Source organism: uncultured Bacteroides sp. (genome assembly GCF_910586915.1).
Taxonomy (GTDB): Bacteria; Bacteroidota; Bacteroidia; order Bacteroidales; family Bacteroidaceae; genus Bacteroides.
Genome location: NZ_CAJULN010000001.1, coordinates 57,672 through 288,357, shown reverse-complemented (window position 1 = coordinate 288,357; position 230,686 = coordinate 57,672). Strand labels below are relative to the sequence as shown.

Below are 230,686 nucleotides of genomic sequence, written 5' to 3'. Positions count from 1 at the left end.
ACAAAGGAATCCTGCGTAAAATCGTAGAGAGTATCCTTTGCTTCCGCATTGTAGAAGGATACCTTCGTTGTTTTCACGCCTCCCTTTTCCCAAGTGAGCCTGGAGGCAACCAATGTACTATCCAGCAACATGGAATAGCTGATAACCAGATTGCCGTCGACCATCTTCTTGGAGACAATGGAACGGTTCAGCAAGTAATTCTGATACTGCGCCCCGTAGATGGTTCCCGTGAAGTCGGTCGGCAAGGACTTATTCGACTCGTCATCTTCCAGCCAGGCGGAAAAGATGACGGAGCCTTCACGCATATCTTCCAAGAGGATGTCTGTGCGCTGGTTCTTTGCCAGCTCATACCTGACCGTATCGGTCTGGTTCATGGCAAGCGCAATCTGCGTGGAGCGGCCGTCTGTGACCACGGGAAAGGAAATCGAGATTCTCTCCCAGCCGTTGCGTACTATCAACGAGTCTTTCGACAGGCGCGTCAGATACATGATGGGGCCGTCCTTAACAAAATCCTTATAAGTGGCATCCATCGGCTCGCAGGATATCATGGAGCACAACAGCAGGATGCTGAGTGATATAGATAGAAGTTTCTTCATAATAAGTGTCTTTTTATATAGCGGTTTACTGTGTTATTTTATCCTCCGGTGTGCCAAAGAAAGTAAGTTCGGCGACATTGATGCGGGATGTGCCCACGTTGTAATTCTTAATACAAACGAACGTCACATAGCGGTAAGCATCGAGGTCGGCAGAGAATTCGAGTTCGTTTCCGTCTCTTGCCAGCTCCTTGTCGGCATCGGTCAGCGGGACTACGGCTGCCGGAATCACCGAACCATCGGCACGGGGCAACACGCCCTGATACAGACGCACCCATCCTTCATCGTTCTCAGGGTCGAACTTGGTTACGTTGTTGTCGTTGCGCCCCCAAATTTCGATTTCTTTCGGATACAAGCCGTCGAATATGGAAGAATAGTCGGTGCCCGTCCGCCTGCCATAGACAATCATACGGCTCAGCTTGAACTTCTTTCCCAAGTCGAGGGTCACCGAACTGGGCTTGGTGAAATCGTATCCTGCCGTCGAGAGGGTCATAAACGTATTGTTGTTGCCTATAATCCCGTCATACAGGTTCTTCGGGGTATTGGCGTTGGGCGCCAGGTAGCCTTTGTATTCGCCAATGGCAAGGTAGCCCATCTTCTTCTTGTCCACTTCCTCTTCGTAGTAGGGGGTGAGCGATATCTCCTTGCTTTCGGAAAGGTGTCCCCACCGGTCCTTCACGACCACGCTGAATTCGGACGGAACGGCTTCCATACCGCGTATGGGTTCGTTAATCTCTTGCTTCTTGGTGTATAAGGCTCCGGCTTCCGTCCATTTGCCTGCGGCGTCTTTCCGGTACACATAGAAAGTGAGCAGTTCGTTGCTGGTATTGGATGTCTTGATACGGATACCGGCAAAGTCGGGTTTTATCTCCATCTCCTTATAAGCGGTGATATAAGGCGGCTCTTCCGGATTGATTTTTACTTCCAATGGTTCGGAGTATGCTTCGCCGGGGCTGACCGAGTATAGCTTCACCTCATATTCGCCGGCTTTGTCGAAGCCTTCCACCACTACGGAATCGGCAAAATAGGAGGCGCAGGTGGAGCGTTCGCCCATGTCTGTCGCATACACGGCTTTCATATAAAGGAAATTCTTGTCGCTTGGCTGTGTGAAATAGATGACCGACTTTCCCGGCAGGTTTTTCACGCCATTCAGCACCACTTGTTCGGGCGGAGTCGTACTGCCGTGAGGAGCATTCATATCACTATCGTTATCGCAAGCACTGAACAGCGATGTAACGGCCATCATCAAAAGGCCACTGTATATTATCTTTTTCATAAAATAGAACGTCTCTTTTAATTAGTTACCAACCATAATTCTGAACCAGATTAGGGTCTTTTCTCAACTCATTGATATCAATCGGCCAAAAATACATTTTGGGAGTAAAATCGCGAATCTGCACCAGGTTCTCGCTATAATAGTCTACGTCTGTTTCGCCATAACGTACTTTCCAACCGGTCAGCGGCTCGGTCAGTTCGGTGGTCGCCGTCTTCCACCGGCGTACATCCCAGAAATAATGTCCCTCGAACGCCAACTCGATACGGCGTTCCTGCATGATGATTTGCCGCAGTCCCGTCTGGGTGGCATATTTGCTGTTTCCTACATATTGGTCCCAGCTCTCTTTCACGCCCTTCAGCCCCGAACGTTCTCTCACCCTGTCAATCCACGGCAATACGTTGGCGTAATCTTCTCCCTTTTCGTTCAAGGCTTCGGCATACATCAAATACAGGTCGGCCATGCGGATGACGGGAAACGGATAGGTGACCGAGGTGTATCCGGTGGAGGCGTCAGACATTACCGTCTTGTAGTTCACCACCTTTTTCGGCCAGATACCGGTGAGATTCTGAGAGTGGTCGGCCGGTATCGGCGACACATTTCCTCCCTTACGCGCGTTGACCGAATACAGGCCCGAAAGTCCCGTCTTTCCCTGCCCGAACCAGATACCGCCATCAAATCCTAAACTGGCGTAATACCTGTGTTCGCGTTCGAGGTTCAATTTAACGGTTCCCGTTTTATAATTCAGCATCACCGTGTTCTCGTATCCGGGTTCACTTGCCGAAGGCGTAGGGGCCAGCACCTCGAACCGATTGGCATAATCCCACGTCTTGTCTTCTTCGATAGGCACGCCGTTTTTAGTATAGAACGAGTTGGTCAACCCGAGAGAAACGGCAAGATTGGTTCTGTTCTGAGCGTTCTTGGCACTCAGGCTGGGATTCAAATCGCGAGGCATGGCCTGTATCTGATAGTTGTCGTAAGAGCCCGAGCCTACCCACGACTGCGAATTGGCCCATACCACCTCTTTGTTCCACTTTTCGGTAACGGCGCCTCTCAAATTCATCATTATCTTATCCGAGGCTGTGATATTCAGCGTAGGGTCGTCAAAATAATACAGGCCGAATCCCAATCCTTCGAGATAGTCGATGGCCTCCTTGCACGCTTCGGCGGCTTGTGCCCATCGCCGGCGTTTCTCTTCAACCGTCTTTACGGGGTTGAATATCTTCACTCCTCTGTTATCTGCAATTCCTTCGTAGTCCGTATTGCCATTGAACAGGGGGCTTGCAGCCGTCACCAGCACTTTCGCCTTCAAGGCCTTAGCCATCCCGATGGTCACCCGGCCCAGCTCTTCCGCCTCATTCTCAATTTTCTCGGGGATGTCGGGATTGGCAATCACCTTGTCCAATGTCTCGGTCACATAATTGAAGCAACTGTCCAGCGTCTCCCGGTAAGGATGCATTTCTTCCGTGTCGCTGTTCACCGGAACATACCGGTCCATCACAGGAATCGGCCCATACATCCTAATCAGATAGAAATGATAGTAAGCCTTCAGAAACTCCACTTCACCAATCCAACGGTTTTTCTCGCTATCTTCCATGTCGGGAGTAGTATGTATATTCTCAATCAGAATATTGCAATAAGCGATTCCCTTATATAAATTGTTCCACTGGGCGCAATAGGGCGACTCGGCCTTTTGCAAGCCTTGAGCTATATACCAGGAATTGTTACCCAAATAGCTTCGGAATACATTGGAAATACAAAGTTCGCCGGCACCCAGCAACGCCACATTTCCATTCAGGCTTCCATCTTTGGGCATATATCTGTAGCAGGTAAACAATACCTTTTCCGCTTCTTTTCTCAGGGAGAAGGCGTGATCTTCGATGGTCGGTATGTTATCCGGCACGATGTTCAGTTCACATGAGGCCGATAGCAACACCGACAAGCACGACAATATGTATATCTTAATTTTATTCATAACCATTCTTTTTTTAAAAACCTACACTTACTCCGATATTGAATACACGCTGCAACGGATAGTTGAGACCGTTGCCCGCCAATTCCACATCCCACTCCTTAAACTTGCTCAATACAAAGAGATTGGTGGAAGACATATAGAATCTTAAATTGGACATCCCCCATTTACGAACCAATTTCTGAGGTACGGTATAGCCCATCTCCACCAACTTAAGCCGCAAGAACGAACCGTCTCTCATGAACCAGGTGCTTCTGGACTTGTTGTTGGCAATGGAGGTGGTCGACAGTCTTGGCCATGTGGCATAACGGTCGCGGTTGCTCTCCGACCAATAACTGTCGGCTATGAACTTCGCCAACTGATTGTTGCCCTTCTGTCCGGATACTGTCGACTGGAAAAACGGAGACATCTTCTCATAGTCAATCCAAAATGAGGAATGTGCCGAACCGTGAAACTGGAAGTTTACATCGAATCCTTTATATCCGAAAGTAGCCCCGAAACCGTAGTTAATCTCAGGAGTGGTAGGATAGCCTATCGGCACTTCATCCAGCGAATTGATTACTCCATCGCCGTTCATATCGCGGAATTTGATATCTCCCGCCTGGTAATTGCCTGTCTGTACGGGCGAGTTGGCCACTTCGGCATCATCTATGAACAGCCCTTCGGCAATGTATCCCCATTGCTGTCGGGGAGAATAGCCGATTTTGTATTTCCACCACTCCTTGTCGTAAGTGTTGTCTTCGTATTTCAAATATTCGCTGTGAGCATACGTAAAGTTACCGCGCGCTATCACATAGCAATCCTTGCTGATATTCTTGTTATACTTTAAGTCGAGGTCTACCCCATGTCCTTTTGTTTCGCCGATATTGGCGTATGAGTTTACTTCGTATCCCATGACGCCTGGAATGCTTTCCCGCTTCTGCAATATGCTGGTGCGGCGTTCGGTAAAATATTCTGCTATCAGGTCAAAACCGTAGAAGGATGCTTCGAGTGCATAATTCGCCTTGTAGGCTTTTTCCCAGCCAATGGCAGGGTTGGCATAACGCGACACGCTTACGCCCGGCCTGCTGTATCCGTTCTCGTATCCGAAAGAGGCTCCCGTAGAATTCATATTGACATTGGACAGATATAAGAAACGCTGCGACGTATCGCCAATCTTATCATTACCCACCAAACCGTAGGAAGCTCTTATCTTCAATTTGTCAATCTTATGACTCAGGCTTTCAAAGAAAGGCTCGTTCGAAATCATCCATCCGCCGCCAACGGAGGGGAAAAAGCCCCATCTGTGCTCCTTGTCGAAACGTTCGGAACCATTTAACCCGAAGTTGAATTCAGAGAAATAACGATCGGCATAAGCATATGTGAAACGTCCCGACACACCAAAGTTCCTGGAGGGCAAACTCTCTTGCAGTGTAGTATAATTGGGGTTCTTGCTGTCGATATATTGAGTGACGATAAGCCCGCCAACCCGATGGTTTCCAAAATCGCGGTTGTAATTGGTCCTTGTTTCTATTGTCATCACATTGTTGACCGTCTTATCCCCATTGCCAAAATCAAGGTATTCAGTTCCCGAATCGGGGTTAATATTCTCAATGGAGTAGTTGCCCGTCATGAAATCATAAGAACTCAACGCATAATAATAAGGTTTGTACTGCCTGGTCTGGCTGTAGTATGATTTGCGTGAGATATTGAAGAAACCTTCAAATTTCAGGCCTTTGGTCAGAAAATCCAAATCTTGCGTAATTCCCAGTGTGGCAAGCATCGTAGTATTCTCATAGTCCTTATATCCCTTCACCATCTCGGCATACGGGTTGATGTAACTTCCGTCATCACTGTTTCCAAAAAGAATATGCTTGATGTACTGATGTTCCTTGTCTGTGGGATATACCGCAGGGAAAAGAACAGGATTTGCCTTCATCACCATTGAGTAAATGTCCGAACCCGAATAAATAGGCCCCTCATAGTCATCAAATATTCCGCTCAGATTGACTCTTACCTGGGTGGTTTTTGTCACATTGATATTGACATTGGCCCTCATCTGGTAAGTTTGAAGATTGATGTTATTGTTGAAGTTGTTTTTGCCGTCTACATTCAACAAACCCTGGTCTTTGGTATATCGGAGCGATACGTAATATGTAGCCGCATTTCCGCCGCCGCTAATGCTCATGTTGGCCCGCCCGTTCCAGGCAGAATTCTTCATCAACTGCTTCTTCCAATCGGTATAAGGATAAATCACAGAACCCAAACCGGGCACTGTTCTGTCTATTTTATCATCGCTATACATGACAGGCGAAAGGGGATCGCGCGTTAAAATTGCCTCGTTATGCAATTTCATGTAAGAGATGGGATCTGCCAGTTCGATATTGCTTGTCGGACGCGAATTGCTTCCCTCTACTCTTACATCGAATTTCGTCTTTCCTCTTTCTCCCTCTTTTGTCTTTACCAGTACAACCCCGTTGGCTCCTCTCGAACCGTACAGAGCTGTTGCCATAGCGTCTTTCATAATCGAAAAACTTTCAATATCATCAGGATTCAAACGGCCTAAGTCCGTACTGGTCGATTCGATATTGTCAATCAGTATCAAAGGACTGGTGTTAAATCCGAAAGATGCGATACCGCGCACAAAAAAGGTTGCATCATCCGCACCCGGCTCTCCAGATGTCTGATAGGAAATAAGCCCGGCCACCTGACCTGCCAGCGCAGTAGTCATATTACTGCTCGGCACTCTCAGGCTCTTAGGAGAAAGCGTGGTGATGGAACCAATCACACTTTCCTTCTTCTGTGTACCGAACGCTACGACTTCCACCCCTTCCAGTTCATTTACATTCTGCGAAAGACTGACGGTAATATTTGTCTTTCCATTGAGAGGAAACTCCTGCGTGTTATATCCCACAAAACTGATTATCAATACATCCTTAGCAGAAGCATTCAGTATGAACCTACCGTCCATATCAGTGATGGTTCCCACAGAGGGATTACTTTTAATACTGACATTCGCGCCGGGGATTCCTTCACCGCTCTCATCAAAAACCTGTCCGGAGATTTTAACTTTCGCATGACCTGATTGCTGGCTCTTTCCGCTATCAGTCATTTTCTGTTGCTCGCTCTGCGAATATGCTCCCATCGAAATGAAGCAAGCCAACAGCAACAAATAAAGCTTTTCAAATTTCATAAGTTATTAGATTAGTTAATATAAGAATTAAAACCAATCCAAAACTAAAAATAAGAAACCGTATCTGTAAACCCTAATTTTAAGAAAAGAACATTTTTAAATCCGTATGGAAGATTTGAACACTCATCATGGAAGATTTGGACACATTTTCTTTCCTTACCCACACGTTTCCAAATATCTTCGGGCGGAATAACGACGAACTATTCTTTCCTATTCCGTACCACCTGCGGAGCCACTCCGAAAAAGGCTTTGAAGGATTTGCTGAAATAACGGGGCGAAGAGAAGCCCAACCGGAAGGAAATCTCCGAAATATTCAGTTCGGGAGCTTTCTTTAACAACACCATTGCTTCGTCCAGTTTTACTTTCAGAATAAATTCGTTCGGAGTCAATCCGGTCACCTGTTTGAATTGCGCATACAATTTGCTACGTCCCATACAGAGTTCGGAAGCAAGGGCGGTCACATCAAAATCCTGATTCTCAAAGTTGTTTTTAATAATACCTACGCATCTTTCCAATAGTTCCTTGTCTTTCTCGTTGATAGCTTGCGGCACCGGAGATTCCGCAACAGGCTTGCCTGCATAATGGGCTATCAAACGCTTTCTGTTTTTAATCAGGTTGTTACAACGCGTCACTAATATCCTGACATTGAACGGCTTTGTCACATAGTCGTCTGCGCCAAACATCAATCCCTCTATCATATATTCGATGGAGGTTTGGGCTGTGAGCAATACAACCGAAATATGAGAAAGTTCTACATTCGTCTTTATTTTATAGCATAATTCCTTGCCCGACATTCCAGGCATCATCACATCACTGATAATCAAGTCAGGCTGTATCTGGCGTGCCATTTCCAACCCTTCACGTCCATTGTGCGCCATATATACCTTATATGTAGGCAGAAACAGCTCTTCCAACATGAACAACAGTTCTTCATTGTCGTCTACCAGCAAGATAGTGGATTTCTCTTCCCCATTGGCAGAGGTTTCTGCAACCGCCGGACTCTCTTCCTGCACCTTCTTATCCTCTTCTACTCTTTGCTCAAACGAAAAAGCGGGTAACGAATCCTGAATAACCATCACTTCCTTGCCCTCCGTCGTCGCCATCTCTTCATCGCTGAAATGACGGTTACCCAAAGGAAGATACAGAGTGAATGTGGTTCCCTTACCGACAGTGCTCTCTACCTCAATCTTTCCATGATGCATATTCATTATTCCCTTAGCCAACGCCAGCCCTATGCCTGTGCCCATAGTGAAAGAAGAGGTAAGGTTGTCCGTCTGATAGAATCTTTCGAAAATCTTCGAGATATGTTCTTCGGGAATGCCGACTCCCGTATCGCGTACCGATACCATAGCCTGAGACGCCGTTTTTCTTATTTCCACCGTTATGTTACCTTTGTCGGAGGTGTATTTGAAAGCATTCGACAACAAATTGAAAATAACTTTCTGCAACTGCTTCGAATCAAACCACACGGAGACAGTTTCTTCCACATGGTCAAAGCGGTAAGTAATTTCTTTCTTCTGTGCATATTCGTAAAAGCACATATAAATCTGCCGGGTAAAAGCAATCAAATCTTGCTCTTCCACTTTCAACTTCAGGTAACCCTGCTCCTGCTTGCGGAAATCGAGCAATTCAGATATGAGATTGCGCATATGCCATGCGTTCTTGTAAATGCGAAGGATACGATTATAAATAGTCGTGCTCAAATCCATCTGCATCAGCACCTCAATCTGACCGAGAATAAGTGTCAACGGCGTACGGAACTCATGGGATATATTCGTAAAGAAGCGCAATTTTATCTGATTCATCTCTTCTATCCGCTCTTTTTCTTTCCTTTCAAACTCCAAAGAAGACTTCAACGCTGCCTGGCGGGTTTTGAAACGAATGAATGCAATCATCAGCCCAAGTAAGCAAAGGAAATAGAAAAGATATGCCCAAACGGTAGCGTAGAACGGAGCAGACACGTGTATATTGACGCTGATTTCCTGCCTCGCCTTTTCTTTGGAATCCAACGGACGGACTCTCAACGTATAATTGCCTGGCGAAAGATTTGTATAAGTGATGGTGGTATTGGCGGTTTGCGTCCATACCTTATCAAAACCGTCCAGCTGATATTCGAACAGACGGCTGCGGTCGTTATCATAATTGAAGGTGGCAAGTTCGATGGCTATGTTGTTCTGCTTGTAACTCAAATAGACATCCGATGTCTTTGCTAAAATATCGGTCAGGATATCGGAACCGTCGTTAGGACCGATTTCCTCATTAAAAATAAACAGTTTGTCAAAGTTTAAAAGGTTTTTGGAAGGGAATGAATGCAAGGCTTGCTTACGAAACAAAGCCAGCCCGTTTGTGCCACCAATGAAAAGTGTCCCTTTCTTATCCATATATAACGCAGACCCCTGACTATAGGTTTGATTGAATAAATGATAAGTATTCGTTACCCTGCCCTCTTCGGGATTGAAAACGGAAAGCCCCTTTCCATGAAGCATGAACAGACAACGGTCTTCGACAGACTCGCTGATATAATAGCAATAATCACTCGGAAGGCTCTGATTCGAAGTACTGTAGGACTTGAACCGTTGTTCATCTTCCAAATATTCAAAGACACCCGAACCTATTGTTCCGAAGAAAATCCGTCCTTTACTATCCTCGAAAATATGGACAACCTTAAAACGCTCTATGGCGGAGGGATTATTGACGTCCGTCACATATTGGGTGATTTGAGAGGAAGTCAAATCTATACAAATGACTCCTCCCTCGGCAAGTCCCAGCCATACGCGCTGCCTGCTGTCAATAAGGAATGTCTCATATGCATATCTTTTGCTCAACAGCCGTCTGACATCCGGATTGTCCGAAAGAGGTGAAAACTTCTCGGTAGCCGGGTCCATAAACATAGCCCCACCCTGCGTCAATACGGCAAGCCCGTTTTTATATCGCTGTATGTCATTCACAATTTCGTGCGGCAACGAGGCCGAATCTCCCGCCACATGATGAAGCGTATGTCCTCTGTCCGATTTCAAGTCCAAAACAAACAATCCGCCCAAGTGAGTGCCGACATACAGACGCTCATTTTCCTTGTTATAGAATATCGACTTCAGATTATCACTGCCGACACTCTCCTTATCGCCTTGCATATGCTGATAGTGAGCAAAAGTGCCCGTACTTTCGTCGTAACGGTTCAGTCCTCCTCCTTCCGTACAAATCCATAAGTTTCCTTTATCGTCTTCCGTCATCTTTCCCACCACAGGAAAACTCAGACAGTCTTTCTGTAAAGGCTCGGCATAATAAAAATGATTGCCGTTCTTACTTGGATTAAAGACATTTACTCCCCCATAGTAAGTACCTACCCACATATTTCCCTGCATATCTTTATGAAGAGACAAAACCGAATGATGGCTCAGTGTATTGGGAGAATCGCCATAGCGTATATAGTGTTCCCACTTGCCCGCAGCAGGGTCATAGCAATCAAGCCCTCGAAACGTACCTATCCAAATACGTTTGAAATCATCTTCCTGCACACATCTGATTTGATTGTCGGACACCCCGTCCCCGACGGCAACACTTGCGTAATGAGCCACTTCTCTGTCGGCGGAGATTTTATACAGACCGTTCCAGGTGCCCACCCAGATATTACCGTTGCTGTCTCCCGAAATGCACTGGCATCCTCTACCAAATGAAGCCAATATCTTTTGCTCCTCCGGATTCTTGCGTGAGACGGCTACCACATAATTAGTGCCAAGCCATATCCGGTCATCATCTACATACAACATTCCGCCGGAACCGACTCCTTTCTGTAACTGTACGGCAAGAGTCAACTCCGAACTTTCTGCCGTACAATAATAAATACCTGATTTGCAACTCACCCACAATGTGTCTCCCTTACAGAAAATATCCCGCACATCATTACGGCGCAAACAGGTAAACCGTTCCTTATAAAGTTCGCATTTTATCAAATCATTCCCCGAACGGATATACATCCGCCCCTTCCCGTCCCCACACAATTTATTGATTTCATTGTTTGTCAGTCCTTCCCCATCCTGCGAAGGACGGAATATCCTCACATCCTTTCCATTATATCTGTTCAATCCTTCCGAAGTGCCCAACCATACAGCACCCAGTTCATCCTGATAGATAGAAAATATGCAAACTTGGGACAGACCGTCGGAAACTCCCAGATGTTTAAAGTAATGGTTTTTAGCATTCACCAGTATAATACCTAAAATACCCAAGAGGAAGATAACAGTTCTTTTCATGTATTATATAATTGATTAGCGGCTACAAAAATACAAATAATACTTAATTAATATTTCAATGCATAGTCTTTTTCACAAACTAAAATCAAGAAAAGAAAGCATTCAGACGCCCAACAATTGTTTCAGCTCCGCCACACCCTCGGAAGCTCCCTTCCGAATCACGTGTATCGGACGTGAAGTATGTATATCTACCGGTTTCGGATCAATCAGATATACCTCTGCTCCTCTTGGTACATAATGAAGCAACCCCGCAGCAGGATACACATTGAGCGAAGTGCCGATAATTACGAAAATATCCGCTTTCTCCACGTATCGTACAGCAGTCTCTATTTCGGGAACCGCCTCACCGAACCATACGATAAAAGGACGTAATTGTGTCCCGTCTCCTGCCTTGTCGCCAAGTTTCACTTCGTATTCCTCCGGTTCGAGTTCCTTTATGTAACGGGGATTATAAGGGTCGCGACTGGAACAGACTTTTGTCAATTCTCCATGCAGGTGGATTATATGGCTGCTCCCGGCTCTTTCGTGCAGATTGTCAACATTCTGTGTCACCACTGTTACGTTAAAGTCCTTTTCCAGTTGCGCCAACAACTCGTGCCCTCGGTTCGGAACAACATCCAATAGTTGCTTCCGGCGTTCGTTATAAAAGCTTATCACCACAGCCGGGTCACGCTGATACCCCTCCGGAGTGGCAACCTGCTCCACCGGATAACGGTCCCACAAACCACCCGCATCCCTAAATGTACTGATTCCACTCTCGGCACTCATGCCTGCACCCGTCAAAATTACCAGATTCTTCATATCCGTTTCTCCTTCTGTTTGCTTTTAAGATGCACAAATGTAATCAGAATCACCGGAACAAAAGAATAAAATCTTCAAAGAAAAGCGGCTAACTTTCACGGATATAAGAATTTTTAAATACCAAATGCTAAATCATTCAAATAAAACACGTACTTTTGCGACTCGTAAATTTGCAATGGATTGAAAGCTAAAACTATGGAGGTGACGCGTTTCAATCGTCAACAAGAAACATTATATGGATAAATTCAGTTACTCTATTGGCCTGGGAATCGGTCAAAACTTATTAAGCATGGGGATTAAGAATCTCTCAGTAGAAGACTTCACACAGGCTATCAAGGATGTATTGGAAGGCAACCAGACGGCTATCAGCCATCAGGAAGCCCGTGAAATAGTAAACAAATATTTCGAAGAATTGGAAGCAAAGATGAGCGCTGCCGCCATCGAACAAGGAAAGGCTTTCCTCGAAGAAAACAAGAAAAAAGCAGGTATCGTAACTCTGCCCAGCGGATTGCAATACGAAGTCATCAACGAAGGTACAGGCAAAAAGCCGCAAGCTACGGACCAGGTGAGATGTCACTACGAGGGCACGCTGATTGACGGAACGCTGTTCGACAGCTCCATCCAACGTGGCGAACCTGCCGTATTTGGTGTCAACCAGGTAATTCCGGGATGGGTGGAAGCACTGCAACTGATGTCTGAAGGTGCTAAATGGAAACTGTACATTCCGTCGGAACTTGGTTATGGCGCAAGAGGTGCCGGAGAAATGATACCTCCTCACAGCACACTTGTATTTGAAGTAGAATTACTCGAAGTATTATAAATAAAAAAATTCAAAGCAAAATGAAAAAAGTTAGTGTTTTTATGACAATCGCTGCTGCTGCAAGCCTTGCTTCTTGTACAGCCCAATCTCCTAAAGCAAATATGAAAACAGACATCGACTCACTGTCTTATTCTTTCGGTTTGGCTCAGACTCAAGGCCTGAAAGGCTATCTGACAGGCCGTATGGATGTCGATACTGCATATCTGGCAGATTTCATCAAAGGTTTGAACGAAGGTGCCACCAAGAACGGCAAGAAAGACATCGCCTACAGAGCAGGTCTGCAAATCGGCCAGCAAATCACTCAAATGGTGGAAGGCTTCAATCACGAATTGTTTGGAGACGACTCTACCAAGACTGTCAACAAAGAGAACATCTTGGCAGGATTCATTGCAGGTACTTTGGAAAAAGGCGGTCTGATGACTATGGATGAAGCCCAGACTTATACACGCACTACCATTGAAACTATCAAAGCAAAAACTTTAGCAGAAAAATATGCCGACTACAAGGCTGAAAACGAAAAGTTCCTTGCCGAAAACAAAACAAAAGAAGGTGTAAAAACCACTCCGAGCGGTCTGCAATACAAAGTAATCACTGAAGGTAAGGGTGAAATTCCGGCCGATACCTGCAAAGTGAAAGTAAACTACAAAGGTACTTTGATTGACGGAACTGAGTTCGACAGTTCTTACAAGCGCAACGAACCGGCTACTTTCCGTGCCAACCAAGTAATCAAAGGTTGGACAGAAGCCCTGACAATGATGCCTGTAGGTTCAAAATGGGAACTTTACATCCCTCAGGAACTTGCTTATGGCTCAAGGGAATCAGGCGGTCAAATCAAACCGTTCTCTACTTTGATTTTCGAAGTTGAATTGATAAGCATCGAAAAAGACAAGAAATAAGAATAATTCTCCCTGAACAGAAGAAAGAGGTGCAAAGCATTTGTGCCTCTTTTTTTTGCTTTTGCTTCTTTTCTTTCTCGAAAAAGAAGAATAATTAAAATAAATACATATATTTGCTTACTATTTGATAACAACTGGAAATTATAATTTTTAATTATGGAAAAAATAGACAACCTCGACAGACAGATCTTGGAGATTATCTCTCAGAATGCCCGCATTCCTTTCAAGGACGTAGCTGCCGAATGCGGAGTATCACGCGCAGCCATTCACCAGCGTGTGCAAAGACTGATTGACTTAGGTGTCATTGTAGGCTCAGGTTACCATGTAAATCCTAAATCTTTGGGCTACAGAACTTGTACATACGTCGGTATCAAACTGGAGAAAGGCTCTATGTACAAATCTGTTGTAGCCGAACTTCAAAAGATTCCCGAAATCGTAGAATGCCACTTCACTACAGGCCCGTACACCATGCTGACCAAATTGTATGCGTGCGACAACGAGCATCTGATGGATTTATTGAACAACAAAATGCAAGAGATACCGGGTGTAGTAGCCACCGAAACATTGATTTCCCTGGAACAGAGCATCAAGAAAGAGATTCCCATCCGTGTAGAAAAATAAAATACAATGGAATTTTTAAATGAGTACCACCTTGCAGGGTTATTCATCGGAATTTGCACCTTTCTGATTATCGGCCTTTTTCACCCTGTCGTGGTAAAGGCCGAATATTATTGGGGCACCAAATGCTGGTGGATATTCTTAGTGCTTGGCGTCGTCGGGGTGATTGCCTCGTTAAGTATAGACAATGTGATACTTTCCTCTCTGTTGGGTGTCTTTGCTTTCTCTTCCTTTTGGACAATCAAGGAGGTGTTCGAACAGGAAGAGCGCGTAAAAAAAGGTTGGTTTCCCAAGAATCCGAAACGAAAGTATCGATTTTAATACGAAGGATTGCAGTTTTTTAAGGAAGAATTTGCATAATTCGACAGAAAGCACTACTTTTGTCACCGCATTCAGCAATGGATACATCGGGCTTTTAGCTCAGTTGGTTAGAGCAACAGACTCATAATCTGGAGGTCCTTGGTTCAAGCCCAAGATGGCCCACTTGAAAAAAGGTTGTAGCACAAGCGGCTGCAACCTTTTTTCAGTTTCTATCATTCCCGTTTATCCCCCCTATTTTACGGCTCTATATGACCGATTCGCAGCGCATATAGCTCCTGCTTTTACGGCATATATATCCTACTTCCAGCATCTATATGTCCTGCACGCAGGAGATATATGCGCTGCAACAAGCTGAATATGAGTGTATGTAGCCTGCATTTGAGAGGTGAAAGAAGATAACGGATAATCATTAATGCCAATACACGAAGAAACGTTTGTACTTCAATACCTATGAACTATTTTAATCATTTTATCTTTCCGACGGGACGAACTTCGTTCCCCTTCCTATGCATATTGCTATCTCCACATTGCTTACGCATCGCTTCAAGGGCTTGTTTCAACCGCTCCACGTCTTTGGGATAAAGACTTTTAACATCGTATCGTTCTCCCGGGTCACGCCGCAAATCATAAAGCGCCCAGTCTGTATAAGCTTTCGTTCGCGGTCCGGGTGTACCGTCGTCGTGAGGCAACGTACCGTCATAAGTAATATAAAGATGAGGCTCGACCAGTTTGAACCGTTCGTCGCGTACAGCGTCCAACTGATTCTTCTGATCGTAATAATAAAAATAGTCACGAGGCTTAAAACTTTTATCCCCCTGCATTAACGGCAGGATATTGACACCATCAATCTTACGTTCAGGCAGTTGCCCGTCAACAATCGCAGTTATCGTAGGTAAAATATCAATACCGCTCGCCAACTGGTTGCAAATCCATCCGGCAGGAATCTGCGCCGGCCATTTCATGATACAGGGCACGCGTTGCCCCCCTTCGTACGTAACGTGTTTTGCATCCCTGAGCCCACCTGTAGAACCTGCTCTCATTCCAAAATTGATCCAAGCTCCATTATCAGACGTAAATATGACCAATGTATTTTCTTCCAAACCCGCTTCACGAACAGCTTTGAGCACTTCCCCTACACTCCAGTCTACTTCCATCATTGCGTCACCAAAAAGCCCTTGCTCGCTTTTACCCCGGAATTTATCCGAAACAGGCAGCGGAACGTGTACCATTGTATGAGCAAAGTAAAGGAAAAAAGGATTTTTCCGTTGCCGATGAATAAAATCAACTGCATATTCCGTATAAAGTTCTGTCAATGAGTTCTGGTCATCCATCGTTCTGATGTACTTTTCGATTTCATTGCCATTATAAAGAGGCAACTCCGGACGTTTCATCACCCGCTCGGTGGGCACTTCCCCGGGACGCACCAAATAGCCATAAGGCCACATATCATTCGAATAGGGCAATCCGAAGTACTCATCGAATCCTCGTTGCAAAGGCAAATATTCAAACTCACTACCTAAATGCCATTTTCCCACCACTGCTGTTGTATAGCCCACTTCCTTGACAATCTGTGATATAAACGTCTCATCAGGATGTACGCCGATACCGGTTTCCGGTTTAATAGCTCCATAAATACCAATCCGATTCGGATAACATCCGGTCATTAATCCGGCTCGTGAAGCAGAACTGACCGAAGAAGGACTGTAAAATTGAGTAAAACGGACACCCTCAAAAGAAAGACGGTCGATATTGGGAGTACTATACCCTTGAGCGCCTGTAACAGTCAAATCACCATATCCCATATCATCCATATTAATCAGAATGATATTGGGACGTTTTGCAGAAGGTTTATGCGCCTTCGCTCCTCCCATCGCGACAAGCGGTGAGAGAGCCATCGAAATAAGCAGTTTATACATATCACATTTCTTTTTACTATTCGGCACAAAAATAGACGGTTTTCTTATAAAGAAAACGGCAAATATTAAGCTGTTTACATAAATACAAAACTTGCAAAGTTCTTTTATAAACCTATTTATCAGACAGATAAATATTCAAGCAAGACACACATCTATATAACAGTAAACAAAACTGCGATGAATCGTCCCGAAAAACTGCTTGCACGCCGGCTTCAAAAAAGGGGGAAGTGCAGTTTTCGTCCCTTCTGCCATAAAGGAAGCCACTTTGAATAATTCTGCGCAGTGATAAATGAAATTAATAAAAGCATTTCGTAACTTTGCCGTAGAAACGAAAATTAGGAAGCATATACAATTATGAAACATCCTCTTCACCAATTCCAATATTGTCCCGAATGCGGTTGCCCGCACTTTGAAGTCAACGACGAAAAATCCAAGAAGTGCAGCGGCTGCGGTTTTGTCTATTATTTCAACCCGTCCGCCGCTACCGTGGCACTGATTCTGAATGAAAAGAAGGAGTTGCTTGTCTGCCGCCGCGCCAAAGAGCCCGCCAAAGGGACGCTCGACCTTCCTGGCGGCTTTATCGACATGGGTGAGACAGGAGAAGAAGGCGTAGCCCGTGAAGTATTGGAAGAGACCGGATTGAAAGTGAAGCAAGCCGTCTACCAATTCTCGCTTCCCAATATTTACATCTATTCCGGTTTTCCCGTCCATACGCTTGATATGTTCTTCCTTTGTACCGTAGAAGACATAAGCCATTTCTCGGCTATGGATGATGTGGCGGATTCCTTCTTCCTGCCTTTATCGGAGATACGTCCGGAAGATTTCGGGTTGGACTCCATCCGGCAGGGACTTATACGGTTTCTGAACCGGCACAACTAACTAAGATACGCACTAAACTTTCGGTATGCAAATTGCGTTCTAAGCAGAAAAAGGTGTATCTTTGTAGCATTAGAATTCTAAATCCATCCTGGTCATGAGTAAGATTTACCCCATCGGAATACAGAACTTTGAGAAGATTCGCAGAGACGGATATTTCTATATCGATAAAACTGCCTTAGTCTATCAAATGGTAAAGTCGGGCAGCTACTTCTTTCTGAGCCGCCCGCGCCGCTTTGGGAAAAGTTTGTTAGTCTCCACGCTCGAAGCCTACTTTGAAGGCAAACGAGAACTCTTTGAAGGACTTGCGATAGAGAAACTGGAAAAAGACTGGACAAAGCATCCGATTTTGCACATAGACCTCAATACCGAAAAGTATGAAAGTCTGGAAAGCCTGGAAAATATCCTGAACGATACTCTGTACAAATGGGAAAAGGTGTATGGCACTGAGCCTTCCGAAACCTCGTTGCCTCTCCGCTTCAAGGGTATCATCCGCCGTGCTTATGAGCAGACCGGGAATCGTGTTGCCATTTTCGTAGACGAATATGATAAACCCATGCTGCAAGCCATCGGCAATGAAGAACTACAAAAAGCTTTCCGCAACACTTTGCAGGCCTTTTACGGAGCCATCAAAACAATGGACGGCTACATAAAGTTCGCCTTTCTGACGGGCGTCACCAAGTTCGGCAAAATAAGTGTATTCAGTGCATTGAACAATCTGATAGACTTGTCTATGGATGAGCGTTATGCGGCAATATGCGGTATGACGGAAAAGGAAATCCATGACAATCTGGAAGAAGACCTGCTCGAACTCGCCGGCAAACAGAAGATGAGTTATGAAGAAGTATGCCGTGAACTGAAAACGTGTTATGACGGGTATCATTTCGTAGAAAACTCTGTGGGAATATACAATCCGTTTAGCGTACTCAATACATTCTTTAAAATGAAGTTCGGCAGTTATTGGTTTGAAACCGGAACTCCTACTTATCTGGTGGAATTATTAAAAGCCCACCACTATGACCTGCACTGCATGACGCATATAGAAACCGATGCGGACATACTCAACAGTGTCGATTCGGCTTCGACCAATCCCATTCCTGTCATTTATCAAAGCGGATATCTTACGATAAAGAACTATGATCAGGAATTCGCTACTTATCAATTAGGCTTTCCCAATCGCGAAGTTGAAGAAGGATTTATGAAATTTTTGTTGCCTTTCTACGCGAATACAGATAAAGTTGAATCACCTTTTCAAATTCAGAAATTCGTTCGGGAAGTACGCAGTGGCGATTATGAATCTTTCTTCCACCGCCTGCAAAGTTTCTTTGCCGATACACCCTATGAGTTAATACGCGACCAGGAGTTGCATTATCAAAATGTACTGTTCATCGTTTTCAAACTTATCGGTTTCTATGTAAAGGCAGAATACCACACATCGCAAGGTCGTATCGACCTCGTGCTGCAAACCGATGCGTTTATATATATCATGGAATTTAAGTTGGAAGGCAGTGCCGAAGAAGCCCTCAGCCAAATAAACGAAAAGAATTACGCACAGCCTTTTGCTGCCGACCCCCGCAAATTATTTAAGATAGGGATTAACTTCAGCAGCCTGACGCGGAACATCGAGAAGTGGATTGTAGAAGAATAAATTAAATGATTATAAAATAACTTTCAAAGGACTGTCATTGACAGATATATAGTACTTTTGCATAAACACCCGATTATGAAAAAAGAAATTACCAAACTCATTTGTGCGGCCATCTGCTGCGCACCAATTATAGGATTTGCCCAGACCGGTGACAAGTACACCGCGGCTGACAACCTCTATAAAGAAGGGAAAGAACTTTTTCAGGCAAAGAATTATGCGGCTGCTCGGCCGGCACTGAAAGCATTTGCCAAGCAAAAGCCTACAGGCAACCTACTTCAGGATACGGAATATATGCTGGTCTGCTCGGCCTATGAGTTGAATGACAAGAACCGCATCGAATTGCTTCGCAACTATCTCGACCGTTATCCCGACACTCCCTCTGCCAACCGTATTTATTCATTGTTGGCTTCCTGCTATTTCTACGAAGAAAAGTATGATGAAGCGATTGCGCTTTTTAACTCTACCGACCTCAATCGGCTCGGCGATGAAGAGCGTGACGACCGTACTTATCAATTGGCTACCTGTCATCTGAAAACCGACAATCTGAAAGAAGCAGCCACTTGTTTTGAAACCCTGCGCGCCGACAGCCCCAAATATGCGAAAGACTGCGATTATTACCTCTCTTATATCCGTTATACCCAAAAACGCTATGACGAAGCATTGAAAGGTTTTCTTCCATTGCAGGACCATCCGAAATACAAGGCGCTCGTACCTTATTACATTGCCGAAATTTATGCACAGCTTCAAAACCATGACAAGGCACAGATTGTAGCACAGAATTATCTGTCAGCTTATCCGGACAACGAGCACGCCGCAGAGATGTACCGCATCCTCGGAGATGCTTATTACCACTTCGGGCAATACCACCAAGCCGTAGAGTCATTCAACGAATACTTGGATAAAGACCATTCGGCTCCCCGCCGGGATGCTCTTTATATGTTGGGGCTGTCTTACTATCAGACGAAAGTCTATTCAAAAGCAGCCGAAACACTCGGTAAGGTGACCACCGCCAACGACCCTCTTACACAGAATGCCTATCTGCACATGGGACTTTCTTACCTGCAACTGGCAGAGAAAAATAAAGCCCGCATGGCTTTTGAGCAGGCAGCAGCCTCCGATGCCAATAGGCAAATCAAAGAACAGGCGGCCTACAATTATGCACTTTGCCTGCATGAGACTTCTTTTTCCGCCTTCGGCGAATCCGTCACTGCCTTTGAAAAGTTCCTCAACGAATTTCCTACTTCCCCATATGCCGAGAAAGTGAGCAGTTATCTGGTGGAAGTCTACATGAATACACGCAGCTATGATGCGGCTTTGAAATCAATCGACCGAATCAGCAAGCCGAGTGCACAAATACTGGAAGCCAAGCAGAAGATTCTGTTCCAGTTGGGTGCGCAGTCTTTCGCTAACGCCGACTTTGAACAAGCACTGAATTATCTGAACCAATCCATCGCCCTCGGACAATACAACCGTCAGACCAAAGCAGATGCATACTATTGGTGTGGAGAATCTTATTACCGTCTCGGCCGGATGGCAGAAGCCGCACGCGACTTCAATGCTTATCTGCAACTGACCGCCCAACCCGATAACGAGATGTATGCACTTGCCAATTATAACTTAGGATACATCGCTTTCCACCGGAAAGACTATACACAGGCAAGCAACTACTTCCGAAAATACATCCAACTGGAAAAAGGTGAAAACACAACGGCTTTAGCCGATGCATACAACCGCGTCGGTGACTGTCACCTGTATGTGCGCAATTTCGAAGAAGCCAAACATTACTACTCGCAAGCCGAACAGATGAACACTCCTTCCGGCGATTATTCTTTCTATCAGTTGGCTCTTGTGTCCGGTCTGCAGAAAGACTATACCGGCAAGATTACCTTGCTCAACCGCCTGGTAGGAAAATATCCCGCTTCTCCTTATGCCGTAAATGCGATTTACGAAAAAGGACGGTCTTATGTCTTGATGGACAACAACAGTCAGGCAATCACCTCCTTCAAGGAGCTGCTGAACAAATATCCCGAAAGTCCGGTCAGCCGCAAAGCTGCGACGGAAATCGGTCTGCTGTACTATCAGAAAGAGAATTACAATCAGGCAATCGAAGCCTACAAACAAGTCATCGAAAAATATCCGGGCAGCGAAGAAGCCCGCCTGGCAATGCGTGACTTGAAGTCGATTTACGTAGACCTGAACCGCATAGACGAGTTTGCAGCTTTGGCGAATGCCATGCCGGGACATATACGCTTCGACGCCAACGAGCAGGATTCGCTGACTTATGTTGCCGCAGAAAAGATTTATATGCGCGGACGCATGGAAGAAGCCAAGACAAGTTTCAACAAGTATTTGCAGACTTTCTCGGAAGGGGCTTTCAGTCTGAATGCACATTATTATCTCTGCCTGATTGGCAATGAGCAGAAGAACTATGACATGATTCTTCTCCACTCCGGCAAGTTGCTCGAATATCCGAATAACCCATTTGCAGAGGAGGCGCTCATCTTACGTGCCGAAGTACAGTTCAACCAACAGCAGACAACAGAAGCGTTGGCAAGCTACAAGATGCTGAAAGAAAAAGCAACCGGTGCAGAACACCGCCAGCTTGCCGAGACGGGAATACTCCGTTGTGCCTTCCTGCTGAGAGATGATATTGAAACCATCCATGCCGCTACCGACTTGCTGGCAGAAGCCAAACTCAGTCCCGAACTGAAAAATGAAGCCCTTTATTATCGCGCAAAGGCTTACGCCAAACAAAAAGCGGACAAAAAAGCGATGGATGACTTCCGCGAACTGGCAAAAGACACTCGTAATCCATACGGAGCCGAAGCCAAATACCAGGTTGCACAAGCATTGTACGATGCCAAAGAATATGCCGCCGCCGAAAAGGAACTGCTCAACTACATCGAACAGAGTACACCGCACGCTTATTGGCTGGCACGCGGTTTCGTCCTTCTGTCCGACGTATATGCCGCCACAGGCAAAGACCTTGATGCACGCCAATATCTGCTGAGCCTGCAACAGAACTACCAGGGCAATGACGATATAGAAAATATGATTGAAAGCAGACTTGCCAAGTTGAAAGTTGAGAATTAAAATATAGAAAAGTATGAAACGAACTCGTTATATAATAGGAGGGCTTGCATTGGCAATGTCAATGCCGTCCTGTCTTCAAGCCCAAACTACCCAGCCCAAAGATACGACCATGAATCGTACCGTTGTTGTGGAACAAGAATATAATCCGGATATTATGGACGCCTCAAAAATAAACGTCCTACCCAAAGTAGAAGAACCGACAGTGAGCAAGAAAGAAGTGGAATACGCCACGACTTTCTTTCCGGCAACTTCCATCCCGGCAGGCTTGATGAATCCCTATACCGGAAAAGAAATCCAACCCGGAATCGCTCCCGGCTATATTCGTGCCGGATACGGTAATGCGGGCAACTTGGATGTCCTTGCCAATTACCTGCTCCATCTGTCGGATAAAGACAGACTGAATGCACGTTTCCAAATGGACGGAATGAACGGAAAGCTGGCTCTTCCCTTCATAAACGACGAAAAATGGAAAGCATTCCATTATCGTACGCGTGCCAATGTAGATTATACGCACCAATTTGATAAATTGGATTTGAATATCGCCGGAAACTTCGCTCTGAGCAACTTCAACCTCAAGCCGGAAAGTGTGAACAGCAAACAGAAATTCACTTCGGGCGACTTTCATGCAGGCATTCATTTCATCAACGAAACCGCCCCATTACGTTTCAACGCCGAAACGAATCTGCTGATGTACGCCCGTCAGCACAATATCATCAACGAAGAGGCAACGGGTGTCGGACTTAAGGAAACAATCATACGTACCAAAGGCGATGTCACCGGAGCCATCAATGACCAACAATCGGTGACCATCGCTTTGGAAATGAATAATCTTCTCTACAACGGACATCCCCAAAACGCCGCTACTGGAGACGAATACTTCAAGAACTATACAACGCTTCTTCTGAATCCCTATTATGAGTTGGACAACGACGACTGGAAACTGCACGTCGGTGCCAACGTAGACCTGTCTTTCGGGTTCGACAAATCTTTCCGTGTCTCGCCGGATATTACTGCACAATATATCTTTTCCGACAGCTATGTGGTTTACGCAAAAGCCACGGGCGGCAAGCAACTGAATGATTTCCGCCGGTTGGAGCAACTATGCCTTTATGGAGACTACTATATCCCGACAACAGCCGGAGAAACTGCTACACTCCGTCCGTTCGACACTTATGAGCAGCTCAATACTGCTATTGGATTAAAGGCAAGCCCCTATACCGGTATCTGGTTTCACCTGTTCGGAGGATATCAGAATTTGAAAAATGACCTGATGTATGGTAACCTGGTTTTAATCAGTTCCAACACCGGTCCCATAGGTAATACGCTTGCTTTTTCCCAAGAGAACACAAACAATGTATACGTAGGTAGCGAATTTACCTACGACTACAAAGATATTCTCTCCTTTGCACTCCGTTACACCTACCGCAACTGGCACAGCAATCAAAACGAATACCTGCTTAGTATAAAACCTGAGAATGAAGTAAGTGTATCACTCTTTCTCCACCCCATCTCCGCCCTCCGGGTGAATATCGGATACGATTACATCGGGCGCAAACAAGAAGCAGTATCCCCACTCATGTCTGATGTGAACGATTTGCATCTCGGAGCCAGCTACAATGTATTCAAAGGAGTATCGGTCTATGCACAGGTACACAATCTGCTGAACAAGAAATACCAGTACTACATAGGTTATCCTGCCCAGGGATTCAATTTCTTGGGAGGATTGAGCTTCCGGTTCTAAACTACCGGAGCATCTCTGTCGGATAAAAGATTTTACAATAACAATTCCTTTTTCTCTTCCCATAGCAAGAGCACCCACATCATCGGGTGCTCTTTTTTTATGTGCATACATAAATTCGTCAAATGGCTATCCACACCACTATAGCGCGTTTTTAGTTATTTGTGCACCTTATTTGGTGAATATTGCACGTCCGTTTTTACCCCCTCCTCTAACTTTGCGGTATTGTTTCGAAGACAACAAAAACATTCGTTGGCCTCACCTCAAAATTAACATATTTATTAACCTATTAAATTAAACAGTATGAGAAACACGCTTAATTCAAGACTCTGTTTTCTTATTACGTTTCTTTTATTCATACCACTGGTGTATGCCCTTCCCCCGGAAGGTATCACCATCAAAGGTAGGATAACGGACGAAACTCTTAAGGAGGGTGTTCCCGGTGCCAATGTGACCGTGAAAGGTACTACCCTCGGGACTATCACAGACTTCGACGGTAATTACACCATCGTTGTTCCAAGTAAAAAATCCGTGTTGAACATCTCTTTCATCGGCTATGTCACCCAAGAGATTGTAGTCGGCGACCAGACCGTCATCAATGTCACGCTCAAGGAAGATGCTCAGAATCTTGGCGAAGTGGAAATTGTAGCTATCGCCTACGGTAATCAGGACAAGCGTATGATGACAAGTGCCGTCTCCTCTATCGACAACAAAGAGCTGATTAAATCGCCGGCAACAAGCATCACCAACGTACTTGCGGGAGCCTTGCCGGGCGTATCTTCCGTACAAACCACCGGACAACCCGGTAAAGATGCTGCCGCTATCTATGTGCGCGGTGCAGGTACATTGAACGATTCACAGTCCAAACCGTTGGTCCTGGTAGACGGGATAGAACGTGAGTTCTCGCAAATCGACCCGAACGAAATCGAAAGCATTTCCGTATTAAAAGACGCCTCTTCTACCGCAGTATTCGGAGTAAGAGGCGCCAATGGCGTTATATTGATTACCACCCGAAGAGGTAAGGCTGGTAAAACACAAATCTCCGCCAGTACCAAATTAGGGTTACAGCAACCCATTTCGCTGGTAGAGCAGACCGGAAGTTACGAATTCGCACGTTTCTGGAATATAAAGCAGGAAATGGACCACGTGACCAACCCGAAACTATACTTCACTCCAGAACAGATAGAAGCCTACCGTACCGGTTCGGACCCTATCATGTATCCCAGTATGGACTGGAAGAAGTATATCTTCAATAATGTCTACCTTCAAAGTCAGAACAACCTCAACATTTCCGGCGGTAGTGAAAATGTGAGATACTTCATCTCAGTCGGTTATACTTATCAGAACGGACTTCTGAAAGAACTTCCCGGACAGTCGTACGATAACAACTATCGTTACAACCGCTATAACTACCGTGCCAATATCGACGCCAACCTGACCAAGACCACTACCATGAAATTGGGCGTAGGCGGTGTATTAGGAAAGATACAGGAGCCGCGCAGTGTTGTTTCGGGAACAGGGCAAGACCAAAATCCCTGGGTCATCGCACAGATATGGTCACATCCGTTTGCCGGACCGGGATTTATCAATGGCGTACGGACATTAGTCCCCAAAGATATGCTTCCGTTGGGCGAAGTAATGCGCGACGGTATGTTCGTCTTTTACGGACAGGGTTACAACCAGACCTATAACACTACATTAAACCTGGATTTGGACATTACGCAGAAGCTCGATTTTATCACTCCGGGATTAAGTGCGTCGGTAAAAGGAGCCTACGACAATCAGTTCAAACTGGAAAAAATACGTACCGGAGGTGCCATAGAAGCACAGACTGTGTACTATAAGTCTTACTTTGACACCAATGGCACGATGTTGCAGACCGACCCCGATTACGATAAGTCACTTATCTATGTGCCTACCGGCAGCGATACTCCGCTCTCTTACTCAGAAAGCAACGGACGCGGACAGAACTGGTATCTGGAAGGACGAATCAATTACGACCGTACTTTCGGCGACCACAGGATATCAGGCTTGCTTCTTTACAACCAGTCACGCAACTACTATCCGAATAGTTACACCTACCTGCCACGTAACTATGTAGGCTTGGTGGGACGTGCCACCTATGCTTACCAAAGCAAATATCTGTTAGATGTAAACGTAGGCTACAACGGTTCGGAAAACTTTGCTCCGGGCAGTACACGTTTCGGTGTATTCCCTTCCTTCTCTGCCGGCTGGATTGCCACTGCCGAGGAGTTCATGCAAAACCAGAAAATCGTTGACTACTTGAAACTCAGAGTTTCTTGGGGACGCGTAGGTAATGACAAAGGGGTAGACTCACGTTTTATGTATATGCCGGCCGTATGGGGCTCATCGGGCAGTTACAGCTTTGGCGTAGACAATCCGATTTCCCAATCGGCAGCCGCTATCTCACGCATGGGTAACCCGAAAGTGACTTGGGAAACAGCCGACAAACAGAACTATGGTATCGATGCTAAATTCTTCAACAGCCGCTTGTCTGCCACTTTCGATTACTTTATCGAACACCGCACGGGTATCCTGCTCTCTCCGAAATCAACTCCAAGCATCATCGCCACCGGCCTGCCGAACCTGAATATCGGAAAGGTAGACAACCACGGTTACGAGCTCTCTCTTGGCTGGCACGATAAAGCAGGCAAAGACTTCAACTATTATGTAGATGCGAACGTCTCCTTTGCACGTAATAAAATACTTTACATGGATGAAGTGCCCAAGCAATTCGACTATATGAACGAGACGGGAGGTTCTACCGGACGCCAAACGGGACTGTACAACTATATCCGTCTCTATCAATACAGCGACTTCATCACCGGAGAAAACGGCGAACTGATTTTAAAACCGGAACTGCCGCAACCTTATCAAAAGGTATATCCGGGAGATGCCATGTATGCCGACCTCAACGGCGACCACATCGTCGACGGTAATGATAAAAGTGTGGCAGGTTTTGCCACCCGTCCGGAATACATCTTCGGTATGAACATGGGCTTCGACTGGAAAGGATTCAATTTCTCCATGCAATGGGTCGGCTCAAAGAATGTGAACAGAATGTACGACATCGAATACCGTATCCCCTATACCAACGCAGGAAAACGCGGTTTGCTCAGCTACTTCTACGATGGTTGCTGGACACCGGAAAATCAATCAGGAGCCGTTTATCCGCGTCCGTCGGAAGAGTCGGAGGCCTGGAACTCCGAAGATTCCACTTTATGGTTGGTAGATGCTTCCTATCTCCGTCTGAAAAGCCTGAACTTCGGTTATACACTCACCGGAAAGAAATTCCTGAAAAAGTTGGGACTCAGCTCGCTCGGATTTACTTTCAGTGGCTACAACCTGCTGACATTCTCGCCGCTTAAGTATCTTGACCCGGAAAGCGACCCTAACCGATTCGGAGATTATCCGCTAATCAAGGTATACAGTTTCGGTTTAAATCTTAACTTCTAAAAAACGACTTTATGAATAGTATAATAAAAGGGCTCAGCCTTGTATTGAGTTGCATACTGGCAGCCTCCTGTTCTGAAATCAGCTTTGGAGACAAATTCCTGGGCAACCAGCCCGAAAGTTCCGGAGCGACTACCGAAGAGATGTTTTCTTCGAAAATAAACGCCGAAAAGGTGCTGACAAAAGCCTATACCGGATTGCCTTACGGGCTGCCTACGAGTGCCGACTTCAAATTGGGAGAAAACATACTCGAATCACTCACGGACTTATGCTATAGTTTCCGTGACAACATCAGTGACGGTCCGGTCAAACTCTATTATAACGGATCGCTCAGCGCCAACAACGTTCCCAGAAACTCAGCCTACCGCTACGGAAACAAATCCGACTGGACTGCCATCCGTTATGCCTGGCTGTATATCGAGAACGTAGAGAAAGTGCCCGATATGTCGGCAAACGAGAAAAGCGAACGCATTGCAGAAGCCAAAGTAGTAATCGCTCTCTGTTATTTCGAAATGTTGAGATACGTCGGCGGCGTGACATGGTTAGACCACTATATAGACGTGAACGAGCCCATGAATTTCCCACGCCTGACTTTTGCAGAAACCGTAAGTAAGATAGTAGGGCTGCTCGACGAAGCTATCGGAGCCAACTTGGCCTGGAAAGCAAGCAGCGCAGACGACGGCCGTATGACCAAAGCGGGAGCGATGGCCTTGAAATTCAAAGTGCTACAATGGGCAGCCAGTCCGACGTTCAACTCCGATACCAAATGGCATCCTGAAGCCGACGAATATACCTGCTATGGCAACTACAGCGCACAACGCTGGGCAGACGCCGCAGAAGCAGGTGCCGCCTTCTTTGCCGAAGTCGACAGACAAAAAGAATACCAACTGATTCAACCTACCGAGGAGACACACCGGGCAAGACGCCTGGCCTACCGTCAGGCCTATTACAACCGTGGAGGAACAGAAATTCTGATTTCCACCCGCCAGGGATATAGTTCCGACATTCACGGCAGTTTTATCAGCCAACGTTACTACAGCGGACCCACGCTGAACTACGTCGATATGTTCCCGTGGGAAGACGGAAGCGACTTCCCTGCCAACTTTGACTGGAAATCGCCTTCCAAGCAACCCTTCTTTACGAAAGGCGAAATGGTGCCCACCCGCGACCCTCGTCTCTATGAAAACGTAGCGTGTCCGGGAGATACCTATTGCAACGGAACCACCGCCCCTGTTTACCTCAATCATGCCGATTATAAAAACGGTAGCGGCTTCCTGATAATGAAACACATCTTGCAGGAGGACAACGACCGGAGCGCACCCGTGCAATGGTCGCACACCCGACTGGCGGAAATCATGTTAGGATATGCGGAAGTGCTCAACGAAGTCAACGGCCGCCCTACCGACGAAGCCTACCGGATGGTCAACGAGGTACGGCAAAGGGTAGGTTTGTCCGAACTTTCCACGAAGATGAGCCATGACCAGTTCCTCGAAGCCGTGTTGAGAGAAAGAGCATTGGAGTTGGGATTTGAAGAAGTGCGCTGGTTCGACCTTGTGCGCCGCAACCGACAGAATGACTTCAAGAAAAAGCTCTACGGGCTCAGAAGCAGAGGCAACGACCTGAATCATCCGACCGAGTTCACCTTCGAGAAAGTCGAATTGGAAGAGCACTATTGGGCTACAAACTGGGATACCAAATGGTATTTGGCTCCGATTCCGCAGGATGAAATCAACAAGAATTATGGAATGACCCAAAATCCGGGCTGGTAAATGACACGTTAACTAATATTGTTTGAACAATGAATAAAATAAATTATATATTAATCGCTCTGCTCCTGGGAGGTTCGGTATCCCTGTATGCACAGACATCGAAAGCCGTTTCGGAGACGAAACTGGCAGATACACTGAGCATAGGCTACCAGATGAACGTATCTTCCCAGACCAGCAGTTATTCTATCAACGGAGTCAATGCTTCCGCATTCGAAAAATCTCCGCACATAGACATCAGCAAGGCCTTGTATGGCAAAGTGGCAGGTCTGAACGTATATCAGGGCACAGGCTCATCTGCCGACAACGTATCCAACCTTTCTATACACGGTAATGCGCCGTTGGTGCTGATTGACGGATTCCCGCGTGATATCAACGACATCACTTCAATGGAAATCGAATCGTGCTACGTACTGAAAGATGCGGCGGCGGCAGCTCTCTACGGTATACGGGGTGCAAACGGAGTGATATTAATCACCACCAAGCGCGGAATAAGCAAAGGGCTGAAAGTAAACGTTGATTATCATTTCGGTGTCAACACACAATTCCGCTCTCCCGAATTTGCCGACGCCTACACATATGCCAATTCGCTCAATGCCGCACTGAGCGGAGACGGCCTGGCAGCACGCTACAACGCAGAGGAGTTAGAGGCTTTCCGGACGGGAACCTATCCGTATGACTATCCGAACGTAGACTGGTGGAACGAGACATTGAACAACACCGGATTTACAAACAACCTGAAGATGTCTTTTAGCGGAGGCAGTGACAAGTTCCGTTTCTACACCGTAGTAGACTACTATCGCGACCGCTCCATGTTGAAGAAAAACACGGAAGATACACGCTTTGACACTACCCCGACAGACACCCGATTGACCGTAAGAACCAACCTCGATGTAGAGGTGACGGAAAGCACGCTGCTGAAAGCCGGCATCGTTGGCAAGTTGCAAGAACTCAGAGGCAGCCGCTACGGACGCAACGCCATCTTCAACAAAATCTACGGCACTCCGGCAGCCGCCTTCCCCATCCGTTATGAAAACGGTATTTATGGCGGTAGTTCCGTCTACGGAACCGGCAACCCCGTTGCCCTGTTGAAAGACTACGGACATATCCGCAACGTCTACGGAACATTGCTTGCCGACCTGAGTCTGCGTCAGGACTTGAGCATGGTAACCAAAGGACTGGCGGCCGAAGCATCCATCTCTTTCGACAATATCGGAGGAATGAACGAAACCACCAGCAAAGAGTACCGCTACATGAACAGCAATGCCAGCATCACCGACGACGGCACATTGGTGACAACCCCTGTCATCTATGGAACCGATTCCGAAACGCTGGGGCACAACCAACCGTTTGAAAGACTGATGCTTCGCAGCGATTTCCAGGCAAAAGTGGACTATAACCGTACGTTCGGCCTGCATCAAGTGGGAGGAGCATTGATTTACGATATGCAATCCGTCTCCCAAAACGGCAGAAACAACTCCCGTAAAAACCAGTCCGTATTGGTAAACGCCACATATACTTATGACAACCGTTATAGCCTCAACGCGGTATTCAACCGCTCAGGCTCGGCTTACTTGCCCGACGGAGACAAATATTCCAACTATCCTGCCGTTTCGGCCGCATGGATTGTTTCCAACGAAGCATTTATGGAAAAAGTTACGCCTGTCAACCTTTTTAAAATCCGTGCCTCTTACGGTTTGTCCGGATGGGACGGCAGCCTGTCGCACGACTTATGGCGCCAATCCTACGGCAGTGGTTCAAGCTATAACTTCGGTATCAACGCAGGAGAACAGAGCGGCAGCAGCGAAGGCAACTTGCCGGTCATCGGGCTGGTAGCGGAGAAATCGCAGAAAGCCACATTCGGGTTCGACCTTGCCGCTTTTGACAACCGCTTGAACGCCACGGTAGAAGGTTTCTACGAAAAACGTTCGGATGTCCTTGTGTCCGGTGTCAATTCCACTTCCGGCATTATCGGCATTACCGTAGGCCAGGTGAACGAAGGTGTCTATAAATACAGAGGACTGGACGTTTCTTTAAGCTGGAACGACCAAATAGGTGATTTCCGGTATGGTCTTGGCGCAAATATGTCTTACCTCAACTCTGAGATAGTCAATGAAAATCAGGCCTATCAGGAATACGATTATTTGTACACCAAAGGCAACCGCGTCGGTCAGAAGTACGGCTTAGAGGCTATCGGTTTCTTCAACAGCCAGCAAGAAATCAACAACAGCCCGCAACAGACCTTCTCGACCGTGGCTCCCGGCGATGTGAAATACAAAGACCAGAACGGCGATAACCGCATTGACGAAAAAGACGTCGTGCGTATGTTCGGCTCGTCTCTTCCACGCTTCTATTTCGGTTTCAACCTGAACTTTGCCTACAAACGGTTCGAGCTTTCCGCCGATTTCCAGGGAATGACAGGTGTCACCGTTTCATTGCTCAACAGTCCGCTTTATAAACCGCTTGTCAACAATGGAAATATCTCGCATACATTCCTCAACAAAGAAACAAGCTGGACACCGGAAAACAGAGCCAACGCCACCATGCCCCGTTTGACGACGCAGGAAAATCTGAACAACTATCGCGCCAGCTCGCTGTGGTACCGCGACGGTTCGTTCCTGAAACTGCGCAACCTGTCGGTAGCTTATACTTTCCCGAAATCGCAAACACGCTTTGCCGACCTGAAAGTATTCGTACAAGGAACCAATCTGTTCTCATCAGACAATATCCATTTTGCCGACCCCGAGCAACTTGGTCTCGCTTACCCGTCGACAAGAAGCTATTGGGCAGGTATCAAACTTAATTTTTAATGCAAAGTAACAATGAACATTATGAGAACCAAATACATACTCTTAAGTATTTTTTCTTCGCTGGTCTTTGCCTCATGCAACTATCTCGACTTTGACGAGACAAACAACCTGAAGACGAAAGAAGACATATATAAGTATTTCAACACCAGCAAATCAATGCTTACAAACGTGTACTCATATATGCCGCAGAATGTTTCGTTCGGAATCAACAACCCCGCAGGCAACCAACTTGCCATGCGCGATTGTGCAAGCGACGACGGCGAATTCGGGGCGGTAGCAGCCGATATCCAATATACCAACAACGGCAACTGGTCGGCCATCAAAACCTACGACGACTCCTGGAATCTTTATCAAGGTGTACGCGCCGCCAACAGTTTCATCGCAGAAATTGCACAGACAGACTTCACTCGTTACGAGCACGACGGGCAATACAAGAACTGGATGAAACAGCTTGCGTATTTTCCCTACGAAGCCAGAGTGCTGCGGGCGCACTACTTCTTCGAACTGGCCCGCCGTTACGGCGACATCGCCATGCCTTTACAGGTTTTGACCGAAGAGGAGGCCAACACAATCGGCAAGACGCCGTTCGGCGAAGTAATCGACTTCATCGTGAAAGAGTGCGACGAGGCTGCTGCCGACAATCACCTGCCCGAAAGTTATGCCACCGAACCGTATGCCGAAATCGGCAGGGTGACGAAAGGCTTTGCCCTGGCAGTAAAGTCAAAAGCACTTTTGTATGCCGCCAGCAAACTGCACAATCCTTCTATGGACACCGAGTTGTGGAAAAAGTCGGCCAAAGCAGCATTGGACATCATCCAAACAGGGCTTTACTCTCTCGACCCCCAAGAGAGTGCCAACAACCTCGAATCCAAAGAAGTTGTACTGATGAGAATCAACAGTGAAAACCTGAACTTCGAGTTGGCAAACTTCCCGCTTCGTTTCACCGAAGGAGTGCGGAGTTCCAGCCTCATCTCTTACGGCAATTTCCCCTCACAAAACCTTGTGGACGCATTCGAAACAGTCAACGGTTATAAAGTAACCTTAGAGAACACAGGATGGGTTTGCGAAGACCCGGCTTTCAATCCGCAAGCTCCTTACGAGAACCGCGACAAACGGTTCTATCGCACCATTCTCGCCAATGGAATGGAGTTTAAGGAAAACACCATCGAAACCTTCAAAGGGGGTGCCGACGATGGAATCGTGTCGCAAGGCGGTTCGCCTACGGGTTATTTCCTGCGCAGATACATTCAGGAAGCCACCAACTTCGAACCGGGCAAAGAATCGAAAAGCAAGCACCATTGGATTATTTACCGCTATGCGGAAACCCTGCTCACGTATGCAGAGTCTATGGTCAACGCCTTCAACGATGTCAATTACACGGACGAAACATATCCGTACTCTGCTCTGTGGGCTATCAACGAAGTAAGAAAGAACGCCGAGATGCCGTTGCTCCCTTCGATGGGGAAAGAGGAGTTCATGGAACACCTCTACAACGAATGGCGCGTGGAATTTGCTTTCGAGGACCATCGCTTTTGGGATGTGCGGAGATGGAAGATTGCCGATACGACCCAGCGTGAACTATACGGAATAAAGATAGAGAGACAATCGGACGGCACCCTTAATTTCTACAGGAATCTGTATGAGACCCGTGCGTGGAAAGACTGTATGTATCTCTACCCTATTCCGCAAAGCGAACTATACAAGAATACAAACTTAAATCCTCAAAATGCAGGATGGTAATTAATTGTCTAATCCAATATTTAAAAGATATATGAAAAAGTTATATAACAACACATTCATGCAACTGATTCTTGCATTGTGCACATTCAGTTTCGTATCATGCCAGGAGTTCGATATCGACTCGCAACCGGAAGCTCCTCTCAATATCCAGACAGATGCGCTGGAGTCTTACACCGCTTTGGCTACTTCGCCAAGCAATGTCGTGTTCAACATCAGTTCCAACACTCCCTGGACCATCGAAAGCGACCAGCAATGGTGCAAGCCGACTCCTTCGATGAGTGCAGCCAGTTCGTTGGTTTCGGAGATTGTGGTAACGATGGAGAACAATGAAGGAAAGAAAACGCGTACAGCCAAACTGACCATCAAAGCGGAAGGAATCGAAGAAAGCAAGGTGGTGACTATCGAGCAGGCTTCGAAAGAGGATTTGGTGGTGATTCCTTACGACGAACTGGTTCCGACAGAAGGCGGCAGCATCACCTTTACCATTTCCTCCAACAAGGCCTGGGAAATTATTCCTTCCACCGCTTTCTTGTCCAATATCGACAAGACATCGGGTACAGGCAACGAAGAGGCCATAGCAGAAACCGTAACTGTGACATTACCCGCCAATGCAGGTGCCAAGAGAGCAGGTACGCTGACTGTAAAAACCCAGTTTGAAGAATACACCTTTACCGTTACTCAGAATGGAGTAATCATTGAACTGGAAGAAGATCCCGAAAGTACAACGATCAGTATGCCCGGCACAGGCAATAATATGGAAAAGACGGTGCTGATTCGTGCAAACAAAGAATGGAAAGTTGAAGTTCCTAAGGAATATCAAAGTTGGCTGAGAGCTGAGGCACTGAGTGAAACAGAATTGAAAATAACGACAACAACGACTAATAACCTGATGGTAAACCGCGTGGGTCACATCATTATGAAAACCAAAGAAGTTATTGACGGCTTTGACGGTATTACGTTCGATGTAAACCAGGGTACTGCTTTCTGGAAAGAAGGAGGAGCGGACAACTATGCTGTGGATGAGGAAACCGGCTACATGACTTTATATGGCAGTGGAATCGTTACCAACTATTTATTTAAAAAAGGACGTCTCACATTCGATTTCGAATCAATCAATTTAACCGGAGAAGATTGGATTGAGTTTAATATGTGGCCCAACTCAGGAAATACAAACCTCCATTTACATTTCTATGCAAATAAAGAAAGTAACTTTACTTGTGGAGGTTCAGGCTTAAACTGGACTCAGAAAACATTTACCTGGACATCGGAACAGACGAATGTAGTGAAGAAAATCGAATTCCTTGTTGTCAACAAAGAAGAAGGTTCGAACGCATTAGTTCTTAAACTGATTATTGATGGTGTTGAGGTTGCCATACTGGACAACAACATAACCGACCCTTATGCAACCGAACCGGGAGCACCTGTATACTTCAGGATGCATACTACAAATAAAGCTTCCAATTTCACTGTAAAATCCATCACATGGGAGCCTGTCGAATAATATCCGAACCCTAAAAACTTAAAAGTATGAGATTAAATATCAGAAAATCAATAATTACAGGCCTTTCTCTTGCTACATTGCTGCCCGTATTCTCTTTCTTGCAGGGCTGCGATAATAATGAAGCGGAGAAATGGGTAGACCTGCGCTACAGAGTAGAAGATTCCTACCTGGTTCAAGCGAAGAATCCGGAACCGTTCTCCTTCCAAGTCAAGTCGACTGACCCATGGGAAGTATTCGGCCAATATGATTGGTACACCGTCTCACCCAGTACGGGTGAGGCAGGTGAAACCTACACCGTAACTGTCACCTGCAAAGAAAACACCGAATTGGACGACCGTATAGACACGCTCAACATAAAAAGTGACTATTGGACAGGAAAAAGATTCGTCCTTACTCAGAAAGGTACTGCTTACCTGGATGTGGAAGGCGTAGATATGATTGACCAGGAAGGAAACAGCGAAACATTCAGCGTGCTCAGCAACCAGAAATGGACTGCTAAAGTAACAGACGGCGATGTCTGGCTCTCCCTCCAATCCGGAGCATCGGGCGAAATGAACGGAGAAATCACCGTCACTGCTTCGCCCAACACAGGCGAACAGCGTACCGGTATCGTAACCATCTACGACCGGCACGGAAAAATAGCCAAAGAAGTAGAATGCACACAAAACGGTGTATTGCTGACACCGGATACACCGGAAAACGGCAAGTGGTTTGCTATGTACGAACAAGCTCAGCAACTCACCATCCATGTAGAATCGAATGCAGAATGGGAAGTATCCAAAGAAAACGAAGCAGACGACAACTGGTATCACTTCGAAGAGACTTCATTCAACGGTTCTGCCGACGTCGTAATTAATGTAGACGAACACGAAGGCTCTTCTGTCCGCACCGGAATCATCGTACTGAGCACCAAAGCTGCCGAAGGAGCTACTCCATTAGTGAAGACAATCAAAATAAAACAAGCGAATCCGCAAAGACCTGTGGTTACCGAAGTAAACAGAGCCATCAGCGGTACTTACTACGGACCGGATAATTTGATGCCGGGCCATTACAGCTTCTACTGGGAACCGCTTGGCGATGCAAATCTGAACACCTTCTTCTCTTGGAGCGGAAAAGCATTTGACGGAGGAAACGTAGAACTTCGCTTCCATATTTTGGGCAAACGGACTCAATTAAGTACAAGACCGTGGAACGGTGACGTATACAATGAGAATAGCGGCCGTGATGTAGATACCAGCAAGCCAAACGTAATCTCATTCGAGATACGCGAAGCAATCGATGCCACCGATCCGACCCAGTCATGGATTTATTCGGAATGGATTCTCAACGGCACAGTCATAGGAAAAGCAACCAGCGACGGTGTGACAGACGCCAACGGCACAAGTGATACTTATAAAGTACCGTTTGCAGACACCAAAGATGGCGGTAATTTCTCAATGAGCATTTCCGGTGGCAGTGCCACACTGACTAAATGGGAATACATCGCTCCATTAGTATGGGGAGACTGATTCTCTAAGGATAGTGATTGCCCGAACTCTCCTAACCGGGCAATCGCTTCTAACAAACTCAAAAATCAATAAAAAGAAAAGAGTATGATGAAAAGAAAAATATTACTTATACTGAACATGGTAATCATTGGATTTTCCACAGCTACCTGTTCGGACGATGAGACTAATTACATCACTTCGGATAAGAAACATCCACTCACAGCCTTTGCCGTAGCAGTAAACAATGTGTCGGCAAATACGACCTCCTATTATCATGGAAAGATAGACCAGACAACCCGCAGAGTGGAAATCGGTGCGATTGAAGACGCCAATGCCATCACAGGCGTAACCTATACGCTGATGACCGAAGGCGCCACCATTTCGCCCGACCCGGCCGAATTTATCGGCAACTGGAAACAGGAGCAGACGGTAACCGTCACCACCGAAGACAGTCAGACAACGACCTACACGATTGTGCTGACCAAGTTTGAAGACCCCATGAAGGACGTACTTTTCATGGACGATTTTGACGTAGACGGCCATCCCGACCCGACCAAATGGGTACTCTGCCGAAAAGCCGGCTCCGACTGGAACGATGAAATGTCCGAAAGCTACGACCAGGCCTACGTGGAAGATGGCAAACTGATACTGAAAGCTGAAAAAGTGGGCAATGAATACAAAGCTGGCGGTATCGAAACGCAAGGCAAATTCGACTTTACCTTCGGACGCGTAGAAGTGAGAGCCAAAATCACCAGTTCGCCGAACGGTGCATTCCCCGCCATCTGGATGATGCCGAAGAAATACATCTACGACGGCTGGCCGAATTGCGGCGAAATCGACATCATGGAACACGTGAAACAGGAGTCGGTGATTCATCACACGATACATACGCACTACACGTATGATTTGAACATCAAAAACCCCTCCAATACCGCACAAATCACCTGCAATTACCAGGACTGGAATGTCTACGCCGTGGAATGGAGTGAAGACAAGCTGACCTTCTTCGTCAACGGACAGGAGACTTTCTCTTATTCGAACCTGAAACTGGAGAATGAAGCAGAAATGAAACAATGGCCGTTTACCAAAGACTCGTCCTTCTATCTCATTCTCAACATGGGACTGGGAGGAGACAGACCAGGCTCGTGGGCAGGCCCTATCGACGATGCCAACCTGCCTGCCATCATGGAAATCGACTGGGTGAAAATAACCCGATTAGATAAATAGGTTTTAAGGTAAGAACCAAGTTTTTAGGAACTTCCAAAAGAGGAGGGATGGGAGCGTAGAAGTACCTTCTATGACTTTCATTCCTCTTTTTGTTTCGAGTCGGCCTCACTTCCTGTCAAAGTTTATCCGTTACCCAATCAGAATCCCTTTTCCTTCCATTGTTTTTTCGTTCCACTATAGTGGAACGAACGGAACACTACAGTTTCCCTTGCGGACCACTATAGTGTTCCGCAAAGACAACTATAGTGGGACGCAATAAACATACCCAACCGATGATGTCCCGACAGGCAACCGGCGGAAAAGAAAATGCATCCGTGCAATTTACTTATCCTGCTTTCGGTAAGCGGAAGGAATCTCCCCCTTGATAGACTTGAACACCTTACTGAAATAACGCAAAGAGGAGAAGCCGACCATCTCGGAGATTTCGGTAATGCTCATGGTGGTAGTGGTAAGCAATACAATCGACCGCTCGATGCGCTGTTTGTTCACATAGTCTACAATCCCCATACCCGTAATGGCCTTCACCTTATTGAACAGCAAGGAACGGCTGATGCACATATTGGTAGCCATAAAGGCCACATCCAACTCCGGATTGCTCATGTTATCCGCAATCAGCGCATTCAGTCTCAGCAGGAAGGTCTCATCGGCATTGCTGAAACTCATCTCTTTCTGCATCAGCAACTTGTCGTCCTTATACCTTGCCCGTATCTGTTCGCGCTGCCTCAACTGATTGTGAACCAGTGCCAGCAGACCGTCTACTTCGAACGGTTTCGGCAGGAAGGCGTCGGCTCCGGTCTTATAGCCGGTGCACATATTCTGCGAATTATGATAGGCGGTCAGCAAGATAAAAGGAATATGGCTGATTTCCAGATTAGTCTTCACTTCCCGGCAAAGTTCGAAACCATTCATCCGGGGCATCATCACATCACTGATAATGATATCGGGCAACCGGTCTTTAATCTGCTCCAACCCCTCTTTGCCGTCTTTGGCAACATACACACGGGTGAAATAATTGCTCAGCGTCTCTTTCAGATAGCTACGCAGCTCGGGAGTGTCCTCCACCACCATCACCGAATAGGTTTTGAGGAAGTCGTAATCAATTTTATCCGGCTCATTCACTTCCACGCCGCCTGTGGCGGTTTCCGCCGGAACCGCTTCCGGCTGTCCGGACGTGCCCGCAGACAACGGCAGCTCAAAATAAAACACCGCCCCTTTTCCCGTCGCATTCGAAGCCCCCACCTTACCTCTGTGGTGTGTGATGAGGCTCTTTGCGTAGGATAGCCCGATGCCGCTTCCGCCTTTCTCGTGCGCTCCCTGGTAGAAACTGGAGAAAAGAGAATCTGTATCTACCATGTTCAGCCCCATCCCTTCATCCCTGACGGAAATCCGCACCCGGTCTTTCTCTTCCGACAACGTGGTAATCAGCGTAGTAGTGGTGCCCGGCTCGCTGAACTTCAACGCATTCATCAGGAAATTGGAAAGAACAAACTCACACTTGTTCTCATCGAAAGGAACCTGCCCTATGCGCTCATCCAGTTCATATTCCAGCCGGATATCCTTCACGCGATATTCATCGGCAAATTTATCGCCGACACACCGTACCCACTCATTCAAACGGTGCGGCAGAATATGAAGCATATCTTTTCCCTCTTCCAACTTCCTTACGTCGAGCACCATGTCAATGATACTCTTCATCTGATACGCCTGCTTATAAATGGGGACCAGCAGTTTTTCCACCTCCTGCCTGTCCGTCTCCCGGTTGATAATACGTTTCAACGGTGCGCAAATCAGCGTAAGGGGAGTACGAAGCTCATGGCTGATGTTTGTCAGGAAATTAATCTTCTCTTCGTACATCCTGCTTTTCAGACGCATAATCTCCCGCTCCTGCTTGGCTTTCTTCTTGCGGTAGAAGTAATAGGCAATGCTGTAGGCGGCAACTCCCGACAAGATATACAATCCGATGTAAAACCAACCGGTTCTCCACCACGGCGGAGTGACCACGATGTGCAGAACGGGACGTTTCGCACTCCATCCCCCGTCGCGGGTATAATAGGAAGCGGTTATCGTATGTTCTCCTATCGGGAGGTTGTTGATAACCAATGAGTTCGAATTGGAACTTGCCAATTCCTGGTCGAGCCCTTCTATCTTGAAGCGGAAGAAGTTTTTGCGGAATACATCGCCTTTGTTCAACAAGACTTTCAGTTGCAGGGAAGAGAAGTTCCAGGGAATCCGAATGGTCTCGGCCGTTTCGTGCCGCTCTTCGGACAACGGGACGGGCAGGCCGTTTAATAACACATCCAACAACTCGACCTTATAATCCGCCTCGGTATCAAAATGGACGGCAGCATTTACCACCGTCATGCCCGTGGTGCCGCCGATAAAGACATCGCCGTTTCGGGCAAGGAGGGTAGCGTGAAAGATGTATTCGTTGGGCAATACCCCGTCTACCTCCTCTAAGGTCGTAAAATTGCAGGTACGGGAGGAGTACACAAACAAATGGCGTCTCGTCCCTATCCAGATGCGGTACTGGTTGTCGGCAACAACGGAAGACGCGTCGCGAAACAGGCTTGTATTTATCAGTTCGCTCTTCCCCGTCTGTGGGTCGTAACGCACCAGGCCTTCCGTAGAAGCCAGCCAGAAAACACCGTCCTGGTCCATCGAAACATCATTGATGGTATAGGGTCCCCGGTAAATCGTACGGAAAGTACCTTCCGAAGCATCATACTCACAGATGCTCTTCAAATCGGAAAGATATGTCTTCGCACCTTTCGTAGCTATAATCAGTGGAGAATGACGTTCGTACTCCTTTCCCATAGTGGCAACTATGTCGAATCGGCGGCTGGCAATATCATAGATGAAAATATGCTGGGCGCTGAAAAGAATTTTATTCTCCGTTATCCGTTGGATATTGACAGAGAATCCGTTGACACAGGTCTGTTCATTCATTTTCTTGTCAACCAGCACAAAGGGACGTACCTGCCCCGTCTGCTTGTGGAAGATGAAAAGCCCCTTGTTGAAGGAAAAAAACAGCAGCTCGTCGGGAGAATATTCTACCATAGATACAACTTTCTCATATCTTGTGGCAGGATAATGCCTGAAAGTCCCCGAAGCCGGGTCAAACCGGTTGATACCTCCGCCGTCGGTTCCCACCCATACAATTCCGTCACTGTCCTGAAAGAAACTGTTGATAGTCTGGTTGCTCAGCCCGTACAGATTGCCGAAAGGAACATTCTGATAGGAACACGCATACACATTCTTTATGCCAATCAACCCTCTCCGGATGCTGCCTGCCCACATATTATTGGCCGAGTCCAGATAAAGGCGGTAGATGGTGTTGGCAGGAAAGGAGTGAACATCGTCCTGCTTCTGCTGAATACTGGCAAATGAGAAATCGTCTAACGAAATGATATTGATTCCGCCTCCGTCGGTAGCCACCCAAAGCTGATTGTCTTTCTCCGTAATGTCGTGGATGACATCGTATGTCAAAGGAGAATTGGATGCCGTAAAGTGTTTTATCAGCCGGCCTTCCTGATAGCAATACAGCCCGTTGCCATAGACACTTACCCACAGACGCCTGTGAGAGTCCAGGTAGATACAAGTATAGTTCTTTCCGGCAGACGATTCTATCTTTTTCATTTCACGGCTCTTTATATGGAAGGAATATATGCCGTGCCAACGCGAATTGAGCAAAATATTCTCTTCGTCATAGCGTATCATCTGCCAAAAGGGATTGTAGCAAGCGGGGTCTTTGGTATAGTACAAAGGTTCCAGTTTGCCAGTGCCATACACATATTTATAAATCGCACCCGAACCTCCGAACAAGATTCCTCCTTCCACCAGCAAATGGGAAGCCACATAAATCGGTTTGCCATTGTCCGACAAGGTTCTGAAACTATCACTTCCCCTGTCATAGAGGCAAATGCCGGTCATCGTTGCTACCCAAAGATTGCATAAGGAATCTTCGGCAATAAAAGTGATGTTGTTGGAAGGCAGCGTGCTTTCGTCGCCAGGCCGGTGCAAATACTGTTTCAGATAATCCCGGTCGTAGCAATTCAACCCCGATTCCGTACCAATCCAGAGATAACCCCTGTGGTCATTTAAAACACATTGTACCTTCGATTGTGAAAGCCCTTCTTTAATACCGAGCTGTTTGTAGTAATAATAAGGAGACTGGCCCTGGACAGGCGTTGTGACTCCTATAAAGACGAACAATAGATATATTTCGAATAGGATTTTTCTCATAAGTAGCCGCATAATACCATACGGGGGCGTAAATATAGGAAATTCTCTTTAAATAAAACTGTTTTATATTAAATTCACCCCGGCAGCAGGAGATTTCTCTCCTAATTCGTTGCACATACAAACGAAATGCAGAGTGCTCAAAACCTGTTTTTTCCAAAAAAACATTAGAATCTCCTTATAATATAAGGTAAGGAAAATCTTTTTTTCTACTTTTGTCGCCGAATATTGTGGTACAAGCCATTATAAAAGAAAGTATTATGCAGAAAAACCTTGTCATTGTCGAGTCTCCGGCAAAAGCAAAAACGATTGAAAAGTTTCTTGGGAAAGATTTCAAAGTCCTTTCAAGTTACGGACATATACGCGATCTGAAAAAGAGAGATTTCAGCATCGACATAGAGAAGAATTTCAAACCCAACTACGAAATTCCGGCAGACAAAAAGGCTTTGGTCAGTACCCTGAAAGCAGAAGCGAAAGAGGCAGAAACCGTATGGCTCGCATCCGATGAAGACCGCGAGGGAGAAGCTATCGCCTGGCATCTGTATGAGGTCTTAAAACTGAAACCGGAAAACACAAAACGAATCGTATTCCATGAAATTACGAAGAGCGCAATCTTGAAAGCCATCGAACGGCCACGTGATATTGACATCAACCTCGTGAACGCGCAACAGGCACGGCGCATCCTCGACCGCATCGTGGGCTTCGAACTGTCGCCCGTGCTGTGGAGAAAGGTGAAACCGGCACTCTCGGCAGGACGCGTACAGTCGGTTGCCGTCCGCCTGATTGTAGAGCGCGAGCGCGAAATCCACGCTTTCAAATCGGAAGCAGCCTATCGGGTGGTCGCCGTTTTCCTGGTGCCCGACACCGACGGAAAGCCGGTGGAAATGAAAGCCGAACTGGTGCGCCGTATCAAAACCAAAAAAGAGGCAAAGGCTTTCCTCGAAACTTGCCAGGGAGCCGACTTTGCCATCGAAGATATTACCACCCGGCCGATAAAGAAAACGCCGCCCGCACCGTTCACCACTTCTACGTTGCAACAGGAAGCCGCCCGCAAATTGGGATATACCGTGGCACAGACCATGATGCTTGCACAACGTCTGTACGAATCGGGATTTATCACTTATATGCGTACGGACTCCGTCAACCTGTCGGAATATGCAACAACGGGCAGCAAAGACGCCATCGTCAAAATGATGGGCGACCGCTATGTGCATCCGCGCCACTTTGAGACAAAGACCAAAGGCGCACAGGAAGCGCACGAGGCCATCCGTCCGACGTATATGGAAAACCAGACCATAGAAGGCTCGCCGCAGGAAAAGAAACTGTACGACCTGATTTGGAAACGTACCATCGCTTCGCAAATGTCAGATGCAGAACTGGAAAAGACCACCGCTACCATCGCTATCAGCGGCAGCAAAGAAGTGTTTACTGCTGTCGGCGAAGTAATCAAGTTCGACGGCTTCTTACGCGTCTACCGCGAATCATACGACGATGACGGCGAACAGGAAGACGAAAGCCGCCTGTTGCCACCTTTGAAGAAAGGCCAGCCGTTGAAACATGGCCCTATCATTGCCACCGAACGTTTCACCCAGCGTCCGCCACGCTATACGGAAGCCAGCCTGGTACGCAAGTTGGAGGAGTTAGGCATCGGACGTCCGTCTACGTATGCACCTACCATTTCGACCATCCAACAGCGCGAATATGTAGAAAAGGGAAATAAAGACGGAGAAGAACGTACCTTTAATGTGATGACCCTGAAAGACAATCAGATTAAGGACGAAAACAATTCCGAAATCACCGGTGCCGAAAAGTCCAAGCTGTTCCCTACGGATACGGGTATAGTGGTAAACGACTTCCTGACCGAATACTTCCCGGACATTTTGGACTACAACTTTACGGCAAGTGTGGAAAAAGATTTCGACGAGATTGCGGAAGGCGAAGTGCAATGGACTTCCATCATGAAAACATTCTACGACAAGTTCCATCCGTCGGTAGAAAACACATTGGCTATCAAAACAGAGCATAAGGTAGGCGAACGCATCTTGGGAGAAGACCCGGAAAGCGGTAAACCTGTTTCGGTGAAAATCGGCCGCTTCGGCCCGATGGCGCAAATCGGTACGGTAGACGATGAGGAAAAACCGCGATTTGCCCAACTGAAGAAAGGACAGTCTATAGAGACCATCACCTTAGAAGAAGTACTGGAACTGTTCAAGCTCCCCCGCACATTGGGCGAGTATGAAGGCAAGACAGTCAGTGTAGGCGTCGGCCGTTTCGGTCCTTATGTTCTCCACAACAAGGTGTATGTATCGCTGCCAAAGACAATGGACCCGATGACAATCACGCTGGAAGAGGCTGAACAGTTGATATTGGAGAAACGTGCCAAAGAAGCCGAACGCCACATCAAGCAGTTCGAGGAAGAACCGGAATTGGAGATTCTGAACGGTCGCTACGGACCGTACATTGCTTACAAAGGTAACAACTACAAAATTCCGAAGGACATCATTCCGCAGGACTTGAGTTTAACCAATTGTTTGGAGTTGGTCAGAATACAGGACGAAAAAGGAGAAACATCTTCTGCCAAACGAGGAAAACGGACGGCGAAGAAGAAATAAAAAAATCAGGGTGTCGGTCAATATGAGACCGACACCCTGATTTTTTTTTCAGATAAATATCCGATTGTTCTTACATTCGTGAAGGAACTTCGATGCCCAACAGACCCATACCCAAACGAACTACTTTGGCTACATTTGCCGACAGAGCGACACGGAACACTTTCACCGCTTCGTTCTCTTCGCGCAAAATACTGAAGTCGTGGTAGAACTGATTGTATTCTTTCACCAGGTCATAGGTGTAATTGGCGATGATGGACGGGCTATAATCCTCTCCTGCCTGCTTGACAATAGCGGCAAAGTCGGCAATCATCTGAATCAACCCTTCTTCTTTTTCACTCAATTCGATACCGGCAGGAATCTGTTCGGGTATCACAATTCCCGATTCGGCAGCCTTGCGGAGTACGGACTGGATACGGGCGTAGGTATATTGGATGAACGGTCCTGTGTTTCCGTTGAAGTCGATGGACTCTTTCGGGTTGAACGTCATGTTCTTACGGGCGTCCACTTTGAGGATGAAATATTTCAAAGCTCCCAAGCCTACGATGCGTGCAATGTCGTCCGCCTCTTCCTGTGTGAGTCCGTCTAATTTGCCAAGCTCGTGCGAAGTTTCTTTGGCAGTGGCAATCATTTCTTCCATCAGGTCGTCGGCATCTACCACCGTGCCTTCGCGCGACTTCATCTTGCCTTCCGGCAGTTCCACCATTCCGTACGAGAAGTGAACCAGGCTCTTGCCCCACTCGAAACCGAGTTTGTCGAGCAGGATGGAAAGTACCTGAAAGTGATAGTTCTGCTCATTGCCTACTACATAAATCATCTTGTCGATGGGGTAATCGGCAAAGCGGAGTTTTGCCGTACCGATGTCCTGCGTCATGTAGACCGATGTACCGTCGCCACGAAGAAGCAGTTTATGGTCCAAGCCTTCGGCCCTGAGGTCTGCCCAAACGGAACCGTCTTCCTTTTTGAAAAAGAATCCTTTTTCGAGCCCTTCCATCACCTTTTCTTTTCCTTCGAGGTAGGTGTTGGACTCATAATATATCTTGTCGAAGCCGACACCCATTTTCTGATAGGTTTCGTCGAAACCGGCATATACCCAGTTGTTCATCATTTCCCACAAGCCGCGCACTTCCGCGTCACCGGCTTCCCACTTCACGAGCATCTCACGGGCTTCCTGCATCAACGGTGAGTCGGCTTCCGCTTTCGCCTTCGCCTCTTCTTCGTTCATTCCCTGTGCCGTATATTTCGCCGTCAGTTCCTTCACTTCCGCTTTATAATGCTTGTCGAAAGATACGTAATAGTCACCTACCAGATGATCGCCTTTCTTGCCTGACGACTCGGGAGTTTCGCCGTTGCCGTATTTCTTCCAGGCTAACATGGATTTGCAGATATGGATACCACGGTCGTTGACGATGTTTGTCTTTACTACCTTGTTTCCGTTTGCTGCCACGATGTTGGCCAATGCATTACCCAAAAGATTGTTGCGCACGTGTCCCAAGTGAAGCGGTTTGTTCGTATTCGGAGAAGAATATTCAATCATTACCAACGGCGAAGTTTCGGTAGCCTGTACCAGCCCGTATTGTTCGTCAGCCTGTATCTCATTCAGCAGTTGAATCCAGGTGGCCGGTGCGATAGTCAGGTTCAGAAACCCTTTTATCACGTTAAAGGCGGCCACTGACGGTTCGTTGGCCTTCAGATATTCGCCGATTTCCTGCGCTGTCTGCTCCGGTCCTTTTTTCGACATTTTCAAAAAAGGGAACACGACCAGCGTCAGATGTCCTTCAAATTCTTTTTTGGTTTTTTGAATCTGCACCATCTTTTCAGGGACTTCCTGACCGTAGAGTGCCTTTAGTCCGCCAATGACGGACGCTACAAGTTTATCTTCTATCTTCATAATCAAGTTGTTTCTTGCGCGCAAAGATACAAAAAAAGGAGACGTGTCGCGTCTCCTTCTTCCAAATTCTTTCAACGATGTATCTTATTCAACAGCCGCCGACAATTCTGTACCGACTTTAAACTTGACTACCTTCTTCGCAGGGATAGTGATAGAGGTCTTTGTAGCAGGGTTAATGCCAATTCTTTCTGCTCTTTCATGTACAAAAAAAGTACCAAAACCAACGAGGGATATTTTTTCACCGGCCTTCATAGCATTAGTAACTGAAGAGATAAAAGCCTCAAGTGCTTTTTTTGCATCGGCTTTGCTCATTTGAGATTCGGCAGCCATTGCACTGATAAGTTCAGACTTATTCATAATACGTAAATGATTAATTAATATATATGTTAAACAAAAGATTATCCTTCAGGGGATTGATTTCACAAATATAGCCGAACAAAACCACATACCAAATAAAAACATGAAAAAAACGCAGCAAATTATTGAAAAAGAGCTAATAGGAAATCATTTTCATGCTTTAAAACAGAATTTATTCGTACTTTTGCAACTATTATCTAAAATATTGAAAACTAAAAATGATGCCAACTGTAACTAAAAACTTGATAATTATCAATGTACTGATGTTTTTCGGTACATTCGTCGCCCAACGATACGGTATAGACTTAACGAATTATTTAGGATTGCATTTTTTCCTTGCAAGCGATTTCAATCCGGCGCAGCTTATCACCTATATGTTCATGCACGGCGGATTCTCCCACATTTTCTTTAATATGTTTGCCGTTTTCATGTTCGGAACAATTCTCGAACAAACCTGGGGCCCCAGGCGTTTCCTGTTTTACTATATCCTTTGCGGTATCGGTGCGGGAATCATACAGGAAGGTGTACAGTACGTATGGTACGTCACCGAACTCAGCCATTACACGCAGGTGAATATAGGTACCGGCATCATCCCTATGGAAGAATACCTGAATCTGATGACAACGATGGGAGCTTCGGGAGCCGTTTACGCCATTTTGCTGGCTTTCGGTATGCTGTTTCCCGACCATCGGATGTTTGTCTTTCCACTCCCCTTCCCCATCAAGGCGAAATTCTTTGTGGTCGGATATGCTGCAATCGAACTGTGGTCGGGAATAGCCAATAACCCCGGCGATAATGTCGCTCACTTCGCCCACTTAGGAGGAATGCTGTTCGGGCTGATTCTGATTTTATCTTGGAGAAAAAAAAGCAATGACAATGAAACATATTATAACTGATTTAAAAGAGACATTCAGAAGAGGAACTATTTTTATCCAACTGATTTACATCAACGTCGGTATTTTTGTTATCGGTATGTTGATTCACGTTTTCCTGCAACTGTTTGCACTCGGCGCACCGGACGTATTCAGCATATTTGCCCTGCCGGCCTCTTTCATGGCTTTCATCCGCCAGCCCTGGTCACTGCTCACCTATATGTTTATGCACGCCGGCACCCTGCATATCCTGTTCAATATGCTTTGGCTCTACTGGTTTGGAAGCCTGTTTCTCTATTTCTTCTCGGCAAAGCATCTGAGAGGGCTGTATGTGTTGGGCGGTATCTGCGGCGGATTATTATATATGGTAGCCTACAATGTATTTCCCCTGTTTACTCCGCAGGTGGCAGGCTCTACATTGGTGGGAGCATCGGCCTCGGTGCTGGCTATTGTAGCGGCCACGGCCTATCGTGAACCCAACTATCGGGTGCAACTCTTTCTTTTCGGTGCCGTACGTCTTAAATATTTGGCATTAATCGTTGTCGGTATGGATGTAATATCCATTACTTCAAGCAACGGAGGAGGACATATCGCCCATTTAGGCGGTGCCCTTGCCGGACTTTGGTTTGCCGCCAATTTAAACAAAGGTGTTGACCTGACGTCTTGGATTAACCGGATGCTGGATGGGGTAGCGTCACTGTTTCAAAAGAATGCATGGAAACGCAAACCCAAAATGAAAGTGCACTACAGCAACAACACCGACCGCGAAAAGGATTACGACTACAATGCCCGCAAAAAAGCACAGTCGGACGAAGTAGACCGCATCTTGGACAAACTGAAAAAATCCGGTTATAACAGTCTGACCACAGAAGAAAAGAAAAGCTTGTTTGATGCAAGCAAAAGATGAGAGAATGAAACATATTGGCAAAATTGTCGCTTTTCTGATATTGGCTATCAACGCTTTCTTTGTGGGTACGTTGATATTATGCGCATATAGCCCCCATCTCAGCCCCAAAGTAAGCCCGTTTGCTTCCTGTCTCGGGCTTGCATTTCCGATATTTCTGACAATCAATCTCCTGTTTCTGATTTTTTGGATAATTGTCAATTACCGCTATGCGCTATTGTCCCTTATCGGTTTCCTGATTTGTATTCCGCAAATACGGACGTATATCCCTTTCAATTCCACCACAAAGGACATTCCTGAAGAAAGCATCAAACTGCTGTCGTACAACGTAATGAGCTTTAACAACTTGGAAAAGAAAGACGGAAAGAATCCCATTCTTTCGTATCTGGCAAACAGCAAAGCCGATATCATCTGCCTGCAAGAATATAATACGGCCGCCAACAAGAAATTTCTGACGGAGCAGGATGTGAAAAAAGCACTGAAAGCCTATCCTTATCACTCTGTCCGCCAGCAAGGAAAAGGAGACGTACAACTTGCCTGTTTCTCCAAATTCCCCATACTTTCGGCACGTCCCATCAAGTATGAAAGCAATAATAACGGTTCTATGAGCTATGTACTGAAGGTGCACAACGACACGATTGCATTAATCAACAACCATCTGGAGTCCAACAAGCTCACCAAAGAAGACAGAGGAATCTACGAAGACATGATAAAAGACCCGAATGCGAAGAAAGTAAAAACCGGACTTCGGCAACTGGTCAGAAAACTGGCGGAAGCATCGGTCATACGCGCATCGCAGACTGATTCTGTAGCCCGATACATCGCGGAAAGTAAATATCCGACCATCATTGCGTGTGGTGACTTCAACGACGGTTCCATCTCTTATACGCATCGTATCCTTACCCAAAAATTAGACGATGCATTTACTCAGTCGGGCAAAGGACTGGGAATTTCCTACAACCGGAACAAGTTTTATTTCCGAATCGACAATATTCTGATAAGCCCGAATCTGAAAGCTTATAATTGTACCGTAGACCAATCTATCAAGGCTTCCGACCATTATCCCATCTGGTGCTATATCAGCAAACGATAAGCTCAGTAAATCCTAATATAAAAACACTTATGATGATTAAAAGAACACTAACCATTTTAGCAGTAAGTTGCATGATGTACTCCTGTACTACGAAAACAGAAAACAACCCTTTCTTTACAGAATTTGAAACCGAGTATGGTGTCCCGCCTTTCGACAAGATTAAGTTGGAACACTACGAACCTGCCTTCCTGAAAGGTATCGAACAACAGAACCAGAACATAGAAGCCATCATCGAAAATCAGGAAATCCCGACTTTCGAGAATACGATTGTTGCTCTGGACAACAGTGCGCCTATCCTCGACCGCGTAAGTGCCGTTTTCTTCAATATGACAGATGCCGAAACAACCGATGCCCTTACCGAACTTTCCATAAAGATGGCTCCGCTTCTTTCGGAACACGATGATAATATCTCTCTGAATGAGAGACTTTTCAAGCGTGTAAACGATGTGTATTTGCAGAAGGACTCACTGAACCTGACAACGGAACAGAAACGGCTGTTAGACAAAACCTATAAGAGCTTTGTACGCTCGGGAGCCAATCTCAGCGCAGAGAAGCAAGCCCGTCTCCGTGAAATCAACAAGAAACTTTCCACCCTCGGCCTCACTTTCAGCAACAATGTGCTGAACGAGAATAACGCTTTCCAACTTTTCGTCGATAACGAGGAAGAGTTGGCCGGACTGCCCGAATGGTTCCGCCAAAGCGCCGCCGAAGAAGCAAAAGCAGCCGGACAACCGGGCAAATGGCTGTTTACCCTACACAACGCCAGCCGTCTGCCGCTCCTGCAATATTCGGAAAACCGTCCGCTCCGCGAGCAGATATACAAAGCCTACATCAACCGGGGTAACAACAACAATGAAAACGACAACAAAGAGAATATCCGCAAAATCGTTTCTCTCCGTTTGGAAAAGGCGAATTTATTAGGTTTCGACTGCTATGCCAACTTCGTCCTTGACGAAACAATGGCAAAGAACGCCACCAACGTAATGGAGCTTCTGAACAACCTCTGGAGCTATGCACTGCCGAAAGCGAAAGCGGAAGCGGCGGAACTTCAAAAACTGATGGATAAAGAAGGCAAAGGAGAAAAGCTGGAAGCATGGGACTGGTGGTATTACACCGAGAAACTGCGGAAAGAGAAATACAATCTCTCCGAAGAAGATACAAAGCCCTACTTCAAATTAGAGAACGTGCGCGAAGGCGCATTTGCCGTAGCCAACAAACTGTATGGCATTACCCTGACCAAACTCGAAGGTATCCCGACCTATCATCCTGATGTAGAAGTCTTTGAAGTAAAAGACACTGACGGCTCACAACTCGGAATCTTCTATGTAGACTACTTCCCGCGTGCCGGCAAAAGCGGCGGCGCATGGATGAGCAACTACCGCGAACAACAGGGTACTGTCCGCCCGCTGGTATGCAACGTTTGCAGCTTTACCAAACCGATAGGCGACACTCCTTCCTTGCTGACAATGGATGAAGTAGAGACATTGTTTCACGAATTCGGTCATGGCCTGCATGGGCTGCTGACAAAATGCGAATATAAAGGAACATCCGGTACGAACGTAGTGCGCGACTTTGTAGAACTTCCTTCCCAAATCAACGAGCATTGGGCTACCGAACCAGAAGTACTGAAAATGTATGCCAAACATTACCGCACAAGCGAAACCATCCCCGATGAAATCATTGAAAAGATACTGAAACAAAAGACTTTCAACCAGGGTTTCATAACTACCGAACTGTTGGCTGCCGCCATTCTCGACATGAACCTGCACGTGGTAACAGATGCAAAGAACATAGATATGCTTTCTTTCGAGAAGGAAGCTATGGACAAACTTGGCCTTATCCCCGAAATTGCTCCCCGTTACCGTGTCACTTATTTTAACCATATCATCGGCGGATATGCTGCCGGATACTACAGCTACCTGTGGGCAAATGTGCTGGACAACGATGCCTTTGAAGCCTTTAAGGAACACGGAATATTTGATAAAAATACCGCCGACCTGTTCCGCTACAACGTATTGGAAAAGGGAGACAGCGAAGCCCCGATGGTGCTCTACAAAAATTTCCGTGGAGCAGAGCCAAGTCTGGAAGCGCTGCTGAAAAACAGAGGAATGAAATAATTCGGCAAAAAAGCCCTTAAACATCAAATATTTGAGGGCTTCTTACATAGAAATGTGAAAAAAAAACTATATTTGCAGCCTTGTATGCGGCAAAAAAGAGTTGTGTACGACAGAATTTAACTGAAAATTAAATTAAAAAAGTAATCATCATAAATTAAAAGTAAAATGCAAAACAAAGGATTTGTAAAGGTTTTTGCGGTATTACTCACGCTGGTATGCGTGTTCTACCTCTCCTTCTCCTTCGTAACACGCCACTATACAAACAAGGCGAAAGAAATTGCGAACGGCGACACGAAAGTAGAACAGGACTACCTCGACTCTCTCTCTAACGAGAAAGTATGGCTGGGTAACTGGACGCTGAAAGATTGTCGTGAAATGGAGATTAGTTTAGGTTTGGACCTGAAAGGTGGTATGAACGTCATCCTTGAAGTTTCCGTACCCGATGTCATCAAGGCATTGGCTGACAACAAACCGGACGAAGCTTTCAACAACGCATTGGCAACAGCCGCCAAACAAGCCATCAACAGTCAGGATGATGTCATCACCCTGTTTGTCAGAGAATATCACAAAGTTGCTCCGGACGCAAAACTTTCCGAACTCTTCGCAACACAACAGTTGAAAGACAAAGTTAATCAGAAATCATCGGATGCAGAAGTTGAAAAAGTATTGAGAGCAGAAGTGAAGGCTGCTGTTGAAAACTCATTCAACGTACTTCGTACCCGTATCGACCGTTTTGGTGTCGTTCAACCGAACATCCAAAGCCTGGAAGACAAAATGGGACGTATCATGGTGGAACTTCCGGGTATCAAAGAACCCGAACGTGTGAGAAAACTGCTCCAGGGTTCTGCCAACCTCGAATTCTGGGAAACTTACACTGCAAGAGAAGTGCTTCCCGCCATGCAGTCGGCAGACGCTAAACTGCGCACGATATTGGCTGAGGAAACAACTGCCGACGGAGATACCATCGAAGCTGCACTCCTCACCGAAGCTACTCCGGTTGAAAAAACCGTAAGTGCTGCCGACAGCCTTGCCGCCGCACTGAAAGGTGACGCCACAGCCGAAGACAAGTCTGCCGTGAATATGGAAGAAATCAAAAAGCAATATCCTTTGCTGTCTGTCCTTCAGTTGAACTCTACCGGTCAAGGTCCTATTATCGGCTATGCCAACTACAAAGACACTGCCGACATCAACAAGTACTTGGCTATGCCCGAAATCAAGGCAGAACTTCCGAAAGACCTTCGTCTGAAATGGGGCGTTTCTCCTTCCGAGTTCGACAAGAAAGGCCAGACTTTCGAATTGTACGCCATCAAATCTACCGAACGTAACGGCAAAGCTCCGTTGGAAGGCGACGTAGTGACAGATGCTAAAGACGAATTCGACCAATACAGCAAACCGGCCGTAAGCATGGCAATGAACTCCGACGGTGCACGTCGCTGGGCTCAGTTGACCAAACAGAACATCGGTCGTTCCATTGCTATCGTTCTTGATAACTATGTATATTCCGCACCGAACGTAAACTCTGAAATCACAGGCGGACGTTCGCAGATTACAGGCCACTTTACGCCGGAACAGGCAAAGGACTTGGCTAACGTATTGAAATCGGGTAAGATGCCGGCTCCGGCTCACATCGTACAGGAAGATATTGTTGGTCCGTCATTGGGTCAGGAATCAATCAACGCGGGTATCTTCTCGTTCGTTGTGGCTTTGATTCTGCTGATGATTTATATGTGCTCCATGTACGGTTTCATCCCGGGTATGGTTGCCAACAGCGCATTGATTCTCAACTTCTTCTTCACGTTGGGTATCCTTTCATCCTTCCAGGCTGCACTGACTATGTCCGGTATTGCCGGTATGGTATTGTCATTAGGTATGGCAGTGGATGCGAATGTACTTATCTATGAACGTACGAAAGAAGAGCTTCGTGCAGGCAAGGGAGTGAAGAAAGCACTTGCCGACGGTTATTCCAATGCATTCTCGGCTATCTTCGACTCTAACTTGACGTCTATCATCACAGGTATCATCCTGTTCAACTTCGGTACAGGCCCGATTCGCGGTTTTGCTACGACATTGATTATCGGTATCCTCGTATCCTTCTTTACTGCCGTATTCATGACTCGTTTGGTTTACGAACACTTCATGAACAAAGACAAGTGGCTGAACCTGACATTTACAACCAATCTTTCAAAGAACCTGATGGCCAATACGCATTTTGACTTCATGGGAACCAATAAGAAATCCATGATTATCGTCAGTGCCATTATTGTGATTTGTATCGGTTCGTTTGCCATCCGTGGTTTGAGCCAGAGCATCGACTTCACTGGCGGACGCAACTTCAAGGTACAGTTTGAAAACCCGGTTGAACCGGAACAGGTACGCGGACTCATTGCCAGCAAGTTCGGTGACGCCAACGTAAGCGTTATCGCTATCGGTACTGACAAGAAAACCGTACGTATCAGTACGAATTACCGTATCGAAGATGCAGGTAACAATGTAGACTCCGAAATCGAAGCATATCTGTACGAAACACTGAAACCGGTACTGACTCAGAACATCACACTGGAAACTTTCATCGACCGCGACAATCACACAGGCGGTAGTATCGTAAGTTCGCAGAAAGTAGGTCCGAGTATCGCAGACGATATCAAGACAGGTGCTATCTACTCCGTAGTATTGGCCTTGATTGCAATCGGCTTATACATCTTAATCCGTTTCCGCAACATCGCTTACAGTGTAGGTTCTATCGTAGCTCTGACAAGCGACACTGTTATGATTATCGGTGCTTACTCACTGTTCTGGGGTATCCTGCCGTTCTCTTTGGAAATCGACCAGACATTCATCGGTGCCATCCTGACGGCTATCGGTTACTCTATCAATGACAAGGTGGTAATCTTCGACCGTGTACGTGAGTTCTTCGGTCTGTATCCGAAACGTGACAAGCGCGTGTTGTTCAACGACTCTCTGAACACGACACTGGCTCGTACCATCAATACATCGCTGAGTACATTAATCGTATTGCTGTGTATCTTCATCCTCGGTGGTGATTCAATCCGCAGCTTTGCATTCGCCATGATTCTCGGTGTGGTTATCGGTACATTGTCTTCACTGTTCATCGCATCTCCGATTGCATACAACATGATGAAGAACAAAAAAGCCGCAGGCACGGCTACGGAAGAGTAATAAACTCCCCCAATAGAAAAGCCTCTTCCGGATATTCGGAAGAGGCTTTTCTATTGATTATTAAACCAAATAGAAGCTATAAGACGTTAATCTTGAAAGAAGCCGATGTAAAACTTTAAACTTGATACATAGTATGAAAGCCTACAACACAACTTCCCATAGATTCTTCTTGATAGTAGCCTCGAGGGGAATCGAACCCCTATCTAAAGTTTAGGAAACTTCTATTCTATCCGTTGAACTACAAGGCCGTCTTAAATTTGCTTGCAAAGATAACGGTTTCTGTCGATTTAACAAGAATAAAATACAGGTTCCTTCCCTACATCTCAAATATTAAGCATCGGTAGAACGATAAATATCGTTTCATTTTGATAATTCAATTGACTTTTCGACCTTTGCGTTCGCAAATTGAAAGTAAAACAGTTTTTTAAAAATTAAACATAGTAATTAAAATTATGGCAGACGAAATGATGGTTAAAGAATTGGAGGAAGTCGTAGTACGTTTCTCCGGCGACTCCGGCGACGGTATGCAGTTGGCCGGCAACATCTTCTCGAACGTGTCGGCTACGGTAGGAAATGACATCTGTACATTCCCCGACTATCCGGCAGATATCCGCGCCCCGCAAGGCTCGCTGACCGGTGTTTCCGGTTTTCAGGTACACATCGGCGCCGGACAGGTTTACACCCCCGGAGACCGTTGCCACGTATTGGTAGCGATGAATCCTTCCGCACTGAAAACACAAATCAAATTCTGCAAGCCGCAGGGACTTATCATCACCGACTCCGACTCATTCCAAGCCAAAGATTTGGAAAAAGCACAATTCAAGACTGACAACCCTTTCGAAGAATTAGGCGTGAAGCAGGAGGTGCTCGAAGTGCCTATCTCCTCCATGTGCAAGGAGAGCCTGAAGGATTCGGGACTGGACAACAAATCCATTCTCCGTTGCAAGAATATGTTTGCACTCGGACTGGTTTGCTGGTTGTTCAACCGTAACCTGGCAGCCGCAGAAAAGATGCTGCGCGATAAATTTGCCAAGAAGCCCGAAATAGCCGAAGCGAATATCAAGGTGTTGAACGACGGTTTCAACTACGGCGCCAACACACACGCTTCCGTCTCTACTTACAAGATTGAAAGCAAAGCTCCGAAATCAAAAGGGCTTTACACAGACATCAACGGCAACAAGGCAACTGCCTACGGATTGATTGCTGCCGCCGAAAAGGCCGGCCTGGAACTTTACTTGGGTTCTTATCCCATCACTCCGGCTACTGACATTCTGCACGAATTGGCGAAACATAAATCATTAGGCGTGAAAACCGTGCAATGCGAGGACGAAATCGCAGGTTGCGCTTCTGCTGTCGGTGCTGCCTTTGCCGGTGCTCTGGCGGTGACAACAACTTCCGGTCCCGGCGTTTGCCTGAAGAGTGAGGCGATGAACCTTGCCGTTATCGGCGAGCTTCCATTGGTGATTGTCAATGTACAGCGCGGCGGCCCGTCTACCGGTCTGCCTACCAAATCGGAACAGACCGACTTGTTGCAGGCCCTCTACGGACGCAACGGCGAAAGCCCGATGCCTGTCGTAGCCGCAACGTCGCCAACCAACTGTTTCGACGCTGCCTACATGGCGTGCAAGATTGCGCTGGAACACATGACCCCGGTTGTATTGCTGACCGATGCCTTCGTAGCCAACGGTTCTGCCGCATGGAGACTTCCCGACCTGAACGAATACCCAGCCATCAATCCTCCGTATGTGACTCCGGATATGGCAGAGAACTGGACTCCCTACCAGCGTAATGAGGAGACAGGCGTACGTTATTGGGCAACTCCGGGAACAGAGGGCTTCATGCACCGCATCGGCGGTCTTGAAAAGAGCAACGAAACCGGCGCCATCTCTACCGAACCCGAAAACCACGACAAGATGGTTCGCCTCCGTCAAGCCAAAGTAGACAAGATTGCAGACTATATCCCCGAACTCGAAGTGTTGGGCGATGCAGACGCCGACCTGTTGATTGTAGGCTGGGGCGGTACGTACGGACATCTCCGTCTGGCAATGGACTATATGCGCGAACATGGAAAGAAAGTGGCTTTCGCTCACTTCCAGTACATCAACCCGCTGCCGAAGAACACTGTCGACGTGCTGCGCAAATATAAGAAAATCGTGGTTGCCGAACAGAACTTGGGACAATTTGCCGGTTACTTGCGCATGAAAGTGCCCGGATTGAACATCAGCCAGTTCAACCAGGTGAAAGGGCAACCCTTCGTTACGAGAGAATTGATAGATGCATTCACTAAATTATTGGAGGAATAAGAGATGAGCGATAAAGTATATACCGTACAAGATTATAAAGCAGGACAACCGCGCTGGTGTCCGGGATGCGGTGACCACGCTTTCCTGAATTCACTGCACAAAGCTATGGCCGAACTGGGAACGGCTCCGCACGACATTGCCGTAATTTCGGGCATCGGCTGCTCTTCCCGTCTGCCTTACTATGTCAATACGTATGGCTTCCATACCATCCACGGACGCGCTGCCGCCATTGCAACAGGCGCCAAAGTAGCTAACCCTAATTTGACTATCTGGCAGATTTCCGGCGACGGCGACGGGCTGGCAATCGGCGGTAACCATTTCATTCACGCATTGCGCCGCAATATCGACCTGAATATGATTCTGCTGAACAACCGTATCTACGGTCTGACAAAAGGACAATACTCACCGACTTCGGCACGCGGACTGGTCACCAAGTCTTCTCCTTACGGCACTGTGGAAGACCCCTTCCGCCCAGCCGAACTGGCTTTCGGCGCACGCGGACGTTTCTTCGCACGCTGTATTGCCGTAGACGGTGCGGCTTCGGTAGAGGTATTGAAAGCAGCCGCCAACCATAAGGGTGCTTCCGTGGTAGAAGTGCTCCAGAACTGTGTCATCTTCAACGACGGAACGCACGCCAGCGTTGCCACCAAAGAAGGACGTGCCAAGAACGCCATCTACCTGGAGCATGGCAAACCGATGCTGTTTGGTGAAAACAAAGAGTTCGGACTGATGCAGGAAGGTTTCGGGCTGAAGGTGGTGAAACTCGGCGAGAACGGTATCACCGAAAAAGATATCCTCATCCACGACGCCCACTGCCAGGACAACACGCTCCAACTGAAACTGGCCTTGATGGAAGGTCCCGACTTCCCGATTGCATTAGGTGTCATACGCGATGTGGATGCTCCGACTTACAACGAGGCTGTTGCCGAACAAATCGAAGAGGTCAAAGGCAAGAAGAAATATCATAATTTCCAAGAGTTGCTGATGACCAACGAAACCTGGGAGGTGAAGTAATTCACAGCCTGCAATAAAAAAAGAAGAGGGGTCGCTTCACGGTGCTGAAGCGGCCCCTCTTTCTTTTCCTACCTGCCAATACGAAGCATTTTCAGCTTCATATTCAGCGTGTTACAGCGCATATAGATGGTGTGTGCAGGAGATATAGATGGTAGACATTGGACATATAGATGCTGGAGGCAAGATATATGGATGCTGGAAACAGGGCATATAGGCCGTGCAAATCGGTCCTATTTCTTACTCTTCCTCCGCCTTCGCCTCCTCCACAATCTCATCGGGAACTTTGTCGCAACGCACATACTTGTTCACGTCGGCTTCGTCCTCTGTGGCAGTCCACACCATCGAACCGCTTTCCAACAGGTCGGTGACGATGTATTCGCTGTTCCAGTCGCCGTTTCCGTAGTCGTAGACGCCGGAGATGACCGCACCCAGGTACGGGTCTTTGCGGATGCTGAAACTGCCGGTGATGTAGCGGGCATACATACTGTCGAACTTCTGATACATTTCGAATGTCTGATCCTTGCGGTTGAACTTTATATAGCAATAGGTGTCTTCGGCCAAAGGAGCGCCGTTCCATTCGGCAAGTTGCCACACTCCGTTCAGGTTGGCGGTAGTGACTTCCAGGCAGGCTGCAGCCGATGAATCGTCGTCGTTGCAGGACGAGCCGCAGAGCAGGAGAGCCAATAAAGCCATGAGTTTGAAAATATTCTTCATGTCGGATTTCTTTTTTTTATGGATTGATACGTTTAACTTTTATATTCAATGTACGGTCTGACGGGCGAGCGCTGATACCTTCGATGATAATGGGGAAGGTAAATTCCGCCTTCGCTCCGGCAGGAATCAGTGAAGCGTCTATGGTGACCACGATATCGGCTTCCCCGCCCGGCGGAATCACTGCCGGTTCGGTACGGAAGGAGGCGTAGGCGGGAAGTATCGGTGCGGTGAGCCGCATGGGTTTGCTGCTGCTGTTGCCGCAGAGGATGCGTTCCGTAAACCGGCCGCCGGCTTTCACCTCGCCGAAGGCCATTGCGTTCTGTTTCAGACGCAGCCTGCCCATTGCATGGGGATAGCGTGCCCATTCGTCCTTGCCCGGAAGTACGTTTCCCGTCAGTGTGAGCCGTGCCACGGGCGTCTTGTCCGAAGAGGAGAGGTAGACAAACACCTGGGTGTCTATCGTGCCGGGATGGTTCTTCGGATGGAACGTCAGTGTGACCGGCTGCTGCTTGCCTGGCAGCAACTCGCCGCCGGGCATCTCTACGGTGACGCAACTGCACGTCGGCGTGGCGCGCTTCAGTAGAAGAGGGCGGTTGCTCACGTTGGTGCAGACAAACCGGCGGGTTGCCGGAGCGTCGTCCTCGGTCAGCGTGCCCACGTCCTGCACGGTCTTGTCAAACCGCAGCAGCCGTTCCGCCTGTTTCAGCAGTGCGGGGTTCAGCAGCGAGTCTCTCCGCGCTTGCAGGGAAGCGGGGCTGTTCTGTGCGTGTGCCACTCCGAACAACCCTGCTCCGGCAAGGAGTGCTACTATTATTAATAGGTGTAAGCGCTTCATTGTTTCACCGAGTTGAGTTACATCCAACCGTTGTCATTGGCTGTCTTGCGGACAGTGACGGTGATGGTCTGTTGCGCGCCGTTGCTTGCTTTCACGGTGATGCGTGCCGTGCCGGTGGTTACTCCGGTCACTTTCATCAGCGTGTTGTTCTCTACCGCTACGGCGACGATGCCGCTATCGGACGAGGTGCAAGTATAGGTGAGCTTTTCACCGTCGACGAAGTAATACGCCAAGTTGACCGTTGATGTCGCTTTTTCCGCTACATAGACGTTGGGCACTTTCATCTCCGTGCCGCTGCCTTCGATGTTGTTGAGCAACAGGGCTGCGTTGGCTACGCCAGTTCCCATCTTGCCGATGTACTTCGACAGTTCGAGTTGCGCAGGCGAAGCTCCCGGCGATGTATGATTGCGGTAGTAAGTCTTCTTTCTGCCGCCGCCATACCAGGTATCTACCGGCTTGACAGACTCTTTCAGCAGCCCGATGAATTCAGACGCTTTGAAGTGGCGGCGCAGTTTCACTGCATACGACAAGCCTAAGGCGGCTACTCCCGACACGTGCGGGCAAGCCATCGAGGTACCGTCCATGTAGCCATAAGCGGGTGTGCCGTTTTTCATCATTGTGGAGAGGATGGAGCCGGCGTAGGGCGCTCCCTCTTCCCAGAATTCGGGCGAATCCTTGCCAATGGCAGCATAATATTCCGTGTCGCCGCCGGGGGCGCAGATGTCTACCTCCGTACCGTAGTTGGTATAAGACGCCGGAGTGAAGTCGGCAGCCGTGGAACTGACGGTGACACATTTAGAGTATGCGCCCGGATAAGCGGGAATGCCTGCATACTCGTTGCCTGCCGCAAAGATGGCGAGTCCACCTTCGATGACTCCGTTGGGCGAGCCGGCGTTGTGGATGAAGTAGTCCAAAGCCTCCTTCTCAAGCGGATAGGTTGTTTCCCACTCCTTCTGTGTGGCGGGGCCGGGGCTGAATCCTTCAGCGATGTTGGCGTCGGCCGAGTTGTATCCCCAACTACATTGCAGGATGACAGCGCCGTTGTCTGCCGCATATTTGATGGCTTTGGCTTCGGCGGTAAGCGTAACGCCCGCGTCGCCTGCAAATACCTGGCACGTCATGATTTTCACGCCCGAATTGGGAGTGCCGTTACCGCCTGCGATGCCGCATACACCTATTCCGTTGCCATTCATAGCGGCAATGGTTCCTGCCACGTGCGTGCCGTGTCCGGTGTCGTGCTCCGACGACCAGGTGATGACTGCGGTGTTCTCTACGAAGTTGTATCCGTGCTTGTCGTCAACATATCCGTTGTTGTCGGCGTCCTGCCCAGCGTTAATCTCTTCGCCTTCGTTCACCCAGATGTTGTCTTTCAGGTCGGGGTGAGTGAGCATCACTCCTTCGTCCAGTACGGCAACGACGATGGAGGGGTCGCCCATACATTTCCGCCATGCTTCGTAGCAGCCTACGTCGCAACCCTCTTCGGCTCCGTTGTTCATCGGATTCTGGTTTTCAAAGGCGTATGTTCCCGTGTTGTTGTAGTGCCACTGGTAGGCGAGTCCGGGATCGGCAAAGGTGGCTGACGCTCTTCCGGCGCGGGTGGCAGCATTGCGTTGCAACACCGATTCGCTGACATATACGCGGCGGTCATCGCTCTTGTAGGCACGTTTGATGCGACTGTTACCTTGCACTTTGGAGATTTCCCCTAACTGGGAGATGCGCTTTGCCGCTTCTTTCAAGTCGGTGTCCTTGTCGAACTTCACCAGATACCACAGGTGTAATCCTGCGGCGCGGGTGCGCGCTTCGTTCTTGGCATCGGTCGGGAAGATACGCTCGAAGTGGTATCCGCCCAAGATATCGAGAATCTCGTCCGTCGAAGGAATTCCCGAACGGGTAGCGACACCTCCGTTGCGCGCGGAACGGGTGAATGCGCGGTCAAGGATTTCCGTCATTTCGGGCTTGAATTTGATGATTAGTTCGCCTGCTGTCACGTCGGCGGGGAACCGGATTTCGGTCTCCCCTGCCGAAACCGACGGCTGCTCTGCCTGCTCATGTTCCGAGCAGGCAGCCAGCGCCAATCCCAACAGAAGTGTATATAAGAATCTATTTCTCATGTTTACTTGTTAGCTAATTGTTCTTGTTAATGATTACTTATTCTGCGTCTTCCGTCGCGGAGTTGGCCACAAAACGACGGTAGTAGAGCGGATAGGCAACTCCCGGTACGGCTATGTTGCTGCCGGGGTCTTCGGCTCCGTAATAATAAGTAAAGTCGAAGTTGTCCGCGTCTATGTTGCCGAATCCTACCGATTTTCCGGCAGAGTCCTTGCCTCTCTCCTGTTGGATGAAGAATCCGATTTCCGGATACCATGCTGCAAAGTAAGGATGGAAGAGCACCCAGTTGGGCAGTTTTCCGGTGAGGAAGTTTAGGTTGATGGAGAGGTAGCGGGTCTTGGGCAATACACGCGGAATTTCCTGACCTGTCACGGTCTCCGTCGTCTCATCGGTAGCGGTGAATGTTACCGGATTGTCATCCGTGAGCAACCATCGGCACGTGTCTCCTACCAATTTGTCGAGGTAGTCTGCCTTTTCGGTCGAGAAGTCGTCAGACGTGTAGTGTGTCGGTCTGCCCGCTCTCTCGAGTGCCGTTTCCATCTCTTCGTCTGTCGGCAGTTCACCTTCGATGAAGTTGTAGGCAAGCGTCAGCGATTGCAGATTTTCCCACAGAAGCAGGCTAAGAAGAGCGTCTCTTTCGCTTCCTCTCGAAACATTGACAAACAGTCCGATGGGGCGTCCGTTGTACTTACCGCCTTGTACCAGTGTCAGGTCGGAGAGTGAGTCAGTGCGGCGCGAACCATTCAGTGCGAGCGAAGTCAGGTACGGGAAGTTCTCTTTGTTGACCACTTTCGTAATAGTCGACAGAGTAGCAAAGTTGGTTGCCGACAGACTCAGTGCTTTCAGTCCTGCATAGCCTTCGTTCGTGGCGCCTCCCAATTTGGCGAAGTTTGCCGGCAGAGAGGTGATACCGTACGAATAGAGAACCAACTCTTTCAGATGCTTCAACTCGCAGATTTCCTCGCCCAAGTGGATGTCGCGGATTTGTGAGTTGGCGTTGCTGCGGATGGAGAACGACTCCAGATATTTCAGGTAACGCACTTCCTTCGGCAAGGATTCGCCCTCTTTCATGTCAATCATGACAAAGTTTACCGAACGTATGCGTCCCACCGCTTCTTCGCACGGCAAGTCCTTGTCGGTAGCTTCCCACAGCGTCACGTTTTCCCAGTTCTGCATATTTTCGCTGGTTTCAAATTTAATCATGCTCTGCACCTTCTCATTGATGGTGATGACTGCCAGTGAGTCGCCCGCACGGTTGTCTTCAATCTTGAGGGCAGGTTTTTGTTTGACGGTGAGCACGACATCCTCTATCGGGTTGCCGTTGTCGTCTACCAACTGGTCGTTTGCCGGGTCTATCGGCACGAGGTGAATCTTCGCCACGCGGACGAAGGGAGCTGTGTTCATTTCCCAACGGAAGTTGGCTTTCACCGTACGCGGACGGGCTTTTCTGTCTAAGTCCACCGCCAAGTCATCCTGCCGGGGTTGGGTGAGCCATCCGGTGCGTTCGGATTCGTATTCGGCTTTCTCCTCATCCGACTGTATGCCGTCGAAAGCATATTCGACGCTTCCGATTTTGAAATTAATATTGGTAGATACCACCATCTCGAACGTACGCTTCTCATAACGCGCCGAGTTCTCGATTTCCACATCCGTTTCGTTCAGCAAAATCTGTTTGCCGAAGCCGAATTGTGTGACAGTGATAAGTTTCTGTCCTGCCTGCTCGGAGGAGAAACGGATTTGCGCCATGCGCGCCGTGTTCTCTAACGTGGAGTCGATGGCGAGCTGACATTCGGCCGCTCCCAATCCGTTTGCCGGAGAGACGGCAATCCAGGGTTTGGATGCGCCTGCCACCCAGCTTATGTCTGACAACACGGTAATCTTCTCCAGTCCACCTTCCGGACCGATTGCAATTTCTTCTTTGTCCGTCAGAAATCCGCCGGGAAGTTCCGTCTTGTTGTCGTCCTTGCATGAGGTGATGCACCCTGTGCAAAGTACCAGTCCTGCTATGACTTTATGTAAATATTTCATTTTCTGTCAGTTTATTGTTTAAGAGTGTCGCAACCTCGGATATCCTGGGTTTTGTCGTAAATCAGCATATACATACCTGCCTTGATGTAAGGGCAAAGGTGTGTCACGTCAAGCGAGATGTTGGGGTTGTCCTTAATCTCCAGTATCCATAGTCGCGGGTTGATGGTTTCGTTCACCTTGCGGATGTCGTTGGCTCCGATTTGCAGTTGAAGCAGGCTCGGGCAAGTACTGATGCCTTCGGGCCATTCACGCAGGATGCGGTTACCGTCGGCGTCGCGCTGGTGGCGGATACCGAAGGCTTTCAACTGGCTGCTGTTCAACGGTTCGGTGGGGAACTTGGAGAAGCAGTTGTAGCTGACATCCATGTTGGTGAGGTAAGGCAAGGTCGTTGCGCGGAAGTCGTCCGACAGGGATTTCAGTTTGTTGAAACGCAGATCTATCGAAGTCAGCAGATACGTATTCTTGTAGTTACCGTTTTTGCCTTTGAGCGAGTATTCCGGAATTTCCGTCATTTCGTTGTTGCTCAGATTGATGGTCGAAATCGGCGAACCGGTTCTGAACAGGTCTGTCGGGAACTTCGAGATGCGGTTGTAGGCCAATGAGATGGTAGAAGCGTTGATGCCCTTGAATGTTTCCGGGTTTTCGACGTTCTTGCCGCCTACGGAGCCAATCTGATTGTAAGAGAGGTCGACCGAACCCATGACATGAACGGAAGATGCATCGAAGATGTTAGGGATGTACTTCAGTTCGTTGTGCGAGAAGTCCAGCGTCTCCACATCGTTGGTGAATCCGCAGAACTCTTCCGGTATCTCCTGTATTTTGTTGTAGGCGAGGGTGAGCGTAGCGAGCTTCACATCTTTGCCAAAGGGAGCCAGTGTTTCAATCTCGTTGTCATAACAGTCGAGCATTCCCATTTTCTTCATGTTGCGAAGAGAACCGTCTGTAGGGAATGATTTGAGGTTGTTGTAGCTCAGATAGAGAATCTGCAACTTCTTACCTACGGGCGACAGGGCAAGTTTCGACCAGTCGTTTTTCAGCCGTTCGCTGCTGATGCCTGCGTTGGCTGCTACGTTCAGCAGTTGCATTTCGGGCAGGTTGTATATGAAGTCGGGGAATCTGTCCAACTGTGCACAGTTGTAAATCTCGATGTCCGTCAGTTCGGTCATGCTTTTCCAGTCCAGGTTCTCCGCTTCGTATGCTTTGGCGTATTCCGAATCGGGGTTTTCCCACTCCGTACAGATATCTTCCGCTTTGATGGGAGCGTTGCCGATGTAGAACAACTGCAACCGCTTCAGGCGCATGATGGCTTTTGAGACGAATGTAATCCCGTTGGTGTATTTGCCGATTTGCGCGTCTTTCAGCGAAATGCGGCTGCTCTTGCGGATGGGTTGCTGTGCAGCGTCGTCGTTGATGCTTTTCTGTATCATTTCGGACAGGTCTTGGCGCACGTCGTAATTGAGGAACGTATTCCGGTAGTGCATACGCAGGTTTTTCAGTTGTGCGGCGCTCATGTCGGCATTCCAGTTTGTCTGGTCGAACATATTTCTGCCGAGCCTTTCGCTGTGCGAGCCTAAGGCGAGCAGTTTCAGTTCGGTCAACTGTCCGATGGCGTCGGGCACTCTTCCTTTAGCACCGAATCCCTCGAGCGTCAGACCTACCACGCGTCCGTTGCTGTTGAGCGTCACACCCGGCTGGTCGCCCCACATATCCATTTCCTTGTTAAAGTTCCAGTTGGCTCCCGGTACTTCGCCCGCTCCGTAGTAGCCCCATTCCGTTCCGTTCAGTGCTTCCCATATTTCCTTTAGTGCGATGTAGTCTTTGATGTACTCTTTCGTTTCGGAGAGCAGGATGGGCACATTGGCGTGTTTGGTCAGGCGATTGTCTTCGATGGCAAACGGTTCGCCTGCCACTTCCTGGGTTTCAAGAGCGGTTTCCACTGCGCCGCTTTTCCGGTAGGTGGTGTAAGCCGTCACACGGTAATTGCCGGTGGGCAGCCATACGGCCGAGTCGCTGGTGGCAACGCCTACGTCCATGTACTTGTCGTTCGGGTCGTCGGGGTTCTCGTGCTCTTTGTACTCTTCCTTGTAGGCTACTTTCAGTTTCCTGAATGTAGTCGATTCGCGGGTGAAGGTATTGGTCACGGTGATGTCAATCAGCTTGATGTCTTTGAAAAGATACAAAGCGTCGCCGACTGCGCGTGTTTCGGGAAGTCCGGTCTTTGCAAGTTTGAACGTTACCGTTCCACGGCTTTGCACGTCTACGGTGAGGTCTTTCACCGTCAGTCCGCGCGAAAGGACTGTGAATGTTTCGTCCGAAGAGGCAGAGATGCTCGTTATCACTTCGTCGAGCTTGTCGAGCAGCTTGTAACCTACTACTTTATAGTCGCCTACCAGCAGTTGCAGCTTGTCGCTACGCATACCGTACTCCGCATTGGATTCGTTGTAAGCGTTCAGAATCAATGTCTGCGTGATGCTTGCACCGTTGTACAGCATTTCTATTTCTACTTTCTGTGCTTCGCCCAACTTGTTCAGGTTGTCGCCGGCACGTGTCTCCCCGCCTTTTGCATAGGATGCCGATTTGTAGAGTTTGAACTGCACGTAGCCGTACTGGCTGCCTTGCAGTTCCTCTTTGTCATCGGAACATCCGCCCGCCACCATACCGAACAGTATGGTGAAAAGGGGGATAAGAAACAGTTTCCAATATATTGTTCTTTTTGAGTTCATTTATTTCTGTATTTTGTATTACAGTGATAGTTTATTTTTAATGATTATCCGCTATTTCCCCTCTCTATATGAGGTAGTTACAGCGCATATATATCCTGCGTCCACCGCATATATGTCCTGCGTCCAGCACATATATATCCTACGCCTACCATCTATATGTCCTACAGCCAGCATATATATATGCTGTAACAAACTGATTATAAGACTAAAGCTACTCTATTGGGCAGATAGGGGAAGATAGCGGATAATCGTAATTTTTTTAATTAATAAAATTGGAAATAACATTCTGCAGGGAATACTCCTGAAGACGGGTCTCCAATAATGACAGAGCATGGTTCGCTTGGTATTGCAATATTATCTTTCAGTGCTGTCAAAATTACATAGCGTTTGCCATTGATTGTCTCTTCGTGACATTGAACGGTGTCTTCTCCCCACGGATTGAATGACATTCCCATCAGATGTTCCGGAAGCACATTATCTACTCGAATGCAGAAACTGCTACCTTTCAAGAAGTTAGGAACTGAAAGCAACCAGGCTTGTTCTCCCATTACGTCTATTCCCGCACCTTGTAACATTTCTTTTACCTCTTCGCCTGCCTGCAAAGAACCTTCAATCATCTCTATGGGTGTTAAATCATCTTCTGTCACATGGCTCCAGTCGTTGATGTCTTGTGCATAGAAAGCAGTAAGGACAATCTGACTTCCGGCCTGTTTTTCCGGTTCTTGAATCAAAGTTGCCATTATACCTTTAGAATAGGTATCTTTAATGGCGTGGTAGGAGTATTCTCCCCATCCTTCGACATCGATAAGGCTTTCATTGAGGTTTCCTTCTTTTTCTAATTTTTCCCATTCAGTTTTGGGAAGTACCAACACAATCGCTCCACGTTGCGCTGTTGCATCATCAAGAGATTTAGCCGTTACTGTTACATGGGTTCCCTCTTTTTCTACATTTACCCAATCAGGGGTTTCTGTAAAGTCATAGTTGAAAACAGTAGCTCCGAGTGCGTCTTTCTTGATTGCCGAACCTACAAGAATATGGAAATTGTCGTCACGGACTGTAATGGTTGAAACTAACTTTTCTTCGTAAGTCTTGAGCGTAGGCGAACCGGTTTCCATACCGCTTGGTATTTCTGTGAATGTTTGTCCGTCGGTGCTTACTGTCAGGTTTGAGTAACCGGGGTCTACCAATATGACACCCTCTTTCAGTCCTTCATATTCTACCGGAATGGCAACTTCGCTGATGATAGTTTCGTCGGAGGTCATTACAGAGAAGGTGATATTTCCGGCTTTGTCCTTACCGATTGAGTTTTTAAATTCGAGTCCTTCGCTGTTGTTTCTGTTGAAAGAAAGTTTGAAGCCGTTGTCTGTACTTTCTACTTTTACCCAGTCGGGGTTGTCGCCATCTTTGATTCCGACTTTCAGACTGGCATCTTCAAGGCTTGCGCTTACCAACAAATAACCGTCTCTGTCTGCATCAATATCGCATCCTTTGACAACAATCGGGTTTTCTGCGCTATATTCTACCTCTTCCTCGCCTTCGGCTTCGGGAACAGATTTGATAGTCAGTCCGCTAAAGGCTTTCTTCGAACGGGTAATCTTGTAAATCACTTGTTCTTTGTCGCCCATCTTCAATGTGATTTCCGTTGTATTGTCGTTGATGTAATCTTGTCCGTCTCCCAAAATCTTGGCTGTTACCGTCTGGTTGCCGGCTTTTCCGCTTGTAGTGGCGTCTTCAAAATCGCCGTTTACAAACTTGCACCATGCTGCCTTGCTGGTCAACTGCCAGTCTACCGGTGCATTGAAAGAGATTTCTATCTCGTCGCCCACTACGTGAGTCTCCTCCTTCAGTTCAGGAAATGTGATATTCACACCTTCTTTTTCGTCGTCCGAACAACCGGCAAATGCAACCATGCACATCATTGCCGATATAATCAAGCTCCAGCTTATGTTTTTCAAATTAAATGCTTTCATAACTGTATTGTTTTAATGTTTTAATAACCTTGTTCTTTAAGTTTTTCCGCTTCCGCCTCACTAATCCATTCAATGAGGTTGATGTAAGTGCCTACTACGCCATATTCGGAGCCGTCTTTATTGTCTACGCTCAGCGTGACGTACTGGAAAATGAAGTCCTGGCAACTGCTGTAGTAGGATGTATAGTTTGCCGACTGGCTCAACCGCAGGTTTCCGTCTCCGTGGATGGTTCCGAACGGCTCGCTGGTAAGTCCGCATACGTGCTTGTCCATCTCTATCAACGGACGGAGGATATCTTTGCGGTCGAACTTGATTTTGGTATCGTAGCCGTCAAAGTAGAGTCCGTGCAGCACGATTGTGTTTTCTTCTCCTTCCACTACATCGGAAGTAATCAGACGGATGCCTACATTTTGCATATAGTCCGAAGAAAGGAAGGAGGAAGTGACGCGGCAATAGCCCGTGAAGTTGTGAATGTCAAACGGACATGACTTCTGCATCACGACCTTTGCCTTTGTGGTGTAAAGGTTCCACTGCTCCGATTCGGGTACAATCAGGCGCAAGGCAAACCCCAGCGAGTCGGTGACTTCGATATTGTCATACACCCCTTGCACTTCGATGTTGGCAACCCGTTCGCCCGCCTTGATGGTGACGGTGTTTGAAAGCAGCCGATAGTGTTTGCCTTCTACCGCATTGCTTTCCTTATCAATGATTTCCACAGCAAGGTTGCGGTCATAGCCAACCGCCGTAGTAGCCGCAATGGGAACGTTGAATATCTCGTTGGTTTCTTGTACGGCATACTGATAGAGTGTGTCGGAAAACATCAGATAATTCGGACCTTTATAGACCATATTGTCCTGCTCACATCCGACAAAACTGATGATGGCAGCAATCCCCGCCATGCATCCAATGATTAGTTTTTTCATTATCGTATGTTTTTAATCTTATTTGTTACTTTCATTAGGTTCCACTATCGAGCCGGGAGCATCCAACTCATGCTGCGGAATAGGCCATACGAACATTACATCGTCTTTTTCCACTTTCAGGCTGCTGCCGTTTTCCAACGACTGTGCCTGCGGCTTGCGTTCGAACCCTTTGTGCCAGCGTTTCAGGTCGTGCAAGCGGAAACCTTCCATGTAGAGTTCTTTCACACGTTCCTGTTCGATGATGTCCATCGCATTGTCCTTGTTCATGGGAGTGGTGCCGCTTCCGTAGGTTGAATAGCGTGCCAGGCGGAGTGTGGAAATGTCCGTTCCTGCTTTGCCATATTCGGGCTGCTCTTTCTGCACATAGGCTTCTGCGCGAATCAGGTATTGTTCCGACAGGCGGAATACTTTGGGCATACATACGTGCAAGATGCGGTTTTCTACAAAACTTTCGTTACCGAAATATTTAATCAGCAAAGGCCAGGTAAGGCCGTAGCTTGTAGTCTGGTTCTGGAAGAAGGTAGTCACGCGCAGGTCGTTGTTGTCATACAGGTTGATAACCCACTCTGCCGGTACGTAGTCCGGGCGAAGGCTCACATAGTCGAAGTTGGCAAAGATACGTCCCAATGCGCCGCCATAGGAGGTAACGGTGAAACCTACTTTCCAGATGGTCTCTGTCGAGATGTCGTTGGTCCACATATATTTGTAGTAGCTCACGCCGCTTGCTATTTCGTTGGTGCAGCTCGACAGGCGGTATTTGCCGCTTTCGATTACTTTGGTCGAATACTTGATGGCGTCGTCCCAGTTCTTCATATATAATGATACGCGCGCGCGAAGGGCGTGGATGGTATACTCGTTGAAATAGGGAGAGTCAAACAGGCTTTCGGTAAAGTCCTCTTCAAGTTTCAGCAACTCTTCGGCACGGTCGAGGTCTTCGAGGATGAAGGCATACGAGTCTTTCAATGAAGCACGCTTCATCTCTTCGTCGCCACCATAATGACGGGTCAGGATAACACCCAACTGCTGGGCGGCATCTTCTTCGCTCTCGTAGGCTTTGCAGAAGAGTTTCACTAACTCGGAGTAGGCTAATGCACGGGCAAAGTAGGTTTCGCCGCAACATTGGTCGAGTTTGTCCAGTTGCTCGTCGTCGGTAACATTCTTTCTCACGTTGTCCACTCTGTCGAGCAGGAAGTTGCAACGGTTGATAACCATGTAGAGCGAACCGTAGACAGCTTCGATGTCGGTATTGGTGGCGAGGATGTTCTTCCAGCGCCAGATGTCTCCGTACACGTTCGTGTTTCCGTTTACTCCATACACGAAGTCGGTCTGCAAATCGGGCAGCAGGGTAAGGTTGCCCGAATAGAGGGCACTGCTCTTAAATGCGTCGTAGATACCGATTACTGCGAGGTCTACGTCTTTCACTGTCCGGATTGCCTTGTCGAAGGGTATCGCATCTTCGGGGAGCTTGTCCAGACAAGATACACAGCAGAGTGCCAACGCAACCGACGTGATATATAATTTGAATTTACTAATCATTTTTGTTACTATCATTTTTAGAATGAAACTTCAACACCTAACGTAAACTGACGCGAAGCCGGGTATTGTGCTCTGTAAATATTGCTTGCCACTTCGGGGTCGAGCCCTTTGAATCCGGTAAAGGTCAGCAGGTTTTGTCCTTGCAGGTAGACACGTGCCGAAGAGAAGAAGTTGCTTTTCTTGAAACAACTCTGCGGCAAGACGTAAGCCAGTGTCAGGTTTTTCAGGCGGAGGAACGATGCGTTTTCGAGGAAACGGTCGTCAAGCTGTGCCACTACGCCATAACGTGGAATGTCTGTGACGTCTCCCGGTTTCTTCCATCTGTCATAGAGGAGGCGTTTGGACTGGTTGTAGGAGCTGTACAAGCCGTTGCTCTCTTCGAAGAAACGGTCGTTATTCATCACCCAACGGTTTGCCATCCAACTGAACTGTGCCGACAATGAAAGTCCTTTCCATGCAAGGCTTGTTCCGAAACCGCCTGCCCAGGGAGAGTCGAAGGTTTTGCCTGTCATTACTTTGTCCTCTTCGCGAAATTCGGTGGTCAGTTCGCCGTCTTTTGTGTACCACAGAGCGTCGCCGTTGGCAGGGTTCACTCCGGCATAGCGGTTGAGGAAGAACTCGTGTACGGGATGTCCTACAACGAACTTAAGTCCGGTGGTAGATTGCACATACTCCGTCACACCGTTGTAGAGTTCCACCAATTTGTTCTTGTTGTAAGAGACATTGGCGCTCACATTCCAGGTAAAGTCTCTGGTACGGATAACATCTGCATTTGCCGAGACTTCCACACCCCGGTTCACCATTGCTCCGATGTTTTCCCAGTGGTTCTTCTCGCCGGTCAGGGCGTACGATTGCGGAACGAGCATCAATATGTTGGTTGTCTTCTTGTGGTAGAAGTCAACGTCCAGCCCGATGCGGTGGTCGATGAAACTCAGACGCAGACCGATGTTATTGGTCCATGTCTGTTCCCATCCTAAGGTTTCGTTGCCGCTTTGAGAGGGATAGATACCAGCCTGTCCGAGATAGTTGGGACCTCCCGATACAAGCGCAAGATGGTCGTAGTTAGGGATTTCCGAGTTACCCGACGTACCTGTGCTCATGGCTATCTGTGCGCCCGAAAGCCATGTCATATCTTTCAGAAACGCTTCGTTCTTGATGTTCCACATAAAACCGAGCGACCAGAAAGCACCCCAACGGTGTTGCTTACCGAAACGTGAGGAAGCATCCGTACGTACTGCGGCTTCGGCATAATACAAATCTTTGAAGTTATATTCGCCACGGAAAAAGAAAGACAGATAATAATAAGAACTATTGTTGTCTACCCAACTGGTGGCACGTGTACCGGAGCTCAGGCTGGTGAGCATATCGTGTGCCTGTCCCACTGCGACTGCCTGGAAGCCGGTAGACTGGTAATTTACCGCTTCCTGTCCCAGCATGAAGTTGAACGAATGGTCGTCGTCCAGCGCCCAACGGTAGTTTGCAGTAGTAGTTTCGCTCAGGCTAAGGATGTCCGACGAACTGCGACCGGCAGAACCCGATTCGTTGTTAATGATATAACTGGGGAAAGACTGCATGAAGGCCGTCGAATGTGTATAGTCTGCACCAAACTGAGTACGGATGGTCAGGTTTTTAACCGGTGTAATGTCAGCAAATACGGTAGACAATAATTTATACTTCTTATATTGTACCGGATTGTTTGCCATCCATTCAATCGGGTTCTGTCCCGTTCCCGTCCATGTTCCGTTGTTCTCGGAAGCCAGCGAGCCGTCTTCATTGTAGGGATTCCAGTAAGGGAGCATGAAACGTGAACCGGCAATCGGTGTATAAAGTGCCATGGCACCTTCTTCCGCCTGCTGCACCTCTTCGTAAGTAGCCATCGTGCTGGTACCTACTTTGAGCCAATTGCTTGCTTTCACTTCCGCATTGGTACGCATATTGAAGCGGCGGAAATGAGAACTCTGCGCAATACCTTCCTGGTCGAAGTATCCGCCCGAGACGTAATAGTTCAAGCGGTCGGTAGCACGGTTGACAGAGAGTTCGTAGCTCTGCAACGGTGCGCTGTTGTTGAATACTTCGTTCAGCCAGTTGACATTGGTACGCGAAAGCAGTTCGTAGTCTTTTCCTTTGTCTATCCCGATTTCCTGTTCAAAGCGGATACGTTCGGGAGTGTCCATCAGCATCCATTTGTCGTCGGATGCGAGCTGCGAAATACCGTACTGCGCACGCAGGGTTACTTTCGCCTTGTCGATGGAGAGTCCTCGTTTGGTTGTAATCACTACCACGCCGTTGGCGGCACGCGCTCCGTAGATGGAGGTAGACGATGCGTCTTTCAGTACGGAGATAGATTCGATGTCTCCCGGGCTGATGGCGTTGAAGTCTGAACTGGAGATAGGCACTCCGTCGAGGATGAATAGCGGAGACGTTCCCGAATTGATAGAGTTCGTACCGCGAATCTGGAAAACTGCCGCCTTGCTGGGTTCTCCGGAGTTGGAGATGACCTGTAGTCCGGGCGTCTGTCCTTGCAACGACTGGTCGAAACCTGCTGCCGGAACATTTTCCATCTTTTCTGCTTTCACGGTAGCTACGGAACCGGCGATGGTTCCTTTCTTACGAGTACCGTAGGCTACTACCACTACTTCGTCTATCAGTTCTGCATCCGATTCGAGCACAACGTTGAGCGTGCCTGTCTTGGCGCTAACCTCATGCTTTTGCGACTGCATACCGATATAAGAAAAAACTAATGTGGCTTTTGCCGTACCTTTAATTTCAAGATTGTAGTCACCGTCAATGTTTGTGACTACACCATTTGTACTTCCTTCTTGCAATACCGACACGCCAATCAGCGGCTCGTTACCCTCTCGGGCAACAACTTTTCCTTTGACAAAGAATCCCTGTGCAAAGGCTGTCTGGACGGTCAATAATGAAAGAAAGACAAACCAAAGAATAGATTTTCTCATTCTTGTCTTAATTATATTATTGGTTAAAAAATAGAATAAATATCTTGTATATTGAAAAACATTAGATTTTGAAATCGGCTATTACATTGAGAATGGGGGGGGGATTTCATGATGTCTCTTTTCTGTTTCTCCAAACAAAAGGATATACTTGGTTGTTATTATGCATTATTTTACTCGATTTAGGTGTACTTATTTATATAATATTACGCAAAAGTAATTAATATTGATGTAAATAAGGCAATGGTTGGGTATTAATATGACAATTGTGTGCCTCATTCCGAATAATGTTTGGAATAAGGCATTTCATATATCTATTTTATATGGGCTTTATGAGATAAATGTAAGAAGAAAGGCGGTACAAACCGTTAATATTATGTCTGTATGGTATTAATATGCTTAAATAGTTAAAAGTGTGTAAAATGCATTGTCTTGTATTATATGTTTACATGGTTGAGGAGTAAACCAGTATTGCCGTATAAGCCACGTAGCAAAGTACCATAACACTGCCCTCTATCCGCGTAATTGTCCGTTTAGCAAAAAAGAGTCCGAAAAGCCAAAGCAGGATGCACGAACCTGCCAATGCAAATAAATCGAAGTTGGTGATTCCGTTGAGATGGAGCGGTGTAATGCCGGCACTGCATCCCAATACAAAAAAGATATTGAAAAGATTGCTGCCGATGACATTTCCGATGGCGATTTCGGGATTCTTTTTCAGTGCGGCTACGATGGAAGTGGCAAGTTCCGGCAGGGAAGTTCCGGCGGCTACCAAAGTGAGACCGATGATAGATTCGCTGGCACCCAAGTTACGGGCGATGCCCGTAGCTCCATTGACAAATAATTGTCCGCCATAAATAAGTGCGGCAAGCCCGCCGAGAATATAAAGAACAGATTTCCACCACGGAAGCATTTTGATTTCGTCCGCTTCAGCAGGAGCGGCAGCTTGTCGGGCGTCGTTTGCCTCCGGTTCGGACGGAGTGCGGGCTATTGCAAAAGTGTATCCCATGAAAATGGCGAAAAAACAGAGTAACAGTAAGCCGTCTGTTCTGTCCAGTATATTTTCTGAGGCTTTATTGAGAAAGACATCATTAGCGCACACCAATAGCACGATAGAAGCAAGGATACAAAGCGGTATCTCTCTTCGGAGTGTGTTTCGGGTGATGACAATCGGGGCAAACAGAGCGGTACAGCCTACAATCATCAGTGTATTGAAAATGCTGCTTCCCACTACGTTTCCTATTGCTATGTCGGCACTGCCTTTGAGAGCGGAAGCGACACTAACTGTCAGTTCCGGGGCGGAAGTGCCGAATGCGACGATGGTAAGTCCAATGACGATGGGCGAGATGCGTAAGCGCCGGGCTACTGAAGCCGAACCGTCCGTCAATCCGTTGGCGCCTAAAAGTATGAGGACAAGTCCTCCTGTGAGAAGCAATATATTCATAATTTTTTCGTTTGCCAGCAAAGATAATCATTTAGAAAGTTGATATGTCAAAAAACAATCCGTATGTTTGCTCTGTTTTTGAAATAAAAAGGATTAACCTAAATTCACTGTCAGCGAATAGTTAGGATATGGAAGCAAACAGAATCAAAAGAATAGTGCTGGCGTTGCTGATGTCCGTAGGGGCGATGGGGGCACAAGCGCAGTTGGAGCAGGCTGTAAAGAAGATATTTGCCGGAGATACCATTGTCGCCCGACAGGCTGTTGTAAAGCAGGATTCGGACTCGGCTTATGTAGCGAATCTGCAAAAGACCTTGGAAGAAGCCCGGCTCGACGAAGCGAATATGCGTATGGAAATGGAGCAGATAAAACTCCGGATGGCTGCTGCCGATTCTGTGAAATACGCCCGACTGGGCGATGCCTACTTTCCATATCGTCCGCTTCCTGCTCTATGCGTTTATGATTGCGATGATATATCCTTATCTGCCGGGTTCCGATTCGGGGGTATTCCAGGGGATTTCGGTATTTGTCGGATTGATTGTCTCGTTGGGTTCGAGTACGGTCATCGGCAATATCATCGCCGGACTGGTAATCACCTATATGCGCCCGTTCAAGATAGGTGACCGGATTAAGTTAAACGATACCACCGGAGACATCATTGAGAAAACGCCGCTTGTCACCCGAATCCGCACGCCGAAAAATGAGGTAGTCACTGTTCCCAACTCGTTTATCATGTCCTCGCATACTGTAAACTACAGTACTTCGGCGCGCGAGTATGGACTGATTATCCACTCGGAAGTCTCCATCGGCTATGATATTCCCTGGCGACAGGTTCATCAGATATTGATTGATGCGGCGCTGAACACGCCCGGCGTAGTGGACGACCCGCGTCCGTTTGTACTCGAAACGTCGTTGAGCGACTGGTATCCAGTCTATCAGATTAACGCTTACGTCAAGGATGCGGCAAAAATGGCGCAAATCTATTCGGACTTGCAGTCGAATATTCAAGATAAATTCAATGAAGCAGGCATTGAAATCATGTCGCCGCATTATATGGCGATGAGAGACGGTAGTGAAACCACAATTCCTAAAGACGACTGGAAAAACGGTGCTCCGGCGGGCAAATAGGCACGGGGAGTATCCATATCCACCACAGATGGCGCATCGCCCTCAACCTCAAGCCTTCTCGCAACGAATCAGCACTTTCTGCCCGTCGTTTAGTGTGCTGGCAAAAAGATAGGTATCGCCTCCTTCGGTCAGGTTGACTCGTTTGCGAAGTTCGGCTACCGTAGAGGGGAAGTTGCGCACGGTGATATTGGCTTTTTTAAGTCCTGCCAGGCTCTCTTTTATCTCCTTCTTGTTGAAACTGCACCGGCTGACGATGCGGAACACTCTTCCGGGGAAACCTGCAATCAGCGTATCGGAAGTATAAAGGTGGCTGTTGGGATGCAGTTTCTTTACCGGAAAGGTTGCGGCGATGCTGCGGAAAGCTCCGGCTTTCAGGAGCGACGTATTCGGTTCGTACAGGTAACTGCCCAATGTGTCTGTGTACATACATTCGTTGCGTTGCTCCTGCTCGCGGGTGAAAACGAAGTGCTGCGCTGTCTGTGTCCCTTTGGTGAAGAGGTTTACGCAGTGGATGGCGACCTCTTTCGGCGGATTTTGTGCTGCCGGCAGTTCTTGCCCGAGCAATAACAGCAGTTCCTTACACTCGTTGTTGACCGACAGGATATGTACCTCCTCCGTATGCGGCAACTCTTTCAAAGCCAACGAAAGGTCGAGCATGGGAGAGAGCTTGACCATTATCCGGCGGGCTTTGCTCAACAAAAGCTCCTCCAGCCGGGCCACGTCGGGTTCGCAATCGGAGATGGCTACGGTTTTTCCGCCGTGCTCGTTGCGGCGGGCAGGGTCAAGGAAGATGCAGTCGACGGGAGACATCGCTTGCAGATAGGCTACGCCGTCTTCATTCCTGACGGTGATGTGGTTGAGACGGAGGATAGGAAAGTTGTGTGCCGCTATTTCGCAAAGTTCTTCCTGACGCTCTACGTAAGTGACCGACCTGAACCGGGCGGCAAGAAAAGAGCAGTCTATCCCGAAGCCTGCGGTAAGGTCGGCCAAAGATTCGCCTTGCAGAAGCCCCGCCTTGTAGCGGGCGGTGATTTCCGAAGAGCATTGCTCCAACGACAGGTGCTTCGGATACCATATGTCCTCCATCTCCTTCCACGAAGGGATTTTCTCGGTGGCAACCTGCCTGCCAGCTATCTGGGTGATGGCAACCGGTATATCCACATTCGAATACTTTTTAGCTTGCAGGGCTAAGGCCCGTATATCGTCCGACTGATGTTCGCGGATGAAACGTCGGGTTTCGGAAGAGATTTGCATAAGGATGTCAGTGCGTTATAATAATTAGGGTATTACCTTGTATTTCTGTTTCGCCACCTCCCGGCTGCAAAAGTTGAAGTGCCACCATTCGCTGGGCAATGCACGGAATCCGGCTTCTTTCATCACCTTTCGCAGCAACAGGCGGTTTTGCCGTTCCGTTTCGCTGATTTTGCCGTTGCGCACCAGTTCGCTCTCGCGGGTGATATGCGCTTCTATGCCCAAATGGTCTACTTTGGTCCCCATCGGCAACGGCTTTCCCAAAGAATCCCGGATGCTGACGTCTACCGCCAGCCCGTAGTTGTGAAGTCCGCCGCCACGGCTCGGGTTAGAGACGTATTTGTATCGGGATGTCCCTTTCACTACGTTCCACATCTTCTTTTGTACCGACATCGGACGTGCGGCGTCGTAAATGAGAAGGCTGTAGGACGGGTGCAGCTCTTTCAATCTCCGTTGCGCTTTCACAAGGGCGTAGGCTGCGTCGGGATGCAGATAGGCTTCGGACATATTGTCGTAAAGAACCTCTCCGGTGAAATTGTCGGCGCGTGTGTACATCAGCTCCACGGCGAGGCTGCTGTCCAGTTCGGCCACGTTCACCAGTCCTAAAGAATCCATATAGAGAGCCATCGCGCTTTTTGCCGGTTGCGGGGCGGGAGTTCCATTTTCCCTGCGTCCGGCTACGGAAGTGCCTACTGCCAGTAACAGCAGGCAGACGATAATCAACTTATATTTCAGAAATCTCATTCGGGCTTTTCCATTTAGTACGCCAAAGATACTTCTTTTTACACTGGTTACGCCTTTTGCCGGTTGTTTTTATAACTTTTGAATGGGATTTTTATCCGTAAAGCGCCCGGATACCACCCGAAAACTATCTAAAATGACCCAAAAACTATCCGTTGACAGATTTCCCCCCAAACAATGTTTGTTCTTGTCCTGCCACTTGTGCCGAATTGCCGTAAACTTGCAGCATCAAAATTATAACGACGAGTATTTACAATTAAAACGTAACGCATATGAACAGTTTAAGCTTCGCAAAAGACCTGGTAGGAGTACAGGACGAATTACTCCGCTTCGCATACAAACTGACGACCGATCGTGAAGAAGCGAACGATTTGTTGCAAGAAACTTCATTGAAGGCATTGGACAACCAAGATAAATATACCCCCGACACCAATTTCAAAGGCTGGATGTACACCATCATGCGGAATATCTTTATTAATAACTACCGGAAGGTTGTACGCGACCAGACGTTTGTCGACCGCACGGACAATCTCTATCACCTCAATCTGCCGCAGGACTCCGCCTACGAAAGCACCGAACGGGCGTACGACCTGAAAGAGATGCGCCGTGTAGTCAACGCTTTGCCCAAAGAATACAGAGTGCCGTTTGCCATGCACGTCTCCGGGTTCAAATATCGTGAGATTGCCGAGAAACTGGAGCTTCCGTTGGGCACGGTAAAGAGCCGCATTTTCTTTACCCGCCAGAAATTGCAGGAGGAATTGAAAGACTTTCGCTAAACTTTAACTATCTATTTTTCAGCTGACATCAAACAGGTATTAGGATAAAAAGGATTGGGATAACAGGAACAGGATTGTGTGATAGGAAAGCCTCTGTAAGTATCGGACTTGCAGAGGCTTTTTCCTAAAGTGCCGTGCAGTTTACAGGAGTGCGCCGTGCAGCCTCATAATCAGCTTGTTACAGCGCATATATATCCTGCGTGCAGGACATATATCTCCTACGTCCAGCATCTATATCTCCTGCACGCAGGATATATATGCGCTGAAAACAGGAGATATATGCGCTAAAAACCGGTCATATGGAGAGGTAAAGACAGCGGATAATGATTTAATGGCAAGAATCACAATTTCGATAAGCTATTTGCCTGTTCATAAGCCTTTTTACCTTCCGTATCTTTGTTACTGACATATCCGGGGCCACCGCCTGCAACATATCCGTTGCTTTCACCATTGGTAGTCGGACTTACCCAAAAGGCATACAAGTCGCCAGTCTTAAGTTTGAACCTGAATCTGACCTCCTTGCCGATTAAAGAAGACAAATCATTTACCCCAGTCCATTCTACTTGTTGGATAGTGGAGTCTACGGCAATGCTTTTACATTCATCTGCCGAGAAACCTTCTATCACCTGATTCTCTTTGTTCAAGATTTCAACTTTCAACTCACCTGCCGGACAGTTGACGTTGACGAACAGATATTTGCCGGTGAATTTGACAGGGCGGGTTGTCAGGCTACCTTCTCCGGTTGTGGACATGGAAGCAAATCCGTCTCTGCGAAGTATTGCCATACCGGTAGCACCGTTCGAATGCATATAGCTTGAGGAATCTCCCCCCTTGAATCCGATGTAGTAGAATCTCAGTTGGTCGCCTACAACCGTACAGATTCCACCAACGGATTGCACATAACCGCGGTCCCAACTGCCGGCTGTGCGGGTAGCCGGGATAAACGCCTCTCTGTAAGGCCTGTCCCAATGGAAACCGTCACGGCTGAAAGAGACTTTCAACTCTGTGATTTTGGGTCTGTTGGCAGCTTTGGCAATTTCATTCTCGTCCAATAGAATCTGATGCAATCCCAACATGATACTTTCATAGCCGACGGCGTTCAGATTATAAAGTTCCGGCGGCAGGTTGAATTCCGGGTCTGGAGTGTCTCTGTTATCCGCATTGCACCAAAACGCGACATCGGCTTTTGTCCAGACGGCACCGGTCAGGAAGTCGGAATGTTCCCTATAATATCTGGCTCTACCGTGTGGAGAGTTGCCCAACACACCGAGGGTACGTATGCTGAACACCCATTTCTTTCGGAAAGGATTATAGAACATGGTGCTTCTGTCGCCGCAAGGGCCTGTTTTAGTAAACCAGCTCCATTGTTTTCCGTTTGAAGAAATCATGCAGTAGCCGGCATTGTCCGTTGCTTCGGCGTTCGGCGAGCGTAGAAACATCTTATATCTTTCATTGTCGGATGCATCGTAATCCAATACGACCGCGCATGAGTTTGCGGGGAATCTGGATAATGTCAGAAGTTCGTTCGAGCCATTATTCAAATCCGGACGCACCCAGTTGACACCGTCTTTACTGGTTGCATAAGCCATCTTATTGAGCCATCCGGCTTCATACCACATTTTGAATACCTGTTCTCTGGGTTCCCACCACACTCCGCCATCCTTAGCGGAAGCACCGGGAATCTTTGATGTTTCCAGCGCCGTTTCAGGCTTTAATATCGGATTCTGTTCGTATTTCTTAGGTTTGTAGAATTTGCGTTCCAAATCGGTATCATCTATCAGGAAGTCATCAAAAAATAGCTGGCGTCCTATATCAATGGGAACTACCTCCGGGGGAGTTTCCAGATAAGGAACTTTCATAGGTTCGTACGAACTGATATTTATATCTTTCGGTGGCCATACGGAAGGTAATATGATTCCATTGTAAAGGGTTCTCCAATCATCCGACGGGTCGTCAGGTTCCGGCGCGGGGTCTGTCCCGGAGGTTCCCGGTGGTTCGGATAGTCCGTCGTCCGAACCGCCACAACTGTAAGCAGCCAAACAACATAACAAGAACATGATAATGCTTGCAGGCAGTTTGATTAATCTGCGAAATGAGTCTGTATATTTCATAATTGTTCAGTTTTATGTCTTTATTTATTCTTCGATTCGGCCATTAATTCGTCTGTCATATCCATCGTTTTCGGGTTCAGCAGTTTCAATTGCAGGAATACGGACAGACATACAGAGAGTATCATTATCAAAAAGACGAGGTCTTTATAATTAGCTTCGAACGCTTTGCCCAGTTCGTTGGTGATAATGGCTCCGGCAGCAATTCCGACAAAATTCATGAGCCCGTAGCCGGTGGCACGATAACGCGAGGGAATGAACTGACAAAGAATCGGCATATTATTGGTATCATACATACCGAAACCAAGTCCGAAGAGTATGGCTCCCGCCACAATGAATACGATATTATTTCCATATACCATCATCAGAAGGGCAGGAACAATCAGCGACAGCCCGGTAGCGCTGGTGTAAACTCTTCCTTTCATATTCTTTTGCACCCATCTGTCGGAAATAAACCCACCGAGAAATACTCCGACGAATGAAGAAAGGGCTAAAGTGGTGGTGGAGAGCGGCCCTGCGAACTCCATATCCATATTCAAGGTATCGGAAACCATAGTCGGCAGCCAGTTCTTCGTAGTCCATCCGGGGAGATTAAGAGCAGCAAAATAATACAGCATTACCCAGAACGCGACATTGCAGAACAATACAGCCAGTCCCTTGAAAGTCATCGAAAGGTTTTCCTTGATGCTTCTCCGTTGTTCGGTCTGTACTACATAAGTCTTTTTCTCATGCAGCAATGCGATAAGTACAAAACTATAAATGATGCCAATCATTCCGAAAGAGTGGAAAGTGAATTGCCAGGAAGTATGGGCAGCTACCGTAGCTCCGAATCCGCCGATGGCTTGCCCCAGATAAATTCCCGAGGTCAGCATACCGATGGCAATAGACCTTGTTTTTCCTTGATGATAGTCGGCCGTCAGAGACAAGGCGGCAGGTATGTAAAAGGCCTCGCTGACTCCCATCAGCGCTCTTAATATATACAAGTGACTGATGTCATGTACGTATCCCATCATAAGGGTGACGGCAGACCATACGAACAGACTGATAACAATCAGCCACTTACGGTTCAAACGGTCTGCAATCATTCCCGATATGGGACTCATAATGGCATATATCCAAAGGAATATAGCCATCAGCCGTCCGAAATTGGTGATAGATTCCAGCTCTTTGATATCCACCATGATGAATGGACGCATCGTAGCCAGCATTTGTCTATCTAAATAGTTGAGTAGAGACACTACAACAAGCATCCCTACTACCATCCATGAATAAAACTTCTTATCTTTCAGCATATCTATATTTTGATTTTAATGACTATTTTCTTCACGCTCACTCCGTCCTTCTCTTTTATACTGGGACGGTGTGCGTCTTTAGGAAAGAAAATATAGAAGACTTCGGGAGTTGCCACTTCATATAGGCCCGGTGCATCAGGCTTGAAAAAGACAATGTCTTTCTTCTCGTCATATTCGCCGATTGGGACAACCTTTTCCAATGTCGTCACTCCCATTCTTTCTTCCCCATTAATCAAGTATTGCAAGTCGATATATCTTCGATGTGCTTCAAAGTTGCATTCTGCTTCTTCTTTAGGAACATACTCACTGATAATGGCATACACTTCACGCCCTATGATTTCGTATTCGCCGGGAGAAAGCCTGCTCAAATCCGTGCCTTTCAAATATTCGAATGTGGCTTTCCATCTTTCGGGATATTGCGCCTGATGTTCTTTCAAAGCATCCATGTCAAGTGTCGGACTGGCAGATACCGTCCATCCATATTTCCAGTCTACTTCCGTAGCATCAGTACCGGATGCAACAGGTGCAACCTTCTTTTTCGTATTTCCACAGGAACAAGTCATAGCAACAGCAGTCAATAGAGTGATTAATTTGAATGTTATTCTCATAATACCTGAATGATTTGTTGTTTCAGCTCTGCTACATTCTTTTTGATTGTCTCCAGGTCAGTGCCGTTTACTTTCTGCAAAGGTTCGCAGATGTAGTCGGTTATTAACCCTTCTGTAAATAATGCAGCTTTCAGCCCTTTAAGAAAGGATACACTCGATTTATCAACAGAATAAATTCCGGTAGAAACCTTCATGACCAGTTTTTGCAGTTTGAGTATTCTTTCCGTATCCTTTGCTTTGCAGGCTTTGAACAGGTTGACATAAAGTTCGGGGAACAAGTTGGAACCGGAGTTTACACCGCCATTGCCACCTAACGCCATTGTAGAGGCCAACATTTCATCCGGTCCTACGAGAATGGTAAAATCCGGATACTCAGCTTTTACTTCTGCAAGTAACGTATTGAAATAGGTACCGTTGCCGGAACTGTCCTTCATGCCGATGATGTTCGGATGTTTTGCCAATGTCTTGACTGCTTCGACGGAAATCATCAATTTGGTTTGCGCCGGGATGTTGTATAAAAACAAAGGCAGAGGTACATTATCGGCAATCGTTGTATAATAGTCGACAATTTCTGTCTGGGTCAATCCTAAATAGAACGGAAGTGCAGATACCAGATAACTGGCTCCACATTCTTTCGCGTAACGAGCCATATTCAGGCTCTCTTCGATGCAACAGTCGGCGATACTGACAAATACAGGAACACGTCCTTTTACATATTCTACCGAATATTTGATTAGTTCCTTTCTCATCCGGAGAGAAATGCTTGTTCCTTCGCCCGTAGTACCCATAAGGAAAACACCGCTGACTCCACCGTTTATCAAGTGGTCAAGCAATTTCTCCAAGCCTTTGAAATCTATATTTTCTCTGTTGATAAGGGGTGTCACCATCGGAGTTATCACGCCTTCAAATAATTTTTTGTCCATCATTGTTTACAATTGTTTATTGATTATTATTTTAATATCTTTCTAATAAGTTGGGGAAATCTGCTGCTTTTTTGTAGGCTCTCTTCCCTTCTTTGTCTGTACCGCCACCGAATCCCGGGCCACCTGCTGCATTGTACCCGTTGCTGGCACCCTCTATATCGGGACTTACCCAGAATGAATACAAATCACCATTGATAAGATAGAATTTGAAGCGTACCGGTTGGCTCTTTAAGGCGGACAGGTCTTTCTTATTCTTCCACTTTATCTGTGCGATAGTGCTGTCTGTTGAGAGAGGTTTGCAATCATTTGCAGAGAATCCCGGAATTACATTATTATCTGCATCTAATATTTCCACCTTCAACTCTCCGTTCGGACAACTCACGTTTACAAACATATATTCGCCGGTGAATGTTACCGGACGGGTTAATAATGTCCCTTTTTCCTTTTGAGCAGAGTAAGAAACAAAACCGTCTCTGCGTAATACGGCTATACCGGTACTTCCATTGGCGTGCATACCGTTCTTTTCATATACCGGACTTTTCTTTCTCTTGTTTCCTTCGAATCCTATGTAGTAGAACCAAAGTTGGTCGCCTACGATGGTACACAACCCGCCTACGGATTGTACATACCCTCTGTCCCATGTTCCTTCCTTTCGTTCGGCAGGGATAAAGGCACGACGGTCGGTTCGGTCCCAATAGAAGCCGTCACGGCTGTAAGCTACTTTTAGTTCAGTGATTTTAGGGACTCCTGCCTCTCTGCACCTTTCGTTAGATGGCCCCAAATGTATCTGGGGTAATGACAGCATGATACTCTCGTAAGGCACAGCCGATAAATTATATAATTGTGCCTTGTCACCGATATATGGGTCCGGGTCATCCCGATAATCAGCACCGAGCCAGAAAATCAGTTCCTCTTTTGTCCACTTTGCCCCTTCCAGGAAATTTGAATGTTCGTGGTAATAGCGGAAGCGTCCGATAGGTACACGATTTATGTTTTCCGGATTCCGAAGGCTATATACCCATTTCTGCCGGAAAGGATTATAGAACATAGTACTCCGGTCTCCGCATGGCCCTGTCTTGACAGGTTTTCCCCAATGGATGCCGTCCGGTGAAACCATGCTGAATCCATAATTGAAACGTTCTGTGGAACCGGGAATCGAGTTGGGAGAACGCAGGAACATTTTGAAACGCTCTTCGGGATTCTTTGTAAAGTGATCCAGCCATACAGTGGAAGAGTCAGCTACAATTTCCGGAACGATTTGATTGGTTCCCGGTACTACGTCCAGATTAGGACGTTCCCAATGTAGCCCGTCTTTACTTGTAGCGTATGCCATTCTGTGCAGCCATCCGGCTTCATACCACATCTTGAAGAGCTGATCTTTCGGGTCCCACCATACGCCGCCGTCTTTGGCGCTGGCTCCGGGAATACCGTAAATCCCTTGTTCCAGTTCCGTCTCCGGCTTGAGTATCGGGTTAAAGTTTATTTTACGAGGTCTATGTGACTTACGTTTCATATCTGTCTGTTCAATCAAAAAATTGTCTACAAAAAGTTGTCTTCCTAAGTCAATAGGAATGATTTCCGGTCGATTAGTCAGATAAGGTATCGGCATAGGTTCATAATTCATGCAGATATTTTGGGGCGGCCAAACGTCAGGCAGTGTGACACCATTGTACAAAACATTGTTTAAAGGAGCATCCCCTCTTGAAAAAGAGGGAAATGCTATGTCTGGAACAAATGCTGCGGATAGTGCTAAACCTGCGTTTTTTATAAAATCACGTCGTTTCATTTATATACTGTTTTATGATAAGTTAGTTAATCGGCAGGAGTATCCCAATGCGGATTCTGTTTCAGATTCGGATTGACAACAAGTGCGGAATTAGGTAATGGAGCCAAATAATCGCGTTCTTCATTCCAAATCTTCACTTTATCCGTATTGATAACTTTGTTGCCGGAGTTGCCATTGCTCAAGAAAATACCGACATTCAGTCCGATGGAATTCTTTTCCGTAAGATTGCTGGGACGTTCACCTATATAGATATGGAAGTTTGCACTTCTGGCTGTATATGCAGGTTTATCCAAATCATACTTGGTTGAAGGTGCGGTAACTGTTGAGAAATAAACTCCTTTGAATTGTTCGGTAAACAAATGACCGGCTTTCCAACGCATGATGTCGTCATAACGCAGATTTTCCATTACCATTTCGACTCTACGTTCTCTCCGGATTTCAAGAATTACTCCCTTATTACTACCTGATACCAGCGGATATTGTGCTGCCAACACCGGATCAGGATTAGCATTTGCTGCTGACATATCCATATTCGGCATTCCGACGCGATCACGTATTAATTTGATACTTTGCTCCAAGTCTGTCTGAACAAGTGTACCCAACTCCGCCTTAGCTTCGGCATAATTCAACAGGACTTCCGCATAGCGGTACAAGATAATATCATTCTCATTACTGGTCTGCTTGTCATGGTCGCCGGATTGCACATACTTAATCGGCATATATCCAGTGGCAGAGATTTGCATGGCTTCATACAACCTGTTTACGTCATGGCTTTTCCCGATACGGGCATAACCGGGACATCTGACTGTCTGGAACATACGAGGGTCTCTATTTGCAAACTCTTCGCCGAAAATCATAGTCTCATAACCCGGCCTGTCTGTAAAACGGCTGCCGTCATTCATCAGATATGAATCCATGAATGCTTTGCTAAGTCCAATCTGGTTGCCACTGGCGTTGATGATGGAATAGTTCGTGTTATGCTTTATACCTAACGCAATACTGTAAGCATAAGCTGTGATTACTTCCACATCACTGGCATTGTTTGTGGCGGGTTGCGCAAACAAGTCCCTATAGGCCACGTCTGTGCCTTCTCCCTTGTCAATGGTATATTTTCCTGAGACCATTAGTGCCTCAGAAGCCGATACACACTCTTTCAAGAACTTTTCCGAACCTTCTATATTGTGGTATTTTCTGAAGGTTCCCTCGAACAAGCAGAAACGGCTTTTCAGAGCCAATGCAGTCCATTTGGTTATTTCATTCAGACTTTTGGCTTCTACACCGTTTTTTATAGCTTTATCCAAGTCTTCCAGAATTTTGTCTGCAATCATCTCCCGAGAGTCACGCGGTTTGTATAGTTCCGGGCTGTTGTCTTCAAGTACAGTGTCGTACCAGGGTACTCCACCGAATGTTTTCAGTTTGTCATAGTAAAACTGTGCTCTCAGGTAATAGGCCATTGCATTGTATTTTTCGCGTACAGTCTCATCCGGGCAGTTTACAGAGTATTTCAAAAAAATATTAATCTTTCGCAGATTATCCCAATCCCAGCTTCCGGCTGATTGTGTAGAACTTCTTTTGCCGGTCATGTAGTCGGGAAGTGTAGGCCATATCACATCGTCAGTCTTTTCCATCATTCTTCCGGCGGCTACGCTGGCACCGTTCTCTACATTGGATGCTCCCGACAGCATAGGCAGAAGTCCGTTAATATATAGTCTAAGTTCCGTTTCATTCTTCAGGGAATTTTCCGGGGTCATTTTATCTTGTGGCAACTGTTCCAAATCACAGGCACAGAACGAAAGCGATAGTGAGCTTATCAAAAAGGCTTTCTTTAGTATCGTTGTTGTTTTCATACTTATATATGTTTAGTTTGGAAAAATTAGAAAGTCAGATTTACACCGACAGACACCGTTTTTGAGAACGGATAGATACGTGCGTCGCTGGAGGATATCGCTTGTTCCGGATCTATGTAATCTGTTTTGAAAGGCGACCAATAACATAAGTTTTCACCTGCGAAATAGATTCTCAACCGTTCGATACCTGCTTTGGTGGTAAGTGTGGCAGGCAGCGTATAGCCTATTGAAAGATTTTTCAAACGCAGGTAGGCCAAATTCTGCAAGTACCTGTCGTTGACAACCCGCATCTGTCCGTCGCCGTTGTAGGCCGCGCTACCGCGTTCGAGACGGGGAAAGTATGCTCCCTTATTGTCTTCCGTCCAAGCTTGTTCGGCAAGCCCTTTAGGAAGAAAAGCACTGTTGACACGTCCCCATGACCCCCAGAATTTTTCCATTTCCTTGTCCGGATATAAATCTCTTTTTCCGATACCTTGAAATGCGATAGAGAAATCGAACCCATACCAGTTGATGTTTGCTCCGAAACCATAGTTGTAACGTGGTGTTTCGTTGCCGATTACTTCGAGGTCTCCGTGGTCGTCGAGCGTATTTGCGCCATTGTTGATGATATTATTACCATCTTTATCAAGGTATTTTACATCTCCTCCACGTGCTACAGACCATTTACCTTGACTCTTTAAAATATCCCTGTTTACTGCCGACTGGTCTATTTTACTTGTCCATTCTGCTGCTTCCTCGTCCGACTGGAATAATCCGCCCGTTCTGTATCCCCAGATTTCTCCAATTTTCTGTCCTACATAATAATCCGTCAGGATATTCGTGTCGTTTCCCTGATATTTGGTAATTTCAGAGGTAGCATCGCCTAAGGAACCAAATATTTCATAATTCAATGATTTTCCGGCAAGTTTGAAATTGTCGCGCCAGGTTACACTCAGTTCATATCCTTTGGTTTTCATTTCTCCTGCGTTTTGTCTGGGAGGATTCGCACCATACACGGCAGGAAGCGTCACACCATCAACGAACATATCAGATGTCTTTCTGATAAAATAATCTCCACTGAAGTTCAACTTGTTGTTCAGTACACTGATATCTATACCCATATTGAGAGTTCCAACTTTTTCCCAAGTGTAGTCGCCTGCTACGGGGGCAGGGGTAGTTAGATAATAGGTTAGTGCATTGTTGACAATATAAGAAGATTGTTTTTGGGTGATTGTAGAATAAGGATACATACTCACTCCCAACTGGTTTCCGAGTACACCGTACGAAGCTCTGATTTTCAGATTGTCGAAGATATTCAAATTTTTCAAGAATTGCTCTTCACTGATTCTCCATCCGGCAGATACGGAAGGGAAGAAGCCATATCTGTTGCCGGAGAGGAATCTCGAAGAACCGTCATATCTTCCGTTTACTTCCAACAGATAACGTTCCTTATAATTATAATTGGCTCTGAAGAAAAGGCCGAATAGTTCATAGGCAGATGCACCACCTGTAGCTTTAAGATCCGAAGCGCCGGTTCCTGTGGCCAGATTCAAGTCGTTTAAGGTCTCGGACAATACATCCGTACGATAACCGAGCAGATCGTGATTCTGCTGTTTCTCATAATTCATACCTACTGTTGCCGATATATTATGCGATTTTGCGAAAGTGTTGCCGTAGGTAGCGTATGCATTGAACACGTGAGAAGGATTGTAGGACATAGACTTTTGTATATAGTCCTTTTTATGAGTGGAAGAGGTACTCAATTGTGTTTCGTTGGCATATCCGTTTGAGATATACACTACCCCCTGACGTTTCCAATTGTCATCCATAGTGAAACCAAATGTATAATCGGCATTTACGGATAAATTCTTGATGGGAGTAATCTTGATGGAAAATGTATTCCGGAAACGTCTTTTTCCTACATTGCCTTTGGATACGCCACCGTAGATATCCGCTACACGTCCTTCGTTAATAACTTTTCCGTTTTTCATCAGACCGGTGTAGTTGCCGTCCGGACCAATAGGCACATAATAAGGCGCACAGTTTATCATGGTTCTGGCAAAAGCCGCATTCGCCGCATTTTCACCGGGATATGTGTGTGAACTATCGAAGAAGTTTGTCTGGTTACCGATTTTTAGCCATGATTTTATTTCGGCGTTCAATTTAGAAGTCAATGTATATTGCGTGTATTTTTCGTCTACCCGTTTCATCATACCGTCCTTTGTGTAAAAATTGGCGGATACATAATACTGAATTTTATCCGTACCCCCGGAGATGCTTACATTATGCGATTGTGACGGCATTCTTTTTTTATACATCCAGTTCCACCAGTCGAAGTTGGCATAGTAATTATACTTTTGCCTGCCATCGCTTTCTGTAGTGGTGACTACCCACGGACGCTCCGGATTCTCTGTCGTATCATATCGGCGGGCTTCCAGTTCTTTGTAATCTTCTTCCGTATATCCGGTGGCAGCTCCCATGAATCCTTTTTGTCCCATATAGGAAGTATCGTAAATATAAGCATGGTCATAACCTGAGGTAACAAAGTCGGTAGAAACTGTCGGTTTCGACCAGGAGAAATAACCGTCATAAGCTACTTTGGCTTTTCCGGATTTTGCTTTTTTGGTGGTAACTAAAATTACACCGAAGGCTGCACGCGCCCCATAGATGGCTGCCGAAGAAGCATCTTTGAGGACAGAAACAGATTCTATGTCGTTCGGATTCAACTGGTCTATACTGCCGGGAATACCGTCTACCAAAATAAGCGGCGAACTTGAATTCACAGAACCCATTCCACGGACAGAGATGGTTCCACCGGCTCCGGGCGTTCCAGTATTTACCTGAATGTTAACGTTGGGCATAGCCCCCTGTAGCATCTGCGTGACAGAAGAGGTGGAACGGTTCTCCAGTACCTCGGCTGTAACTTGGCTGACGGAACCTGTCAGGTTAACCTTCTTCTGCGTACCGTATCCGACAACGACGACTTCATCCAATAACTGATTGTCATCCTGAAGGATTACATTGATTATGTTCTGATTGGCAGGCAGTGTTACGGATTTGAATCCAATGAAACTGAACTCAATCATAGCGTCCGGGGCTACTTTTACCTGATAGCGACCATTGAGGTCTGTGACAGTACCAGTTGTAGCCTTACCATGTTTGACAATGACGGAAACTCCGAGCAAGGGCTCTCCGCTACCGTCTCTGACGGTGCCTGATACCGTATTTTGAGCATACATATTCATTGAGAAAATGAATAGACAGCTTAACAACAGTATAAGTTTATGTCTTATACAGTCTGTTGTTAACAGAAGATTTCTACTTGATAGAATGAATCGTCGGTTCGAGTAGGTTTTCATGTTCATTAAATTTAAAAGTTGAGCGATAGGATAATTCGTTTTTTAAGATGAAGCGGTTTACTTCATCAAGAGTAGGGATAGACGACTGTGCTCCCGAACGGGTTACAGCAATTGCTGCTGCCGCATTGGCAAACTTAAGGGCTTCCATATCTATCTCTTTCTGTGCACACATTACAGCCAGGGCTCCACAGAATGTATCACCGGCTGCAATTGTGTCAATGGCATTCACTTTATAACTTGGAAGCCGGGCACTTATATAAGCATTTCTCATATATACTCCGTGACTTCCCAATGTGATTACAACATTCCGTGCACCTGCAGCAATTAATGCTCCGGCAATTTCCTCCAGATTACTCCCTGTATATCTGATACCCGACACAAAAGCCGCTTCTACTTCATTGACTACCAAAATATCAATAGCTTTCATCAGTTCCGTATCGACCGGACAGGCGGGTGCGGGATTGAACAACACCTTTTTACCTTTTTGTTGCGCCAATAGGGCAATACTCTTAATTGTATTATAAGGAATCTCAGCTTGCATAACTACTATTTCCGCCTCATCAATCACTTTGGAGAAGCGGTTGATAGAGTCGGGAGATAGAGAATAGTTTGCTCCCGGGGCTACGGCTATACAATTCTCCCCGCTATCCGCCACGAAGATTAGTGCGGTTCCTGTCGGTTTTCGGGTGTCATTGATGATGTAGTCCGTGGTGATTCCTTCTTTTTCAAAATTCTTTCTGAGTATGTCGGCATACATATCATTGCCTAATGAAGTGACAAAAGTGACAGAGCCGCCCAACCGTGCTGCGGCCACGGCCTGATTGGCCCCTTTTCCGCCAAGCGACTGCATAAAAGAGGCATCGCCGACAGTTTCGCCGGGTGCCGGTAGATGGTTGACCTGGGCAACCATGTCGATGTTTGAACTTCCAATAACTACTACTTTCATTGTTAATCGGATTTATATTTAACCTAAGTCTGTGTATTGTTTTTTTATAAAGCAACTTCCGTTTTATAAGGGATGGCACTCTGTGCACCTATACGGGTGACGGCAATCGCGGCGGCTGCATTGGCAAATTCGACAGCTTCTGTCAGTGAATGTCTTTTGGACAGATAAACACTGAAAGCACCGCAGAATACATCGCCGGCCCCGGTCGTATCGACCGTTTCGACTTGCTTGGCGGGAATCATGACATAGTTGTCTCTCTCCTTTACGTAAGCCCCGTCTTTTCCTAAGGTAATAACCACGTTCTCGATGCCTTTGTCGCCGATTGTCTTAGCGGCGCGGTGGGCGCTCTCTACATCCATCACTTTAATTCCCGAGAGCATTTCGGCTTCAATGCGGTTGGGGAGTATGGTATGTACATTTTTCAGGAACGTATCACTCAGCGTTGATGCAGGCGCAGGATTGAGTATCACCTTCTTGCCATATTTATTGGCAATAGCGGCTGCGTACTCTGCTGTTTCTATCGGAACTTCAAGTTGCATAAGTATGATATCGGCCTCTTTGATTTTGCCCTCTGCCTTATGGATGTCCTCTTCCGAAAGAGAGCGGCCGGCTCCCGGTGCGACGATAATGCTGTTTTCGCCGAAAGAGTCGACGGAGATAAGGGCTACTCCCGACGGACTTTTCTGGTCGGTGAAGATAAACTCGGTGTTAATCTTTTCCGATTTATATATTTCCAACGCCTGTAGTCCGAACAGGTCGTATCCGATTTTGGAAATGAAGGTGACTTCGGCTCCCAACCGGGAGGCCGCGATAGCCTGGTTGGCACCTTTACCGCCGGGGTTCATATAAAAGGTTCCTCCTAAAACGGTTTCTCCCGGCACTGGCAATCGGTTGGCTTTTACAACCATATCAGTGTTGCTGCTTCCAATTACCACTACTTTGGGTTTATGAATCGATACAGTTCTCATGGTATTAAAAAATTAAGACGATACAAATGAAAGAAATAATAGTGCATGGTTTTCGACATTAATAATTGATTTATATAATCTCAAAAATGACATCATGCGATAAGTCACTCTTGATAACAGGTAGAGAAGAGGCAGATATATAACGTGTATTTATATAATCACAAAGAGAAAAAAGGAAATTTTGGGAGTGTCTTTTGTGATGAGAAAAGAGGGGTGTGAGTCTTTTGTTTTAAAGTTCTTTGGCAATCATGCGTCGTCCGAGAATATCAGACAGCTTTTCTTTCCGTACTTTCGATTCCATCCACGCCGTGAAATCGAAGATGCGCAAAAGCTGGTTTTCATATTTATCATGATACAATTCCTGCACTTCGGGAGATAGTTTTTCCCAAAAGGCTTCCCGGTCTTTGCGCAGGATAGGGAGGTTTCTTTTATTGAGAAACCATAGGATAATCCGTTCTGTCTTGAATGTATGTTCTTTGGGCGAAGACAGGCTGCGGGTGATGGAACGTGATTCGTGCTTTATCAGTTCAACCTCCTTCGTTTCATAATATGCTATGAGACGAACCAGGCGAATCGTTCTCATTAGCGGCAGGTATTTGATGTTATGGTCTATGATGGCGTTGCTTATGTATTTCTTTGCCGCCTTATAGTTCTGATTGCCGATATGTATAAGCGTGGTGTAGAGCAACAGTTCGCTTTTGCGTATAGGGCTCAGCCATGCTTCTTTGTCGTACAGCAACTCCTGATACTGATTCATGAGCGCCGTACAAGCGGAAAAATCACCTTTATCCAAAGAGGGAAACAACTCATATTGGAAAAGCAGACAAGTGGCATTCACTTTAAACTCCAGCGAAGAGTCTTCTGCGACAAGCCGTTTTAATTTCTCCAGGAAATAGGGCATCTCGTTGTAGTTTCCTACCGACCGCAGACTGCCGAGCACTCCTTCAAGCACGGACAAATAATAAATAGGCGGATTCGACCAGAACTGTTGGTTCTGCTCAAACAGAGCGTTCAGCTCTTTGTATGAGTTCAGGGCAGCTCTGTAATCTCCCGCTCCCATCAGATAGTTTGCCTGGAAAAGTTTATGATTTCGTGTCAGTTCAAAGTTTCCTTCCGCGTCGGAAGAGGCGGCTATATACAATTCGTTGACCATAAGGTCGTTCATGTCTTGTTTTTGTTTCGCCGTTCGTATGGACCCGATATGCGAGAGGCGGTATTTCAACAAATTGTGTAGAGAAGACTGCTCCGTTATTTTCCGTATTTTCTTTAAAGACTCGTTTTGGATAAAATGTTTGTGGAAAAGTTCCTGCTCTGTCATATTGGGAAAATTCAGCCGCAGCAGATATTCCAATTCCTGCTTCTGTGCAATTGCCAGAATCTCGTTATTCTCATAGAACTGTGCCTGCTTTATTGTAGCGGATAGTATCTCGAAGCATTCTTCAAACAGGGAACGCTCGTATAGCATACGGGCTTTGCATAAATCATTCAGCAAATCATAGCAGATGTCTTTCTTCTTCCTCAATGTGAGTAACGTATCTACCAGTTTCTCATATAAATATTGAACGGACACTTCAAAAGAACCTTTAGGCCTGCGCTTATAGAATTCTTCTTTCACCGCGTTTCCGTTAGGCTGCTTGCTCTTGATGACAATATCGTAGATTATAAGATAGTCCTTCTCCTCCTTGTCTTTGACGACCTGCAAGGAGAAGTGTTTCTTTTCTGATTTCGACAAAGAGTATATCAGGGAAATAACGGAATCGACTCTTTTCATGAAGCCCTTTCAATTAGTATTCGGGTACAATATTCGGGAATTTCCGTGTAAAAAGCAAATCCCGGGGATGTTAAAAAATTCGGGCCGCACAAGGATGAACCGTCTTTCTCGTGCAGAATAACAGACAAGCACACATTCGGTATGTTCTTATTCTTTTTCGGGGAAAAGGCTTAGCCTTAACGAAAAAAGCAATACTTTTGACCTGAATTTACGACCAACCTGAATGACAAGAATCATGAAACACACACATCTTATAAAAGAGTGGCTTGGAGCCTTTTTATCTTTGTTCTTCCCGCGTTGCTGCATCGTTTGCGGCACCCCGTTGGCAAAGGGCGAAGAGTGTCTTTGCACCCTATGCAACATCAATCTTCCGCGCACAGATTGCCATCTTCAGAAAGACAACCGGATAGAAAAACTGTTTTGGGGCAAGTTTCCCCTGGAACGGGCTACTTCTTTCTTCTTTTACCGAAAGGGAAGCGACTTCCGGCAAATTCTTTACCGGCTTAAATACGGCGGACAAAAAAGCATCGGAACCATCATGGGGCGCTATATGGCAGCCGAATTGCAGGAGTCCGGCTTCTTTGAAGATATTGACGTGATACTTCCCGTGCCGTTGCACAAAAAGAAGCAGAGGATGCGCGGCTATAATCAAAGCGAATGGATAGCCCGGGGCATTGCCGCCGTGACAGGCCTCCCTATAGATACGGCATCTGTAGTACGCCGGAAGAATACGGAAACACAAACACGCAAATCTTCTTTGGAACGTTGGGAGAACGTGAGAGGCATCTTCGAACTGCGTCACGCGGAATCTCTGAGCGGAAAGCACATTCTGATTGTTGACGATGTGCTGACTACCGGCGCAACCATTGGGGAATGTGCATCTTGCCTGACCGATATGGAGGGCATACGAATCAGTGTGCTGACAATGGCGATAGCGGAATAAGTGACTTACCAAGCGGCAAACCCACTCCAGTCTGCCGCTATCCTGCCCTCAGACGACGGGCAATAAAGTTATTCTTCATCAGATACAAACTTGCCGGAGCGTATTATCCATCTTTTCTTTCATCAATTACAAACTATAAACGAAGGTTTCATTTATATAATTGAAGGCTTCGTTTTTATAATTGAAGGCTTCGTTTATAAAAACAAAGCCTTCGTTTATAGTTTATAATCAATCGGACGGAACTTTATTTATGGCAAAGCGGAAGTTTGTTATTAATGCATAACAACTTTATAACGAATACATTGAAGGGGAACGACCAATCGCTTACATACGTTTCCCCGCTACCTCTACCGTTGTCAGCAGGTTGATTCCATATCTGCCATCGTCGGATACCATCCATTCCGTGTCTCCATTTGCACAACGGATTGCGTAACGCGAATCATACTTCAGCCTTTCCGAACCGTCCGGTATCCACAACCCCAGCCGATAGGTTCCGGGAGCCAACGACTCGGGCAACCGAAGCGACAGACCGACAGAATGCGTCAACGGCACACAGGCAGTATCTCCGGGCTGGAAGGGCTGCCAGTCCGACGGATGGGCATCGGTCAAGAACTCCGTCACTTTCCCTGCGTCGTCAACCAGTGCGAAGTAAACCGGATGTTCACCGAATACCGTGGCGAATCCTCTGTTCACCAGACTCAGGTCCAGCAGGTTTTCTTTACCCGGCTGCAACCTGCCGGGCAGTTGCAAGGCTTGCAACTCGATGCGGTAGCCCAGGTGGTCGCGTATGTAATCGAACACATTGCGCTCCACCACCGTACCGTCCTGCCGGCGGAAGTAACCGTCGGACACAGGCATCCGGTGCTGACGGAGGGAGTCTTCCGTTATCATCGTTTTCTTCCACACCATCATCGAATATTCGGGCGGGTTGTTCTCGTCAAACCGGTTGTTGGGGTGTTGCTCCTTGTAATTATGAATCACGCTCAGCGATGTATAATGCTGGAGGAACAGACGCCTCGCCGTCTGCAGGCCGTCTATAATCCATCCGGCGGAAGGACTGTCGGGGTCGGCACCTACGCTCCAGAATCCCCACGGCAGTTCTCCGTCCACCACCAGATAGGGCGACTCGTTCACAATCTGGTCGAACTTGGGAGTTCCTTCGTGCATATCGGCGTCCCAACGGTCGGGACGTATGACAATGAAATCGTCGTGAAACGAAAGCCGTTTATACAGCTCCGGCTTGTCTTTCAGCAGGTTCTTGAAATCGGGAAGTCTCACTTGCACGTTCCTCTCTTGAGGAACCACCGAAAGCAATTTCTCCAACACCGCAATCTTGGTCTCCTCCGAATTCTCCAAGCCCTGCATGGAACTGTGCCATTCGCCCCACGCGCCAATCAGCCCCGCCTGCACAACAAGAATCAAATCTTTGTTTTTCTCAAGAAACGGTTTCAACTGGTCCAGGTGCTCCAATATCTGCGTTCCGGTAGGCCCCGCAGCGGCACGCCCCATGAAATCCCTTTCGTAAGCAAAGCGGAGAACGGCTTTCTTGCCCTGCTTCCTCAACTCGTCAAAGTATCGCTGCATGGTCTGGAAATTCTCTTCGGACAACTCCTCGCCTATCAGATAGGTAAGATAAAAATAACTCTGTGACAACGAAACGCTATCCGCCGCATACTTCGCCGACAGCTCCACCAACTCTTTGGCAGGAGCATCCTTCTCATGCAGCACATCCACCGCCGTCTCCAGCCGGAAACCTCTTCCGGGATTATAAAGCCCACACTCGCCATGCAAATCGTCGACACAGATTCCGCGAAACTCAACACTCCGCCGGGAATCGGCACAACCGCTTGCCATCAAAGCAAACACCGCAGCCATCACGCTGCCATACATCCATTTTCTTTTCATAGTAATACGTTGTTTGCCGGCAAATATAAGACAAATCAATACACCACAGCCCCCGGGAAGCCATTTCGCACAGAAAAGTATCAACTTGAGATAAAAAACGCAAAAGGAGAGCCGGCAAAAGCCCCCCGATATACAAAAGTATCAGTTAATGCTAAATTTATACTTGCCCGCCAAAGGAAATAATCCTACCTTTGCCATACCGTTCCGCTGGGAATGGACAGACCGATTCATCCTTATTAATAAATAATATCATGAAAAAGAAAAACATCTTAACACTACTTGCTGCATTTGCACTGCTCTTTAGTTTCACATCTCCCTGCAACGCCAAAGGAAAAGACAAAGCGAAACACGTCGTCCTCATCGGACTCGACGGCTGGGGAGCCTACAGCCTGCCCAAAGCCGATATGCCCAACGTCAAGAAACTGATGGAAGAGGGAGCCTACACACTCAAAAAACGCTCGGCACTCCCCTCCTCCAGTGCCATCAATTGGGCTTCCATGTTTATGGGAGCCGGACCGGAACTGCACGGATATACCGAATGGGGCTCCAAAATTCCGGAACTTCCATCGCGCGTGCTCAACAAGAACGGTATCTTCCCCACCATCTTCCAACTGCTGCGCGACGCCCGTCCGGAAGCGGAAATCGGTTGCCTGTACGAATGGAACGGAATCAAATATCTGGTGGATACTCTTTCGCTGAGCTACAATTACCACGTTGCCGATTGCAACCAAACACCCAAAGAATTGGGCAACGTGGCTTCTGCCTATATCAAGGAGAAGAAACCTGCCCTGGTTGCCATCTGCTACGACGGCCCCGACCACACCGGACACACCGAAGGACATGACACTCCCGCCTATTACGAGAAACTCAAAGAACTGGACACATACGTCGGGCAAATCGTCCAATCTGTAAAAGAAGCCGGAATCCTCGACAACACCATCTTTATATTAACCTCCGACCACGGCGGAATCAAGAAAGGACACGGCGGCAAAACAATGCAGGAAATGGAGACAGCCTTCATCATCTCCGGCAAGAACATAAAGAAAGGACTCTGCTTCGATGACGTAAGCATGATGCAATATGACGTGGCCTCCACCATTGCCCACATCTTCAATCTCACGCAACCGCAAGTGTGGATAGGAAGACCAATGAAAATGGTTTTCAAATAATCAACCGAATATTAATTAAGGTAATAAAGAGACGGTAGTTATGCATATAGCTATCGTCTCTTTCGCATATATACCTACCGCATTAAGCATTAAAAATCAACGAATCCTATACACATTTTCTTCCGGAATACATAAGGCAAAAAAAGTATTAGAATGAGCTAAAATAGTACTTGCCCACCCTTTTGCTATAATTTACCTTTGCGGCGTTAAATTATTGATTCAGTTATCCGTGAAGTATTAATAATCAGAGTTTATAAATCTAATGCAATCAATCATGAGTAAAAAAATTCATTTCTTACTTTTCTTCTTATTCTGCCTCACCAATATTCCATTGGCTGCCCAGAATATTGAAGTCAAAGGAGTCGTGACAGAAGCTACGACAAACGAACCTTTACCGGGAATCACTGTGCAAATTAAAGAAAAAGACACCGGCACAGTAACAGATATGGATGGAAAGTATTCCGTCAAAGCAGACAAAGGAGATATTTTAATATTCTCCACAATAGGTATGAAACAGATAGAGATAGCTGTCACTACCCCCAATACGCCAATCAATGTATCAATGGAAGAAGATAACATAGCACTTGACCAAGTGGTGGTCATCGGTTATGGTACGGCAAAGAAAAGCCATTTGTCCGGAGCCGTAAGTTCCGTGACAGCCAAAGAACTCAACGGACAAGTTGCTTCAAACGCAGCAACAGCACTACAAGGCAAAATACCTGGAGTATCAGTAGCCAGTTCCAGTGGCGACCCCAACGGAGGAATGACGATCAATGTACGCGGTGTCAGTTCTTTGTCCAATAACGAACCTCTATATGTTATCGACGGAGCATTCGGTGACATCAGCATGGTAGACCCCAACGACATTACTTCCATCGAAGTATTGAAGGATGCAGCTTCAGCAGCCATTTACGGTTCACGTGCAGCCGGCGGTGTCGTAATCATCACAACAAAAAGCGGACGAAAAGACACTCCTGCAAAATTAGATATCAATTTCTTTACAGGGATAAGCCACAATCCTAAAAAACTGAATGTTTTCAATGGCGAGGAATATAGTCGTTTTGCCCGTTATTATAGCTTAGCTGGAGATGGATACGGGGCAGAAGCCGGCGCAGTGCCGTTCATTGGCAAAGGCACGGACTGGCAAGATGTAATGTTGCAAACAGCCATGACATACAAAGCAAACGCTACAATTAGCGGCGGCTCCAAAACCGGAGCATACAGTGCATCTGTAAGCTACCTGAACAAAGAAGGTATTTTACGAAATACCAGTCATGAATCCTACAATATCCGTTTGAAAAGCGATTATTCATTTCTCGACAACCGATTGACCATCGGGCAATCCATGATTGTTCGCTTAACCAAAGGAGAAGGTAATATAAACCAAGACACAATGTTCGAGATATTACAATTCCCTTCAGTAATCCCTGTATTCGACTCTACGAATCCGAGTGGTTGGGGAACCTCTACGAACATCAACCTACCCAACCCTCTTGGCATATCGGAAGTGACAGACAATACAAACGAAAACACCAAGATTTTCTTAAATGCATACTTACAGGCTGAAATCATTAAAGATCTAAAATATAAATTCAATATCGGCATCAGAAAAGAACACAGCAAAAGCCGCACATATACGGATGTGTACGACTTGGGAACCTACGGAAAGAATGATGCACCGGATTTGAGAGAGGGTTCATCAACCTACGATTCATGGGTAATCGAAAACACACTGAACTATGATAAAGCATTTGGTAAGCACAACTTGTCGTTGCTCGCCGGCTATTCTGCCCAAAAAGACAAACATTACAATCTGAACGGAAGCAATTCCGATCTTCCCAAGTTTATTGATACAATGACCGGAAATACCAACACAATGAGCGCTTCAAGCAATCTGAAAGAGTTAGCGTTGGTTTCTCTGTTCGGACGCGTCATGTATTCCTACGACGACCGTTATCTCTTCTCCGCTTCCATACGCCGCGACGGTTCCTCCCGTTTCGGCAAAGGGCATCAATATGGCAGCTTCCCTTCTGCATCTATCGGCTGGAACATTAACCGTGAGAAATTTTTCAAGCCTTTGGAAAACGTATTCGACCAACTGAAGATTCGCGCAAGCTATGGCAAATTAGGAAACCAAGACATTGGAAGCAACTATTATCCCACAGTCAGCATTGTCAGCGACGGAATGAACTATCTGCAAGGCAGCAGTATATGGTTTGGGCAAATGCCATACGTAAGTGCCGTATCTCCTGCACACCTGACTTGGGAGAATACCGAAACCTACAACATTGGTTTAGACATCAGCTTGCTGAACGGACGATTGACTTTTACAGCAGACGCATATGTAAAAAACACCAATGATGTATTACTTCCCATTCCATATGCAGGTTCAACAGGAATCAGTGGACTTTCTATTCAAAATGCCGGGCAAGTTCGCAATAAGGGATTTGAGTTTTCTGCAAACTATCGCGGTTCTATCAAAAACAAATTCAATTATTACATAGGAGCTAACATAAGTACCGAAAAGAACGAAGTAAAGAAGATTACAGCCGGTGGAAATAACATGACCATCTCCGGCTATTCGGCTCACGGGCAAGGTGGTCGAGGTATCAATATGTTTCAGGAAGGCCATACCATGTCTTATTTCAACCTTATCGAAACAGATGGTATTTTCCGCAATGCCGAAGAAATCGAAAACCATAAGACAGCCGATGGCAAACTCATCCAGTCGGGAGCACAAGTAGGTGACATACGTTACAAGGATTGGAACGGCGACGGAGTCATCAATTCCGACGACCAACATGACGTAGGCAATCCATTCCCCGACTTCACATTCGGATTTAGACTGGGTGGCGATTGGAACAATTTTGATTTCAATCTCTTCTTTGACGGAATGGTGGGAAACAAGATTTATAATTATCCCCGCTATCGTCTGGAATCAGGAAATTTCAACGGAAACTACAGCACAACTTTAGCTAATTCATGGAGACCGGACAATCAGAATACCGATATGCCGCGCTTCACTACAGAAACTTCCGATAACAAATGGGCGTATACAGACAGATGGTTAGAGGATGGCTCTTATATGCGTTTAAAAACGCTTGATATAGGATATACATTACCCAAACATCTTTTGAATAAACTCAAACTCAACAATGTGAGAATTTATACATCTATGGAAAATCTCTTCACATTAACCAAATACTCAGGTTATACTCCCGACCTCGGAGAAAGCGGCGTAGACATAGGAACCACCTATAATGTGTTCTCCAGAGGTATCGACCAGGGCCGATATCCCTTACCCCGCACAATCTCCTTTGGCCTACAAGTAAATTTATAAAAACTGATAATGTATAATTAAATAATTATGAAGAAAAATTGGTTATCATATATATGTGCAACTGTTCTCCTTACAGGCACACTTACTTCATGCAACGAGTCCAGATTCTTGGATTTGAAAGATCCTAACCATTTCACCGGAGAAGATTTCTGGAAAGATAAAGCTGATGCCGAAAGCGCTTTGGCAGCAGCATATTCTCCTATTAAATATCAGATGTATGGTTATTACGGAGCATTCGACGGTTGGCTGAATCTGAATGGCCGTGGAGACGATATTTATACAATTCCTAATGAAGAACCCGGAATGTGGGCCATCGCCAATTTTGAGAACTCACCAACAACCGGTAACGACCCTTACGGAGCACTCTTTGCTGGTGTACAAAGAGCTAACATCGTATTGCGGTATATCAATGAAATTCCTGCATCCGGAATCACCGAAGAAGATCGTTCCATGATTAAAGGAGAAGCACTCTTTCTAAGAGGGTACCAATACTTCTTATTGGTCAGCAATTATAAAGAAGTGCCCCTACGCATTATTCCTTCCAACGAAGATGAGGCAAACAAACCTGCTGCCAGTGAAGCATCGTTATGGCAGCAAGTTGAGAACGATTTGAAGGAGGCCATTAATTGCAATTTGCCTGTCACTCGCAGTGGCAATGAAAAAGGGCGTATTGAAAAAGGAGCTGCAATCGCTCTACTGGCAAAAGTATATATGGCTCAACATAAATATACAGAAGCCAAAGAACAATTAGACCTTTTGTTAAAAGCTCCTTATTATCCAGGACGTTATAATCTAATGGAGAACTTTGCCGAGAATTTTACCACAGCAAAAGAAAACAATGAAGAATCGGTATTTGAATTGCAGTACAGCAGTGACGGCGACTTGACATGGGGGAATGAAAGCGGAATAAATTTAGGTAGCTCAATACCGCAATTCATCGGTCCGGTTGTTGCCGGAGGTTGGGCAAAACTGATGCCTTCTGCTTTTGCAGTTGGTGCTTTCATCTCAGAAGAACGGCCCGCCGGTTCCGACACTAAGTATGACAAACGTATGTATGCCAGCCTGTTTTTCAACCCCGAAGCCCTCAACGATGTGATTAAGAACGAAAAATGGTATGGACAAAATCATTCTATGAAAGATTTATGGGATGGTAATGCCGGCAAAATGGCAGACAGTAGTACTCCCTCTTTCAGTATGGGAGACGGAATGTTCCTTCTGAAAAAATATACTGCTTATTATGTGAATGACGCTGCTGCGGATAATATGGGAAACAAAGAAGGGAAAGCAAACAACATACGTGTCATGCGTTTTGCAGAAGTATTATTAATGTATGCTGAGGCTTGCACCAAAACAAATGATACGACAGGTGCCAACTTTGCTTTAAAACTGATTCGCCAAAGAGCCGGACTGGCAGAAAAGACTTTTACTCAAGACCAATTGATGGATCAAATAGAACATCAATGTCTCTTGGAATTTTTCGGCGAAGGACATCGCTTTGAGGACCTGAAGCGCTGGTACACCTCGGATAAGATTAAGGAAATCTTTAAGGCGAATGCCAAACAGGGAGCAGATAATTTTCAGGAGAAACACAGATATTATCCGATTCCCACAGGCGAACTGAATAATAACAGTGCCATGAAACAAACCGATTTATGGAAATAATATTTTAAATACACTCTTATAATAGAAACATATGAAAAAAATATACTCATTATTATTTGTATCCCTATTCTTATTCATAGGATACTCCTGTGACGACGGCAGTTTAAGTCATGCTGATGTTTACATACCGGACCCTATCGAAGAGACAGACGAAGACGATGGCTTTTCTGTAGAACCCACTACAACATCGGTTATAAAATTGTCCTTCGGCGAAGGACACCAACATCAAGTTATCGACGGATTCGGTTGCGCATTTGCCGAATGGTCTCACCGCATATGGAATAATCTGCAAAGAGAATCTGTAATGGAAGACCTGTTTAGCAAGAGCGGATTGGACCTGAATATTTTCCGTGGAGAAGTATTTCCTCATTATCAGGATGACGTTACAGGAGAAATTGAATTTGGCATGAACCGTAATTTCACATTACCGGCTGACGATCCCTCCTTTATGAACAATTACTGGCGCCCTTATCATGGCAATGAATGTGCGGAGCAAGTACAATTAGGACAAATGTGGTTAGTAGACTACCTTAGCAAAAAGCACAGAGATAAAGATATCAAATATGTATTCTCCGTGTGGAGTCCTCCTGCAAAATGGAAAACAAACAACTCTATGTCGAAAGGTAAGTTGAAAACGGAGAATTACAACGATTTTGCCAATTACCTCGTTGATTTCATGGATGAATACGAAAAGAAATTCGGTATCGACATCTATGCTGTATCTCCATCAAACGAACCAGACAACATTTTTTCTTCCTGGTCAGGCTGTGGCTGGAACAATAAAGAACTGGCAGATTTCTGCCACAACAACTTCCGCCCCACACTCAATTCCAGAGGGCAGCAAAATACTAAAATCATTTATGGAGAATGGTCGTGGTGGAGCACAGCAAAAACCAACGTAAATGCCGGCTTAGAATATAAACCGGAACTTGCCGACGACGATGTCATCACTGCGGGCCACGGATACAGCACCAAGGACAATGCCATCGCTCCTTTCGAAAAAGCGGTAGAAAAGGAACTCCACATATGGCAGACAGAAGTAAGTGATGACAAAGGTCGCACGGAAACATGGGCGGAAGCTATGAAATGGGCAGTAACATTCCATACTTATCTGGTCAATGGCAATGTCAACGGATTTATCTGGTGGGCAGGTGCACGCCCTTGCAGCACAACCGGAGAAAACCTCATCCAACTGGAAGAAGCACTCCCGGGTACGACTTATTATAGGGTTCCGCGCTATTACACTTACGGGCAATTTACCAAATTTATAGCCGAAGGAAGTCGCCGTGTAGACGTTGAAGCTATCCCATCGGAAAAAGATACGTTCCCGGAAGAGTTGTTAATGTCCGCTTATGTAAAAGACGACAATTATACCATTGTCCTGGTCAATCCTTCTGAAAAAGAATCATTCACTGCCCTGCTCGAGATTGAAGGCAAGTCTTTCCAAAACATGATTGCATACACATCGAACGAAAGCGTGAAGTGGCAACGCAAAAAAGTGAATCCGTCTTTAAACGGGCTACGTTCCATCACAGTTCCCAAGTTCAGTGTAGTTACTGTTACTGGAAAGATGAAAGATATTGAAGTTCAATAATTATTCCAACAAACAATGAATATCATGAAAAAAAATCTATTATACTTAGCAGGACTCCTACTTGCTATCGGACTCTTCTCCGGTTGTGATGAAGACATCCCTTCCTACTCTGCATTAACAGTCGACACACAGGAATTAATCATCAATCTTGATGAAACCACAGAAGGTACGCTCCAACTGGTTCAGGGAAATGGAAATTATAAAATTACCTCTTCAAATGAAGAGGTAGCAACTGCCATAGCCGATGGAAACACCATAAAGGTGACAGCATTCAAGGCAGGTAAAACCAATCTTACTATCACCGACTGGGCCAAAATGTCGACCAACGTACAAGTGACAGTAGACCAAATGACGGATTTGATATTAACTACCGAAAGTACGACTATGTATCCCGAAGAAAACAAGACTATCAATATTTACACAGGAAACAGAGGATACAAAGTAGATGTGGAAAATAATGCGGTAGTTAAAGCTACCGTCAATGAAGAAGGAATGATTCAAATAACGTCTTTAGCTCCGGGCAATACCAAAGTTACCGTAACCGACAGACTGAATAAAAAAGCAGAGCTTTCGGTAAAAGTTGTCAAACGGCTAATTGTAGAGAGTACTTCCCCCATTGATTATTTATTGACCAATGAGCCTGTGACTATCAAAATCCTGGATGGCAATGGCGGATACGAATGCAAGAATAATGGTTCGGCCACCTATTTATCATATGAAATGTCGGAAAACGGAAAGGAAGTAATCATCAAAGGGCTGAAAAGATATCGTTTCAACAAAACAATCACCATTCGCGACCAAGAAGGAGAGTCGGCAGACATACTGATTAACTACATCGACGAACCTTATTTGGAAAGCAAGGCTTATTACTACTTCCTAAAGACTTCAACCAGCGCGACTGCCTATCAATCATTCGGCACCAATAAGGTAGGACAAGTGGTTTATTCAGAAGAACTGGATATAGCGCAGATTATCGCCAAATCCAGCACGACAGCTACTTCCGGAGGATACGCCGTTGAGTTTTCAGGCAATTTGGAAGTAGGCGACAAAAGCAATGCAACGATGTATAAAGTAACCAAAGGAGTGGTAGACAAGAAAACACCGTTTGCCATCACAGATTGCCGGATTGACAAAGTTGAAGATAGTTGGTATTGGGTCAGTTTCTTACAGGAAGGCTGTACGCTTCGTTCCTACATCATTATCAAAGCCGAATAAGGGAAAATAATATTAACATGGGATAAAATAGTATTTGTTTATCCCTTGTTTCCGCCCTACTTTTGCAACATACGAAACGGATTTTTAATATGAACAACTCATATAGCAACAAACTGCGCCTGTTGAAAGAAGCGCACGAATCTTTGATAACCCGCCGGAATGAAATCGTATCTTCCGGCAATGGTATATGTGAACGGTACAAGCATCCGGTGCTCACCTGCGGACACGCTCCGTTGGAGTGGCGTTACGACCTCAACCCCGAAACGAACCCATACCTGATGGAGCGCATCGGAGTGAACGCCACCATGAACGCAGGCGCCATCAAATGGAACGGCAAATACCTGATGGCAGTACGTGTGGAAGGCAACGACCGCAAATCATTCTTCGCCATTGCCGAAAGTCCCAACGGTACAGACAATTTCCGCTTCTGGGAATATCCCATCCAACTGCCCGACATCGACCCGGCAGAGACAAACGTCTACGATATGCGCCTGACGGCACACGAGGACGGCTGGATTTACGGAATCTTCTGTAGCGAAAGCCTCGACCCGAACGCCGCACCGGGCGACCTCTCGTCTGCCGTAGCCAAAGCGGGCATCGTCCGCACCAAAGACCTGAAGAGCTGGGAACGGCTGCCTAACCTGATTTCAAAAAGCCAACAGCGCAACGTGGTGCTGCATCCGGAATTCGTAGACGGCAAATACGCCCTCTACACCCGCCCGCAAGACGGTTTCATCGACGCCGGAAACGGCGGTGGCATCGGGTGGGCGCTGATAGACGACATCACACACGCAGAAGTAAAAGAGGAGAGCATCATCAATCGCCGCCACTACCACACCATCAAAGAGGTGAAAAACGGCGAAGGGCCTCATCCTATCAAAACCCCCAAAGGATGGCTGCACCTCGCCCACGGTGTGCGGGCGTGTGCCGCCGGGCTGCGCTATGTGCTCTATCTGTATATGACGGCTTTGGAAGAACCGACGAAAGTCATCGCCGAACCGGGCGGATATCTTCTCGCACCGATCGAGGAAGAAAGAATAGGCGACGTATCCAACGTCTTGTTCTCCAACGGATGGATTGCAGACGAGGACGGAACGGTATATATCTACTATGCATCTTCGGACACGCGTATGCACGTAGCAACCTCCACCATCGACCGGCTGGTAGATTATTGCCTGCACACACCGGCAGACGGCTTGCGTTCGAACGCTTCCGTAGAGAACATCTGCAAACTCATAGAGCGCAACAAACGGGTCGTAACAGAATAACGTTTGCCCCGAAAGAGATAAAGTTGCCGGATTTTTCCATATCATCCGGCAACTTTGCGTTTGTGACCATCCGTTGTCTCCCACCCGCCAAACGAGGAAAATACAGCCTAATAATCAACAGGTTACAGCGCATATAGATGCTGCGTGTAGGAGATATATGCGCTGGACGCAGCATCTATATCTCCTGAAAGTTGGACATATATGCGCTGAAAACAGGAGATATATGCACTACAAATCAGCTCATCTGACAGGAGAAACAGCCGATAGTATGGCACTATTTTATCGGCTATGAAAGAAAAACCTGTGATATATAGATTGTGGTATCAGAATGAGTTAAAATAATACTTGTTTCCTTCCCTCTTTCCCCCTACCTTTGCAATAAAGAACATCAAAGTATATTCAATCAAGACATCATATGAAATTACACACTGCCGACCTTCTTATCATATGCGCCTATCTTATCGCAATGATTGTTATCGGACTTATTCTTAAAAAACGGGCTGCCCAAAATATGGACTCTTATTTCCTGGGCGGAAAATCATTGCCCTTCTATATGTTGGGCTTGTCCAACGCATCCGGGATGTTCGACATCACGGGCACTATGCTCATGGTATACTGGGCGTTTGCCTACGGTTTCAAAAGCCTTTGGATTCCCTGGCTTTGGCCTGTATTCAATCAGATTTTCCTAATGGTCTACCTGTCCGTATGGCTGCGCCGGTCCAACGTGCTCACCGGTGCTGAATGGATTAAAACCCGCTTCGGAGAGGGAAAAGGCTCGACGCTTTCACACACCATCGTAGTAGTATTCGCATTGCTGAGCGTACTCGGCTTCTTAAGTTACGGATTCATAGGTATTGGTAAATTCATGGAGATATTCATCCCCTGGGAAGTGGTATCTCCATTCATACCTTTCGATGTTCCGGCAGAATATGTGCCCCATGTATATGGCATCTTCTTCACTGCAATCGCCACTTTCTACGTCATGTTAGGCGGAATGCTGAGCATTGTATGGACAGACGTCGTCCAGTTTCTGATAATGACCGTGGCAGGCATCGTCATCGTAGTCATTGCGATGCAGATGGTAGCGCCCGATATGATTCACGCTTTTGTTCCCGACGGCTGGGATTCCCCTTTCTTCGGACCTACGCTCGACATCGACTGGAGCAGCCGGATGAGCCTGCTCACCGAACGGATGGCCAACGAACCTTACAGCCTGATAAGCATCTTCGTCATGATGGCCTTGCTCAAAGGCGTCTTCATGAGTATGGCAGGCCCCGCCCCCAACTACGATATGCAGAAAATCCTCTCCTGCAAGTCGCCCAAAGAGGCGGCAATGATGAGCGGCTCCGTATCGGTAGTCCTGCTGATTCCCCGTTACCTGATGATAATGGGATTCGCCCTGCTCGCCATTTATTTCTTCAAGGAAGACGGCGGACTGGCGCAAATGGAAACTACACGGACGGATTTTGAAACGATTCTTCCCCATCTCATCACCCGCTATGTGCCTTCCGGACTGGCCGGACTGCTGCTGGCCGGACTGCTGGCAGCCTTCATGTCCACCTTCGCTTCTACCGTAAATGCGGCTCCCGCATATATTGTGAACGACATTTACCTGAAGTACATCAACCCCAAAGCAAGCGTAAAAACACAAATACGCAGCAGTTACATCATTTCGGTTGCAGTGGTGGTAATCAGCACCGTCATCGGTTTCTTCCTGAAAGACATCAACGAAATATTCCAATGGATTGTAGGCGCGCTCTTCGGCGGATACATTGCCGCCAACGTGCTGAAATGGCATTGGTGGCGCTTCAACGGCGAAGGATACTTCTGGGGAATGACTGCCGGAGTTATAGCGGCAATCGTTATGAAATTCACCGTTCCCGATGCGTGGGTATTGTATTTCTTCCCTGTCCTCTTCGGCATATCGCTGATAGGATGCGTCATCGGGACTTATACCGCGCCCGCCACAGACGAAGAGACACTTGTCAATTTCTACACCCGTGTACGCCCCTGGGGATGGTGGAAACCGATTGAGGAAAAAGCCCTGGCGCGCTACCCTCACATCCGCCCCAACAGGAATTTCAAGAGAGACGCTTTCAACGTAGTTGTCGGCATCGTGTGGCAATGTGCGCTCACCATCATTCCGATGTACCTCGTTGTCCGCGAGCAATCAGGTCTTTGGAGTTCCGTCGCCCTGCTTCTCGCAACGACACTGGTATTAAGAAAAACCTGGTACCAGCCTTTGTGCAAAGAAGAGACACGCTACAACGAAGAAATCAATCAACTGAAATAAAAAAGAACATTTAGCTTAACACACTAAAAACCAGAGAATCGGCCATGAAAAGAGTATCTGCAATATTATTGGCAATTTTGTTATATCTGCCGCTAAACGCCCAGTTTAAAGGAACAGTCTATATGGATATCGACCGGTCGGGCACACTCGACAAAAACGACAGACCCCTGGCAGGAGTAACAGTCACCGACGGATTGAACGTAGTAAAAACAGACAAGAAAGGCCGGTTCTCTTTACCCGGCTTCGAAAAGACGCGGTTTATCACCGTCACCACCCCTGCCGGATACGAAACGCGGCAATTCTACCTGCCGGTCAGCGAAGATAAGAAAAGCTACGATTTTCTGTTGTCCGAAAGCGAACGGACCCGGTCGGCCGAACACTCCTTCGTCCACATCACCGACACCGAAGTAACCGGAGGCATGGGACGTTGGGTGACAGACCTGAAACAGTATATCCGCAACGAAAAGACCGCCTTCCTGATTCACACCGGAGACATCTGCTACGAACCGGGACTTACCATGCACAACCAAGTGGTGAATGCACAGACAATGAACTGCCCCGTTTATTACTGCATCGGCAATCACGACTTGGTGAAAGGCAACTATGGCGAAGAGTTGTATGAATCCCTCTACGGCCCGACATGGTACTCGTTCGATGTCGGCAACATCCATTACGTAGTTACCCCCATTGCCTATGGCGACCACCGTACCGACTATACCCGAAGAGACGTCTACAACTGGCTGAAGAACGACCTTGCCCTGATGAAAGAAGGACAAGCGTTGATTCTGTTCAACCACGACCTGTTTACCTCCGGCAACAACTTTGTCTTCAAAGCCGACAACGAGCATATACTCGACCTGCGCGCCTTCCACACAAAAGCCCAGATATACGGACATATGCATTACAACTACGTCCGCAATCAGAACGGAATTCATACCATCTGTACCGGAACACTCGACAAAGGCGGTATCGACCACTCCGTATCCGCATTCCGCGACATCCGGATAGGTGCCGACAATACCGTCAGCACGGAATTGAGATACGCTTTCGTCGAACCGCAAGTAGCAATCGTCTCTCCGATGAAACAACAGAAAGCGGCAACCACCCCGCAAGGAGCACTTGTCCTCTCGGCCAATGCATACCATTCGCAGGCAAAAACCAAACAAGTCTACTATACACTGAGCCTTGCAGAAAACGGCGGCGAAGTAGCACAAGGAACATTCGCTCCATCCACCAACTGGAACTGGAACACCCGCATCACACTCCCCGCCCATCTGCAAGGAAAAGAGCTGAAACTTTCGGTTACCGCCCACTTCAACGACGGCAAACAAGCCACAGACTCCAACCGGTTCTTCTATGAAGGAATCCGCCAATCTTCCGTCGTTCCCGGAGAGAATTGGAATACATTGCTCCAAAACGCCGCCCATACCGGCGGCAACAACCGGTCCGACATCCGCCTTCCATTACAACTGAACTGGACGGCAAACGCCGGAAGCAACATCTTCCTGACATCTCCCCTGATTGCAGAAGGCAAAGTATTCATTGCCACCACGGACGATAATGTCTCGCCGCATACACACCTGTGTGCATTTGATATCCATACGGGAGAACCGATATGGAAATACCGCACGGCAAACTCTATAAAGAATACAATAGCCTACGAAGCCGGCGTCATCGTGGCACAAGATGCCGAATGCCGTCTCTATGCCCTTGATGCACAAACAGGAGAACTGTTATGGCAACAACAGATTAACCTACACGCCTATCCATACCTTACCGAAGGATTGACCATAAGCAACGGAACAGTCTATGCCGGAATCGGTGCAGGCCTGTCTGCCTACGACCTCAAAACCGGAAATATCTTATGGACAAACAAGGACTGGAAACAGCGGGAAGGCTCTACCACCACACTGACTGTTGCCGGCAACGTACTAATCAGCGGTACGCAATGGGGCGGCCTGTACGCCAACGACCTCAAAACCGGCAAACAACTCTGGAAACTCTCAGAAAACGGGCTGGGCAACCGAGGAGCTTCCCCCGTCTACCAAGACGGGAAATTATGGATACTCTCCTCCCGAAGTCTGTTTGCAATAGACCCGGAAAGTGGGAAAATACTTACACAGAAAGAATTATCCGCCAATCTTGATGTAACTTCCACACCGCTCGTCACCGAACGGGAAATCATCTTCGGCAGTGCAGACCACGGACTCATGGCACTGGATAAAGCCACACTCTTCATCAAATGGAAAGCGGAAACAAAACCCTCTCTCGTATATACCGTTCCTTATTCCACCGCTCCGCAAACCAATGTAGAGACAAGCCCCGTGGCTTCGCACGAGATTGTCTATGCCGGAGCTTCCGACGGTTATCTATATGCCATTGAGCAGGCAACGGGAGTAATAAAAGAAAAATATTATTTCGGAGCACCGATATTCTCCACAGTAGCCGTATCAGGTAATTGTTTGGTAGTTTGCGACTACGCAGGCAATGTATACTGCTTCTCTTCTGCAAACTGATTGCTCATACCCCCCTTTCTCATCTAAAAAATAACGACTGCCGCTTGGTTCTATCTGAGATGGAACCAAGCGGCAGTATTTGATAAAATAGTATCAACATAAGCTAAAATAGGTCTAAGACATCCTTTAACGAACACTTATATTGTCAAAAAAATAAACAACCACATTGTAACATTTAAAATACTCCAGCCTATGTGAAAGGAAAGGATACATGGATGGCCTCCCGTTAACCATTCAATAAAAAAACTATTAGATATTCAAACATTTCGTATAATATTAATGTATAGAAAAACATGAAAAATGAAAAGCACAAAGTAACCTCTTTAGCAAAAAGAGTCTGTCTGGTTCTGTCACTCTTGACTCCAGGCAGTGGCCTGACGGCAATTGCTGGTAACGAAATAGCCATCGTGCAACAAACAGGAAAAATCACACTATCGGGAACCGTAGTCGACCAAACAGGCGAACCCGTCATCGGGGTAAACGTTATGGTAAAAGGAAGTACCAACGGAACGATTACCGACATGGACGGAAAATTCTCGCTCGCAGGTGTCGACCCAAACGCTGTCATCACCGTATCGTATATCGGATATAAAACGGAAACAATCTCCCTCAACGGAAGAAAAGTTCTTCAGGTAGTATTGAAGGAGGATGCCGAAATGCTGAGCGAAGTAGTAGTGGTGGGTTACGGTACACAGAAGAAAGTCAATATGTCGGGAGCAGTAGATGCCGTTTCCTCCAAAACATTGGAAAACCGTTCCTTATCCAATGCCGGACTCGGATTGCAGGGAGCTGTTCCCAACTTAAACATCACCATCACCGACGGCAGCGCCAACTCATCTCCCAAATACAACATCCGTGGTATCGGATCAATCAACAGCGATTCGGCAGAACCGTTGATTCTTGTAGACAACATTCCCGTCACTGCCGGAGAGTTCTCCCGCATGAATGCCAATGATATTGACAACATCTCCGTGCTGAAAGACGCCTCATCGGCAGCTATCTACGGAGCACGCGCCGCGTTCGGTGTGATTCTGGTCACTACCAAATCGGCCAAAACGGAAAAAATCAGCGTAGCCGTGAACGCCTACTATTCGACACGGAAAATCACACGTTTGCCCGAACACGTGACCGACCCCTATCAGGTGATGACTATTCAGAATCAGGCACGTACGTACAGCTTTTACACAGAAGAGCAGATGGCGGAGGCACAAAAACGCGTGAACGACCCGTCGCTGCCGGCAGTCATCGTAGACCCGAGCGACCCGAACAGATAGGCTTACTACGGACAGACGAACTGGATGGACGAAACCTATAAGAATATAGCGCCCTCCTATACCGTTAATTTCAACATCGCCCAGCGTACCAAGAAATCCGGTTATTATCTGTCGGGCGAATACTACCGCCAGGACGGTATGTTCAAGAAAGGAAACGATATCTACGACCGCTATAATATGCGCGGTAAAGTAGATTTCCAAATCACCGACTGGTTGAACATCAGCAACAACACGTCTTTTGCCTTCCGCAAATACGACAAGCCCAATATCGACATGGAAGGTTTCTTCCACGAAGTGAACCGCAGAAGCACGCTTGACGTCGTGAAAAACCCGGACGGAACTTACACACAATCCGGAGGTTCCATTTTAGGACAACTGGAGCATGGCGGACGCTACGTGAACGACCGTCGTGACTTTTCTACTACCTTTGCAGCTACCATCGACCTGATAAAAGACGTATGGCAAGTCAAAGCGGATGCTACCTTCCGCCGCGACAGCGAACGTACCCGCCGAGCTTCATTGCCTTACTCCTACAGAAGAGGTCCGGAAATGGCACTTGAACAGAATACAACGAGCAGTTCTGCCCGCAACGACTCCGAATTCTACGACAACAACGTATTCAATGTCTACACCGATTTCCACAAGACCTTTGCCGACCGCCACTACGTGCAGGTAATGGCCGGTTTCAATCAGGAAAGCACACGTACCAACAGCTATTGGGCGAATAAAGACCAGCTAATCAGTACAGCTTTCCCGACTGTCGAACTTGCTACGGGCACGGTCAAAGCCAGCGAAAAAATTACCGACTGGTCGGTTCGCGGTGCTTTCTTCCGCTTGAATTACGTATTCGACAACCGATACATCGTTGAGTTCAACGGCAGATACGACGGTACTTCTCCATTCCCGAAGAACGACCGCTACAGTTTCTTCCCTTCCGTTTCTGCCGCATGGAACGTATCGCAGGAAAAATTCATGGAAAGCCTGAAAGACAAAACAGGACTGAATACGTTGAAGTTACGCGGTTCTTACGGTAGCCTGGGCAATCAGAATGTAGGTGCATACGCTTTCTCCCCGCAGATGAAAGCCGAAGAAAGCGGTTGGATTTTAGATGGCAAGAAGCCACTCCAAATTATCATGCCGGGTATCGTGTCCAGTTCACTTACATGGGAACAGGTGAGAACCATCAACGGCGGTATCGATTTAGGATTCCTCAATAACCGTCTGACAGCCAATTTCGACTATTACGTACGCTACACCGAAGGTATGCTTACCAAAGGTAAATCACTTCCCGGCGTATTGGGAACCAGCGAGCCGCAGGAGAATGCAGCCGACTTGAAAACACGCGGTTGGGAACTTTCGTTAGCTTGGAGAGACCAGTTCAACCTGGCAGGTTCGCCTTTCAGCTACGGTGCCCGCTTCATCATCTCGGACAGCCGCTCGTTCATCACCAAATTCGACAACTATGTGTATGACACGGACAAGGACGGAAACCAGGTACGTACTTCCATCTGGACAGACAACAAACATTACGTAGGCAAGGAGTTGGGTGAAATCTGGGGATTGACCACCGAAGGCTTCTTCCAGAACGAAGAAGAACTCGCCAGCCATGCCGACCAGACCAAAGTGGGCGAAGACGACATGGGTTACAAATTCTACGTGGGCGACTTGAAGTTCAAGGACATCAACGGCGACCATGAAATCAGCAACGGCAATGGTACGCTCGCCAATCCGGGCGACTTCAAGAAAATCGGTAACAACTCCATCCGCCTGCCTTACAGTATTGACATGGATGCCAACTGGAAAGGATTCGATCTGCGTGTCTTCCTGCAAGGTGTGGGCAAAAGAGACTGGTATGCCGGCGGTGGCAACCACTACTTCTGGGGTATCTACGCCCAACCCTGGACCAACGTACAGAAAGGCAACCTCGACCACTGGACACCCGACAACCGCAACGCTTACTTCCCGCGCGTAAAACCGTACATTGCCGAAAGCACCGGTTCGGAACTTGCCTGCCCGCAAACCCGATACCTGCAAGACGCTTCTTACCTGCGCCTGAAAAACGTAACTTTCGGCTACACCCTGCCCAAAGCATGGACCGAGAAAGCCGGTATCGAACGCGTACGTTTCTACTTCAGCGGCGAAAACCTGTGCGAGCTCCAGCATTTGAAAGCCAACCTCGACCCGGAGGCACTGGATTCAAGCAGCAAAACATATCCGTTGCAACGTTCCTTTACATTTGGTGTTAACTTGAATTTTTAAATCAGCAAACAATAATTATATGAAAGCATTAAAATATATTCTTTCGGCAAGCATCAGCCTGGCTTTCCTGACAGCCTGCAACGACAGCTTCCTCGAAAAATACCCGGAAACCGAACTGAACGAAGAAGCCTTCTTCCAAACTCCGGAAGATATGGCAATCTACCTGAACAACTCTTACAAAGATTTGTCCTATAGCTCGGACGACCTCTATTCCGACAACATCGGCGGTTATACGGCAAGCAACGAAGTGCACAGTATGCTGCACGGAACCATCAACGAAAACAACGTGGGCGGATGGAGCAAAAGCGAAGACAAAGACTGGTACAACCTGCGCAAAGCCAACGTATTGTTGGCGAACGCCCATAAGGTGAAAGGCGAACAGACGGAAATCGACCATTACATCGGTGTAGCGCGCTTTTTCCGTGCCAACTTCTACTTCAAGATGCTGAAAAGATACGGAGCTGCTCCCTGGTACGACCGTCCTCTGAGTACAGACGACCCCGATTTGTACAAAGGAATGGACAGCCGCGAACTGATAGCCGAGAAAATCATGGATGACCTGGAATTTGCAGCCAATCACATCAAACCTATTGACAGCCGCACTTACATCAATCAATGGGCTGCCTACAGTTTGCTGGCACGCTTTGCCCTGCACGAAGGTACTTTCCGCAAGTATCACACGGAAATTAACCTGGCAAACACCGCCTCCGCATTCTTAGAAAAAGCCGTATGGGCAACCAGCGAGATTATGAAAGCCGGATTCGACATCACGGGAGAAGGACCCGAAGGCTACCGCGCACTCTTCACGGGCGACCTGGCAGGAAACAAGGAAATCATTCTCTACGCCGACTACGACCGCACCCTGAAACGCGGCAGCAATACGCCTTCCGTCATCGACTGGATGTGGCACCTGAGCCGCAGCCTGGCAGACAGCTACTTGAAAACGGACGGAACTCCTGCCACATCCGACCCTGCCTACGCCACAAAAACGTACAACGAAATGTTCGAAAGCAGAGACCCCCGTATGGCGGAAACCATCATGCCCGCAGGCTTTATCAAATCGAACGAAACATTGCCCACAGTGGCAAAACTCGACTACGGTTACCTGCCGCAGTTAAAATACTATCCCCGCACACCGGAGCTGAACAGCGGATATGACGCCGGCTACAACGACATCATTATTTTCAGGTATGCAGAGACACTGTTAATCAACGCCGAAGCAAAAGCTGAGCTGGGCACGCTCAAACAGGAAGACTTAAACGCTACCGTCAACAAGTTAAGAAGACGCGTAGGTATGCCCGACATGAAGATAGACGTTGCCACCGACCCGGTGCTCGCCGCTCAATATCCTGCCGTAAGCGGCAACCTGGCAAACGTGATTTTGGAAATACGCCGCGAACGCCGTGTGGAACTGGCTTGCGAAGGCCTCCGCTATGACGACCTGATGAGATGGAAAGCCGGCAAATTGCTGGAAGGCCCCGCAGAGGGCGTGTACATTCCCGGCTTCGGAGCGTACGACGTTACCGGCGACGGCGAATATGATATAGCCTTTTTGGAGTCGCCCGACAAAACAGCCGGACTGACGGAAGAAGAGATAACCAAACTACAAAAGGTTTACTACCTCGTAGACAAAGACGGCAGAGAGGGCAACATCTACCTGAGCGAAGGCAACAAGGGCAACATACGGTTCACTACCGAACGCAGCAACCCCGCCAAATTCGAAGAACCGAAATGTTATTATTTCCCCATCCCGTTCAGCGAAATACAGCTCAACCCCAATCTGGAGCAACCGATGGGATGGCGTAAATAACGCCTGATTGGTGCAAACATCTTTAAAATTCAGGGCACGGACAGTACGGACAACACGGTTTTTCTTTCATCCAGACCGCGAATTCCGTGCCATCCGTGCCCGAAATTTAAAGATTATCCCGTATCTTTGTTCCCTCAATCATAAATACGAGATATGGCTATTACAATCAAGAAAGTCACCACAAAGAGTGAGCTAAAGAAATTCATCCGTTTCAACTACAGGATGTATAAGGACAATCCTTATTCCGTGCCCGACCTCTACGACGATATGCTCAACACGTTCAACAAGAAGAAAAATGCGGCGTTCGAGTTTTGTGAAGCAGATTATTTCCTTGCCTACCGCGACGGTGAAATCGTAGGGCGCGTAGCCGCTATCGTCAACAACCGCGCCAATGAGAAATGGGGCTGCAAGAACGTCCGCTTCGGATGGATAGACTTCATTAACGACCCCGCCGTGTCCGCCGCCCTCATCCAGACCGTGGAAGAGTGGGGAAAAGAACGGGGAATGACACACATTGCCGGGCCTCTCGGATTTACCGATTTCGATGCGGAAGGAATGCTCGTGGAAGGCTTCGACCAACTCGGCACGATGGCAACCATCTACAATTACCCCTACTATCCGGTGCACATGGAGAAACTCGGATTCGAGAAAGACGCCGACTGGGTGGAATACAAAATCTACATCCCCGATGCCATCCCCGACAAGCATAAGCGCATCTCCGAACTGATTCAACGGAAATACAACCTCAAAGTAAAGAAATATACCTCGGGCAGCAAACTTGCCAAAGACTACGGGCAGAAGATTTTCGAACTGATGAACGAAGCCTACAGCCCGCTCTATGGCTACTCCCCGCTCACACAACGGCAAATCGACCAATACGTCAAGATGTACCTGCCCATCCTCGACCTGCGCATGGTGACACTCATCACCGATGCCGAGGACCAACTGGTATGCGTAGGTATCTCCATGCCGTCTCTCGCGGAAGCCTTGCAGAAGTCGCACGGACGCCTGTTGCCCTTCGGATGGTTCCACCTGCTGAAAGCATTGTTCATGAAACGGCGTGCCAAAATGCTTGATTTACTACTCGTTGCCGTAAAGCCGGAATACCAGAACAAAGGTGTGAACGCTTTATTATTTTCCGATTTAATTCCGGTTTATCAGGAATTAGGTTTTATCTTTGCAGAAAGCAATCCCGAATTAGAGCTGAACGGAAAAGTGCAGGCACAGTGGGATTACTTTGAGACCCAGCAACATAAGCGCCGCCGTGCGTTCATCAAAGAGATAAAATAACAAAGAACAGTCATGGAAGAGAACGAATTAATACCTGTAGCCCCCCCCCGTGAAGTAGAGTACACCGACGACAATATACGCCACCTGAGCGACATGGAGCACGTGCGCACACGTCCCGGTATGTATATCGGACGGTTAGGCGACGGAGCACACGCCGAAGACGGAATCTATGTCCTTCTGAAAGAGGTAATAGACAACAGTATTGACGAGTTCAAAATGCAGGCCGGCAAGAAAATCGAAATCATCGTCGAAGAAAACCTCCGCATCAGCGTGCGCGACTACGGCCGGGGCATTCCGCAGGGAAAGCTGATTGAAGCCGTGAGCGTGCTGAACACGGGAGGCAAGTACGACAGCAAGGCGTTCAAGAAAAGCGTCGGGCTGAACGGTGTCGGCGTGAAGGCTGTCAACGCGCTGAGTTCCCGTTTCGAGGTACGCAGCTACCGCGATGGGAAAGTACGTACCGCCATCTTCTCCAAAGGTGTCCTGCTGACCGACAGCACGCAAGACACCGAAGAGGAAAACGGAACCTACATCTTCTTCGAGCCGGACAACACACTCTTCCTCAATTATTGTTTCAAGCCCGAATTCATCGAGACGATGTTGCGCAACTACACGTACCTCAACACAGGGCTTGCCATCATCTACAACGGTCACCGCATCCTGTCGCGCAACGGTCTTGTAGACCTGCTGAACGACAACATGACCGCCACCGGACTCTACCCGATTATCCACCTGAAAGGCGAGGACATCGAAATCGCCTTCACCCATACCGGACAATACGGCGAAGAATACTACTCCTTCGTCAACGGGCAGCACACCACGCAGGGCGGCACACACCAAAGTGCCTTCAAAGAGCACATTGCCCGCACCATCAAGGAGTTCTTCAACAAGAACATGGACTACACCGACATCCGCAACGGACTGGTTGCCGCCATTGCCGTCAACGTGGAAGAGCCTATCTTCGAGAGCCAGACCAAGACCAAGTTGGGCTCTACCAACATGGTTCCCGGCGGCGTGACAGTCAACAAATATGTGGGCGACTTCATCAAACAAGAGGTGGATAACTTCCTGCACAAGCACGCGGACGTGACCGAGGTAATCCTGCAAAAGATTCAGGAGTCGGAAAAGGAGCGCAAGGCCATCGCCGGCGTGACGAAACTTGCCCGCGAGCGTGCCAAGAAGGCCAACCTGCACAACCGCAAACTGCGCGACTGCCGCATACACCTCAACGACCCGAAGGGAAAAGGACTCGAAGAGGAGTCCTGCATCTTCATCACCGAGGGAGACTCGGCGAGCGGTTCCATCACCAAGAGCCGCGACGTCAACACGCAGGCGGTATTCAGCCTGCGCGGTAAGCCGTTGAACTCTTTCGGGCTGACCAAGAAAGTTGTCTACGAAAACGAGGAGTTCAACCTCCTCCAAGCTGCCCTCAACATCGAGGACGGGCTGGACGGGCTGCGCTACAACAAGGTCATCGTGGCTACCGATGCCGATGTGGACGGTATGCACATCCGCCTGCTGCTCATCACCTTCTTCCTGCAATTCTTCCCCGACCTCATCAAGAAGGGACACGTATATATCCTGCAAACTCCCTTGTTCCGCGTGCGTAACAAGAAAAAGACAATCTACTGTTACAGCGAGGAAGAGCGCATCAACGCCATCAATGAGCTAAGCCCGAACCCCGAAATCACCCGATTCAAAGGATTGGGAGAAATCTCGCCCGACGAGTTCAAGCACTTCATCGGCAAGGATATGCGTTTGGAGCAGGTTTCGCTGCGCAAGACGGACGCCGTAAAAGAGTTGCTCGAATTCTACATGGGCAAGAATACGATGGAGCGGCAGAATTTTATCATAGACAACTTGGTTATAGAAGAAGACTTGGCATCATGAGAAGAGCAATATTCCCGGGCACGTTCGACCCCTTCACCATCGGGCACTATTCGGTAGTGAAACGTGCACTCACCTTTATGGACGAGGTAGTGATAGGCATCGGCATCAACGAGAACAAAAACACTTATTTCCCCATCGAGAAGCGGGAAGCGATGATTCGCGAACTTTACAAGGACGAACCCCGCATCACGGTGATGTCTTACGACTGTCTGACGATTGACTTTGCGCAGCAGGTAGGCGCCAGATTCATCGTTCGCGGTATCCGCACCGTGAAGGATTTCGAATACGAAGAGACGATTGCCGACATCAACCGCAAACTGGCAGGCATCGAAACCATCCTGCTCTTCACCGAACCCGAACTGACGTGTGTCAGCTCTACGATTGTGCGCGAACTGCTGACTTACAACAAAGATATCAGCCAATTCATTCCCGAAGGAATGAAAATAAGCTGAGAATGGAGCAAAGTAAGATTATGAATAAGATTAAAACATTCCTCCTCCTGATTTGCCTGTGCGCCACATCAGCCGCCCAGGCCCAGAATTTCGGCTCGCCCGCCATGCGCAAACTCCAAATGGCGGAATTTGCCATCTCCAAACTCTACGTAGACAAAGTAGACGAAAACAAACTGGTAGAAGAAGCCATCATCAAGATGCTGGCACAACTCGACCCGCACTCCACCTACTCCGATGCGGAAGAGGTGAAGAAGATAAACGAACCCCTCCAGGGCAATTTCGAAGGCATCGGCGTACAGTTTCAGATGATTGAAGACACGCTGCTCGTGGTGCAACCTGTCAGTAACGGCCCTTCGGAGAAGGTCGGCATCCTTGCCGGCGACCGCATCGTAGCCGTCAACGACAGTGCCATTGCCGGCGTGAAGATGAGCACGGAGGAGATAATGAAGCGGCTTCGCGGTCCGAAAGGCTCCAAAGTCGACTTGAAAATCGTCCGCCGTGGCGTGCAAGACCCGTTGGTGTTTACTGTCAAGAGAGATAAAATCCCCATCCTCAGCCTGGATGCAGCCTACATGATTCAGCCCAAGACGGGGTATATCCGCATCAACCGCTTCGGGGCAACCACCGCCGAAGAGTTCAAAAAAGCCATGAAAGAACTTCAAAGACAAGGCATGAAAGAGATGATTCTCGACCTCCAGGGCAACGGCGGAGGCTACCTCAACGCCGCCATCGACCTTGCCAACGAATTCTTAGGACAGAAGGAACTCATCGTCTACACCGAAGGCAGAGCCGCCAAGCGCAGCGAATTCTACGCCAAAGGCAACGGCGAGTTCCGCAACGGACGCCTTATCGTACTGGTGGATGAATATACGGCTTCCGCCAGCGAAATCGTCAGCGGTGCCGTGCAGGATTGGGACAGAGGAATCATCGTCGGCCGCCGCTCCTTCGGCAAGGGGCTGGTGCAGCGCCCCATCAACCTGCCCGACGGCTCCATGATTCGGCTGACCATCTCGCGCTATTACACCCCTGCCGGACGCTGCATCCAAAAACCCTACGACAGCACGACAGACTATAACCAAGACCTGATAGAACGTTTCAACCGTGGCGAACTGATGAACGCCGACAGCATCCACTTTCCCGACTCGCTGAAAGTGCAGACCAAGAAGCTGAGCCGCATCGTATATGGTGGAGGAGGTATCATGCCCGACTATTTCGTCCCCATCGACACTACTCTCTACACGGACTATCACCGCCACCTGGTTGCCAAAGGCGTCATCATCAAGTTCACGATGAAGTTTATCGAAAGCCACCGGAAGGAGTTGAACAGCAAGTACAAGAAGTTTGAACCGTTCGACGAGAAGTTTGCCATAGACGACAACATGATGGCAACCCTGCGCGAAATGGGCGATAAAGAGGGAGTGAAATTCAACGAAGAGCAGTACCGCAAGTCGCTCCCACTTATCAAGACGCAGCTCAAAGCCCTGATAGCACGCGACCTTTGGGACATGAACGAGTATTTCCGGGTGATGAACACAACCAACGAAAGTGTGCTGAAAGCATTGGAGATATTGAATTCCGACGAATACAGGAAGAAGTTGAAAGGCAATTAAGCCGCGTCGGGCTTCTGCCTTTCCTTACCAAAGTAGCATACGGAAATGGCAGTGCATCAGGGTTCAGTGCCTATTTCCCAATGACCACCCTTCTTCGAACCGACGTAACGGACTCTATCGGAAAGTGCGGCAAGCTCACGCTCTATTGTTTTGGCTGAGACACCAATGACGGAGGCTATCTCCGACCTGGTTGTCTCCGGATTGCCGCTTATAATGGCTATGATTTGCTGCTGGCGCTCAGTCAAGTTTTTAGCGACATTTTTAGCGACATTTTTAGCGACATTTTTAGCGACATCACGCATCTGGAGGTCAAAAGTCACTTTAACGGAATTTATAGTGGCTTCGATGTGCATCGACCGTCCAGTGACTTCCTGCCACCGTTTGAGTTTGCGAAGACCATAACCGAGGTTTTCGGACAAGTGTGCGAGCCGAAACAATTTTGATATTACCGGATTGCGTGGCTGCGATTCAAAAGAGCTTTCCATTATTTCCAATGACATCGGCATCGCACCCGGATTGAGAAACTCAATACGGTCGTCAAAGACATGAATACAGCTTCGACGTGAACTGAAATGGTCGGCATGAGCCATTTGATTAACCATTGCTTCCCGAAGTATATCATATTCGGACAAATCCTCGACCGATTGCCCACGTTCATTGATTCCCACCATCGGAGTGTTGACAAGCGTACGAAGACGCCGTAAAATCACACGGCCGGCTTCCCAAAGATTCTGCTGTTCGGGGATGCGGTAGGTATAATTATTTGTCATCGCTTCAAGGCCTGTACCGGGAATCTCAACATAATCGGCACAGAAAGTCGGCACAAAGTTCAAGGTGTATGGACTCTTGCCGAACATTATCAAACCGCCATAGGTCAACTGCCCGAGATGATCGGTAACACCCACGCCTTTACAAAATTCTTCATCACTCACACTGTCGAGGTGCGAAACCAATCCCCAATGGCGCACTTCGCCCCGAAAATCGGTCAGTGCATCCCGGTTGAGCATATTAATGTTAGTATCGGGAATGGATTTTTGCGATTGTACACCAAATGACTGGTCGCGAATCATCGACATTATTTCCTGCTGTGTGGCTCTTTGGTCACCACTCCCCATACGTATAAAGGTGTTTTCAAGAGAACCAAAATAAACAGGCTTGATTTCCGATGAGGGCAAATAAAATGCAATGATATGCTTCCCGTCCAACTCATAGCGATGCAACGTTGCCAAAAGAGGTACATTAAACTTTTTGGAACGCAGCGTGCCGAAGAAATCTTGTTCAAGTTTCTCAATATTATCAACGCCAATTATTTCAAACGAACGCCCCGATTGCTTAACGCCAAGTACAATCCACCCACCGGAGCAATTCGAAAAAGCGCTGACGGTATCCCATATATTCTTCGGCAGTTCGGATTTCGCGGCCTTCACCTCAAAGTCGTCCCATTCTATGTCGCGTAGCCGTGCTACAAGTTCTTCTTTCGTCATTCTGAACACAAATGATGTTTTTATGCCTTAAAGTTACAACTATTTATTGAAAAGGCTACATTAAATCTTTGTTTTCGCACATTTCACGCATTTTCTCCGAAAAACAAAACTCCCCTCTCCTCCCTCCACCATCCCGCCCTTGCAACGGAATCCCATCCCACTTACTGACGAGAAAAATCCCCGTCGCAACAGCGACTTGTCCACACCCGGGTCTCACCGATACTGACACCCGGGTCTCAGACCCCACAACACCCGGGTGTCAGTAGTGCTGAGACCCGGGTGTCAGACAAACCGTTTATGCAGCGCGACAAAATCGGAAAGCCTGCCTATTAAAGAATTATTTCCTTAATTCCTTGCTCAATCAATCTATTTCTCCTAACTTTGCAAAGTAGTAAACGGTGAAAAACGACGAAATTTTAGTTCTAACAATTAAATAATTTAAATTCAATCATTTATGTGGTTAAGTAATTCATCTGTAGGAAGGAAAGTGGTGATGAGCGTTACCGGTATCGCCCTTATCCTGTTTCTGACATTTCACATGGCGATGAACTTGGTTGCAATCATCTCGGCCGATGGTTACAACATGATTTGTGAATTTCTGGGAGCAAACTGGTATGCGTTGGTAGCTACCGCCGGACTTGCCGCCCTTTTCATCATTCACATCATCTATGCCTTCTGGCTGACCATGCAGAATCGCAAAGCACGCGGCAGCGAACGCTATGCAGTGACTGACAAGCCTAAAAACGTAGAATGGGCTTCGCAGAATATGCTGGTGCTGGGTATCATCGTAATCGTAGGCCTCGGCTTGCACCTCTTCAACTTCTGGGCCAAAATGCAGTTGCCCGAACTGATGCACAACGCAGGTATGCACGCCGACACACTGACACTGGCTTATGCCGCCAACGGCGCTTATCACATCCAGCAGACTTTCTCCTGCCCGGTGTACGTAGTGCTCTACCTCGTGTGGCTGTTTGCACTGTGGTTTCACCTCACACACGGATTCTGGAGCTCCATGCAGTCATTGGGATGGAACAACAAAGTATGGATCAACCGTTGGAAATGCATCTCCAACCTCTACTCTACGGTTGTTGTGCTCGGCTTCGCACTGGTAGTAGTGGTATTCTTCGTGAAATCGCTCGTTTGCGGCGGTGCTTGCTAAATAGGATATTGTAAATGATTAAATTGTAAATAATATTATGATCAAGATAGATTCAAAGATTCCGGAAGGCCCGGTGGCTGAGAAATGGACCAACTATAAAGCGCATCAGAAATTGGTGAACCCCGCTAACAAGCGTCGTTTGGATATCATCGTCGTAGGTACGGGTCTGGCAGGTGCTTCTGCCGCCGCTTCACTCGGCGAAATGGGTTTCAGAGTATTCAATTTCTGCATTCAGGACTCTCCCCGTCGTGCACACTCCATCGCTGCACAGGGTGGTATCAATGCTGCCAAGAATTATCAGAATGACGGCGACTCAATCTACCGCCTGTTTTACGACACAGTGAAAGGTGGCGACTACCGTGCACGCGAAGCCAACGTATATCGTCTGGCAGAAGTGTCCAACGCCATCATCGACCAATGTGTGGCACAGGGCGTTCCCTTCGCACGCGAATACGGCGGCACGCTGGACAACCGTTCGTTCGGTGGCGCACAGGTGTCACGTACGTTCTACGCCAAAGGTCAGACAGGACAGCAGTTGCTCTTGGGCGCTTACTCCGCACTGAGCCGCCAGGTGAACGCAGGCACGGTGAAACTGTACACACGCTACGAAATGCAGGACGTAGTCCTCGTTGACGGACGCGCACGCGGTATCATCGCCAAAAACCTCGTGACAGGCAAACTGGAACGCTTCGCCGCTCACGCCGTAGTCATCGCTACCGGCGGTTACGGAAACGCTTACTTCCTCTCTACCAACGCTATGGGATGTAACTGTACGGCTGCCATCTCCTGCTACCGCAAGGGTGCCGTATTTGCCAACCCGGCTTACGTTCAGATTCATCCCACTTGTATCCCCGTACACGGCGACAAGCAGTCGAAACTGACGCTGATGTCCGAATCGCTCCGCAACGACGGACGCATCTGGGTGCCGAAGAAGAAGGAAGACGCCGTGAAACTTCAGAAAGGCGAAATCAAGGGAAGCGACATCCCCGAAGAAGACCGCGACTACTACCTGGAACGCCGCTATCCGGCCTTCGGTAACCTCGTTCCGCGCGACGTTGCCAGCCGTGCAGCCAAAGAACGTTGCGACGCCGGATTCGGTGTCAACAACACAGGACTGGCAGTATTCCTCGACTTCTCCGAAGCTATCAACCGCTTGGGCATCGACATCGTGCTCCAACGCTATGGCAACCTCTTCGATATGTACGAAGAAATCACCGACGTCAATCCGGGCGAACTGGCCAAAGAAATCAACGGCGTGAAATACTACAACCCGATGATGATTTACCCGGCCATCCACTACACAATGGGCGGTATCTGGGTAGACTACGAACTGCAAACCACTATCAAGGGTCTGTTTGCCATCGGCGAATGTAACTTCTCCGACCACGGTGCCAACCGCCTCGGTGCTTCCGCACTGATGCAGGGTCTTGCCGACGGTTACTTCGTATTGCCTTATACCATCCAAAACTACTTGGCAGACCAGATTACGGTTCCGCGTTTCTCTACCGACCTGCCCGAATTTGCCGAAGCGGAAAAAGCCGTTCAGGCAAAAATCGACAAGTTCATGAGCATCCAGGGTAAGGAATCTGTCGACTCCATCCACAAGAAATTAGGACATATCATGTGGGAATACGTCGGTATGGGACGTACGGCAGAGGGCTTGAAGAAAGGTCTTGCCGCACTGAAGGAAGTGCGCAAGGAGTTCGAGACCAACCTGTTCATCCCCGGTTCAAAGGAAGGCATGAACGTAGAGCTTGACAAGGCCATCCGCCTGTATGACTTCATCACGATGGGCGAACTGGTGGCTTACGACGCGTTGAACCGCAACGAAAGCTGCGGCGGCCACTTCCGCGAAGAATACCAGACGGAAGAAGGAGAAGCCAAACGTGACGACGAAAACTTCTTCTACGTAGCGTGCTGGGAGTACCAGGGCGACGATGAAAAGGCTCCTGTACTCTACAAAGAACCGCTGGTGTACGAAGCCATCAAGGTTCAAACACGTAACTACAAGAGCTAACCGGCGAAGTTAAACATTTAAAAGAATTAGAAGAAAATGGATAAAAATATATCATTTACACTGAAGGTATGGCGCCAGGCCGGTCCGAAGGCTAAAGGTGCTTTTGAAACCTACCAAATGAAAGATATCCCCGGTGATACTTCCTTCCTCGAAATGCTGGATATTCTGAACGAACAGCTCATCAGCGAAAGAAAAGAACCGGTAGTATTCGACCACGACTGCCGCGAAGGTATCTGCGGTATGTGCTCGCTCTACATCAACGGACATCCGCACGGCCCGGCAACAGGTGCTACTACATGCCAGATTTATATGCGCCGCTTCAACGACGGCGACACCATCACGGTAGAACCCTGGCGTTCGGCCGGTTTCCCCGTCATCAAGGACTTGATGGTAGACCGCACCGCTTACGACAAGATTATGCAGGCAGGCGGTTATGTAAGCGTACGCACAGGTGCTCCGCAGGACGCCAACGCCATCCTGATTGCGAAACCCATCGCCGACGAAGCGATGGACGCTGCTTCCTGCATCGGTTGCGGTGCTTGTGTGGCTGCGTGCAAGAACGGTTCGGCAATGCTGTTCGTTTCGGCCAAAGTAAGCCAGTTGAACCTCCTGCCGCAAGGCAAGCCGGAAGCACTGCGCCGCGCCAAAGCCATGTTGTCGAAGATGGACGAACTCGGATTCGGTAACTGTACCAACACACGCGCCTGCGAAGCCGAATGTCCGAAGAACATCTCTATCAGCAACATCGCACGCTTGAACCGCGACTTCATCAGAGCCAAGCTGAAAGATTAAACATAACGTCCGGACTCCGAACAAGCAAGAAAAATCCCTTGCTGGAACTATCTGTTCTAGCAAGGGATTTTCTTATATACAGGCAGTGGCCTTCTATGCAAAAATATCGCTCCGCTGGATATAGGCTATCACATCGCCTTTGCGCACCACGGCTCCCTGCTGGGCGCACACCTCTACCACCCGTCCGGTGAAGCCTACCCACACCTTTTCGTATTCTCCCCACGGAGTAGAGAGGTAGCAGAACACCTCATCGTGCTGGTACTTCCGGCCGATGAAAGGCGGTATCGACGGCCCGTCTACCGACACTTCCCAAAGCACCTGACCGCCGGAAGGCGCAATCACCGGGTCGGCTTTGGCACGTTTCAGCTTCTTGATTTCCTCCTCCGAGTAGCCGCTCTTCGCCATCGCCGCATCTTTGGCGCGCTGCAACTCGTCCTCAAACCGTTTCTTGGCAACTCCCGACTTGTAATCGCGGTACTGCCTGTCGTGCATCGCCAGTTCAAACAGTTCCTCGTCGTCCGCGCCATATTCCCAGCCGTTCTCGTCCATCTCCCGGCGGTATTCGTCGAGCGCATCGGGATAATTCGACTGCGGGTCGGTATCTACAAACTCATACCCCTTCGCCCTTGCCAGCTCCACAATCTCCGGCGCCAGCGCTCCGGGCAGGCGTCCGCTCTTGCCCAAAATCATATCCCACGTGTGGTTGTCTATCATCGTCCATCGTTCTTCGCCCTTCACCTTCTGCATAAGGTTCATCAGCGAAACATTCTTCACATACTGGCTGAAAGGCGTCACCAGCGGCGGGTATCCCAACTTAGGCCATACGTATTCCACCTCGTCGAAAAGCATCACCAAGAGGTCGTCGAGGCTCAGTTCCGGTTCGTTCTTGCTCTTCAGTATCATATTGATGCCTGCGTGCACTCCCTTGAGGTCGGCCATCATCGACCCCATCATTCCGCCGGGCAGACCGCATTTCAGCAGGAGCGACGACATATATTTATTGGTGGTGTCCATGAAGTAGCCCAGGAAGTCGTCGATGAACTCCTGCGTCATGGCACGTGCCTTCATATACGCCTTCATATTGATGTCGGGCACCTGGAATCCCAAATCCTTCAACATCGCCTGCACAGAGATGATGTCCGGATGCACCTTGCCCCATGACATCGGTTCCATCGCCACGTCAATGATGTCCGCACCATTCTCGCACACTTCGAGGATGGACGCCATCGACAGCCCCGGACCGCTATGCCCGTGATACTGAATCAGCACTTCGGGGTGTTTCTCCTTGATGCGCCGCACCAGTTGGCCCAACATCCCCGGACGTCCGATACCTGCCATATCCTTCAGGCAGATTTCGGGCGCTCCCGCCTCAACGAGCCGGTCGGCAATCTCCGCGTAATAATCGACCGTATGCACCGGAGAGTACGTGATGCAAAGCGTTGCCTGCGGAATCATGCCTGCTTCCAGCGCATACTTGATGGAAGGAATTATATTTCTCGTCTCATTCAACCCGCAAAAGATACGCGTAATGTCCACCCCCTGCGCCTTCTTGACCTTATACATCAACCGGCGCACATCCGCCGGCACGGGATACATCCGCAACCCGTTCAGTCCCCGGTCGAGCATATGCGTCTGAATGCCCGCCTCGTTGAAAGGCGCCGTAAAAGCCCGCACAGCCTTATTAGGGTTCTCTCCATACAGCAGATTTACCTGCTCAAACGCCCCTCCGTTGGTTTCCACTCTCGCAAAACAGCCCATTTCGACAATCAAAGGAGCAATGCGCACAAGTTGGTCTACCCGAGGCTGATACTTACCGGAAGATTGCCACATATCCCGATAAACAAGACTGAATTTAATTTCCTTTTTCATCATAGTCAATAATAAAAGAATTATTTTTTCGGTTAACTTCACATACACAAATATAGTGAATTGAATTAACATATAGTTAGAAAAACTCATTATTATAACAAGCAAAACATATGTTTTATATCATAACAGAAGTAAATTTTGCACTGTTCCCTTTCCTTTTATTATTTATTAAAGGTTGTGCTGCATTTTAGATTTAGTGCATCTGCAGAACCTGACACTTTTTATGCAACAATCATGGACAAGGAAGAGAATCCTCAATTAGTAAAACTCACTCCTTTTCACTCTGATAATTGATGGCCTTGACAGGGGGCAATTTCATGGAATGATTAATCCCGCCAATACCATTTTGACACATAATCGCAAAAAACCATGAAAGAAAGTAAAAGAAAAGCAAATATAGGATACTTCTTTTGGAGGAAATGCTATGAAACTCTATATTTGTGATGTGATTTTTTTCATAGTATTAGATTTAAGGTTAACAAAGGTTGGAGCAAGGCGTTGCTCCTTTTTTTATGCCTGCCCGCTTTTTGTACCCGCGTACCCACCTGTAAACATCCTACAATAGCTGATACATTCCTCCCGCCATCGTACGCACCACCCCTTTCATTTCCAATTCAAAAAGAATCGCATTCATTTTGTGCACGGGGATATTCGTTTCCACGACCAAAGTGTTGATTTGCAGACTGCCGCGTTTCTCCAAGATGGCGACTACCCTCTGTTCTTCCTCAGAGAGTTCGAGGAAAAGGCTGCGCTGCACATTTACTTTTGCCGAAGAAGAGGCAGGAGAATTCCACCCCATCGCATTCACCAGGTCGGCGGCGGAGAGAAGCAAAGCGGCTTTATTGTCGCGAATCAGCCGGTTGCAGCCCGCCGAACATTCATCGTCCGCACGCCCGGGGAAGGCAAAGCAATCGCGATGATAGCTTTCGGCAAGTTCGGCAGTAATCAGCGAGCCGCCTTTCTCTGCCGACTCAACGACTATGGTAGCATCGCACATACCGGCAACGATGCGGTTACGGCTGACAAAGTTATGCCGATCGGGAGCTGTACCGGACATGAACTCGGTGAGCAATCCGCCCTCTTCAAGCATATCAACAGCCGTTTTCCGATGGACAGAGGGATAGATGCGGTCTAAGCCGTGTGCCAAGACAGCCACCGTAGGAAGTTTATTGGCAAGCGCTTCGCGGTGTGCATGAATATCAATCCCGTAGGCAAGTCCGCTGACAACCAACACATCGGGGCAAAGCGCCTTCAACTCATGCAAGAAAGCGGCACAGATACGGGTACCATACTCCGTAGCATGGCGGGTACCTACTACATTGATAATACGGAAGGAGTTTAAATCGGCATTGCCTTTAAAGAAAAGTACGATGGGAGCATCTTCGCACTCCCGCATACGGGAAGGATAAGCCTCGTCGTGAAAAGTCAGACATGAAATCCGGTTCTTACGGACAAATTCGTATTCCTGTTCGGCACGGGCGATGGCTTGCGGACAGTCCAGTGCCTCCACTACCCGGCGGTTTACTCCGGGAATACGCTCCGGCAATTCCTTGCGCAAACGGAATACATCGACGGCACTGCCCATTCCGCTCACCAGATGCTTCGCCCCGATGTGCCCGACGCCGGGCACCAGCGTCAGGGCGATGCTGTAAATCTGTTCTTTTTCGGAGCTGTTCATGTGAGGTAGGGAGCAAAGACGTTGTCAAACAATTCGCTGTCACTCAACCGTCCGTTCACTACACATACCGTCTCAACAGTGGATTTCACTACTACTTTATTATCACTTTTGCGGAAGATATCCTGGTAGAATACGTACTTGATACCCTCTTTCTTCATATATAGCTTGGATACAAATTCGTCGCCACTCTTCAACGGAGTTTTGAAAGCCATACTGATACGCGCCACCACCGGGTCTACGCCCTGTGTGTGGAGCGCGGCAAAACTCACGCCTACCGAAGTCAGAAATTCGTGGCGGGTATGCTCCAGGTAATGCTGGTAATTGGCATTGTTGACGATACCTTGCAGGTCGCATTCATAGTCGCGCACCTTCATTTCCAATTCATAGATATAGTGTGCCATCGTTTATCCTCTTTTTTGTTCGATGTCCAGCCCTTTGAATTTCTTCAATTCTTCGGTGGATACCAGTTTATACAGTTTGTCGCTGGGGCGTATCTTATCCGATTTCATGGAGAAGTGTTCTCCTTTTCTGACGGTCTGCACGGGTTTAAGATCGACACGCGCCTCTTCCAATGTTGTAAACACTGCGCCGGTGGTAGGCCCTGTAATGAGCAACTTGTCGCCCACGCTGACTTCCGCCGCTTCGACCAGAAATTCGGAAACTCCGATGTTGGAGAAATATTTCACACCTTTGCCGACATATATTTTGCGTTCGGTTGCTGCCGAGCCGTAGTTGCGCGTCCATTCGCCAAGACGCTGACCGAGGTAGTAACCGTCCCAGAATCCACGGTTGAAGACAGTTTTCAGCCGTTCATCCCAACAGGCAATCTTCTCGTCGGTGAACGTATCTTCGAGGTAGGCTTTGATGGCTTCCTTATAGCATTCCACCACCGTACGCACATACTCGGGACCGCGGGCACGGCCTTCAATCTTGAACACGCGTACGCCAGCATCCATCATCTTGTTCATGAAATGGATGGTTTTCAAGTCTTTGGGCGACATGATATATTCGTTGTCGACATCCAGTTCCACCTCCGTCTCCTTGTCGCGGACAGTGTACGAACGGCGGCACACCTGCATACAGGCGCCCCGGTTGGCAGAATGGTTCATCTCGTGCAGGGAAAGGTAACATTTGCCCGAAACAGCCATGCAAAGCGCACCGTGACAGAACATCTCGATGCGTATCTGCTCGCCGCTCGGACCGCAGATGTGTTCTTCCTGTATTTGACGGTAAATCTCCGCCACCTGCTCCAAGTTCAGTTCGCGCGCCAGCACCACTACATCGGCAAACTGCGCATAGAATTTCAACGCTTCCGCATTGGAAATATTCAACTGGGTGGAAAGGTGCACCTCCTGCCCTATCCGGCGGGCATAGTCCATCACCGCTACATCGGCGGCAATCACAGCCGAAATTCCCGCTTCCTTCGCCGCATCGACAATGGTATGCATCAGCGGGATGTCCTTATCGTAGATAATGGTGTTGACCGTCAGATAGCTCTTCATCCCGTGCTCGTCGCACGTACGGGCTATCTCCCGCAAATCGTCAATCGTGAACGTGTTGGCAGAACGGGCACGCATATTCAGGTTCTCTATTCCGAAATAGATAGAATCGGCGCCTGCCTGAATCGCCGCAGCCAGAGACTCGCGCGAACCCACAGGGGCCATGATTTCAAAATCTTTCAAACTAAGACTCATAGAATCATACTTATTTGTATCAGTTAATCAAATGAATGCGTACAAAGGTAGGCTTTTTTCCGTATTTTTGCAGCGAAAAGATGAAGTTACTTCAATCATAACCGGTAAATATCAAAAACATATATGAAGATTGGTTCCATAGAATTGGGAGAACAACCCATCCTGCTCGCTCCGATGGAGGACGTGACCGACCCTGCTTTCCGCCTGATGTGCAAGAAGTTCGGCGCAGACATGGTATATACAGAGTTCGTATCGAGCGATGCGCTGATTCGCGCCGTCAGCAAGACGGCACAGAAGTTGAGCATCAGCGACGAGGAGCGCCCTGTCGCCATCCAGATATACGGCAAGGATACGGAGACGATGGTGGAAGCAGCCAAAATCGTGGAAGAGGCACGACCGGACATCCTCGACATCAACTTCGGCTGCCCCGTGAAGCGGGTGGCAGGCAAAGGAGCAGGAGCGGGAATGTTGCAGAACATCCCCAAGATGCTGGAAATCACGCGCGCCGTAGTCGATGCGGTGAACATCCCCGTCACCGTGAAAACCCGTCTGGGATGGGACGCAAACAGCAAAATCATCGTCGAACTGGCCGAACAGTTGCAGGACTGCGGTATCGCGGCTCTAACCATACATGGTCGTACCCGTGCGCAAATGTACACCGGCGAGGCAGATTGGACGCTGATAGGAGAAGTGAAAAACAATCCCCGTATGCATATCCCAATCATTGGCAACGGCGATGTGACCACTCCTCAACGCTGCAAGGAGTGCTTCGACCGTTATGGTGTGGATGCTGTGATGATTGGGCGTGCCAGCTTCGGACGCCCGTGGATATTTAAAGAAGTGAAACATTACCTGGAAACGGGGGAAGAGCTACCGCCGTTGAGTTTTGAATGGTGCATGGACGTGCTCCGCCAGGAAGTGACCGACAGCGTGAACCTGCTCGACGAACGCCGAGGTATCCTGCACGTACGCCGCCACTTGGCAGCCAGCCCTCTGTTCAAGGGAATCCCCAACTTCCGCAATACGCGCATTGCGATGCTGCGGGCAGAGACAAAGGAAGAGCTGTTTCGGATATTCGACGAGATATGTGCCGGACAATTACCTATTCATCCCTAAGCCCACTATCGTTGAGACAGGAATCGCGAACAACAGCCACACTGTCTCTGCTATCATGTACAACCGGCGGATCTATCCGCCATTCATATACATTGCCGGGAGAAACGGCGTCCGCATCTCCACCCGCTGCCTGATGATACCAATAGGCAGCGGTTCCGCTTGCCAGGCAAGTAAGTGAAGCGGCTATAATCCAGCCGCGAAACGACGGTACGCGTTGTTGTTTCTTTCCGATGGCGCGTATCATGCAACGGGTATGCGCCAGGTCTTCGCAACACACGCGGCAATGCATCAGATGGTACTGAAACTCCGTCTCCTCTTCCCTGCTCATCCGGTTCTGCACATACAGCCAGATATCGGAATGCTTGTATCGACACTTCTTTTCCATGCTTCTACTCCTCTCCGGCAACCAAAGGAACTGCCCCTTTCCGTTTATAATCCACAATCAGATTTGCCATTCTCTTTTTCAAATATTCCTTGCCACGGCTGACCAGTTTACGCAGATTAGCCAACTGTTTGCTGTCAGCCTTTCCATAGAGTATCAACGCTATCTCCTCATACCTCTTGTTCTCCACATAAAGCATGGTGATTGCCTGCACCGTTTCCTGCATTCCCTCCACCAATGAGTGATACACCTCGCCGTCGCCGTAGTTCAGCACATCTGCCAGCGCACAGCACAGTTCGTATTCGTTCTTCTCGTCCGTCTCCAGCAAGTAATCGAAATGTCCGCTCATGCTACGGTCCATCACTATCATATCCTCGTACTGCCCGTTCTGCCAGCACATATGGTCTTCTTCCGCCAGCGTCTCTTCTTGCTTTTTCTCTTCGGCACGAAGCCATTCGCGAAACTTATTCCGCCCTGTCATGTGCAGCGAGTGGAGCAGATGACTTGCCGATGCAATCGGCGCCAGCCTTCCTTTGTCCAACTGCTCCTGCACAGAAAGTATGGTTTCCATACAGACTTCTTTCACCGTTTCTTCGTCGTCCGCCCGTTTTTTCTCCACTACCAAAAAACGTACAAAGCGATGCAACACTCTCCATATCTCCTCCCAAAATTCGCTGTCCCTCACGCAAAGACGCTTGTATAGCAACAGATAGTCCAAAGGAAACATCGCACGAATACGACAGATACACGCCTCTTCCAGCCGGCAAGGCGAAGCGTACATCCTCCCATTGCGGCAGAGCTCCGGATATAGTTCGGCAAACAATCCCGATGAAAGTTTAAAAGCCACTGTCCGCCCCTCTTCCAGTTTCAGTTCATCGTCTACCGTGGCTTCCGTCTGTTTTCTTCGTATATGAGACAAAGCGTTCATCATCAAACGTTTCACCATTCCCGCCATTTTCCCTTTTTCCGCCTGCCGACAGAAAAAAGCGGAAAATCCTTGCTGCGAATACCATTCGTCGAGCAACCTCCGCTTCCGGTCGGCAAACTCTTCCGGCGAACAGACAGCAGGCAGAAATTCATCGTGCGCAACCAGCAACTCCTCGATAGCAGCGTGCCGGTTGGCTATGAAACCGCTTTTTTCGAGTTCGTAGCGTTCGCATTCCTTCGTTATGATTTCTTCTATCAGCAGTTCGCCTGTCATAACTTGATTACTTTGAAGCGGCTATTCCTGTATGCGGGCATTGCTTGTCCGGCCGATGAGTTGATGTAAGTAGGGTCGCACACGATGTATTTCTTATCTTTCAGCACGATGTAAGTGCCGTCTGTGGCTTCCGCATCCGCTTTATCCAGGCAGACGGCGGTAGCTATGTGCCCGGGGTAATCGAGCAACACGACCTCTTGCTTGAAAAGCCTGCCTGCAAGATAAGCAAAGAGTATTGACCGGTCTTCGCAATCGCAGGCAGGGTAGTAAAAAATCTCTTCGATGAAGAAGGGTTTCTCGTAGCCGAACTGCTCGTCATCCGTCTGATAATTAAACCCGTTCTGCACCCACGAAAGCAACAGGTTGAGCGCTTCCATGCGCGGCTTTCCCTGCAACTGGGCAGAAAGCGAACCGAGCACCTGCTTTGCCAATCGGCTTTCGAGCACGGCGCGGGCGTGTACGGTGAGTTCGCACGACAGGTATTCGCGATAGAACCGTATCTTGTTGGCGTTTACCTCTCCTTTCACTTCCAGCTTGCCATCTTTTATGCAAAACGGTTTAGGTTGTACCGGCAACCGCAAGTCTTTATCCATCGCCAGCGAAAAGTAAGGACGCTGCACCAGTTTGTCCGGCAGTCGGTAGGTGGATATACCAGCCTTTTGTTTGAGTTTCTTTTTCGAAATGATGTAATATGATTTCCCGTCGAGCGCCAGATAGGGACGGTTGTACACCTTTTCCCGAATGGGGAGCAGCAGCACCAAAGTCTGCTCCGTCCTTGCCAAACGTGCGTCGTAGCCGGACTGTACCAAGAAGAAATGCTGAAACACCGTCCGGCAGTCTTCGCTATGCAGGGTAGAGAGCCGGGCCGCCACCTTTTCCGTCAGCAAGAAATAAGCCCAGTCGTTCATCTGCATTTCTTCTTTATAGCGCAGCATATCCGCCAACAGCATGGAGAAACGGCTGTCGGCCAGGTCTTTCCACAAGCTACCGATAGATTTCTCCGCAATGCCCGACAAGAAAAACTGTTTGTGCTGATAGCGCAGTTGCAGCCGGGCACCGAAATATTCACATAGCAGCGAGTCGCCTTTCTGCCCCAACGAGTTTCTGATGAGGTTCCTCTCTTCCGTCTTGTCTCTCTCCGGCAGTTTTCGGACAGGTTTTTCCACTCTTTCGTCGGGCACGTCGATTTGCTTCCGGATGCTCTTCTGCTCTTGCGAAATACCGGGGACCGGCGGCTTCGGAACCTCGTCGGGGGTTCTTGCTGCCGACAAGCGGAATTCTTCCCATGCGTTGCTCAGGAAGCGCACGTATTCTGCATTGATTTCCTTGCGGAAGTCATCAAATTCGTTTTGCAATTCGCGGCGGAAAGCAGCAAACTCCTCAGCTTCGGACAAGTTGCCGCTCTGTGCCAACAACTGAGACACAGAGCAGCATAGCAAACATAGGGTAAGTAATATTCGGCGACGCATTCTTTGTTTATTCTAAGTTATTTTGATGATTTGCAGATGTTATCACCATCTCAAATCCTTAAAAATCATTGTTTTATTCATCACTGGAGATTCATAAACTCCACCAGCAAGAACAAATTCAAAACGAGTAATTGAACCTACCGTCGAAGATACATTTTTAATCATAATTTTCCCACTGATAGGTATATTAGAAGGAAATTCCTGAGTATTTACTCCTTCAGACACCAATTGTTTACCTGCTAACCAATATACATTATCTGTATGCTTATTTCCTTGATCATCATATCCTCCAGAGCTGAATGGAGCTAAATATAATTTTATATCATCTTCTCCCATATTCGTTATCCTAAACTGAAACTCAACCACATTACCGACCTTAGTGCACGACAGAAATTCCGTTTTCAATTTTGTATCAAAAGAAATAATCTCCCCACAACTTCCGCCGGCAGGCGTATCATTCTCACCATCATCTCCTTCTCCGTTTTTCGATACCAATATTTCTACGGGGAATGATTCTCCGTCTGCTTCTACAATCAGTGTAGCGGTTTCATCTTTCGTCACCCGGTCGCGGTTCACATTTACCGAAACCACGCTTTCCTTGCTCGCAGCAGTAGAGCCATTGGAAGGAGTGACGCTCAGCCAACTCACAGGAAAAGCCTGAGACACCTGCCACGATACGGAAGTGCCCGACGTACTGATGTTGCGAATGGAAAACGTCTTGTTAGTGGCACGGCCTCCGAAGTTCAACGAGTTTACGCTCAGCGAGATGCTGGGAACGCCGCGTTTGAGCATCATGTCGCCTGAAGCCTTTTCGCCCGGAACAACAGAGATGCGTTTCGTATTCGTCTTATATCCCGATTTGCTGATTTGGATGGTGTATTGTCCCGGTTCCAATTCCTGAAACTCATATCCCCCGTCGCCTCCTGTGTTGATGGTCTTTCCGTAAGGGGTAAGCGACACGTGAGCGTCGACGATAGGTTCGCCGGTATCGGCGTCGTTCACTATCCCATAGATAGTGCCCATTGTTTCCACCTCGTCTTTGGTGCAACTATACAATACTCCGCAAATAATCATCAGTGCGGATGCTCCGCAAAAAAATTTAATCAACGATTTCATTTTGTTCATGTGTAATGTTATTTATTCTTTGATGGTTTATTGAAAACGAAAAGCTAACGTCACGCCATTGCAACTGCCTACCGACGGGTAAAGCGCCATATGTACGGGACTACCTTTTTGCCTGATGCTCCGCTTGCGTCCGTTTGCCACCAGTGCGTCTACCAGGTTATATACATACAGTGCTGCCGCTCCGCCGATGCAGGCGTTGCGTATGTTCTCCCAGTTGTCGGCTTTCGTGTTGTAGGTAGCCAGGTGTTTGGGTTGCTCGCGCATCTTCTTCACATAAGAGCTGCGTTGGTTTTCGGCCACCAATATGCCTGCCGCCAATGCTATTTCACCTCCCAGGATGGAAGCCCCTTTGGCGGTATTGCCTTTGTACAACTGTCCCCAACCGGGTACTATCAGCGAACGGGCAGCTCCGCGCACGCCGTATTTGCGGCTGAAAGAGAGACGGTCGAACGCCACATTGGGTGTGTCTGCCACCCCGTATAGGGTATAGCAACGATAGATGCGCTCGCCGTTGGGATAGAGCAGGTATTCCCAGTATTCATCGTATTTGTGAGAGGTGACAATCACCTGTTGCCCTTCGATGTTGTAAGCAAACCGGTAGTTTTCACTTTCGTTCATGGCTCCGTTCTGCTGTTCAAGTTTGATATCCGCCACGGTCTGCTCCTCTATCCGGTGCGTCCTTTTGATATAAGTGGAGAGATTGAGCAGACAACTGTGCCGCGCCTCCTCCAAGTTGCGGTGTTCACCCTCGGTCACCTGATAGTGGAAGGTGCTATTGCCAGGCTTGGGCAGGCGGTTGGCAAGCCACGCCGGGCGCATTTTCTCTGAGCGTTGCAGCACCTTTTGGGCACAAACGCGAAAGGGAGCCAAAGCTCCCAACGCTATCCATAGTAATAATAACGCATAGCGCATTTTCTTGCGGTAAAGGTATGATTTCATCATGATTATTCAAATTCGTCGTCAATGAATTTTTTAACTGATTCTGCATATTCGCCACGGAGCTTGGATTCTTCCAACGCGTCTTGGATGGCCTGCTTGCGTCTGTTATGCACCTTTTCTTTGTCTACCAGGAAGTGAATCTCATAAGAGTTCACTCCGTTGGCCTCCTTGCGAATCAGCGCGATGCTCTCTTCCAAGTCGCCCTTCACGGAAGCCTGGAATTTGCCGATGCAGGCCTGGTGGAAACGGTTGAACTCGTCGGGCGTCTGTGCTGCTTCGTCGTGTCCCATGTCGCGCAGGGTTTTTCCGCGCAGGTCTTGCCCCATGTTGACGGCAAATTCCATGCTTGCAGCGTTGAGGGCGGCTGCCCTGCACACGGTGATGGAGCGGCATCCCGTAGAGGTTCCGGTTATTTCGCGCAGGCCGGGATTTGCGGCGAGTTTGGCGTAATGTTCGGTGAGTTTTCCACGCAACGTACGCGCGCTGCCGTGAATCTGCCATCCGCCATTGCTATATTCCTTCAGTTTTTCGTTGATTTCATCTTCGTCCGAATAGCCCGAAGATGCTTTTGCCTGTGCAGGAGGAGTTTGCGCTACAGGAGGATTCTGATAGCCCTGCGCAGGATACCCCTGTCCGGGCATGGGATACGGATAGGGCATCGGATAGCCTTGCGCCTGCTTCGAACTGCCGCAAGCGGCCAGTAGCGCAATGGCGAAGAGTGCCATCGCTGCAAAAAGAAATGATTGTTTGGTCTTCATAACATTTTGTTAATTAATTGGTTAAAAAATAAAGTGGTATAAAACAGGTTATCTCCACCGTATTCCTAATCAAAATCTACCAGATTTCACTACAAAGGGAAAAGCCAATTTTTTATACCACTTTTACTTTGAATGTCTCTTTCCCTCTCTCCCGGTAAATCGACTCATTTACATTACACTATTGAACAAAATATCCAAAATGTGACAGCAGCCAACGACTTTTTTTGCAGATTCTTTCCAAAAACAAAACAAGAAAGGCGTGCAACTGCTTTCCCTTATCAGATAGTGAGGCTCTGGTAAACCCGAATACGAATAAGTAGAAAGACAGTCCACGCCTTGTATGGAGCCAACAAGGGTGTAAACGTGTATCATACTTATTATTCCCGTATTCAGCAGAAAATTTACCAGACTTTCACTATCTGGAAATAATAATTATCACATTTATGCAATACTATATGTCAAGTCGGAAAAGGGCGGTTCATCACACTGAGCCCGATTCCGACGCTGCAAAGATACGAAAAACAATGTCCTCCGCCATTGTTTTTCAGCAATTAATTATCTATCTTTAAGAATTTTCCCTCTTTCCGCCGGGCTTACCGTACGCACTGCCCGCTCAGCGGAACATGGGCTGCGCAAACCATTTCTTAAACATCCACGTTGCCAGCACGTAGAAGGCAAACGCGGAGACAAAGCCCACGATGGAATCAATGAGGTAATGTGCCTGAATATAGACCGTAGCCCCGCAAAGAAGCAGGTAGAAAGGCATCAGGCAGGCAAACAACTTGCGGCTGACGCGCCACGACATTATCATCAGAATGGTGGAAATACCGACGTGGGAACTGGGAAACGCCGCCGTAGGACGCTCACCCACCTGCTGCGAACTTTCCACCAGGTTGTAAAAGAACCCGTGCTGATAGCCCGGACCGGGCAGCAACTCCTGATGGTGATTGAAATAATCGCCGATGGAAGGGAAAACGCCCTGTGCCACACAGTCGGCACCGATGGCGGGAAAATAAAACTGAGGGCCTGCCACGGGCACAAAGATGTATATCAGATAATAGATGAAGAAAGAGGTGACCAGCACGAAAGACATTTTTTCGAACCACTCGAAGCGACGGATGAAATAGAACAAGGCAACGATGAGCATCATCGGATAATAGAAGAAGTAGCCCATATTGAACGCCTCGCTGACCAGCAGTTGCGGAAACCTACGGCTGAACCAGATAGCGGGCTGCCCGCCGAAGAGGAACTGCTCGGCACCGGCAAAGAGATGGTCGAGGTTGGGGAAAAAACGGTTGAACTCGAACGTGTCGGGATACCAGTAGGATAGCAGGCTCATCTGAATGACAATACGCACGAACGCCGAAAACTTGCAGGGTGCAAGGCGGTAGAGATACATCAGCAAGAAAGTCATCACGGCAATCATGGCCCTATCGATCAGCATATGCCAGGGATGGTCCATCCGCTGGAACAGAAATAAAATCAGTATGGAAGTCAGCAGATTATAAATTAATGTAATCTTTTCTACCGCAAACAACCCCTTCCGGGTTTCCACGCGCTTAAACAAGTCTATAGCCATCCTTCGTTTTTATACCAGGCAATCGTCTCACGCACTCCCTTCTCCAAATCATATTCGGGCGCATATCCCAATTCGTCGATTGCAGGAGTGATGTCGCACTGCCAGTTGCGTTGTTTCATTATCTTATATTTGTCCGAATTCAAAGTGCTGCTCTTTCCGGAGCGGGTGGCAATGAATTCAGCGAACAAAGATATAACTTTTAGCACAATTAACGGACATTTCAGATGAAGAACCAACGGATTGCCTAATTCTTTTTGTATCAGACGCGAAAACGCACGGCTGCTGTAGACTCCGCCGTCGGTGAGAAAATAGGCCTTCCGGGCTATTTTCTTCTCTATGCCCAGGAATACGGCCTGCACGATGTCTTTCACATAGACAAAGGTGAGGTCCTGGCGCCGGAAGCCCACTGAGAAATCGACGTGTTTCCGAATGGACTTCGCCATCAGGAAATAGTCCGATTCGCGGGGGCCGTAGACTCCCGTAGGACGGTATATGACGTAGGGGAAGCCGGGAAGGCTGCGAATATACTGCTCCGCTTTGAGCTTACTGAAACCGTAGGCGGTATTGGGCTTGGGGGTGTCGCCGGGCTCAATCGGGGTGTAATCTTTTTCGCGCACGGGGCCGAATACGCTCAACGTACTGATGTAGACAAACTGTTTCGGAACCATGTCCAACCCGCTCAGTGTCTCGATGAAACATCTGGTCTGAAGATAATTGACCTCATCGAACGTCCTCTTGTCAGAGCATTTGGTGACGCCGGCGCAATGGACGATGTAATCAAACCTGTTACCAATATCCTTATGCCCGGAAAGGCGGGCACGCAGCGCGTCGGGGTTGGCAAAGTCCAGCTCGAGAAAATGAATCCTCGGGTCGTTCAGGTACCTCCTGCTACTCGTGGCACGGACTCCCGCCCATACTTCCAACCCCCGCCTGAGGGCTTCCTCTACAAGAAAACTCCCGATAAAACCGCTTGCGCCCGTAATTAAAATACTTTCCATATTTTCCAGATTCTACGTGAATAGTTGATAACGCCGCAAAGATACAATAAATATAAAACAGTGGAAACCCGAACCCGAAAATCAAAAATAAACAGAGACGCCAACAACAAACTAACCAAAAATTTGTTTACTTTGTATCCTATCAGATGATTGAACTACTAACAAACTCCATATATTATGGCGAAAAAGAAAGAAAAGAAAGAGAAAAAAGCCGGCAAGAGAATGAGTAAAAAAGAGCTGGCAGCGTTGTTAATAAACTTTTTCCATGCCAAACCCTGCGAAACTTTAAGCATGAAGTATATTTTCTCGGAACTGCGCCTTACTACGCATCCGCAGAAAATGCTCTGCGTCGATATACTGCACGACCTTTTAGATGACGACTATATCAGTGAAACAGAAAAAGGAAGGTTCCGCCTCAACAGCCGTGGCACCGAGATGACAGGCACGTTCCAACGGAAGAGCAACGGCAAGAACTCGTTTATCCCCGAAGGAGGGGGCGAGCCGATATTTGTGGCGGAACGCAATTCGGCCCATGCGATGAACAACGACAAGGTGAAGATTACCTTCTACGCCAAACGGAAAAACAGGGAAGCCGAAGGCGAGGTGATTGAAATTCTGGAACGCGCCAACGACACCTTTGTCGGAACGCTGGAGGTGGCAAAGTCGTACGCATTCTTAGTGACGGAAAACCGCACGCTTGCCAACGACATCTTCATCCCGAAAGATAAGCTGAAAGGGGGAAAGACCGGCGACAAGGCCATCGTGAAAATCACCGAATGGCCCGACAAGGCAAAGAATCCCCTCGGGCAAGTAATCGACATATTGGGCAAGGCGGGCGAAAACACCACGGAGATGCACGCCATTCTTGCGGAGTTCGGCCTGCCCTACGTATATCCGACATCGGTAGAAAAGGCTGCCGACAAGATTCCCGCCGAGATTTCTGCCGAAGAGATTGCCCGCCGCGAGGATTTCCGCAAGGTTACGACGTTCACCATCGACCCTAAAGACGCCAAAGACTTTGACGACGCACTTTCCATACGCCGGCTCAAAGAGGGGCTGTGGGAGGTAGGCGTGCACATCGCCGACGTGACACACTACGTAAAAGAGGGAGGAATCATAGACAAGGAGGCCGAAAAACGGGCGACTTCCGTCTACCTCGTAGACCGCACCATACCGATGCTGCCCGAACGCCTGTGCAACTTCATCTGCTCGCTCCGCCCGAACGAGGAGAAACTCGCTTTCTCGGTCATCTTCGACATCACCGAAAAGGGGGAGGTGAAAGACTCGCGCATCGTGCACACGGTCATCAACTCCGACCGCCGCTTCACTTACGAAGAGGCGCAGCAGATTATCGAGACCAAAGAGGGCGACTTCAAAGAAGAGGTGCTCACGCTGGACACGCTTGCGAAAGCACTCCGCGAAAAACGGTTCGCAGCAGGAGCCATCAACTTCGACCGTTATGAGGTGAAATTTGAAATCGACGAGAAAGGAAAACCCGTCAGCGTCTACTTCAAAGAGTCGAAAGACGCCAACAAACTTGTGGAGGAATTCATGTTGCTCGCCAACAGGACGGTGGCGGAAAAGATAGGACGCGTGCCGAAAAACAAGAAGGCCAAAGTGCTTCCCTACCGCATCCACGACCTGCCCGACCCGGAAAAACTGGAAAACCTGTCACACTTCATCGCCCGCTTCGGCTACAAGGTGCGCACAAGCGGCACGAAGACGGATATCTCCAAGTCCATCAACCACCTGCTTGACGACATCCACGGAAAGAAAGAGGAGAACCTGATAGAAACCGTATCGATACGCGCCATGCAGAAGGCACGCTACTCTACGCACAACATCGGCCACTACGGCCTTGCCTTCGACTACTACACGCACTTCACCTCGCCCATCCGCCGATTCCCGGACATGATGGTGCACCGCCTGGTGACGAAATACATGGACGGCGGGCGCAGCGTATCCGAAACCAAATACGAAGCGTTGTGCGACCATAGCTCGAACATGGAGCAAATTGCGGCAAACGCCGAACGTGCTTCCATCAAGTACAAGCAGGTGGAATTTATGAGCGAACGGCTGGGGCAGATTTACGACGGCGTCATCTCCGGCGTGACCGAATGGGGGCTCTACGTCGAGCTGAACGAGAACAAGTGTGAAGGCCTCGTTCCCGTCCGCGACCTGGACGACGACTATTACGAATTCGACGAGAAGAACTACTGCCTGCGCGGACGCCACAAGAACAAGACCTACAGTTTGGGAGACGCCATCACCGTCCGCGTGGCACGCGCCAACCTGGAAAAGAAACAGTTGGACTTCGAATTAATCGAAAAATAAGTTCACCGCAGAGGATAGCATTATGAAAACCTTGATTATCGAAGACAAGCAGCGAATCGAATCCGTCATCCAAGCCTGTGAAGTCTGCTTTGCAGGCTTCACCGACTTGGAGGGCAATCCCTACGTCATTCCCATGAACTTCGGTTATGAAAACGGAGTCGTCTATCTGCACTCCGGCCCCGAAGGTGGTAAAATAAAGATGCTGGAACGCAACAACCGCATCTGCATCACGTTCAGCCACGGGCATAAGCTCGTCTACCAGCACGCGAAAGTGGGCTGTAGCTACAGTATGCGTTCCGCAAGCGCGATGTGCCGTGGGAAAGTGGAATTTATCGAAGACGGGGACGAAAAGCGTAAGGCGCTGGACATCATCATGCGCCATTACACAGAGAATGAAGTCGCTTATTCCGACCCCGCCATACGCAACGTCAGGGTATGGAAAGTAGCGGTGGAGCAGATGACAGGAAAGGTATTCGGTCTGCGGGCCAACGAGAAGATAAGTCTGCCGTAACCGTGCGGAAAAAACCACGCCGCAAAGGAAAATACAAAGCCTTAGTATCCGTATTTTTAGCCACTGCATAAACGAGTTGTCTGACATCCGGGTCTCAACGATACTGACACCCGGGTGTCAGCATATCTCACACCCGGGTGTTAGAGGCGCTGAGACCCGGGTGTCAGGCAACTCGTTATTACCAACCGTTTTTTCTTTGTTACTATGGTAAATAAAATTCAAAGGCTACAATTCTTTGCAGAAATCATCTGCTATAGGATTATTTTATGTAACTTTACCAAGTGTTTTTTCTTTAGAAAGGCAACTTATTCGCAGATATAAAAAGAATATGATATGACTGAGCAGGAATTACTTCAAATGCGCGACTTGGCTGAGGCCGGGCAAGTACAATTTAAAGAACGGGCAAATGACCGTTACGATATTGGCTGTGAGATGGTGGCGTTCAGCAACACTCGCGGTGGAAAGCTTATCATTGGTATCAATGACAAGTCGGGCACAATTAATGCTCTTTCATATAAGGAATTGCAGGAGACTACTAATTTACTGACAAGTATCGCATCGGAAAATGTGATTCCCAACATACTGATTGATGTGGACAATGTGCCAACGGCTGGAGGTGCGGTTGTTGTAGCCACAATTCCCGAAGGAAAGAATAAGCCCTATCATGACAACAAGGGGATTATATGGGTGAAGAATGGGGCAGATAAACGCAAGGTGTTTGACAATTCGGAGCTTGCTGAGATGATGAGCGAATGCGGTAATTTTGACCCAGATGAAGCCGGCATACCAGATGCTACTATTGAAGACCTGGATACGGATACCATTAAACTCTATCTGATGAACCGTTTCGTTCCTGTATTCAAAGGCAAGAATATAGACGAGTTGAATATGAAAGAGTATTCGCTTAACGAAATGGCTGATTTCATCATAAAGGGAACAACCATTGAAAAACTTCTCAGAAACCTGCGCTTCATCAAGACAGATGGCAAGCTGACTATTGCCGCCATGCTGCTGTTTGGCAAATACACTCAGCGTTGGCTACCTGTTATAACAGCCAAGTGTATCTGTTTTATGGGCAATTCTATAGGAGGTACACAATTTCGCGATAAAATGCACGATATGGAAATCGAGGGCAACTTACTTCATCAGTTCCGAACTATCATGAGCTTCTTTACCCGCAATTTACGCAAAGTACAAGTGAAAAAAGAATTCAATTCTATCGGAGAACTTGAGATTCCATACGAAAGCCTCACAGAATACGTAGTCAATGCACTTGTCCACCGCTCGCTGAATATCAAGGCGCCGATTCGTATTTTCATATTTGACAATCGTGTAGAGATTCATAGTCCGGGAGCCTTGCCAAATGGTTTAACGATTGAAGATATTAAGAATGGTACATCCATGCCACGCAATATGTTCTTGTTCACGAACGCCAATTACCTACTGCCCTATACCGGTGCCGGAAGCGGTGTACGTCGTGCGCTTGAATACGACCCAAATGCTATTTTCTTCAACGGTATCGAAGACAAAGAAATTACCCATGTTGCCAACGAGTTTGTAATCACTATCCCTCGAAATAAGAACCAAAATCAACCCGAAAGTAACTTAGTTACCAACGAAAGTAACCAAGCTAATGAAAATAGTAACCAAGCTCACAAAAACTTAGTTACTCACAAACTGACAAAAAAAGAAGAAGATATAAGAAACTTTTGTTCAGTACCAAGAACAGCACAGGAGATTATGGACAGACTCGGAATTTCTAATCAGTCTAAAAATCGACAGAAGTATATTACATCCTTAATAGAAATTGGAGTTCTTGAACGTACCATTCCCGAAAAGCCCAGCGACCCCAATCAAAAATACCGTCGCAAAAAATAATTCAAAATAGGGAACTATCTGACCCGTCGGCAATTTGCAGAATAATATGATAGCCTGTATTGTCTCTTCCGTCAAAACGCCTTATTAACAGGCGTTACGAGAACTTTTTACCTTTTTCATAAACCTTTTCCTGAGATTTTGCGTAACTTTGGTCACAATGAAAATCAATTATACTTAAAAATATGTGTAGATTTACATGGATTATCTCATTTTTAATCATTGCTTTGGCTGGATGCCAGAAGAAGGTGGTAACAAATACCGGGTCAGGAAATTCTCAAGATAAATGTAGCTTGGAATACGTCGGACAGAAAACGTTTGTATTGGACGAACGGACATCCGTAATGGTGGAGTACTTGCAATATATAAACGACAGTGCCAACAATATTCTTTCGTTTATCAATTATCCGACCAATACGGTCTATATGTACGATTATGATAACGGACTTTTGCTTGATACGATTCGATACGACAAGGAAGGCAACAACGGTGTGGGTGAAGTACAAGGCTATTGTTTTCTGAACCGTGATTCAATATTTGTCTATCAGTACGGAAACCCGGTGGTACATTTGACAAATGGTCAAGGTGAAATCTTGTGGAGCAAGGCCCTGTTCGAAAACTTTGAAAGAAAAGAAAGAGTGATGTACCCGGAGCCTTATCTGATGACCAATAACCCCATGAAGTATGCAGATGGCAAATTGATTCTGAACGGATTTATATCAGGAGAAACAAGCCATGAGACCAAAGAGAACCGTCCGGTTACGATGCTATACAAGATAGATGATGCGAGTTTGAAATTCTTAAATCCATATCCGATGCAGTATGTGGAATACAACTGGGGAGGTGGATTTACACACAGATTGCCCTACACCGATTTAGATAACAAGGGAAATCTTCTCATCAGCTTTCCGGCCGACCATAACTTATGGCGTTGCAACGTGATAAACCATCAGACGGACTCATTGTATGCAGGCAGTGAAATGATTGAATATACAGAACCGTATGCGGCATCGAAAGAAGAAGTTGCCATTATAGACGAATATCGTGTTTTTGAGTGGTACATGACTACTCCTTCTTACGAAGGCATATTTTATGATAAATACAGAGATTTATATTATAGGATAGCCCGGCTTCCGGACACCAATTATAAACTTGGAAATAGAGGAAATAACAAGCCGGTTATTATCATCGTATTAGACAGCCGACTGCATTATTTAGGTGAAGAAATTCTTCCTCCGGCAAAAGAAGGGAACTATCGTATCAACAACTGTTTTGTTTCAAAGGACGGACTTAACATACAGGTTCTGACCGACGATGAAGACAAATTAATATTCGAACAATATAAAGTGGTTGTCAATTAAGAAAGAAGGGGAAAGAGCAGAAAGTACGCCGGGTTTCCTCCAGTTAGTCCAAAAATTCGTATCTTTGCGGGGAAAAATGAGCAACTTGGTAACAAAAGTAATAATAGATTAATATGGCATTGCAATGTGGTATTGTTGGACTACCGAACGTGGGTAAGTCGACACTTTTCAACTGTCTGTCGAACGCGAAAGCACAGGCGGCTAATTTCCCTTTCTGTACAATAGAACCGAATGTAGGTGTAATCACCGTCCCCGACGAACGGCTGAACGCGTTGGCAGAACTGGTACACCCCCAACGGATTGTTCCTACCACCGTGGAAATCGTAGACATCGCCGGACTGGTGAAAGGCGCAAGCAAAGGTGAGGGATTGGGCAACAAGTTCCTTGCCAACATCCGTGAGACGGACGCAATTATCCACGTGCTCCGTTGTTTCGACGACGAGAACGTGACACACGTGGACGGAAGCGTAAACCCCGTGCGCGACAAGGAAATCATCGACTACGAACTCCAGTTGAAAGACCTCGAGACCATCGAAAGCCGCATCCAGAAGGTGCAGAAACAGGCACAGACCGGAGGCGACAAAGTGGCAAAACAGACTTACGACGTGCTGGTGCAGTACAAAGAAGCTCTGGAACAAGGCAAATCGGCACGTACCGTCACTTTTGAAACCAAAGACGAGCAGAAGATTGCACGCGAATTGTTCCTGCTCACCAGCAAACCGGTGATGTACGTCTGCAACGTAGACGAAACAAGCGCAGTGAACGGCAACAAATACGTAGACATGGTGCGCGAGGCCGTAAAGGACGAGAATGCGGAAATACTGATTGTAGCCGCCAGAACGGAAGCCGACATCGCCGAACTGGAGACCTACGAAGACCGTCAGATGTTCCTTGCCGAAGTGGGTCTGGAGGAATCGGGCGTGGCGCGTCTTATCAAATCGGCCTACAAGTTGTTGAACCTTGAAACCTATTTCACAGCCGGCGTGCAGGAAGTACGTGCCTGGACTTACGAGAAGGGATGGAAAGCCCCGCAATGCGCAGGCGTCATCCATACCGACTTCGAGAAGGGATTCATCCGTGCGGAAGTCATCAAATACGAAGATTACCTCCAGTACGGCTCGGAAGCAGCCGTGAAGGAAGCCGGAAAACTGGGTGTGGAAGGCAAGGAGTATGTCGTGCAGGACGGCGACATCATGCATTTCCGTTTCAACGTGTGACGGCACCGACTGATTAACCACCAAATGCGCTGACAATCATGAAATATCTCATAGCAGGAACCGGAGGAGTAGGCGGCAGCATCGCAGGATTCTTGTCGCTGGCAGGCAAAGACGTCATCTGCATTGCCCGTGGAGCACACTTGCAGTCCATTCAAACGAACGGTCTGAAACTGAAGTCGGATTTGAAAGGCGAACATACGCTCCCCATTCCCGCCACCACCGCCGAAGCGTTCGACGGAAAGGCTGATGTGATATTCGTATGCGTGAAAGGGTATTCGGTCGGGTCCATCGTAGAGCTGATAAAGAAGGCGGCCCACGAGGGGACGGTTGTCGTCCCCATTCTGAACGTGTACGGCACAGGACCGCGCATCCAGAAGTTGGTTCCGGAAGTGACGGTCCTCGACGGATGCATCTATATCGTAGGCTTCGTGTCAGGCACGGGAGAAATCACCCAAATGGGAAAGATATTCAGGCTGGTTTACGGCGCCCACCGGGGCACTACCGTGAAGCCCGGAGTGTTGGAAGCCATCCGGCAGGACTTGGAAGAGGCGGGCATAAAGGCCGACCTCTCGCCAGACATCAACCGGGATACGTTTATCAAATGGTCGTTCATCTCAGCAATGGCCGTGACGGGGGCTTACTACGACGTTCCGATGGGTGAGGTGCAGAAACCGGGAAAGGTGAGGGACACCTTTATCGGACTCTCGGCCGAAAGCGCCGCTTTGGGAAGAAAGCTGGGCATCGAACTTCCGGAAGACCTCGTCAGTTACAACCTGAAAGTGATTGACAAACTCGCCCCCGAAAGTACCGCTTCCATGCAGAAAGACCTGGCGCGCGGACACGACTCGGAGATACAGGGACTGCTCTTCGACATGATTGCAGCCGCCGAGGAGCAGGGCGTAGAGATACCGACTTACCGCACGGTCGCGGAGAAGTTCAAAGAAATTTAATCATCAACATTAATTCAAATATAAAATGAATACCCTGTTATTATCCATCCACTGGAATCCGGACCCCGAACTGTTCAACCTGTTCGGTATCTCCATCCGTTATTACGGATTGCTATGGGCAGTAGGAATATTCTTTGCTTATATGATTGTTCACTACCAGTATCGGGATAAAAAGATAGAGGAGAGCAAGTTCGATCCTCTTTTCTTCTACTGTTTCTTTGGTATTCTGATTGGCGCCCGCTTAGGCCACTGCCTCTTCTACGCCCCGGGATACTACCTGTCGCACTTCTGGGAGATGATTCTTCCCATCAAGTTCATGCCGGACGGAAACTGGAAGTTCACCGGATACGAAGGACTTGCCAGCCACGGCGGTACATTGGGACTGATAGTGGCTCTCTGGCTCTACTGCCGCAAGACGAAGCTGCACTATATGGATGTGCTGGATATGATTGCCGTAGCCACGCCTATCACCGCCTGCTTCATCCGCCTTGCCAACCTGATGAACTCCGAAATCATCGGCAAACCGTCTGATGTGCCCTGGGCTTTCGTTTTCGAACGTGTAAAAGAATACGGGGCAAACGGGGAAATACTTCCGGCAATCCCGCGCCACCCCGGACAACTCTACGAAGCCATCGCTTATCTTGTCTTGTTCTTCATCATGATTTACTTATATAAGAAGTACAGCCGGAAACTGCACCGAGGCTTCTTTTTCGGGCTTTGCCTGACTTATATCTTCACCTTCCGCTTCTTCATCGAGTTCCTGAAAGAGAACCAGGAGGCCTTCGAAGACCAAATGATGTTCAATATGGGGCAATGGCTAAGCGTTCCGTTTATAATAATAGGGGTTTACTTTATGTTCTTCTATAACCGGAAAAAGAAAATAGCTTAAAACAAAAAAAGAGGGATTAGCAATGTTCGAATCGCTAATCCCTCTTTTTTGTCTCATTGCTACGCTCCCGGCAGCATTTACCTTCCTCTGACTATCTTCTTTATATCGTTCAGCTTATTCAGTGCTTCAATCGGAGTGAGATTATTCACATCAAGATTCAGTATCTCATCACGAATCTGACAAAGCACCGGGTCGTCCAACTGGAAGAAACTCAACTGCATACCGCCGCCACGGTTTCCGCCCATTTCGGTCAACGGTTTGCCGGTTATTCCCTGCTGCCGATTATCCGACTCAAGTTGCTTCAATATTTCATTGGCACGCTTCACAATGCTTTTCGGCATACCTGCCATCTTTGCCACGTGGATACCGAAGGAGTGTTCGCTCCCGCCCCGTTCCAGCTTGCGCAGGAAGATGACCTTGTTGTCCACCTCTTTCACCGATACGTTGTAATTCTTGATGCGGTCGAAGGATTTCTCCATCTCATTCAACTCGTGGTAGTGCGTGGCAAACAACGTGCGGGCTTTCGCTTTCGGATGCTCATGGATATACTCCACAATCGCCCAGGCAATAGAGATACCGTCGTACGTAGACGTACCGCGTCCCAATTCATCAAACAATACCAGGCTTCGCGAAGAAACATTGTTCAGAATATCCGCCGCCTCATTCATCTCCACCATAAAAGTAGATTCGCCCACGGAGATGTTGTCACTCGCCCCCACACGGGTAAATATCTTGTCCACCAGTCCGATATGCGCACGCTCGGCCGGAACGAACGAGCCGATTTGTGCCAGCAACGTAATCAGCGCCGTCTGACGCAGAAGCGCCGACTTACCCGCCATGTTGGGACCGGTTATAATGATAATCTGCTGCGTATTGCTGTCCAGCATCACATCGTTGGCAATATACTTCTCGCCGATAGGAAGCTGCTTCTCAATGACCGGATGGCGTCCCTGGCGGATATCCAGCACATCATTATCTTCGATAACCGGACGGATGTAATGATTCTCGCAAGCCACATTGGCAAACGACAACAGACAGTCCAGGCGGGCAATCTGATTGGCGTTGATTTGTATCTGAGGAATAAACTCCGTCAAGGCTTGTACCAAATCCGTATATAGCTGTGTTTCGAGAACCAGAATCTTATCTTCCGCTCCTAAAATCTTCTCCTCATACTCCTTCAACTCCTGCGTGATATAACGCTCCGCATTGACCAACGTCTGTTTCCGAATCCATTCGGCCGGAACTTTATCCTTATGCACATTGCGCACCTCGATATAGTAGCCGAACACATTGTTGAAAGCCACTTTCAGGCTCGGAATACCCGTCTCTTCAATCTCCCGTTGCTGTATCTGGAGCAGATAGTCCTTGCCCGAATACGAAATGCGGCGCAGTTCGTCCAGTTCCTCGTTCACACCGTCCTGAATCACGCCACCCTTGTTGACAGCCAACGGAGGGTCGTTCTTTATCTCCTTCGCAATACGGTCGCGGATGGTGACGCAAAGGTTCAACTGCTCCCCTATCTGATTGAGACTTGCGTTGTCGGCCTGCAAGCACGCCAATTTGATAGGCTCGATAGCCTGCAAAGCCACCTTCAACTGTACCACCTCGCGAGGCGACACACGCCCGACCGCCACTTTGGAAATAATGCGTTCCAAATCGCCTATCAGATGCAACTGCTCTTCAATCAGTGCCTTGAAGTCGGGCTGACGGAAGAAATACTCCACCACATTCAGCCGTTCGTCAATCGGTTTCTTGTCTTTCAACGGAAAGACCATCCAGCGTTTCAGCAGGCGTGCCCCCATCGGACTGATGGTGCGGTCGATGACATTGAGCAGACTGCTTCCGCCGTCGTTCATATTGCCGATAAGTTCGAGGCTGCGCACCGTAAACTTGTCCAGGCGGACGTATTTGTCTTCCTCGATGCGAGCCAGCGAAGTGATATGCCCAATCTGCGTATGCTGGGTCATGGTGAGATATTGTAGGACAGCACCGGAAGCAATGATACCGTTCTTCAGATGCTCCACGCCGAAACCTTTCAGGTTCTTCGTCTCAAAATGTTTCAGCAGTTTCTCGCGGGCGGTACTCTCTGTAAACACCCAGTCGTCTAACTCGAAAGTAAAGAACTTGTTGCCGAAGTTGCCCTCAAACATCAGGCGCTTGCCGCGCTCGAAAAGAATCTCTTTCGGAGCGAAGTTATTGAGCAGTTTGTCCACATAGTCAAAGGGGCCTTCGGCGGTAAGAAACTCGCCGGTCGATATATCGAGAAAAGCAACCCCGCAGGCACTCTTTCCGAAATGGACGGCAGCCAGGAAGTTGTTCTCCTTGTAGTTTAGTACATTGTCATTGATGGAAACGCCCGGAGTCACCAATTCGGTAATCCCCCGCTTCACCAACTTCTTGGTCATTTTCGGGTCTTCCAACTGGTCGCAGATAGCGACGCGTTTTCCGGCGCGCACCAGTTTCGGCAGATAGGTATCAAGAGCGTGATGTGGGAATCCTGCCATCTCGATTGTCTTTCCCTTTCCGTTGGCACGTTTTGTCAGTGTGATTCCCAAAATTTCGGATGCGACGATGGCATCGGTAGAATATGTTTCATAAAAGTCGCCGCAACGAAACAGCATCACTGCATCCGGATGTTTTGCTTTCAACTCCAGAAACTGTTTCATCATCGGGGTGAGGACGATTTCTTCTTCGTTCACGGTTCTCTCTCCTTTTTATTGATAGTAAATAAATGCAATATTTTTGCAAAGATAGAGCTTTTCCGGCAGAGAATCAACGGTATGCCGGGTTTGAGTTTTCAAAATAAGTGTTGCATAGTTTTAAAAAGGACACGCATTTTTCTTAACAAAAAGGAGAAAAGTATTAAAACGTGTTATAAAACATACTGTTTTTCTTGGATAATTTGCTAATTTCACAAAAGTCCGTACCTTTGCAATGTGTTTTTCATAGTATTAGATTTAAGGTTAACAAAGGTTGGAGCAAGGCGTTGCTCCTTTTTTTTGCCCGCAAAAATGAAAAAGCGAAAAGAAGTTATGAGATGAATGGATATGCCGCTATGTGGGGAGGTGAGGTTGTATTAAATAAAAACGGTGAGGGAAAATATTTCTTTCCCTACACCCTATCTCCGTTCAAAGGCCATTTCACGCCATCACTTCTTCACAAAATCCGCCGGGCACACAACTGACTGTTCCACACCGTCTTTCAAGCGAATCCATGTTTTAAAGCTGTCGGGCGTATGCTCGTCCAGTTCAATCACACGGGCACCGTTGGACAAATGATTGTACACCGTATTTCCTCCCGTGTAGCGTCCATAAGCCAGCAAAATACCTTTCCAGAACACAGTATAATCATCATCGTGGTCGTGTCCTACGAATACCCCCTTCACATCGCCCATCTCTTTCATGGCAGTAAAGAAGCCTGAATTAAGCTGAGGAGCACACGCTCTTTCTTTGCGGATGCCATAAAGGACGGCTTCTTCGGAAGCTGCCGCCTGATTGTACTCCGGCAAAGCGATGTGGAAAAACGCATACGAAGGAACAGGAGCACCGCCATTCTTATCGGCAAACCGCTTACTGTTCTCTTTGTACCATTGTATCTGATTCATTTTGATATAATCGTATCCTCCCACCCCTTTAATCTGCGAGTAAGAGTGTGAATCGATACAATAAAGCACCGCCGCATCCTTTGCACCATCCGACGAACGGACTGGAAGAATAAAATTAGTTACTCCCGCAATGTCCGGAGTGGTTGCGGTCAGATTGCATGGTACCGACCGTATTATCTCGAACAATTCTTTGCGTGAAAGACCTTGTTCGTCATCGTGATTGCCAAACATCACAGCAAACGGCAGGTTTCTTTTCGATACCTGATTGAGAACGGTACGCATACTCTCTTCCGCCGGTTTGCCGTAAATCAAGTCGCCGGTGAAAAGCACCAAATCGGGTTTTTCCACATCCAACACCTGATTGATGCGTTCGATGGAGATAGCCGAACGCGCGTCATTATAGATATAATGTACGTCGGTAAACTGTACAATCTTAAACTTGCCGTCTTTATTGAATTTGAGAGTTGATGTTTGTGCGGCAACAAACTGCAATCCCATACATAGCACGAGGGCCAATAATACATTTAAACGTTTCATATCAGATATTATATAAGTTAGTAATTTATTCGATTTCAATAGTAAACCGGTCATACGCTTCGGTTCGCCATGCCTTATCCGCCGTATGGGGCGAAAGTGCAAAGATGGGAGAAAACGTTCTCACCAAAAGGATTCTTTATTATCCAACTCTGCACGCACAGGGTAAACTTGCGCACAGGCCATAACGACCTGTGCTGCAAAAAATACACTTAACAAGACTCTTCTCATAGCGTCATACATACCGAATTACTCTTGAAGAATCCACATCAAGGAGTTATGATTATCCTCTCCTCCATACTGTCTCATGATGGCTTCTTTCACATTCTCGCTGTTATAGTCAAGCTCAGACTGCGGATACATCCAGCGTTTGGGAAACTGTGTGCTCACTTCATTCTGATTGGTCTCCTCATTCATCGGCATCTCCGGATATCCTGTACGGCGGTGGTCATAATAAGCATCCCAGGGAAAATGGAGAAAGCCCGCCAAATAGCGCTGGGTAAGCACCATTTCCAAACCGTTGTCCCTACCTTCGGTGAGTTGGATTTCGGGACTATTGAGATATTCGGTAATATATGCATCCGTTATCGGATGCTGATGACAATATTCATCGGCCGTATTGTCGGCTATAAAACGCATACTTGCTTCGATACCTTTCTTATAATAAGTGTCGGCCGAACCGCTAATCCATCCTCTCAACGCAGCCTCCGCCAAAATGAAGTTCTGCTCGGCATAGCCTAATGTTATAAACGGCTCGCCCGCAGGATTTTCTTTGTAACGCAAGTTGATGTTACAGAACTCTTTTTTGCCGTAGATTGCCATGATATCACTATTGGGGGCGGAAGGGTCAACTCCTACATACGCTTCCCACGAATCTCCGGCGATACCTTCGTTTATTTTAGCCGCCGCCGGCTCTGCGTAATAGAACAAGCGGTTATCTTTAAACTTCTTCAGCACATCGATAAGGGTAACAGACAACATGGGGTACTGACTATAGTTGAAATCGTCCTTGTAGGTCGGATAGCGTTGTCCCTTCTTGGCAGAAAACACTACCTGGAAATTGTCGTCGTTCGACTCCATCAATGAAGCATTGGCTACAATATGCGCAAACCGTTGTTTTACATTCAAGTCCGGGTCCGACACTTTCAGCGACAGGTTTAACAGTACTTTCAACTGCAAAGCCGTTACAGTCTTTTTCCACCTTTCTATGCTGCCACCCATCATAGGGTCGCCGTCGAAATCTTTGGCTTTCGAGAAATAGTCGTACGATTCTTCCAGGCTCCGCAATATCTGCAACATCACTTCTTTCTGTGTGTCATATGTCGGCTTGATGCCGCCTTCTTCTCCTTTCAAAGCATCGCTGTAGGGTATATCGCCCACTTCCATAGTGAGGTAATACATTTTATAGGCTTCCACAAACTTTGCCAATCCGATATAAGCCTCCTGATTGTATCCTTCGGAAAGCTCTACCATCTTCTGCGCACTGATGAGTTTGTAATATACACCAAAATCGCTGCGGCCGAATTTGTTGTACTGATAAGAAGCCGCTCCTTCGCCCCAGGCCATGTATTTCATCATAAAACTGCTGTTGAAAAAAGACTTGGCAGTTGACGGAGTGGTAATGTTCAAAATCAGATTGGTAGCAATCATCTCCGGACTGACTTTGGTGGTAGCATCCGGATTCGTGTTCAATTCGTCAAAACTTGTGCATGAGCACACCGCAACAAGCATCATCCATGCAGAGACTAAATATATACTGAGTTTTTTCATAATTTCATGTTACATTAAAAGTTAAACTTCACATTAAATCCGATATTGCGAATGGAAGGTGAATTTAAGTCGTCACTGCCCACATCCGGGTCGGAGAACTGATACTCCTTAGTCCATATCAACAGGTTTTGCCCAACAAGGCTTATGGAAAGTCCGTTCAAGCCCAACTTCTGATACATTTTCTTGGGCATATTGTAAGTGAGCGAAAGGTCGCGCAATTTCATGAAAGTCTCCAGTTGGTAATTCTGGCGTACCGGACTGCCCGCATTCGGGTTGTACTTGCGCATATACGACTGATAAGACACTGCTTTGTCATTGGGGGCAAACACACGCGTATCCTTCACAATCTTTCCGTCGGCATCGCGTTCTACGGAACCCGACACGACTTTCACTCCCTGGCCGATATAATTAATCTTATTGTTCACCACTTCGTCATATCGCCACTGGTTGTCCGAATCGGGATGCGCTCCGGTATTCCACAACGATTGCACCATTTTATTGTAGGAAAGTCCGCCTACGCGTCCGTCGATAGTGAAGCTCAGGGTGAAGTCCTTATAACGAAGCGTATTGGTCAATCCCCATACCCAGTCGGGATATTCGTAACCTATCAGTGTGGGATAATCACTTTGTATCGGCAATCCGTCGGCGCCGTGAATGATGTTTCCCTGTGCATCGCGTTCCCAGTCCTTCACATCCAGCCAGTCCCAGCGTTTGCCCGCCGCTACGTATTCCTTTTGTGTAGAATAGAGTTTATCCACCTTATCGTAGAAATAACGGTCGCGCGCCCAGTTAAACATTGCATTCCAATGCCAGTCGTGTGTCTGTATGATATCTCCCGACACGGTCAGTTCCACACCTCTGCGCAACTGCTCTTCTTCGTAGTTTATCAACGTGCTGCCGAATCCGGAAGCCCCGCTGACGGTGGCACTGCGGGTCAAATTATAATTCAGCGTGTTGTAGTAGGCCAAATCTACGCACAGCCTGTTGTTGAAGAAATTGATATTCGTACCTATTTCCCACGAATCGGACGTTTTCGGCTTAATCAGCGAACCACGGATAGAAGTAGGATATGCAGCCGAACTCATACCGTTCCAGGCATCGCTCGACACACTATATACATTATTGATTTCATACACGGCAAGGTCTTTCTTCGTACGCGTCCACGAACCGCGAATCTTCCAGAACGAAAGCCACTCGGGCAACTCTGCCAATTCGCTCAACACTACACTGCCCGATACCGAAGGATAGAAATAAGAACGTGCGTCGGCAGCCAACGTAGACGACCAGTCGTTACGTCCGGTCACATCGACAAAGACTGCACTCTTCCATGATGCGGAGAAACGTCCCCACAGACTGTTCAACTGTTTGCTTTTATACGTACTGGAGGTGGAAGCCGGGTCGACGGATGCTTTCAAGGAGTAAAAACCGGGAACCGTGAGTCCGCCTTCGGTATTTCCCTGCACTTGGTCGTCATAATAGTAGTACATCGTTCCTCCCACATAAGCATCGAGCGTAAAGTCGCCGAACTTATGCGAAGCGTTGAGCATCAGGTCGTGGTTCATACTAAAGCCGCCGTTACGTTCCATTTCATAATAGCCGTTTTCGTCCCAGCCGGCGTGAGCGCTCTTCGGATTGCGCCACTCTTTTCTTTCGCTATAGGAGTCGATACCCGAACGCAAGGTTGCTTTGAGCCACGGAGCAAACTCATAATTCACATTGGCATATGCATTGGTGATGTCATAATTGCTCGAACGCGTTATTTCGTTGGCTATGAAGTAAGGGTTGTCATACCATTTCTCGTACATCCAGTTTTGCTGTTCGTCAGGCTTCACCCAGTAGTTTTTGAAATCGCGCACGTCGTAATCGGGCCCTGTCCACACAAGGAGGTTGTACAGATAACCGCCTTTGCCATATCCGGTGCCATAGTTCTGCGGATAAAAACGTTTGTTGTAAGTGAGTCCGCCATCGAAGGAGAACTTTTTCCACTTCATGTCTCCCGATACCGAATAACTTATCTTGTTCAGCTTCGTATTGGGATACTGGCCTTTATTGTAGACATGAGTGAGCGAGGTGCGTACACTTCCGTATTTGCCTTTTTGGCTGATGCTTACATTATTATTGGTAACAAAGCTGTTTTCAAGGAAATTTCTGAAGTTGTTTTTCCCTTTGGATACCAACGGGCTCTCTACCCATTCGTGCGTAATGGGGTCGTACTGTACGGCCGTGCGTCCGATGTCGAGTTTGTCTCCCCACACGAAGTCGTCGGAATTATATTTGCCCCCTATGCCCGAGCTATATCCCGATTGCACTTCGGGCAGCATCAGATAGCCGGCCTGAAACATGGTACTGCTATTCACACTTACGTGCAAGCCTTCTTCTTTTCCTTTTTTAGTGGTAATCATCACAACTCCCGCACCGCCGCGTGCACCATACAGCGCGGATGCGGTGGCACCTTTCAGCACGTCGATAGATTCAATGTCATCTGCAGCAATGTCTCTCAGGCCCACATTGCCGTAAGGCACTCCGTCGATGACAAGCAACGGGCTTTCACCACGCAGCAGTAATTTGGGAGCTGCGTTGAACTCCGTACTGTTTTCGATATTCAGTCCTGCCACTTTGCCCGTAAGGGAGGTGCCTACGTCTACCGTCTTCACGGTGTTGATGTTTTCTCCGCTCACTTTCTGAATGGCATATCCCAAAGCTTTTTCTTCGCGCTTGATACCCAAAGCGGTCACCACCACTTCGTCGAGTGCTTTGGTGTCTTCGGTCATTGTTACTTTAAACACCGACTTGCCGTTGACCGGCACTTCCTCCATTTTATATCCGATATAGGTAAATACCAATACTCCATTGGCGGGCACTTGCAGTCTGAAGTTTCCGTCGATATCCGAAATGGTGCCCTGTCCTTTGTCGCCTTTCAGCTTGATGTTGACGCCGATGACCGGAATACCGGCAGGATCGACCACCGTACCCGAAACGTTGACGGTGTTCTTCTTCGACTGCTGTTGCCTTTCTTGTGCAGCATCCGCAGGCGGCGTCTTGCGGAGGTGCAGGGAAATGTAGTTATTGGAGAAATTGTAAGAGATGTTGTTGGCCGACAGCACTCCGTTCAGCAGGTCTGCCACGCGGTGTGTGCCTTTCTTGACGTTGACACGGAGCTCGGCGTTGATTTCGGCGTCGCTATAGATGAAAAGATAATCGGTCTGTTTCTCTATCTCCGCCATCAGTTCTTTCAGCCTCGGTTGGTCGCGGTTGATACTGACTCTTGCATTTTGCGAACTTACCCGACCGGCATTGGCTTGAAATATAAGTAAGAATAACAGCAAGACTGTGCATTTCATAATTCGCAGGATTTGTTCTAATTCACGTTGTTTAAGTACATACGAAGTTAGCAATAAGTTTTTTTTCATACTTTTGCAATGTAATAAGGTTAATATTTTTTTTGTTTTTTTGAAGAGAAATTGTCAACGATATTGACTTTTTGAATCCGGTGTTTTTACTTCATAGGCTTTTCATTGTTTAATTAAAGATTTAACAAAGTGTGTTTTCAATAAATGATTATCTGATTTTCGTCAACGATGGTATATTTAAAAGGAGTGACTCCCTGCAAGGCTTTCAGTATACTTTCTACGGTATCGCTTTGCCTGAACTTGCCGGATATTTTCTTTGTCAAGTCTACCGATTGCCTGATGGTGAAGTGCACCTCATTCCATAGGGAGACCTGGTTGATTACTTTCCCAAAAGTTTCGGACTGGAAAGAGATGATGCCGTTTTTCAAATACTCTTCATTATCGAAGCACGACGGGTGCTTTACCAACTTATCGTCACACAACACAGCCTTTTCCTTAGGTTGAAGAAAGAGTTCATTCCGGGCGTTGTTCGAATCGTATATGTGTACTGCTCCTTCTACCAAATCTGTTTCAAATTCGGGACTCTCGGCATAAGCTGATACATGGAACTTTGTACCCAGCACTTGCACGCGATATTGTTTGGCCGCAACGACAAAGGGTTTGTCCGGATTCTTTGCTACATCAAAGAAAGTGGCTCCGTCCAGTTCTACGATACGGTTTTTGTCGTTGAACGAAGCGGAAAAGCGCAACTGGCTGCAAGGACTGAGCCATGCAACTGTCCCGTCGGGCAAATCCACCTTCACACGCTGTCCTTTCGGCGCGGTAACAACCGTAAATCTTCTTCCGGATTGTTCGGACATATAGTGTGCAGTCACAAAAAAAGTGGCAACTGCCAGCAGGCACACAACAGCAGCGTATTTCATCGAAAGCACCAACGTACGTTTCATCCTCTTCCTAAAAAGGAATTGCATAAAACGCTTCTTGCCCTCGCGGCTGAGTTCTCCGTCTCCGTCGCAAGACACCCATCCGGCAAGGGCAACTGCATTTTGCATTTGAAGAAATTCCTTCTTCAACGTTTCATCCTCCTCCATCGAAGTAAAAAGAAACTGTTTTTCTTCGACCGTGATGCGCTTAGCAAAATATTTATCAATTAATTCATTCATAATCTATGCTTTCTATGAATAAGACGAGGCAATCTGTGAAATCCACTAAAGGAAAAACCAACTTTTTTGAAGAAAAAGAATAATTGATTAGAAATCAACATGATAATCTGCCATTTTCACGCTCCAGATAACTCATTTGCAGCGTATATAGATGCTATTTTCACCGCATATATGTCCTGCGTGCAGGAGATAGAGAGCCAACGGCCAGCATCTATATGTCCTGCACGCAGCGCATATATGCGCTGTAACAGGCTGATTATTAGCGTACAAATACATCGTTTGGGAGATAGGGAAAGGGGAACTTCACACCATACATCCGAAAAAGGATATTTATATAATGAAAAGAAACAATGGAAAGTAATCCTTGAGTTCATCTTTCAGCTTGCGCAAGGCTATCACTATTTGATTTTCTACCGTATTAGGAGAGATGTTCAGTTTATCAGCAATCTCTTTATAACGCAAGTTCTGCAAGCGGCTCATAATAAATATCTCCCTACAGCGTTCGGGCAAGTTGTCAATAGCGCGGTGCAGCAGTTGTTCGATATCGGCGTCAGACAAATGGTCTTCGTCAAACTTCTCCAACGAATAAAGTTTCAGTTCCATTTCTTTATTCTCCACTTCGGAAAGCACACCTTTATGCGCTTCGCGGTTCATCTCCTTGCGCAGATAATCTATGCAACGGTTGCGTACCAGCGTAAAGAGATAAGCATTCGGGTTATGAAGCGAAGGGAGGAGATCGCGATGCTCCCAAAGATATACAAACAAATCCTGGACAATATGCTCAGCCTCTTCCTCCCGAATCAAATACGTCTGCGCGAAACGCAATAACTTGGGGAAATATACATCATATATGTTTGAAAAGGCATCGTGCTTCATGATAGCTTACTTTTACATCATATAGTTAATCGGTTAGCGAATTTAGTAAAAAAAACTGTAACTGTATGTAAGTCTTATAAAAAAAAGTCAAGCCCACACCGCTCATTTCCTTTCCGCCAACCAAACTCCCCCTACAATGCAGGCCGCTCCCGCCAACATCATCCACGTGATTTGTTCGTGAAGAACAATCACCGAAGCCACCATCGTCACCAACGGATTGAGGTAGATATAATTGGAAGCCCGCATCGTGCCCAACTGTTTCAGCACTACATTCCACATAACATAGCAAATCAAGGAAGCAAGAACAGCCAGAAACAAAAGGTTGGACAACACCGCCGGTTGCAGCAACACCGCAAAGGCCGGTTGCAACGGATGCAGCCAAAAAGCGGGAAGAATGGTCAATACTCCATAAAAGAATATCTTACGGGTGATGAACACTGTAGGATAACGCCCTCCCATCTGCCTGATAACCAAACTGTAAAACGCCCACGACAAAGCAGCCGCCAACGTGAGCAAATCGCCCGCAGGAGACAGCTTCAGCATCACACTGCCATTAAAGACTACCAATCCCACCCCCAGCAAGGCCAACAACGAACCGTAGATTAGTCCGCGTGTAGCCCTTTCGCCTTTATAAAAAAGCAACGAAAGAACCGTGGTCAGCAACGGAGCCGTACAGATGATAAAAGAGACGTTCGAGGCCTGCGTAATGCCCAACGCGGTATTCTCCGTAAAGAAATAGAGCGAACCGCCCAACACACCGCCGGCTACCAGCCAAAGTTCATCTCGCACGCTTCCGGCAAACAGACGCCGGGGAGAAATGACCCAAATACCTAAATAAGCAATCAGGAATCGATAAAAGAATATCTCCTGAGGAGTAAGTCCGTGAGCAATCAGCACTTTCGTAGCAATGAAAGTCAGTCCCCAGACAGTAACGGTCAATATGGCTGCCAGGTGATAGAATCTCTGTGTCAGTTTCATAACATATACCTATTAAAATGGTGCAAAGATAGAGAGAAGTTACGGAAGAATAAGCAATCCGCAGAACAGATTTACAGTTACCCGACAAGCTGCTACAACAAAGCCCAAACAGAAGTTCTTGTAAAATAAAGACACCGCATAACCTCCATTATACTGATAAAGAAGAAACCTCATTCGCCTCTTTCAAAAACCAAAAATGGGCAAGAAACTTCACAGTCTCCCGCCCATTCGTTATCCTTTTCTATGCATTTTGCAACCTAACCCTATTGAATATATGTAATCAAAATTCAAAAAGCCATCGTCTTTGCCCTTTTTATTTTCTCCAAATATACGAAATAAAAACAAGAAAGTCAAGAGTGAAAACGTGGTAATCTGAAAATAATCACGTAAATTTGTGCAGTAAATAAAACATAAAAATACAAATCACTATAAATAAAAACTTTATCACTATGGAGTACAATTTCAGGGAAATTGAAAAGAAGTGGCAGAAAAGGTGGGTGGATGATAAAACCTACCAAGTAACAGAAGACGACTCGAAGCAAAAATTCTATGTGCTGAATATGTTCCCCTATCCGTCCGGTGCCGGATTGCACGTAGGACACCCGTTGGGATACATCGCTTCGGACATTTACGCCCGCTACAAACGACTGCAAGGCTTCAACGTACTCAACCCGATGGGATATGACGCATACGGACTGCCCGCCGAACAATATGCCATCCAGACCGGACAACATCCGGCAATCACCACCGACGCCAACATCAAACGCTATAAAGAACAACTGGACAACATCGGATTCTCCTTCGACTGGAACCGCGAAATACGTACCTGCGACCCCGAATACTACCACTGGACCCAATGGGCTTTCCAAAAAATGTTCAATAGTTACTATTGCAACGACACACAGCAGGCACGCCCCATCGAAGAACTGGAAAAAGCATTCGCCATCTACGGCAACGAAGGACTGAACGCTGCCTGCAGCGAAGAAATCCACTTCACCGCCGACGAATGGAACGCCAAGAACGAAAAAGAAAAACAGGAAACACTGATGAACTACCGCATCGCCTACTTGGGAGAAACGATGGTGAACTGGTGTGCCGAATTAGGAACAGTGCTGGCAAACGACGAAGTAGTGGACGGAGTGAGCGAACGCGGCGGTTTCCCCGTTGTGCAGAAAAAAATGCGCCAATGGTGCCTGCGCGTATCCGCCTACGCCCAACGACTGCTTGACGGACTGGATACCATCGACTGGACAGACTCGCTGAAAGAGACACAAAAGAACTGGATAGGACGTTCGGAAGGCGCCGAAGTGCAGTTCAAGGTGAAAGACAGCGACCTCGAATTTACCATCTTCACCACCCGCGCAGATACGATGTTCGGCGTTACCTTCATGGTGCTGGCGCCCGAAAGCGAACTGGTGGCACAACTCACCACCTCAACACAGAAAGCCGAAGTAGACGCTTACCTCGAACGTACCAAGAAACGTACGGAACGCGAACGCATCGCCGACCGCGGCGTCACAGGCGTATTCAGCGGTTCATACGCCATCAATCCCTTCACAGGCGAAGCGGTGCCCGTATGGATTAGCGACTACGTGCTTGCCGGATACGGAACGGGAGCCATCATGGCAGTACCCGCCCACGACAGCCGCGACTATGCATTTGCCAAACATTTCGGATTGGAAATCCGCCCGTTGGTAGAAGGATGCGACGTCAGCGAAGAGAGCTTCGACGCCAAAGAAGGCCTCGTATGCAACTCCCCGCGTCCGGACGCAATTCCCTATTGCAACCTCTCGCTCAACGGATTGACTATCAAGGAAGCCATAGCTGCCACCAAGAAATATGTGAAAGAACACAACTTAGGACGCGTGAAGGTGAACTACCGCCTGCGCGACGCCATCTTCTCACGCCAGCGCTACTGGGGCGAACCGTTCCCGGTTTACTATAAAGAGGGTATGCCTTACATGATTGACGAAAGCTGCCTGCCGCTCGAACTGCCCGAAGTAGCCAAGTTCCTGCCCACCGAAACAGGCGAGCCGCCGTTGGGACACGCTACCAAATGGGCTTGGGATACTGCAAACAAGTGTGTCGTAGAAAACGAGAAAATCGACAACATCACCATCTTCCCGCTCGAACTGAACACCATGCCCGGATTTGCCGGTTCTTCCGCCTACTACCTACGCTATATGGACCCGCGTAACCACCAGGCCTTAGTCGACACGAAAACAGACCGGTACTGGAAAAACGTAGACCTCTACGTAGGCGGCACGGAACACGCCACAGGACACCTCATTTACTCCCGTTTCTGGAATAAGTTCCTCCACGACCTCGGAGTTTCCGCCGTAGAAGAGCCGTTCCAAAAGTTAGTGAACCAGGGAATGATTCAAGGACGCAGCAACTTTGTGTACCGCATCAAAGACACCAACACATTCGTTTCACTGAACCTCAAAGACCAATACGACGTAACTCCGCTCCATGTAGACGTGAACATCGTATCCAACGACATACTCGACCTGGAAGCCTTCAAAACCTGGCGCCCCGAATACGCAACGGCGGAGTTTATCCTTGAAGACGGAAAATACATCTGCGGATGGGCAGTGGAAAAGATGAGTAAGTCTATGTTCAACGTTGTCAATCCGGATATGATTGTTGAGAAATACGGAGCAGACACGTTGCGTATGTACGAAATGTTCCTCGGCCCGGTAGAACAGTCTAAACCGTGGGACACCAACGGTATCGACGGTGTACACCGTTTCCTCAAAAAATTCTGGTCGCTGTTCTACAGCCGCACGGGCGAATACCTCGTAAAAGAAGAACCGGCAACAAAGGACGAACTCAAGAGCCTGCACAAACTGATTAAGAAAGTGACGGGAGACATCGAACAGTTTTCTTACAACACCTCTGTCAGTGCCTTCATGATTTGCGTCAACGAACTCTCCAACCTCAAGTGTAACAAGAAAGAAGTGCTGGAACAATTCATCATCGTCCTCGCTCCTTTCGCCCCGCACATCTGCGAAGAGTTGTGGCACACTCTCGGACACGATACTTCCGTATGCGATGCCACATGGCCCGCATACAACGAAGAATATCTGAAAGAGGATACTGTCAACTATACCATCTCTTTCAACGGAAAGGCACGCTTCAACATGGAGTTTGCAGCAGACGAATCCTCGGAAGCCATTCAAGCAACTGTGCTTGCCGACGAACGTTCGCAGAAATGGATAGAAGGCAAGACGCCGAAAAAGGTCATCGTCGTTCCGAAAAAGATAGTCAACATAGTCTTATAACACAGACGACAAGCGGTTAGTGATAAGTGACTGGTTACATCACTTGTCACTAACCATTCATCTCCTTTTCATTTATAACTTCTAAATCACCAACCAACGTGTACAAACTGACAAAAGCGGACATTATGAGAGAAGTAAAGGATTACTTTTACATCACTCTCGGATTGATTAGTTATGCTTTGGGATGGGCGGTATTCTTACTTCCCTACCAAATTACCACCGGAGGAACCACCGGTATCAGTGCCATTATTTACTATTCCACCGGCTTTCCTATCCAGTGGTCTTACTTCCTCATCAACGCCGTACTGATGGCTTTCGCTTTCCGGATATTGGGACCGCGATTCAGTATCAAGACGACATACGCCATTTTCATGCTGACATTCCTGCTATGGCTATTCCAGTTATTGGTAAACAACCACATGGAATCACCTGACATGAGTGCCGACGGCAAACCTCTGCTGCTCGGTCCCGGACAGGATTTCATGGCGTGTATCATCGGAGCCATGATGTGCGGCATCGGGCTGGGAGTAGTGTTCAACTACAACGGAAGCACCGGAGGAACGGATATCATTGCCGCCATTGTCAACAAATACAAAGACGTGTCGCTCGGAAAGATGATTATGCTCTGCGATGTTGTCATCATCACTTCATGCTACTTTATCTTCCACGACTGGCGCCGCGTTATCTTCGGTTTTGTCACGCTGTTCATCATCGGTGTTGTGCTCGACTGGACAATCAACCGTGCCCGCCAATCGGTGCAATTCCTCATCTTCTCCAAGAAATATGATGAGATAGCCGACAGCATCATCAAAGAGGCCGACCGTGGCGTGACGGTGCTTGACGGAACGGGATGGTATAGCAAGGGAAGCGTAAAAGTGCTTGTCGTGCTTGCCAAGAAACGCCAGTCGCTCGATATCTTCCGCCTGGTGAAACGCATCGACCCCAACGCCTTCATCTCCCAAAGTTCCGTTATCGGCGTCTACGGCGAAGGGTTTGACAAGCTGAAAGTGAAATAAAGACAGCATCGGACTACATTGTACTCAAATAAGAAGAGAAATGATGAAACGCAAACTTGTATTTGCCACCAACAACGCCCATAAACTGGAAGAGGTGGCAGCTATATTAGGAGAGCATATCGAACTGCTCAGCCTCAACGATATCGACTGCCATACAGACATCCCCGAAACCGCCGACACATTGGAAGGAAACGCACGGCTGAAATCATCCTTCATCTTCGAAAACTACGGGATGGACTGCTTTGCCGACGACACCGGACTGGAAGTGGAAGCACTCAACGGCGCCCCCGGAGTCTATTCCGCTCGCTATGCAGGCGGCGAAGGGCACGACTCGCAAGCCAATATGCGCAAACTGCTCCACGACCTCGAAGGAGTGGAAAACCGCAAGGCACAATTCCGCACCGCCATTTCATTGATACTCGGCGGAAAGGAGTATCTTTTCGAAGGAGTGGTAAAAGGTGAAATCATCAAAGAGAAACGCGGTGATTCAGGTTTTGGCTACGACCCCATCTTCCAGCCAGAGGGCTACGACAAGACCTTTGCCGAACTGGGAAACGACATCAAAAACACAATCAGCCACCGTGCGCGTGCCGTGCAGAAGCTCTGCGAGTTTCTGCAACATTGAATTGTCCATACTTAAAAAACAGAAAACACAATGAAGAAAATTACCCTATTTACTCTGCTCACAATTCTGTTGTGCACTTCGTGTGTAACGAAAAAGAAGTTCATGCTTGCAGAAATGGCAGCCACCGCAAGCAAAGACAGCCTGCAAGGATTATTGACCGACTGCCGCCATACAAACGCCCAGATGTCGGCACAAATCAGAAATCTTTTGCGCGATACGACCCAAATGGGAAACAGCATCCGCCAGTATCAGAATATGCTGAACGCCAACATGACTGAACAGGAGAAACTGAATGCCCTGCTGAATCAGAAAAAGAACGAACTGAACGAAAGAGAACGTACCATCAACGAGCTGCAACAGATGATTAACGCTCAGAACGAGAAAGTGCAACAACTGTTGAGTAGTGTAAAGGATGCGTTGTTGGGATTCAGCAGCGACGAACTGACCGTTCGCGAGAAAGACGGAAAAGTATATGTGGCGATGTCGGACAAGTTGCTGTTCCAGTCGGGAAGCGCCCGTTTGGACAAACGCGGGGAGGAAGCGCTTGGCAAGTTGGCCGAGGTTTTGAACAAGCAGACGGATATTGACGTATTCATCGAAGGACATACTGACAACAAGCCTATCAATACGGTGCAGTTCAAGGACAACTGGGATTTGAGCGTGATTCGCGCCACTTCTGTTGTACGTATCCTGATTAAGAATTATCATGTGAACCCGTTGCAGATACAGCCCAGCGGAAGAGGTGAATATATGCCTGTCGATGACAACGAGACCGCCGAAGGCAGAAGCAAGAACCGACGTACGGAGATTATCATGGCTCCGAAGTTGGACAAGCTGTTCCAGATGTTGCAAGGGAACAATATGTAATGTATGCAATAGCGATGTACCGGGATTCACCACGAGGACACAAAGTCTCACGGAGTTTTTTTCTTTAAGGCGACCACGCCGACCATACTGATACGTATAAAACGAAACATCGGCAACCTAAAAAACTCTGTGAGACTCTGTGTCCTCTGTGGTGAATCTTGTTTTTATTTCCGCAACGAATGATGCCCGTCAATCGGGAAAGGTTTTCCCGACCATGCCTTCTGTGACGTCCATTCCTGTGCGGGGTCGCTCCAGAAAGGATGTTCGGCAGGGAGTCCCAAAGGCAGGAATACCAGTGAAGTCATATAGAGGCTGCCGTTGTTAGTATAATAGTTCGACAAGTGGGGTTGGTGTCCGGCAAAACCAAGTGCCAAGAATCCCTTATCGTCGAAGTTACCCTCTACGGCAAACATATTCCTCATTACAGCACTCAATGCGCTGCGCACCTGTCCGTTTGTCAGTCCGTCGGGGAGCCCGTACTTCCATGCGGAGAGTGCCAACGACTGAAACGCTCCCATACGATAGACTACCGAACGGCCGAAAGCCGGGAATGTTCCTTCCGGAGAAATCAGGCGTTCCATGAATGTGTTGAAGCGCTGCATACGTGCCACTGCCAACTGGTGTTTGACAGGAGTAGGGAAACGGTGTTTCTCGCACACTTCCAATATCTCCACATACATGGGATGCATCACAAACGAATTGTAATAATCAAGAGCAAACTCCGGACCGTCGGAATACCATCCGTCGCTGAGATACCACTCGTTCATTTTCGTGATACCGACAGAGAGCGCATAGCCGTCGGGAGCTTCGCCTGCAAAAATCAGGAAGGCTTCCACCATGCCGCGAAACAGCAACCAGTTGTTGTAGGCCGGACGGACAACGCGCGTTTTCTTGAAACACTCGATGTAGCGCGACTTGGTCTGCTCATCGAGCTGCTCCCAAGTTGCTTTCGGGGCACGCAGGAAGCTCTCAGCCAGGTAAGCAGCATCGACCAGCAGTTGTTGGTGTCCCTCCCACAACAGATAGTCGGGGCTTTGGGGGTCGACTGCATTCCGGTAGGAGCTTAATGCCCATTCGCGCAACTGGCGGCGTTGCTTCCCTTCGGCCGTGTCATCGTCGGGGAGTTCGAGCCAGGGGGAAATCCCTGCCATGAGACGCCCGAAGGCTTCCATGTAGGCCACCCGCGTATCTCTTCCGTCCCAAGTGGGGCTGAGTTCGAGTTGCATATTCTTTTGCAGTTCTCCCTTGCTCATGTTCTCCAAGATGGGTTGCGCTATTTTGTAGCAGAGGTCTGCCCATTGCTGGCGGTCGCTGACGGGCAGGTTCTTTTTCTTACCGGCTGCCGCCGCATTCAGAAACAGCAGGGAGACAAACAGGGATAGAAGGATTCTTACTTTCATCATATTGTGTCGTTTGGTTTTAGTTGTTAGACTTTTCGATATCCGTTTTGCGCTTCAAGGCTTCGAGGTAATAATAGTCCGCATAGTTCAAGGGCACATCCACTTCGCTGTTGTGGGGGATGCTTCCTACGCTGTGCATGAGGATGAACCGTCCGTTCTCTCCCTGCTGCGCGGTGTAGCTGTCGGACGAGAGCGACTCCATCATCTTGTCGGCATACGCACGGTAGGAAGCGGCGTCGGGCAGGTCATATGTGCTCAGTTCGTAAAGGGCAGAGGCAATGACGGAAGCCGAAGAAGCATCGCGCGGGGCGGCAGGCACGTCGGGGGCGTCCATATCCCAATAGGGGATTAAGTCTTGAGGCATATTCTTGAGGTTCTTCATAAACTCGAAGGTCTTGACAGCCTGGTCGAGATAAGCACGGTTGCCCGTTTCGCGGTAACATACGGTGTATCCGTAGATAGCCCACGCCTGTCCTCTGGACCATACGGACTCGTCGGCATAGCCTTGCGCAGTCTGGCGATGGCGCACACTTCCGTCCTCCAGGCTGTAGTCTATCACGTGATAGCAGCTTCCGTCGGGGCGGAAATGCTCCTTCAAGGTACGGTCGGCGTGCATGACGGCTACTTTATAATAGGTAGAGTCGCCCGAAAGTTTGGTTGCTTCGAACAGCAGCTCGAGGTTCATCATGTTGTCGATAATGACCGGACATTCCCAGCCGCGTTGCGCCTGCCAACTGTTTCCCTTCACATCCCAGCTCTGAATCACCTGGGGCTGTTCGTGGAAACGGGTGCAGAGAGACTTTGCCGCCTGAATCATAATGTCTTTATAGGCGGAGTTGCCGGTAAGGCGGAGTCCGTTTCCGAAACTGCAATTGATAATAAAGCCGATGTCGTGATGCCAAGTAAGGTATTGTGCCTGGCTGATGGCTTCGGTATATTTGCGGGCGAGGGGAAGAAGTGTCGTGTCGCCCGTCAGTTCATACAGATACCATACGCTTCCGGGGAAGAAGCCGCTCCGCCAGTCGGCGTAGCCGCAGTAGTAGACGCCGCCTTTGCTGTTGAGCGTAACGGGGTTCATAAACTTGCCACTGCTCTCGATGGTATCTATTTCCATGCCGATTTGCACACGGGCGTTGTCAATGGCTTTCCCGACCCATGTTTGTTTTTCAACTGCTCTTTGAGTGCACGATGCGGCAACCATCAGGGCGGCGCATCCTGCAAGGATAGAGTTTCTCAATTTCATGTCAATGTTTTCTTTATATATTAATGAATAAGTTTGTACCCCGTTTTTAACGTACGGCAAAATAGCAGCATTTATTTCTATATCATCTTACTAAATCGTCCTTAATTGCTATACCTATTTTCCATATCGCCCCAAATGGCTTCCAAACGTATTGATTAATAAAAATATAATCTTCATCTTTGCCCTGCAACTATAAAAACCGAATCACACACCATGAACAACCTCCGCATTGTTTTTTCAGCCGTATGCCTCTGCCTTTGGGCGGCAGCATACAACTCCGCATCGGCCCGCAACGGGAAAGTAAAGACAGACATAGACTGGCCTTCCTTCATGCAGAAGCAGGATTTGATTTGGGAGACACTGCCCGAATACTGGTATGAATCGGCCTATATGGGCAACGGTATGCTCGGCCTGATGATGTATAAGGAACCGGAACAAAACTACATCCGTTTCGAAACCGGCAACTGCTCCGTACACGACCATCGGCAGGGCGGAGGATTGTTTGCCAATCCGCGATTGCTGACCGGACACTTCGCCCTGTATCCCGAAGGCGAAATCACCGGCGGCACGATGCGCCTCGACATCTGGAACGCCGAAACAAAGGCGGAAGTGACCACAACCCGTGGAACCATCGGCCTGCACGCCTACGTGCACGCCGATGAAATGGTGATGCTGGTACGTACCGATGCTACCGAAGGCGAGAGGAACTTCCGGTGGGAATGGATACCCGCATCGGCACAAAGCCCCCGTTATCTTTATGCGCAAGGCGAAGGGAAATGGATAAAGGTGCCCGAGGAGTATCCGCTCACTCCCGCTCCGGAAGTGAAACCGGGAATCTCCCTCCAACGCCTGCAAGCAGGCGGAGAGACTGCCGTTGCCTGGAAAGAGACCCGCCCCGCGAAGAACGAACGCGTCTACTGGATGACGGTGACACACTCCTACCCCGAAGCCACCGCAGCGCAAGAGGCCCTCGCCACGCTCGACAAAGCGATGGCTACAGGAACCGCCAAACTAACCAGGCAGCACCGCACCTGGTGGAACAGCTATTACCCCGCCAGCTTCCTCACACTGCCCGATGGTATGAAAGAAAACTTCTACTGGATACAAATGTACAAGCTCGCCAGCGCCACGCGAGGCGACCGCGCACTGATAGACAACACCGGCCCCTGGCTCACCGTCACCCCGTGGCCCAACGCCTGGTGGAACCTGAACGTACAACTCACCTACTGGGCGCTCAACACGTCCAACCGCCTCGACCTTGCCGCCTCGCTCGAGAACGCCATCTACAACAACACCGACCGCCTACGCAACAACGTACCCGAAGCCTACCGTCGCGACGCGCTGGCGATAGGCCGCTCGTCCAACCTGACGTGCGAGTCGGAAGCTGTAGGAATCCCAGGCGCAGACAAACAGGCGGAAGTAGGCCTGCTACCGTGGACGTGCCACAGCCTATGGCTCATCTACCGCCACAAGATGGACGACGGGCTACTGCGCGACAAGCTCTTCCCCGTGCTCAAACAAGCCATCAACTACTACCTCCACTTCACCTATCGCGGAACGGACGGCAAACTGCACCTGCCCCGCACCTACTCTCCCGAATACGGCAGCGCGGAAGACTGCAACTTCGACCTGGCTCTCTTGCGCTGGGGATGCCAGACGTTGCTCGACATTACCAAGCGGCTGCAAATAGAAGACCCGCTCATCCCGCGCTGGCAGACGACGCTCAACGAGCTGACTCCCTTTCCCGCAGATGCCAACAACGGGCTGATGATAGGAAAAGAGGTGCCTTACGCATTCTCACACCGCCATTACTCGCACCTGCTTGCCGCCTATCCGCTATACCTTATTAATAAGGAGCATCCCGCAGAACGCAAACTGATAGAGAAGTCGCTGCTCTACTGGCAAGGCAAGTCGGGGGCACACCAGGGATATTCGTGCACCGGAGCCTCTTCCATCTCCTCGGCACTGGGCAACGGCAATGAGGCACTTGTTTATCTCGACAAGCTGTTCACCAAGTTTCTGTCCGTCAATACGCTCTACCGCGAATCGGGCCCGGTGATAGAGACCCCTCTGTCTGCCGCACAGTCCATCCACGATATGTTGCTGCAAAGCTGGGGAGGAAAACTGCGCATCTTCCCCGCCGTGCCCGACAAGTGGAAAGAGGTGGCTTACAAAGATTTCCGTGCAGAGGGAGCTTTCGTCGTGAGCGCCAGCCGGAAGGAGGGAAAGACGGAATTCATTGCCGTCAGAAGCCTTGCCGGCGAACCTTGTGTCATCGTGACCGACCTGCATAAACCTGTATTCAAGGAAAAACGTACCTTTGCCGTCACGCCGTTGGCCGACGGGGCATACAGCATCGACTTGCGGAAAGGCGAAGAGGTGATTGTCTGCTCCGCAGAGACTCCGGCCGACTTCACCATCCGCCCCGTGGAAAACAGCGAAACGAACTGTTTCGGGAAGAAAAGATAAAAGCCTTGCTACAAGGCTCTTAGCAAACAATAAGAAGGGTGTTGACAACCTGTTTCCAGCACATATATGCGGTGCGTGCAGGAGATATAGATGCTGCGCGCAGGATATATATGTCCTGCACGCACCGCATATATGTGCTGGAAACACCCCAAGAAGCAACTGGAAATAGCGCTCATTTACAGCGAATTAACAAACAGCGCCGTCCTGCATAGTTGCCTATTGCCGCTCCGGCTTGTCCTGCTGCTTCTGCTCCCTCCTGTAATTTTGAGGAGTACATCCGAAATGGTTCTTAAAACAACGGCTGAAATAGACCGGCGCATTGAATCCGCTACGGTCGCTCACCTCGGCAATCGGCAGGTCGGGATACTGCTGTAACAAGGTAGCGGCGTGTTTCAGCCGGTAGTTGAGCAGGAAGTTGTTGGGCGTCATCCCCGTCAGCGCCTTGAACTTGGTGTAGAGCAACGACCTGCCCACACCCACTTCCCTGCAAAGCGCCGGAATATCGAACTCCGTATCGTCAATATGTTTTTCAATCACCTGCGAAGCCCGCTTGAGCAGATCTTTGTCCAAAGGATTGATGCTCGTGAGGTCTATCTCCGACATAGGCTTCTTGTCAAACTGGTGCTGCATCAGCAGGCGGCTCCTTATCAGATTGTTGGCACGCGCCAACAACAACTGTGCATGGAACGGCTTGGTAATGTAATCGTCGGCTCCACGGCTGAGCCCCTCGATGTTCTGCTCGGTAGAGTTGAGCGCAGTCAGAAGAATGACGGGAATATGACACAGGTCGAGATTGTTCTTGATTTGCAGGCACATTTCCGTTCCGGTCATTTCGGGCATCATCACGTCGCTGATTACCAGGTCGGGCGAACTCTTGCATACTTCTGCCAGTCCCTCCTTGCCGTTGCGCGCGCAAACAATCCTGTAGAAAGGTTCGAACAGCTCTTTCAGAATTTGAAGCAACTCCTCGTTGTCCTCCACCAAAAGCACCGTATGCGTCTTGTCGCCTGCCGCCGTCTCCTCCTCACCGTCCGAGGACGTGGCTGACAGCGGTTCTTCTCCCTCAAATACAGGCATCGAACCGGGCAGGACATCGCTCTCGACGTCTTGCGTGACGAACTGTACGTTCTTGTCGTTCAGAAACACGTCTTTCCGGCGCGGAAGGCGCACGGTAAACGTGCTCCCTTCGCCTACGGCACTCTCTACCGTTATCTCGCCGTGATGCTTCTCGACGATGGTCCGCGTCAGCGCCAGTCCGATACCCGTACCACCGAACAGTGTCTCTTGCTTATCGCGGTTGTCGCCCTGAAAGAAACGGGCAAATATCCTGTCTTTGTTCTGTTCCGAAATACCGATACCGGTATCTGTGATGTGAATCTTGATGTCGCTGTTCGTCACCTCGCCCGAGAGGACGATGCTCCCTTTGTCCGAAGTGTACTTGAAGGCGTTGGACAGCAGGTTGAAGAACACCTTCTCCATCAACTGCCATTCGAACCAGCAGGAGACGGGCAGTTGCGGCAGCTTAAACTCGTAACGGATGTTACGCTGCTGCGCATAGTCGGCAAAGGAGAGGTAGATTTCTTGCAGAAAGGCTATGATGTCCTGTTGCTTTATCTGTATGGTTCCGTAGTTCTGCTCCAGCTTTCTGAATTCGAGGAGTTCGGAAATCAGCCTGTTCATCTGCTGCGCGTTCTTCCGTATCTTGGCGATTTGATTATAGACGGAGGGATGGAGCGAGTACTTCTGCAACAGCACGTCGATGTGGCTGATAATGAGCGTAAGCGGCGTGCGGAATTCGTGGCTCACATTCGTGAAGAAAACCAGCTTGGCCTGGTTGAGCTGCTCTATCTGCTGCTTTTCAAACCGTTCTTTCTCCAGCGAAAGCGCCAACGTGCGCTTGGCAATCTTGCTGTAAAGATAATAGGAAATACAGGCGGCAAAGACCACCACGTAAACAATCCACGCCCACCAGGTATTATACCACGGCGAGGAGATGACGAGTTGCAGGGTGATTGTCTTCAACGCCTGCCCGCTCTTTTCGTTTATCAACGCTACGTGCAGCGTGTACGTACCGGGGTCGAGGTTGGTATAGTAGAGTTCGTTCTGCTTGGTGCGAATCCAGTTCTTGTCGAACCCTTCGAGCCGGTATTGAAACCATTTCTCCGAAAGTTGCTGCCCGTAGTCGGACAGGGCAAAGTGGATAATCAGGTTGTTCCGGTCGTGGCGCAACCGGAGGCTGCGCGTATAGGGGAGCGACTGAGAGAGGATGTGCGTATCGTCTCCCGGAGCAATCATGCGGTTGTTCACCCAAAGTTCGGAGAAGTAGAAATCCGAAGTCTCGTTGGTAATGCCGTTCTTATTGAACTCGTTTTCGGAGAATACAGTGACGCCTTTCGTATCTCCCACGTAGATATTCCCCTTGCGGGAAACCAGTATGCCGCATCCGTTGATGATATGTGTGGAAGGGAAGTTGCTCATCAGGTCAATCGTGGTGAAAGTTCCTTCGGAAGGAAGGTGGCAGGTGACGCCTTTGTCACCGGTGACAAGCACCTTCCCGTCGGGCGTGCGGCAGAGGTTGTAACAGAAGTCGCCGGGCAACTGGCTGTTGCGCGAGGTGTAGTGGGTGGTACGATGTGTGCGGCGGTCGTAGAAGAAAAGCCCCATGCCGAGCGTGGCTACGTAGACCCCTTCGTCGGTAGCCAATACGCGGGTGGAAGTCGCCTTGCAGTTCTCTTCCGCCAATTCGATGTAAGACACCGCTTCGGGATGTTCCACATGAGTGCACACCACCTTTTTCCATCCCACGAGATAGAGGTTACCTGCCTCGTCAATGTCAAAGTGCTCGTAGTAGGCGAAAGGAATATCGAGCCTGTGAAACATCTGTGTGCGTGTGTCGAGTCTGAAAAAACCGTTGTGAGCGGAGATGTACACCTGCCCTTTCCACATCTTTACGTGATATACTATCCCGTCGGGGCTTTCGGGCGAGGAGGAGGCTTCGCGGTAATAGTTGCGGAAAGTACCCGTAGCCAGGTCGTAACGCGACAGTCCGCCCAGGTAAGTACCGATGTAAAGACAGTTGTTCTGCTCGTCGTAACAGATGCTTTTCACATTGTTGTGAGGAATGGAATTGCCGCCGGAAGCGGTAAACTGCCGGAGGGTGTTCCACTTCTTGTCTACACAGACAATGCCGCCGCCATCGGTACTGAGCCACAGGTGGTCATCGTTGTCGATGACGATTTCGCCGATGTAAGAGTAGTAGAGATTGATGTTCTTCCCGTAGTCGTAGTGCACAAAAGCATCGTGATGGGGGTTGAAGTAGTTCACTCCTCCGTAGTAACTACCCACCCAGATGGTTCCGGCAACGTCTTTGTATAAAGCAAAAATGGAGGGATGATTCAGCCCGCCCATATACTGGGGAATCTGAATGAGGGAATACTGCCGGTGACGGCTGCTATAACGGTGCAACCCGTCAAAGGTACCAAACCAGATGTCTCCTTCGTTGTCCTCGACAAAATCGCGTATCTGCTCGCTGCTGATTCCTTCGGCCGACCCTACCGAATAGGGCACTTTGACGGGTGCGTCCGTGCCGTTCGTACGATACAGCCCGTGCATACGCGTACCAATCCACAATTCCTTCTGCGAGCTTTCGAAGATACGGTATATCTCCAGTCCTTCAAGCAGTTGTCGCCGTCGGTGCGAGTGGCGGTCTATCAGATATACGCCGTCGCTGGTTCCTACGGCAATCTCGTTGTCCATCATCGTAAGGCAGCAGATGCGGGCGGTGATGTTGGTTTTCAATACGAAAGCGGGGGCTTCGTCGGCTTTCAGGCAAAAAAGCGAGTCGTGCTTCATATACCACGCCCGCCCTTCAAAAGAGGTGAGTGCCGTGACAAGGCCTTCATCTGTGAGGGGGATAAAACGTTCGGTACGTATGTCGTATCTGACTAAGTTTTTGTCTATCGAGAAGTAGAGGTTGTCCAGGCTATCGCTCACAATAAACGCCACTTCGTTGCCCAACCATACGGCCGGCTCTCCGCCGGGAGCGTTTATCCATCCTTTGAACACCTTCACACGGTTGCCGTCATACCGGCTGATACCTTCTCTTGTACCAAACCACATCCTGCCCAGGCGGTCTTGATGGATAGCCATCACGGAGGGTTGGGGCAGTCCTTCAGACAGTCCTACATATTTGAAGTATTCGGCATACAGGGGCGAAATATAGATAAGAGAAAGGCACAATAACAGTAAATAGCGTAAGTTCTTATTATCTTCCATGCAGATTGTTGGGTTAAGTAACTGATTAGTTGGCAAATGTACTAATCAGGTGCAATATTCGCAAAAATAACAGAGATATACAAGTGTTTACGTATAAATTCCTTCCCCAAGTAGCCGAAAAAAGGCGGTGAGTTCTGCATCACCGCCTTTATCATATATTGAAACTTACCAACCGGCGTTCTGTACCAACTGCGGGTTCTTGAACAACTCGGTATTGGCTATCGGATAGAAATACATCTTGTCGTCAATCGTGTAAGTGGCAAGAGGTTCCCGCGTATAGCTCACTGTACCGTCGGCTTGCTTCACTACCTTCACTTTATGAATTGTCTTCATCTCGTCCAGGGCTTTCCAGCGACGGAGGTCCCAGAAACGCTGTCCTTCGAATGCAAACTCTACACGGCGTTCGTTCTTCAAGCGTTTCAGGAAGGCGTCTTTCGTCATACCGGCAGGATAGGCAGGCATCTGCACATCGCCACGGGCACGTACCTGGTTGACTGCGTCGCGGGCACTCAGTGTGTACGTTCCCGTGTAGTCGGGGTCGCCATAGGCGTTGACCATTGCTTCGGCATAGTTCAAGAGGATTTCCGCATAGCGGAAGAGAATCCAGTTGTGATGCTGGCTGGTGGTAGTCTCGCCGGTTTCAAACGTGACGTTGTTGTTGACGTACTTGCGCAGGTAGTAACCCGTAGTGGTGGCATTCTTAATGGGAAGTCCGTTCTTTCCGCCTTCGAATATCTCTACCGGGTCGTTCTTGGGCCACGCCATACCATTATATACTACGGTCATTGCCAAGCGTGGGTCGCGGTTGGCATAGGGGTCGGCTGCCTGAGCGGCGTTGCTCCAACTGAAGGCTTCGCCGGTATTCATCTCGTAGGCGTTCACCAAATCTTCGGTGGGACAAGTGGTTGTTTTTCCGCCTGCCACTCCCATCGGGAAGTTGGCAGCCTCGAACGCAGTGCTGGTTCCGGTGGGGCGGCACATGATGACTTCCTTGCTTTGGTTATTGGTAGCTCCATATAAGTTGGAGTACTTCGCGTCCAGTCCGTAGCCCAGGACAACGGATTCGCTGATAAGGTCGTAGGCTGCCTGGGCGGCATTCTTCCAGCGTTGTGTGGCGTCTGTGGCGCCGGCTGCATACAAGGGGCTGGCAAGATAGAGCGTGGCACGCGATTTCAGGGCAAGCGCCATTCCTTTGGTGGCGCGTTGCAGGTTGCCCTCTCCGCCGGGCATATTCTTATAGTTGGCAGGCAACTTATTGTCGGCAAGGTCAGTGCATTCGTCGATAACGAAGTTGAGTATGGCAGTTGCATCCGTGGGCGATGCTTCGTTGGCCTCCTCCTGAGTAAGTGTCCGGGTGATGAGAGGGATGTTCTGATAGCGTTTCACCAATTCAAAGTAGTAGAAGGCACGCAGGAAACGGACTTCGTGCTCGTAGTTCTGATAACTCTTGAAGTCGTCGGCAAATCCGTCGGAGTATTTCCACTCGTCGAACGTCAGACCTACGCAGTTCTCTAAGTAGAAGTTGGCATCGTGGATGGCTTTGTAGTAATTGGCAAAGACGTCGTCGATGGTGTAATTGGCCGACCATGTGCCGTTGATAAACCGTTGGATGGCGGACGACTCGTACACGTGTACGGCATCATCCGTGGCTGCGTCCAGCATGGCTCCCGAGGTGTTGCAGAAGTCTTGCGGCAAATAGCTGTAGACCTGCGTGGCAAGTTGCTTTACGCGGTCCATATTATCCAGGATTTGTTGCTTTGAGTAGTAGTCGGATTCACTGCAATCCATGAAGTCGCAAGCCGTGTAGAGGGGGACGGACGCAACTGCAAGCAACAGGGCGATATGTTTGAATTTAAAATGCTTCATGTTCGTTTTACTTTTTATTTAGAATGACAGGTTAACACCCAAAGTGTACTGGGTCATGGTCGGATGGTTGGTTCCGATGTTCTCGGGGTCGGCTATCTTAATCTTGTCTGCGCAGAAGAGGTCGTGACCGCGTGCAAAGATTCGGGCACTCTTGACGAATTTACTCTTCTTCATCATCTCGTCCGAGAAGTTGTAATACAGTTCCAGCGTGCGCAACTTCAGGTAAGAAGCGTCTGCCACCCAGAGGGAGTTTGTGGTATAGTTGTTGGCAGAGCCTTCGGAAGTGAGGCGCGGATACTTGGCATTCGGCGTGTCGGGCGTCCAACGGTTGTTGTAGTATTCGCTGGAGATGGTGCTGTTATCAATCAACGGCCAGTAGAGGCTCGGCGTGTTGAGCAGTGTGCTTTGGTGTCCCGTTCCTTGAAAGAGGGCGTAGATACCGAATCCTTTATACTCGAAGTTCAGGTCGAGCGAGTAGTAGATTTCGGGCATGGGGCTGTATCCCAACGCCACCTGGTCGTAAGAGTCTATCACTCCGTCGTTGTTCTGGTCTTTGTACTTCAAGTCGCCCGGACGCACATCCGACAGGTTTTGCTTCACGTTGCGATGATCGATTTCCCCCTGGTTCTGATAGATACCTTCCACTTCGTAGCCGAAATACTGGCCGATGCGGTTGCCCGTGCGTTTCAGGTAGTCGTACGGACGGTATTCTTCGTTCTGGTTGACAATCTTGTTGCGGTTGAAGGTGAGCATACCGCCTATCTGATAGTTGAAATCGCCTACCTTGTCAGCCCAGCGCAGGGCGGTCTCGACGCCGTAGCTGTCGACAACGCCATTGTTTATTTTAGGCACCGACAGGCCGAAGATGGACGACACGGCATTGTTGCCGCTAATGAGAATATCCGTACGGTGGTCGTAGAACCCGTCGATGGTGACCGACAGCTTGTTGAAAGCCATGAAGTCGAATCCGGCGTTCAGCTTGTGGGATTTCTCGTAGGTCATTCCGGCAAGGCCGAGCTGGGTGATTTTCATACCGCTGATGCTCGAGGGGTTCTTGCCGAAGAGATAGCTTCCTCCCGTTCCGTAGACATCGAGATAAAGGTCGGTATCGTAGTCGGCGCGTCCGGCAACGCCGTAGGAAGCACGGAATTTGAGCAGGTTGAGCCAGTCGCTCTTCAAGGCAGTTTCTTCCGACAGGAGCCATGCGGCACCCACGGAGGGGAAAAGCCCCCACCTGTGCCCCGGCTCTAAGATGCTGGCAGCCGAACCCGAGAGTGAGGCGTCCAATACGTAACGCCGGTTGTAGACGTAGTGTGCCTGTGCCACTACGTCCATGAACGCCCGCGAGTTGTTTTGGCCTTTTGCGTTGGTCTTGTCCATGTGGTACTGCAAGGTGGCGGCCAGACGATGTTTGCCCCAATCTCTGGCGTAATTGGCATATGCGCCGAAGTTGAAATGATTGACAGTAGAGCCTACGCTCTTGCTGAACGACAAGGCGCCTTCATTGCGCAGGTTGGTGTAGGTAATTTCGCCGGTGGCCCAATCCATCGCAGGCTGGTCGTAGGCAAACTTGCGGGTGTTGCTGTCCCAGTAGGAGGCGCTGTTGTCCAATCCGACTTCGAAGCCTGCCGACAGGCCTTTCAGCAGTCCGTCCAAGTCCTGGTTGAGCTTCATGTCGGCATACATATTGCGGGTCTGCGAGCGGGCGTAGCCTTCGCCTGCAATCATGGCTATCGGGTTGTTGGAATAGACGGTGGTTCCGCCCCATACATCGCGTGCCGTCTTCATGGGGAAAGCTCCCGAAGGCACCTGGTACAAGGCTTTGAAGAGTGTGCTTGCCGTCTCTCCCGGACGGTTGTGTTCGGAGAAGTTGCCAAAGAGGTTCAACTGCACCGTGGTGGTGGGGCTGACGGTAATATCGAGGTTGGTACGGATGTTCAGCTTCGAATATTTGAACTGGGTGGAGTAGCCGTCGTTGTCGTCGGTAGGTTTCAGTATTCCGTTGTCGTTGAGGTAGTTCAACTGCGTGAAATAGCGCACGAACTGGCCGCCCCCTTTGGCCGAGAAGGTGAGGTTGTTGCCGAAGCTGTGGTCGCGCAAGGCTTCGTTCCACCAGTCTACATTGGGATAAGCGTCGGGATGGCTTTGCGTGCGGAACGCCTCCAACTCTTCTGCCGAATAACGTGCGGAGAGCCCGTCGTTGGCCAGTCCTTCGTTCAACGCCGTGGCGTAGGTGTATCCGTCTGCCAATTCGGGCAGCCGGCGGGGAGTGCCCATCGTAAACTGATAGGAGAAGTTAATCTCCGGTTTGCCCTCTTTGCCGCGTTTGGTCTTTACGAGGATAACGCCGTTGGCGCCCTTGATTCCGTAAAGGGCGGTAGATGCGGCATCTTTCAGCACGGTGACCGATTCTATTTCGTCGGCACTGATTTGGTCGAGCGAACGCTCAAACCCGTCTACCAACACCAGCGGGGTGGTGGAGCTGCTCGTACCGTAACCGCGTACCCGCAGCGTAGCGGCATCGTCCCACGCATTGCCGGCATTCTGCAACACCTGCAATCCGGGAATCAAGCCGTAAAGCATATTGGAGTTGTTGATACTCTTTTTGTGCGAGAGTTCCTCTTCACCGGCGGTAGCCGTGGCCGTGGTCGATTCCTTCAAACCGAACGATAGCCCGCGTCCATACTCTACGACCGTTTTACTTTTGCGTGCCAGCAAACTGTCTTGTTCCTGAGCCGTAAGAACGACCGGCGAACAGAGTGCACACGCCACTAATAACTTGATACTTTTTCTCATGTGAGTATATTGTTATTTCTGTTTTCTGTTAATATCCATTGTTCATAATCATCATGCGCCATTTTTCCTCTCCACAGACCCTGTTTGCAGGGGATATGTCTCCTGTTTCCAGCACATATATATCCTATCTCCAACGTATATATGTCCAATGTCCAGCATCCATATCTCCTGCACGCAGCATATATATGCGCTGCAACCAGTTGAATATCAGACTGTAATTTACCCATTTGGCTGTTGGGGGGAAGATAGCGGACAATCATCGGGCGGGTTATTCCCAACCCGGGTTTTGTATCAGCCCGTAGCCTTTGTTGACCTCTTTGGAAGGGAAGGCACTGAGAGACCATTTGGGGTCGAACCCTCCTTTCCACCATACACGGCTGTATTTGGTCAGTTCGAACGGAACCAGTTTATACACACCCGTGTCTTTGTGCTTGTAGACGTGGAGTCCGTGGAGCTTCTGTTCAAACACGTTGTATTTCTTCCAACGAATCAGGTCGAAGAAACGCACCTCTTCATAGCCGAACTCGCAGGCACGCTCGCGCAGCAGGGCTTCGCGGAACTCCGCTTGTCCCATCCCTCTGCGAAGGCCGGGCATATGGACGCGGGCGCGTACTTTATCCACCGCGTCGTACGCCTTACTGTCGGGGGCACCGTTGTATTCGTTCAAGGCTTCGGCATAGCTCAGGTAAATCTCGGGCAGGCGAAGGAAAGGCCACTGGATGGGACGGTTGGACCATGCGCTGTTGCGGTCGAGCCCCCATTTGCGGCAAGCGAGTCCTGTGCCCAGGCTCAATTCGTGCATCGTTCCTGCCGCCCAGTCCTGTCCTTTCGGATAGTTTTCCTTATCGCCGGCATATTCTTCGCACAAACCTGCCTTACGCCCGTTGAAGTCGTCATCATCGAGTATGAAGGTTTCGTACAGGCGCGGGTCGCGGCCGATAAACGGATTGGCTGCATGAACGGGATTCTCCCAATCGAAATCCGTTCCGTCTGCCATCTGGAACATATTGAAGTATTCAAGCGTAGGGCAATAACCTCCCCAGCGGACGGAATTGCTCAATACCGAATTGTTTTTCTGTGCATAAATGTTTCTCCGCACCGAGATAAGCGTCTCCGTCGTTCCACGGTCAAAGTAACCGCTCGTGAACGCTTCGCGTACGCCATTCGTCCCATTCTCGCCGGCTTCTACCAATTTGTAATATCCATTGGCATTGAGAGCCGTGAAGAACGCTTCGCAAGCATCGATGGCGAGTTTCCAACGCTCTTTGCTATAGCCTCCGAACCATGTCATCAGTTGCGAAGAGGCCTCCCCCTGGCAGTAAGGAGCATCGCTGTTGAACAACGGACTGGCTACAAACAGCAGCACACGCGCCTTCAGCGCCATTGCGCCTGCCTTGCACATACGTCCGTCCCAGTTGCCCATCTCCTCCTCCGGAACTCTCCACGGAAACTCCGGGCAGTTGATGGCATCGTCCAGCAATCCGACAATATAATCGACCGTATTCTGTAGCGTCGAACGCCCCGGCAGGTTGGTATCCTCCGGGTCGATGGCATGGTCGACAATCGGCAGACCACCGTAATGACGCAACATATGGGCGTAATAAACGGCTACTATCATCTTGGCCTCCGCCTTCAGACGTTCTTTCTCAACCGCGTCCATGTCGGGCACGCGGTCTACATTTTCCACAAACAGCCAGGCGTGGCGGATGGCTTTCCACATTCCGCTTTCATTGTCGTTGAAACGGATTTTCGTAGCCATATAAGTCGCTCTCGGCGAGTCTTCGACCGATGCATTGTAGTTGCCACTGTAGTACACCTTCATTACACCCGAATAGCCCACGTTGTCGTAGTTCAAATCGGTCAGCCCCTCCAGCGTACCGAGCCACATCTGTGTCCAATAGCCGGAAGTCTCCATTCCATACGGAAGCGACTGATAACTTCTCCATAGAATGCGCCGTGCATATTCTGCCGAAGAGAAAATGGTGTCGATGGTTACATCCGAACTGGGCGGCTTCTGAAGGAATTTGTCACCGAACGCCAAATCCTCGCAAGAAACGATGGTCAGCAAAGACCCCGTCAAAAGGATGGTATATAATAGTTTTCTTAATGATTTCATGACTTTGATTAATTAAAAATTTGATTAGAAACCGACTTTCAATCCTACGTTCACCACTTTTATCAATGGATAGGCCGTGCCGCTCGGGTCGCTCTCCGGATCGGATACTTTAAAGCTGTCGAACGTCAGCAGGTTGTATCCCGACACAGAAATGCGGAGCGAACCGATATGCGCCTTCTGTAACCAGGATTTAGGGAACGAATATCCTAATTCGATGTTTTTCAACCGTACGTAAGAGGCATCTCTCAACCAAAGGTCGGAATCGCGGTAGTTGTGCGACTTACTCTTGAACGACAGTGCCGGCGCCTTTGCCGAATCTCCCTTCTCGGGCGTCCAGGCATCCTCAATCATGTATTTCATCACCGCCGAGTTGTTGCTCTCTCCGTATGGAACACGGTACATCGAACTCAGAAAACGCGAAGTCTTGAAAGCTCCCGACCACGTCATGCTGAAATCAAATCCTTTCCACGAAAGTCCCATATTCATACCTGCCGAATAGAGCGGGTATTTCGGATGGCCGATGTCGCGGACGTCTTTCTCGTCAATCCGCCCGTCGCCATTCAAGTCCTTGTACTTCACGTCGCCGGCAAGAGGAATGTAGCCCGAACCCTGGTCGGCAATACCGCCCTCCTTGCCTTTCAGACTTTCGTAATTGGCAGCCTCTTCTTCTGTGAAGTATCCGTCGAACACGTAGCCGAACTGCTGCCCCACCGGCTTGCCCTCGGTCTGCATCCATTCATACGGGTAACGGATTTCGTCAATGAACACAATCTTATTCTTGGCATACGAAAGGTTGGCGCCTACGTAGTAGCGCACGTCATTGATGCGGTCGTCCCACTTCAGGTTGATTTCGTATCCCTGATTGTCTACCTTACCGATGTTGGCAATGGGAAGGCTGACAGCCAAGTAGCCGGGAGATACCGTACGTGCACTCAGGATATTCTTCCGATGTTCGATAAAGTAGTCGAAGTTCAGGCTCAGACGGTCTTTCAGGAACTTGGCATCTATACCGTAGTTTTGCTTGGCGGAGGTTTCCCAGGTTACTTTCGGATTTCCTTTTTTGGATTCCGCCGCTCCCGCAATATTGGTAGGAGTATTGATACCGAAATTATAATTGCCCGAACTGATGAGGTATTTATCCGGCAAATAGAGGAAACGCGAATTATCACTCACGCGGTCGTTACCCACAATACCGTAAGAACCACGGAGTTTCAAATAAGTAACCACCTTCTTCAACGGCTGGAAGAATCTCTCTTCCGACACAATCCAACCGAGAGAGCCGGCAGGGAACAATCCGAAACGTTGCCCTTCGGCAAAGTTCTCCGAACCGTTGTAACCCACACTTACGTCCAGCAGGTATCGGGTCTTGTAGTCATACGTGGCACGTCCCACCAAGCCGACATAACTTCTCGGAATACCCACAAACTCACTGGGACCCGACGGATAATACGTCATCGACTGGTTGTACATCGCCAATGCCGACACATGGTGGTTGCCAAAGTCGCGTTTGTAATTCAACGCTGCCTCGAGATACCAGTTTCTCGACTGTCCGGTAGATTCCGTATAACCTAATTTCTGATAGTCCTGTGTCTTCCGGTAAATCAGCTCGCCGTCGTTGTCGTAAACCGCTTCGTACTTGTTGGCACGGCCTTCGCGACGCTTGGTAATGGTCACTCCACTATTATATGCACCCTTCACGTGGGCTTTCAGCCCTTTGGTCAGGCAGTCGAGCTTTTGTTCGAGTTTGAAGTCGAAGTTCAACGTGTTCTGTGTGCGGTTGTTGTATCCCTTACCATAATATACATTCAAACCGTCTGCATAGTTACCTACCGAGAACAGGTCTTGATCGGATACCACCCATTTGCCGTCAACCAATCCTGCTCCGGCAAACGGAACAGCCGTATAAACGTCGCGGAACAGAAACTTGAGGTCGGTATATGTACCATTATTATAATTAGGTTCCTGCTTGTCGTTCAGATACCCTCCCAAGTTGACTTGCATGGAGGTTGTCTTGGTGACAGCCACGTCCATGTTGATACGGTAGTTGTAGCGGTTGTACTTAAAGCCTTTGTCGTTTTCGTTCTCCTCGAAGGTCTTGAACAGACCGTTCTGCGTGAACACGCCCAACGAAGCAAAGTATTTCACCCTTTCGGAACCGCCCGATATATTGAAGTTATGCTGTGTCTGCATAGCGGAGTTCTTTATCAGCATATCCGTCCAATCGGTGCTCGGATAAACCAACGGGTCGCTGTTGGTACGGAACTTCTCTACGATTTCAGGCGAGAAAGCCAACTGGTCTTCAGATACACCGTCGTGCAACTGTGCGTTATTGTAAGCGGTGGCGTACTCGTAACTGTTGGCAAACTCAGGTACGCGCGACGGCATCTGCCATGCAAAAGTAGTAGAGAAATTCACTTTCGCTTTTCCCTGCGTACCGCGCTTGGTAGTCACCAGGATAACTCCGTTGGCACCACGCACACCAAACACTGCCGTAGCGGAAGCGTCTTTCAACACAGTGATGCTCTCCACCTCATTCGGGTCTAATTGGAAGAAAGAGCGTTCTACCCCATCAACCAGCATCAACGGTTGCGACAAAGCAGTGCTCAACGAACCGACACCACGCACATACAGCGTAGCATCATCGGCACCCGGCTGGCCGCTGGACTGTACACTGGCAAGACCGGTCACCTTACCGGTCAGCGCATTTGCCATGCTGGCAACGGGCGACTTCAACAGTTCTTCATTATTAATAGAAGAAAGAGCACCGGTGACGGTCACTTTCTTCTGCGAACCGTAAGCAATCACCTGTACCTCTTGAAGCTCCTGCACATTCTCACTAAGTCGGATGGTCAGATTCTTTTCTCCTTTGTAAACGATTTCCTTGTTCTGGTAGCCGATGTAAGATACCACGATAGTAGCTCCTACCGGAACTTTCAACTTAAAATTACCATCCACGTCGGTAATCACTCCCGTAGTGGTGCCCTTCACGGCAACGGTTGCTCCGATGACGGGGCCTAAGTTGTCGGTAACCGTACCCGAAACCTCTACGATTTTTTGTTGCTGAGCAGACTTATCGCTCATGGGAATAGACGTTCCCTCCAATGAAAAAGCTGCCTGTCCGACGGACAATGCAACAACTAATAGCCATATCCTACAAGGAATTTTCATAGAACAGACTCTCTTCTTTTTCATACGTTCTTAATTTTTATGGTTAATAAAGTATAGTGTGCATTTTATCGATAGTCAATAGACTTTTAATAAATGCAAAATTAAGAACTATATAAATCGAGAAGTGTAAAAATCTTCCTTTATAACCGCACAAATTGTATATGGACAAAATGTACACACAATAGAGAGTCAGTCTGTTAGCTAAAAAAGAAGGGTAATATGGCTTTCTGTCTGCCATACTACCCTTCTCGAAGAATATTCTTAGAAGAATCTCTACAATCCCAGCGCTTCCGAAATCTCCAACATCCGTTGGATGGGCTTCACAGCCTTTGCTGCGATGTCGGGGTCGACTGTAATTTCCGGTGATTCATTCTTTAAGCACTCGTAGAGTTTTTCGAGTGTGTTGAGCCGCATAAAACTGCATTCGTTGCATCCACACGTACTGTCGCTGGGGGGAGCGGGGATAAACGTTGTCTGCGGACACTGCTTCTGCATCTCGTGCAGGATACCCGATTCGGTGGCTACGATATAGGTATTTTCGGGATGGTTTACGGCATACTTCAACAATGCTGCCGTAGAGCCTACCACATCGGCAAGTTTCAGCACTGTGTTTTTGCATTCGGGATGTGCCAGCAGCAGTGCTTCGGGATGCTGTGCTTTGAGTGCTACGATTTTTTCGACCGAGAACTGTTCGTGCACATGGCAGGCTCCGTCCCAAAGGAGCATATTTCTGTTCGTGACCGAATTGATGTAATTGCCCAAGTTCCTATCTGGGCCAAAGATTATTTTCTCGTCTTTGGGAAATCTTTCCACAATTTGCCGGGCATTGGTGGAAGTCACCACTACGTCTGTCACTGCTTTCACGGCGGCGGTAGTGTTGACGTACGAAATGACGGTGTGTCCCGGATGCTCTTTGACGAATTGTGCAAACTTGTCGGCGGGACAACTGTCGGCCAGTGAACAGCCTGCCGCCATATCGGGAACCAGTATCTTCTTTTCCGGACAAAGTACTTTCGCCGTCTCACCCATGAAGTGGACGCCGCACATCACGATAATGTCTGCTTCCGTCTTTGCCGCCCACTGGGCCAAAGCCAAACTGTCGCCAACGTAATCGGCGATGTCTTGTATTTCACCCTTCTGGTAGTAGTGCCCCAGAATGACTGCATTCTTTTCTTTTTTCAGCTCGTTGATAGCCTTTATCAGTTTATTCATTATTATATTCCTTTCTTTCCTTCTTTTAAAAAAATCTTTTGTTAGTGATAATGGTCTGTTAATAATGTTGGCAAATAAATGCGATTTTTCTTGGCTGATAAGTTATTAGTCCATGCTTCTGTTTTATGAGTCGGTTATGAACTGAGATAGAGGTCAAGATTATCGTCCTACTTGCTTCATTATCAATGAAAGCATTGTCAACCGAGAGTTTGCTATTAACTCCTTGTTGATAAAATGCAAAGTTAAAAACTTTATGGATATAAACAGGCAGATAAGTGCTGAAAAATATGTTTATGTTTGTGTAGAAAGTTTAGGATTGTTTTTTTGGAATGTTCATAATGAAAGCCCTTTATACCTTCTTTTGAATCATGCAAGGATTATTTTTCAAAATCTTTGCCGATGGTTTTGACAGGTTTTCAACCGTTATCAACACCTCTGTTAACAGAAAACAATTACCTTTGCGCACAGCAACATTATAAAAGAAAAAACAGATGCGTAAACTGAAGATTACAGAGCTGAACCGTATCAGTGCCGAGGAATTCAAACAGGCGGAGAAACTTCCCCTGGTAGTAGTGTTGGACGATATTCGCAGTTTGCACAATATCGGTTCCGTGTTTCGCACGTCGGATGCGTTTCGCATAGAGTGTATCTATTTGTGTGGGATAACGGCTACCCCGCCGCATCCTGAAATGCATAAGACTGCTTTGGGAGCTGAGTTTTCGGTCGACTGGAAGTATGTTAATAACGCTGTTGATGCTGTTGATAACCTCCGGAAAGAGGGATACATCGTCTATTCGGTCGAACAGGCGGAGGGAAGCGTCATGCTCGATGAGCTTGTGCTGGATAAGCGCAGGAAGTATGCCATCGTGATGGGAAACGAAGTGAAAGGAGTACAGCAAGAGGTTATCGACCATTCGGACGGCTGCATAGAGATTCCCCAATATGGAACGAAACACTCTTTGAATGTGTCCGTGACTACGGGGATTGTGATTTGGGATTTGTTCAAGAAACTGCGCTGAGGGCACGGGTGGTATTGGTTGATAAGTGGTTTATAACCGGTTGATAGTTGAGTTAATTTACTTATAATCAGTGCGTGTGTGACTGTTCATAAATATCATGTCCGAAGCCTGATTGACAGGCTTGTCGGAGGAGTCAGATTTGGCCGCTTTCCACCATCAATACGATGCGTTCCGTCAGTCTGTCTTCTCCTTCGGGGTCGTATCCTTTTTTGAGGCTGGCGCCGAACAGTGCGGCAAACGTTTGGTAGAAACCGGCTTTGAAAGGTCCCATGAAAGCCTTCACCAGTTCGTAGCTGGTCTGATGGCTTTGGCGGTCTACCAGCTTTATTAATAGTTTCCCTTGTGCAAAGGTGAGTTTCTTCATTCGGGGTGTGTATTGTTCTTTCAGACCTTTCTCCACCCGTTTGATATGTTTCTGACGGGCTTTCTCGTTGGGAAGGGTTTGCAGGTACTCGTAGGTTTCGATTATGGCTCGGTTGATTTCTTGAGAGATGGGGTAGACTTTCTTCACATTACGCACCAGCCGGTAGTACTCCTGTCGCTCCTTTTCGCTTTTGAACTTCAACGGGCGGAAGATATACACAGTTTTCAACTGGACACACGGAATGGTATCTCCGTTGTAGATACACATCGGAACCAGATAGCCGTTGATGCGCTGCTTTTCCTGTGCTTGCGTGCGCAGTGCGCAGCAAATCATAGCAAACATCATCATTATTACTATGTTAAGTCTTCTTTTCACAACGCAAAAATAGGATTAAAATTTTATTATTTGCTCTTTTGGCGGAGATGTTAACCTATTTAAAGTATCTTTGCGGCCTTGCTTGTAGAAAAGAAAACACCTTTTATTGATGAAAATTACTCAATTCATACGGTTGATAAGTATTATAAACAGTCTGTTGATAATTCCTGCTTGTAGTGCTCAAAACCCTTCCAAAAGTCTTTTAGAAGATATTCTCGAGGATTTGTCTGTTAATAACGATATTGATAACTCGGTTAATACCTTGAATTGGGAAAACGAGTTGGAGGAACTTTCCAACCGTTTGCAAGAGCCTGTCAACTTGAATGCCGCCACCCGCGAACAGCTCGAACAGTTTCCTTTTCTGAGCGATATCCAGATTGAACACCTCTTGGCCTACATCCACATACACGGACAGATGCAAAGCGTCTATGAACTTCAGTTGGTGGAGCACATGGACCGGCAGACTATCGAATATCTGCTGCCTTTCGTTTGCGTGAAAGCTATTAACAATGAGCCTGCCTTCCGGTTGAAAACGATGTTGAAAAACATTGCAAAGTATAACACTAATGAAGTATTAACCCGCATAGACATACCACTTTACAAGCGAAAAGGTTATGAACATACCTATACAGGGCCTCCTGTTTATAACTCTGTGAAGTACAGTTTCCGGCACAGCGACCGGCTCTATGCTGGAGTCGTTGCCGAGAAAGATGCCGGAGAGCCGTTTGCCGCTTTACACAACCGTTGCGGATACGATTATTACTCCTTTTACCTGCTGTTGAAAAACTGGGGACGGCTCAAAGCATTGGCACTGGGCAACTATCGGCTTAGCTTCGGACAAGGATTGGTCGTCAGTACAGACTACCTGATGGGAAAAACCATTTATGCTTCCTCGTTCAACCATCGTAGCAACGGGATAAAGAAGCACTCCTCCACCGACGAATACAATTATTTCCGGGGAGTGGCGGCTACGGTTGCCTTAACAAAGTATTGCGATGTATCCGGCTTCTATTCGCACCGTTCACTGGACGGAGTGGTGACCGACGGAGAAATCACCTCCATCTATAAAACCGGTTTGCACCGCAGCCGCAACGAAGCAGATAAAAAGAACCTGTTCACCTTGCAGTTGACAGGCGGGAACATAACTTATCAACAACGCCGTATCCGGTTGGGAGTCACCGCTATTTACTATCTTTTCAACCGACCTTATCAACCGGAATTAACAGGCTATTCCAAATACAATCTTCATGGCAACCGCTTCTATAACGTAGGAGTAGATTATGGCTACCGTTGGCGCCGTTTCTCCTTTCAGGGCGAGACGGCGGTGGGAAAACGGGGATGGGCTTCCTTGAACCGCTTGCAATATTCACCGGTTCAAGACGTTCGGCTGCTGTTGATACACCGCTTCTATTCGTACGATTATTGGGCGATGTTCGCCCGCTCTTTCGGCGAAGGAAGCACGACTCAGAATGAACAGGGCTGTTACTTAGGTGTCGAAACCTCTCCGTTTGCCCATTGGAAATTCTCCGCTTCCTTCGATTTATTCACTTTCCCGTGGAAGAAATACCGAATCAGCCGCCTTTCCTCACACGGGGCGGACGGGATGGTTCAAGCCGTTTACACTCCCCACTCCCGTCTCTCCATGAATTTCAAGTACCGTTATAAACAAAAAGAGCGCGACCTCGCTGGAAGTAAACCGGCGCTGACGCTTCCGTTTTTTCATCACCAACTCCGCTACCGTCTGAACTATTCGGCCGGAGAAGTGTTCAGTAGTCGTACGACTTTGGATTATAATCATTTTCATTCTCAGGACAGAGCTGCTGACACAGGATATCAGGTTACACAACTGCTATCCTCCCGACTGCCGTGGGCCAGGCTGTTTGCTGACGTCCAGGGCAGTTACTTTTCTACCGACAGTTACGATGCGCGCGTGTATGCTTCCGAAAAAGGGTTGCTTTATACCTTCTCCACCCCGTCGTTTCAAGGCAACGGTTTCCGTTGCAGTATCCGTGTCAGATACGAGCCGAACAAGCACTGGCTGTTCATCGCCAAGTTCGGCGAGACCATCTACTTAGACCGTCACGAGATAGGTTCGGGCAATGATTTAATCCGCGGAAATAAAAAAGCAGATGTACAAATGCAACTGCGTATCAAGTTTTAATGAATATACTCGTCTCAATCCTTATTTGCATCTGTATGGAAGAAGCGTCTTGACTATTAGGAGTGGGTAGTGGGTGGCGACCGGAAAGAAACTCAAAAGAAGATGAATAAAATACTTTTTGAAGAAAAAGTAAACAAACTTCAAGTTTTGGGTTATCTTTGCTGTATTTTATGATTCAATGATAATAAAATAAGATGACTATCATTTTTCCTTCACCCATCTTTGGCCCTATCCATTCCCGCCGTTTGGGTGTTTCTTTGGGAATCAACTTATTGCCGGACGACGGTAAAGTATGTTCATTCGACTGCCTCTACTGCGAATGCGGCTTCAATGCCGACCGCCGTCCGAGCCGTCCCCTTCCCACCCGTGAGGAGGTCCGTGCCGCTCTCGAAGCACGGCTGAAAGATATGCAGGCAAACGGGCCCGCCCCCGATGTGCTCACCTTTGCCGGCAACGGTGAGCCGACGGCGCATCCGTGCTTCCCGCAAATCATAGAAGATACGCTCGCACTCCGCGACACCTATTTCCCGGCAGCGAAAGTAAGTGTATTGAGCAATTCGACGTTTATCGGCCGTCCTGCCGTATTCGACGCGCTGAACAAGGTAGACAACAACATCCTCAAGCTCGACACGGTAGACGAAGCATACATTCGCCTCTTAGATCGCCCCAACGGCAACTACTCCGTGAAGGAGGTTATTGAGAAAATGAAGCAATTCGAAGGCAACTGTATCATTCAGACCATGTTTCTGAAAGGAAGCCACCGGGGAACCGACGTGGACAACACTTCGGACCGATTCGTGCTCCCCTGGCTCGAAGCGGTGAAAGAGATAGCTCCCCGGCAGGTGATGATATACACCATCGACCGCGAAACGCCCGGCCGCGATTTGCAGAAAGCTACCCGCGAGGAGTTGGACCGTATTGCGGCTTTACTGCAACGGGAAGGCCTTCCCACGACGGTTTCTTATTAGCCGGTTATTCTATATGACTGCCCCGCTATCCGGACCCCTTTCATTCACTGCCGTTACTTCGTTCCACTATGGTGGTCTTTTCGTTCCACTGTAGTGGAACGAACGGAACATTACAGTTATCCTTGCGGAACACTATAGTGGAACGAAAAAAAGAAACGCTGCCGAAACAAATAAAGTAAGGAAGAAAAACAGATTGATGTAGCGTTCAATGGAACATGGCAACGAATAGCAGGAATAAGATTTTCCGGATGTCTTGCAATGCTTGGGTCAGGTGGTTTTCCACCGTGCGCTTGTTGATGTGCAATTCGTTGGCTATCTCCTCATTGCTCATCCCTTTTTTTCTGCTCATTTGGAAGATACGTTTTCTTTGTGGGGGCATTTTCTCGATGGCTATGGACAGTAGCATCTCCAATTCGTGCGCATCGATTTCTTCTTCTATCCCGTAAGACTGGGATTCGGTTTTCCCGGATGAGACATTGAGCTGGTATTTCTCGAATAGCAGCCGTCGTTCGAGATGGCGGTACACTGCATTCTTGGCAATGCGAAACAGATATCCCTCTTTGTTGGCCGACTGCCGGAACGCCGTTTGGTTGTTCCATAGAGAGAGAAAGATATCTTGCGAAAGATCCTCCGCTTCCTCGACGTTTTGCAATAGACTATTTATAAACCCCTTTATCCGTGGATAATATTGGATGAAAAATGTTTCAAAAGATTTTAGCTGTTCTTTGTCCGTTTCATATTTTTCATTGATAGCCATCACGTGAGTATTCGTTGTTGTTACGTTATTATATAATAAAGAGTAATTCACCACAGAATTCTCAGAATTCTGTGGTGAAAGTACCGTCCCCGGTTCATTCAGTTTACTATGGTTTTAGTGAGTCCAACCATTTTTTCACTTTCTGCGTCATGGGCAATTCATAGAGAAACCACCAGTCGCTGTTGTCCGTCAGTGCTGCCAGATGGTTGTGGTGGTTGTGGTCGGCTATGTATCCGGCGGCATTTTGCATGAATCGTGTCTGTGAGTACACGTTTTCCAGTTCCGACCGCATCCGGGTGAAGTCTTGGCATATGCTTTCAAGTTCGCCGAAAGCCTGTTTGCGCGCTTCGTCCGTAGCCGCCTTGTCGTATGCTTCGAGGCCCAGGATGACTTGTGCGGGATAATGGAAGAGATGATTCGTCTGCCGATATACTTCCAGCGTATATCTGTTTCTTCGTGAAGCGGCCAGGGCCTCTTTGATTCCGGTTTCAATGTTTTGATACCTCTCGTTTTCGGCCGCCGCTTCACGGATTTTCTCCGCATATTTCGTGCACCATTCGCCCGGCTTGCCGGCGTCGGGCAGTTCCAGCAGGGTAAATGTCTTTTTTACCCCCCAGGCCGGATTTCGCGAGCCCGATGTAATCAAGGCTTTGTCAAAGAAGAAAGCCGACTGTTCCAGCTCTTTTAAGAACTCCATATGCTTGCGCGATAAGGCAAACTCTCTCTGTCCGTGTGCCGTTATGAACGCTTCCACATTTCTGCCGTGATAGTTCCATCCGTATTCTCCCTGCGCTATATAGCCCCGCATGATTGTTTCCAGGTGTGGCGAACCGTCGTCCCATGCAGTGGCCAATATACCGCAAAGCCGGTTTTCCGCCACTAAGGTGCTGAAGTCTTTTATGTATTGCGCCCTCGAATTCTTTCTGGGCATGAAACAGGAATTGCCTGTGGCTGCGGCGGTTGCCGCCATCACTTGGAGCCCTGTCTTCTGATACCATTCCAACAGCAGGCGGTGTGCTGGTGTAGTGGGGTCTTCATACCGCCATCGCATATAGATGCAGTTTTTGGGAAACATCTCAATGGCTTTGTCTAATTTTTCGGTATTCCACCGTTTCCTGACCTCTTTGTCGGTGAGGTCGGAGTTGTTCACCACTTGCCACAGCCCTGCATATTTAATGGGCATATCGTCCCAAAAGATGGGTGTCTTGCCGTGTGCCACAGCAAAGTCGCACACCTTCTTCAACCATTCCATTTGCAATTCGAACGCACTCTTTCCTGTTGCCTTGCAGCGTTCGTCGATACCGATGGCGGTGATTTCGTCGCCCCCGATATGCAGGTATTTGCCGTCGGGCATGGCTTCGAGCGCGTCTTTGTACAAATCAAATTGCAGGTCGTACGTGCGGGGGTCCGACGGGCAGAACTCCCAGTCGCTTGCCGGATTCTCACGCAGTTCCCAGTGATGTTTCAGAATGTATCCTGCGTGGCCCAGTCCTTGCACTAAGGGAGTAATTTCGATGTTCCTCTCTTTGGCATACCGGCTGATTGCCCTCACCTCCTGCTTGCTCAGTGCATTGGGAGCGCCTATTTCCGGATGTCGGCTGAAACGTAATTTGTCGTCTATCTCCCATATGACGGCGTTTATCTTGTACCGTGCCAGTTTGTCTATCGTACGATAATAATATTCGGTTCGGTCGAGGTGATGTTTGTTGTCGAAGTGGACTGCACGGTAGTCAATCTGCGGATAATCCGTTATTTTCATTTGAGGGATTGTCAGATTGAAGTCGCGGCTGTCCTCCATCAGTTGTTCCAACGTCTGGCAGCCATAGAAGAGACCGGCTGCTGTCCGGGCCGAAATGACGACCTCTTTCTTTCCCACTTCCAACAGGTAGCCTTCTTCGGATTCGGGGGTTCCGTCGGTTGTCAGACGCAGCACAATTCCTTTTCCGGAGCTCTTGTGCCGGGGCAGGCAGTCGGTCAGCGTTCCAAGCACCGGCAGGGCGAAATCCCCTTCTGCGGTGATGAAGGAAAGCTCGCTTCCTTTCAGGCCGTTTTCGGAGATGATTTCTATCTTTTGGGGAAGTGGCAGGATTTGGAATCTGCTGTCCAGCGTCTTGGCTGAAACAAGATTCGCGGCAAGAAAGAATCCTGCGATTAAAACGAGTTTGGTGAGAGAACTTATTTTCATGATATGGATGTATTATAAGTTTTCGGTTTAGAACCTGAATTTCGGGTTTTCCGGCTCCGTATGAGCCTGTTTGATTAACTCTGCCAGTTTCATCACGATATCGGGATGTTGATGTGCAATGTCATTTTCTTCTTTGAGGTCTGTTTCCAGGTTGTAAAGTTTCATTTTGTCATTGCCTTTCCGGATGTTGTCGATGATTCCTTTCCATTTTCCCATACGGATGGCTTTTGAGCCTACCGACGGGTCCGGATACTCCCAATAGAGATATTCGTGTTGCTTTTGCTTCTTCCGCTCTCCTAAGAGGGTGGGCAGGAAACTGATTCCATCGGTCGGCGGGCACGGAATCTTTGCTATCTCCGCCAGCGTAGGCATCATATCCTGAAAGCCCGAGATGTGGTCCGTAGCGGTTCCCGGTTTGATTTTGCCCGGCCAGCAGACAATGGCAGGTACGCGTATCCCGCCTTCGTGCACGAAGTTCTTTCCCCATCCGTATTGAGATTTGAACGGGCCGCCACTGTTGAACCACGGTGAATCCGAACCGCCGTTGAATGTGGGGCCGTTGTCGGAAGTAAACATGATAAGGGTGTTGTCGTATATCCCCTCTGCTTTCAGCTTTTCAACCAACTTGCCTATTTGCTCGTCGAAATAGCTTATCATTGCCGCATACGTTGCGTGCGGATACCTGCAAGGCAGGTATCCGGCTGTTCCTGTGTAGGGTTTTTCGTCGCCGAACTTCTTCACGTAGTACTCTACCCAACGTTCGGGAGCCTGCAGGGAGACGTGCGGTAGCGGAGTAGTCCACATCAGAAAGAACGGTGCTTTCCTGTTCTCGTCGACAAACGTAATCAGTTCGTCGAAAATCAGGTCGTTGGCATACTCTTTCTGTGTAAACCGAGCGTAATTGCCTGCATCCCGGGGGTCGGCATCGGAAGTCAGCTTGCAGGAATGCGGGTCTATCACCGGGTTGTCGAGGTAGACTCTGTTTTCGTTCTTATAGAGGAAGGCGGGGTAGTAATTGTGCGCCTGGCGCTGGCAGTTATACCCGTAGAAGCTGTCGAAACCCTGTTTGTTGGGCGTTCCGTCCGACCCCGGATATCCCAGTCCCCATTTGCCGAAACATCCGGTTTTGTAGCCGGCGCTTTGCATCATGCGTCCTAAGGTCATGGTGTTGTGCTTGAGCGGGAACTGCCCTTCCAGATAAGGGTGCACGTACATCGAATCGCAATTGCTGACACTGCCCCGGGAGACCATCTCGTCGTTGGCACGTATCTGCGCGTGTCCGGAGTGCATACCCGTCATCAGTACACAGCGTGCGGGGGCAGACACCGGCGAACCGCTGTAATGCTGGGTGAAGTGCATCCCGTTTTGATACAGCAGGTCGATATTGGGCGTTTCGATTTTTTCCTGTCCGTAACATCCTATGTCGCCATAGCCCAAATCATCCATAATGATGTAGATGATGTTGGGGGGATTGTCCTTTTTCGCTTGTACATGGGTAGCCAGCGCGAATGTTGATAGTCCGATTAATAGATTTGTTGTTTTCATTGTTATATTATAAGCATTAAAAAATGAATGCGTCACCGGCGATGCGCTTAATCCCAACCGGGATTGTTGGGAGCCAGATTGGGATTGAGCAGGATTTCGTTGGTAGGTATTTGGTAAAGATAATATTTATCCAGCCAGCCCTTCCCCTCTACGATAGGGTTGTTGAACAGAAATACATACCCTTCGGTCATTGTGCCGGACGGGTCGGCCGTTCCTGTCTCCTCGTTCAAAAGTTTCATGTCGGCAGGCAGGTCGGCTTTCTTCATCCACAACCCTTTGGCAGTCTTGTTGATAAACCAGGGAGCCATCCGCCAACGCCGCACGTCGTAAAAACCGAAGCCCTCGCCCATCAACTCGACGATACGCTCTCTGCGGATTTCCCATAGCACAGGGTCCACCTTCACGCCTTCCGTATTTCCTTTCGGATAGTATTTTCCCCGTTCCGTATCGAAATTCCCGTCTATCTCATCTACTTGCATTTCGGCTACTCCTGCCCGTTTGCGCAGTTTGTTGATTGTCTGATTCGCTACAGTCTGGTCAAATTCGCCTTTTTCCCACATTGCTTCGGCATAGTTCAGCAATACTTCTTCTATCTTGAAAATGGGCTTGTCGGCGGTGTTCAGTGCCGGGTTGTTTTCCCAACTGTCGTAGTTCTTCCATACATAGTAGCCCGAACGGCAGGAAATGAACGAGCCTGTTCCTAAGCGGGGAATTTCGGGTACGATTGAGGCCGACCAGTTCTGTGCCGGCAGGCGTTTCATACCTACTCCGGGATTGCTGCAAGTGGTGTTAGCTCCCATGATGTCGATGTATTCCCGGTCGGCAAGGTTGCCCGTGTACGACCATGTCGGATACTCTCCTTTGCCCTCTTTGATTTTGTAGGGCGGGATGACCGTATGGTAGAGACGAGGGTCTCTGTTGCGGAAAGTCGAGTACATATCTCGGTCGCCTTCGTATTCGGAGTCGCCATTCGTGATGGGTTTTCCGTTTTTCATCAGATAGAGGTCGACCGTTGCCTGGTTCATCTCCACCCAATGCGCCGAGGTATGCTCGTAATAATTGAGTTGTGTGGCGTTAATATTGGGCGCATACTCTTTGTACAAGATGATTCCCGGAACTTTGCCGAGGTCTTCCGTTGTCCACATTTCGCCATATCCTGCTGCGGGTTGGCCGTCGGTGCCTTCGTACAGCGTAGGATAGTCGTCCATCAAGAGGGCGGAGACGCGGATGCATTCGTCGAGGTATGCGTCGTAGTCGCCCATCTCGTGATATTTGCGCCATGTGGCTTCGCGCAGGGCAAAGCGCGACAAGGCCGCTCTGATGCAGTCTTGGCTGATGGTGTTGGGGCCATCTTTGGCACTGAAATCCCCGATATGCTCTTCGGCCCACTTCAGCCGTTCGAGTACTTTGTCGGCCACTGTTTTTCTGGGCTCCCGCTTGCCTTGCAACTCTTCCGAGTTTTCATTCAATAGCTTGTCTACCCAGGGAACGTCTCCAAACCGGTCTATCAGCTCCATATACCAGTAGGAATGGAAAAAGTAGCCGACTGCCTTCCAATGGTCTTTCTCTTCGGGCGACATCGTTGAGTCGTCGATGTGCGACAGCATCAGGTTCGTACGGCGGATAAAGGCGGAGAAATCCCAACCATTGCCCAAAGCCACGCTGCCTACCGTCTGGAAGGCATATTTATTGAACCCGTTCACATTCTTGTTTTCGAGATATCCTGCATATACATCGCCCAGATAGTGAGACTCCTGGCCTCTGTGGCCTACCGAGGTACCGATAGTATTGTTGGTGAATATGTTGTAACAGGGCCACATGAAAGTTTTGAAGTTGTCGTACGACGTGAAAGCGTTTTGCTCCGTAAGGCTTGTCTTGGGGTATCTGTCGAGGAAACTGTCGTTGCATCCTGAAAAGATAAGCCCTGATAAAATAGCTGTGTATATAAATATATTTTTCATAATGTCATCGAATGAATGGTTAGAGTGTAAGGTTGATACCAAATGACACGGTTCTGAACGCGGGATATTTCCATATCAGTGTTTCGGGGTCGATTCCTTTGGGCAGCGAGGAGAAGGTAGCCAGGTTTTCGACACTCACGAAGCCTTTCAACTGCTTGAGCGAGATGCTATTTATCCAGCGCTTGGGCACTGTATATGATAAAGTGACGTTCTTTATTCTGAAATACGAGGCATTCATCAGGTATTTGTCCGATTGGCGGTAATTGGAGGCACTGTTTCCATAGTTTTCGTAAATGCGCGGGTATTTGGCGTTGGGATTTACGGCCTCATAGTTATTGTTGGCTGCGTCTATGGGTTGCCAGTAGTCGTTCAAACCTTCGTAGAGCGGGATGAATTTGAAATCATTGTAAAGGGGAAAGACCAATACATTGCTAATCCACGTATCCCGTTTGCCTGTACCCTGCATAAAGATGTTCAAATCGAATCCGGCATAGCTTCCTCCCAGGTTTATACCATACAGATAGCGCGGAGTGTTGTTGCCGATGATTTTCCGGTCGCCCGGGTTGTCGGCAGTATTGTCGCCCGATGAGATGACGTTGTTTCCCCGCTCGTCGTCCCGTAAATTCTTGAATTTGAGATCGCCCGGACGCGGGTTGTATCCGTCTAATCGGGCGATACCGTCGTTCAGTTTCCAAGTGGAAGTGCTTTCAAAATCGTTCACCGTATAGAATCCGTCGGCTACGTATCCCCATATTTCTCCTAATTGCTGCCCTTTGTAAAACAGTGCCCTGCCGTTGCTATCGGTCAGTATCTTGGATGTATTGGCGTCGTACTTTGTTATTTCCGACTGATTGTCGGTTAGGTTGAATCCGATGGAGTAAGATACTTTTCCGATGCGGTCTCTCCAGTTGAGTGCCGCTTCCCAGCCTCTTGTGCGCATATCGGCAGTGTTTTGGTAAGGGGCGCTGGCTCCTACGATGGCGGGTAAATCGATGCCCGGAGCAAGCATACCTAAGGTTTGGCGCTGATACCAGCCTAACGTTGCGTTCAGGCGGTTTTGGAATAAAGTAACGTCCAGGCCGAGGTCCAGATTATGCACTTTCTCCCAGGTAAAGCTACTGCTGACAAGGGCAGGCAGGGTAGTGACGGCGGTGACGTAAGTGCCGTTTGCCAACCATCCCGAAAACTTGTTGTTGACATCCATCGTGGGGATAAATGCGTAGGGCGGCACGTTCTGGTTTCCGATGACGCCGTAGGAAGCACGTAGTTTCAGTCCGTCGAGCCAGTTTCGGGCAGGCTCCATGAATTTTTCTTCGGCAATCTGCCATCCTCCGGAGATGGAGGGGTTGAAACTGAAACGGGAGTTTTTGGGGAATTTGGAAGAACCGTCGTACCGTCCGTTTATTTCCAGCAGGTATTTGTCGAGGTAGCTGTAGTTTGCCCGGAAGTAACCTCCCCGTATGGCATATTCGCTGTAAGAGTCGGTGGCTTTTATGGTTGAGGTTCCCGAACCCATTGCGGGCACTTCGACGGCTGCCTGGCCATAGGAGTAAACATCCAGCAGCTCCAGATAACTGGATTCTTGGTTGAATCCTGCCATGAATTTCAGTTTATGGTTTCCGATGTCCAGGTTGTATGTTCCGTAGATGTTGAATGAGTTGTAGTCGGTATATTGCTTCTTCTTCCTCAGGTAATCTTCGCCTTTGGCCGGTGTGATGTTGTTGCCCGATTCGATGGTAGCATAGGTGGTGCTGCCGGTGTACCAGTGATAATCGTAGATGTGTTTGTCGAATGTATATTCGAAAACGGCTTCGAACCCTTTAAAGGGCTTTATGATTGACTTCAGGAATATTCTCGGATTATCATTGAGAGTTTTGGAGGAGTTGGCCCATAGTATCTGGTTGCGCGGGGTGAAAAGGGGCAAGTCTTGGGATGCTCCCGATATCTCTTTGGGCATATTCCCTTCCGGATAAAAGGAAGCTAACCGTAAGGAGTAGAATCCTTCGAAGAGGGTTGATTCGGGCAGGCTCTTGTGGCTGTGTGCATAACTGATGTTGGCTTCTTGTGTGAACCATTTGGTGATATCGGCCGATATGAAGGCATTGATGTTCAATCTTTTATATTTATCCTTGTCCGTAATGAGCACTCCGTCGCTCGTTACGTAGGAACCCGAAAGGCGGTAGCGCAGTTTGTCGGTTCCTCCGCTTGCGGATAGGTTGTGCGTCATCTGGAAGCCGTTGTCCAACATATTTTTTATCAGGTCTTTTTCATTCAGGTAATACAGTGCCCCGTCCGAGTCTTTGAAAATTCCGTCGCCCACAGTGGAGATTGACGAGGGGTCTTTCTGGTATTCGCTCAAATATTGCATCCATTTGCTTACACTTGCCCTTCCGGTCCAGAATTCATCTCCGGCGGCGTCGGAGTAGGCTTTCAGGTAATCCATGAGCGGTGCCTGCCGCGGGAGGTTGATGGCGCGTGAGAAGCCGATGTTATTGTTGTAATTCAGTTGGAAAGCCGTGCCCGATTTGGCCTGTTTGGTGGTGATGAGGATAACTCCGCCTGCCGCACGTGCGCCGTAGATGGCAGCCGAGGCGGCATCTTTCAGCACAGTGACCGATTCGATGTCTTCGGGATTCAGCATATCGATGTTGCCCTCTACGTTGTCTATCAGGATGAGCGGGCTGATGGTATTGCCATAGGTTCCGTCGTCGTTCTTGATACCGACGGAATAGGCTCCGCGAATCTGAAACTTCTTGGAATTGCCCGGGTCGTTCCCATTGCTCGACACCATTAATCCGGGTACGACTCCCTGCAAGGCGTCTGAGACGTTGAGGAGCGGCCGGTTGGATGCGATGTCGTCCATCTTCACGGTTGCGATGGAGCCTGTCAGGTTGGCTTTCTTTTGAGAACCGTAGCCTACCACCACTATTTCGTTTAAGGTTTGTGAGTCTTCTGCCAGTACGACGTTCAGGTGGTTTTTGTCGGTCACTTTAATTTTCTGCGCCAGATAGCCTAAGTATGAAACGTTGAGGGTGGAATGCTCCGGTATTTCCAGCGCGAAGTTTCCTTCTATATCGGTGATGGTGGCCAAGTTGGGATAGTCTGCCACGGTGATATTTGCCCCGATAAGCGGCTCGCCCGTCTGCCCGCTCACCTTGCCGGTTATTCTTTTCTTTGGAGAAGATGGGGAGGTCTCTTGTTTTTTGTCTTGCACAATGGGGCTGATGATGAGGTGTCTTTGTTCTATCTGCCATGCATTGCCGGTGTTTTTCAACAGGCTGTCCATGATAAAGGAGAGAGGTTGGTTTATGTAGTTCTCTTTTATCTTCCGCTTCACGTCGAGTTTGGTCTCGTTGTAGGAGATGCTTAAGGATGTCTGCCGTTCTATCTGTTCAAAGATTTTAATGAGCGTCTGGTTGTTTCCGTAGACGGTTATTACTTGGTTTTGTCCGTAAAGATTGTTATAAAAACATAAAGCCAACAATAACCCTATTGTTTTATAGATTTTTACGGGAGCATTACTCTTGAGTTTTATTTTAAATTTCATAATTTTGTGTATTAATCAATTGATACTCTTTTTAAGGTCTTAAAAAATGTAGTTGTTGTAAATTGATTTGGGGAATCGGAAATAATGCCACTTACTTTTTGGTTCCCTTTTTTGTATGTTTACCTCCTTTCTTTTTTAATGGGATAGACCACGATGGTCTGTTTGTCTTTCTGTTTGTAGGTGATGCTTCCTACGGTTTTGGTCACGATGTTCATGACGTTGGTTATCTCGTCTCTTTGGTCGAACTTGATGGTGTACAGGTCGGTGGTGTACAAGTCGGACTGCAACAGGCCGGACGATACCTGGAAGGTGACTGCATAGGTTCTTTCCAGGGTTCTGAAAATTTCTTTCAGAGGGACGGTGATGAAGTTCAGCCTTCCTTTCGTCCATTCGCAGTAGAGTGTTGCGTCAATATCTTTCGTGTTGAATTCTCCTGTATAATTGTCGTAGTTCAACTGCTGGTTGGGGGTTAAGGTGACGGATTGGCCGGGATTGGTTGTCTTTTCCACTTTTACGGAGCCTGTGAGGAGGGTGGTCGTTGTTTTGGAGTTCAGTGGATAGGCCTGGAGGTTGAAGCTGGTTCCCAGTACTTGTACATTGAGATGCTGGGTTTTCACAACGAACGGGTGGTGTGACTTTTTGGTGACGTTGAAGTAGCCTTCTCCCGACAGGTAGACGGTTCTTGTCGCGGCGGTGAACTCGGAGGGATATACTAATACGGTGCCCGAATTTAATGTCACTCCGGAGCCGTCCGGCAGAATCACCTCTTTTGTCTCTCCTTCTGGGGCAATGCATTCCAGGATTTCAATCGCTGCGGTTCTTGTGTTTAAATAGTAGTAGGCCGTTGCCATTCCCAGTAAAGGAAGTAGCAGTATGGCGGCTATGCGCATCATTTGCCGGCGAATGGACAGGCTTCTGTGTGGCTTGTTGGCGTGGATGCTGTCTTTAAACTTACGAAGCGATTCGTAGGTGCTTTTGTCTGCCTTAAACTGCTGTGTATCCCACAGATGCAACAGGGCCTCTTCTTTTTCCTTTTGCATGGAAGGGGCTACCAGCCAGTTCCAGAATTTGACTTTAAGTTCGTGGCTTGCCAGGATGGCAACGAAACTCTTTATTATTTTGAGGGTATTGTTCATTGTACTGTTGATATGTTTTTGAATGCTTTCTATAAGCAAGACACGCAGAGGACGAAATACACACAGTTAAATTATGTTTTTTATGAGGAGAATGGCACATTTTATATCTCTTGCAACCTGCATCGGTAGGATATAAAAGTGAGGAGACGGATGAAATTTTCCAGGCTACCATTGGGATTGCATGAAATAAAACCTTACTTTTGGGGAAGATTTCAAACACGGGTTTCAACGTTGGAAAATATGTAAAAAAAGCAATAAGAATAAAGAATATATAAAAAACAGCTATAAAATTAGGGTAGCAGGGTATTTGCGTGTATTTATCATTAGTATTGCGACAAATCAATCTTAGTATCTAATTTTCAAATAAATAAATAAAGCATGAAAAACAATCGTTTCATTTCCTCGCGGTATCTCAAGTTTATCGCATTGTTAGTATTGTCATTACTCCCTGTGCCGTTCCTTTCCGCACAGGAGTCCGCTTCTCCAGGCATCCTTCGGGCGGAGCGGGTAAACCCGACCACAGTCGACTTGCTGCTGGCAAACAACCGGCGAATGACCATCGACTTCTACGGAGAGAACATCTTCCGTGTTTTCCAAGACAACTCCGGCGGCATTATCCGCGATCCCGAAGCAAAACCTGAAGCACAAATACTTGTCGACCAGCCACGCCGCAAGCTCTCCTCCCTCACGTTGGACGAAAAAGAGGGCCGCATCGTCCTCACCACGGCCGAAGTACGGGTCGAGTTCGACAAGCAGACCTCGCTGATGAAAGTATTCAACCTCCAGACTAACGCTTGTGTCATCGAACAGATTGCTCCGGTGAACTTTACCCCGAAGGAAGTGAGCGTTAGCCTGCGCGAACAGCCGGACGAATACTTCTACGGCGGAGGCGTACAGAACGGACGCTTCTCTCACAAAGGAAAAGCCATCGCCATCGAAAACCAGAACAGTTGGACCGACGGCGGAGTCGCTTCTCCCACCCCATTCTACTGGTCGACAAAAGGCTACGGGGTGATGTGGTACACCTTCAAGAAAGGGCAATACGACTTTGGCGCAACCGAAAAAAACGTAGTGAAACTATCTCACAATTCTTCTTACCTCGACCTCTTTTATATGATTAACGACGGCGCCGTCGCCCTGCTGAACGACTTCTACCAACTTACCGGAAACCCTGTGCTCCTGCCTAAGTTCGGTTTCTACGAAGGACACCTCAACGCCTACAACCGCGACTATTGGAAGGAGGACGAAAAAGGTATCCTCTTCGAAGACGGAAAACGCTACAAGGAGAGCCAGAAAGACAATGGCGGAATCAAAGAGTCGCTCAACGGCGAGAAAGGAAACTACCAGTTCTCGGCCCGCGCCGTTATCGACCGCTATAAGAACCACGATATGCCTCTCGGCTGGCTGCTTCCCAACGACGGTTACGGCGCAGGATATGGACAGACCGAAACGCTCGACGGCAACATCGCCAACCTGAAAAGCCTCGGCGACTATGCCCGTCAGAACGGTGTTGAAATCGGGCTTTGGACACAGTCGGACCTCCATCCGAAGGAAGGCGTAAGCGCTTTGCTGCAACGCGACATCGTGAAGGAAGTGCGCGACGCAGGCGTACGTGTGCTCAAAACCGACGTAGCCTGGGTGGGAGCCGGATACTCCTTCGGGCTGAACGGTGTGGCCGACGTAGGACACATCATGCCCTACTACGGCGGCGATGCACGCCCCTTTATCATCTCGCTCGACGGCTGGGCAGGCACGCAACGCTATGCCGGAATATGGTCGGGCGACCAGACAGGCGGCGTGTGGGAATACATCCGTTTCCATATACCTACTTACATCGGTTCTGGACTTTCCGGACAGCCTAACATCTGTTCCGATATGGACGGAATCTTCGGCGGAAAGAATGCAACGGTCAATATCCGCGATTTCCAATGGAAGACGTTTACCCCCATGCAGTTGAACATGGATGGCTGGGGAGCCAACGAGAAGTATCCCCACGCTTTGGGCGAACCGGCTACATCCATCAACCGGATGTATCTCAAGCTGAAATCCGAACTGATGCCCTATACTTACAGCTTTGCCAAAGAAGCCGTAGACGGTATGCCGCTCATCCGCGCCATGTTCCTCGATTATCCCAACGATTATACACACGGAACCGCCACACAGTATCAGTTCATGTACGGTACCGACTTCCTCGTGGCACCCATCTATCAGAACACTCAGGCAGACGCCGAAGGCAATGATATCCGCGACGGTATCTACCTGCCCGAAGGCACTTGGATTGATTACTTCACCGGCGAGAAGTATGAGGGCAACTGTATCCTCAACAACTTCGACACCCCCATTTGGAAGTTGCCCGTATTCGTGAAGAGCGGCTCCATCATCCCCATGACGCATCCCCACAACAACGTGGGCGAGATAGACCCGTCGCTCCGCATCTATGAGCTTTATCCGAACCGCCATACCGCCACCGTAGAGTACGACGACGACGGCACGACGGAAGCCTATCGCCAGGAGAAATCCGTGTCTACACTGATAGAATCCGATGTTAACGCCCCGAAGCACCGCCTTACTGTCACCCTTCATCCTGCTGCCGGCAATTTCGACGGCTTCGTGAAGGATAAAAAGACGGAACTGCGCATCAACGTCACCGAAAAACCGAAGAAACTCACTGCAAAAGTCAACGGCAAGAGCGTCAGACTGACGGAAGTGAACACTGCCGCCGACTTCCTGCAAGGCGAAAATGTATTCTGGTATGAAGAAGCTCCGAACCTGAACAAGTTTGCAACCAAAGGCAGCGAGTTCGAGAAAGTGACCATCACGAAGAACCCGCAACTCCGTGTGCGGCTGGCTGCTTCCGACATCACCACCCATCGCACTGTAGTGACCGTAGAGGGTTTCCGCTTCGAACCTGCTGACCGTCACCGCGTAAGCACCGGCGCACTGACCGCACCGCAAAATGCACAAGTTACCGAAGAGAACCGCGAAGCATACACACTGAAACCGACTTGGGACAAAGTGCCTGCTGCCGATTTCTACGAAATACAATTCAACGGAATGCGTTATACAACTATTCGTAACACCCATCTCCTGTTTGAAGGGCTCGAAGCCGAGACTCCTTATACATTCCAGGTACGTGCGGTGAACAAGGACGGCGTTTCCGACTGGTCCGAAATCCGCGTAACCACAAAAGCAAACCCGCTCGAATTTGCCATCCACAGTATTGAAGGCGAATCCACAGCTCCTTCGCAGGGAGGATTCGGCGTCAACCGCCTGTTCAACTTCTCCGAGTCGGGCGATACCTGGCACACGAAATACGGCGCTAAAGCCATTCCGCTCGATTTGGTTATCGACCTCAAGACGGTCAACCAGCTCGACAAGTTCCACTACCTGCCCCGCACCGACGCCGGCAACGGTACGCTGCTGAAAGGTTCCGTAGCCTACAGCATGGACAAAGAACACTGGACGGAGGCCGGAGCATTCGACTGGAAACGTAACGGGGATGTGAAGGTATTTGAATTTGCCGACCGTCCTACCGCCCGCTACATCAAACTCCACATAACGGAAGGTGTAGGCAACTACGCATCCGGACGCGAACTCTATGTATTCAAAGTGCCCGGCACAGCCAGCTATCTGCAAGGCGACATCAACAACGACGGCAAGATAGACCGCAACGACCTCACTTCTTATATGAACTATACCGGTTTGCGTCGTGGCGATTCCGACTATGAAGGATACATCAGCAAAGGCGATATCAACATGAACGGCCTGATAGATGCTTATGACATATCCGTAGTAGCTACACAGCTCGACGGCGGTGTCGGCAGAAAGGATACGTTGAAAGTATCTGGTTCCTTGTCCATCAGCACCCCGAAGCGCCTGTATCAGAAGGACGAAATCGTTGAAATCCGCGTGAAGGGCAACGACCTCAAAGCGGTGAATGCACTCAGCTTCGCTTTGCCCTACGACCAAAACGACTATGAGTTCGCAGGCGTGGAACTTCTGAACATGAAAGCGATGGAGAACCTCACCTACGACCGTCTGCACACCAACGGAGTGAAGTCGCTCTATCCTACGTTTGTCAACATCGGAAAGCAGGAGACATTGAACGGCTCTGCCGACCTCTTTGTGCTGAAACTGAAAGCAAAACGCAAAGTGAAGTTTGAACTGACCCTCAAAGACGGAATATTGGTTGATAAGGAACTGAGGATGCATTCGTTCTGATGCGTGATACATCCTGCCGTTCTTGAATCTTTTTTAGGAATTGGTTGAGAAAGCAAACAGTGGATTCGGAGCATTGTCTCCGTTTCTGCTGTTTGTTTTTTAAGGGGGAAATAGGTGTGGAAGGAAAAAGCATCCAATTACTTTACGCATCATAATACAGATGTATCAATGGAATGAAGTGGAAGTGATTGATGGTGAGATTAGCCAAATGCATTGATGTCATTGAAAAGTATCAAAAAAAATATTAGTGTTTGGTAAATATTTAACTATCTATTCTGAGTGATTTTATACATTGACAAGCCCCCTATTTTAGTGATTGTATCGGCTGTCCGATAAAAAACTTCTCCTTTGTGGGGTATTTATCCCGAACTCACATAAATGATGATGGTCATAATCTCACTCGCTGTTAACTGCCCTTTGCGGTTCCTGTGGCATTTTCCATCGGACGAGGGAAGCCCTTTCAAAAGATTTTTGTCCATTTCTGCATCAAAATTTTTGCAGAATTCATCTATAATACAAAAATCTCTGTAACTTTATCCTCGGTAATCATAGGTGTTTGTTTCGTAACCTGTTGTTTGTCAGACTTAAAATTACAAAATAGTTCTATGATTACCTACTTTTACAAGAACTTTCTTATCCCGAACTCACGTAAATATGATTAGTTTGAAGGAAAGTGTTGATATATAGCTTCTATTTGATTATCTTTTAAATAATAAACCATTCCATTTTCTTCCTCAACTGAATTTATTCCCCATTTCTTTTTATCATTTTCAGATAATATGATATTAATTTTTTTGTAGAATTCATATCTTTTTATATAATGGTTAACTATTGGTTGAGTAGCTATGGAAATTATAGCTATTACACTATCCCGATATCCAGACGCATCTAAATTTTTAGCAAAGGAAATAAAGTTACCTATACATTCTGAACATTCTGAGTTCATTATGTATATATAGCCATTAAAACTATTGGAGTATTCTTTTAGTGGTTTTAAATTTAGTGTACCTTTATCTAAAGGTAGAGCATATAGATTTTTATTCGGAGTAGATGTTTTTTCTGTACATTTACAAAGTAATAATAATAAAATTAGGAAACAGCTCTTTTTTATTAATTTTATAAGCATATCAATTATCAGAGTGAAAAGGAGTGAGTTTAACTAATTGAGGATTCTCTTCCTTGTCCATGATTGTTGCATAAAAAGTATCAGGCTCTGCAGATGCACTTAATGCATAGATTCTATTAGGAGCGAGATAACTTTTCAGAAAGTTACCTTCCCAATCAAAACATAAGATGTACGATTGAAACTCTTTTGAGTTGTTTAATGGTACTTCTTTTCCTGTGTACAGAAAAAGTATTTTATCGCCGGAATATGTAAATCCTCTGTAGGCTTCGGGTTGAATCATTCCTTTGTAGCAGACATCCCGTTTGCCACTCTCCTCACTGCTTATTTTTAATCTTGCTTCCGGAAGAGAAACCGGACCAAGTACTTTTTTTATCAGTTGTAAATCCGAATTGTAAAATTCGATGAAAGAGGCTTCGTTGGATGCAAAGAATATTTTTCCCGATTGGGTATTTTCTCCAAGAAATCCTTGCCCTACATTAAACGTCATATAATCAAAGTCCATAGGCATTGTAGGTTCTGGGTTTTCATCGGTCGATGCGATTAACCGTGGCGGTTGTTGATTGATATTTTCTTGGCTGTTGACGTAATGGAATGGATTTACATATATTATTGAGTCACCATAAGACACAGGAGAACTTGTGATTATATTGTTTTTGGAAAGCGATAATAAATTCGGTTCGTATTCTTTTTCTTTCAAAACTTTGTCAATATTTACATTGCATAATTTTCTGTTGATATAGTCCATAACACGCATTGAGTTTCCATCATAATTCATTTGCGCAAAGAGTAACTCTTTAGGGCCTTCTCCAAAGGATAATAATTTTGTTATGAGATTATGAGTGTTTATGTTGTAAAAGTTTAGGAAATTTCCTGCTCCTTTTTGGTTTTCAACAATCAGAATAGTATCGGCATAAATATAAAATTTCTTTGCATAAATACTATCTATAGGATACCATACGCTGTCTGTTTTTAATAAAATAGCATTTGAAAGATTCTCTTTATCCAGGGTGACAGAAACAAAGTTATCTTGGGCTTTTTTTGAACAGGAACATAATATACTGCTTAGAACAATTAATAATATAGGAGTATTTAATCGCATGATAGAATTAGTTTAGAATATGATAAATCACTTAATAATTCATGAGATTTATATCTCGTGAATTATTAAGTGATTTTAATTAATTTACCTTCTTGCCTGCGCAATATAAAAAATCTGTTACTTTGTAACAAACTCCTTCACTACCTTCACAAGTTGCAATGGGTTTATGATTGGAATCATAAATTTCACAACCTGCCAAAGCTTCGCATTCATCAAGACATAAATTTAGTAGATTTTCATCTGTTAATTGGTAGTTATGAATACCAATGTAACCACTAATGGCAATTAAAGCCAAAAACATAATTTTAATAATTGTCCTTTTCATATTTTTATAGTTTAAGTATGCACCAAAGATATAGTGTTTTTTTTAAACAACTGTTATATTGAATGTTTTTTTAACAAAATTATTACGTGTTTGTTAATCTATTAATACGTTTTCGCGGGTAGTTAAAGTATTTTTGGTAAGGGTAGTAAATGTATCAGTTTTCTTCATTCGCTTTTTTAATAAGTAGATGTTGAAAATTAGTTTATATCAAAAAATTGCGTATCTTTATGCAAACCCATAAAGACATACAGCTATCGCAAAAATCAAAGTTATACAACTGACAGACAAACAACGTTTGCAATTAGAAGAGGGCTTTCGCTAAGGCAAGAGCCACGCATACCGTATGCGCTGTCGTGCAGTACTTCTGAAATTCACCAGTCTGACCTCGGAACAAGTTGCTCTCCAGACCGACATGACCCATATATCAGTTAATACCTGGGTGAAACACTTCGAGATATGACCGAGTCAAGGTTGGAAGTCAATCATGGACTACTCGGACGAAGAAGCGGTATGCAAAGCCATAGAGAACGATAGACAAAGCGTGGAAAAAGCGAAAGAGGCATAGCAGCGGGCTTCGGGAAAAGAAGCGAGCGAGAGTACTTTTATATTGGTGTCCGGTAAATATGTTTAACTGGCTATTCTGAGTGATTTTATGCATTGACAAGTCCCCTTTTTTAGTGATTGTATCGGCTGTCCGAGGAAAATAAAAAGTCAAATAGGGCTTGAAAGTTTTACCGGATACCAATAGCTTTTATGAAATCAATGACCAAATCATACGTTTTTGGTATTTGCAAGTTTTATCGGACAGCAATAAAAAACTCCCCACAGAAGTCTTGTGAGTTCTGTGGGGAGTTGTCATTTATATACGAAGCGTTATTTTACGATGCTTTCCGCTCTCTCCAATGCTACGTTGATATTCGGGCAGATGTTTTCTTCTCCCAATAGCTCGTAGAAACCGGCTTTCTCCAATACCTGGTGCACTTTGGCGTTTACTCCCGAAAGGATGACGGTTGTCTTTTCTTTCTGCGACATTTCGCAAAGCACGGTCAGGTTGTGGATACCCGTAGAATCAATGAACGGGACTTTCCGCATACGGATGATGCGTACTTTCGGGCGTTCGCCCAATTGCGCCATCGTTTCTTCAAATTTGGTGGCGATGCCGAAGAAGTAAGGGCCGTTGATTTCGTACACCTCTACGCCTTTAGGGATAAGGAGATGTTCTTCGTGTACGGCAATGTCCGATTCTTTGTTCGGGTCGATTTCGTCCGTGATGACAGAGATTTCGGTAGTTTCCATGACACGTTTCATAAAGAGCACGCAGGCAATCACCAGTCCTACTTCGATGGCAACCGTCAAATCGAAAATCACCGTGAGGAAGAAGGTGATAAGCAGAACGGTGACATCCGATTTCGGGTTTTTCAGCAAAGCCTTGAACACCCGCCAGCCACTCATATTGTAAGATACGATGACCAGTACTCCGGCCAGGCACGCCATCGGGATATATTGTGCCAACGGCATCAGGAAAAGCAGGATGAGCAGGAGGACAACTGCGTGGATGATTCCGGCTATCGGTGTCTTTCCGCCGTTGTTGATGTTGGTCATGGTGCGGGCGATGGCTCCGGTAGCGGGGATACCGCCGAACAGCGGAGTTACGATATTTGCCATACCCTGTGCGATAAGCTCTGTGTTAGAGTCGTGGCGGTCGCCAATCACACCATCTGCCACGGCGGCCGACAGCAACGATTCGATGGCTCCCAATACGGCGATGGTGATAGCCACCGGGAACAGCTCTCTGACGGCCTCCCAATTGAGGGCGGGCACAACGGCCTCGGGCAGCTCGGAGTTGATAGTGAAGCGGTCGCCTATCGTCTGGATGCAGTCGATTCCACCGAAAGTCTTCATCAGATACACGGCAACCGTGACAACGACAATCGCTATCAATGAACCGGGAATCTTCTTCGAGAACTTGGGAGTGACGGCAATGATGATGATGCTGGCAATGCTGACAATGGTATTCCACCAGTTGACGGTATCGAAATGGCGGAAGTAAATCATCCACTTGCCGATGAAGTCGCCCGGTACTTTCTCGCCACCGAACGACAGGCCGAAGATATCGGCAATCTGCGTCGTGAAAATGGTGACGGCGATACCGCTCGTAAATCCCACAATGATGGGATACGGGATGAATTTGATGACTGCTCCGAGCTTGAATACTCCTAATAACACAAGAAGTACGCCTGCCATGAGCGTGGCTACAATCAGTCCGGCTTCGCCATACTGCTGGATGATGCCGTAGATGATGACGATGAATGCTCCCGTCGGCCCTCCGATTTGCACTTTGCTGCCTCCCGCCAGGGAGATGATGAATCCGGCGATGATAGCGGTGATGATACCTTTTTCGGGTGATACTCCGGAGGCGATACCGAAGGCGATGGCAAGCGGGAGCGCCACGATGCCGACGATGATACCCGCCATGAGGTCTGCCGTGAACGTCTCTTTCGAATAGTTCTTCAGGCAAGAAACCAGTTTGGGTTTAAATTCAAAAAGTTTCATTTTTATGAGTTGTTATTGTTGGATATTCCTCTTTTCTGCAACGTAGGGGGTGCAAAATTACTGAAAATAATCGGAAAAAGTATGTTGTTCAGCATATTATTTGCCGATAATCGGGGTTTGGGTGATGCTTTCGGAAGGGTATGGGCGAAAAAAAAGAGGCCGGCTTTGAACAATTCGCTCCGTTTTTTGTTTCTATAGTACAAACAGGTTACATTTGACAATCATTTATTAAAAATAAGAAAGAGATTATGACTAAGAGCATCAAAGGAACTCAGACAGAAAAGAATCTGCTGACTTCATTCGCAGGAGAATCACAGGCAAGAATGCGTTATACCTACTTTGCCAGCGTGGCAAAGAAGGAAGGGTACGAACAGATTTCCGCCATTTTTACTGAAACAGCCGACCAGGAGAAGGAGCACGCCAAACGTATGTTCAAGTTTCTCGAAGGCGGTCCGGTGGAAATCACTGCCTCTTATCCCGCAGGCGTGATTGGCAATACGCTTGAGAATCTTCGCGCTGCCGCAGCAGGCGAACATGAAGAGTGGTCGCACGATTATCCTCACTTCGCAGAAGTGGCCGAACAGGAAGGTTTCCCGATGGTAGCTGCCATGTACCGCCATATTATGGTGGCGGAGAAGGGACACGAAGAGAGGTACCGCGCTTTCATCAGCAATATCGAGAATATGACCGTCTTTGCCAAAGAAGGCGAAGTGGTGTGGCAGTGCCGCAACTGCGGTTATATCGAGATTGGCAAGGAAGCTCCTGAGGTTTGTCCCGCTTGCCTGCATCCGCAAGCCTATTTCGAGGTGAAGAAAGAGAATTATTGATAGACAGTTGTCAGGACGGTTAGTCTCTCCTGTCAGTCATAAACGGCCGGGTCCTCAGGTAATGGGGGCCCAGCTGCGTTTATAACCGCAATGCAGTGGAATTCTTTCCCTCATGTTTGAAAGTTCTTCTTTTTTGCGTATTTTTGCCCAATCCGACGGAAAAGAACGATAACTTTATATAAACACACATATGTTTGGGACAAAGAAGAACAAGGAAGCCGATTTTATTACAACGGCTGAACCTTTAAAACTGACAACCGTAGCCACAGGAACGGTTTTGAAGGGCACGATTGAAGTAGAAGGAAGCCTTCGGGTGGATGGAGTCATTGAAGGCGACGTGACGTGCCATAAGATGGTGGTGATAGGTCCGCAAGGCACAGTGAGGGGAAATATAACCTCCAATTCGGCAGTGTTGCAAGGCACGCTCAAGGGAGATATACACATTGCGGACCTGCTGACACTTAAGTCGGGCTGCCTGCTCAACGGGGATATCTATACCTGCAAGCTGGAAATAGAACCGCAGGCACGTTTCAACGGAACCTGCAATACGATTGAGGAGAAACAGCCGCAACAGCAGGCCAAAGCTACGGAAAAACCTGCCAAATAGGATTCCGGAAACTGTTTGCAGCCTTATAATCAACTCATTGCAGCATCTATATGTGCTGGATGCAGGACATATAGATGCTGGACATTGGACATATATGTCCTGCAAGTAGGACATATATACCGTGCAAACCGGTCATATAGCAGGTGAAAATAGCGGATAACCGCTCTCTTTCCTATTTCTTGGCGTGCGGATAATCTATCGTATAATGCAATCCGCGGCTTTCCTTGCGTTCCATCGCCTGGCGCATAATCAGATAGCCTACATTCACCATATTGCGCAGTTCGCAAATCTCCCTCGAAGCCACACTGCGCTTGAAGAGGCTTTCGGTCTCTTCGTAGATAATGTCCAGCCGGTCCCACGCACGTTTCAGGCGGAGGTCGCTGCGCACGATACCCACGTAAGTGCTCATAATCTGGTTGACCTCTTTGATGCTTTGCGTTATCAGCACCATTTCTTCCGGCGAGCGGGTGCCTTCGTCATTCCATTCCGGAATCTCCTCGTTGTAGGTATATCGGTCTATCACTTGTAGGCTGTGTTTGGCGGCGGCGTCCGCATATACTACGGCTTCAATCAGCGAGTTTGAAGCCAGTCGGTTTCCTCCGTGCAGTCCCGTACACGAGCACTCTCCCACTGCGTAAAGGCGTTCGATGGAAGACTGTCCGTTCAGGTCGACGAGGATACCGCCGCAAAGGTAGTGTGCCGCCGGAGCTACCGGGATGTACTCTTTGGTGATGTCGATGCCTAAACTCAGGCACTTTTCGTAGATGTTGGGGAAATGCTTCTTGGTCTCTTCCGGGTCTTTGTGGGTGACGTCCAGGTAAACGTGGTCGTCGCCACGGTTCTTCATTTCGTTGTCGATGGCACGTGCCACGATGTCGCGCGGAGCAAGCGAAAGTCGCGGGTCGTACTTGTGCATGAACTCCTTGCCGTCAAGGGTGCGCAGAACGCCTCCGTAGCCGCGCATGGCTTCCGTGATGAGGAACGAAGGACGGTCGCCTGGGTGATAGAGGGCGGTGGGGTGGAATTGTACGAATTCCATGTCTTTCACCGTGCCTTTGGCACGGTAGACCATAGCGATGCCGTCTCCCGTTGCTACCAACGGATTGGTCGTGGTCTTGTAGACGGCTCCTACTCCACCGGTAGCCATCAGCGTCACTTTGGCCAGGTACGTATCCACCTTTCCGGTTTTCGGGTCGAGGATATAAGCGCCGTAGCACTTGATGTCCGGTGTCTGGCGGGTGACGGTCATTCCCAAATGGTGTTGTGTCAGTATTTCAATGGCAAACTGGTTTTCGATGACCGTGATATTGGGGTGCTGTTGCACGGCTTTAATCAGGCTGTCCTGTATTTCGGCTCCCGTGTTGTCTTTGTGGTGAAGGATGCGGAACTCCGAGTGCCCTCCTTCGCGGTGCAAGTCAAATTCGCCTTTCTCGTTCTTGTCGAAGTCTACTCCCCACTTTATCAGTTCTTCGATTTGTGCAGGAGCTTCGCGCACCACTTTTTCCACTGCGGCACGGTCGCTAATCCAGTCGCCGGCGTTCATGGTGTCTTCAATGTGCTTGTCGAAATTGTCTACCACCAGGTTGGTCACAGACGCTACTCCTCCTTGCGCGAAGTACGTATTGGCTTCTTCCAGCCCGCTTTTACAGATAAGAGCAACTTTACCTTTGTGCGCCACTTTCAGCGCAAAACTCATGCCGGCAATTCCGGAGCCGATAACGAGGAAATCGAATTTTCTTACCATATATTTTGTTATTTAACCCTGCAAAGCTACAAAATAACTCACTTCGTTGTACTTTTCGTTGTCATTAATTCGTAAAATTGCTACCTTGCGGGCAAAATCAGACAAGATGAATCGAATTTTTCATGCACGCATCGCGTGGTATCATTATTTTCTGCTGGCAGTGCTCACGGTGAATGCCGTGGGGGCTTTGTGGACGAAGGCGGCTTTGCTGGGTGTGTTGTTTATGCTTCTGCTTATTGTAGTCATCGAGTGGGTGATACATACCACATATACGCTGACTGCGGACGGGATGCTGGTAGTGAACAGGGGGCGGTTCGGCCGCAAGCGGCAGATTCCTTTGCCGGAGATTACCTCCGTGCAGCAATGCGCTTCGATGCGTTTCGGACGGTTCGTGCTCACCCGTTATGTGCTGATAGGATACGGCAAAGGGAAGTACGAAGCAGTGATGCCCGTCAAGGAGCGTGAGTTTATGCAACTGCTCGAAGCCCGTCTCTCCGGTTTGTCGTCCGGCGGCGTTCGTCCCTGAACGCTGGTATATACATTCCGGGTTCATCCGTAGGCAAGGGGGAATGAAAACCGAAGAAAAGTTATGCCGGATGATTGCAATGCGGAAAAGAACCCGCTACCTTTGTCAATAATCAATATATAGATAAGTTATGGAAGATTTGCAGGACAGATACATTCGTTTCGACTGGGCCATCAAGCGCCTGTTGCGACAGAAGGCGAATTTCGATGTGCTTGAAGGATTTCTCACCGTCCTGATAGGCGAGAAGATAGAGATCATGGAGATTCTCGAAAGTGAGGGAAACCAGCAAAGTGCCGACGATAAGTTTAACCGGGTAGACATCAAGGCACGCAACAGTAAAGACGAAATTATCATCATCGAAATACAGAATACCCGTGAGTTGTATTATCTGGAGCGTATCTTGTATGGTGTGGCAAAAGCCATTACCGAACATATCTCTTTGGGTGATCCTTATCACAAAGTGAAAAAAGTATATTCCATCAGCATTCTTTATTTCGACATCGGCAAGGGGACGGATTATCTATACCACGGTCAGAACCAGTTTGTAGGTGTCCACACAAAAGACTATTTGCAGGTGAATGTGAGGGAACGCGACGCTATTGTCACTCGTATGCCTTGCGAGATATTTCCCGAATATATTTTAATTCGCGTGAATGAGTTCGACAAAGTGGCGGTTACCCCTTTGGAAGAATGGATAAAATACTTGAAAGACGGTACCATACGACCGGATACCACCACTCCCGGATTGAGCGAAGCACGCGAAAAGCTGAAATATTTCTCCATGTCTTCCCAAGAACGGCAAGCGTATGACGAACATATCAGTGCCATGAAGATACAGAATGATGTATTGGATTCAGCTAAATTGGAAGGTCGTTTGGAAGGCAGGGAAGAAGGTCGTTTGGAGGGTCGTTTGGAAGGCAGGGAAGAAGGTCGTTTGGAAGAAAAACGACTTATGGTCTGTGGTTTGAAGGAGCAGGGCGTTTCCGTTGAAATCATTAGCCAGGTGTCCGGTCTTAGCATGGAAGAAGTGTTGAAGATGTAGTTTTTTTATTGAATTAACCAACTTATTTAAGCAGAGATATTATGAAATATCAAGTGATTATCATCGGCGGCGGTCCTGCCGGATATACGGCTGCCGAAACTGCCGGCAAAGCCGGTTTGAGCGTATTGCTTATTGAAAAGAACCATGTAGGCGGCGTTTGTCTGAACGAAGGATGCATCCCGACCAAAACCCTGCTCTATTCGGCTAAAACCTATGACAGTGCGAAGCATTCGTCGAAATATGCGGTGAATGTGTCCGAAGTCTCTTACGATTTGCCAAAGATTATAGCCCGTAAAAGCAAGGTAGTGCGCAAATTAGTGTTGGGAGTGAAAGCAAAGCTGACCTCAAACAATGTCACCCTTGTATCGGGAGAAGCGCAGATTGTAGATAAACACACAGTCCGTTGCGGTGAAGAAACCTATGAAGGCGAAAACCTGATACTCTGCACCGGTTCGGAAACCTTCATCCCTCCCATTCCCGGTGTGGAGACGGTGGATTACTGGACGCACCGCGATGCATTGGACAACAAGGAACTGCCCGCTTCTCTTGCCATTGTCGGCGGTGGAGTGATAGGGATGGAGTTCGCCTCTTTCTTCAACAGCTTGGGCGTGCAGGTGACGGTAGTCGAAATGATGGATGAAATCCTGGGCGGAATGGACAAGGAGCTGTCTGCCCTGCTGCGTGCCGAATATGCCAAACGGGGTATCCGGTTTCTGTTGGCTACGAAGGTGGTCGGCTTGTCGCAAACGGAAGAAGGAGCAGTTGTCTCTTATGAGAATGCAGACGGCAATGGTACACTTGCGGCGGCAAAGCTATTGATGAGTGTCGGCCGCCGTCCTGTGACGAAAGGCTTCGGGCTTGAAAACTTGTCGTTGGAGAAAACAGAACGCGGCACTATCCGCGTGAATGAGAAAATGCAGACCTCCGTGCCTAATGTCTACGTATGCGGCGACTTGACAGGCTTCTCCCTGTTGGCCCATACAGCCGTCCGCGAAGCGGAAGTCGCTGTGCATTCCATTCTCGGCAAGGAAGATGCAATGAGCTACCGTGCCATTCCGGGAGTGGTCTATACCAATCCGGAGATTGCAGGCGTGGGCGAAACGGAAGAATCGGCAGCCGCCAAAGGCCTTGACTGCCACGTAATCAAATTGCCGATGGCGTACTCCGGACGCTTTGTAGCAGAAAACGAAGGAGTGAACGGCGTCTGCAAAGTACTGCTCGACGGGCAGCAACGCGTGATTGGAGCACACGTATTGGGCAATCCGGCTTCGGAGCTCGTCACGCTTGCGGGAACTGCCATTGAGCTGGGATTGACGGCGGAGCAATGGAAAAAGATTGTCTTTCCCCACCCTACGGTTGGCGAGATATTCCGCGAAGCATTGTAGACTAAATATACCCCATCAAGAAATCAGAATGATATGACAAGAAAGAAGATTGTTCCCGCCCTGCTGGCAATGTTGCCGTTTATGATGTGCTGTTGCACGGCAGACCGCAAAGCGGCAGTTCCGGCAGGCGAGTATTGGATTGAGGGAGAGTTGGCAAATTCTCCGGATAGCGACAGTATAGTGATTGGGCTGTACGAAGATGAAGGAAGGACGTTCAAACTTTTGGCGCAGGATACGCTTGTCGGTGGTAAGTATGCTTTCCGGGATACGGTGTCGGCAACGAAGAAACGGCTGATAATGTCCGATAATAGAGGATTTCCGGGTACATGGTTGGAAGTATGGGTAGCTCCGGGCGAATACATCGAAATCAGCGGCGAAGACAAACTGGTGAAGACTTGGAAGGTAGTGAGCGACATCCCCGAACAGGTGGAAGAAAACCGTTTTACAGCTTGCGCATTGCCTCAGCAAAAGGAACTGATGCGGCTTATGGCAGCAGAATATGACTGGCAACGGCTGATGTTTATAGACCATGCAGGCGATGCGGCGTTCGAAAGAAAAGGCTGGGCAAAGATAGACTCTATCCGGAAGTTGTCTACCCCTTTGCGGCAAGAAATCTGGAAGAAAGAGTTGGACTATATGCAGGAGGCTCCTGTCTCGGAAGTATGGATGGACAAGCTGCTGACGTATGCATCCATGATGCAGTATAAAAGCGTCATGCCTTATGCCGAAGAGGTGAAAAGCCTTTATGCGCGAATGCCGGACGCCGCAAAGGAGACAGACGCCGGACGGGAGATTACCGCCTACGTTTATCCGCCCGTCGCGGTGGGAATAGGAGACATGATGGCAGACGGCGATTTGTACGATACGAACGACTCTCTCCGCCATATCTCCGAATTTAAAGGCAAATTCATCTTGCTGGACTTTTGGAGTAGCGGTTGCGGTCCTTGCGTAGAGTCTATCCCGGAGATGGAGAAAGTGACTGAAATGTATCAGGACAGGCTGGAAGTAATCAGCATCAGTGAAGATCCGAAAGCACGTTGGAAAGAGTATGTCAAGAAGAAAGGAATGGGCGGCAACCAGTGGAACGAACTTCGCCGGGGACGTACGGGGCTTGCTGCGAGCTATCAGGTGAAAGGGATTCCTCATTATGTGCTTATCGCTCCCGACGGAAAGATTAAAGACGTGTGGGAAGGGTATGGCACCGGTTCGATTTTGCAGAAGATGGAGAAGAATTTGAAATAGAGAAATACCTGTGATAATCATAAAAAAGAAACCGTTTACAGCATATTTGTAGACGGTTTCTTTTTTATGATTATCACAGGATAAAATGTTCTTCCTTATTGTTTTTCTTTGTATGTCACATCTTTGATTCGGGCGTATCCCTTAAACTCCCAAATTCTCTCTTTGTCATTATCGTCGAGGTCTTTTATAATATTCATGCCCATACCACCATTTGCTATGTCATAGAAGCGGAGAACACCTCCGTTTGTATCTTCTGCGGTGTTGTAGGAAGCTACAATCAGTTGTTTTTCACGATTCAGATAAATTGTTCTGAGTTCTTCGTCAAACTTGCTTAAGAAGCTGTTTCCTATGTATCCTCCTCCTCCGAATACGTCTTCGTAAATATTAAACTTGAGCATCGTTACTTCTTCTTGCGGCGAAAGTGTTTCCACTGTTTCTACTGCATTGGTAGTGAGGTTATAGGAATATATATTGTTCTTATAAGCATAGTATATTATCGGGTATTGCGAACTTGCGGTAAAACAGTCGGCTTTATCGAAATCGGTTGCCCGGATGTCTGTATAAGCAGCCACTTGTGTGAACTTGTTGGAAGAGGTTACTTGTATGACGTACACATGGCGTTTTGCTCCATCCTGCATGATACAGTATATATATCCGCTGTTGGCTGTGCTAAGCATGGTCACCAAGTCCATGTTGCCGGTTTCATAGCTGAATTTCTTCGATTCCGGGTCGGTCAGCGGATAGCACTTTTGCGTTTTTCCTTGATTGTCGGCAGAGATTAATCCTTCAGTATCCCATCCGATAAAGCGATGGTTGTCAATGTCGTAGAATAATGCGATACCGAAAGTAGGAGCCGTACTGCAATCTTGCAGAGACCGTCCTACGTGGGGAGCCACCCTGTATGTCGGTGTTTCGCCACGCTCGGGGGTATTGATAGGATACTCGAATCCGGCACCACTGGCAAGCATGAACCATGCATACGCATTTCCTTCTTCGGAGATGCAGATGGAGGCGCATTTTTTTCCTAAAGCTCCCCGATTTTCGTTGGTCGGTTGTACAGGGATGCTTACGTATTCTACAATATGGTCGTTGGTACGTGCAAGGAACTTATTCGATGTAAGTTCTTCGGCTCCGGATACTTTGGTAAATTCCCTATAAGCATATTTATGTTGTTTGGAATCTTCATTGTCAAAGTCTGCCGTAGGAGCGATGTAGGCACCGGTCTTTGATAGTAAGATGATGTCGTCGCCTATATTCGAGTTGCGCGTTCTGTAGTACCCTATGTTGGTAGCTTGGCGCAGTGTCGGAACGGTTTCGTCGATTTCTATCACATTGTATGCAGGGAGAATACGTTCTGTTGAGATGTGTGCCAACATATCCATGCGCAGTTTTTCTTCCGGTCCTTCGTTGCAGAGCACCATCCACCCTTCGGAGGTGATGGTGGTGGCATTGATACGGAATAGTTGCACGGTTTTCACATCGGTACGTTTGTCGGTTACGCTGAAATAACAGTCGTGTGTTCCACTGCTTAATGCAGCCAACATATAGAGGTCTTTTTCATTGCCCATAGTTATCCATCTTCCGTTTGCTTTTCTCTGATAAGAAAATTCGTAGTTGGGGTTGTCGGCGTCGATGGTACCTTCCAGAGAAGAGACGATTGTCGGTTTGAAGTCAATGTATTCGGCTCCGGCAAGCAGAGATTTATATTGGGGGATACCTGTTATCTCTATGTTGTTCTTTTCGCTATAGTCGTAATTGCCTTTGTCGTCCGAGCAAGCGGCGAAAGCAACCAACAGACTTAGGCAAAGAGTGTATATCGTTTTTTTGAATGTATTCTTGTTCATATCTTTCATGTTATTGAGATTTTAGTTGTTTCCTGAGAAGTCCACTTCGTATGGAGCCGGCAATTGCATATACGATCCGTCGTCGTCCAATACGGGGTTTCCTTCGTCAAATCTGCGTTGTAATTCCGTTTGCAGTTCTTTGGCATAGAATGGCATACGTCCTTCTTTTACTTTGTCGGTCTCGAATGGTCCCCAGTCGTCGTTGCTGAATCCGAAGAATGCGTTGATATAGGAATATTTGGTGGGATTCCATGCACCGAAGTAGCTGTCGGCTTTTACTCGTGCCCATCCAGGAGGAAGTGAGTATATTTCGTCGATGGTGAACGAATAGCGTGCACCGTCCAGTTCTTTGGCCGTTGTATTTTGCCATGAATTGCTTGATTTATACACTTCCAGTACATTGAAATGTTCGTTCGGTTCCAGTTTCAATGTCAAGGTCAGTGCTTCGTCTCTGATTGCTTTGGAACGCAAGAAACGTACGCCTATGGTTCCTTGATTCTCTCCTGCCTTGATTTTCAGTGTATCGAGGTCTATTTCGTAGTCTCTTCCTTCCTGCATGGTGGTGTTTTCGGTATCTACTGTTACTTTGCACATACGGTCGTAGTCGGTCACCGAACCAAGCAGTTTTACCGGTGCTTTGAACACGACGTTTTTCCATGCTTCCGGGTCTTTTCCCATGAAAGAGAATTTGGTGGAAGTGGAGTAACCCGCCGAGCCGTCGGCGTTGGTAAAGGTTTGTTCCTGGAAGTAAATTTTCGCTTCATCCATTTCGTAGATATCTATTGTCTCTTCTTTGCAGGCAGAAAAGGCTGTGGAGAAGGCAACAAGCGGTAATATCCATTTATATTTCATATTCATTGTTTTTGTTTTTTGGGTGTTGATTAACGGTTGTCTAATTCGTCCTTAGGTATCGGAGCTACGAAACGTGCCTCTTTGGTTGCATCGTCTGCTTTGTCTTTGTAGTCGTAAGAAGGCGGAATAAAAGGCGGCAGTCCCGGGCTGGTCATTGTTTTCACCTCTTTGCAGCCGTTGAATTGGTTGTCAAATCCCTGGTTGGTACGTTTGAAGTAGAAGAACTTCTGTCCTTCTCCCGGAAATTCGCGGGTATATTCCTGGTTGAGGAATGTCTGTAGCCACTCCATGCCGTAGTCGGCGCCATATGTGCCTAAGTTTCTTCTTTGCCGTGCTCTGTCTACATATCTTTGGCCCTCTAAAGTGTTGCCTTGTCTGCCTAACGCTTCTGCGGCGATGTAGTATGCTTCAATCAATTTGATGGATGAGCAGAAAGTGCCGTAGAACTTCTGTGCCTGCAATATACTGGTGTCGTCTTTGTCGGCAGCCGCATCGTCTTTGTCTTTGTCGTTGATGTCTTTAAATTTGGTCAGAGCCATAGAAGGTTCTTCTTCCAGTGTTTTTCTGTCTTCCCATTGCGAACTGAGACGGATGTCGCCGGCATCGGGTGATGCAAAAAGTTGTCCGTCAATGTATCCGGTGCGGGGTACTAACAGGTTCTTGTAGCTGTCTTCTTTGCCAAAACTGTATTTGTATATCAGTCCCCGGTCTTTGTTGTAGAAACCGAACAGTGTTTCGGTAGAGAACATACGGTCGGGGTCGTTTTGGTTCTGGAGCAGTTTGCTGAAGTCTACCACGGGGAAGTATTCGTCCACCTTTGCGTCTTCCGTCAGTTTGCGTGCTTCTTGAAGGGCTGCATCGAAGTTTTCCGCCCACAGGTATGCGCGTGCTGTAAGCAGGACGGTGGCATAGTAATTGAGTCGCAGTTGGCGGTAACGCATGGAGTTGTCCAGTGTTACCTTGTCATATTCGGCTCTCGGTCCTTCGGTGACTACGGGGTCGGAGTTCAGCAATAACTCTTCTGCATCTGTAAGGTCACGCAGGATGTAATTTTCCAAAACGTCCCGAGCTGTGAGGAAAGGCAGAATATCCGTTTCAGTACTTTCGTTGTAAGGGATACCTTGTCCTTCCGGATTGTTGGTATAAACCGGACCGAACAGGCGGAGAAGGTCGAAATGCAGCATGGCGCGTGCTGCCAGCATTTCGCCTTTCAGCATAGCATATTCCTTGACGGGAAGGATATTGGCCGTTACGGCATCCTCTTCTAAGTTTTTCAGAATGACGTTGATGTTCATGATGACTTGGTAGGCGTCTCCCCAAATGCTGGCAAGGGCTTTGGACACGCTTTCCTCGGTATAATCCCACTTGGTCAAGGCTCTGAGGTATTTGTAGTGGGCGGCTTCGTTGTCTTTCTCCACTTGGTAGTACTGTCCGAGGATGTCAATCAGTTCGTATGACAGATATTTCCCGTACAGGCTTCCTCCTCCCATGCGGTTGTAGACACCGTTGACTGCGGCGTAGAAGCCGTCTTTGGTGGCAAACTGTTGCTTTTCGCTTTGTTTGTCGTTGGGCTGTGTCTCCAGCCAGTCGGTACAACTGCAAAGGCATCCGCCAATCAGCAAGATGACCGACCATAACATCATATATCTTTTTCTCTTCATAGTGGTACGTTTTTAAAGGGTTAATGAAAGGGCAAATGATACGCTTCGGGCGTACGGATAGGAGGTTCCCCGTTCCATCTTGATGGTGGTGAGACGGAAGATGTCGTTCATGTATGCATTCAGGCGTATGGAGCCGAGTCCGAAACGGCGTGCCACTTCCGGGTCGAATTCGTAACCTATGCGCAGAGATTCGAGCGACCACGAGTTGTCTTTCTGTACAAAACGTGAGGACATGGGCGTAGACATGGAGTTGGCGATGTCTTTAAACTGCGCCTTGTCGCCCGGTTTTTCCCATCTGTCGTAGAGTGCACGCTTGTCTTGGTTGTAAATCAACTGGTTGTTGCTGATGTTTTCCACCTTGTTGAAGAGTACGCTGTTGAAGGCGTATCCTCCCATTCGGTAACGGAAGTCCATGTTGACGGAGAATCCTTTCCAGGAGAAACTGGTTCCCAATACACCTTCTGCCGTGGGGCGTGCGTTGGCTATGACTACTTCGTCGTCGTAGGAGAAGTCATAAGTCAGCTCACCGTTTTTCTTGATGAATATCTCGCGGCCGGTAGCCGGATCGATTCCGGCGGAGCGTACTGCCCAGATGTCGTCGGGGTCGGCTCCGTCATAAAAACGTTTGGTCGATCGGTTGTCGCCTTCTCTTTCCGAGGAGTTGAAAGATTCCAGTCGGTTGCCGATGCCGGAAAGTTTGTTGGAACCGGTGCGGAGGGTACCTCTTACCGACCACCAGAAACGTTTCTGCATTTGGCGGATGATGTAGTAGTTGGCCTGTGCGGTGAACCCTTTGGAGGTTTGCTTACCGAAGTTTTTGTAAATCATGTTTCCAGTGGCTCCCGAAGAGGGCGGCATATAGATGGAGATAAGCAACGGGTCGGTAGTCTTGTAGTAGTAATCGCCCGTCAGCGTCAGCCGGTTGTCGAGGACGGTGATGTCGAAACCGATGTTGCGGTCGACCGTTGTTTGCCATTCGAGGTTGGGGTTGCCAAGCTGTGCCAGCGAGGTAGTCATTCCGAAGTAGTTGAACGAGTTGAAGTTGTAGCGGAATGTCGTGATGGTGGGCGACGACGAGAAGTTCTGATTGCCCGGATTACCTACCGACGCACGTAGTTTCAGCATACTGACGCCATCGAAATTGTTCTTGATGAATTTCTCGTTGTGCAGGTTCCAGGCAGCTCCTACCGCCCATGTGCCGATGTAATGTTTGTTGATACCGAACACGGAAGAACCGTTCACGCGGTAGCTGAAGTCCAGCATATAACGGTTGTCGTAAGCGTAGTTTCCGATGGCATAGGCGCTCACGGAGCGGTTGGTCGTTTCGTAGTAGTCGGGTTTGCCACCTTCCGGATAGCCGTTGGAGAACGATGGCAGTGTGTAGTCTCCTACGGGGAATCCGATGGCGGAGTATCCGTTCGATTTGGTATCCTGTTGTGAGATGTATCCTCCTGCCGCGATGTTGAGTGTATGCACGTCTTTGAACACTTTGGCGTAGGTCAGTGTCAGTTCGCCTTCGTATTTGTTGTTTTTGCTTTCGTTCCATGTGTACGAGCCGCGTTTGGTGTATTCGGTCTCTTCAAACCGGGTATCGCGTGGCGAGCTGAATGCTTTGCTGTTGCTGTTGGAGTGTGTAAAGCCAAAGCGGGCACGCACTTTCATTTCGCTGATGGGCATATATTCGATGATGAACTTATCGGACAAGGAAAGACCGCCGCTTGTGTTGTAGCTGTTCTGTGCCGCGTTGTATAGTGGGTTGGCAGCATGGATATCGTTGGTGTATTCCAGCCATTTCTCCACTTCGCCTTCCTCATTGCGTTTGGTGTAGTACGGG

Annotated in this window: 142 protein-coding genes, 2 tRNA genes and 3 pseudogenes (2 of these 147 only partly in view); 68 read left to right on the top strand and 79 right to left on the bottom strand. The window is 48.0% G+C overall.

The window, feature by feature from the left end; translation table 11 throughout:
- The 6 genes from QZ331_RS01000 to QZ331_RS00975 form a co-directional block, all read right to left on the bottom strand.
- A protein-coding gene (locus QZ331_RS01000; protein ID WP_294627195.1) for a DUF4998 domain-containing protein crosses the window boundary here: on the bottom strand, positions 1-596 show its 5' portion. It extends 76 nt beyond the left edge of the window; 596 of the gene's 672 nt are visible here — the first part of the coding sequence; it begins with the start codon at positions 594-596; its stop codon lies beyond the left edge, outside the window.
- A gap of 25 nt (positions 597-621) precedes the next feature.
- The gene (locus QZ331_RS00995) at positions 622-1,869 is read right to left on the bottom strand and encodes a DUF5126 domain-containing protein (protein WP_294627194.1); all 1,248 of its coding nucleotides are present in this window, start codon (positions 1,867-1,869) and stop codon (positions 622-624) included.
- Positions 1,870-1,894: 25 nt separating this feature from the next.
- Positions 1,895-3,841 (bottom strand): RagB/SusD family nutrient uptake outer membrane protein, encoded by a 1,947-nt coding sequence (locus QZ331_RS00990; protein WP_294627192.1) that lies wholly within the window; start codon positions 3,839-3,841, stop codon positions 1,895-1,897.
- Positions 3,842-3,854: 13 nt separating this feature from the next.
- Entirely contained in the window at positions 3,855-7,010 is a 3,156-nt protein-coding gene (locus tag QZ331_RS00985) for a TonB-dependent receptor (RefSeq protein WP_294627190.1), read from the bottom strand.
- Positions 7,011-7,210: 200 nt separating this feature from the next.
- Positions 7,211-11,260 (bottom strand): two-component regulator propeller domain-containing protein, encoded by a 4,050-nt coding sequence (locus tag QZ331_RS00980; RefSeq protein ID WP_294627187.1) that lies wholly within the window; start codon positions 11,258-11,260, stop codon positions 7,211-7,213.
- 102 nt (positions 11,261-11,362) lie between these two features.
- Positions 11,363-12,061 (bottom strand): NAD-dependent deacylase, encoded by a 699-nt coding sequence (locus QZ331_RS00975; RefSeq protein ID WP_294627185.1) that lies wholly within the window; start codon positions 12,059-12,061, stop codon positions 11,363-11,365.
- A gap of 235 nt (positions 12,062-12,296) precedes the next feature.
- On the opposite strand from QZ331_RS00975, the gene QZ331_RS00970 reads away from it, so the two are divergent.
- The 5 genes from QZ331_RS00970 to QZ331_RS00950 all read left to right on the top strand — a co-directional run bounded on the left by QZ331_RS00970 (position 12,297) and on the right by QZ331_RS00950 (position 14,878).
- Entirely contained in the window at positions 12,297-12,881 is a 585-nt protein-coding gene (locus QZ331_RS00970; RefSeq protein ID WP_294627183.1) for an FKBP-type peptidyl-prolyl cis-trans isomerase, read from the top strand.
- A 20-nt stretch (positions 12,882-12,901) separates the two neighbouring features.
- The gene (locus QZ331_RS00965; RefSeq protein WP_294627181.1) at positions 12,902-13,777 is read left to right on the top strand and encodes an FKBP-type peptidyl-prolyl cis-trans isomerase; all 876 of its coding nucleotides are present in this window, start codon (positions 12,902-12,904) and stop codon (positions 13,775-13,777) included.
- 156 nt (positions 13,778-13,933) lie between these two features.
- The gene (locus QZ331_RS00960; protein WP_005928359.1) at positions 13,934-14,398 is read left to right on the top strand and encodes an Lrp/AsnC ligand binding domain-containing protein; all 465 of its coding nucleotides are present in this window, start codon (positions 13,934-13,936) and stop codon (positions 14,396-14,398) included.
- Between the two features lie 6 nt (positions 14,399-14,404).
- The gene (locus tag QZ331_RS00955) at positions 14,405-14,716 is read left to right on the top strand and encodes a DUF4491 family protein (protein ID WP_294627171.1); all 312 of its coding nucleotides are present in this window, start codon (positions 14,405-14,407) and stop codon (positions 14,714-14,716) included.
- 88 nt (positions 14,717-14,804) lie between these two features.
- Positions 14,805-14,878 (top strand) — tRNA-Ile (locus QZ331_RS00950).
- A gap of 302 nt (positions 14,879-15,180) precedes the next feature.
- Here QZ331_RS00950 and QZ331_RS00945 read toward each other — a convergent pair.
- On the bottom strand, positions 15,181-16,632 hold the full coding sequence (locus tag QZ331_RS00945) for a sulfatase (protein ID WP_294627169.1): 1,452 nt from the start codon (positions 16,630-16,632) through the stop codon (positions 15,181-15,183).
- Between the two features lie 354 nt (positions 16,633-16,986).
- Here QZ331_RS00945 and QZ331_RS00940 point away from each other — a divergent pair, with 354 nt between their 5' ends.
- From QZ331_RS00940 to QZ331_RS00890, 11 genes are all read left to right on the top strand, one after another.
- Positions 16,987-17,511, top strand: coding sequence for an NUDIX domain-containing protein (locus QZ331_RS00940; RefSeq protein WP_294627167.1), 525 nt, complete (start codon positions 16,987-16,989; stop codon positions 17,509-17,511).
- 94 nt (positions 17,512-17,605) lie between these two features.
- Positions 17,606-19,156, top strand: a complete 1,551-nt coding sequence (locus QZ331_RS00935) for an ATP-binding protein (protein ID WP_294627165.1) — start codon at positions 17,606-17,608, stop codon at positions 19,154-19,156.
- 75 nt (positions 19,157-19,231) lie between these two features.
- Positions 19,232-22,249: a tetratricopeptide repeat protein gene (locus tag QZ331_RS00930; protein WP_294627163.1), complete on the top strand. Its 3,018-nt coding sequence runs from the start codon at positions 19,232-19,234 to the stop codon at positions 22,247-22,249.
- 13 nt (positions 22,250-22,262) lie between these two features.
- A complete protein-coding gene (locus QZ331_RS00925) occupies positions 22,263-23,990 on the top strand; it encodes a TonB-dependent receptor (protein WP_294627162.1) in 1,728 nt (575 codons plus the stop codon).
- A gap of 300 nt (positions 23,991-24,290) precedes the next feature.
- Positions 24,291-27,464, top strand: coding sequence for a TonB-dependent receptor (locus QZ331_RS00920; RefSeq protein WP_294627160.1), 3,174 nt, complete (start codon positions 24,291-24,293; stop codon positions 27,462-27,464).
- Between the two features lie 11 nt (positions 27,465-27,475).
- Positions 27,476-29,230, top strand: a complete 1,755-nt coding sequence (locus QZ331_RS00915) for a RagB/SusD family nutrient uptake outer membrane protein (RefSeq protein ID WP_294627158.1) — start codon at positions 27,476-27,478, stop codon at positions 29,228-29,230.
- 29 nt (positions 29,231-29,259) lie between these two features.
- On the top strand, positions 29,260-32,037 hold the full coding sequence (locus QZ331_RS00910; RefSeq protein ID WP_294627156.1) for a SusC/RagA family TonB-linked outer membrane protein: 2,778 nt from the start codon (positions 29,260-29,262) through the stop codon (positions 32,035-32,037).
- Between the two features lie 21 nt (positions 32,038-32,058).
- Complete coding sequence (locus QZ331_RS00905; protein WP_172503768.1) at positions 32,059-33,777, top strand: RagB/SusD family nutrient uptake outer membrane protein; 1,719 nt, start codon at positions 32,059-32,061, stop codon at positions 33,775-33,777.
- Positions 33,778-33,808: 31 nt separating this feature from the next.
- Positions 33,809-35,278 carry a BACON domain-containing protein gene (locus tag QZ331_RS00900; protein ID WP_294627154.1) on the top strand — a complete coding sequence of 490 codons (1,470 nt, stop codon included), beginning with the start codon at positions 33,809-33,811 and terminating at the stop codon, positions 35,276-35,278.
- Positions 35,279-35,304: 26 nt separating this feature from the next.
- On the top strand, positions 35,305-36,786 hold the full coding sequence (locus tag QZ331_RS00895; RefSeq protein ID WP_294627152.1) for a BACON domain-containing protein: 1,482 nt from the start codon (positions 35,305-35,307) through the stop codon (positions 36,784-36,786).
- Positions 36,787-36,870: 84 nt separating this feature from the next.
- Complete coding sequence (locus QZ331_RS00890) at positions 36,871-37,992, top strand: DUF4971 domain-containing protein (RefSeq protein ID WP_294627150.1); 1,122 nt, start codon at positions 36,871-36,873, stop codon at positions 37,990-37,992.
- 321 nt (positions 37,993-38,313) lie between these two features.
- Here QZ331_RS00890 and QZ331_RS00885 read toward each other — a convergent pair whose 3' ends face one another.
- A complete protein-coding gene (locus QZ331_RS00885; protein ID WP_294627148.1) occupies positions 38,314-42,234 on the bottom strand; it encodes a two-component regulator propeller domain-containing protein in 3,921 nt (1,306 codons plus the stop codon).
- A gap of 257 nt (positions 42,235-42,491) precedes the next feature.
- Here QZ331_RS00885 and topA point away from each other — a divergent pair, with 257 nt between their 5' ends.
- On the top strand, positions 42,492-44,843 hold the full coding sequence (topA, locus tag QZ331_RS00880; RefSeq protein WP_294627146.1) for a type I DNA topoisomerase: 2,352 nt from the start codon (positions 42,492-42,494) through the stop codon (positions 44,841-44,843).
- A gap of 70 nt (positions 44,844-44,913) precedes the next feature.
- On the opposite strand, the gene argS is transcribed toward topA, so the two are convergent.
- Both argS and QZ331_RS00870 read right to left on the bottom strand, forming a co-directional pair.
- A complete protein-coding gene (gene argS, locus QZ331_RS00875; protein ID WP_294627145.1) occupies positions 44,914-46,731 on the bottom strand; it encodes an arginine--tRNA ligase in 1,818 nt (605 codons plus the stop codon).
- A gap of 84 nt (positions 46,732-46,815) precedes the next feature.
- Positions 46,816-47,088, bottom strand: a complete 273-nt coding sequence (locus QZ331_RS00870) for an HU family DNA-binding protein (protein WP_294627143.1) — start codon at positions 47,086-47,088, stop codon at positions 46,816-46,818.
- Positions 47,089-47,309: 221 nt separating this feature from the next.
- Between QZ331_RS00870 and QZ331_RS00865 the strand changes: the two genes are divergently transcribed.
- From QZ331_RS00865 to secDF, 5 genes are all read left to right on the top strand, one after another.
- On the top strand, positions 47,310-47,984 hold the full coding sequence (locus QZ331_RS00865; protein WP_294627253.1) for a rhomboid family intramembrane serine protease: 675 nt from the start codon (positions 47,310-47,312) through the stop codon (positions 47,982-47,984).
- Positions 47,965-48,867: a rhomboid family intramembrane serine protease gene (locus QZ331_RS00860; protein WP_294627141.1), complete on the top strand. Its 903-nt coding sequence runs from the start codon at positions 47,965-47,967 to the stop codon at positions 48,865-48,867. Before QZ331_RS00865 ends, QZ331_RS00860 begins: the two co-directional genes overlap by 20 nt.
- A gap of 4 nt (positions 48,868-48,871) precedes the next feature.
- Positions 48,872-49,957, top strand: coding sequence for an endonuclease/exonuclease/phosphatase family protein (locus tag QZ331_RS00855; protein ID WP_294627139.1), 1,086 nt, complete (start codon positions 48,872-48,874; stop codon positions 49,955-49,957).
- Positions 49,958-49,989: 32 nt separating this feature from the next.
- The gene (locus QZ331_RS00850) at positions 49,990-52,074 is read left to right on the top strand and encodes a M3 family metallopeptidase (protein ID WP_294627251.1); all 2,085 of its coding nucleotides are present in this window, start codon (positions 49,990-49,992) and stop codon (positions 52,072-52,074) included.
- A 165-nt stretch (positions 52,075-52,239) separates the two neighbouring features.
- Positions 52,240-55,251: a protein translocase subunit SecDF gene (secDF, locus tag QZ331_RS00845; protein ID WP_294627137.1), complete on the top strand. Its 3,012-nt coding sequence runs from the start codon at positions 52,240-52,242 to the stop codon at positions 55,249-55,251.
- Between the two features lie 176 nt (positions 55,252-55,427).
- Here secDF and QZ331_RS00840 read toward each other — a convergent pair.
- Positions 55,428-55,499 (bottom strand) — tRNA-Arg (locus QZ331_RS00840).
- Positions 55,500-55,703: 204 nt separating this feature from the next.
- Here QZ331_RS00840 and QZ331_RS00835 point away from each other — a divergent pair.
- Together QZ331_RS00835 and QZ331_RS00830 are read left to right on the top strand one after the other, a co-directional pair.
- On the top strand, positions 55,704-57,554 hold the full coding sequence (locus QZ331_RS00835) for a 2-oxoacid:acceptor oxidoreductase subunit alpha (RefSeq protein WP_294627135.1): 1,851 nt from the start codon (positions 55,704-55,706) through the stop codon (positions 57,552-57,554).
- A gap of 3 nt (positions 57,555-57,557) precedes the next feature.
- Positions 57,558-58,568: a 2-oxoacid:ferredoxin oxidoreductase subunit beta gene (locus QZ331_RS00830; RefSeq protein ID WP_294627133.1), complete on the top strand. Its 1,011-nt coding sequence runs from the start codon at positions 57,558-57,560 to the stop codon at positions 58,566-58,568.
- Between the two features lie 237 nt (positions 58,569-58,805).
- On the opposite strand, the gene QZ331_RS00825 is transcribed toward QZ331_RS00830, so the two are convergent.
- From QZ331_RS00825 to QZ331_RS00780, 10 genes are all read right to left on the bottom strand, one after another.
- Complete coding sequence (locus QZ331_RS00825; RefSeq protein WP_294627131.1) at positions 58,806-59,282, bottom strand: lipocalin family protein; 477 nt, start codon at positions 59,280-59,282, stop codon at positions 58,806-58,808.
- Positions 59,283-59,298: 16 nt separating this feature from the next.
- Entirely contained in the window at positions 59,299-60,117 is an 819-nt protein-coding gene (locus QZ331_RS00820) for a DUF1573 domain-containing protein (RefSeq protein ID WP_294627129.1), read from the bottom strand.
- 17 nt (positions 60,118-60,134) lie between these two features.
- Complete coding sequence (locus QZ331_RS00815) at positions 60,135-62,228, bottom strand: subtilase family N-terminal domain-containing protein (protein ID WP_294627127.1); 2,094 nt, start codon at positions 62,226-62,228, stop codon at positions 60,135-60,137.
- A gap of 37 nt (positions 62,229-62,265) precedes the next feature.
- Positions 62,266-64,254, bottom strand: a complete 1,989-nt coding sequence (locus tag QZ331_RS00810) for a BACON domain-containing protein (protein ID WP_294627125.1) — start codon at positions 64,252-64,254, stop codon at positions 62,266-62,268.
- 11 nt (positions 64,255-64,265) lie between these two features.
- Complete coding sequence (locus QZ331_RS00805; RefSeq protein ID WP_294627123.1) at positions 64,266-66,977, bottom strand: DUF4458 domain-containing protein; 2,712 nt, start codon at positions 66,975-66,977, stop codon at positions 64,266-64,268.
- A gap of 263 nt (positions 66,978-67,240) precedes the next feature.
- On the bottom strand, positions 67,241-68,947 hold the full coding sequence (locus QZ331_RS00800) for a DUF5003 domain-containing protein (protein WP_294627121.1): 1,707 nt from the start codon (positions 68,945-68,947) through the stop codon (positions 67,241-67,243).
- Positions 68,948-68,967: 20 nt separating this feature from the next.
- Complete coding sequence (locus tag QZ331_RS00795; protein WP_294627119.1) at positions 68,968-69,870, bottom strand: DUF4984 domain-containing protein; 903 nt, start codon at positions 69,868-69,870, stop codon at positions 68,968-68,970.
- 18 nt (positions 69,871-69,888) lie between these two features.
- Complete coding sequence (locus QZ331_RS00790; protein WP_294627117.1) at positions 69,889-71,406, bottom strand: RagB/SusD family nutrient uptake outer membrane protein; 1,518 nt, start codon at positions 71,404-71,406, stop codon at positions 69,889-69,891.
- A gap of 17 nt (positions 71,407-71,423) precedes the next feature.
- Positions 71,424-74,363, bottom strand: coding sequence for a TonB-dependent receptor (locus QZ331_RS00785; RefSeq protein WP_294627115.1), 2,940 nt, complete (start codon positions 74,361-74,363; stop codon positions 71,424-71,426).
- A 442-nt stretch (positions 74,364-74,805) separates the two neighbouring features.
- Positions 74,806-75,801 carry a calcium/sodium antiporter gene (locus QZ331_RS00780; RefSeq protein ID WP_294627113.1) on the bottom strand — a complete coding sequence of 332 codons (996 nt, stop codon included), beginning with the start codon at positions 75,799-75,801 and terminating at the stop codon, positions 74,806-74,808.
- 128 nt (positions 75,802-75,929) lie between these two features.
- Between QZ331_RS00780 and QZ331_RS00775 the strand changes: the two are divergent.
- A pseudogene (locus QZ331_RS00775) lies at positions 75,930-76,926 on the top strand (mechanosensitive ion channel family protein).
- 48 nt (positions 76,927-76,974) lie between these two features.
- On the opposite strand, the gene QZ331_RS00770 reads toward QZ331_RS00775, so the two are convergent.
- Together QZ331_RS00770 and QZ331_RS00765 are read right to left on the bottom strand one after the other, a co-directional pair.
- Complete coding sequence (locus tag QZ331_RS00770) at positions 76,975-78,180, bottom strand: SAM-dependent methyltransferase (protein ID WP_294627111.1); 1,206 nt, start codon at positions 78,178-78,180, stop codon at positions 76,975-76,977.
- A gap of 24 nt (positions 78,181-78,204) precedes the next feature.
- Positions 78,205-78,921, bottom strand: a complete 717-nt coding sequence (locus QZ331_RS00765; RefSeq protein WP_294627109.1) for a M15 family metallopeptidase — start codon at positions 78,919-78,921, stop codon at positions 78,205-78,207.
- Positions 78,922-79,190: 269 nt separating this feature from the next.
- Here QZ331_RS00765 and QZ331_RS00760 point away from each other — a divergent pair, with 269 nt between their 5' ends.
- Complete coding sequence (locus QZ331_RS00760; RefSeq protein ID WP_294627107.1) at positions 79,191-79,694, top strand: RNA polymerase sigma factor; 504 nt, start codon at positions 79,191-79,193, stop codon at positions 79,692-79,694.
- A 341-nt stretch (positions 79,695-80,035) separates the two neighbouring features.
- Here the strand turns inward: QZ331_RS00760 and QZ331_RS00755 are convergent, their stop codons facing one another.
- From QZ331_RS00755 to QZ331_RS00710, 10 genes are all read right to left on the bottom strand, one after another.
- Positions 80,036-81,805 carry a glycosyl hydrolase family 32 gene (locus QZ331_RS00755; RefSeq protein WP_294627105.1) on the bottom strand — a complete coding sequence of 590 codons (1,770 nt, stop codon included), beginning with the start codon at positions 81,803-81,805 and terminating at the stop codon, positions 80,036-80,038.
- A 20-nt stretch (positions 81,806-81,825) separates the two neighbouring features.
- Complete coding sequence (locus tag QZ331_RS00750) at positions 81,826-83,094, bottom strand: MFS transporter (protein ID WP_294627104.1); 1,269 nt, start codon at positions 83,092-83,094, stop codon at positions 81,826-81,828.
- Between the two features lie 2 nt (positions 83,095-83,096).
- Positions 83,097-83,702: a YhcH/YjgK/YiaL family protein gene (locus QZ331_RS00745; RefSeq protein ID WP_294627102.1), complete on the bottom strand. Its 606-nt coding sequence runs from the start codon at positions 83,700-83,702 to the stop codon at positions 83,097-83,099.
- Positions 83,699-84,628: a dihydrodipicolinate synthase family protein gene (locus tag QZ331_RS00740; protein ID WP_294627100.1), complete on the bottom strand. Its 930-nt coding sequence runs from the start codon at positions 84,626-84,628 to the stop codon at positions 83,699-83,701. Before QZ331_RS00740 ends, QZ331_RS00745 begins: the two co-directional genes overlap by 4 nt.
- 28 nt (positions 84,629-84,656) lie before the next feature.
- Positions 84,657-86,411, bottom strand: coding sequence for a glycosyl hydrolase family 32 (locus QZ331_RS00735; protein WP_294627098.1), 1,755 nt, complete (start codon positions 86,409-86,411; stop codon positions 84,657-84,659).
- A 26-nt stretch (positions 86,412-86,437) separates the two neighbouring features.
- Positions 86,438-88,258: a RagB/SusD family nutrient uptake outer membrane protein gene (locus QZ331_RS00730; RefSeq protein WP_294627096.1), complete on the bottom strand. Its 1,821-nt coding sequence runs from the start codon at positions 88,256-88,258 to the stop codon at positions 86,438-86,440.
- Between the two features lie 26 nt (positions 88,259-88,284).
- A complete protein-coding gene (locus QZ331_RS00725) occupies positions 88,285-91,482 on the bottom strand; it encodes a TonB-dependent receptor (protein WP_294627094.1) in 3,198 nt (1,065 codons plus the stop codon).
- Positions 91,483-91,555: 73 nt separating this feature from the next.
- Positions 91,556-92,542 carry a ribokinase gene (rbsK, locus tag QZ331_RS00720; protein WP_294627093.1) on the bottom strand — a complete coding sequence of 329 codons (987 nt, stop codon included), beginning with the start codon at positions 92,540-92,542 and terminating at the stop codon, positions 91,556-91,558.
- Between the two features lie 44 nt (positions 92,543-92,586).
- Complete coding sequence (gene rbsK, locus QZ331_RS00715) at positions 92,587-93,510, bottom strand: ribokinase (RefSeq protein ID WP_294627091.1); 924 nt, start codon at positions 93,508-93,510, stop codon at positions 92,587-92,589.
- 229 nt (positions 93,511-93,739) lie between these two features.
- Complete coding sequence (locus tag QZ331_RS00710) at positions 93,740-95,281, bottom strand: hypothetical protein (RefSeq protein ID WP_294627089.1); 1,542 nt, start codon at positions 95,279-95,281, stop codon at positions 93,740-93,742.
- 235 nt (positions 95,282-95,516) lie between these two features.
- On the opposite strand from QZ331_RS00710, the gene QZ331_RS00705 reads away from it, so the two are divergent.
- The gene (locus QZ331_RS00705; RefSeq protein WP_294627087.1) at positions 95,517-96,224 is read left to right on the top strand and encodes a ComF family protein; all 708 of its coding nucleotides are present in this window, start codon (positions 95,517-95,519) and stop codon (positions 96,222-96,224) included.
- A 324-nt stretch (positions 96,225-96,548) separates the two neighbouring features.
- Here QZ331_RS00705 and QZ331_RS00700 read toward each other — a convergent pair whose 3' ends face one another.
- Positions 96,549-98,129: a DUF4874 domain-containing protein gene (locus QZ331_RS00700; protein ID WP_294627085.1), complete on the bottom strand. Its 1,581-nt coding sequence runs from the start codon at positions 98,127-98,129 to the stop codon at positions 96,549-96,551.
- Between the two features lie 251 nt (positions 98,130-98,380).
- Here QZ331_RS00700 and QZ331_RS00695 point away from each other — a divergent pair, with 251 nt between their 5' ends.
- The 15 genes and pseudogenes from QZ331_RS00695 to QZ331_RS00625 all read left to right on the top strand — a co-directional run bounded on the left by QZ331_RS00695 (position 98,381) and on the right by QZ331_RS00625 (position 123,771).
- Positions 98,381-99,298: an alkaline phosphatase gene (locus tag QZ331_RS00695; protein WP_294627083.1), complete on the top strand. Its 918-nt coding sequence runs from the start codon at positions 98,381-98,383 to the stop codon at positions 99,296-99,298.
- Positions 99,299-99,572: 274 nt separating this feature from the next.
- Positions 99,573-102,638, top strand: a complete 3,066-nt coding sequence (locus QZ331_RS00690; RefSeq protein WP_294627081.1) for a TonB-dependent receptor — start codon at positions 99,573-99,575, stop codon at positions 102,636-102,638.
- A 27-nt stretch (positions 102,639-102,665) separates the two neighbouring features.
- Positions 102,666-104,300 carry a RagB/SusD family nutrient uptake outer membrane protein gene (locus QZ331_RS00685; protein WP_294627079.1) on the top strand — a complete coding sequence of 545 codons (1,635 nt, stop codon included), beginning with the start codon at positions 102,666-102,668 and terminating at the stop codon, positions 104,298-104,300.
- Positions 104,301-104,331: 31 nt separating this feature from the next.
- Complete coding sequence (locus QZ331_RS00680; protein ID WP_294627077.1) at positions 104,332-105,894, top strand: glycosyl hydrolase; 1,563 nt, start codon at positions 104,332-104,334, stop codon at positions 105,892-105,894.
- Between the two features lie 24 nt (positions 105,895-105,918).
- Entirely contained in the window at positions 105,919-107,109 is a 1,191-nt protein-coding gene (locus tag QZ331_RS00675) for a hypothetical protein (RefSeq protein ID WP_294627075.1), read from the top strand.
- A gap of 89 nt (positions 107,110-107,198) precedes the next feature.
- Positions 107,199-108,377, top strand: a complete 1,179-nt coding sequence (locus QZ331_RS00670) for a glycoside hydrolase family 130 protein (RefSeq protein WP_294627073.1) — start codon at positions 107,199-107,201, stop codon at positions 108,375-108,377.
- Between the two features lie 415 nt (positions 108,378-108,792).
- A complete protein-coding gene (locus QZ331_RS00665; RefSeq protein ID WP_294627071.1) occupies positions 108,793-110,670 on the top strand; it encodes a sodium:solute symporter family protein in 1,878 nt (625 codons plus the stop codon).
- A 44-nt stretch (positions 110,671-110,714) separates the two neighbouring features.
- Positions 110,715-113,186, top strand: a complete 2,472-nt coding sequence (locus QZ331_RS00660) for a PQQ-binding-like beta-propeller repeat protein (RefSeq protein WP_294627069.1) — start codon at positions 110,715-110,717, stop codon at positions 113,184-113,186.
- Positions 113,187-113,479: 293 nt separating this feature from the next.
- Positions 113,480-114,460 (top strand): carboxypeptidase-like regulatory domain-containing protein, encoded by a 981-nt coding sequence (locus QZ331_RS00655; RefSeq protein ID WP_294627067.1) that lies wholly within the window; start codon positions 113,480-113,482, stop codon positions 114,458-114,460.
- Between the two features lie 15 nt (positions 114,461-114,475).
- Positions 114,476-116,719, top strand: a pseudogene (locus QZ331_RS00650) (SusC/RagA family TonB-linked outer membrane protein); the annotation flags it as partial.
- A gap of 19 nt (positions 116,720-116,738) precedes the next feature.
- On the top strand, positions 116,739-118,529 hold the full coding sequence (locus QZ331_RS00645; protein ID WP_294627065.1) for a RagB/SusD family nutrient uptake outer membrane protein: 1,791 nt from the start codon (positions 116,739-116,741) through the stop codon (positions 118,527-118,529).
- A 153-nt stretch (positions 118,530-118,682) separates the two neighbouring features.
- On the top strand, positions 118,683-119,819 hold the full coding sequence (locus QZ331_RS00640) for an N-acetyltransferase (RefSeq protein WP_294627063.1): 1,137 nt from the start codon (positions 118,683-118,685) through the stop codon (positions 119,817-119,819).
- A gap of 12 nt (positions 119,820-119,831) precedes the next feature.
- Complete coding sequence (locus QZ331_RS00635; protein ID WP_294627061.1) at positions 119,832-121,709, top strand: DNA topoisomerase IV subunit B; 1,878 nt, start codon at positions 119,832-119,834, stop codon at positions 121,707-121,709.
- The gene (gene coaD, locus QZ331_RS00630) at positions 121,706-122,161 is read left to right on the top strand and encodes a pantetheine-phosphate adenylyltransferase (RefSeq protein WP_294627059.1); all 456 of its coding nucleotides are present in this window, start codon (positions 121,706-121,708) and stop codon (positions 122,159-122,161) included. The genes QZ331_RS00635 and coaD overlap by 4 nt, the downstream gene beginning before the upstream one ends.
- A 20-nt stretch (positions 122,162-122,181) precedes the next feature.
- On the top strand, positions 122,182-123,771 hold the full coding sequence (locus QZ331_RS00625) for a S41 family peptidase (RefSeq protein ID WP_294627056.1): 1,590 nt from the start codon (positions 122,182-122,184) through the stop codon (positions 123,769-123,771).
- Positions 123,772-123,827: 56 nt separating this feature from the next.
- Here the strand turns inward: QZ331_RS00625 and QZ331_RS00620 are convergent, their stop codons facing one another.
- Positions 123,828-125,255, bottom strand: a complete 1,428-nt coding sequence (locus tag QZ331_RS00620; protein WP_294627249.1) for an RNA-binding domain-containing protein — start codon at positions 125,253-125,255, stop codon at positions 123,828-123,830.
- Positions 125,256-125,709: 454 nt separating this feature from the next.
- Here QZ331_RS00620 and QZ331_RS00615 point away from each other — a divergent pair, with 454 nt between their 5' ends.
- The 3 genes from QZ331_RS00615 to QZ331_RS00605 are packed head-to-tail and all read left to right on the top strand — an operon-like array spanning position 125,710 to position 129,223.
- Positions 125,710-126,414 carry a succinate dehydrogenase/fumarate reductase cytochrome b subunit gene (locus QZ331_RS00615; RefSeq protein WP_294627054.1) on the top strand — a complete coding sequence of 235 codons (705 nt, stop codon included), beginning with the start codon at positions 125,710-125,712 and terminating at the stop codon, positions 126,412-126,414.
- A 37-nt stretch (positions 126,415-126,451) separates the two neighbouring features.
- Positions 126,452-128,431 (top strand): fumarate reductase/succinate dehydrogenase flavoprotein subunit, encoded by a 1,980-nt coding sequence (locus QZ331_RS00610; RefSeq protein WP_294627052.1) that lies wholly within the window; start codon positions 126,452-126,454, stop codon positions 128,429-128,431.
- 36 nt (positions 128,432-128,467) lie between these two features.
- A complete protein-coding gene (locus QZ331_RS00605) occupies positions 128,468-129,223 on the top strand; it encodes a succinate dehydrogenase/fumarate reductase iron-sulfur subunit (protein ID WP_007747474.1) in 756 nt (251 codons plus the stop codon).
- Positions 129,224-129,316: 93 nt separating this feature from the next.
- Here the strand turns inward: QZ331_RS00605 and QZ331_RS00600 are convergent, their stop codons facing one another.
- The 4 genes from QZ331_RS00600 to QZ331_RS00585 form a co-directional block, all read right to left on the bottom strand.
- Complete coding sequence (locus QZ331_RS00600; protein ID WP_294627248.1) at positions 129,317-131,092, bottom strand: oxaloacetate decarboxylase; 1,776 nt, start codon at positions 131,090-131,092, stop codon at positions 129,317-129,319.
- A 556-nt stretch (positions 131,093-131,648) separates the two neighbouring features.
- Entirely contained in the window at positions 131,649-132,770 is a 1,122-nt protein-coding gene (dprA, locus tag QZ331_RS00595) for a DNA-processing protein DprA (protein WP_294627044.1), read from the bottom strand.
- On the bottom strand, positions 132,767-133,171 hold the full coding sequence (locus QZ331_RS00590; RefSeq protein WP_294627042.1) for an acyl-CoA thioesterase: 405 nt from the start codon (positions 133,169-133,171) through the stop codon (positions 132,767-132,769). The genes dprA and QZ331_RS00590 overlap by 4 nt, the downstream gene beginning before the upstream one ends.
- A 3-nt stretch (positions 133,172-133,174) precedes the next feature.
- Positions 133,175-134,464 (bottom strand): peptidase U32 family protein, encoded by a 1,290-nt coding sequence (locus QZ331_RS00585; RefSeq protein ID WP_294627041.1) that lies wholly within the window; start codon positions 134,462-134,464, stop codon positions 133,175-133,177.
- Between the two features lie 123 nt (positions 134,465-134,587).
- Between QZ331_RS00585 and dusB the strand changes: the two genes are divergently transcribed.
- Positions 134,588-135,580 (top strand): tRNA dihydrouridine synthase DusB, encoded by a 993-nt coding sequence (dusB, locus tag QZ331_RS00580; protein ID WP_294627039.1) that lies wholly within the window; start codon positions 134,588-134,590, stop codon positions 135,578-135,580.
- Here dusB and QZ331_RS00575 read toward each other — a convergent pair.
- The 8 genes from QZ331_RS00575 to QZ331_RS00540 all read right to left on the bottom strand — a co-directional run bounded on the left by QZ331_RS00575 (position 135,567) and on the right by QZ331_RS00540 (position 144,031).
- The gene (locus tag QZ331_RS00575) at positions 135,567-135,965 is read right to left on the bottom strand and encodes a hypothetical protein (protein WP_294627037.1); all 399 of its coding nucleotides are present in this window, start codon (positions 135,963-135,965) and stop codon (positions 135,567-135,569) included. The genes dusB and QZ331_RS00575 overlap by 14 nt on opposite strands.
- Before the next feature lie 4 nt (positions 135,966-135,969).
- Positions 135,970-137,163, bottom strand: coding sequence for a hypothetical protein (locus QZ331_RS00570; RefSeq protein ID WP_294627035.1), 1,194 nt, complete (start codon positions 137,161-137,163; stop codon positions 135,970-135,972).
- Positions 137,160-138,632, bottom strand: coding sequence for a hypothetical protein (locus QZ331_RS00565; RefSeq protein ID WP_294627033.1), 1,473 nt, complete (start codon positions 138,630-138,632; stop codon positions 137,160-137,162). The genes QZ331_RS00570 and QZ331_RS00565 overlap by 4 nt, the downstream gene beginning before the upstream one ends.
- 42 nt (positions 138,633-138,674) lie before the next feature.
- Entirely contained in the window at positions 138,675-139,757 is a 1,083-nt protein-coding gene (locus tag QZ331_RS00560; RefSeq protein WP_294627032.1) for a carboxypeptidase regulatory-like domain-containing protein, read from the bottom strand.
- Between the two features lie 27 nt (positions 139,758-139,784).
- Complete coding sequence (locus QZ331_RS00555) at positions 139,785-140,699, bottom strand: DUF5683 domain-containing protein (protein WP_294627030.1); 915 nt, start codon at positions 140,697-140,699, stop codon at positions 139,785-139,787.
- A gap of 2 nt (positions 140,700-140,701) precedes the next feature.
- A complete protein-coding gene (locus tag QZ331_RS00550; protein ID WP_294627028.1) occupies positions 140,702-141,454 on the bottom strand; it encodes a hypothetical protein in 753 nt (250 codons plus the stop codon).
- Positions 141,455-142,067: 613 nt separating this feature from the next.
- The gene (locus QZ331_RS00545; protein ID WP_294627026.1) at positions 142,068-143,033 is read right to left on the bottom strand and encodes a phosphatase PAP2 family protein; all 966 of its coding nucleotides are present in this window, start codon (positions 143,031-143,033) and stop codon (positions 142,068-142,070) included.
- Complete coding sequence (locus tag QZ331_RS00540; RefSeq protein ID WP_294627024.1) at positions 143,024-144,031, bottom strand: NAD(P)-dependent oxidoreductase; 1,008 nt, start codon at positions 144,029-144,031, stop codon at positions 143,024-143,026. Before QZ331_RS00540 ends, QZ331_RS00545 begins: the two co-directional genes overlap by 10 nt.
- 177 nt (positions 144,032-144,208) lie before the next feature.
- Between QZ331_RS00540 and rnr the strand changes: the two genes are divergently transcribed.
- From rnr to lgt, 7 genes are all read left to right on the top strand, one after another.
- Complete coding sequence (gene rnr / locus QZ331_RS00535; RefSeq protein ID WP_294627022.1) at positions 144,209-146,365, top strand: ribonuclease R; 2,157 nt, start codon at positions 144,209-144,211, stop codon at positions 146,363-146,365.
- 22 nt (positions 146,366-146,387) lie between these two features.
- Positions 146,388-146,876 (top strand): pyridoxamine 5'-phosphate oxidase family protein, encoded by a 489-nt coding sequence (locus tag QZ331_RS00530; RefSeq protein ID WP_294627020.1) that lies wholly within the window; start codon positions 146,388-146,390, stop codon positions 146,874-146,876.
- Positions 146,877-147,209: 333 nt separating this feature from the next.
- Positions 147,210-148,754 carry an RNA-binding domain-containing protein gene (locus QZ331_RS00525; RefSeq protein WP_294627018.1) on the top strand — a complete coding sequence of 515 codons (1,545 nt, stop codon included), beginning with the start codon at positions 147,210-147,212 and terminating at the stop codon, positions 148,752-148,754.
- A 290-nt stretch (positions 148,755-149,044) separates the two neighbouring features.
- Positions 149,045-150,112 (top strand): DUF4221 family protein, encoded by a 1,068-nt coding sequence (locus QZ331_RS00520; protein WP_294627016.1) that lies wholly within the window; start codon positions 149,045-149,047, stop codon positions 150,110-150,112.
- 113 nt (positions 150,113-150,225) lie between these two features.
- Entirely contained in the window at positions 150,226-151,329 is a 1,104-nt protein-coding gene (gene ychF, locus QZ331_RS00515; RefSeq protein ID WP_294627014.1) for a redox-regulated ATPase YchF, read from the top strand.
- A gap of 38 nt (positions 151,330-151,367) precedes the next feature.
- Positions 151,368-152,279 carry a ketopantoate reductase family protein gene (locus tag QZ331_RS00510; RefSeq protein WP_294627012.1) on the top strand — a complete coding sequence of 304 codons (912 nt, stop codon included), beginning with the start codon at positions 151,368-151,370 and terminating at the stop codon, positions 152,277-152,279.
- A gap of 25 nt (positions 152,280-152,304) precedes the next feature.
- Positions 152,305-153,168, top strand: a complete 864-nt coding sequence (gene lgt / locus QZ331_RS00505) for a prolipoprotein diacylglyceryl transferase (RefSeq protein WP_294627010.1) — start codon at positions 152,305-152,307, stop codon at positions 153,166-153,168.
- 77 nt (positions 153,169-153,245) lie between these two features.
- On the opposite strand, the gene mutS is transcribed toward lgt, so the two are convergent.
- The 7 genes from mutS to QZ331_RS00470 all read right to left on the bottom strand — a co-directional run bounded on the left by mutS (position 153,246) and on the right by QZ331_RS00470 (position 165,443).
- Positions 153,246-155,837 carry a DNA mismatch repair protein MutS gene (gene mutS, locus QZ331_RS00500; protein WP_294627246.1) on the bottom strand — a complete coding sequence of 864 codons (2,592 nt, stop codon included), beginning with the start codon at positions 155,835-155,837 and terminating at the stop codon, positions 153,246-153,248.
- A 479-nt stretch (positions 155,838-156,316) separates the two neighbouring features.
- Complete coding sequence (locus QZ331_RS00495) at positions 156,317-157,309, bottom strand: metallophosphoesterase family protein (protein ID WP_294627008.1); 993 nt, start codon at positions 157,307-157,309, stop codon at positions 156,317-156,319.
- 246 nt (positions 157,310-157,555) lie between these two features.
- Entirely contained in the window at positions 157,556-159,076 is a 1,521-nt protein-coding gene (locus tag QZ331_RS00490; RefSeq protein WP_294627006.1) for a SusD/RagB family nutrient-binding outer membrane lipoprotein, read from the bottom strand.
- Positions 159,077-159,090: 14 nt separating this feature from the next.
- Positions 159,091-162,486 carry a SusC/RagA family TonB-linked outer membrane protein gene (locus tag QZ331_RS00485; protein WP_294627005.1) on the bottom strand — a complete coding sequence of 1,132 codons (3,396 nt, stop codon included), beginning with the start codon at positions 162,484-162,486 and terminating at the stop codon, positions 159,091-159,093.
- Positions 162,487-162,623: 137 nt separating this feature from the next.
- Positions 162,624-163,589, bottom strand: coding sequence for a FecR family protein (locus QZ331_RS00480; protein WP_294627003.1), 966 nt, complete (start codon positions 163,587-163,589; stop codon positions 162,624-162,626).
- Between the two features lie 330 nt (positions 163,590-163,919).
- On the bottom strand, positions 163,920-164,465 hold the full coding sequence (locus tag QZ331_RS00475) for an RNA polymerase sigma-70 factor (RefSeq protein ID WP_294627001.1): 546 nt from the start codon (positions 164,463-164,465) through the stop codon (positions 163,920-163,922).
- 102 nt (positions 164,466-164,567) lie between these two features.
- Complete coding sequence (locus QZ331_RS00470) at positions 164,568-165,443, bottom strand: DMT family transporter (RefSeq protein WP_294626999.1); 876 nt, start codon at positions 165,441-165,443, stop codon at positions 164,568-164,570.
- Positions 165,444-165,892: 449 nt separating this feature from the next.
- Between QZ331_RS00470 and leuS the strand changes: the two genes are divergently transcribed.
- The 4 genes from leuS to QZ331_RS00450 all read left to right on the top strand — a co-directional run bounded on the left by leuS (position 165,893) and on the right by QZ331_RS00450 (position 171,235).
- Positions 165,893-168,727, top strand: a complete 2,835-nt coding sequence (leuS, locus tag QZ331_RS00465; RefSeq protein WP_294626997.1) for a leucine--tRNA ligase — start codon at positions 165,893-165,895, stop codon at positions 168,725-168,727.
- A 98-nt stretch (positions 168,728-168,825) separates the two neighbouring features.
- Positions 168,826-169,743, top strand: a complete 918-nt coding sequence (locus tag QZ331_RS00460) for a YitT family protein (protein ID WP_294626996.1) — start codon at positions 168,826-168,828, stop codon at positions 169,741-169,743.
- A gap of 43 nt (positions 169,744-169,786) precedes the next feature.
- The gene (locus QZ331_RS00455; protein WP_294627244.1) at positions 169,787-170,368 is read left to right on the top strand and encodes a non-canonical purine NTP diphosphatase; all 582 of its coding nucleotides are present in this window, start codon (positions 169,787-169,789) and stop codon (positions 170,366-170,368) included.
- A 30-nt stretch (positions 170,369-170,398) separates the two neighbouring features.
- The gene (locus QZ331_RS00450) at positions 170,399-171,235 is read left to right on the top strand and encodes an OmpA family protein (protein ID WP_294626994.1); all 837 of its coding nucleotides are present in this window, start codon (positions 170,399-170,401) and stop codon (positions 171,233-171,235) included.
- Between the two features lie 164 nt (positions 171,236-171,399).
- Here QZ331_RS00450 and QZ331_RS00445 read toward each other — a convergent pair whose 3' ends face one another.
- Both QZ331_RS00445 and QZ331_RS00440 read right to left on the bottom strand, forming a co-directional pair.
- Positions 171,400-172,635, bottom strand: a complete 1,236-nt coding sequence (locus tag QZ331_RS00445; protein ID WP_294627242.1) for a DUF2264 domain-containing protein — start codon at positions 172,633-172,635, stop codon at positions 171,400-171,402.
- A 19-nt stretch (positions 172,636-172,654) separates the two neighbouring features.
- Entirely contained in the window at positions 172,655-173,878 is a 1,224-nt protein-coding gene (locus QZ331_RS00440; RefSeq protein WP_294626992.1) for a glycoside hydrolase family 88 protein, read from the bottom strand.
- A gap of 213 nt (positions 173,879-174,091) precedes the next feature.
- Here QZ331_RS00440 and QZ331_RS00435 point away from each other — a divergent pair, with 213 nt between their 5' ends.
- Complete coding sequence (locus tag QZ331_RS00435) at positions 174,092-176,347, top strand: glycoside hydrolase family 95-like protein (protein WP_294626990.1); 2,256 nt, start codon at positions 174,092-174,094, stop codon at positions 176,345-176,347.
- 216 nt (positions 176,348-176,563) lie between these two features.
- Here the strand turns inward: QZ331_RS00435 and QZ331_RS00430 are convergent, their stop codons facing one another.
- The 6 genes from QZ331_RS00430 to nadA all read right to left on the bottom strand — a co-directional run bounded on the left by QZ331_RS00430 (position 176,564) and on the right by nadA (position 191,780).
- A complete protein-coding gene (locus QZ331_RS00430) occupies positions 176,564-180,622 on the bottom strand; it encodes a hybrid sensor histidine kinase/response regulator transcription factor (protein ID WP_294626988.1) in 4,059 nt (1,352 codons plus the stop codon).
- A gap of 165 nt (positions 180,623-180,787) precedes the next feature.
- On the bottom strand, positions 180,788-182,488 hold the full coding sequence (locus QZ331_RS00425; RefSeq protein ID WP_294626987.1) for a RagB/SusD family nutrient uptake outer membrane protein: 1,701 nt from the start codon (positions 182,486-182,488) through the stop codon (positions 180,788-180,790).
- An 18-nt stretch (positions 182,489-182,506) separates the two neighbouring features.
- A complete protein-coding gene (locus QZ331_RS00420; protein WP_294626985.1) occupies positions 182,507-185,284 on the bottom strand; it encodes a SusC/RagA family TonB-linked outer membrane protein in 2,778 nt (925 codons plus the stop codon).
- 268 nt (positions 185,285-185,552) lie between these two features.
- Positions 185,553-187,400: a RagB/SusD family nutrient uptake outer membrane protein gene (locus QZ331_RS00415; RefSeq protein ID WP_294626983.1), complete on the bottom strand. Its 1,848-nt coding sequence runs from the start codon at positions 187,398-187,400 to the stop codon at positions 185,553-185,555.
- Between the two features lie 24 nt (positions 187,401-187,424).
- Positions 187,425-190,592: a TonB-dependent receptor gene (locus QZ331_RS00410; RefSeq protein ID WP_294626981.1), complete on the bottom strand. Its 3,168-nt coding sequence runs from the start codon at positions 190,590-190,592 to the stop codon at positions 187,425-187,427.
- A 249-nt stretch (positions 190,593-190,841) separates the two neighbouring features.
- On the bottom strand, positions 190,842-191,780 hold the full coding sequence (nadA, locus tag QZ331_RS00405; RefSeq protein ID WP_294626979.1) for a quinolinate synthase NadA: 939 nt from the start codon (positions 191,778-191,780) through the stop codon (positions 190,842-190,844).
- Between the two features lie 491 nt (positions 191,781-192,271).
- Between nadA and QZ331_RS00400 the strand changes: the two genes are divergently transcribed.
- Complete coding sequence (locus QZ331_RS00400) at positions 192,272-192,799, top strand: RNA methyltransferase (protein WP_294626976.1); 528 nt, start codon at positions 192,272-192,274, stop codon at positions 192,797-192,799.
- A 133-nt stretch (positions 192,800-192,932) separates the two neighbouring features.
- Here QZ331_RS00400 and QZ331_RS00395 read toward each other — a convergent pair whose 3' ends face one another.
- Positions 192,933-193,511: a DUF4294 domain-containing protein gene (locus tag QZ331_RS00395; RefSeq protein ID WP_294626974.1), complete on the bottom strand. Its 579-nt coding sequence runs from the start codon at positions 193,509-193,511 to the stop codon at positions 192,933-192,935.
- 136 nt (positions 193,512-193,647) lie between these two features.
- Here QZ331_RS00395 and QZ331_RS00390 point away from each other — a divergent pair, with 136 nt between their 5' ends.
- Together QZ331_RS00390 and QZ331_RS00385 are read left to right on the top strand one after the other, a co-directional pair.
- Entirely contained in the window at positions 193,648-195,699 is a 2,052-nt protein-coding gene (locus tag QZ331_RS00390) for a helix-hairpin-helix domain-containing protein (protein ID WP_294626972.1), read from the top strand.
- Positions 195,700-195,893: 194 nt separating this feature from the next.
- Positions 195,894-196,667, top strand: coding sequence for a radical SAM protein (locus tag QZ331_RS00385; protein WP_294626970.1), 774 nt, complete (start codon positions 195,894-195,896; stop codon positions 196,665-196,667).
- A gap of 205 nt (positions 196,668-196,872) precedes the next feature.
- Here QZ331_RS00385 and QZ331_RS00380 read toward each other — a convergent pair whose 3' ends face one another.
- The 6 genes from QZ331_RS00380 to QZ331_RS00355 form a co-directional block, all read right to left on the bottom strand.
- Positions 196,873-197,424: an RNA polymerase sigma-70 factor gene (locus tag QZ331_RS00380; protein ID WP_294626968.1), complete on the bottom strand. Its 552-nt coding sequence runs from the start codon at positions 197,422-197,424 to the stop codon at positions 196,873-196,875.
- A gap of 106 nt (positions 197,425-197,530) precedes the next feature.
- On the bottom strand, positions 197,531-199,609 hold the full coding sequence (locus QZ331_RS00375) for a family 20 glycosylhydrolase (RefSeq protein WP_294626966.1): 2,079 nt from the start codon (positions 199,607-199,609) through the stop codon (positions 197,531-197,533).
- Between the two features lie 27 nt (positions 199,610-199,636).
- Positions 199,637-201,154 (bottom strand): arylsulfatase, encoded by a 1,518-nt coding sequence (locus tag QZ331_RS00370; protein ID WP_294626964.1) that lies wholly within the window; start codon positions 201,152-201,154, stop codon positions 199,637-199,639.
- A 47-nt stretch (positions 201,155-201,201) separates the two neighbouring features.
- Entirely contained in the window at positions 201,202-203,115 is a 1,914-nt protein-coding gene (locus QZ331_RS00365; RefSeq protein ID WP_294626962.1) for a RagB/SusD family nutrient uptake outer membrane protein, read from the bottom strand.
- A gap of 19 nt (positions 203,116-203,134) precedes the next feature.
- A complete protein-coding gene (locus QZ331_RS00360) occupies positions 203,135-206,662 on the bottom strand; it encodes a TonB-dependent receptor (RefSeq protein ID WP_294626960.1) in 3,528 nt (1,175 codons plus the stop codon).
- A 119-nt stretch (positions 206,663-206,781) separates the two neighbouring features.
- The gene (locus QZ331_RS00355; protein ID WP_294626959.1) at positions 206,782-207,798 is read right to left on the bottom strand and encodes a FecR family protein; all 1,017 of its coding nucleotides are present in this window, start codon (positions 207,796-207,798) and stop codon (positions 206,782-206,784) included.
- Positions 207,799-208,176: 378 nt separating this feature from the next.
- Here QZ331_RS00355 and QZ331_RS00350 point away from each other — a divergent pair, with 378 nt between their 5' ends.
- Positions 208,177-212,019: a TIM-barrel domain-containing protein gene (locus tag QZ331_RS00350; protein ID WP_294626957.1), complete on the top strand. Its 3,843-nt coding sequence runs from the start codon at positions 208,177-208,179 to the stop codon at positions 212,017-212,019.
- Positions 212,020-212,396: 377 nt separating this feature from the next.
- Here the strand turns inward: QZ331_RS00350 and QZ331_RS00345 are convergent.
- From QZ331_RS00345 to sulP, 5 genes and pseudogenes are all read right to left on the bottom strand, one after another.
- Positions 212,397-212,569, bottom strand: a pseudogene (locus QZ331_RS00345) (IS982 family transposase); the annotation flags it as partial.
- Between the two features lie 108 nt (positions 212,570-212,677).
- Positions 212,678-213,145 carry a hypothetical protein gene (locus QZ331_RS00340; RefSeq protein ID WP_294626955.1) on the bottom strand — a complete coding sequence of 156 codons (468 nt, stop codon included), beginning with the start codon at positions 213,143-213,145 and terminating at the stop codon, positions 212,678-212,680.
- A gap of 1 nt (position 213,146) precedes the next feature.
- Positions 213,147-214,244: a BF3164 family lipoprotein gene (locus QZ331_RS00335; RefSeq protein WP_294626953.1), complete on the bottom strand. Its 1,098-nt coding sequence runs from the start codon at positions 214,242-214,244 to the stop codon at positions 213,147-213,149.
- A gap of 79 nt (positions 214,245-214,323) precedes the next feature.
- On the bottom strand, positions 214,324-214,569 hold the full coding sequence (locus QZ331_RS00330; RefSeq protein WP_294626951.1) for a hypothetical protein: 246 nt from the start codon (positions 214,567-214,569) through the stop codon (positions 214,324-214,326).
- Between the two features lie 873 nt (positions 214,570-215,442).
- Entirely contained in the window at positions 215,443-217,122 is a 1,680-nt protein-coding gene (gene sulP, locus QZ331_RS00325) for a sulfate permease (protein WP_294626949.1), read from the bottom strand.
- A 248-nt stretch (positions 217,123-217,370) separates the two neighbouring features.
- On the opposite strand from sulP, the gene rbr reads away from it, so the two are divergent.
- Entirely contained in the window at positions 217,371-217,949 is a 579-nt protein-coding gene (gene rbr / locus QZ331_RS00320) for a rubrerythrin (RefSeq protein WP_294626947.1), read from the top strand.
- 190 nt (positions 217,950-218,139) lie between these two features.
- Complete coding sequence (locus tag QZ331_RS00315; protein ID WP_294626945.1) at positions 218,140-218,556, top strand: polymer-forming cytoskeletal protein; 417 nt, start codon at positions 218,140-218,142, stop codon at positions 218,554-218,556.
- 172 nt (positions 218,557-218,728) lie between these two features.
- Here QZ331_RS00315 and nadB read toward each other — a convergent pair whose 3' ends face one another.
- On the bottom strand, positions 218,729-220,300 hold the full coding sequence (nadB, locus tag QZ331_RS00310; RefSeq protein WP_294626944.1) for an L-aspartate oxidase: 1,572 nt from the start codon (positions 220,298-220,300) through the stop codon (positions 218,729-218,731).
- Positions 220,301-220,406: 106 nt separating this feature from the next.
- Here nadB and QZ331_RS00305 point away from each other — a divergent pair, with 106 nt between their 5' ends.
- From QZ331_RS00305 to QZ331_RS00290, 4 genes are all read left to right on the top strand, one after another.
- Positions 220,407-220,826: a PH domain-containing protein gene (locus QZ331_RS00305; protein WP_294626942.1), complete on the top strand. Its 420-nt coding sequence runs from the start codon at positions 220,407-220,409 to the stop codon at positions 220,824-220,826.
- 130 nt (positions 220,827-220,956) lie between these two features.
- Complete coding sequence (locus QZ331_RS00300) at positions 220,957-221,868, top strand: Rpn family recombination-promoting nuclease/putative transposase (RefSeq protein WP_294626940.1); 912 nt, start codon at positions 220,957-220,959, stop codon at positions 221,866-221,868.
- A 41-nt stretch (positions 221,869-221,909) separates the two neighbouring features.
- Positions 221,910-223,253: a dihydrolipoyl dehydrogenase gene (gene lpdA, locus QZ331_RS00295; RefSeq protein ID WP_294626938.1), complete on the top strand. Its 1,344-nt coding sequence runs from the start codon at positions 221,910-221,912 to the stop codon at positions 223,251-223,253.
- Between the two features lie 33 nt (positions 223,254-223,286).
- The gene (locus tag QZ331_RS00290) at positions 223,287-224,495 is read left to right on the top strand and encodes a TlpA disulfide reductase family protein (protein WP_294626936.1); all 1,209 of its coding nucleotides are present in this window, start codon (positions 223,287-223,289) and stop codon (positions 224,493-224,495) included.
- Positions 224,496-224,590: 95 nt separating this feature from the next.
- Here QZ331_RS00290 and QZ331_RS00285 read toward each other — a convergent pair whose 3' ends face one another.
- The 4 genes in view from QZ331_RS00285 to QZ331_RS00270 are tightly spaced (at most 23 nt apart) and all read right to left on the bottom strand, a layout consistent with a single transcriptional unit that may run on beyond the window.
- Positions 224,591-226,348, bottom strand: a complete 1,758-nt coding sequence (locus QZ331_RS00285) for a PKD-like family lipoprotein (RefSeq protein WP_294626934.1) — start codon at positions 226,346-226,348, stop codon at positions 224,591-224,593.
- A 12-nt stretch (positions 226,349-226,360) separates the two neighbouring features.
- A complete protein-coding gene (locus QZ331_RS00280; protein WP_294626932.1) occupies positions 226,361-227,197 on the bottom strand; it encodes a DUF4843 domain-containing protein in 837 nt (278 codons plus the stop codon).
- Between the two features lie 23 nt (positions 227,198-227,220).
- Complete coding sequence (locus QZ331_RS00275; protein WP_294626930.1) at positions 227,221-228,852, bottom strand: RagB/SusD family nutrient uptake outer membrane protein; 1,632 nt, start codon at positions 228,850-228,852, stop codon at positions 227,221-227,223.
- Between the two features lie 12 nt (positions 228,853-228,864).
- Positions 228,865-230,686: the 3' portion of a SusC/RagA family TonB-linked outer membrane protein gene (locus tag QZ331_RS00270; RefSeq protein ID WP_294626928.1), read on the bottom strand. The gene runs 1,481 nt beyond the window's last position; only the last 1,822 of its 3,303 coding nucleotides appear in the window; its start codon lies beyond the right edge, outside the window — the gene reads right to left on this strand; its stop codon occupies positions 228,865-228,867.

Bases quoted from the DNA above. Each gene is read 5' to 3' on its own strand.
- QZ331_RS00995 (WP_294627194.1), bottom strand. From the start codon at position 1,869: ATGAAAAAGATAATATACAGTGGCCTTTTGATGATGGCCGTTACATCG.
- QZ331_RS00990 (WP_294627192.1), bottom strand. From the start codon at position 3,841: ATGAATAAAATTAAGATATACATATTGTCGTGCTTGTCGGTGTTGCTA.
- QZ331_RS00985 (WP_294627190.1), bottom strand. From the start codon at position 7,010: ATGAAATTTGAAAAGCTTTATTTGTTGCTGTTGGCTTGCTTCATTTCG.
- QZ331_RS00980 (WP_294627187.1), bottom strand. From the start codon at position 11,260: ATGAAAAGAACTGTTATCTTCCTCTTGGGTATTTTAGGTATTATACTG.
- QZ331_RS00975 (WP_294627185.1), bottom strand. From the start codon at position 12,061: ATGAAGAATCTGGTAATTTTGACGGGTGCAGGCATGAGTGCCGAGAGT.
- QZ331_RS00970 (WP_294627183.1), top strand. From the start codon at position 12,297: ATGGATAAATTCAGTTACTCTATTGGCCTGGGAATCGGTCAAAACTTA.
- QZ331_RS00965 (WP_294627181.1), top strand. From the start codon at position 12,902: ATGAAAAAAGTTAGTGTTTTTATGACAATCGCTGCTGCTGCAAGCCTT.
- QZ331_RS00960 (WP_005928359.1), top strand. From the start codon at position 13,934: ATGGAAAAAATAGACAACCTCGACAGACAGATCTTGGAGATTATCTCT.
- QZ331_RS00955 (WP_294627171.1), top strand. From the start codon at position 14,405: ATGGAATTTTTAAATGAGTACCACCTTGCAGGGTTATTCATCGGAATT.
- QZ331_RS00945 (WP_294627169.1), bottom strand. From the start codon at position 16,632: ATGTATAAACTGCTTATTTCGATGGCTCTCTCACCGCTTGTCGCGATG.
- QZ331_RS00940 (WP_294627167.1), top strand. From the start codon at position 16,987: ATGAAACATCCTCTTCACCAATTCCAATATTGTCCCGAATGCGGTTGC.
- QZ331_RS00935 (WP_294627165.1), top strand. From the start codon at position 17,606: ATGAGTAAGATTTACCCCATCGGAATACAGAACTTTGAGAAGATTCGC.
- QZ331_RS00930 (WP_294627163.1), top strand. From the start codon at position 19,232: ATGAAAAAAGAAATTACCAAACTCATTTGTGCGGCCATCTGCTGCGCA.
- QZ331_RS00925 (WP_294627162.1), top strand. From the start codon at position 22,263: ATGAAACGAACTCGTTATATAATAGGAGGGCTTGCATTGGCAATGTCA.
- QZ331_RS00920 (WP_294627160.1), top strand. From the start codon at position 24,291: ATGAGAAACACGCTTAATTCAAGACTCTGTTTTCTTATTACGTTTCTT.
- QZ331_RS00915 (WP_294627158.1), top strand. From the start codon at position 27,476: ATGAATAGTATAATAAAAGGGCTCAGCCTTGTATTGAGTTGCATACTG.
- QZ331_RS00910 (WP_294627156.1), top strand. From the start codon at position 29,260: ATGAATAAAATAAATTATATATTAATCGCTCTGCTCCTGGGAGGTTCG.
- QZ331_RS00905 (WP_172503768.1), top strand. From the start codon at position 32,059: ATGAGAACCAAATACATACTCTTAAGTATTTTTTCTTCGCTGGTCTTT.
- QZ331_RS00900 (WP_294627154.1), top strand. From the start codon at position 33,809: ATGAAAAAGTTATATAACAACACATTCATGCAACTGATTCTTGCATTG.
- QZ331_RS00895 (WP_294627152.1), top strand. From the start codon at position 35,305: ATGAGATTAAATATCAGAAAATCAATAATTACAGGCCTTTCTCTTGCT.
- QZ331_RS00890 (WP_294627150.1), top strand. From the start codon at position 36,871: ATGATGAAAAGAAAAATATTACTTATACTGAACATGGTAATCATTGGA.
- QZ331_RS00885 (WP_294627148.1), bottom strand. From the start codon at position 42,234: ATGAGAAAAATCCTATTCGAAATATATCTATTGTTCGTCTTTATAGGA.
- topA (WP_294627146.1), top strand. From the start codon at position 42,492: ATGCAGAAAAACCTTGTCATTGTCGAGTCTCCGGCAAAAGCAAAAACG.
- argS (WP_294627145.1), bottom strand. From the start codon at position 46,731: ATGAAGATAGAAGATAAACTTGTAGCGTCCGTCATTGGCGGACTAAAG.
- QZ331_RS00870 (WP_294627143.1), bottom strand. From the start codon at position 47,088: ATGAATAAGTCTGAACTTATCAGTGCAATGGCTGCCGAATCTCAAATG.
- QZ331_RS00865 (WP_294627253.1), top strand. From the start codon at position 47,310: ATGCCAACTGTAACTAAAAACTTGATAATTATCAATGTACTGATGTTT.
- QZ331_RS00860 (WP_294627141.1), top strand. From the start codon at position 47,965: ATGAAACATATTATAACTGATTTAAAAGAGACATTCAGAAGAGGAACT.
- QZ331_RS00855 (WP_294627139.1), top strand. From the start codon at position 48,872: ATGAAACATATTGGCAAAATTGTCGCTTTTCTGATATTGGCTATCAAC.
- QZ331_RS00850 (WP_294627251.1), top strand. From the start codon at position 49,990: ATGATTAAAAGAACACTAACCATTTTAGCAGTAAGTTGCATGATGTAC.
- secDF (WP_294627137.1), top strand. From the start codon at position 52,240: ATGCAAAACAAAGGATTTGTAAAGGTTTTTGCGGTATTACTCACGCTG.
- QZ331_RS00835 (WP_294627135.1), top strand. From the start codon at position 55,704: ATGGCAGACGAAATGATGGTTAAAGAATTGGAGGAAGTCGTAGTACGT.
- QZ331_RS00830 (WP_294627133.1), top strand. From the start codon at position 57,558: ATGAGCGATAAAGTATATACCGTACAAGATTATAAAGCAGGACAACCG.
- QZ331_RS00825 (WP_294627131.1), bottom strand. From the start codon at position 59,282: ATGAAGAATATTTTCAAACTCATGGCTTTATTGGCTCTCCTGCTCTGC.
- QZ331_RS00820 (WP_294627129.1), bottom strand. From the start codon at position 60,117: ATGAAGCGCTTACACCTATTAATAATAGTAGCACTCCTTGCCGGAGCA.
- QZ331_RS00815 (WP_294627127.1), bottom strand. From the start codon at position 62,228: ATGAGAAATAGATTCTTATATACACTTCTGTTGGGATTGGCGCTGGCT.
- QZ331_RS00810 (WP_294627125.1), bottom strand. From the start codon at position 64,254: ATGAAATATTTACATAAAGTCATAGCAGGACTGGTACTTTGCACAGGG.
- QZ331_RS00805 (WP_294627123.1), bottom strand. From the start codon at position 66,977: ATGAACTCAAAAAGAACAATATATTGGAAACTGTTTCTTATCCCCCTT.
- QZ331_RS00800 (WP_294627121.1), bottom strand. From the start codon at position 68,947: ATGAAAGCATTTAATTTGAAAAACATAAGCTGGAGCTTGATTATATCG.
- QZ331_RS00795 (WP_294627119.1), bottom strand. From the start codon at position 69,870: ATGAAAAAACTAATCATTGGATGCATGGCGGGGATTGCTGCCATCATC.
- QZ331_RS00790 (WP_294627117.1), bottom strand. From the start codon at position 71,406: ATGATTAGTAAATTCAAATTATATATCACGTCGGTTGCGTTGGCACTC.
- QZ331_RS00785 (WP_294627115.1), bottom strand. From the start codon at position 74,363: ATGAGAAAATCTATTCTTTGGTTTGTCTTTCTTTCATTATTGACCGTC.
- QZ331_RS00780 (WP_294627113.1), bottom strand. From the start codon at position 75,801: ATGAATATATTGCTTCTCACAGGAGGACTTGTCCTCATACTTTTAGGC.
- QZ331_RS00770 (WP_294627111.1), bottom strand. From the start codon at position 78,180: ATGCAAATCTCTTCCGAAACCCGACGTTTCATCCGCGAACATCAGTCG.
- QZ331_RS00765 (WP_294627109.1), bottom strand. From the start codon at position 78,921: ATGAGATTTCTGAAATATAAGTTGATTATCGTCTGCCTGCTGTTACTG.
- QZ331_RS00760 (WP_294627107.1), top strand. From the start codon at position 79,191: ATGAACAGTTTAAGCTTCGCAAAAGACCTGGTAGGAGTACAGGACGAA.
- QZ331_RS00755 (WP_294627105.1), bottom strand. From the start codon at position 81,805: ATGAAATATACAGACTCATTTCGCAGATTAATCAAACTGCCTGCAAGC.
- QZ331_RS00750 (WP_294627104.1), bottom strand. From the start codon at position 83,094: ATGCTGAAAGATAAGAAGTTTTATTCATGGATGGTAGTAGGGATGCTT.
- QZ331_RS00745 (WP_294627102.1), bottom strand. From the start codon at position 83,702: ATGAGAATAACATTCAAATTAATCACTCTATTGACTGCTGTTGCTATG.
- QZ331_RS00740 (WP_294627100.1), bottom strand. From the start codon at position 84,628: ATGATGGACAAAAAATTATTTGAAGGCGTGATAACTCCGATGGTGACA.
- QZ331_RS00735 (WP_294627098.1), bottom strand. From the start codon at position 86,411: ATGAAACGACGTGATTTTATAAAAAACGCAGGTTTAGCACTATCCGCA.
- QZ331_RS00730 (WP_294627096.1), bottom strand. From the start codon at position 88,258: ATGAAAACAACAACGATACTAAAGAAAGCCTTTTTGATAAGCTCACTA.
- QZ331_RS00725 (WP_294627094.1), bottom strand. From the start codon at position 91,482: ATGAATATGTATGCTCAAAATACGGTATCAGGCACCGTCAGAGACGGT.
- rbsK (WP_294627093.1), bottom strand. From the start codon at position 92,542: ATGAAAGTAGTAGTTATTGGAAGTTCAAACATCGACATGGTTGCCCAG.
- rbsK (WP_294627091.1), bottom strand. From the start codon at position 93,510: ATGAGAACTGTATCGATTCATAAACCCAAAGTAGTGGTAATTGGAAGC.
- QZ331_RS00710 (WP_294627089.1), bottom strand. From the start codon at position 95,281: ATGAAAAGAGTCGATTCCGTTATTTCCCTGATATACTCTTTGTCGAAA.
- QZ331_RS00705 (WP_294627087.1), top strand. From the start codon at position 95,517: ATGAAACACACACATCTTATAAAAGAGTGGCTTGGAGCCTTTTTATCT.
- QZ331_RS00700 (WP_294627085.1), bottom strand. From the start codon at position 98,129: ATGAAAAGAAAATGGATGTATGGCAGCGTGATGGCTGCGGTGTTTGCT.
- QZ331_RS00695 (WP_294627083.1), top strand. From the start codon at position 98,381: ATGAAAAAGAAAAACATCTTAACACTACTTGCTGCATTTGCACTGCTC.
- QZ331_RS00690 (WP_294627081.1), top strand. From the start codon at position 99,573: ATGAGTAAAAAAATTCATTTCTTACTTTTCTTCTTATTCTGCCTCACC.
- QZ331_RS00685 (WP_294627079.1), top strand. From the start codon at position 102,666: ATGAAGAAAAATTGGTTATCATATATATGTGCAACTGTTCTCCTTACA.
- QZ331_RS00680 (WP_294627077.1), top strand. From the start codon at position 104,332: ATGAAAAAAATATACTCATTATTATTTGTATCCCTATTCTTATTCATA.
- QZ331_RS00675 (WP_294627075.1), top strand. From the start codon at position 105,919: ATGAAAAAAAATCTATTATACTTAGCAGGACTCCTACTTGCTATCGGA.
- QZ331_RS00670 (WP_294627073.1), top strand. From the start codon at position 107,199: ATGAACAACTCATATAGCAACAAACTGCGCCTGTTGAAAGAAGCGCAC.
- QZ331_RS00665 (WP_294627071.1), top strand. From the start codon at position 108,793: ATGAAATTACACACTGCCGACCTTCTTATCATATGCGCCTATCTTATC.
- QZ331_RS00660 (WP_294627069.1), top strand. From the start codon at position 110,715: ATGAAAAGAGTATCTGCAATATTATTGGCAATTTTGTTATATCTGCCG.
- QZ331_RS00655 (WP_294627067.1), top strand. From the start codon at position 113,480: ATGAAAAATGAAAAGCACAAAGTAACCTCTTTAGCAAAAAGAGTCTGT.
- QZ331_RS00645 (WP_294627065.1), top strand. From the start codon at position 116,739: ATGAAAGCATTAAAATATATTCTTTCGGCAAGCATCAGCCTGGCTTTC.
- QZ331_RS00640 (WP_294627063.1), top strand. From the start codon at position 118,683: ATGGCTATTACAATCAAGAAAGTCACCACAAAGAGTGAGCTAAAGAAA.
- QZ331_RS00635 (WP_294627061.1), top strand. From the start codon at position 119,832: ATGGAAGAGAACGAATTAATACCTGTAGCCCCCCCCCGTGAAGTAGAG.
- coaD (WP_294627059.1), top strand. From the start codon at position 121,706: ATGAGAAGAGCAATATTCCCGGGCACGTTCGACCCCTTCACCATCGGG.
- QZ331_RS00625 (WP_294627056.1), top strand. From the start codon at position 122,182: ATGAATAAGATTAAAACATTCCTCCTCCTGATTTGCCTGTGCGCCACA.
- QZ331_RS00620 (WP_294627249.1), bottom strand. From the start codon at position 125,255: ATGACGAAAGAAGAACTTGTAGCACGGCTACGCGACATAGAATGGGAC.
- QZ331_RS00615 (WP_294627054.1), top strand. From the start codon at position 125,710: ATGTGGTTAAGTAATTCATCTGTAGGAAGGAAAGTGGTGATGAGCGTT.
- QZ331_RS00610 (WP_294627052.1), top strand. From the start codon at position 126,452: ATGATCAAGATAGATTCAAAGATTCCGGAAGGCCCGGTGGCTGAGAAA.
- QZ331_RS00605 (WP_007747474.1), top strand. From the start codon at position 128,468: ATGGATAAAAATATATCATTTACACTGAAGGTATGGCGCCAGGCCGGT.
- QZ331_RS00600 (WP_294627248.1), bottom strand. From the start codon at position 131,092: ATGAAAAAGGAAATTAAATTCAGTCTTGTTTATCGGGATATGTGGCAA.
- dprA (WP_294627044.1), bottom strand. From the start codon at position 132,770: ATGAACAGCTCCGAAAAAGAACAGATTTACAGCATCGCCCTGACGCTG.
- QZ331_RS00590 (WP_294627042.1), bottom strand. From the start codon at position 133,171: ATGGCACACTATATCTATGAATTGGAAATGAAGGTGCGCGACTATGAA.
- QZ331_RS00585 (WP_294627041.1), bottom strand. From the start codon at position 134,464: ATGAGTCTTAGTTTGAAAGATTTTGAAATCATGGCCCCTGTGGGTTCG.
- dusB (WP_294627039.1), top strand. From the start codon at position 134,588: ATGAAGATTGGTTCCATAGAATTGGGAGAACAACCCATCCTGCTCGCT.
- QZ331_RS00575 (WP_294627037.1), bottom strand. From the start codon at position 135,965: ATGGAAAAGAAGTGTCGATACAAGCATTCCGATATCTGGCTGTATGTG.
- QZ331_RS00570 (WP_294627035.1), bottom strand. From the start codon at position 137,163: ATGACAGGCGAACTGCTGATAGAAGAAATCATAACGAAGGAATGCGAA.
- QZ331_RS00565 (WP_294627033.1), bottom strand. From the start codon at position 138,632: ATGCGTCGCCGAATATTACTTACCCTATGTTTGCTATGCTGCTCTGTG.
- QZ331_RS00560 (WP_294627032.1), bottom strand. From the start codon at position 139,757: ATGAACAAAATGAAATCGTTGATTAAATTTTTTTGCGGAGCATCCGCA.
- QZ331_RS00555 (WP_294627030.1), bottom strand. From the start codon at position 140,699: ATGATGAAATCATACCTTTACCGCAAGAAAATGCGCTATGCGTTATTA.
- QZ331_RS00550 (WP_294627028.1), bottom strand. From the start codon at position 141,454: ATGAAGACCAAACAATCATTTCTTTTTGCAGCGATGGCACTCTTCGCC.
- QZ331_RS00545 (WP_294627026.1), bottom strand. From the start codon at position 143,033: ATGGCTATAGACTTGTTTAAGCGCGTGGAAACCCGGAAGGGGTTGTTT.
- QZ331_RS00540 (WP_294627024.1), bottom strand. From the start codon at position 144,031: ATGGAAAGTATTTTAATTACGGGCGCAAGCGGTTTTATCGGGAGTTTT.
- rnr (WP_294627022.1), top strand. From the start codon at position 144,209: ATGGCGAAAAAGAAAGAAAAGAAAGAGAAAAAAGCCGGCAAGAGAATG.
- QZ331_RS00530 (WP_294627020.1), top strand. From the start codon at position 146,388: ATGAAAACCTTGATTATCGAAGACAAGCAGCGAATCGAATCCGTCATC.
- QZ331_RS00525 (WP_294627018.1), top strand. From the start codon at position 147,210: ATGACTGAGCAGGAATTACTTCAAATGCGCGACTTGGCTGAGGCCGGG.
- ychF (WP_294627014.1), top strand. From the start codon at position 150,226: ATGGCATTGCAATGTGGTATTGTTGGACTACCGAACGTGGGTAAGTCG.
- QZ331_RS00510 (WP_294627012.1), top strand. From the start codon at position 151,368: ATGAAATATCTCATAGCAGGAACCGGAGGAGTAGGCGGCAGCATCGCA.
- lgt (WP_294627010.1), top strand. From the start codon at position 152,305: ATGAATACCCTGTTATTATCCATCCACTGGAATCCGGACCCCGAACTG.
- mutS (WP_294627246.1), bottom strand. From the start codon at position 155,837: ATGATGAAACAGTTTCTGGAGTTGAAAGCAAAACATCCGGATGCAGTG.
- QZ331_RS00495 (WP_294627008.1), bottom strand. From the start codon at position 157,309: ATGAAACGTTTAAATGTATTATTGGCCCTCGTGCTATGTATGGGATTG.
- QZ331_RS00490 (WP_294627006.1), bottom strand. From the start codon at position 159,076: ATGAAAAAACTCAGTATATATTTAGTCTCTGCATGGATGATGCTTGTT.
- QZ331_RS00485 (WP_294627005.1), bottom strand. From the start codon at position 162,486: ATGAAAAAAAACTTATTGCTAACTTCGTATGTACTTAAACAACGTGAA.
- QZ331_RS00480 (WP_294627003.1), bottom strand. From the start codon at position 163,589: ATGAATGAATTAATTGATAAATATTTTGCTAAGCGCATCACGGTCGAA.
- QZ331_RS00475 (WP_294627001.1), bottom strand. From the start codon at position 164,465: ATGAAGCACGATGCCTTTTCAAACATATATGATGTATATTTCCCCAAG.
- QZ331_RS00470 (WP_294626999.1), bottom strand. From the start codon at position 165,443: ATGAAACTGACACAGAGATTCTATCACCTGGCAGCCATATTGACCGTT.
- leuS (WP_294626997.1), top strand. From the start codon at position 165,893: ATGGAGTACAATTTCAGGGAAATTGAAAAGAAGTGGCAGAAAAGGTGG.
- QZ331_RS00455 (WP_294627244.1), top strand. From the start codon at position 169,787: ATGAAACGCAAACTTGTATTTGCCACCAACAACGCCCATAAACTGGAA.
- QZ331_RS00450 (WP_294626994.1), top strand. From the start codon at position 170,399: ATGAAGAAAATTACCCTATTTACTCTGCTCACAATTCTGTTGTGCACT.
- QZ331_RS00445 (WP_294627242.1), bottom strand. From the start codon at position 172,635: ATGAAAGTAAGAATCCTTCTATCCCTGTTTGTCTCCCTGCTGTTTCTG.
- QZ331_RS00440 (WP_294626992.1), bottom strand. From the start codon at position 173,878: ATGAAATTGAGAAACTCTATCCTTGCAGGATGCGCCGCCCTGATGGTT.
- QZ331_RS00435 (WP_294626990.1), top strand. From the start codon at position 174,092: ATGAACAACCTCCGCATTGTTTTTTCAGCCGTATGCCTCTGCCTTTGG.
- QZ331_RS00430 (WP_294626988.1), bottom strand. From the start codon at position 180,622: ATGGAAGATAATAAGAACTTACGCTATTTACTGTTATTGTGCCTTTCT.
- QZ331_RS00425 (WP_294626987.1), bottom strand. From the start codon at position 182,488: ATGAAGCATTTTAAATTCAAACATATCGCCCTGTTGCTTGCAGTTGCG.
- QZ331_RS00420 (WP_294626985.1), bottom strand. From the start codon at position 185,284: ATGAGAAAAAGTATCAAGTTATTAGTGGCGTGTGCACTCTGTTCGCCG.
- QZ331_RS00415 (WP_294626983.1), bottom strand. From the start codon at position 187,400: ATGAAATCATTAAGAAAACTATTATATACCATCCTTTTGACGGGGTCT.
- QZ331_RS00410 (WP_294626981.1), bottom strand. From the start codon at position 190,592: ATGAAAAAGAAGAGAGTCTGTTCTATGAAAATTCCTTGTAGGATATGG.
- nadA (WP_294626979.1), bottom strand. From the start codon at position 191,780: ATGAATAAACTGATAAAGGCTATCAACGAGCTGAAAAAAGAAAAGAAT.
- QZ331_RS00400 (WP_294626976.1), top strand. From the start codon at position 192,272: ATGCGTAAACTGAAGATTACAGAGCTGAACCGTATCAGTGCCGAGGAA.
- QZ331_RS00395 (WP_294626974.1), bottom strand. From the start codon at position 193,511: ATGATGATGTTTGCTATGATTTGCTGCGCACTGCGCACGCAAGCACAG.
- QZ331_RS00390 (WP_294626972.1), top strand. From the start codon at position 193,648: ATGAAAATTACTCAATTCATACGGTTGATAAGTATTATAAACAGTCTG.
- QZ331_RS00385 (WP_294626970.1), top strand. From the start codon at position 195,894: ATGACTATCATTTTTCCTTCACCCATCTTTGGCCCTATCCATTCCCGC.
- QZ331_RS00380 (WP_294626968.1), bottom strand. From the start codon at position 197,424: ATGGCTATCAATGAAAAATATGAAACGGACAAAGAACAGCTAAAATCT.
- QZ331_RS00375 (WP_294626966.1), bottom strand. From the start codon at position 199,609: ATGAAAATAAGTTCTCTCACCAAACTCGTTTTAATCGCAGGATTCTTT.
- QZ331_RS00370 (WP_294626964.1), bottom strand. From the start codon at position 201,154: ATGAAAACAACAAATCTATTAATCGGACTATCAACATTCGCGCTGGCT.
- QZ331_RS00365 (WP_294626962.1), bottom strand. From the start codon at position 203,115: ATGAAAAATATATTTATATACACAGCTATTTTATCAGGGCTTATCTTT.
- QZ331_RS00360 (WP_294626960.1), bottom strand. From the start codon at position 206,662: ATGAAATTTAAAATAAAACTCAAGAGTAATGCTCCCGTAAAAATCTAT.
- QZ331_RS00355 (WP_294626959.1), bottom strand. From the start codon at position 207,798: ATGAACAATACCCTCAAAATAATAAAGAGTTTCGTTGCCATCCTGGCA.
- QZ331_RS00350 (WP_294626957.1), top strand. From the start codon at position 208,177: ATGAAAAACAATCGTTTCATTTCCTCGCGGTATCTCAAGTTTATCGCA.
- QZ331_RS00340 (WP_294626955.1), bottom strand. From the start codon at position 213,145: ATGCTTATAAAATTAATAAAAAAGAGCTGTTTCCTAATTTTATTATTA.
- QZ331_RS00335 (WP_294626953.1), bottom strand. From the start codon at position 214,244: ATGCGATTAAATACTCCTATATTATTAATTGTTCTAAGCAGTATATTA.
- QZ331_RS00330 (WP_294626951.1), bottom strand. From the start codon at position 214,569: ATGAAAAGGACAATTATTAAAATTATGTTTTTGGCTTTAATTGCCATT.
- sulP (WP_294626949.1), bottom strand. From the start codon at position 217,122: ATGAAACTTTTTGAATTTAAACCCAAACTGGTTTCTTGCCTGAAGAAC.
- rbr (WP_294626947.1), top strand. From the start codon at position 217,371: ATGACTAAGAGCATCAAAGGAACTCAGACAGAAAAGAATCTGCTGACT.
- QZ331_RS00315 (WP_294626945.1), top strand. From the start codon at position 218,140: ATGTTTGGGACAAAGAAGAACAAGGAAGCCGATTTTATTACAACGGCT.
- nadB (WP_294626944.1), bottom strand. From the start codon at position 220,300: ATGGTAAGAAAATTCGATTTCCTCGTTATCGGCTCCGGAATTGCCGGC.
- QZ331_RS00305 (WP_294626942.1), top strand. From the start codon at position 220,407: ATGAATCGAATTTTTCATGCACGCATCGCGTGGTATCATTATTTTCTG.
- QZ331_RS00300 (WP_294626940.1), top strand. From the start codon at position 220,957: ATGGAAGATTTGCAGGACAGATACATTCGTTTCGACTGGGCCATCAAG.
- lpdA (WP_294626938.1), top strand. From the start codon at position 221,910: ATGAAATATCAAGTGATTATCATCGGCGGCGGTCCTGCCGGATATACG.
- QZ331_RS00290 (WP_294626936.1), top strand. From the start codon at position 223,287: ATGACAAGAAAGAAGATTGTTCCCGCCCTGCTGGCAATGTTGCCGTTT.
- QZ331_RS00285 (WP_294626934.1), bottom strand. From the start codon at position 226,348: ATGAAAGATATGAACAAGAATACATTCAAAAAAACGATATACACTCTT.
- QZ331_RS00280 (WP_294626932.1), bottom strand. From the start codon at position 227,197: ATGAATATGAAATATAAATGGATATTACCGCTTGTTGCCTTCTCCACA.
- QZ331_RS00275 (WP_294626930.1), bottom strand. From the start codon at position 228,852: ATGAAGAGAAAAAGATATATGATGTTATGGTCGGTCATCTTGCTGATT.